Source organism: Streptomyces sp. PsTaAH-124, assembly GCF_000373685.1.
GTDB lineage: Bacteria > Actinomycetota > Actinomycetes > Streptomycetales > Streptomycetaceae > Streptomyces > Streptomyces andamanensis.
Window position 1 is genome coordinate 1 of record NZ_KB892180.1, and the last position, 230,686, is coordinate 230,686.

Below are 230,686 nucleotides of genomic sequence, written 5' to 3' on the forward strand. Positions count from 1 at the left end.
AAAGGAACCTCGTCCCGACCATGACGGCCGGAGACGGGGTATCAACATATCTGGCGTTGACTTTTGGCACGCTGTTGAGTTCTCAAGGAACGGACGCTTCCTTTGTACTCACCCTCTCGGGCTTTCCTCCGGGCGCTTCCCTTCGGTCTTGCGTTTCCGACTCTATCAGATCTTTTTCCGATCCGATTTCCTCGGTGCTTTCCAGGTTCCCGCTTCCGCGTTTCCCTTTCCGGCGGTTCCGACTCTATCAGATCTTTTCTCGACCTGACCCCCAGTCAGCGGGTTCCGTCTTCCCAGCCGTTGGGCCGTTCCGACGAGTGAGACTTTAGCGGATTCCGGGCTCCCGAGCGAATCGGGGGCCTGCGTTCTCGCGAACGCGGATTCCTCATTCCGTGAATACACATGACAATGCACGACGCCAGACAGACGTAAAACGACTGTCGCCGTGTAGTGATGAGTACGTGCGGAGTGGCTGCCCGGGGACCGACCGGAGTCGGCTCTCACGTCGGACAACTCGAAGTACCTTACGGATCCCCCAGCGGCGTGTCAACCCATGGCTGGGGCGGGCGGCGGAGGCGTACGCTGACGGGCATGACGACGCGTACGTACAACCAGCAGTGGTGGCCCGCCTGACGGCGGCCCTGCTCACGTACGCAGACAACGGCCGCCGCCTCGGCGGCCGTTCTCGTTTCCCCTCCAGGACTCCGGGGGCCGGCCCGCAGGGACGGCGGCCTCGACCGGAGAGGGAACAGAGATGACAAGGGTCTTCAGCGGGGTCAAGCCGACCGGGCATCTGACGCTCGGGAACTACCTGGGCGCCCTGCGGCAGTGGGCCGAGACCGACCAGCACCGGGCGGACTCCCTGTTCTGCGTGGTGGACCTGCACGCCCTGACCGTGGACCACGACCCCGCCCGGGTGCGCAGACTCAGCAGGCAGGCGGCGACGCTGCTGCTGGCGGCCGGACTCGATCCCGAGCGGTGCACGGTGTTCGTGCAGAGCCATGTGGACGAGCACGCCCGGCTGTCCTATCTGCTGGAATGCGTGGCCACCGACGGCGAGATGCGCCGGATGATCCAGTACAAGGAGAAGTCCGCGCGCGAGCAGGTGCGCGGCGGCAGCGTCCGGCTCTCCCTGCTGACGTATCCCGCGCTGATGGCGGCGGACATCCTCGCGTACGACACGGACGAGGTGCCGGTCGGCGACGACCAGACGCAGCACGTGGAGCTGGCCCGGGACCTGGCGGTGCGGTTCAACCACCGGTACGGGCAGACGTTCACGGTGCCGAAGGCGACGTCGCCGAAGGTGGCGGCGCGGGTGATGAACCTCCAGGACCCGGTGTCGAAGATGGGGAAGTCCGACGACACCGGACCGGGCATCGTCTATCTGCTGGACGAGCCGGAGGCCGTGCGGAAGAAGGTCATGCGCGCGGTGACCGACAGCGGTCAGGACGTCGTCCACGACCGGGCGACGCGGCCCGGCGTCACCAACCTGCTGGAGATCCTGGCCGCCTGCGCGGGCGGGGACCCGGAGGACCTGGCCGCGTCGTACTCGTCGTACGGCGCGCTGAAGAAGGACACCGCGGAGGCCGTGGTGGAGGTGCTCAGGCCGGTGCAGGAGCGGCACCGGGAGCTGTGCGCCGATCCCGGGTACCTGGAGCAGGTGCTGCGGACGGGCGCGGAGAAGGCCCGGACGATGGCGCGGCCGACGGTCGACGCGGCGTACCGGGCCATCGGGCTGCTGCCCGCCTGACAGCGGGCAGGCGGCGGGCGGCGGGTCAGCTGTTGCCGGAGGCCAGTTCGCGGCTGCGGTCGCGGGCGGCCTCCAGCGCGGCGATCAGCGCGGCCCGCACCCCGTGGTTCTCCAGCTCGCGGATGGCGTTGATCGTCGTCCCGGCCGGCGAAGTGACGTTCTCGCGGAGTTTCACGGGGTGCTCGCCGCTGTCGCGGAGCATCACGGCGGCGCCGATGGCGGACTGCACGATCAGCTCGTGCGCCTTGTCGCGGGGCAGGCCGAGCAGGATGCCCGCGTCGGTCATGGCCTCGACCAGGTAGAAGAAGTACGCCGGACCCGAACCGGAGAGCGCGGTGCAGGCGTCCTGCTGGGACTCGGGGACGCGGAGCGTCTTGCCGACGGCGCCGAAGATCTCCTCGGCGTGGCTGAGGTGCCCGGCGGTGGCGTGGGTGCCGGCGGAGATGACGGACATGGCCTCGTCCACCAGGGCCGGGGTGTTCGTCATGACGCGCACGACCGGGGTGCCCGGGGCCAGCCGCTCCTCGAAGAAGGAGGTGGGGATGCCGGCCGCGCCGCTGATGACCAGCCGGCCCGCGGGCAGGTGCGGGGCGAGTTCGTCGAGCAGGGTGCCCATGTCCTGCGGCTTGACCGTGAGGATCAGGGTGTCGGCGGTCTTCGCCGCCTCGGCGTTGGTGACCGGGGTGACGCCGTGGCGGGCACGGAGTTCCTCGGCGCGCTCGGGACGGCGGGCGGTGACCAGGAGGTCGGCGGGCGCCCAGCCGGCCCGGATCATTCCGCTGAGCAGGGCTTCGCCGATCTTGCCGGTGCCGAGGACTGCGACTTTCTGGCTCATGGGCCTCATCCTCGCACCGGCGGTCCGGGATACGGGGTGTTGTCCGGCTGGCGGGACATGTGCCCGGGGGCGGCGGTGCGGCCGGGTGCGCGGGCGGGTCAGTCGTTGGCGGCGACCAGGAGGAGGACGTCGTAGGTCTCCTCGACGACGCCGTCCGGGAAGACCTCCAGCAGATGGGCGCGCTCCCGGGCGAAGAAGTCGGCCCGGCGCTCCTCGGGGCAGACGAGGAAGAAGGAGTGGCTGCCGATGTTGGCGAGGTGGGTGTCGAGCGGGACGCGGCGGCTCCAGCGCACCGCGCGGCGGGTGAAGCGGAGGCGGCCGGTGGGGTCGGCCAGTTCGGTGCGGGCGGCGCGCTGCTTCTCGGCGGGGATGTCGACGCCGAAGAACCGGCCGGTGCGGCGGCCGGCCTCCGCTATCCAGTCGATGTCGAGGGCGTCGGTGTTCCACCACAGGACGAGGGAGCCGCCGGGGCGCAGGACGCGCAGCGCTTCGGGGACCGAGCGGGCCGGGTCGGTCCAGTGCCAGGCCTGGGCGTAGGTGATCAGGTCGGCCGAGGCGTCGGCCAGCGGCAGGGCGTTGCCGTTGCCGCGCACGATCGGGATGCCGGGGTGGCCGGCGCGGAACTGGGCGGCCATGCCGTCACCGGGTTCGACGGCCAGGACCTGGGCGCCGCGCTCGTGCAGCAGGGCCGTCGAGATGCCCGTACCGGCGCCGACGTCGGCGACGCGCGCCCCGGCGAGCGGGCGGCCGGCGAGTTCCTCGACCGTGTCGAACAGGGCCGGCGGGTAGGAGGGGCGGTTGGCCGCGTACTGGGCGGCGGCCGCGTCGAAGGAGCGGGCGCGGACGGCGTGGGCGGCGGGGTCCGGGGCGGGCGGCGGAGAGACGGTCATGGACCCATGGTCGTCCAGGCGGTCGCCGGGCGGGCGGGATTTTCCCGGTGGTTTGCGCGGGGCGCGCGCCGCGCCGGGCAGGGGCCGTACGGGTCGGGCGGGCGCCGGGGTTCGCGGGGTGGCGGCGGGCGGGTGCCGCCGGTCAGTCGCGGCGGCGCTTCTTCTTCGAGGGGTTGCCCGTGCGCCGGGTGCTGCGGCGCTCGTACTGCTCGCGGGCCTGCTCGTACTCCTTGCGGTGCAGGCCCTCGCCGGGTGCCTCGGTCAGGGAGCGGAAGAAGTACGCGAGGAGGGAGCCGACGAAGCCGATGGCGAGCAGGCCGCGCAGGGAGGACTGGCGCTCGGGGTCGGGACGGGTGCTGAAGCCGCCCCAGGTGTGGCCGAAGGCGAGCGCGCTGCACACGGCGAACATGATGACGACCAGCAGGCTGACGAAGGCGCCCGAGTCCGCGATCTGGATGCCCTCGTAGGCGAAGCGGAGCACGAAGCAGGCCGCTGCCGCCGCCAGCAGCGAACCGGCGGCGACCCCGGCGCGGCGCAGCGCGTAGCCGTTGTCGTGGTGCACCCAGGTCGTGCCGAAGAAGCGCAGGGGCTCGGGGCGCGGCCCGGCGGTGCCGGTGGCCGTGGGGCCCGCGGGGGTGTCCGGGGTGCCGTTCTCGTCGCTCACCCGACGATTATGGCGCCCCGGGGGCCGCGGGCCCCGGGCGGGCTCAGGAGCAGCGCGGGGCGATGTAGCCGTCGGCGCCGGTGTAGATGTAGGCGTCGGAGACGAACTCGCCGTTGTCGATGTTGTCCCAGATGCCCGACGTCCCGTACGGGCCCGAGACCTTGGTGCCGGGCGACTGGCAGTACACCGGGACCTTGGCGCCGACCGGCAGGGTGCGCACGACCGGGTATCCGGTGCCGGGGCCGCTGCGGACGTTCAGGGCGACGCCGGGTGCGACGGAGTAGTAGCGCAGGGCGGCGGCGTGGGCCGTGATCTGCTGCTCCTTGTCCTCGCCTGCGGCTGTGCCGGTTCCGCCGGCCGTCTCCTCGGCATGGTCGACCGTCATGAAAGGACCTCCCCCGTCGTGCCCCGCGGCATGAGCGCCGCGGAGGTGTTCGTTCCCCTGGGCCGCGCGGTGGGACAGGTGTGCGCGACTCGCACGCGAACGCTAGCAAGCCGCCTCAGTCCCGTTCGAGTCATCGACTAGGGTCGGTGCGTCGCGCGCGCGGACGAACAGCACGGGGGTGGTCCATGTCGCCACAGCGCAACATCGGAGCGGGCGCGGAAGCGGAACTTCCGGAATATGCCGGGCACTACCGGCTCGAAGCGCGTCTGGGCTCCGGTGGCATGGGGGTGGTGCACCTGGCCCGGAGCACCTCGGGGCTGCGGCTCGCGGTGAAGGTGGTGCACGCGGAGTTCGCCCGGGATCCGGAGTTCAGGGGGCGTTTCCGGCAGGAGGTGGCGGCGGCCCGCCGGGTCAGCGGTGCCTTCACCGCGTCGGTCGTGGACGCCGATCCGGAGGCCGGGCGGCCCTGGATGGCGACCTTGTTCATTCCGGGTCCCACGCTCGCCGAGGAGGTCAAGCGGAACGGACCGATGGCTCCGGCGCGGTTGCGCAGGCTGACGGCCGGGCTCGCCGAGGCGCTGCGCGACATCCACCGGGTGGGGGTCGTGCACCGCGATCTCAAGCCGAGCAACGTACTGCTCGCCGAGGACGGCCCGAAGGTCATCGACTTCGGTATCTCGCGTCCCAAGGACAGCGAACTGCGGACCGAGACCGGCAAGTTGATCGGTACGCCGCCGTTCATGGCGCCCGAGCAGTTCCGGCGCCCGCGCGAGGTGGGACCGGCCGCCGACATCTTCACGCTCGGGTCGGTGCTGGTGCACGCGGCGACGGGCCGCGGTCCCTTCGACTCCGACAGCCCGTACGTGGTGGCGTACCAGGTGGTGCACGACGAGCCGGATCTGACCGGTGTGCCGGAGGATCTGGCCCCGCTGATCCGGCGTTGCCTGGCCAAGGAACCGGAGGACCGGCCGACCCCGGACGAGCTGATGCGCGAGCTGCGGTCGGTGGCGGCCTCGTACGACACGCAGTTGTTCGTGCCGGGGCAGCGGGCGGGCGCGCAGGGTGCCGCCGGGCCGGAGCGGGAGCCGGAATCGGAGCCGGGATCGGCAATGGGTCCCGCGCCGGACTCCGTGCCGCACCCCGCACCGGCGGCGGATCAGGCCGGGGCCGGGCCCGCGGACGGCGCCGCCGGGAAGCCGGTGCGGCGCCCCGGACGGTGGCCGGGCCGGTGGATGGGCAGGCGGCTGGCGCTGGTGGCGGGGGTGTGCGTCCTGGTCGTGGGCTCCACGCTGACGGCGGTGGAGCTGCTGGGCGGCGGCAAGGAGGCCGCGCACGGGAGTGACGCGCCGCGCACCGCCTCGGCGGCGTTCGCCGGGTGGCAGGCGCGGCCGGTGGCGCAGGGCGGCGGTGTGCCGCACTGCGTGTCCGCGGCCGGGCGGGTGGTGTGCGCGGAGCCGGGGCTGGTGTTCGCGCTCGCCCCGGCGGACGGCACGGTGCTGTGGCGGCGCCCGGCCGCGGCCGCGCCGGTCACCGGCGCTCCGGTGGTGGCGGGCCGTCTGGTGGTGGCGCCGGCCGGCCGGGACGGGGTGCTGCGGGCGCTGGACCCGGCCACGGGCGAGGTGCGCTGGCAGCGGGACGCGTCGGCGTACCGGGGGATGCGGTTCGCCGGGGACACGCTGCTGCTGACCGCCGCGGACGGCACGGTGACCGGGGTGGACGCCGGTTCCGGCGCGGTCCGGTGGAGCAGGCGGGTGCCCGGCCTCGGCCTGCCGTCCTTCATCTCGTTCGCCGGGGATCCGCTGGCGTACGCGACGGGTCCGGGCGACGGCGGGAAGGGCACGCGGGTGACGGCGGTCGACCCCCGTACGGGCGCCGTGCGCTGGCAGGCTCGGCTGGCGGGGACGCTGCGGCCGTTCGGCTCCTCGGGCGGTTCCCTGTTCCTCCAGTCGGTCGACGGGGTCTACGGCGACACGCGCGCGGTGGTCCGCTACTCCCCCGGTGCGGGCGCGACGCGCGAGGTGGCGCTGTCGGTCCCGCTCCAGCAGGCGCACGCCACGGTGCGCGGGGACGTGGTCCACCTGCTGTCCGCGGGCGGTTCGCTGGTGGCCGTCGATCTGGCGGCCGGGCGGCAGCTGTGGTCCCTGGAGACATCGGTGAGCCGGGGTTCGGCGCCGGTCGCGGACGCGCGGCATGTGTACGTGCTGTCGTCGGACGGGCGGCTGCTGGCCGTGGACGCGCGCAGCGGCGCGCTGGTCGGCCAGACACCGGCGCGGCTCGGCGCGGGCGGGGACCGGGTGGCCTCCTCGGTCCCGGATCCGGTGCCGGTGGCCGGGCATGTGTGCGGGGGCGCGCCGGACGGCACGGTCTTCGCGGTGGACGCGCGGGATCCGTCCGCCTGGTGACGTCCGTACGCCCCGGGGGTCCGCCGACGGCGCGCGGCCTCCCGGCGGCATGCGCGAGGGGCCGCCCCGGACGGGACGGCCCCTCGGTGTGTTCCGCGGGTCAGCCGAGCTTCGAGACGTCCCGGACGGCGCCCTTGTCGGCGCTGGTGGCCATCGCGGCGTAGGCGCGCAGGGCGGCCGTGACCTTGCGGTCGCGGTTCTTCGGGGCGTACACCCCGCCGAGGGCCTGCTCGCGGCGGGCCAGCTCCGCGTCGTCCACCAGGAGTTCGACGGAGCGGTTCGGGATGTCGATGCGGATGCGGTCGCCGTCCTCGACCAGCGCGATGGTGCCGCCGGAGGCCGCCTCGGGGGAGGCGTGTCCGATGGACAGGCCCGAGGTGCCGCCGGAGAAGCGGCCGTCGGTGATGAGCGCGCAGACCTTGCCCAGACCGCGGCCCTTCAGGTACGAGGTCGGGTAGAGCATCTCCTGCATGCCGGGGCCGCCCTTGGGACCCTCGTAGCGGATGACGACGACGTCACCGGCCGTGATCCGCTGGGTGAGGATCTTCTCGACGGCCTCCTCCTGCGACTCGCAGACGACGGCCGGGCCCTCGAAGGTCCAGATGGACTCGTCGACGCCCGCGGTCTTGACCACGCAGCCGTCCACGGCGAGGTTGCCGCGCAGGACCGCGAGGCCGCCGTCCTTGGAGTAGGCGTGCTCGGCGGAGCGGATGCAGCCGCCCTCGGCGTCGGTGTCCAGCGCCTCCCAGCGCTCGGACTGGGAGAACGCCTCGCTGGAGCGGACGCAGCCGGGCGCCGCGTGCCACAGCTCGACGGCCTCGGGCGAGGGGGAGCCGCCGCGCACGTCCCAGGTCTTGAGCCAGTCCGCCAGGGAGGGGCTGTGCACGGCGTGCACGTCCTCGTTGAGCAGTCCGGCCCGGTGCAGCTCGCCGAGCAGGGCGGGGATGCCACCGGCGCGGTGCACGTCCTCCATGTAGTACGTGCGGTCCTTGGCGACGTTCGGGGCGACCTTGGCCAGGCAGGGGACGCGGCGGGAGACGGCGTCGATCTGCTCCAGGCCGAACTCGACGCCCGCCTCCTGTGCGGCGGCCAGCAGGTGCAGGATCGTGTTGGTGGAGCCGCCCATGGCGATGTCGAGGGCCATGGCGTTCTCGAAGGCCGCGAAGGTGGCGACGTTGCGCGGCAGGACCGTCTCGTCGTCCTGGTCGTAGTAGCGGCGGGTGATGTCCATGACCGTGCGGGCCGCGTCCTCGTACAGGGCGCGGCGGGCGGTGTGGGTGGCCAGGACCGAGCCGTTGCCCGGCAGGGAGAGGCCGATGGCCTCGGTCAGGCAGTTCATCGAGTTGGCGGTGAACATGCCGGAACAGCTGCCGCAGGTCGGACAGGCGTTCTCCTCGATACGGAGGATGTCCTCGTCGGAGATCTTGTCGTTGGCGGCGTCGGCGATGGCGTCGATCAGGTCGAGGGTGCGCACGGTGCCGTCGACCAGGGTGGCCCGCCCGGCCTCCATGGGGCCGCCGGAGACGAAGACCGTCGGGATGTTCAGCCGCAGCGCGGCCATCAGCATGCCCGGGGTGATCTTGTCGCAGTTGGAGATGCAGACCAGGGCGTCGGCGCAGTGCGCCTCGACCATGTACTCGACGCTGTCGGCGATCAGGTCGCGCGAGGGCAGCGAGTACAGCATGCCGCCGTGGCCCATGGCGATGCCGTCGTCGACGGCGATGGTGTTGAACTCGCGCGGGATGCCGCCGGCCTCGCGGACCGCCTCGCCGACGATCCGGCCGACCGGGGCCAGGTGGGTGTGGCCGGGCACGAACTCGGTGAAGCTGTTGGCGATGGCGATGATCGGCTTCCGGCCGATGTCCGCACCGGGTACACCGGAGGCGCGCATAAGGGCGCGGGCGCCCGCCATGTTGCGGCCGTGGGTGACTGTGCGGGACCTCAGCTCGGGCATCGTCGCTCGCTCCTTCAAAGGGTTCTGCCGCTGGTGGCGCCGGTGCGTCCGGATGCCTGCGGCGGACAGAGTTCTGACTCCGTCGAGCGTACGCCGGTCATCCACGGGGCGGGACGCCCTGTCCGGAATACGGGACGGCCGTCTCGGGCCGGTGCCCGGCCGGGGGTGCGGCGGGGGGGGCGTCAGCGCCCGCGCAGCCGCGCCGACGAGGCCAGGTGCAGGCGGGTGAAGGCCAGGGCCTCGGCGAGATCGGCCTCACGTTCGGCGCCGGACATCGCGCGGCGGGTGTTGACCTCGATCACCACATGGCCGTCGAAACCGGATCCGGCGAGGCGTTCCAGCAGCGCCGCGCAGGGCTGTCCGCCGCGGCCCGGCACCAGGTGCTCGTCCTTGGCCGAGCCCTTGCCGTCGGCGAGGTGGACGTGGCCGAGGCGGTCGCCCATGCGGTCCACCATGGCGAGGGCGTCGGTGCGGGCCGTCGCCGCGTGGCTGAGGTCGATCGTGAAGTGGCGGTAGTCGTCCTTGGTGACGTCCCAGTCGGGCGCGTAGGCGAGCATCTCGCGGTCGCGGTAGCGCCAGGGGTACATGTTCTCCACCGCGAAGCGCACGTCCGTCTCGTCCGCCATCCGCCAGATCCCCGAGACGAAGTCACGGGCGTACTGGCGCTGCCAGCGGAACGGCGGGTGCACGACGACGGTGCTCGCCCCGAGCCGCTCGGCCGCCGACCGGGCGCGCTGGAGCTTGACCCAGGGATCGGTGGACCACACCCGCTGGGTGATCAGCAGACAGGGGGCGTGCACGGCCAGGATCGGTATGCCGTGGTGGTCGCTGAGGCGGCGCAGCGCGTCGATGTCCTGGCTGACCGGGTCGGTCCACACCATGACCTCGACGCCGTCGTAGCCGAGGCGCGCGGCGATCTCGAAGGCCGTCGCCGTCGACTCCGGGTACACGGAGGCCGTCGACAGGGCGACCTTCGCATCCGGGATGCGCACGACGGGTTCCACCACGAGGGACAGGTTACGGGGTGGCGAGGGCGCTCCAGGGCCCGCGCCCGCCCGTCGTGGCCGGTCTCACGTCCCGCCCGCGTACGCCCCACGCCCGCGCCGCGATTGCGGCTAGGCCGTTCCCATGTGGTCCAGGCGCCGCAGGATGACTCCCTCGCGCAGGGCCCAGGGGCAGATCTCCAGCCGCTCCACGCCGAAGAGGTCCATCACGGCCTCGGCGACCAGGGCACCGGCGAGCAGCTGGCCCGCGCGGTCCTCCGAGACGCCCGGCAGCTCGGCGCGCTCACCGGCCGTCATCGCGGCCAGCCGCGGCACCCATGCCTCAAGGGACTCGCGCTTCAGCTCGCGCTGCACGTACAGGCCCTCGGCGGAACGGGCGGCCCCGGCGATCCGGGCCAGCTGCCGGAACGTCTTGGAGGTGGCGACCACGTGGTCCGGGGCGCCGAAGCGGCTGAACTCGCCGACCGTCCGCGCTATCTCCGCACGGACATGGCGGCGCAGCGCCCGGACGGCCTCCGGGTCCGGCGGGTCGCCGGGCAGCCAGCCGGCGGTGAGCCGGCCCGCGCCGAGCGGCAGCGAGACGGCGGCGTCGGGCTCCTCGTCGATGCCGAAGGCGATCTCCAGGGAGCCGCCGCCGATGTCCAGGACCAGCAGCTTGCCCGCCGACCAGCCGAACCAGCGGCGGGCGGCGAGGAAGGTGAGCCGGGCCTCCTCGGCGCCGCTGAGCACCTGGAGCCGTACGCCCGTCTCGGCCTGCACGCGCGCGAGGACGTCGTCGGCGTTGTTCGACTCGCGCACCGCCGACGTCGCGAACGGCAGCAGATCCTCCACGCCCTTGTCCTCGGCGGCCTGGAGCGCGTCCCTGACCACGGCCACCAGCCGCTCCACGCCCTCGGCCCCGATCGCGCCGCCCTCGTCGAGCAGCTGGGCCAGGCGCAGCTCCACCTTGTGCGAGTGCGCGGGCAGCGGGCGCGCGCCCGGGTGCGCGTCGACCACCAGCAGATGCACCGTGTTCGAACCCACGTCGAGGACACCGAGTCTCATGTACGGAAACGCTACTGCCATCGGGCGCGTGCTCCGGCCCTGACCCGGATTCCCGGCACCGTGCGGAGCGCGCCCGGTGGGGGCCGGAGGCGGCGGCTCCGGGCGCCCGGACGCGGCGGCCCCGGGTGCGGGGCCGGGCGACTTACCCTGGACGCGTGCCAAAGACGAAAAAGGCGAAGACCGGTGCCCCGGCGGGCCCGCAGCCGGACGAGAAGGGACTGGACTTCGCGCGCGCGTGGGTGGAGTTCCCGGACCCGGCGGACGACGAGCAGGTCTTCCGCTGCGATCTGACCTGGCTGACCTCCCGCTGGAACTGCATCTTCGGCAGCGGCTGCCAGGGCATCCAGGAGGGCCGCGCCGAGGACGGCTGCTGCACGCTGGGCGCGCACTTCTCCGACGAGGAGGACGAGCAGCGGGTCGCGGGGCACGTGGCCCGGCTCACCCCGGACATCTGGCAGAACCACGCCGAGGGCACGGAGAACGGCTGGGTGTCCGAGGACGAGGAGGGCTCCCGGCAGACCCGTCCCTTCCAGGGCTCGTGCATCTTCCAGAACCGGCGCGGATTCTCCGGCGGCATGGGCTGCTCGCTGCACATCCTGGCGCTCAGGGAGGGCCGCGAGCCGCTGGAGACCAAGCCGGACGTGTGCTGGCAGCTGCCGGTCCGGCGGACCTTCGAGTGGATCGACCGCCCGGACGACACACGCGTGCTCCAGGTGTCGATCGGCGAGTACGACCGCAGGGGCTGGGGTCCGGGCGGCCACGACCTGCACTGGTGGTGCACCTCGGCCACGTCGGCGCACGGCGCGGGCGACCCCGTCTACGTCTCCTACCGGGCCGAGCTGACCGAGCTGATGGGCAAGAAGGGCTACGACCGGCTGGTCGAGCTGTGCGAGGAGCGGCTCGCCTCGCGGCTGCCGCTGCTGGCCGCGCACCCGGCGGACCGCCGGGACTGAGCCGGGACCGAGCCGGGACGCGACCGGCAGGGGCCCCACCCCGTCCGGGGCGGGGTCTCCTCCGGAGATCCGTCGCCCTTGTGGTGCTCAGCCGCCCTTCGGGCCCGGTGTGCCGTCGTCGCCGGTGGGCGCGGGCGAGTCTCCCGGGTCGGACGGGGACGATCCGGTGGGCGGCGGGGTGGAGGGGCCCGACGAGGGCGGATCGGTCGTGGGCGGGCCCGAGGGGTCCGCGGTGCCCGTGGGATCCGGTGTGGGGCTGTGCGTGCCGTCGCCCGGTGCCGGGCCCGCGGTGCGGGTCGGCCGGGGGACGGTCGGGCTCGGGGCCCGGCCGTGGCCGGAGATGAAGACCACCGCTCCCGCCGGGGTGATCTCCACGCGCGCGCTCCAGGGCCCGGAGGGCTCGCGCAGATGGTCGACGTACACCTTGACCGTGATCGACGCGCCCGGCTCCAGCGTCCCCGAGGAGCGGCTGAAGTACAGCCAGGACGCCTGCGTGGACACGATCCAGCGGACCGGCTCCGGGCCGGAGGCGGTGAGCGTGACGAGGGTCGTGTCGGCGGTGCCCGAGGCGGCGGTCACGGTCAGCGTGCCGTTCGCGCCCTGGGCGTCGCCCGCGCCCGCGTCGCCCAGCACCTCCACCGAGACGTCGGGCCCCGCGCCGCCGGACGGGCCGCCGGGGCGCGTCCGGGCGCTGCCGGTGTTCTCGTAGCCGCCGGTGTCCTCCCCGGCCAGGGCACCGGAGTCGTGCCCCTCGCGCGCGGTGGCGGACGGGCCGCCATGGCCCTCGCCGGTCGGGGTGCCCCGGTAGGCCGCCCACAGGGCCAGCACCGGCGCGGCCACCACGGTGGCGACGACCGTCGTCGTGACCGCACGCGCGCGCAGGCGCTCCCTGCGGGCCGCGCGGTCCTTGGGGTCCATCGGGAATCCGCGCCGGTCCAGGCGCGGCGCGGCACCCCGCGCGCGCGAGTGGTGCGCCATGGCCAGGCCCAGGTCCGTACGGGGCGCGGCCAGCACGGGCAGCGCGGCCGGGGTGACGCTGGCGCCGGGCCAGCGCGCGGGGTGCGCGCGCTCGGCGGTGCGGCGGCAGCGCGGGCAGTCGTCGACGTGCCGGACGAGTTCGCGGCGCAGGGCCGTGCCGAGGACGAGCCTGCCGTCGCCGGTGAGCGCGGCGACGCCGGGACAGCCGCCGGCCTCGGCGACGGCGAGCGCCGCGCGGGTGCGCTCCACCTCGCAGGCCGCGGCGGCGAGCAGTTCGCGGGCGGCGGCGGTGCTCAGACCGAGCACGGCGGCGGTCTCGTGGCCGCTCAGGTGGTGGCGCACGGCCAGCTCCAGCGCCTCGCGCTGCTCCGGGGTGGTGCCGGCCGCCTCCGGCCAGGCCAGCAGGGCCAGTTCACGGCGCCGCCGCTCCTGGACGTCCGCCGGGACCGGCACCGCCGCGGACCACCCGGGGCGGTGCCGGGAACCGCCGGGGCGGCCCGCGGCATGGCCCGCCCGGCGTCTGAGCCGGGCCTCGGCCAGCTCCCGCAGACAGGCCCAGCGGGCCAGCGCGTACAGCCACGCCCGGTACTCGGCCGGATCCTGCGGCAGGCGCGGCGCGCGCCGCTCGGCGAAGGCCAGCGCGTCCCCCAGCGCGGCGGTCGCCGCGTCGTGGTCGCACAGCACGGACAGGCAGTAGGTGAACAGGCCGTCGAGGTGGGGGTCGTAGGCGGCGGGCGGGTGCTGCGCCAGGGTGCGCGCGGCAGCGCGGTCGCGCGCCTCGCGCGCCTCGCGGTCCGCCCGGTGCTCACCGGTCGTACGGTTCGTACGGGTCGAGGTCTCCGGACTGCTGCTCATCACCTGTGCGACCGTAGGCGGCGGAGGTTCGTCCGTTCTTCCCTGTTGCGCACTTTTAATCCGTACGGGTGAAACGATCCCTCATACGGGGACGGGCACCGGCGGCTCCTCCCTTCGGGCGCGCGTGTTCGATGCCGTTCGAGCCGGTGGCCGTGCGGGCGTCGGCGCTGTCAGTGGCTGCGGCTACGGTCTTACGCATGGCTGCCCGTACGAAGACCACCAAGGACCGTCCGTCCTACCGCTGCACCGAGTGCGGCTGGCAGACGGCGAAGTGGCTCGGCCGCTGCCCCGAGTGCCAGGCATGGGGCACGGTCGAGGAGTACGGCACGCCCGCGGTGCGGACGACCACACCGGGCCGGGTCACCACCTCCGCCCTGCCCATCGGCCAGGTCGACGGGCGGCAGGCGACGGCCCGCACCACCGGCGTGCCCGAGCTGGACCGGGTGCTGGGCGGCGGTCTGGTGCCCGGCGCCGTGGTCCTGCTCGCCGGTGAGCCCGGCGTCGGCAAGTCCACGCTGCTGCTGGACGTGGCCGCCAAGGCGGCGAGCGACGAGCACCGCACGCTGTACGTCACGGGCGAGGAGTCGGCGAGCCAGGTGCGGCTGCGCGCCGACCGCATCGGCGCCCTGGACGACCATCTCTATCTGGCCGCCGAGACCGATCTGGCCGCCGTCCTCGGGCACTTGGACGCGGTGAAGCCCTCGCTGCTGATCATGGACTCGGTGCAGACGGTGGCCTCCCCCGAGATCGACGGCGCCCCCGGCGGCATGGCGCAGGTCCGCGAGGTGGCCGGGGCGCTGATCCGCGCCTCCAAGGAGCGCGGCATGTCCACCCTGCTGGTCGGCCATGTCACCAAGGACGGCGCGATCGCCGGTCCGCGCCTGCTGGAGCACCTGGTGGACGTGGTGCTGCACTTCGAGGGCGACCGGCACGCGCGCCTGCGCCTGGTGCGCGGCGTCAAGAACCGCTACGGCGCGACCGACGAGGTCGGCTGCTTCGAGCTGCACGACGAGGGCATCACCGGCCTCGCCGACCCCAGCGGCCTGTTCCTGACCCGCCGCGCCGAACCGGTGCCCGGCACCTGTCTGACCGTCACCCTGGAGGGCCGCCGCCCGCTGGTCGCCGAGGTCCAGGCGCTCACCGTGGACTCCCAGATCCCCTCGCCGCGGCGCACCACGTCGGGCCTGGAGACCTCCCGGGTGTCGATGATGCTGGCCGTGCTGGAGCAGCGCGGGAGGATCAGCGCGCTGGGCAAGCGGGACATCTACTCGGCGACGGTCGGCGGCGTGAAGCTGTCCGAGCCCGCCGCCGACCTCGCCATCGCGCTCGCGCTGGCCTCGGCCGCGAGCGACACCCCGCTGCCGAAGAACCTGGTCGCGATCGGCGAGGTGGGCCTCGCGGGCGAGGTCAGACGGGTCACGGGCGTGCAGCGCCGGCTCTCCGAGGCGCACCGCCTGGGCTTCACGCACGCGCTCGTACCGGGCGATCCGGGCAAGGTGCCGCCCGGGATGAAGGTCCTCGAAGTGGCCGACATGGGGGACGCGCTGCGGGTCCTGCCGCGCTCGCGTCGCCGAGAGGCCCCGCGGGAGCCGGAGGACCGCCGGTAGACTTTGCGCTGGTCCCGCCCGCCCGTCCGGCACGGCGTACGCGCCGAGTGCGGCGGCGGGGGCGCCCGAAGACCTGCGACCGGAGGAGTGCAGTGGCAGCCAACGACCGGGCAGCAGCTCCCGGAAAGTCCGGTGGGAGCTCCGGCGCCGATGGCCTGATGCGCGCTTCACTGAGCGCCGTGGCACCCGGCACGGCGCTGCGGGACGGACTCGAGCGGGTCCTGCGCGGCAACACCGGCGGTCTGATCGTGCTCGGCTCCGACAAGACCGTGGAGACGATGTGCACGGGCGGTTTCGTGCTGGACGTCGAGTTCACGGCGACCCGGCTGCGGGAGCTGTGCAAGCTGGACGGCGGCATCGTGCTGTCCTCGGACCTGTCGAAGATCCTGCGGGCGGGCGTGCAGCTCGTCCCGGACCCGACGATCCCCACCGAGGAGACCGGCACCCGGCACCGCACGGCGGACCGGGTCAGCAAGCAGGTCGGCTTCCCGGTGGTCTCGGTCTCCCAGTCGATGCGCCTGATCGCGCTGTACGTCGACGGGCAGCGCCGCGTCCTGGAGGACTCGGCGGCGATCCTCTCCCGCGCCAACCAGGCCCTGGCCACGCTGGAGCGCTACAAGCTGCGCCTGGACGAGGTCGCGGGCACCCTGTCGGCGCTGGAGATCGAGGACCTGGTCACGGTCCGGGACGTCTCCGCGGTCGCGCAGCGCCTGGAGATGGTCCGCCGTATCGCCACCGAGATCGCCGAGTACGTGGTGGAGCTGGGCACCGACGGCCGGCTGCTGGCCCTCCAGCTCGACGAGCTGATCGCGGGCGTGGAGCCCGAGCGCGAGCTGGTCGTCCGGGACTATGTGCCCGAGCCCACGGCCAAGCGCTCCCGTACGGTCGAGGAGGCCCTCGCCGAGCTGGACAAGCTCTCGCACGCGGAGCTGCTGGAGATGTCCACCGTCGCCCGCGCCCTCGGCTACACCGGTTCGCCCGAGACCCTGGACTCGGCGGTCTCCCCGCGCGGCTTCCGGCTGCTGGCCAAGGTCCCCCGGCTGCCCGGCGCCATCATCGACCGCCTGGTCGAGCACTTCGGCGGCCTCCAGAAGCTGCTCGCCGCGAGCGTCGACGACCTCCAGACGGTGGACGGCGTGGGCGAGGCCCGCGCCCGCAGCGTCCGCGAGGGGCTGTCGCGGCTGGCGGAGTCGTCGATCCTTGAGCGGTACGTCTAGGAGTCCTCGACGCGGGAGCCCTGGACGCGGGAGTCCTCGCGCAGCGGCCCCCGCGCGGCCGTCCTCGCGCGGCCGGGCCGGACCGGGCCGGGCGCCCGGCTCAGTCCGCCGACAGCACGAACGACGTCTGGAGCTTGCCGTAGCCCGGCACCTTCGCCTCCACCAGATACGTCTTGCCGAGGGCGGCGGTGCCGGACGGCGGGGTGGCGCACTGCGGGGCGCTCGGCCTGCGGTCCCAGCGCACGGTCGAGGTGATGCCGCTGCCGGCCGGGACCCGGTACAGCAGGCTGCCGGCCGTCTTCGGGCAGTCGGCCGAGGACCAGTAGCCGCCGTCGCCACCGGCCTGGCCGACCGTCAGGACCGCTGTCCTCGGGCCGAGATCGACCTTGCAGTCGCTGCCGGAGGCGTTCTTCGCGATCAGTTCGAAGGCGGGCGTCTCGGTGGGCCCGTAGGAGTTGCGCACACTGCGCAGGCTCAGCCTCACCGCGGAGGCGGTGCAGTCGGGGAGCGTGCTCCCGGCGGGCAGCACCGCGCCCGTACCGCCGCCCGTGAAGCCGCCCTTGCCGTCGTCGCCCGCGCCGCCCGTGGACGCGCCCGCGCCGGAACCCCCCGAGCCCGCGCCGCCCGCGCCGCCGCTGCCGCTGCCGCTGCCGCCCGACGACGCGCCGCTCCCGCCGGAGTCACCGCCGCCGGACTCGTCGCGCCCGCCGGGGTGTTGGCTGATCGCGGGGCCGGACTGGGACGGTCCCGGCTCGATGGCCGAGGGGGTGGGGTTCTTGCCGCCTGCCGCGCCCCCGGCGTCCTTGCGGCCCCCGCCTCCGCCGCCCGAGGTGACGATCCAGATGACCAGCAGGGCCAACAGGGCGGCCAGGGACACCAGGACGACCCTCCGTCGCCAGTAGATGGAGGAGGGAAGCGGCCCGACCGGATTGCGCAGAGATCCCACGCCCCAACCCTACGAGAGATCCCGCGCTTCCCCCGACGCACCCGCCGCGCCGGACGCAACTTTTCCGGATCATCATTTCAACAACGCCCGTCCCGCAGGCCCGCCTTGCGGGTCCGGTGACCGCTCCGAGACGCACGGTGACGAAACGGTCCGCGCCGGTTCACCCGCCCGTGCGCCCCCGCGTGGCAGGATCGATGGCGACATGACTGCGCCCACACTGCCCCCACACAGCACCCCCTCCGCCCCGGCCCCCGCATCCGGGACCCCGACCGAGACCACGGCCGCCCCCACCGCCGGGACCGTCTCCGCGGCCGGCCCCGAGACCGGCCCCGAGTCCTCCGCCGCGGCCTCCTCGTCCGCCGGCGCCCCGCTCGGCGAGACCCTGCACACCCAGGTCATCACCTGGTTCGAGGGCAACGCCCGCGATCTGCCCTGGCGGCGCGCCGACGCCGGCGCCTGGGGCGTGATGGTCAGCGAGTTCATGCTCCAGCAGACCCCGGTGAGCCGGGTGCTGCCCGTCTACGAGCAGTGGCTGGAGCGCTGGCCGCGCCCCGCCGACCTCGCCAAGGAGGCGCCCGGCGAGGCGGTGCGCGCCTGGGGCCGGCTCGGCTACCCGCGCCGCGCGCTGCGCCTGCACGGCGCCGCGGTCGCCATAACGGAACGGCACGGCGGCGACGTACCCGCCGAGCACGCGCAGTTGCTGGCCCTGCCCGGCATCGGCGAGTACACGGCGGCGGCGGTCGCCTCCTTCGCGTACGGGCAGCGGCACGCCGTGCTGGACACCAACGTCCGCCGGGTGCTGGCCCGCGCCGTCACCGGGGTGCGCTACCCGCCGAACGCCACCACCGCCGCCGAACGGCGGCTGGCCCGCACCCTGCTGCCCGAGGACGAGCGCACCGCCGCCCGCTGGGCCGCCGCCTCCATGGAACTGGGCGCGCTGGTGTGCACGGCGAAGAACGAGTCGTGCCACCGCTGCCCGATCGCCGCGCACTGCGCCTGGCGGCAGGCGGGCAAGCCGGAGCACGAGGGGCCGCCGCGCCGGGGCCAGACGTACGCCGGGACGGACCGGCAGGTGCGCGGCAAGCTGCTCGCCGTGCTGCGCGAGGCCCGCACGCCGGTGCCGCAGGCGGCACTGGACCGGGTGTGGCACGAACCGGTGCAGCGGGCGCGGGCCCTGGACGGGCTCGTCGCGGACGGACTGGTCGAGCCCCTGGCGGGCGGCCTGTACCGGCTGCCGCTCACCTGACGGACCTCACCTGGCGGACCTCTCCCGACGGATCTCTCCTGACGGACCCCGCCTGACGGCCCGTCACCGCACAGCCGCGTCACAGCCTCAGGGGGCGCCGCGGGTCTCTGTGTCACAGACCCGCGCGCCGACCTGGGGGGCAAATCACCCCATATCCACGCCAACCGGCCTGGTTCTCTACCCCGTTACGTCGTCCGTTACACAACCGACGTACAGCCGCGCGCTTTCCGCAGGCTGCTTCGGACAACGCCGTGACAAGCCCTCCGTAGCTTCATCTTCGTGCCCGACAGGCACCGGGCGGCTGCCGACCACAGCCCGCCCGCATCACAGGCTCGGGGTCCGGCGGGAAACAGGCCGGGAAACGGGGAGCGGAGGCGGTTGATCATGGCGCAGGGTGAGGTGCTCGAGTTCGAGGAGTACGTGCGTACCCGGCAGGACGCGCTGCTGCGCAGCGCACGCCGGCTGGTGCCGGACCCGGTCGACGCCCAGGACCTGCTCCAGACCGCGCTGGTGCGGACGTACGGCCGCTGGGACGGCATCGCCGACAAGCGGCTCGCGGACGCCTATCTGCGCCGTGTCATGATCAACACGCGGACCGAGTGGTGGCGGGCCCGCAAGCTGGAGGAGGTCCCCACCGAGCAGCTGCCGGACGCCTCCGTCGAGGACGCCACCGAGCAGCACGCCGACCGCGCGCTGCTCATGGACATCATGAAAGTCCTCGCTCCGAAGCAGCGCAGTGTCGTCGTGCTGCGACACTGGGAGCAGATGTCCACCGAAGAGACCGCCGCGGCACTCGGCATGTCAGCGGGAACGGTCAAGAGCACGCTGCACAGGGCGCTCGCCCGGCTCCGCGAGGAGCTGGAGGCCCGCGATCTGGACGCACGCGCGCTGGAGCGTGAGGAGCGGGAGCGTTGCGCGGCCTGACCGGCAGGGCTGGTACCGGCCCTGAGCCCACCGGGGCTCCAGGGACCCTCCAGGCGGTGAGTACGGCGGTGGCCGTGGTCACCGCCCTCGGGCTTTTGGTGTCCGCCTGCGGCACCGGCGGCACCGGCGCCCGCGACGAGGGACCCGCCGACGCCCCTTCGGTGGCGGGCACCCCGGCCGCGCCCTCGCCCAGCCCGAGCGAGACCCCGCGCGCGGTGGACGCGGTCCGGCTGATCAAGGACGACCCGAAGGTCTCGCCCACCGTCAAGAACGGCCTCAAGCCGTGCGTCGCCGACGAGTACCCTGTCGACGTGTCGTACGGCAAGCTGACCGGCACCTCCGTCGAGGACATCGTCGTCAACGTGCTGACCTGCGGGGACGCGGTCGGGCTCGGTGCCTATGTGTACCGTGAGCGCAAGCCGGGCGACGGCTACGAGAACGTGTTCTCGGCCGAGGAGCCGCCGGTCTACGCCGAGATCGACCGCGGGGACCTCGTCGTGACCAAGCAGGTGTACGAGCGCGGCGACCCGGTCTCGAACCCCTCGGGCGAGGACGTCATCACCTACCGCTGGTCCGGCAGCGGGTTCACGAAGGCGTTCAGCACCCGCAACGAGTACAGCAAGACCGTCGGCGGGGGCGCGAAGGCGACGCCGCCCTCGGAGCCGGAACCGGAACCGGCCGAGCCGTAGCACCGGCGGCACCGGTCGCGACGGCCCGCCGGCGGGGTGAACCGATCGGGCCTCCCGGTCCGAACACCCCGTGAACGCGGTGCCCCGGCGGCCCCGGCCCGTCGGCGGCGCCCGGCGGACCGGACCCGCCGGGCGGACCCCATGAACGCAGCACCGACCGGGTAGGCGCCGCACGGACCCGCTCCCCGCGGGACCGGCGCGGCACCGGCGGGCACGGCACCGCTGAACGCACCACCCGTCCGGTGCGTCCACCTCCGTGGACGCGCCTGAAGCACAGAGGACTGAGAGCACCGGGATGGCAGACCAGACCCATGTCCTGTTCGTCGAGGACGACGATGTCATCCGCGAGGCCACCCAGCTCGCCCTGGAGCGGGACGGCTTCGCGGTCACGGCGATGCCCGACGGACTGTCCGGCCTGGAGGCGTTCCGGGCGCGGCGGCCCGACATCGCGCTGCTGGACGTCATGGTCCCCGGCCTCGACGGCGTCAGCCTGTGCCGCCGCATCCGCGACGAGTCCACGGTGCCGGTGATCATGCTGTCGGCGCGCGCCGACTCCATCGACGTCGTCCTCGGTCTGGAGGCGGGTGCCGACGACTATGTGACCAAGCCGTTCGACGGCGCCGTCCTGGTCGCCCGGATCCGCGCGGTGCTGCGCCGCTTCGGGCACGCCGGCGGCGACCGCGCCGAGGCGGACGCGGCCGGGGTGGACGGCGCGGTGCTGACCTTCGGCGACCTGGAGGTGGACACCGAGGGCATGGAGGTGCGCCGGGCCGGGCTGCCGGTGGGCCTCACCCCCACCGAGATGCGGCTGCTCCTGGAGTTCTCCTCCGCGCCGGGCACCGTGCTGTCGCGGGACAAGCTCCTGGAACGCGTGTGGGACTACGGCTGGGGCGGTGACACCCGGGTCGTCGACGTCCATGTGCAGCGGCTGCGCACCAAGATCGGCCAGGACCGCATCGAGACGGTCCGCGGCTTCGGCTACAAGCTGAAGGCCTGAGCGGGGCGGGCATGCGGGGGAACACGCGGCGCCGGATTCCCGGGCGCCTGGAGCACGCGAAGATCCGTACCGGTCTGCGCTGGAAGCTGAGCGCGGCCATCGCGCTGGTCGGCGCGCTGATCGCCGTCGCGCTGAGCCTGGTCGTGCACAACGCCGCGCGGGTGTCCATGCTGGACAACGCGCGCGACCTCGCCGACTCGCGGCTCGTGTACGCCCAGCCGCTCTACGAGCGCCCCGGGCACCGGCCGACCTCCACGATCATCAAGGTCGACGACCCGATGCTGCCGCCCGCGCTCCAGCAGAAGGTCCGGGAGGGCCGCCGGGCCACCTATGTCTCCGACCACCGGGGCGGGGTGCCGGACATCTGGGCGGCCATGCCGATCAAGGGCGGCCATGTGCTGTCCGTGCACACCCACTTCACCGACCGCAGCGCGAACATCCTCCGGGACCTCGACCAGGCCCTGGTCATCGGCTCCATCGCGGTCGTCCTCGGCGGCAGCGCGCTGGGCGTGCTCATCGGCGCCCAGCTCTCGCGGCGGCTGCGCAAGGCGGCCACCGCGGCGAACCAGGTGGCCAACGGCGAGCCGGACATCCGGGTGCGGGACGCCATCGGCGGTGTCGTACGGGACGAGACCGACGATCTCGCGCGTGCGGTGGACGCCATGGCGGACGCCCTCCAGCAGCGGCTGGAGGCGGAGCGGCGGGTCACCGCGGACATCGCGCACGAGCTGCGCACCCCGGTCACCGGGCTGCTGACGGCGGCCGAGCTGCTGCCGCCGGGACGCCCCACCGAGCTGGTCCTGGACCGCGCGAAGGCCATGCGCACGCTGGTCGAGGACGTCCTGGAGGTGGCCCGGCTGGACGGCGCCTCGGAGCGGGCCGAGTTGCAGGACCTCATGCTCGGCGAGTTCGTCGCCCGCCGGGTGGCGGCGAAGGACCCGGACGTCGAGGTGCGGGTGGTGCACGAGTCGATGGTCACCACCGATCCGCGGCGCCTGGAGCGGGTGCTGTTCAACCTGATCACCAACGCGTCCCGGCACGGCAGGCCGCCGATCCAGGTGACCGTCGAGGGCCGGGTCATCCGGGTCCGCGACCACGGTCCCGGCTTCCCCGAGGCGCTGCTCGCCGAGGGCCCGAGCCGGTTCCGCACCGGCAGCGCGGACCGCGCCGGGCGCGGCCACGGCCTCGGTCTGACCATCGCCGCCGGGCAGGCCCGGGTGCTGGGCGCCCGGCTCACCTTCCGCAACGTCCGGCCCGCGGGCGCCCCCGAGCACGTACCGGCCGAGGGCGCGGTCGCCGTCCTGTGGCTCCCGGAACACGCGCCGACCAGCACGGGCAGCTACCCGACGCTGCCGGAGTGACCCACCGGTCCCGACGCGGCGAAGGCCCCCCGGCGGACGGCCGGGGGGCCTTCGTACGGTACGGGCGGCGGCGCGTCCGGGCCGCCGCTGCCGCTACATCTGCGCCTCGACCGCCGTCTCGGCCGGGGCCGGTCCCGCGCCCTTGAGCGGCACCTCCTTGACGAACACCGCCGCGACCAGCGCGACGACGCCGACCACGGAGCCGAGCAGGAACGCCGAGTGCGTACCGGAGGACACCGCGTGCTGGTATGCCTCGCGGGCGGCGGCCGGGAGCTTGGCCAGGCTCGCCGCGTCGAGCTGCGCGGACTTCTCGGTCATCTTCGAGCCCGCGGCACCGGCCCGCTCCGCCATCTCGTGCTGGACCCGGTTGTTGAACAGCGCGCCCATGATCGCCACACCGAAGGACGAGCCGAGCGTACGGAAGAGGGTGGTGGACGAGGAGGCCACGCCCATGTCCTTCATCTCCACGCTGTTCTGCGCGACCAGCATGGTGATCTGCATCAGACAGCCCATGCCCGCGCCGAGGACGGCCATGAACAGGCCCGAGGTGAGCCGGGTGGTGCCGGTGTCCATCATGGACAGCAGGTAGAGACCGACGACCATGAGGACGCTGCCGACCACCGGGAAGACCTTGTACTTGCCGCTGCTGGTGGTGACCCGGCCCGCGACCATCGACACCACCAGCATGGCGCCGAGCATCGGCAGCAGCAGCAAGCCGGAGTTGGTCGCGGAGGCGCCCTGCACCGCCTGCTGGTACAGCGGCAGGAAGAGCACCGCGCCGAACATCACGAAGCCGGTGACGAAGCCGATCAGCGACATCAGGGTGAAGTTGCGGCTGCGGAAGATGTGCAGCGGCACGATCGGCTCGGCGGCCCTGGTCTGCCAGAACACGAACCCGATGAGCGCGACCACGCCGATGGCGATCAGTTCCATGATCCGCGCGGACGTCCAGGCGTACTCCGTGCCGCCCCAGGTGGTGACCAGCACGATGGAGCTGATGCCGAGGGTGAGCAGCGCCGCGCCCACGTAGTCCACGCGCGCCTGCGCGCGCTTCTTCGGCAGGTGCAGCACGGCGCTCACCGCGACCAGCGCCACCGCGCCGAGCGGCAGGTTGATGTAGAAGGCCCAGCGCCAGCCCCAGTTGTCGGTGATGGTGCCGCCGACCAGCGGGCCGCCGATCATCGCCAGCGCCATGACGCCGGCCATCATGCCCTGGTACTTGCCGCGCTCGCGGGGCGGGATCAGGTCGCCGATGATGGCCATCACGCCGACCATCAGACCGCCGGCGCCCAGGCCCTGGATGGCCCGGAAGCCGATCAGCTGGCCCATGTCCTGCGCCATGCCGCTCAGCGCGGAGCCGGCCAGGAAGATCACGATCGAGGTCATGAAGGCGCCCTTGCGCCCGTACATGTCGCCGAGCTTGCCCCACAGCGGTGTGGCCGCGGCGGTGGCGAGCGTATAGGCGGTCACCACCCAGGACAGGTGCTGGAGCCCGCCCAGCTCGCCGACTATCGTCGGCATCGCGGTGCCCACGATCATGTTGTCGAGCATCGCGAGCATCATGGCGATCATGAGCGCGAGCAGGACGACCCGCACGCTCCTCGGTTGTGGACCGGCGTCCGCGCCGGTCTTGGTGTCCGCTATCGCTGTGTCCGCCATCGTTCCCCAGCTCCCCCAGGTGCCTGCCTACTTACTTGCCGACCGGCAAGTTACTACACTCGGGAAGGTAGAGCTTAACTAGCCGGGCGTCAAGTAAGTTTCTGCTGGCCTGTCGGCAGGTAAGTTTCCCGGACAGCGCAAGGAGTACGAGGATGGGCGTCACGATGGACGGCACGAAGCAGCAGCGCCGCGGCAACACCCGCCAGCGCATCCAGGACGTGGCCCTCGAACTCTTCGCGGAGCAGGGCTACGAGAAGACGTCCCTGCGCGAGATCGCCGAGCGCCTGGACGTCACCAAAGCGGCTCTCTACTACCACTTCAGAACGAAGGAAGAGATCGTCGTCAGCCTCTTCGAGGATCTGACGCAGCCGCTCCAGGACCTGATCGTGTGGGGCCGGGAGCAGCCGCGCACACTGGAGACCAAACAGGAGATCGTCCGCCGCTACAGCGAAGCGCTCGCCGGGGCGTCGCCGCTGTTCCGCTTCATGCAGGAGAACCAGGCGACGGTACGGGAGCTGCGCATCGGCGAGAGCTTCAAGGACTGGATGCGCGCCCTGCGGGACATCATCACCGACCCGGAGGCGAGCCTGACCGACCAGGTCCGCTGCATCAGCGCGCTCTTCACGCTGCACGCCGGCATGTTCGTGATGCAGGACCTGGAGGGCGACCCGGAGGAGCGGCGCAAGGCCGTCCTGGAGGTCTCCATCGATCTGGTGACCCAGGCCCACCGGGGCGCGCACGGCGGCTGAGCGTCCCGGACGGCGGACAGCACCGTGCCGCCCCGCCGCGGAAGCGACGGGACGGCACGGTGGTGAAACGTTCAGCCGGGCAGACTCGGGGCCCGGCGGGCCGTCGGCCGGTGGCTCAGACCTTCACGCCGTGGGCGCGCAGGAAGACGACCGGGTTGACGGCGGAGCCGTAGTTCGGGGTGGTGCGGATCTCGAAGTGCAGATGCGGGCCGGTGCTGTTGCCGGTGTTGCCGGACTTGGCTATGTGCTGCCCGGTGGTGACGACCTGGCCGACCTTCACGTCGATACGGGAGAGGTGGGCGTACTGGGAGTACAGCCCGTTGGCGTGCTTGACGACGATGGCGTTGCCGTAGGCCGGACCGTCACCGCCGCCGTTGGGGCCGGCCTTGACGACCGTGCCGCCGTGCGCGGCGACGACGTTGGTGCCGATCGGCACGGCGAAGTCCTGGCCGCTGTGCTTGTGGGCCCAGTGGCTGCCGCCCTGGTTGAAGCTGGCGCTCAGGGTGTAGCTCTTGACCGGGTCGACCCAGGCCGCCGCCGACTTGGCGACGGTGGCGGTCGGGGCCGCCATCTCGGCGGCCGACGCGGCGCCCGCACCCACTGCGGCGGTCACTCCCAGGCCTGCGGCCAGGACGGCGGCACGGGTACGGAGCTTGGTCGCACGGGAAGAACGGACGGTGGCGCGCTGGAACATCGAAACCTCTGAGGGTGGGGGACATGTGGACCACCCGGGACGCAGGTGCTGCGCCGGGCGGGGCCCCACCTTGGTAACCCCGCCGGTCACCGGCCCTCAAACACCCCCACTACGACACGAACTAGTAACAGCGGGCAGTGATGCAGCTCTCTTGACACCTCGGGCATCTGGGACAAAACCGCTGTAAAACCCCCACACCCCTCCACCCTGATGGACGAAATGTCCGATTTAAGGGTGCCTGTCCCCTACTAGGCGCCTTAGTGCGGGAGAAAACGCCTGTGCCCCATGTCACCGGTGGACCCCCCTGGCGCCCCCTTTCCTGTGACCGGGCTCATGTGGTGCCCGTCTCAGCAGAGTTACCCGCAAGTAATCATTCGGTTCCCCTCCCGCCACCCGGGCGCACGAGCATGCTCCCAGCCCATCCCCAGCGCTGAGCACGCGAGAGGACCCCTCCATGACCCCAGGCACCTGGACGCGCCGCACCGGTACGACCGCCCTGGCCGCGGTCGCCGTCGCCGCACTGGCCGTCCCGGCGGGCGCCGAGGCCGCGGCCGGCGCCCCGGCGCCCGCCCCCGCGGCCACCACCACGGCCGTCACCACGGCGAACGCCACCCCGTCCGGGAAGGTCGACCACACCACCTGGCAGCGGGACTGCCAGGCCGTGATGGACCAGGCCCTGCCCTATCTGAAGCAGCGCATCGCGCACGGCACCCCCGGCGAGAAGCAGGCCGTCGTGTTCGACGTCGACAACACCACCCTGGAGACGGACTTCGGCTTCACCTGGCCCCAGCCCGCCAACAAGCCTGTGCTGGAGGTCGCCCGGTACGCCCAGGAGCACGGCGTCGCGCTGTTCTTCGTCACCGCCCGCCCCGGCATCGTCAAGGCCCCGACCCGGTACAACCTGGAGCACGACGGCTACCGCGTCGACGGCCTCGCCGTGCGCGGTCTGTTCGACCTGTTCAAGAACGTCGCCGACTACAAGACCGCCCAGCGCGCCGGCATCGAGGCCGACGGCTACACGATCATCGCGAACATCGGCAACAGCGCCACCGACCTGTCCGGCGGCCACGCCGAGAAGACGTTCAAACTCCCGGACTACGACGGCCAGTTGTCCTGATCCTCCGGCCAGGGCATAGGCTCCAGCCGTTCGCGACATCACGGGGGGTGCGGCGGATGGAGCCCATGGCACTCGGCGGCAGACTGGCGTCCAGCCTGATCGCGCCGCTGGTCAGGAAGCTGTTCGTGGCGGACGGGCCGGGCGCCGCACTGGTGGACCGGCCCGTGCGGATGAGCGACCTCGTCTCCTTCCGCGGCGAGAAGCGCTCCCTGGGCGAGAAAGAGGTGCACAGGCTTGCCGGACGGCTGGTCGGCGGCGCCGCGGACCAGCCGGGCGAGCCGCCTTTCCCGCCGGGCGAGCAGGACGCCGTCACCGACGCGCTGGCCGCGCGCCTGCTCGCCCTCGGCGACCTCGGCATGGACGACGTCCAGGCCGTACGCCTGGGCCACCGCGAACTCGCCCGGCGGCTGTCCGAGGCCGCCCCCGCCGCCCACGGGCTGTCCGCCGACGCCGCGTACTTCCTGGACAGCGCCACCGAATGGGCCTGCCTGCACATCCTGGAGTTCTTCACCCGCCGCTCCACCTTCGTCGCCCGCACCCTGGTGGAGCAGACCCGGACGCAGTCCGAGCTGATCGCCCGGATCGACGAGCTGATCGTCCGCACCCCGCGCCCCGACGCCCGCGACACCGCCTTCGAACGCCGCTACCTGCCCCACCTGGCGCAGCGGCACAACCACATCACCATCTACGGCATCGACCTGCGCGACTCCCCCGACCGCTGGCCCCTGGAAGTGGCCTATCTGAGCCTGGAGGCCACCGGCGCCCAGGAGGACGCACCGGTCCCGGCACCGGAGGAGCACGCGGTCGCCGACGCCGCCCGGCTGCCGGCCGAGGAGGCGCTGCGCACCGCCCCCCGCGTCCTGCTGCGCGGCGACGCCGGGTCCGGCAAGACCACCCTGGTGCAGTGGCTGGCCGTCACCGCGGCCCGCGACGGCGACCGCGTCCCCTTCGTGCTGCCTCTGCGCACCCTGGCCCGCACCGGCCCCCTCCCCGCCCCCGACGGCTTCCTGAAGGCGGCCGGCTGCCCGCTCGGCGAGCCGGAGGGCTGGGCCGAGCGCGTCCTCACCGCGGGCCGGGCCCTGGTCCTGGTGGACGGCCTGGACGAGATCCCCGCCGCCGACCGCCACCGCACCCGCGACTGGCTGAGCGCCCTGCTCGCCGCCTACCCCGGCAACCAGTGGCTGCTGACCTCCCGCCCCACCGCCGTACGCCCCGACTGGCTGGCCCAGGAGGGCTTCCGCGAACTCACCCTGGCCCCGATGCGCGAACCCGAGGTCGCCACCTTCGTCCACCGCTGGCACCAGGCCGCGCACGCCCCGGAGTACGCGGGCGCGCTCATCGACTCCCTGCGCACCAAACGCGATCTCGCGCGCCTGGCCACCAACCCGCTCATGTGCGGCCTGATCTGCGCCCTGCACCGCGAGCGGCGCGGCTATCTCCCCACCGGCCGCAAGGAGCTGTACGACGCCGCCCTCGCGATGCTGCTGACCCGCCGGGACCGCGAACGCGGCCTGGCCGGCACGGACGAGGTGGACCTCGGTGAGGAGGCCGCCCTCGAACTCCTCCAGCGCCTGGCCTACGCACTGGTGCTGAGCGGCCGCACCGAGATGGACACCGAGACCGCCGAGGGCATCGTGGAGCGCCGCCTGCCCTCGCTCGCCCTGCCCGCCGACCCCGCCACCGCCGCGGCCGTCCTGCGCACCCTGCTGCTGCGCAGCGGACTGCTGCGCCGCCCGGCCGAGGGCGCCGTGGACTTCGTGCACCGCACCTTCCAGGACTACCTGGGTGCCCGCCACGCCGTGGAGGAGGGCCACCTCGACCTGCTGGCCGACCGCGCCCACGAGACCCAGTGGGAGGACGTCGTCCGGATGGCGGTGGCCCACGCCCGCCCCCGCGAGCGCGCCTCGGTGCTGCGGCGGCTGCTCGGCCGGGGCACCCCGCGGCTGGCCCTGCTGGCGCTGGCCTGCCTGGAGCACACCCCGGCCCTGGAACCGGCGGTGCGCGCCGAGGTGGAGGCCCGCGCCGCCGCGCTGATCCCGCCGCGCACCCCCGAGGACGCCAAGGCGCTGGCCGAGGCGGGCCCCCTGGTGCTGGAGCTGCTGCCGGGGCCCGAGGGACTGACCGACGCCGAGGCACTGGGCGTCACGGTCACGGCGTCGGTGCTCGGCGCGGACGAGCCCGCGGGCGCCCTCGGTGTGCTGCGCCGCTTCCGCTCCCACCCGGACCTCGGCGTCCGGCGCCAGCTCGTCGGCACCTGGAGCCGCTTCGGCACCGAGGAGTACGCGGCCGCGGTCCTGGACCACCTCGACCGCGACGGCCTCCTGATCACCTGCGAGACGGACGCGCAGCGGGCGGCACTGGCCCGGATGCGGCCCTGGCAGCGGGTGACCTTCCGGGGCGCGCACCCGGCCGCGGACATGGCCGCTGCCGTCCCCGGGCGCGACGGCGTACGCCTCCTCGATCTGTGCGACAACCCGCTGATCGACGACCTGGGCGCCCTGCTGCCGTTCTCCGGGCTCGACGGCCTGTGGCTCAAGGGCTGCGGCTGGGCCCACGGCCTGGACCGGCTCGCCCCGCTGCCCCTCACCGACCTCGCCTTCGGGGAGATCGCCGATCTGTCCGGGCTCACCGCGCTGCGGCAGCTGCGGCGGCTCTCCCTGGACCAGCTCCTGCCCGACGGCGGCCTCACCGGCGTACTGCCCACGGGCGCCCCGCTGGAGCACCTGCACCTCGGCACCGTCGCCCTGATGCGCGGCCACGCCCTGCGCGGGCTGAGCGCCTGGCCCACCCTGACCTCGCTCAGCCTCGGCGACCCGCACGGGTTCACCGGGGCCGACTGGCGGGAGGTGGCCGCGCTGCCCGCGCTGACGAGCCTCGTCCTGCGCCGGCTCATGCTCGAACACGGCCTCCGGACCATGCCGGAACTGCCGGGCGTACGGGACCTCAGGCTCACCTCGCGCCACGACGCGCACCTTCTGAGCGCCCTGGCCGAGCGGCTGCCGCATGTGCGCCGTGTCGTCTTCCGGTCCCGCTGGGACTACGCCGACCCGCGCGAGCTGCACGCCCAGCTCTTCCCGGCGGCCGAGATCACCTATCTGCGCTCCTGACCGCGCCCGCACACGGAAAGGGCCGGTGCCCGAAGGCACCGGCCCTTTCCGTCACGCGTCGTCCCGCGGGATCACGCGTCCTTGCTCAGGTTCGGCCCGGCTCCGCCGGCCGCCTGCTCGATCGGCGGAGCGTCGGGCAGCGCCGACTTCTCCTCACCCCGGAAGGTGAAGGTCTTCTCGTCGCCCTCGCCCTCGGTGTCCACGACCACGATGTGACCGGGGCGCAGCTCGCCGAAGAGGATCTTCTCCGAGAGCGTGTCCTCGACCTCCCGCTGGATCGTCCGGCGCAGCGGCCGGGCGCCCAGGACCGGGTCGTAGCCCTTCTTGGACAGCAGCTCCTTGGCGGACTGGGACAGCTCGATGCCCATGTCCCGGTCCTTGAGGCGCTCGTCCACCTTGCCGATCATCAGGTCGACGATCCGCAGGATGTCGTCCTGGGTGAGCTGCGGGAAGACGACCACGTCGTCGACGCGGTTGAGGAACTCGGGCCGGAAGTGCTGCTTCAGCTCGTCCGAGACCTTGTTCTTCATGCGCTCGTAGTTGGTCTTCGTGTCACCCGTGGCCGCGAAGCCCAGGTTGAAGCCCTTGGAGATGTCCCGGGTGCCGAGGTTGGTCGTCATGATGATGACCGTGTTCTTGAAGTCCACGACCCGGCCCTGGGAGTCGGTCAGACGACCGTCCTCCAGGATCTGGAGCAGCGAGTTGAAGATGTCCGGGTGGGCCTTCTCGACCTCGTCGAAGAGGACGACCGAGAACGGCTTGCGGCGCACCTTCTCCGTCAGCTGGCCGCCCTCCTCGTAGCCCACGTAGCCGGGGGGCGAACCGAAGAGCCGCGAGACCGTGTGCTTCTCGCTGAACTCCGACATGTCGAGGGAGATCAGCGCGTCCTCGTCACCGAAGAGGAACTCGGCGAGCGCCTTGGACAGCTCGGTCTTACCGACTCCGGACGGACCGGCGAAGATGAACGAGCCACCGGGACGCTTCGGATCCTTCAGACCGGCGCGCGTACGGCGGATCGCCTTGGACAGCGCCTTGACGGCGTCGACCTGGCCGATGACCCGCTTGTGCAGCTCGTCCTCCATGCGCAGCAGACGCGAGGACTCCTCCTCGGTCAGCTTGAAGACCGGGATGCCGGTGGCCGTGGCGAGGACCTCGGCGATCAGCTCGCCGTCGACCTCGGCGACGACGTCCATGTCGCCGGCCTTCCACTCCTTCTCCCGCTTGGCCTTGGCGGCCAGGAGCTGCTTCTCCTTGTCGCGCAGGGAGGCGGCCTTCTCGAAGTCCTGCGAGTCGATCGCGGACTCCTTGTCGCGGCGCACGCCCGCGATCTTCTCGTCGAACTCGCGCAGGTCCGGCGGCGCGGTCATCCGGCGGATGCGCATCCGGGAACCGGCCTCGTCGATCAGGTCGATCGCCTTGTCCGGCAGGAAGCGGTCCGAGATGTACCGGTCGGCCAGCGTGGCGGCCTGCACCAGGGCCTCGTCGGTGATCGAGACGCGGTGGTGCGCCTCGTACCGGTCGCGCAGACCCTTGAGGATCTCGATGGTGTGCGGCAGGGACGGCTCCGCGACCTGGATGGGCTGGAAGCGGCGCTCCAGGGCCGCGTCCTTCTCCAGGTGCTTGCGGTACTCGTCCAGCGTGGTGGCGCCGATGGTCTGGAGCTCACCGCGGGCCAGCATCGGCTTCAGGATCGAGGCGGCGTCGATGGCGCCCTCGGCGGCACCCGCACCGACCAGCGTGTGCAGCTCGTCGATGAACAGGATGATGTCGCCGCGGGTGCGGATCTCCTTGAGCACCTTCTTCAGGCGCTCCTCGAAGTCACCGCGGTAGCGGGAGCCGGCGACCAGCGCGCCGAGGTCCAGGGTGTAGAGGTGCTTGTCCTTGAGGGTCTCGGGCACCTCGCCCTTGACGATGGCCTGGGCGAGGCCCTCGACGACGGCGGTCTTGCCGACGCCGGGCTCACCGATCAGCACCGGGTTGTTCTTGGTGCGGCGGGACAGCACCTGCATGACCCGCTCGATCTCCTTCTCGCGCCCGATGACCGGGTCGAGCTTGGACTCGCGGGCGGCCTGGGTGAGGTTCCGGCCGAACTGGTCGAGGACCAGGGACGTCGAGGGGGTGCCCTCGGCAGGGCCGCCGGCGGTGGCGGTCTCCTTGCCCTGGTAACCGGAGAGCAGCTGGATCACCTGCTGCCGCACCCGGTTGAGGTCGGCGCCCAGCTTGACCAGGACCTGGGCGGCGACGCCCTCGCCCTCGCGGATCAGGCCGAGCAGGATGTGCTCCGTGCCGATGTAGTTGTGCCCCAGCTGGAGGGCCTCGCGGAGCGACAGCTCCAGGACCTTCTTGGCACGGGGGGTGAAGGGGATGTGGCCCGAGGGCGCCTGCTGGCCCTGGCCGATGATCTCCTCCACCTGCTGGCGGACCGCCTCGAGCGAAATCCCGAGGCTCTCAAGGGCCTTGGCGGCGACACCCTCACCCTCGTGGATCAGGCCCAGGAGGATGTGCTCGGTGCCGATGTAGTTGTGGTTGAGCATCCGGGCTTCTTCCTGAGCCAGGACGACAACCCGCCGCGCGCGGTCGGTGAACCTCTCGAACATCGTTAATCGCTCCTCAGAGCGGTCAGGCAGTGGGGGGAACTTCCCCTCCCTGTCCTTCCGCAGCTTAGTCCCGCAAGCGGGGACCGCTCATTCCAACTGCCGACACCGTCGATGGCCTCCTGACCCCGAACGCCGACATCTGCTCCAACCCGATGGTGCGAGACGATGTTCCCGCAGGCCAGGCAGTTACCCCAGTCGCCAGTACGCCGATGGCGAACGTGAGACTCCTCTGCCCGGGGTGCGGCCTGCGTGTCGCCCCCTCCCACTAGGCATGTCTTACCCGCGGGAACGGACACTCCATGCGGGACGCCCCGGTTCCCTCCGCTATGGGCGAACACCCTTGCGCGCCGTACCGCCGCCGGGCGACCCCGCTTCGGACACGCAGGGCGCACGGAGGGCGACTCACCGTAACCTCCGGGCGGGCCCGGCGGTTGGACCGGCATGGTCGGCAGCCTCTCCGCGATCCCGGTGGTCCCGGTGATCCCAGCGATCCCCACGGCTCCCCTTCCGCTCCCGTCCCCTCGCCGGCCGCTCGGTCCCGCCGACCGGGCACGCCGCTGGTACGAGAACGAGCTGGGGTGGGCGACGGTGCCCGGAGCACCGGCACGACTTGTCGTGGGCCGCGGCTTCGACGTCCTGGACATGCCGCTGGAGGCGGGCCGTGCGACGCTGCGCCGCCTGGGGACGTGTCCGGGCGTGCCCGCGTCCCCGGTGGCCGTGCAGGGGGACCGGATGCGGCTGCTGGTGGCCGCGGGCAGCGCGGAGGAGCTGCCGGGGCTGCTGCGCTGGCTGGAGTGGGACGCGCTGGACCTGGACCTGGTGGGCCTCGGCGCGGGGGCGCTGATGGACGCGCCGCCGCCGCCCGGCGCCGGGGCGCGGACGTACCCGCAGGGGGCCGCCGAGTGGCTGCGGCCCCCCGAGTCCGGAGGCGAGGTCGAGTCCTCGCTGCCGACGATGTCGGCGCAGGGGGCCGGTGGGGGCGCCCCCGATCTCGTACGGCTGGTGCGCACCGCCGCTACGCAGTGCCACCGGGTCCGGCTGCGGCACCCGCGGGGCCGGTCACCGGTCCGGTAGGTCTCGCCGGCGGTGACTAGCCGTTGGCCTTCTCGTACGCCTCGCGGATGGTCGCGGGGACACGGCCGCGGTCGTTGACGTCGTAGCCGTTCTCCTTGGCCCACGCACGGATCTGCGCGGTGTCCTGGCTGCCGCCGGCCGCCGCCGCACGCGCCTTTCCGCGCCCGCCCGAAGCACGGCCGCCGGTACGCCGGCCGCTCTTCACGTACGGCTCGAGAAGGCCGCGGAGCTTGTCCGCATTGGCGGTGGTGAGATCGATCTCGTAGGTCTTGCCGTCCAGTGCGAACGTAACGGTCTCGTCCGCCTCGCCGCCGTCGAGGTCATCGACAAGAAGGACCTGAACCTTCTGTGCCACCGGATTTCCTTTCATCGATAACGTCAGGGCCGGGGTGGGTCGGCGTCCGCCGTTTCACCGTCCCCTGTTATATGCAGTACAGCAGTACGTCGGAAAGCAAACCGCTTTTGCGGGAAAAACACAAACCCCTGGGAGAGACCGGACCCTCATCCCCGCCCGGAAACATGCGCGTTTCGGACATAGGGAACGCGGGCATGGCCGGTCCGGCGGAATGCGGCTTCCACGGCTCGGCACCGCCGTCCTCTCCGGGCGCCGGTGTGGATCACAGATGCAGAAGCATCCGACTGTTGCCCAAGGTGTTCGGTTTCACTCGTTCGAGACCGAGGAACTCCGCGACGCCCTCGTCATAGGAACGCATCAGCTCGGCGTAGACATCCGTGTCGACGGGTGTCTCACCGATCTCCACGAAGCCGTGCTTCTCGAAGAAGTCGACTTCGAAGGTCAGGCAGAATACGCGGCGAACGCCGAGCCAGCGTGCGGTCTGGAGCAACTTCTCCAGCAGCCGGTGCCCGACACCGGCGCCCTTGAGGCCCGGCTTCACCGCGAGCGTGCGCACTTCCGCCAGGTCTTCCCACATCACGTGCAGTGCGCCGCACCCGACGACCTCGGCGTTGTCGTCCCGTTCTGCGATCCAGAACTCCTGGATGTCCTCGTAAAGCGTCACGGTCGCTTTGTCGAGGAGGATGCGTCCGCGGGCGTAGTCGTCGAGCAGTCGGCGCACCGCCGGGACATCGCTGGTCCGGGCCCGCCGGACGGTGATGGCTTTTGCGGTGACTTCGCGCTGCGCTGCGGGTCGCTTCGCCGGATGCTCTGCGGGTTGCTCTGCGGGCATGGGCGGACGCTATCGCCCGGTGCCGCCGGCTCCGGCGCCGGGGTTCCGGTCGCCGGTTTCACCGTCGGCTTCGCCATGGGTTTCACCGCCGGTTTCGCCTGCGGTTTCACCGGCGGCGGCTTCGGTGCCTTCCGTGCGCAACCCCGCCGCCGTGGCCTCCGGCGCGCCTTCGACGATCCGTACGGCGTCCCGCAGGGCCTGCCGCTGTTCCTCGCTCATCATGCCGAAGAAGGCGACGAGAGCGGCGGCGGCGTTGTCACTCTGGGACCAGGCGTCGTTCATCAGTGCGGCCGCGTAGGCGGCCCGGGTGGAGACGGCCTCATATCGATAGGCCCGGCCTTCCGCTTCCCGGCGCACCCAGCCCTTCTGATGGAGATTGTCCAAAACGGTCATCACCGTGGTGTACGCGATGGTCCGTTCCTGCTGGAGGTCTTCCAGGACTTCTCGAACGGTCACCGGGCGGTTCCACTTCCACACCCGTGTCATGACCGCGTCTTCGAGTTCTCCCAAGGGGCGAGGCACACCTCAGACCTTAGTGGGAGATGCGGCCAGAAGCGTGCCGAACATCCGATTACGCCACGAAAGCGAACAAAAAGGGCGTACGGCAGGCCGGGCCCGGGGCCGGACGCCGGGTCAGGCGTCGGGGGCGGAGGTCCCCGCGGAGGCGGCGTTCCGGCCGCCTCCCGTACGGGCCAGCGCGGCGTCGACGGCCGCGTCCTCCTTGGCCTTGGCGGCACCGCCCTGGGTCTTCACGATCACCCTGACCAGGCCGATGAAGAACGCGGCCATCACGATCGGCGGAACGAGTGCGGAGACGTAGTCCATGGATCCAGAGTAGCCAGGACCCGGGGACAAACAGGGGCGGGGTCGCCCGGACGGCTACACGGCGGCCAGACGGGCGACGAGCCGCTGGCCGGAGCCGGGGGACGGCGGCGCCGGTCTGCGGCGCGGGAAGACCTCGCCGGGCGTCGGGACGGGGCGGCGGGCGGGCTTGCCGCCCCCGGGAGCGGGCGCCGGACCGGGCCGGGCGGGCTGCGCGGGCCTGGCGGGCTGGGCCGGGCTGGGCTGCGCGGGGGCGGGCTGGGCCGGGGCGGGCCGCGCGGGGGCGGGGCGCTCGCCCGGCTTGGGCGCGGGCCGCTTGGCGGGCCCGGGACTCGCTCCGCCGTCCTGGGCCGAACGGGCGGCCGGCACACCGGGCGCGGGCGCCTGGACGGCGGTGAGCGGGCCGAAGCCCCCGCGCGGGGCGCGGGAGGCCGGGACCGCCGGGACGGCGCCGTGCCCGGCGCAGCGGCGCAGCAGGGCGGCGGCGGCCGGGGTGCCGCGCAGGGCGCGCAGGGCCGCGAGGTCGTCGGGGACGGGCCGGTATCCGGCGTCCAGGGCCTCGTCGAGGAGCGCGAAGTAGCCGGAAGCCGAGCCGGGCAGCGCGTCACGGTAGCGGGCCAGGTCGGCCACCAGGAACGCGCGCAGCCGGGCACCCTCGCGCATCGCCTCGTCGAGCGACTCGGCGAGGCGGAGGCAGTCCTGCACGTCCTCGGCGCGGGCGGGGCGGAGATGAAGGGCAACGGCGAGGGCGCGGCGGAGCACACGCAGCTCCTCCGCGCCGAACGCCATGCCGCCGCGGGTTCCATATGGCGTGGGCATGGGCCCGACGATACGCGCTAATCAGACAAATTCGACATAAGGCGCGTGCGTGGCGGGCGTGGCGTGCCGGGCGCGTGGCGCGGCCCGACAGGGCCTACGCGCGCGGGCGCGGGCGACCGCGCGTCGGGCTGGCGCGGGTGGTCGGGAACCAGTCGGGGGTTCGGCCGGGGGCAGGGGGCAGGGGCAGTCAGGGAGGGGCCCCGGGGAGGGAAGGCGCCATACGCGGGCGGCCCGACCTGACGGGGCGCACGCGCGGGCGCATCCGGTCGGCTTGGCTGCCCGGTCCCGTGGGGCGCACGACCGGCGCACCCGGCCGCGCATTCGGCCGGCGCGGGTGAGCGGGTGATCGGAGCGGCCCGGACGGGGGCGGTCCGGATGGGTGGTCCGGCCGCAAGGGGGGGAGCGGGGTCCGGCCGTAGGTCGGCGGGGTCCGGCCGGGGAAGCCGCCGCGCGCGGGCGGCGCGACGCGGCGGGGCGTGCACGCGGGCGCGGGCGGCCGTGCGCCTGTCGGCTCGGTCGGCCGGCGCATCCTGGGGAGGGCCCGGACCGCCGTACGCGCACGGTGGCACGCGTACGGCGCGGCGTCACGCGGGGGCGTGCCTCAGAGCCGGGACACGTTCCGCTCGTAGACCAGCCGCAGGCCGATCAGGGTGAGCCAGGGTTCGTGCTCGTCGATCACGGAGGACTCGCCGAGCACCATGGGTGCCAGGCCGCCGGTCGCGATCACCGTGACCTCGTCCGGGTCGTCGGCCAGTTCGCGGGCCATGCGGCCCACGACGCCGTCCACCTGCCCGGCGAACCCGTAGACGATGCCCGCCTGCATCGCCTCGACCGTGTTCTTGCCGATCACGCTGCGCGGCCGGGCCACCTCGATCTTGCGGAGCTGGGCGCCCTTGACGCCGAGGGCGTCCACGGAGATCTCGATGCCGGGGGCGATGACGCCGCCGATGTACTCCCCGCGCGCGGAGACCGCGTCGAACGTCGTCGCCGTGCCGAAGTCCACGACGATGGCCGGGCCGCCGTACAGGTCGACCGCCGCGACCGCGTTGATGATGCGGTCCGCGCCGACCTCCTTGGGGTTGTCGGTCAGGATCGGCACACCGGTCTTGACACCCGGTTCGACCAGGACGGCCGGGACGTCGCCGTAGTAACGGCGGGTCACCTCCCGCAGCTCGTGCAGCACCGAGGGGACGGTCGCGCAGATCGCGATGCCGTCGATGCCGTCGCCCAGTTCGTCGCCGAGCAGCGGGTGCATGCCCATCAGGCCCTGGAGCAGGACGGCCAGCTCGTCGGCGGTGCGGCGGGCGTCCGTGGAGATGCGCCAGTGCTCGACGATGTCCTCGCCGTCGAACAGGCCGAGGACCGTGTGCGTGTTGCCCACGTCGATGGTCAGGAGCATGCCTGCTCCGCTTCCGGCGCGCGCAGGTCCAGGCCGATGTCCAGGATCGGCGAGGAGTGGGTGAGGGCGCCGACCGCCAGGAAGTCGACGCCGGTCTCCGCGTAGGCGCGCGCGTTGTCCAGGGTGAGCCGGCCGGAGGCCTCCAGCAGCGCGCGGCCGTCGACGATGGCCACGGCCTCCTCGCACTCACCGGGCGTGAAGTTGTCCAGCAGGATCAGATCGGCGCCCGCGTCGACCACCTCGCGCAGCTGGTGCAGGGTGTCGACCTCGACCTCGACGGGCACGTCCGGGAAGGCCCCCCGTACGGCCGCGAAGGCCGCCGCGACGCCGCCGGCGGCGACCACGTGGTTGTCCTTGACCAGGGCCGCGTCCGAGAGGGACATGCGGTGGTTGACGCCGCCGCCGGCCCGGACGGCGAACTTCTCCAGGGACCTGAGGCCCGGCGTCGTCTTTCGGGTGTCGCGCACCTTGGCCCGGGTGCCGTCCAGGGCGTCCGCCCACGCGCGCGTGGCGGTCGCGATGCCGGACAGACGGCACAGCAGGTTCAGCGCGCTGCGCTCGGCGGTCAGCAGGTCGCGCGTGCGCGTGGTGACCGACAGCAGCTTCTGCCCGGCCTCGACGCGGTCGCCGTCCTCGACGTGCCGCTCGACCTCGAACTCGTCCGTGCAGACCACCGAGAGCACCGCCTCGGCGACGCGCAGGCCCGCCACCACACCGGCCTCGCGGGCGGTGAGGTCGCCGGTGGCCACGGCCTCCTCGGGGATGGTCGCGACCGTCGTCACGTCCACGCCGTGGGCCAGGTCCTCCTGGACGGCGACGTTGGCGACGTCCTCGACCTCCAGGGGGTCGAGTCCGGCACCGGCCAGCAGTTCGGCGAGCGCGGGGTCGAGCCCGCACTCGTCGTAGCCGTCGTGGTCCTCGTCGGTGTCCGCGCCGCAGGCACAGCCGTCGCCGCAGCCGCCGTTCGGGGCGAGGGGAAGGTCTTCGGTGCTCACTTGTTCACTGCTCCTGGGGACGGCGGGGCCCGGTGGCCCCGGGACGGGTCGGGGGGAAGTCTGCGGTGTCCGTGGTGTGCACGACCGGCGAACGGTCCGGGTTCAGCCGTACGACGTTGTGGCGCCGCCAGCGGGCGTCGTCGCGCTCGGCGTGGTCCTCGCGCCAGTGGCAGCCGCGGGTCTCCTCGCGGAGCCCGGCGGCGGCCACCAGGGCGCGGGCCACGCACAGGAGGTTGGTGGCCTCCCAGGTGTCGATGCCGGGCTCGGCGGTCTTGCCGTTCTCGTCGAGCGCGGAACGGGCCTCGGTGTGCAGCGCGTCCAGCCGGTCGGCGGCCGTGGCCAGGGAGGCGGCGGAGCGCAGCACACCGGCGCCCTCGGTCATGATCCGCTGGATCGCGAACCGGGTCTCGGGGGCGAGCAGCGGGTGCGCGGGCTGCCCGGGGTGCGGGACGGGCTCGGGCACGCGCGCGTGCAGAGCGCCCTCCGACCGCTCGCGGGCGATGTCGGCGGCGATCCGCTCGGCGTAGACCAGTCCCTCCAGGAGGGAGTTGGAGGCGAGCCGGTTGGCGCCGTGCACGCCGGTGCAGGCGACCTCCCCGCACGCGTACAGGCCGGGCACGGTGGTCCGGCCGCGGGAGTCGGTGCGTACGCCCCCGGAGGCGTAGTGGGCGGCCGGGGCGACGGGAATGGGTTCGGTGACCGGGTCGATGCCATGGGCCCGGCAGGCGGCCAGGATCGTGGGGAAGCGCCGCTCCCACATGGCGGCGCCGAAGTGCCGGGCGTCGAGGAACATGTGCTCGGTGCCCAGTTCCTGCATCCGGCGCGTGATGCCCTTGGCGACGATGTCCCGGGGCGCCAGCTCGGCCAGCTCGTGCTGTCCCAGCATGAAGCGCACGCCGTCGGCGTCGACCAGGTGGGCGCCCTCGCCGCGGACCGCCTCGGAGACCAGCGGCTGCTGGCCCTCGGCGTCCGCGCCGAGGAAGAGCACGGTCGGGTGGAACTGCACGAACTCCAGGTCGGAGACCTCCGCACCGGCGCGCAGGGCGAGGGCCACACCGTCACCGGTGGACACGGCCGGGTTGGTGGTCGCGGAGAACACCTGGCCCATGCCGCCGGTGGCGAGGACCACGGCGGGCGCGTGCACGGCGCCCACGCCGTCGTGCTGGCCCTCGCCCATCACGTGCAGGGTGACGCCCGCGCTACGGCCCTCGGCATCGGTGAGCAGGTCCAGGACGAGGGCGTTCTCCACAGTGCGGATCCCGCGCGCGCGGACCGCCTCGACCAGCGCCCGGGACACCTCGGCGCCGGTGGCGTCGCCGCCCGCGTGCACGATGCGGCGGCGGTGGTGGCCGCCCTCGCGGGTGAGCTGGATGCCGCCCGCGTCGTCGGTGTCGAAGCGGGCCCCGGTGGAGATGAGCCGCCGGACCGCGTCGGGGCCCTCGGTGACGAGGATCCGTACGGCCTCCTCGTCGCACAGGCCGGCCCCGGCGACCAGGGTGTCGTCCAGGTGCTGCCCGGGGGTGTCGCCCTCGCCGAGGGCCGCGGCGATGCCGCCCTGGGCCCAGCGGGTGGACCCGTCGTCCAGGCGGGCCTTGGTGACGACCACCGTGGTCAGCCCGGCGGCCTCGCAGCGCAGGGCGGCGGTGAGCCCGGCGATGCCGGAGCCGACGACCACGACGTCCGCGGCGACGGACCACCCGGGCGCGGGCGCGTGCAGGCGTATGCCGGTGCTGGTCACAAGGCGGCTCCAAGGGTTGCCGGGTCCCCGGGGGCGCCGAAGGCCAGGGGGATGTTGTCGATCAGCCGGGTCGCCCCGACCCGGGCGGCGACGGCGAGGACGGCCTCGCCGGTGAAGCCGTCGCCGATCTCGGTGAAGTCGGCCGGGTCGACCAGGGCCAGATAGTCCAGTTCGAGCGGCGGATCGAGGCGGGCGGCCTCGTCGAGGACCAGCCGGGCCGCCGCGCGGACGGCGTCGGGCGCGCCGGGTGCCGCCTTGGCGACGGCGGCGGCGTCGGCCGCGGCACGGGACTCGCCCAGCGCGCTCAGCGCGTCGGCACGCGCGCGCGTGGAGGGCACTTCGCGGGCGCGGGCGCGCAGCGCCTCCTGGGCGGCGTGCCGGTCGCGTCCGGCGAACAGGGCCTGGGAGAGCGCGAGGGCGGTGCGCCGCTCCTGCGGGGAGAGGTAGCGGTTGCGGCTGGACAGGGCCAGTCCGTCGTCCTCGCGGACGGTGGGGACGGCGGTGATCTCCACGCCGAAGTTCAGGTCGCGCACCATGCGGCGGATCAGCGCGAGCTGCTGGGCGTCCTTCTGCCCGAACAGGGCGACGTCCGGGCGGGTGAGGTGCAGCAGCTTGGCGACGACGGTGAGCATGCCGTCGAAGTGCCCGGGTCGCGAGGCGCCCTCCAGACGTCCGCCCATGGGCCCGGCGGTGACGCGCACCTGCGGCTCGCCGCCGGGGTAGACCTCGTCGGCGGAGGGCGCGAGGACGACATCGGCCCCCGCCTGCTCGGCGAGCTTGACGTCCGCCTCCAGGGTGCGCGGATAGCGGTCCAGGTCCTCGCCCGCGCCGAACTGGAGCGGGTTGACGAACACGGTGACGACGACCTCGCCGCCGTCGCCCGCACTCCGGCGCGCGGCGCGGATCAGGGCGGCGTGCCCGTCGTGCAGGGCGCCCATGGTCATCACGACGGCGCGGCGGCCGGTGCGCACGCGCGCGCGCAGCTCGTCGGCGGTGCGCAGCAGGGCTGTGGTCATCGGGCGTCTCCGTTCCCGGGCGCCGGGGTCACCGGACGGCCCTCCTCCGCGGCGGTCCGCGCCGTCCGGTTCGCCGAGTGCCCCGCGCGGGTCATCGGGCATCACCCTCGTCCTCACCGGCGTCGGTGCCGCCATGGCCCGGGGCGCCGCCGGGGCGCGCGGTCCCTTCGGCCAGGACGTCGAGCAGGTCCTCGGCCAGCTCCGGCTTGAGCAGCCCGTGGGCGAGGGCGCGGTCGGCGGTGGCGCGGGCCATCGCCAGATAGCCCGCGACGGTCTGCGGGGCGTGTCGGCGCAGCTCGTCGACGTGCGCGGCGACCGTGCCCGCGTCCCCGCGCGCGACCGGGCCGGTGAGGGCCGCGTCGCCGGAGCGCAGGGCGTTGTCCAGGGCAGCGCCGAGCAGCGGGCCGAGCATCCGGTCGGGGGCGGTCACACCGGCCGCGCGCAGCAGCTCCATGGACTGCGCGACCAGCGTCACCAGGTGGTTGGCGCCCAGGGCGAGGGCCGCGTGGTAGAGCGGGCGCATCTCCTCGGCGATCCACTCCGGTTCGCCGCCCATCTCGATGACCAGGGCCTCGGCGGCCATCCGCAGCTCCTCGGGCGCCGTGACGCCGAACGAGCACCCGGCCAGCCGCTGCACGTCCACGGGGGTGCCGGTGAAGGTCATCGCCGGGTGCAGGGCCAGCGGCAGGGCGCCCGCGCGCCGGGCGGGGTCCAGCACCCGCGTGCCGTACCGCCCCGAGGTGTGCACGAGCAGGTGGCCGGGGCGTACGGCGCCGGTCTCGGCGAGGCCCGCGACGAGGGCGGGCAGGGCGTCGTCGGGGACGGTGAGGAGCACCAGGTCGGCGCGCCGCAGGACCTCGGCGGGCGGCACCAGGGGGACGCCGGGCAGCAGGTGCCCGGCCCGCCGCCTGGAGGCGTCGGAGACGCCCGAGGCGGCCACCGGACGGTGGCCCGCGAGCTGGAGGGACGCGGCGAGCGCGGGACCCACCCGGCCGGCGCCGACGACGCCGACGGTGAGCCGCGCGGGGCGGTCCCTGGGGTCTGGCTGTTGGCTTGTACTCACGCGGCAGTGGCCTTCCCGTTCCAGTCCGCTCCGGGTACCGGACGATTTCTCGTCATGTTAACGCTATCCGTCCGGGAGGCGTCCGTTCGTCCACAGGCTGTGGGTCACACCACGGCCCGCGGCACGCCCGCGCGGCCGGCGGTGAAATCCGGGTGCCCCGTGCGAGCGGCGCGGGGGATGATCCACGGCATGGACGACACGGCGGACCAGGACCAGCACCAGGACCGGCACCACGGCCGGGCGGACGGCACGGGCCGGACAGATCATCAGGAGGACCCGGCCGAGAACCCGGCCGCGGCCGAGGAGCGGCGCACGCGGTTGCGCGAACGGCGCCTCGCCGCCTACCGGAGCGCGGAGCGCGTCCTGTCGCGCCCCGCCTATCTCGGCACGCTCCGGGAGCGGCTGGCGGACCTGGAGCAGGCACGGGACGTCCACGACCTCGACGAGACGTCGGACATGTACGGCAGCGGTGTCGTCGAGACCCTGGAGGAGCGGACGGCGGCCCTGCTCGGCAAGGAGGCCGCCGCCTTCTTCCCGACCGGCACGATGGCCCAGCAGGTCGCGCTGCGCTGCTGGGCGGCCCGCACCGGCGACCGGGCCGTGGCCCTGCACGCCCTGGCCCACCCCGAGGTGCACGAACGCCATGCGCTCAGCCAGGTCAGCGGGCTGCGCCCGGTCCGGGTGACGAGCGAGCCCCGGCAGCCGACCGCCGACGAGGTGCGCGGCCTGGACGAGTCCTTCGGGACGCTGATGCTGGAGCTGCCCCTGCGGGACGCCGGTTTCGTGCTGCCCACCTGGCAGGAGCTGACGGACGTCGTCGCCGCGGCCCGCGAGCGGGACGCCGTGGTGCACTTCGACGGCGCGCGCCTGTGGGAGGCCACCGAGCACTTCGGTCGGCCGCTGGCGGAGATCGCGGACCTGGCCGACAGCGTGTACGTGTCGCTCTACAAGTCCCTGGAGGGCCTCGGCGGCGCGGTGCTCGCCGGGCCGGCCGAGCTGGTGGCCGAGGCGAAGACCTGGCGGCACCGGTACGGCGGCACGGTCTTCCAGCAGTTCCCGACCGCGCTGTCGGCGCTGGCCGGGCTCGACCGGGAACTGCCCCGCCTGCCCTCGTACGTGCGGCACGCGCGCGTGGTGGCCGCCGCGCTGCGCGAGGGCTTCGCGGCGGCCGGGGTGCCCTGGTTCCGTGTGCACCCCGAGGTGCCGCACACCCACGAGTTCCAGGTCTGGCTGCCGTACGACGCGGAGGTGCTCGCCGAGGCGGCGGTGCTCCACGGGGAGGCGACGCGGACGCTGCTGTTCGCCCGCCCCTGGGACCGCGGCGGCCCCGGGCTCGCCTTCACCGAGGTCACCGTGCGCGCCGCGGGCCTGGAGTGGACGGCGGACGACGTGCGGTCGGCGGTCGCCGGCTTCGCCGCGTGCCTCGCTGAGGCGTGCGCCCGGACCTGACCCGGCGTACCCACGAGGTCGGGGCAGGTGGCACGGGCGGGCCCTCTCCGGCGCCGGAGACGCCTCCGGTGGCGGCGTCCCGGCGCGGTGCGGCGGCGGCCGCGGTCCGGTGCGGCTCAGCACCCCGTGGGGCGGGGCCGCCGCGCCTGCCGGTGCCGCCACCGGTCCAGGGCCAGGCGCAGCCGCCCGTGCGCCGGGCGGCCCGCGAGCACCGCGCCGAAGCGCCGCCGCTCCCGCAGTTCACGCACCACCTGCCAGTCGTTGAGGCCCGGTGCGGGGGGTTCCGGCTCGCCGTGGCGGCGGGCGCGGTGGACGTCGAGGAAGTACTGCTCGGTGAGGCTCATGGCCGTATCGCCCTCTCGGGACGGGTGGATGGAAGAGGCTCCGCGGCTGCCCCGGTGCCTCCACCCTGCGCCGCCGCCCCGCCGAAGTCCCGCCGATTGACGGCGGCCGTCAATCGGGATCCGCGTTGTCGGTGGGCGCGTGCACCATGGGGGCATGAGCGTGCGCATCGACATCACGGGGCTGCGGCCGGAGGGGATCGCCGTCGTGCCCTCTCCCCTGGCCGAGCTGGGCATGGCGCTGCACGCGCTGTCCGAGCCGGCACACCACCCGGGCCTCCAGGGCTGGGTCACGGGCGTCACCGCCCGGCTCGACCCGCATCTGGCCGACCGGATGTGCGAGGCGGACTTCCTGTGGCGTACGACGTTCTCCGACCTCTTCCTGCCCTTCGCCGGGCTGCCCGGCGCGAGCGGACTGCCGGGGCAGACACTCGCCGAGGAGCTGGACCTGCTGGACAAGCTGTCCGACGAGCAGTTCGTGGACGCGGCCCTGGAGTTCACCTGCGCCCTGCCCTACAGCGGGCCGGGCCCCGGCCCGCTGGGCGATGCGCGGCTGCGCCGCCGCGCGCTGGAGCTGGCCGCCGCGCGCGGGCCGCAGCAGGTGCTCTTCAGTGAGCGGCTGCTGGCCGACCCGCCGCACATCAGGGGCTGGCTGCGGCAGTTCCTCCAGGACTGCGACGAGGCGTTCTTCGCGGAGACCTGGGCCCGGCTGCGCCACCAGCTCGCGGCGGACGCCCGGCACAAGACGGAGCTGCTGCGCCGCCGGGGCCTGGCCGACGCGCTGACCGCGGTGTCCCCGGCGGTCGCGCTGGACGAGGCCGCGGCCCGGATCACGGTCGACAAGCTGGGCGACGGGCGGACGGCCACGGCGGGCGGCGGCCTGCTGCTCGTCCCGACGAGCCTGGGCTGGCCGCACCTGATGGTGCTGCACCGCCACGCCTGGCAGCCGGTGCTGCACTACCCGGTCGGCTCGCCCGAGCCGGCCGCGCCGCCCTCCGTGGAGCAGCTGACGCTGCGGATGTCCGCGCTGTCCCACCCGGTGCGGATGCGGCTGTGCCGCAGCCTGGCCCGCAGCGCGTTCACCACCGGTGAGCTGACCCAGGCGCACGGCATGACCGCCCCGGAGATATCCCGGCATCTGAGCGTGCTGAAGAAGGCCGGCCTGGTCACCACCCGGCGCCGCGGCCGGTACGTCTACCACCAGCTGGACGTGACGATGGTGGCCCGGCTGGGCAGCGACTTCCTGGAGGGGATCCTGCGCTGACCCGCGCGCCCGGGGACCCGGGGCACGTCCGCGGCCCCGGGCGGGGCGGTGCGGGTCTCAGCCGTGGCCGCCCGCGCGGACCAGCCCCGTCTCGTAGGCCAGGACGACCACCTGCACGCGGTCACGCAGGCCCAGCTTGGTGAGGATGCGGCCCACATGGGTCTTCACGGTCGCCTCGGACAGCACCAGCCGGGCGGCGATCTCGCCGTTGGACAGGCCCTGCGCGACCAGGATCATGACCTCGCGCTCCCGCTCGGTGAGCCGCTGGAGCTCCTTGTGCCGGGGCTCCTGGCCGCCGGAGGGCAGCATCGGCGCGAACCGGTCGAGCAGGCGCCGGGTGGTGGAGGGCGCGACGACCGCGTCACCGCTGTGCACCGCGCGGATCGCGGCGAGCAGGTCGCCGGGCGGCACATCCTTGAGCATGAACCCGGAGGCGCCCGCCTTGAGCCCGGAGAAGGCGTACTCGTCCAGGTCGAAGGTGGTCAGGATCAGCACCTTGGGCGGGTTCGGCTCCGCGCAGACGCGGCGGGTGGTCTCCACCCCGTCCAGCTTCGGCATCCGGACGTCCATCAGCACCACGTCGACCGCGGTGGCCCGCAGCACCTGGAGCGCCTCGACGCCGTCACCCGCCTCCGCGACGACCTCCATGTCCGGCTGGGCGGCCAGCACCATCCGGAATCCGGTGCGCAGCAGCACCTGGTCGTCGACGAGCATCACGCGGATCGTCATCGGGGTTCCTCTTCGTCATAGGAGCGTCGTACGGGCGGCACAGCGGCGCGAGCGGGCGGGCAGCGGGTCGCGGCCGGTCGGGCGGTGCACCGGCGCACAACGGCGTGACAGGTGTCACCGGCAGTGTGCGTCGGCTTCAGTGCGCCGGTTTGAGCGGCAGCAGCGCACTGATACGGAAGCCTCCACCGGGGCGCGGTCCCGCGTCCAGCGTGCCGCCGACCATACCGACGCGCTCGCGCATCCCGATCAGGCCGTGCCCCTGCCCGTCGGCGCCGCCCTCCTCGTACAGCTCGTGCGGGGCGCCCTTGCCGTCGTCCTCGACCAGCAGGCCGAGACCGTCGTCGAAGTACACCAGGCGCACGCTCGCGCCCGCGTTCGGTCCGCCGTGCTTGCGGGTGTTGGTGAGGGCTTCCTGCACGATCCGGTACGCGGTCAGCTCGACGCCGCTGGGCAGCGGACGCGGTGTCCCCTCGACCCGGAAGTCGACCGGCAGCCCGGAGCCCCGGCACTGCTCGACCAGGTCCTCGATCTGCTCGGCGTTGGGCTGCGGCACGTACTCGCCGCCCTCCTGGTGCTCGCCGGTGCGCAGCACGCCCAGCAGGCGGCGCATCTCGGCGAGGGCCTGGCGGCCGGTGGAGGAGATCGTCTCCAGGGCCTTCTTGGCCTGGTCGGGCGCGGCGTCCAGGACATAGGCGGCGCCGTCGGCCTGGACCACCATCACCGACACGTTGTGCGCGACCACGTCGTGCAGCTCGCGGGCGATGCGGGCGCGCTCGGCGGCGACCGCGACCTTGGCCTGCGCCTCGCGCTCCTTCTCCAGCCGGGCGGCGCGCTCCTCCAGCTGCGCGAAGTAGGCGCGGCGGGTGCGCATGGAGTCGCCGAGCACCCAGGCCAGGGCGAACGGCACGGTCGTGAAGACGGCTATCGCCACGTTCCCGGCGACGCTGGAGTTCTCCTGCGGCCAGCGGATCTGGGCGAGCGTCGCCGCGGACATCCCGCCCGCCAGAGCGAACCGGGAGGCCCAGCGGGCGCCGATCGCGGCGACCGTGTAGATGATCACCAGCATGGCGAAGTCGGCGACCGTGGTCTCGATGTCCAGCACCAGCTGGGCCGCGCCCGTCGCCGCCGCCAGCAGCACCATCTTCTCGGGCATCCGGCGGCGCAGGGCGACCACCACGCTCAGCACCACGGACACCGCGAGCGCCGCGGGGAGCGTCCCGTGGTGGCCCGGCGTCCCGTCGACACTCACCGCACCCAGGCCGGAGAACCCGAGCAGGACGAGGGCCCAGAAGCCGTCGACCCATGTCGGGTGCCTGCGGAGAAAGTCGTAGAGACGCTGCACGTAACCCAGAGTAGGGAAACGTGAGTGGTGCACGGGTCAACCGGAGGGCCGATCCGCACCCCCCGGGCGTACTCCCCAAGGTGGAGGTCGTGATCGCCTGTACGCCTACGCTGGCGAGGTGGCGGACGACACAGCGGGGGAACGCCCGCGGGAGAGCGCGCGCGAGTGGCGCGGCTGGCGCGCGGCGGCCCGGGACGCCCTGTACGGGCCGGGCGGCTTCTACCGGCGGCCCGAGGGACCGGCCGGGCACTTCCGCACGTCCGTGCACGCCTCACCGCTCTTCGCGGCCGCCGTGGCACGGCTGCTGTGCCACCTCGACGAGGCGCTGGAGCGGCCCGGGGTGCTCGGCTTCGTCGACATGGCGGCCGGTCACGGGGAGCTGGCCGCGGGGGTGCTGGCCGCGCTGCCCGCCCCGGTGGCCGCCCGCACCCGGGTGTACGCGGTCGAGGTCGCCGGCCGGCCGCCGGGACTCGATCACCGGATCGAGTGGCTGAGCGCCCCGCCCCGGCACGTCACCGGGCTGCTCCTCGCCAACGAGTGGCTGGACAACGTGCCGGTGGAGGTGGCGGAGACCGACGCGGCGGGTGTGCCCCGGCGCGTGCTCGTCCGGCGCGACGGCACGGAACGGCTCGGGGAGCCGGTGGCGGGCGCCGAGGCCGCCTGGCTGGCCCGGTGGTGGCCGCTGCCTCCCGAGGAGGGCCTGCGCGCGGAGATCGGCCTGCCCAGGGACACCGCCTGGGCCGAGGCGGTCTCCTGCCTCGACCGGGGGCTGGCGGTCGCCGTGGACTACGCGCACCGCTCGGGCGCCCGGCCGCCGTTCGGCACCCTCACCGGCTTCCGGGACGGACGGGAGACCCGGCCCGTACCGGACGGCACCTGCGATCTCACGGCGCACGTGGCCCTGGACGCCTGCGCCGCGCACCTTTCGGGCACGCGCCCCGCGCACACCCCTGACGCACTCCCCCGCGCACGCCTGCTCACCCAGCGCACCGCGCTGCACGCCCTCGGTCTCACCGGCGCACGCCCTCCGCTGGCGCTCGCCTCCACGCGCCCCGCGGAGTATGTGCGCGCCCTCGCGAGCGCCGGGGAGGCCGCGGAGCTCACCGCGTCCGGCGGACTCGGCGACTTCGGCTGGCTGCTCCAGCCGGTGGGCCTCCCCCGGGCGCGGGCCGCCCTACTTGTCGATGTCCCCGACCACGAAGAACATTGAGCCCAGGATCGCCACCATGTCGGCCACCAGCGTGCCCGGCAGCAGCTCGGCCAGCGCCTGGATGTTGTTGTACGAGGCGGAGCGCAGCTTCAGCCGGTACGGGGTCTTCTCGCCCTTGCTGACCAGGTAGTAGCCGTTGATGCCGAGCGGGTTCTCGGTCCAGGCGTAGGTGTGCCCCTCGGGCGCCTTGAGGACCTTCGGGAGCCGCTGGTTGACCGGCCCCGGCGCCAGGGCGGCCAGCCGGTCCAGACAGGCGTCGGCGAGGTCCAGGGCGTTGTGGGTCTGCTCCAGCAGGCACTCGAAGCGGGCCAGGCAGTCGCCCTCCTGCCGGGTGACCACCTTCAGGACGTCCGCCAGTTCCCCGTACGCCAGATACGGCTCGTCGCGGCGCAGATCGAGGTCGACGCCCGAGGCGCGCGCGATCGGCCCGCTCACCCCGTAGGCGTGCACGGCGCGCTGCGACAGCGTGCCCACGCCCCGGGTGCGCCCCCGGAAGATCTCGTTGCCGAGCACCAGGTCGTCGAAGACGTCCATGCGCGAGCGCACGGCGGCGACGGCGCCGCGCGCACGCGTGGGCCACCCGGCCGGGATGTCCTCCTTGAGGCCGCCGACCCGGTTGAACATGTAGTGCATCCGGCCGCCGGAGATCTCCTCCATCACGTTCTGGAGGATCTCGCGCTCCCGGAACGCGTAGAAGACCGGGGTGATGCCGCCCAGCTCCAGCGGATAGGAGCCGAGGAACATCAGATGGTTGAGCACCCGGTTCAGCTCCGCGAGCAGCGTGCGCGTCCACACCGCCCGCTCGGGCACCTCCATGCCGAGCATCCGCTCCACGGCCAGGACCACGCCCAGCTCGTTCGAGAACGCCGACAGCCAGTCGTGGCGGTTGGCCAGCATGATGATCTGCCGGTAGTCCCGCGCCTCGAACAGCTTCTCGGCGCCGCGGTGCATATAGCCGATCACCGGCTCCGCGCTCCTGATGCGCTCGCCGTCCAGCACCAGCTTCAGCCGGAGCACCCCGTGCGTGGACGGGTGCTGGGGACCGATGTTGAGCACCATGTCGGTGCTCTCCGCGGCACCGCCGATCCCGACCGTCGTCTCCGTCGTAGGAGTCATGGACCCAGTCTCCCCTACGTACGCTTGCCCCATGGAGACGGGGAGTCCGGAGAACGAACGGGCGGCCGGGGCCGAGCCGGGGTGGACGGCACTGCCGTCCGGCCTGCTGCGGATGCGCCGCCTGCTGCTCGTGGTGTGGCTGGGACCGGCGGCGGTGGCCGTGGGCTGGGTGCTCGGCGCGGTGGCGGGACCGGCCTGGGCGGCGTTCGCGCTGGTGCCGCTCGCGGCGGCGGCCTGGGGCTGGGTGCTGCTGGGGCGCAACTGGCGCTCCTGGCGCTACGCCGAGCGCGCCGACGACCTGCTGATCGTCCGGGGCGTGCTGTGGCACGAGGAGACCGTCGTGCCCTACGGCCGGATGCAGCTGGTCGAGGTCACCTCGGGCCCGGTCGAACGGCATTTCGGGCTGGCCACCGTGCAGCTGCACACGGCGGCCGCCGCCACCGACGCGACGATCCCCGGCCTGGACCCGGCCGAGGCCGAACGGCTGCGCGACCGGCTCACCGAGCTGGGCCAGGCCCGATCGGCGGGACTGTGACGGCGCCGGAGGCGGACGCCACGAAGGACGCGGGCACCGCGGGAGGGCCCGCCGCCGCGCGGCCCGTGGCCGAGCGGCGGCTGCACCCGGTGACCCCGCTGCGCCGCGCCTGGGCGCCGGTCGCCGTGCTCGCCGGCTGGGCCGTCCACGACCCCGGCCAGGCGCAGCAGCAGCTGACCCGGCTGACCACGGCCTGGCTGCTGGCCGGCCTCGCCGTGCTCCTCCCGGCGGCGGCCCTCTACGGCTTCCTGTCCTGGTGGTTCACGCACTTCGCGGTGACCGACACCGAACTGCGCATCCGCACCGGACTGCTGTTCCGCCGCACCGCGCACATCCGCCTGGAGCGCATCCAGGCCGTCGACGTCACCCGGCCCCTCCTCGGCCGCCTCGCGGGCGTCGCCAAGCTGAAGCTCGACGTCATAGGGACCGACAAGAAGGACGAACTGGCCTTCCTCGGCGAGGACGAGGCCCGCGCGCTGCGCGCCGAACTGCTCGCGCGCGCCGCCGGATTCTCCGCCGACACCGCCCAGGAGGTCGGCGAGGCACCCGCGCGGGAGCTCGTCCGCGTCCCCGCGCGCGTGATAGCCGTCTCGCTGCTGCTGATGGGCGCGACCTGGGGCTCGCTCCTCGCCGCCGTCGTCGTGCCGTCCCTGCTGTGGCTGGCCACCCACAGCCTGTGGACGGTCCTGGCCACCGCCCTGCCGCTGCTCGGCGGGGCCGTGACGAGCAGCGTGGGCCGCTTCGTCGCCGCCTACGACTGGACGCTGAGCGAGTCGCCCGACGGACTGCGCATCGACCGGGGCCTGCTGGACCGCACCCACGAGACCGTGCCGCCGGGACGCGTGCAGACCGTACGGATCGTGGAACCGCTGCTGTGGCGGCGCTGGCGGGCGCCGGGCGCGGGCGGACCCGGCACCGGGCGCGGCTGGGTCCGGGTGGAGCTGGACGTGGCCGGGTCCTCGAACTCGGTGCTGCTGCCGGTGGCCCCCCGGGAGATCGCCGAGTCAGTGATCTCCCGGGTGCTGCCGGGCGTCGCCGTGCCGGAGACCTCGTCCCTGGCCCGGCCGCCGCGCGGTGCCCGGTGGTGCGCTCCGGTGCGGTGGCGGGGCTACGGGGTCGCCGTCACCGGCACGGTGTTCGCCGCCCGGCACGGACTGCTGCGGCGGCGGCTCGCGCTGGTCCCGCACGCCAAGGTGCAGAGCGTACGGCTCACCCAGGGGCCCTGGGAGCGCCTCTGGGGCGTCGCCGACGTCCAGGTGGACACCGGCGCGAACAAGACGGTGACGGCGCGGCTGCGGGGCACCGGTGAGGCGGAGCGGCTGCTGCGGACGCAGGCCGAGCGCTCCCGTACGGGACGGCGGGACGCCCGGCCGGACCGGTGGATGGAGCGGGACGGGCAGGCGGACCCGGCCGCGGGGCCGTCGGAAGCGGCCGGAGCCGAAGGGCCGTGACGAGGCCCGGCGGCGGCAAGAGGTAGAGGTAAGGGGCACGGTCCAAAGGACCGTGCCCCTTACCGATCTGCCGATGCTCGCTCTTCGACGTGGGTCCGCCCTCAGGACGCCGCCGTGCGCAGGTCCAGGACGTCGAGCTGCTCGGTCTCGTCGTGGGCGGTGAGGTCGATGACCTGGCTCGCCGCCTCGGCCCCGGCCGCCGCGTCGGCGGGCTCGTGCCCGGCCCCGGTCCCGGTCTCGGTCCTCCCGGACTCGGAATCGGACCTCCCGGAATCGGACTCGGCCTCGGACTCGGCTTCGGACTCGGCCTTGTGCAGGGCGAGCGCCTCCGGGCCGACGACGTCCGCCAGGTCCTCGTTCTGGACGGCTTCCAGGGCGGCGGGCGGCGCGCCCTTCTTCGTACCGAAGAAGTCGAACCCGCCCGCGGTCACCTGGCGCCGTGCGGGCGCGGGCGGCACGACGGCCACCGCGGTCGGCACGGCGAAGTGTCCGGCGGGGTGCTGCGGCCTGCCGCCCGGAGCGGCCGCGTCGGCGGCACCGGCGTCGTCGGCGCCATCGGTCGGCCCAGCGGCGTCCGTGGGCTCGGCCTCGGCGGACCGGGCCGTCCCCGTCTCCCCCTCCGGCCCGTCCGCCGTCTCCCGCGCACGGGCCGTACCCGCCTCGGCGTCGGCGTCCGGGGCCGCGTCCGCGCGCCCGGCCCGCTCGCCGCGGTCAGCACCCTCACCGCGGTCGTCACCGTCGACAACATCGACAACGTCGTCATCGGCGCCATCGGCGTCATCGGCGTCATCGGGACCAGCGCTGCCATCGGCGCCAGCACCGTCACCGGCGTCGCGGTGATCCCGCGCGCCGCGCTCGCCGTCCGTGCCGAGCCGCGCCAGCGCCGCCCCGGCCCGCGCGAACAGCTCGGAACCCTCGGGGGAGAACACGGCGGGAGCCACGCCCACCCGCTGCTCCTCCGGCTCCTGCGGCGCCTGCGCCTGCGCGCGCCCATCGGCCCCAGCCCCGGACCTGGCCCCGGCCCCGGCCCCGGTCCCCTGCGCGGCGGCCGGGACGGCCTGGGCGCTCGGGCCCGCGGGCAGCGCGGGCAGGTCGGTGGCCGCCTCAAGCTCCAGCAGGCGACGGCCCTCCAGCGCGCTCGCCCGCTCCGTCTCGGCCGTGGCGTAGCGCCGCAGCAGGGCCGCGTGCTCGTTGCGCAGCCGCGCCAGCTCGGACCGCTTGGCCCGCAGCTTCTGTTCCAGACGGGAGCGCAGTCCGCGCGACTCCTCCAAGTCCGACTCGAGTTCGGCGACGCGTTCCTCGAAGCGCCACTCGTCGCTCGCACGCGCGCGCGTGAGGTCGGCCACCCGGCGGCCCGCCTGGGTGTCCCAGCGGCGCAGGACGACCGCACCGGCGACCGCCGTCACCGCGGCGGCCGCCGCGAGAGACCGCAGCACCACCGGTGCCGTGAACACCCAGGGCCCCAGGGCGCAGACGACAGAGACGCCGGCGATCGCCGTGGGGGGCAGCAGCCTGTGCAAGGGAGGGGAATGGCGGTGACGTCCACGTGGCATGGCCAGAAACTTACCGCGCGTAGGCGAATCATGGTGGGCCGCCCCGCAAAAAGGCGGCCATACCGAAATCTTCACAGCACATCAGGAGTTCGGACCGGGCGCGGGGCGAGTTCGGCCGAACTCCGGAGCAATTCCAAGATCATTCATCGGTGCCTCTCCAGGGCACCTCGCACAGCCCCGTCTCAGCGCTCCGCGAGCCGCGCGCTGACCCACTGAAGGGTCGGCGGGATCTCGCGCCGCCAGGTGTTGAAGTTGTGGCCGCCGCTGTCCAGGATGATCGACGAGACACGGGTCTTCTTCGTCGCCTTGACCGCGTCTATGAACCTGATCGTCGACCGGTAGTTGCTTTCGCCGTGCTTGCTGCTGGTGACGAGCAGCGAAGTGTCGGGAGCCGCCTGGTGCTTGATGAACCACGCCAGGTCGGCGCGATTCTTCAGCTGCTCGTTCCCCTGGAACAGATCACCGGTCGTCGGGTCGATCGGCGCCTTGTAGTAAGGCGACAGACCGGCCCCCGCGCCATACACCTCGGGGTGGTGCATGGCGAGTTTCAGCGCGCAGTATCCGCCCGTGGAATCGCCGATGATGCCCCAGCCGCCCGGCTTCTTGCCGACCCGGTAGTGCGCGGCCACCGCGTCCGGCAGATCGCGGCCGAAGAACGTCTCGGTCTGCGGGCCGCCCGGGATGTCCACGCACTCGGTGTCGCGCGGCGGCGCGACCGTCGGCCGCAGCATCACCAGGATCATCGGCTCCATCCGCCCCTGCTTGGCCAGTTGCTGCGCCGTGCGCGGGTAGTTGAGCTTGCTGACGAGCGCCTGGGCGGTGCCCGGGTAGCCGGTGAGGATCACGGACGCGGGGAACGTACGGGTGCGGTACTGCGGCTGGAAGTACTCCGGCGGCAGGTATATGAACGCGGGCGAGGCGATGTGGGACGTACGGCCCACGATGTCGACCTTCTGTATCTGCCCCGTCAGCTGCGGCCGGGATCCGCCTGCCATCTGCACCTGCTGGGTGCCGACCACACGCAGCGGCCCGGTCGCACCGCCCGCCATATGGTCGACGACCACACCCTGGTCGGTCTCCTGGCCGAACAGGTCGGCCCAGCTGGCATAGAAGCCGAAGGCCTGGTTGGCGGCGAGGCCGACGCAGGCGAAGATCGCTGCCTGGGTGGCCGCCAGGATGCCGATCCGGCCGCTGACCGCCCGCCAGTTGCGCCGCGCCAGCCGTGGCCACAGCCACACCGTGGCGACGAACAGCAGTACGGCGAACAGCACCGCCAGTACCAGCACCTTCTTGCTCGTGAGACCCATGAGCTCTTTCCTGCCTGCATTCCATGCCCGGCCCGCCGGCGCCTCGACGGCGGCAGCGGGACCCAGGCTTTCCCTGGCCTTTGACCCGGATTCCGGGTGGGGAGTGAACCTTCCTGCCCCAGACACCGTCCTAGAGGGCGCAATGTCGCCGGATGCCCGGATCGGCACCGGATTCAAGGTCTCTCGCAGAACTATGGGATGCGATGTCTGTCAGGATAGATGGGGAAAAGCCGGGCGGGGTTCCGAGCGGATCAGGCCGGGTACGGCGCATACTGCGCGGTCCACGCCCTGAGGCGGTCCCCACGCTGATCGGCCGGGCCTGCGCGGTCGTGGGCCTGCTGGACATCGCCGCGGGCGTCTTCCCACGCTTCCGGCACAGCCGGATGCACGCCTGGGCCGAGGTGCTGCCGGGCTCGTTCGGACCGTTCGCCGCGGCGCTCTCGCTCAGCGCCGGCGTACTCCTGCTGCTGCTCGCGCACGGCCTGCGCCGGCGCAAGCGCCGTGCCTGGCGCGCCGCCGTGGCACTGCTCCCGGCGGGCGCGGCGGCCGAGTTCGTCTACCGGCACTCCGTGGTCGGCGTCGTCATCGCCCTCGCGCTGCTCACCCCGCTGGTGCTCCACCGCAAGGAGTTCTCGGCGCTGCCCGACCCGCGCAGCAGGTGGCGGGCGCTGACCAACTTCGTGCTGATGAGCGCCGGTTCGCTGGCGCTGGGCATGCTCATCGTCAGCGTCCACACGGACCGCATGCTCGGCGACCCGAGCGTCGCGGACCGGCTCACCCACGTCGTCTACGGCCTCGTCGGCTTCGAGGGCCCCGTCGACTACCAGGGCAACACCTCCTGGACCGTCGCCTTCTCCCTGGGCGCCCTCGGCTGGATCACCGCGGTCACCACGATCTACCTGGCCTTCCGCCCCGAGCACCCGGCGGCCCGGCTGACCGAGGAGGACGAGGTCCAGCTGCGCGCGCTGCTGGCCAAGCACGGCCGCCGCGACTCCCTCGGCCACTTCGCGCTCCGCCGCGACAAGGCCGTCGTGTTCTCCCCCAGCGGCAAGGCCGCGGTGACCTACCGGGTGGTCTCCGGTGTGATGCTCGCCAGCGGCGACCCCATCGGTGACGTCGAGGCCTGGCCGGGCGCCATCGAGCGCTTCATGGACGAGGCCAAGGCCCACTCCTGGACGCCCGCCGTCATGGGCTGCTCCGAGACCGGCGGCGAGGTCTGGACCCGCGAGACCGGTCTGGACGCCCTGGAACTGGGCGACGAGGCGGTGGTCGACGTCGCGGATTTCTCACTCGCCGGACGCGCGATGCGCAACGTCCGCCAAATGGTCAAGCGCATCGAACGGGCCGGCTACGAAACCCGGGTACGGCGTATCCGTGACCTCGGCGACGCCGAGCTGGAGCGCATCCGGGAGGCCGCCGAGGACTGGCGCGGCACCGACACCGAGCGCGGCTTCTCCATGGCGCTCGGCCGCATCGGCGACCCCGCCGACGGCGACTGCCTCATAGCCACCGCGCACAAGCAGGACGACGAGCCGGGCGAGTTCGGCGACCTGAAGGCGATCCTGCACTTCGTGCCGTGGGGCGAGGACGGCGTCTCCCTCGACCTGATGCGGCGCGACCGCTCCGCCGACCCCGGCATGAACGAACTGCTGATCGTCGCGGCGCTCCAGGCCGCCCCCAAGTTCGACATCAGCCGGGTCTCGCTCAACTTCGCGATGTTCCGCTCCGCCCTCGCGCGCGGCGAGAAGATCGGCGCGGGCCCGGTGCTGCGCGCCTGGCGCGGACTGCTGGTGTTCCTGTCGCGGTGGTTCCAGATCGAGTCGCTGTACAAGTTCAACGCCAAGTTCCAGCCCCGCTGGGAGCCGCGGTTCGTCGTCTACCGCTCCTCCTCCGATCTGGCCCGCATCGGCTTCGCCGCCATGCAGGCCGAGGGCTTCGTCACCCTGGCCCTGCCCGTGCCGCGCTTCCTGCGCCGCCGCAAGGCAGGACAGCGCCCGTGCGCCCACGGAGTGGCCGAACGGGACGTGCGCGCGGCCTGACCCGCGCACGCCCCGCGCCCACGCGCCCCGCACCCCGCGGCCCGAGTGACCGCCCGCCTCCCGACCGGAGGCGGCGACCGCTCGGGCCGCTCCCGTACCGGCCCCCGGCCAGCCGGGCCAACGGGATCGGCCCCGGACCCGGGGCCTACGCTGAACGTATGAGCAACCAGAGCGGGCGCGGCCGAGTGGCGGGCCTACCGGCATGGGACCGCTGCGCGGTCATGGGGGTCGTCAACGTGACACCCGACTCCTTCTCCGACGGCGGCCGCTGGTTCGACACGACGACCGCCGTCAAGCACGGCCTCGACCTGGTCGCCCAAGGGGCCGACCTGGTCGACGTCGGCGGCGAGTCGACCCGCCCCGGCGCCCCCCGCGTCGACGAGGACGAGGAACTGCGGCGCGTCCTGCCGGTCGTCCGGGGCCTCGCCGCCGAGGGCGTCGTCCTCTCCGTGGACACCATGCGGGCCCGCGTCGCCGAGCAGGCGCTCGCGGCCGGCGCCGCCCTCGTCAACGACGTCAGCGGCGGCCTCGCCGACCCCGCGATGATCCCCGCGGTCGCGGACGCGGGCGCGCCCTTCGTCGTGATGCACTGGCGCGGCTTCCTCCAGGGCGGCAACGTCCGGGGCGTCTACGCCGACGTCGTCACCGAGGTCGCCGACGAACTGCACGCGCGCGTGGAGGCCGTCCTGGAGGGCGGCATCGCCCCCGACCGCGTCGTCGTCGACCCCGGCCTCGGCTTCTCCAAGGACGCCGAGCACGACCTGATGCTCCTGGCCCGTCTCGAACGGATCCTCGGTCTCGGCCACCCCGTCCTGGTCGCCGCCTCCCGCAAGCGGTTCCTCGGCCGCGTCCTGGCCGGACCGGAGGGCGCGCCGCCGCCCGCCCGGGAGCGCGACGCGGCCACGGCCGCCGTCTCCGCGCTCGCGGCGCACGCCGGAGCGTGGGCGGTCCGCGTGCACGAGGTACGCGCCACAGCGGACGCGGTACGGGTCGCACGCGCCGTGGAACAGGCGCGCGCGACCGGCGGCACCGCCCCGGCGGACGGCCCGGCCGGCTCCCCCGAAGGAGCCCGGTGAGCGCTCCCCACACGGACGTGGAACAGGTGGAAGCGGCCAACACCGCCTTCTACGAGGCACTGGAGCAGGGCGACTTCGAGGAGCTGACCTCCCTCTGGCTCACCCCGTCCGACCTGGGCGTCGACGAGGAGTACCACGACCCGGCGGACACCGGTGTGATCTCCTGCGTGCACCCCGGCTGGCCGGTGCTCACCGGCCGCGGCGAGGTCCTGCGCAGCTATGCGCTGATCATGGCCAACACCGACTACATCCAGTTCTTCCTGACCGATGTGCATGTCTCGGTCACCGGCGACACCGCCCTGGTGACCTGCACCGAGAACATCCTCAGCGGCGGTCCGGCGCCCGCCGCCGGCGACGAGCTGGGCCCGCTGGTCGGACAGCTCGTCGTCGCCACCAACGTGTTCCGGCGCACCCCGCTCGGCTGGAAGCTCTGGTCGCACCACGCCTCCCCGGTTCTGGCCGAAAACGACGGCGACGAGGAGGAGGGCCCGCCCGCGTGAACGGGTAGGCGACGGGCACCGACGCGGAAGTGGCCGGAATCACGGGTCCGGCGGCGTGGGCGGCCACCGGCCGGTGAGCAACCGGGTTCTCCAGGGGAAACACCGGGTGAAAGCTCCCGGGCCCGGCTCGCCCCGGCGCCCCCGTGTCCCGGCGGTGTCGGCGCCCGCAGGTAGATTCGTCCGAGGCCGGTGTACCGCCCGCACGCGGTACGACCCGGCCGTCACCGACGATTGCAGGAGTGATTCGCGTGGATCGTGTCGCGCTGCGCGGCCTGAAGGCCCGCGGGCACCACGGTGTGTTCCCCAAGGAGCGCGAGGACGGCCAGACCTTCCTCGTCGACATCGTCCTGGGGGTGGACACCCGGCAGGCCGCGGCCGACGACGACCTGGCGAAGACCGTGCACTACGGCATCGTGGCCGAAGAGGTCGTGGCCGTGGTGGAGGGCGAGCCGGTGAACCTCATCGAGACCCTCGCCGAGCGCATCGCCCAGACCTGCCTGAAGCACGAAGGCGTCCTGGAGGTCGAGGTCCGCGTCCACAAGCCGGACGCCCCGATCACGGTCCCCTTCGACGACGTGACCGTCACCATCACCCGGAGCCGAGTATGACCCGACCTTTCCTCCAGGGTCACAGCGACCCGACCGTCCAGCCGGTGCCCGCCTCCGTCGTCGAGCAGGTCGACGCGGCCGACACCACGCTCAGCAACCCGAAACGCGCCGTGCTCTCCCTCGGCTCCAACCTCGGCAACCGCCTGGAGACCCTCCAGGGCGCCGTCGACGCCCTGGAGGACACCCCGGGCGTGCGCATCAAGGCCGTCTCCCCGGTCTACGAGACGGAGCCGTGGGGCGTCGAGCCCGGCACCCAGCCGTCGTACTTCAACGCGGTGGTGGTCCTGAAGACGACGCTGCCGCCGTCCTCCCTGCTGGAGCGGGCGCACGCCATCGAGGAGGCCTTCCACCGGGTCCGCGACGAGCGCTGGGGCCCGCGCACCATCGACGTCGACATCGTCTCCTACGCCGACGTCGTCTCCGACGACCCGCTCCTCACCCTCCCCCACCCCCGCGCCCACGAACGCGCGTTCGTCCTCGCGCCGTGGCACGACGTGGACCCCGACGCCCAGCTCCCCGGCCGGGGCGACGTGGCGGGCCTGCTGGGCGCCGTCACCCGCACGGGTGTCGCACCGCGCGCGGACCTGGAACTTCGACTGCCCGAGTAGTCGTTAAGGTCGAGGAAGATCCCGGCGCCCTGTCCGGGGACGGCACCGCCGCTCCCCCGGCCGGCCCGGGACGAACCGCCGACGCCCGACCGCGGTCCGGGGGAGCTGAAGGGACACCGTGAAAGAGCTGCGCATCAGGGTGCTGGCGGGCGTGTTCGTCGTCGCCGGAGTGCTGTCCTGGGCAGGCGCCCGCCTGTGGAACGCGGTGGGAAGCCTGCCCAGCGTCCCCCTGGCCGCCCCCATCGTCCTCGCCCTGATCGCCGTGGTCCTGGTGTCCACGGCCCTCTCGCTGCGCGCCCGCCTCAAGGCCCAGCGCGAGCGCCGCCCCGGCGCCAAGGGCGTCGACCCGCTGATGGCCGCCCGCGCGGTCGTCTTCGGCCAGGCCAGCGCCCTGGTCGCCGCCCTCGTCGCCGGGATGTACGGCGGCGCCGGCGTCTTCCTCCTGGAACTGCTCGACATCCCCACCCGCCGCGACCAGGCCATCTACGCCGGCGCCTCCGTCCTGGCCGGCCTCGCCGTGATAGCGGCGGCCCTCTTCCTCGAACGCGTCTGCAAACTCCCCGAGGACGACGACCAGAACCCCCAGGGCGCCGAACCGGCGGCCTGAGCCACCGGAGGCTCCGTCGCGCGCCCGTCCGGGCGCGCGGGGGGGCTCGTGGGCCCTCAGCGCGCCATGATGAGGCTCATCGCCTCGTTCCGCGTCGCCGCGTCCCGCAGCTGGCCCCGGACCGCCGAGGTGATGGTCTTCGCGCCGGGCTTGCGGATGCCCCGCATCGACATGCACATGTGCTCGCACTCCACGACGACGATGACGCCCCGCGGCTCCAGTATCTCCATCAGCGAGTCGGCGATCTGGGTGGTGAGTCGTTCCTGCACCTGCGGGCGGCGGGCGTAGACGTCCACGAGACGGGCCAGCTTGGACAGACCGGTGATCTTCCCGCTGGTGGACGGGATGTACCCGACGTGCGCGACCCCCCGGAACGGCACCAGATGATGCTCACAGGTCGAGAACACCTCGATGTCCTTGACCAGCACCATCTCGTCGTGGCCCAGGTCGAACGTCGTCGTCAGGACGTCCTCGGGCTGCTGCCACAGGCCCGCGAATATCTCCTTGTACGCCCGCGCCACCCGCCCCGGGGTGTCGCGCAGGCCCTCGCGGTCCGGGTCCTCGCCGACCGCGATGAGGAGTTCGCGTACGGCGTTCTCGGCGCGCTTCTCGTCGAACTCGCCGATGGCGCCCTCGCCGTCCAGCGTCACGGGGTCGGTCATGTGAAGCCTCGTTCCTGTCTGTCTCAGCCGCGGGCATGCGAAATGCCGCGCCCCCCAGGCTAGAACCTGGGGGGCGCGGCATACATTCCGGGGCCGGTCGGTGGGCCCGGTCAGTTGTCCGGGCGGTCCTCCGGGGCCTGCTCCGTCGCCGGGGCGGGCTCCGTGGCGGTGGACTTCACGGTGCTGATCGCCGCCGTCGCGCCGTTCGCCCCGTTGGTGAGGGCCAGCTCCTTGGGAGAGAGCACCGGCGGACGGGTGGACGGGGTGCGGCGGGAGGATCCGGTCCAGGCGGGCCGCGGGGGGCGCTTGACGATGGGGGCGAAGACCTCGGCGATCTCCTCCTTGCCCAGCGTCTCCTTCTCCAGCAGGGCCAGGACCAGGTTGTCGAGGACGTCGCGGTTCTCGACCAGGATCTCCCAGGCCTCGTTGTGCGCGTTCTCGATGAGCTGCTTGACCTCCTCGTCCACCAGCGCGGCGACCTCTTCCGAGTAGTCGCGCTGGTGAGCCATCTCACGGCCGAGGAAGGGCTCGGTGTTGTCGCCACCGAACTTGATCGCGCCGAGGCGCTCGGTCATGCCGTACTGCGTGACCATCGCGCGGGCCGTGGAGGTGGCCTTCTCGATGTCGTTGGCAGCGCCGGTGGTCGGGTCGTGGAAGACCAGTTCCTCGGCCGCGCGGCCACCGAGCATGTAGGCCAGCTGGTCCAGCATCTCGTTGCGCGTGGTGGAGTACTTGTCCTCGTCCGGGAGCACCATCGTGTAACCGAGGGCCCGGCCGCGGGACAGGATCGTGATCTTGTGGACCGGGTCGGAGTTCGGCGAGGCCGCCGCGACCAGGGCGTGTCCGCCCTCGTGGTACGCGGTGATCTTCTTCTCCTTGTCCGACATGATCCGGGTCCGCTTCTGCGGGCCCGCGACCACACGGTCGATCGCCTCGTCCAGCATCTTGTTGTCGATCAGCTTCTGGTCGCTGCGGGCCGTGAGCAGCGCGGCCTCGTTCAGGACGTTGGAGAGATCGGCACCGGTGAAGCCGGGGGTGCGGCGGGCGACCGCGGCCAGGTCGACGTCCTTCGCGACCGGCTTGCCCTTCTGGTGGACCTTGAGGATCTCCAGACGGCCCTGCATGTCCGGGCGGTCGACGGCGATCTGCCGGTCGAAGCGGCCGGGGCGCAGGAGGGCCGGGTCGAGGATGTCGGGCCGGTTGGTGGCGGCGATGAGGATCACGCCGCCCTTCACGTCGAAGCCGTCCATCTCGACGAGCAGCTGGTTCAGGGTCTGCTCGCGCTCGTCGTGACCGCCGCCGAGGCCGGCGCCGCGGTGGCGGCCGACCGCGTCGATCTCGTCGACGAAGACGATCGCCGGGGCGTTCGCCTTGGCCTGCTCAAACAGGTCACGGACCCGGGAGGCACCGACACCGACGAACATCTCGACGAAGTCGGAACCGGAGATCGAGTAGAACGGCACGCCCGCCTCGCCCGCGACGGCACGCGCGAGCAGGGTCTTGCCGGTTCCGGGCGGGCCGTAGAGCAGGACGCCCTTGGGGATCTTCGCCCCGACGGCCTGGAACTTGGCCGGCTCCTGGAGGAACTCCTTGATCTCGTGGAGCTCCTCGACGGCCTCGTCGGCGCCCGCGACGTCGGAGAACGTCGTCTTCGGGGTGTCCTTGGTGATGAGCTTGGCCTTGGACTTCCCGAAGTTCATGACCCGGGAGCCGCCGCCCTGCATCTGGTTCATCAGGAACAGGAAGACGACCACGATGAGGACGAAGGGCAGCAGGGAGAGCAGGACACCGAGGAAGGGGTTCTGCTTGGACGGCGAGACCGTGTAGCCGTCCGGGATCTGCTTGTGCTGGTACTTGTCCTGCAACGTGTTGGCGAGGGCTGCGCCCTGGTCGCCGATGTAGCTCGCCTGGATCTTGGAGCTGCCGGAGACCTTCTGGCCGTCCTTGAGCTCGACCTTGATGGTCTGCTCGTCGCCGGTGGTCAGCTTGGCCTGCTGGACCCGGTTGTCATTGATCGCTGCTACGACCTGGCCTGTGTCCACCGTCTTGTAGCCGCCGGACGAGCCGACGACCTGCATCAACACGACCACGGCAAGGACGGCCAGCACGATCCACATGACCGGCCCACGGAAGTATCGCTTCACGTCCATCCATACGGAGCGATGACGCCCCGTCCCTCCTGCCATAGTGAGTTTGATAAGACAGTTCTTCTGACGGTACCCCAGCATCGTGGCGAGAAGCCGCACGGGAGAGCTGGCGTTCCCGTCTGCATGCTCCAACGGCTCCGGGGCCGCCGGGGTTCCCGATCACCGTACGGGCTGCGCCCTTATGGGTCAGCCGCCGTAGACGTGGGGGGCGAGCGTACCGACGAACGGCAGGTTGCGGTACTTCTCGGCGTAGTCGAGGCCGTAGCCGACGACGAACTCGTTGGGGATGTCGAAGCCGACCCACTCCACGTCGATGGCGACCTTCGCGGCGTCCGGCTTGCGCAGCAGCGTGCAGACCTTGAGGGAGGCCGGCTCGCGCGAGCCCAGGTTGGACAGCAGCCACGACAGGGTCAGGCCGGAGTCGATGATGTCCTCGACGATCAGGACGTGGCGGCCCTTGATGTCGGTGTCGAGGTCCTTGAGGATCCGCACCACGCCGGAGGACTGGGTGCCCGCGCCGTAGGAGGACACGGCCATCCAGTCCATGGTGAGCGGGGTGGACAGCGCCCGTGCCAGGTCGGCCATGACCATGACCGCGCCCTTGAGGACGCCGACGATCAGCAGGTCCTTGCCCGCGTACTCCGCGTCGATCTTCGCGGCCAGCTCGGTCAGCTTGGCGTCGATCTCTTCCTTGGTGATGAGCACCTGCTGGAGGTCGGCACCCATGTCTTTCGCGTCCACCCGCATCACTTTCGGTCGGTCGTCCCGCATTGACGGCTCGCGGCTGCTGTGGGCCTCCCGGCGGGGAGACCTGCCGCCGGGAGCCTCCCCGGAGGGGAGACCGGCGCCTCCCCCGGGGGGAAGGTTTCAGCCTTGCCGAATGACCAGTCTGCCACCCTGCCGCCGGGCGACGACTTTGCCCGGGAGGTTGATGGCTCCCTGGCCCCGCCAGCCGGTGATCAGCCGGTCCACTTCCTCGATGTGGCGGGCGAACAGGGATCCGGCCGGTGCCCCGGCGTCGATGGCGGCGCGCCGCAGCACCCGGCGGCGCACGGCGGGCGGCAGGTCGTGCAGCTTGGCGCATTCCAGGCAGCCCGCTTCGTCGCGGGCGACGGCCTCGGCCTGGCCGGCCCAGGCATCGAGCGCGTCGGCGTCGTCGCGGGAGAGCTGGGCGGTGCGGGCCAGGGCCTCGACGACGCCTTTGCCGAGGGCCTTCTCCAGGGCGGGCAGTCCCTCGTGGCGCAGCCGGGAGCGGGTGTAGGCGGGGTCGGTGTTGTGCGGGTCGTCCCAGACGGGCAGCGACTGGACCAGGCAGGCCTTGCGGGCGGTCTGCCGGTCGATGTGCAGGAACGGGCGCCGGTAGCGGCCGCCGGCCCCCGAGACCGCGGCCATGCCGGACAGGGAGCGGATGCCGGAGCCGCGGGCGAGGCCGAGCAGGACCGTCTCGGCCTGGTCGTCGCGGGTGTGGCCGAGCAGGACGGCGTGGGCGCCGTGGCGGTCGGCCGCGGCGTCCAGGGCGGCGTAGCGCGCGTCGCGGGCGGCGGCCTCGGGTCCGCCGTCGCGGCCGACGCTGACGGCGACGGCGTCGACCGGGTCGAGGCCGAGTTCGCGCAGCCGCTGGGCGACCTCGGCGGCGCGCAGGTCCGAGCCGGGCTGGAGGCCGTGGTCGACGGTGACGCCGCCGGCGCGGATGCCGAGCTTGGGCGCCTCGAAGGCGAGGGCGGAGGCGAGCGCCATGGAGTCGGCGCCGCCGGAGCAGGCGACCAGCACGAGCGGCGCGGGCGTACGGGCGGCGCTCGCGCCGTGCGGGGCGCGGGGCGCGCGGGGTGTCCGGCTGGGGGTGGGCACGCCGGGCGCGGGGCGCTCGGGCAGCTGCGCGGGGCGCGGGGCGGGCGCGGTGTGCTGCGGCTGTCCGCCGTACGCCGCCTGCGCCGCGTGCGCGGTCTGGAGTTCGGGGCGGGGCGGCCCGGCGGGGGGCGGGGCCGGGGACTGCTCGTCGAGGATGTCGTTCAGGACGCGGCGGACCGCCAGGCGTATCGCCGCGACCGCAGGATGGGGACCCATGTCCGGTTCCCTTCACGGAGTTTTCGGGGGGTGAGCCCGAGCAGGTCACTCAGAGTGTGACGATGGTGACAGAAACGGGCCGTTCCCCGAGCATCGCACGCCTACCCATCGCTCACGGTCCCTCGGACGGGTGATTGGAGGGGCGTTCGCCTGCCGTCGGCCGGATCCGGTTCACCCCGTCCGCGTCCGGTTCACGACTCGGCCTTGCGGTGCACCCGCGCGACCCAGTCCGCCGGTTTGGCGATCTCCGCCTTGGTGGGCAGGGTGTTGGGCGAGGTCCAGACGCGGTTGAAGCCGTCCATGCCGACCTGGTCGACGACCGCGCGGACGAACCGCTCGCCGTCCCGGTACTGGCGCAGCTTGGCGTCCAGGCCGAGCAGCTTGCGCAGCGCCGAGTCGAGCCGGGAGGCGCCCTTGGCGCGGCGCTGCTGGAACTTCTCGCGGATCTCGGCGACGCTCGGCACGACCTCGGGGCCCACCCCGTCCATCACGTAGTCGGCGTGGCCCTCCAGGAGGGACATCACGGCGGTGAGCCGGGCGAGGATCTCGCGCTGCGAGGGGGTCTGGACCAGTTCGACCAGGGAGCGCCCGCCGTCGTCCTCCTCGCCCTCGGGGCGGCCGCCGACGAGCGACTGCGCGGCGTCCCGGATCCGTTCGAGGAACGCGGTGGGGTCGACGTCCGTCTCGGACAGGAACGACTGGATTTCACCCTCCAGGTGGTCGCGCAGCCAGGGCACCGCGGTGAACTGCGTGCGGTGCGTCTCCTCGTGCAGGCAGACCCAGAGGCGGAAGTCGTGCGGTTCCACGTCGAGTTCGCGTTCGACGTGGACGATGTTCGGGGCGACCAGGAGGAGCCGGCCGCCGCCGTCGGCGCCCCCCGGCAGGTCGCGGACGGCCGGGGCGAAGGTCTCGTACTGGCCGAGCACCCGGGAGGCGAGGAACGACAGCAGCATGCCCAGTTCGACACCGGTGACCTTGCCGCCGACGGCGCCGAGGACGGCGGTGCCGGGGTTGCTGCCGCGCCGTTCCTGCATCTTGTCCAGCAGCGGCCTGAGCAGTTCGCGGAAACCGGCGACGTTGGCCCGGATCCAGCCGGGGCGGTCGACGACCAGGACCGGGGTGTCGTGGGTCTCCTCGGTGCCCAGCCGGGTGAAGGCCCGCACGTGCTCCTCGGAGACCTTGGCGTGCCGGCGCAGCTCCGCGACGATCGCGCGGGCGTCGTCGCGGCTCACCTCGGGGCCCGGCCGGACCAGCCTGGTCGCGGTCGCCACCGCGAGATTCCAGTCGACCATCCCGGGACTTGCGGCACCACCGATGCTCGTCATGTGTCAACGGTACGTGAGCGCCGCCACTCGGGGCAGGGCGGCGGACGGCACCGGGCGCCGGGGCGCGGCCCCGGGCCACCGCCTCCGGGGTCCGCCCGAGGGGCGGCCCGGGGATCGGCCCGGGGATCGGCCCGGATCCGTGCGGGCCCCGGCGGGCGTCCCGGACGGCGGGGCTCAGCCGCAGCCGCAGCGGGCCATCGGCCACCGTGTTGCCGCGGCACGGTCCAGGGCCGGCCGAGCGGGCGCTGCTCGGGAGGCAGAGCGAGGGACGCCTCCGGTGCAGGAGCGCGGCCCCGGGCGCCGCGTCCAGGGGCCGTCCGGGGGGCCGCGCGGGCCCCGGCGGGTGTCCCGGACGGCGTGCCGGGCGTACGGGGTTCAGCCGCAGCCGCAGGCCGCCAGGGTCGTCGCGACATGGTCCAGGGCCGCCTGGGCGGCCTGCGGGTCGGTGGTGCCCTCGGCGAGGAAGGCGAAGGCCAGCAGCCGGCCGTCGCGGTCGACGGCCGTGCCCGCCAGCGTGTTCACACCGGTCAGGGTGCCGGTCTTGGCCCGGACGATCCCGGCGGCGCCGTCGCCGGTGTAGCGGTCGGCGAGGGTGCCCGTGAACCCGGCGACCGGCAGCCCGGTGAGGACCGGCCGCAGCCCGGGGCGGGCCGGGTCGGCGGCGGTGCGCAGCAGGGCGGTGAGCAGGTTCGCGGTGAGCCGGTCGGCGCGGTCCAGGCCGCTGCCGTCGTGGAAGGCGGTGCCGGCCAGGGGCAGGCCGAGCGCCTTCAGCCGGGCGGCGACGGCGCGGGCGCCGCCCGCGAAGTCGGCCCGCTGGCCGGAGGCCCTGGCCGTCTGCCGGGCGAGCGCCTCGGCGATGTCGTTGTCGCTGTTGGTGAGCATGCGTTCGACCACGTCGGACAGCGGGGGCGAGGACACGGTCGCGAGGGTCTGTGCGCGGCCGGTCGCCCTGGAGGGGCCGGGGGCGGTGGTCCGGACGCCGTGTTCGCCCAGGAAGCGGCCGAAGGCGCGGGCTGCCTCGGCGGCCGGGTCGGCGACACGGTCGGCGGGGCCGCTGGCGGAGTCGTCGGTACGGCCCTCGTCGGCCATGAGCGCGCTGACCCGGGCCAGGTTCTCGTTCACGCCGATGGAGTGCAGATCGGCACCGGCGTACAGGGTGGTGTCGTACGACAGGGTGACCTGGTGCACCCCGCGTCCGGCCAGGGCTTTGGCCGTGGCGTCGGCGAGGGCGCGCAGGCTGGCGGCGCCCCTGGCGTCCTTGCGGGCGGTGAGGGTCGGGTCGCCGCCGCCGACGAGGACGAGTTCCCCGGTGTCGGGCTCCAGGGCGGCGCGGGTGGTGAGGCGGTGGTCGGGGCCGAGGGCGGACAGCGCGGCGACGGCGGTGGCGATCTTGGTGGTGGAGGCGGGGGTGAGGCCGTTCCCGGCGCCCTGCCCGTAGAGCTGCCGTCCGGTGGTGATGTCGACGACGGCGGCGGAGCGGCCGGTGCCGAGCGCCGGGTTCTCCAGGAGCGGGTCGAGGACGGGGGCGAGGGCCGGTCCCTCGGCCGCCGGCCGGACGGCGCCGCCGGTGCCGCCGAGGCCCGCCAGGACGGCGGCGGCGCTGGGCGCGGCCTGCGGGGAGTCCGCCGCCGCGCCGCCGGGCCGCACACCCCGGGACATATCGGAACCGCGGCCGTGATCTGCGCCACCCGCGCGCTCCAGGGCCGCGGCCCGATCCCGCTCGGCCGTACGCTGACCGGTGGAGTCCCAGGGACCGGCGGCAGTCACCACACCCGCGGCCAGCGCCAGCCCGGCGGTGGTCGCACCGGCGGTGTACCGCCACGTCCTGGGCCGCCCCTGCCGTGGCCCGGTGGCCTGCGCGAACCGTGCGATCCACGGCCGCGCGGTCCGCGCGGCCCCGGCCAGGACCGGCCCCGTGGACCGTGCGACCCGCGCGAGGCGCGGCCGCAGGGACCGCGTCAGGCGTGCCAGCCGCTCTTCCGCGGCCCGCCAGCCCCTCAGCTCCGGCACGACCACCAGCCCCTTTCGCGATCACACACCTGCGTGAGGGACACTTAATCACCAGAACTATGTGCTGATCATGGAGGAGCCACCGGTGGAGTTCGACGTCACGATCGAGATTCCGAAGGGTTCGCGGAACAAGTACGAGGTGGACCACGAGACCGGTCGTATCCGCCTGGACCGTCGACTCTTCACTTCGACCAGCTACCCGGCGGACTACGGCTTCGTCGAGGACACCCTCGGCGAGGACGGCGACCCGCTGGACGCGCTGGTCATCCTGGACGAGCCGACCTTCCCCGGCTGTCTGATCAAGTGCCGCGCGATCGGCATGTTCCGGATGACGGACGAGGCCGGCGGCGACGACAAGCTGCTGTGCGTGCCGGCGTCCGACCCGCGCGTGGAGCACCTGCGGGACATCCACCACGTGTCGGAGTTCGACCGCCTGGAGATCCAGCACTTCTTCGAGGTCTACAAGGACCTGGAGCCGGGCAAGTCGGTCGAGGGCGCCAACTGGGTGGGCCGCGCCGACGCCGAGGCGGAGATCGAGCGCTCCCGCAAGCGTTTCGAGGAGCACGGCGGTCACTGACCGCACCGCGCCCAGGGGCCGCGTCCACCTCGCGAGAGGTGACGCGGCCTTCGGCATACGTGCGCGGGTACCCGCGCATACTGAGGCTTACGGAAGGTGTCGTTCAGGGAGCGTTGCCCAGTGACGGACGCGGAGGACCGCAAACCGCAGTCGGACGAGGCGAGGAGTGACTTCGTGTCCTCCGCCGCGCGTCCCGCGCAGGCGTCGGTGACGCAGACGACGCAGCTGATCCCGGTGGTCCGGGCGGCCCCGGTGACCGCCGTGACACCGGTCGACAACGAGTCGTCGACGACGTCCGAGTTCGCGCTCCCGCAGGGTCTGGCCGCGCCCCGGCCCGCAGGCGAGTCCGAGACGACCTCGGAGTTCGCCCTGCCGGACGGCCTGGCGGTGCCCGAGGCACCGGCCGCCGAGCCCGAGGGCTCCGCGTTCAGCACCCCGCACACCTACACCGCGCGCGAGGCGCCGTACGCCTTCACGCCGCCCCGGGGCACCCCGGCGGTCAGTCTGACCAAGGACGCCCCCTGGCAGGACCGGATGCGCACGATGCTGCGCATGTCGGTGACCGAGCGGCCCGCGCTGGAGCAGGTGCACAAGGCGGAGGAGGGCGGCCCGGCCGTCCCGCGCGTCCTCGACCTGTCGCTGCGTATCGGCGAACTGCTGCTCGCGGGCGGTGAGGGCGCCGAGGACGTGGAGACGGCGATGTTCGCGGTCTGCCGCTCCTACGGCCTGGACCGCTGCGAGCCGAACGTCACCTTCACCCTGTTGTCCATCTCCTACCAGCCGTCCCTGGTGGACGACCCGGTGTCGGCCTCCCGCGTGGTGCGCCGCCGCGGCACGGACTACACCCGGCTCGCGGCCGTCTTCCAGCTCGTCGACGACCTCAGCGACCCCGAGACCCATGTCTCCCTGGAGGAGGCCTACCGGCGCCTCGCGGAGATCCGCCGCAACCGGCACCCCTACCCCGGCTGGGCGCTGACCGGCGCCGCCGGGCTGCTGGCGGGCGCGGCCTCCGTGCTCGTCGGCGGTGGTCCGCTGGTCTTCGTGGCGGCCGCGCTCGGCGCGATGCTCGGCGACCGGCTGGCCTGGCTGTGCGCCGGGCGCGGGCTGCCGGAGTTCTACCAGTTCACGGTCGCCGCGATGCCGCCGGCCGCGATCGGCGTCGCGCTCACGGTGGCGGACGTCGACGTGAAGGCGTCCGCGGTCATCACCGGTGGCCTGTTCGCGCTGCTGCCGGGGCGGGCGCTGGTGGCGGGCGTGCAGGACGGGCTGACCGGCTTCTACATCACCGCCTCGGCCCGGCTGCTGGAGGTCATGTACTTCTTCGTCGGCATCGTCACCGGTGTGCTGCTGGTCCTGTACTTCGGGGTGAAGCTGGGCGCCCAGCTCAACCCGGACGCGGCGCTGGTGGGCAGCCAGCGGCCGGTGCTCCAGATCGTCGCGTCGATGCTGCTGTCGCTCACCTTCGCCGTGCTGCTCCAGCAGGAACGGTCCACCGTCCTGTGGGTGACGCTCAACGGCGGGGTGGCCTGGGTGGTGTACGGCGCGATGCACAACGTGGGCGGTATCTCGCCGGTCGCCTCCACGGCGGCGGCCGCGGGCCTGGTGGGACTGTTCGGGCAGCTGCTGTCCCGCTACCGCTTCGCCTCCGCGCTGCCGTACACCACGGCCGCGATCGGGCCGCTGCTGCCCGGTTCCGCCACGTACTTCGGGCTGCTGTCGATCGCGCAGAGCCATATCGACAAGGGGCTCGTCTCCCTGGCCAAGGCGGTCTCGCTCGCCATGGCCATCGCCATCGGGGTGAACCTCGGCTCCGAGATCTCCCGGCTCTTCCTGCGGCTGCCGGGGGCGGGCAGCGCCGCGGGCCGCCGGGCGGCCAAGCGGACCAGGGGCTTCTGAGCCCGGCCGGGCCGCGCGGCGGCTCAGGGGGCGCGGTAGTACCCCTGGTCCTGGTCGTACGGATACTGCCGCTGGTCGTACTGCGGGTCGTACTGCTGCTGCTCCTGCTGGTCGCCGTAGGGCTGCGGCTGCTGCGGCTGCTGGGGGTGGCCGTAGGGCTGCTGGGGCTGCTGCTGGTTCTGGTGCTGCTGCGGGTACGCGCCGCCGGGGTGCTGCTGCCCCTGGTCGTAGCCGTACGGCTGCTGGGGCTGCTGCGGCTGGGGCTGGTGCTGCTGCGCGTGCTGCTGCTGGGGGCGCTGCTGCTCGTACGGCGGTTCGATGCGGCGGAGCTGGGTGGTCGCGTCGTCCAGGACCGGCGGCTGGAACTGCTGCCCGTACGGCTGGGGCTGCTGGGGCTGCCGCGCGTACTGCTGCTGGTGGGCGGCGACGGGCTCGGGGGCCGCGGCGGCGGGCTGCGGCTCGTTCTTCGCCTTGGCACGGGCGCGCAGGAACTCGATGGCGATCGGGACGACCGAGACGAGGACGATCAGGATGAGGATCGCCTCGATGTTCTCCTTCACGAAGTCGATCTTGCCGAGCCAGGAGCCGAGCAGGGTGACGCCCGCGCCCCACAGCACGCCGCCGATGACGTTGAAGGTGACGAACGAGCGGTACCGCATGCCGCTGACGCCCGCGATGATCGGCGTGAACGTCCGCACGATGGGCACGAAGCGGGCCAGGACCAGGGACTTCGGGCCGTACTTCTCGAAGAACTCGTGCGCCTTGACGACGTTCTCCTGTTTGAACAGGCGGGAGTCGGGGCGGTTGAACAGGGACGGGCCGACCTTCTTGCCGAACATGTAGCCCGCCTGGTCGCCGAGGACGGCCGCGAGGCAGATCAGCGCGACGGCCGCCCACAGCGGGAAGTCCAGCTGGTGCGAGGTGATCAGCAGACCGCAGGTGAACAGCAGCGAGTCACCCGGCAGGAAGAAGCCGATGAGCAGGCCCGACTCGGCGAAGACGACCAGCAGCAGCCCCCAGATGCCGTAGGTGTCCAGCAGGTAGTTCGGATCCAGCCAGCTCGGGCCGAGGGCAAGCGTCGTCACGGTTCCGGGCTCCTGAGGGGGTGAGGACGGTCGGTGGCGGGTCGGCCTCCGGGTACTGCCGCACAAAGTATCAACGGATGGTGTACGCCCCGGGTTCCGCCGGATCCCGCGCGCAGCCCCCCGGCGGAACCGGACAGCCGCCCCGGGACACGGGCGTAAGGGGCAACCGCCATGGGCGGACGCCCCTTACCGTCGTCCCTCGTCCGGCCCTTCGCCCGGCCCTCGGGCCACCGCCCTCGTGACCGTCAGCCCTCGTGACGGGCCGCGTTCGCGAGGATCGCCTCCTTGAGGTGCTCGGCGAGCCCCGGCCGCATCGCGTCGTAGTACGCCGTGAAGCGCTCGTCGGCGACGTACATCTCCGCCAGGCAGCGGTGCATCTCGTACGGGCAGGTGAAGAACCACGTGCCGATGTGCCGCCGGTGCTCCTCCGCCAGATCCATGGCCGCCGGACCGGCCGGCGGCTCCCCGGCGGCCGCCAGCGCGGTGTACCGCTCCTCCCAGGCGTCCGCCTCGGCCTTGATCCGCTTCCAGTCCTCCTTGGTGTAGCGGGCAGCGCGGCGCTGCGACTCGGCGTACGCCTCGGTGCCGCCCCAGCGCTGCTCGGTCTCCTCCGCGTACTGCTCGGGGTCCTTGTCCCCGAACACCTCGAAGCGCTCCTCGGGTGTGAGGTCGATTCCCATCCTGCGTGCCTCCATGGCCTGCTCCACGGCCGCGGCCATCCGCTGTAGCTTGTCGATCCGGGCGGTCAGCAGCTCGTACTGGCGGCGCAGGTGCGCGCGCGGGTCCGCGTCCGGGTCGTCGAGCAGTGCCGCGACCTCGTCGAGCGGGAAGCCGAGCTCCCGGTAGAACAGGATCCGCTGCAACCGGTCGAGGTCGGCGTCGTCGTAGCGCCGGTGCCCCGCGTGGCTGCGCCCGCCCGGGACGAGCAGGCCGATGTCGTCGTAGTGGTGCAGGGTGCGCACCGTCACTCCGGCGAAACCGGCGACCTGGCCCACGGTGTAGCCCACTTCCGCTCCCTTCTCGGTACGCGCTCCACGGTGCGTCCTCACGCCGCGTGAGGTGCAAGCCCGTGACGGCCGCCGGACGCTGTGCGCGCGTTCCTCCGGTTTCCTCCGGATACGCCCGCTTATCGTGTGCCCGTGGTCCAGGACACCGAGCGGCAGCCGGCCGCCGCACCGGCCGTACCGTCGGCACCGGCCCGCGCGCTGCTGCCCCTGATCCTGCCCGCCCTCGTCGCCGGGATCGGGTGCAGTCTGCTCTTCCTGCTGGTGAGCGGGGTGGCGGAGCGGTTGCAGGGCGCCCTGTGGGAGGAGCTGCCGGACGCGCTCGGCATCGGCCGGTACTCGGCGGTGTGGATGCTGGTCGTGCTCACCGCGACCGGCGTCCTGGTCGGACTGGTGGTGTGGAAGGTGCCGGGGCACGCGGGCCCCGACCCGGCCACGCTGGGCCTGTCGGCCGCCCCGGTGGCGCCGGGCGTGCTGCCGGGCCTGCTGCTGGCGACGATGCTGATGCTGGCCGGCGGGCCGAGCCTCGGCCCGGAGAACCCGATCATCGCGGCCAACGTGGCGCTGGTCTACTGGCTGGGCCGCAGGCTGCTGCCCCGGCTGCCGCGGGCGCTGTGGCCCGCGCTGGCCGAGGCGGCGACCATCGGCGCGCTGTTCGGGACCGCGGTGGCCGCCGCGCTGGTCATCTCCGAGGCCCTGGCCGGGCGCACGATGCGCGGGGCGCTGTGGGACAACCTGTTCGCGCCGCTGGCCGCGGGCGCCGCCGGTGCCATGACCACGACGCTGGTCGCCCACCCCACCTTCGACCTCGGGCTGCCGCCGCTCGGCCGCCCGCACGCGGGCCAGGTGCTCGCCGCGCTCGTGATCTCCTCGGCAGCGGCCCTGCTCGGCCTCGCGGCCGTGTACGCCTTCCCGTACGTCCACCGGGTCTTCGCCCGGCTCGGGCACCCGATGATCGCCCTGCCGGTCGGCGGGCTGGTCCTGGGGCTGCTGGGCGTGCTGGGCGGCCCTCTGACGCTGTTCAAGGGACTCTCGGAGGTCGCGGAGCTGGCCCGCGCCCCCGAGGAGTGGACGGCGGGGCAGTTCGCGACGATGGCCGTGGTGAAGCTGGCGGCGCTGCTCGTCGCCGCGTCCTGCGGCTTCCGCGGCGGCCGGATCTTCCCGTCCGTCTTCATCGGCGCCGCGCTCGGGCTCACCGCGCACGCCCTGGTGCCCTCGGTGCCACCCGCGCTCGGTGTCGCGGCGGGCGTGCTCGGCATGCTGCTGGCGGTGACCCGGCAGGGCTGGGTGAGCCTGTTCACGGCGGCCGTCCTCGTCTCCTCGCCGACCCTGCTGTCCCTGCTCTGCCTCGCCTCGCTGCCCGCCTGGCTGCTGGTGACCGGCCGCCCGCAGATGCAGCTGCGCGCGGACGGGACGGCGGCCCGCTGACCGCCGTCCCGCACCGTCCCCGCGGCCGCCCGGCGGCTCAGCGGCTCAGGCCCCGGAAGCGGCGCAGCGCCAGCGGGAGGAACACCGCGAGCAGCCCGAGCGGCCACAGGACGGCCGGGAGCACGTGCCCGGACTCGCCGCCCGGTCCGCCGACGAGGTCCCGTACCGCCGTCGCCGTGTGGGACATCGGGTTCCACCGCACGAGCGTGCCCAGCCAGCCGGGCATGGAGTCCGGGGCGGCGAACGCGTTGGACAGGAAGCCCACCGGCCACACCAGGATCTGCACCGCCTGGACCAGTTCGGGCCGCCCCGCCAGCAGCGCCAGGTGGATGCCCGCCCACAGCATGGCGAAGCGGAACAGCAGCAGGAGCCCCAGGGCGCCCAGCAGGCCGCCGGGTCCGCCGTGCGCCCGCCAGCCGAGCGCGCGCCCGACGCCCACGAGGACGGCCAGGACCAGCGCCGACTGGAGCATGTCGGCGGCCGAACGCCCCACCAGCACCGCGCCGTCGGCCATCGGCATCGCGCGGAACCGGTCGATGACCCCCTTGTTCAGGTCCTGGGTGACGGCGAGCATCGTGCCTTCCAGGCCGAAGGCCATGGTCAGGGCGAGCATGCCGGGAACCAGGTAGTCGACGTAGTCGCCGCGCACGTCCCGGCCGCCGCCGACCAGGTAGCCGAACATCAGCAGCAGCATCACGGGGAAGACCAGGGCGACGGCCACCTGGACGGGCCGCCGCGCCCAGCGGGCCAGTTCGCGCCGGGTCATCGTCCAGGAGTCGGACAGCGCGTGGGCACCCGGGCGGACGCCTGTGCTCATGCCTGTGCTCGGGACCGTGCTCACGCGGGCTCCTCCACTCGGTGGTCCCCTCCGGTGAGGTGCAGGAACACCTCGTCCAGCGTCGGGCGGCGCAGGGCCACGTCCTCCGCCTCCGCACCGGCCTCCTCAAGGGTCCGTACGACAGCGGACAGCGCGGCCATGCGGTCGGTGACCGGGGCGCTGAGCAGCCGCCGGTCGGGGTCGGCGGACACACCCGTCAGCGGCAGCAGGGCGGCGACGTCCGCCAGCCGGCCCGCGTCGCGCAGCACCACGTCGACGCGGTCGCCGCCCGCGAGCGCCTTCAGCTCGCCTGCGGTGCCGTCGGCGATCACCCGGCCCGCGTCGACGACCGAGATCCGGTCGGCGAGCTGATCGGCCTCCTCCAGGTACTGGGTGGTCAGCAGGACGGTCGTACCGCCGCCGACCAGGGAGCGGACCGCCGCCCACACCTCGGCGCGGCCCCGCGGGTCCAGGCCGGTGGTCGGCTCGTCCAGGAAGAGCACCTCGGGCTCGGTGATCAGGGAGGCCGCCAGGTCGAGGCGGCGCCGCATGCCGCCGCTGTAGGTGCTCACCGGCCTGCGTCCGATGCCGGTCAGGCCGAAGCGCTCCAGGAGTTCACCGGCACGCGCGCGTGCCCCGCGGGCGCCCAGGTGGTGCAGGCGCCCGAACAGCTCCAGGTTCTCCCGGCCGCCCAGCTCCTCGTCGAGCGCCGTGTGCTGGCCGAGCAGCCCGATGCGCAGACGTACGGCGTAGGCGTCGGCCACCACGTCGTGCCCGGCCACCGTGATCCGGCCCGCGTCGGGCCGCAGCAGCGTGGACAGGATCCGGACCAGGGTGGTCTTGCCCGCGCCGTTCGGACCGAGCACCCCGTGGACGGTGCCCCGGTCCACCCGCAGACGGAGCCCGTCCAGCGCGTACGCCCCTCCTCTGCCGCCGTATTTCTTGCGTACCCCTTCGACGGTGATCGCCGCCTCGGCCATCGGCCGCTCCCCTCGCTAGCCAAATTTGACTACTGGTACCTGCCGGAGGAAGGTAGCGCCGCCGAGGCGGTTGGTCAAACTTGATTAGTGGGTCTCTCGGTCCGGTGCACCGCCGGCCTCTCCCGGCCGTCCGGTCCCGAAGGGGTTCTCCTGGCCGTCCGCCAGGATGCCGCGGAACGGCTCGCCCTCCCCCGCGAAGGTGTACGCCCCGCCGCGCACGCGCTCGATGAGGCCGCGCGTCCACTCGGCGCCCGAGTCGGCGGAGTGCACCCAGAAGTTCATGATCTCGCCGATGTGCCCGAGCTGCCCCGGGCCTTCCTCGGGGGTGTAGTACTCGGTGACCGACCTGCGCCACTCCTCGATGCTGCGCACCCGCTTCTCCAGCAGGCCGAGGACCTCCGCGCGCCCCAGGTCGACCATGAAGCCGAGCGCGGCGGTGAGCACGTCGGGGCGCTGGTCGTAGGCGGTGAGGTATTCGCGCAGCAGCGTGAGGTACTCCTCGGTGCCCAGCTCCGTGATCTCGTACTCGACGCGCGGCGGGCCGCCCGCCGTGGACGGCGCGATCTCGTGCGCGAGCAGCAGCCCCTGCTTCGCCATCTGCTTCAGGGCGTGATAGATCGAGCCCGGCTTGGCGTTGGACCACTCATGGGCGCCCCAGTACTCCAGGTCGTTGCGCACCTGGTAGCCGTGGGCCCGCCCGTGCTGGCGGACGGCGCCCAGCACCAGGAGACGGATCGCTGACATGCGGTCCAGGTTATGGCCGCCGCCCGGCCCGCCCGCGCGAGGGCCGGGCGGACGGACGGCGGGCGGTGGGGCGAGGGCAGGACAGCGGTGGGACGGACGGCGGGCGGGAAGGACGGCGGGTGGAGCGGGCCGGTCCCGTCAGGCCGAGCAGCCGACCGGTCGGGCGTCAGGCCGGTCAGAACGGGAAGCCGCTGCGGCCGTGCTGGACCGAGATCCACTTCACCGTGGTGAAGGCGTCCACGGTCGTCTCGCCGTTGAGGCGGCCGATGCCGGAGTGCTTCTCGCCGCCGAAGGGAACCAGCGGCTCATCGTGGACGGTGCCGTCGTTCACATGGAACATGCCGGTGTCGATCCGCTTGGCGAAGGCCACCCCGCGCTCGATGTCCGCCGTGTGCACGGCGCCGCTGAGGCCGTACGGGGTGTCGTTGACGATCCGGACCGCCTCCTCCTCGCCGTCGAAGGGGATGAGGAAGGCGACCGGGCCGAAGACCTCCTGCTGGAGCAGCGCGGAGTCGGCGGGCACCCCGGTCAGCACGGACGGGGCGACCAGGTTGTCCCGGGTGGTGCCGTGCACCAGCGCCGTCGCGCCCTCGGCGATGGCCTGCTCCACGGTGCCGGACACCGCGTTCGCCTGCGCCGAGTTGATCACCGGGCCGATGACCGTCCCCGGGTCGCGCGGGTCGCCGACCTTCAGCGACTTCACCTTGGCGACGAACTTCCCGGTGAACTCCTCGGCGACCGAACGGTCCACGAGGACCCGGTTCGCCGCCATGCAGACCTGGCCCTGGTGGACGTAGCGGCTGAAGACGGCCGCGTCGACCGCGTAGTCGAGGTCGGCGTCGTCCAGGACCACGATCGCGCTGTTGCCGCCCAGTTCGAGGACGGAGCGCTTGAAGTTCGCGGCGCACACGGTGGCCACGTGCCGGCCGACCTTGTCGGAGCCGGTGAAGGAGATCACCTTCGGGACCGGGTGCTCGATGAACGCGTCACCGATCTCGGCGATGTCCGTGACGACGACGTTGAGCAGACCGCCGGGCAGACCCGCGTCCTCGAAGATCTTCGCGACCAGGGTGCCACCGGCGACGGGCGTGTTCTGGTGCGGCTTGAGCACCACGGCGTTGCCGAGCGCGAGCGCCGGGGCGACCGACTTGACCGACAGCAGGAACGGGAAGTTGAAGGGGCTGATGACGCCGACGACACCGACCGGGACGCGGTAGACGCGGTTCTCCTTGCCGTCGGACGGCGACGGCAGGATCTTCCCCTCGGGGGCCAGCGCCAGATGGACCGACTCGCGCAGGAACTCCTTGACGAGGTGCAGCTCGAAGGCGGCCTTGAGGTGCGTACCGCCCAGCTCGGCGATGATCACCTCGGTGATCTCCTGCTCGCGCTCCTCGACCAGGCGCAGCGCCTTCTCGAAGACCAGCCGGCGCGCGTAGGGGTTGGTCGCGGCCCACTGCTTCTGGGCGCGGGCCGCCGCGCGGTAGGCCGCGTCGACCTCGTCGACGGTGGCTATCGTGATCGAGGCCAGCTTCTCGTCGTCGTACGGATTGAAGTCGATGATGTCCCAGGAGCCACTGCCCTGGCGCCACTCGCCGTCGATGTACTGCCGTGCCAGGTCGGTGAAGTAGGACGACATGTGACCCCTCGTATCCCAGGCGCTCGCTGTCTGATCGAACGTCATCGTACGCGCGGGCGGGGCTAGTTGGGGACGAACCGGGACGGCTCAGGAGAGCTGGAGCAGCCCCCGCAGCACATCGCGGCTCTCGTCCGGGCCGGGGCTGTCGTGCTGGAGCTCCTTGAGCGCCCGCTCGTACTGGGCGACGTCCTCGCGCTTGTCCAGGTAGAGGGCGCTGGTGAGCTGCTCCAGATAGACGACATCCGACAGATCGGACTCGGGGAAGCTGAGGATGGTGAAGGCACCGGACTCACCGGCGTGCCCGCCGAAGCTGAACGGCATGACCTGGAGCCGTACGTTGGGCCGCTCGGAGAACTCGATCAGGTGCTGCAACTGGCCGCGCATGACCGCTCGGTCGCCGTAGGGGCGGCGCAGGGCGGCCTCGTCCAGGACGATGTGCAGCTCCGGCGCGTTCTCGGAGACGAGGTACTTCTGCCGTTCCAGGCGCAGCGCGACCCGGCGCTCCACGTCCGCCTCGCTCGCGCCCTGCATCCCGCGCCGGACCACCGCGCGGGCGTACGCCTCGGTCTGGAGCAGGCCGTGCACGAACTGCACCTCGTAGACGCGGATGAGCGACGCCGCGCCCTCCAGGCCCACATAGGTGGGGAACCAGTTGGGCAGGACGTCGGAGTAACTGTGCCACCAGCCCGCGACGTTGGCCTCTTTGGCGAGCGAGAGGAGCGAGGTGCGCTCGGCGCCGTCCGTGATGCCGTACAGCGTCAGCAGGTCTTCGACGTCACGGGTCTTGAAGCTCACCCGGCCCAGCTCCATCCGGCTGATCTTCGACTCCGAGGCGCGGATCGAGTAGCCCGCCGCCTCCCGCGTGATCCCCCGTGCCTCCCGCAGCCGCCTGAGTTGCGAGCCGAGCAGCATGCGCCGCACCACCGATCCGGGCTCTCCCGCGCTCACGTTCGCCAGCCTCCCCAACCGTCTTCAAGAGCCGCAGTCTGCCACTAAAACACTTCGAGCAGTACTCGCATGATTACGGAAACGGAAAGAGATCGCAGAAAGCGCACAGCGAGAGGCGAGAAGAAGGCAACCGCCGGTCGAGAAGATGGCGGAAAAAATGGCTAGCAAGCGGTACGGGAGGGTTCAATTCGGTCACGTGCACGTGCATCTGCCCTTGCATCTGCTGTACGCATCCGAAACCATGGTCTCGCGCCACCGCTGCATCGCAATGACCAATGCATCGCAACGATCGCGATTTCCCGGGAGTGCCTCGCATGGGGACGAATGGATCGACCATGCTCCAGCCGTTACGGCAGGGCCTTCCGCCACTGGACCCCTCCGCCGTGTGCGATGCCGCCTCCTGCGCTCTGCCCGCCCGCTTCGAAGCCGTGCGCGAGGCGCGGCGGTTCACCCGCGCCACTCTCGACGGATGGGACCTGGGCGAGCGTTTCGACGATGTCTGCCTGGTCGTCTCCGAACTGGTCACCAACGCCCTGCGGCACGCGCTGCCGGACGCGCCGGGACCGCGCGCGTGCGACCACGGCCCGTCGGTGCGGCTGCATCTGATGCACTGGACCGAACGGCTGGTGTGCGCCGTGCGCGACCCGAGCCGGGAGAGCCCGGTGGCCCGCGAGAGCGACGACTTCTCCGCCGAGTCGGGCCGGGGGCTGTTCCTCGTCGACTCCTTCAGCGACGGCTGGGGCTGGCATCCGCTGGCCGGCACGCTGGGCGGCAAGGTCGTCTGGGCGCTGTTCCGGCTGGGGCCCGTCGCACCGGTTGCACCGGTCCTGCCGATCGCGCCCGCCGCAACGGCCGCACCGGCCGTCCCCCTGATCTGAGGAACCGGCCGCGGCGTCGTGCGACGCCGCGGTTCTACGCGCGTCACGGGGTACGTTTCCCCGCGCGTCACGGGATACGTGGCGACCGGTCCGCCCTCCCGGGTCCGCGCCCCCGCGGTGCGGCGAGCCCCTGCCCTGTGCTGTGGCGATTCGTTTCGTCAGCCGACGATCAGATGGTCGAACTCGCCGTCCTTGATGCCCAGCAGCATGGCCTCTATCTCCGCGCGCGTGTAGACGAGCGCGGGACCGTCGGGGAAGCGGGAGTTCCGCACCGCCACGTCCCCGCCCGGCAGCCGCGCGAACTCCACGCACGAGCCCTGTGAGTTGCTGTGCCGGCTCTTCTGCCAGGCCACCCCTCGCAGCCGTTCGGCCGCCATGCCGTTGTACACGTCGCACTCCCCGTACACGCCCTCGACGTCGTGGTTCACAGGTCGCTCCCCGGTGGTGCACTGGCTGGTATGGCCATTGATGCATCGGTCAACTGATCCGGATCATAACCTTGTTCATGTGCAGGTGCATGAGCAGATGCACGTGCACGCGGAGTGGTGCGGCCGTTACAGCTTTGACGAGCGCTTTACCGAAGCTGATGCAGCGTTTGCCCCCGGACGGACCGGGCATGCGCGTCCCGTGCCCTGTCCGTCCGCCGGGCGCGCCCGTACTGCGCGCCCGTACTGACACGTGCACTCCAGGAAAGACGCACGGGAGGCCCGCGGTGTTCCGCCTCCGCGAGGGGGTTGCGTGAACGTGACCCGATAGCCTGCCGGTGGTGCACCGGCAGGCTGCCGGACGACCGCTGCCAGGTTGGGGGAGCTCGGTGAACAGGACGGTCAAGGCGGGCGAGGCGGTCGAGGCGGCCAGGACTGACACGGCGGCCACGGCGGCCACGGCGGCCACGGCGGCGAACAGGACGGCCGTGGTGGTGCGAACGGCCGTGGCGGTGCGGGTCGGTGCCGTCGCACTGTTGGGCGCGTTCGTGCTGGGGGCTTGCAGCAGCGGGGGCGGGGGTGAGGGTGGAGACTCGGGTGCCGGGGGTGCCAAGGCGGATGTCTCCGCTGGCGCCACGCCGTCGGCCACGGGCGGCCGGAGTACGGGCGGCGGAGGTACGGGCGGCGGGGGCGCGGGTGCCACGGACGCCGCGCTGAGCGGCAGTTGGCTCACCACCAGCGGCGGCAAGGCCGTGGTGCTCATCATCACCGGCCGTCAGGCGGCCCTGTTCTCCACCGACCGGACCACGTGCACCGGGACCGCGACCGGACAGGCGGGCGAGGACGTGATCCGCCTGGACGCGTGCAAGGCGCGGTCGGCGGGCACGGTCGAGTCCGTCAACAAGACCACGCTCCGGGTGACCTGGGAGGGTGGACTCGGCAAGGAGACCTACACACGGGCCGAGGGCGGGGCGCTACCGTCGGGGCTGCCCACGGCGAGCAGCGGTTCCTGAGCGTCCGCGAGACCCGCGGGGGCCCCGCACGGTCCGCGACGTCCGAGGCGGGTGGGGCGGGCAACCGCGCGGCCCGCTCGTACGTGATGATCGTCGAGCATCGTCACGACCCGAGGAAGCAGCACATGCGCGCCATTCCCCTCACCGTCACCGCCGTAGCCGCGGCCCTTCTCCTCACCGCCTGCGACAGCGGCGGCAGCGGCTCCGACAGCGACACGGGCAGCAAGAACACCGACAGTTCAGCCGGCTCCGCCGGTTCGGCCGGTCCCGCCGGTTCCGCCTGCCGTATCGGCCAGGTCGGGCTCCAGGTCGGCCCCGCCAACGCCGCGCCCGCCGCCGGTGACACGGGTGACGTCCCGGTCACCCTCACCAACCGGGGCGCCCAGTGCACCCTGGACGGCTTCCCCACCGTCACCCTGGCCGCCGGGAGCACCTCGGCGACCGTGAAGCCGGACGAGGCGGGCCAGCCGCAGAAGCTGACCCTCGCCAAGGGCGGCACCGCGTCCTTCACCCTGACCTATGTGCGGGGCAAGGAGGGCGACGGGAAGAGCCTCGCGGCGACCTCGCTGAAGATCGCCCTGCCCGGTGCGGCCGACGCCCTCGACTCCAAGTGGTCCTACGGCCCGGTGCAGGGCAAGAAGGACGCGAGCGAGCCGGACGCGTCGGTGACGGCCTTCCAGCAGGCGGGGGACTGACGAACCGGGCCCGACCGGCGGAGGACTGCCCGGAGGACTGCCCGGAGGACTGCGCGGGGAACAGCCGAGACCGGCCGTCCGGGACTGGTCGGGCAGCCGGGCAGCCGGGTTCAGTCCAGTCGGCGGCGGGATCTCATCTGCGCCCGGTCGGCCGCCTGCGCGCCCTCCGTCCATCCCGCCTCGTCGCTCACCCCCCGCAGCCGGGTGGTCGTCGTCTCCGGGAACAACCGGTCCAGCCGGTCGCCCACCGCGACGTCCCGGCTCGCCAGGACCGGCAGCAGGTCCTCGGTGATCTGGGTCTCGGCAACAGCGGCGAGGCGGGTGCCGATGCGATGGGCGTAGGCGGCCAGGAAGGACTGCCGGAAGGTCTTGGTCCGCTTGCGTCCGCCGGCCCGCTGCGCCGCCTCGGCCTTCGCCATGGCGGTCGTGGCCTGCACGAGGAGTGAGGTGTACAGCAGCTCCACCACCTCCAGTTCGGCCTCGAAGCCGACGACGGTCGAGAAGCCCAGGGGCTCGTTCCACACCGCGCGGCAGCGGTTCGCGGTGGCGACGGCGTCCAGCAGTACGGCCTTGGCCTGCTCGTACGGCGGTTCGACACCGATCCGGCAGGCACCGGGCGCGTCGGGCGCGGGAGCACGGGCGGCGAGCAGCGCCTCGTCGACGCTGTGCCGGGCCATCAGCTCCTGCGCCTTGGCGCTCAGCGCCTCCGCCTCCTCCGGGAACCCGGTCGCCTCGGCCTTGGCCAGCAGCGCGCGGATCCGGCCGAGCATCCGGGACTCGGCTCCCGGCGCCGCCGCCGCGGACGGTCCGGCCGCCTCGTCCAGGTGCTCCAGCGCGGGCAGCCGCAGCAGCAGGCGGTACAGCTCCAGCACGGCGGTGGCGTACGAGAAGCGGTCGGCCCGGCCCGGCGCCGTGGCGGTCAGCTCGTCGAGCTGGGCGGTCCAGCGCCGCCCGCGCGGTCCGTCGTGCCGGGCCTGGGCGCGGATCAGCGAGACGGCGAGGCGTACGTGCTCCTCGCCCAGCTCGCGCCCCACGATCCGCACCACGTCGGCGGGCTGCCAGCCCCGCTGCCAGGCGACCGCCACGAACTCCTCGCCGCGCCGGTCGAGTTCGGCGTCCGCGGCGGGGGCGGCGGCGAGCAGCGAGGCGCCCGTGTCGAGGGCGTCGTCGGAGGCGGCGTAGAGGGCGGCCCGGAGGGCGCGGTCGACGACGGCCCCGGGTTCGCCGGACGCGTCGGACGCGCCGGAGGGGCCGGAGGGGCCGGAGGGGCCGGAGGGGCCGGAGGGGCCGGGACGGCCGGAAGGGTCGGTGGAGCTGGTCGTACGGGTCACGGACCGATCGTGCCACGTCGGGCCGACCGGCCGTCCACAGCCTGTGGACAACTCTGCGGCCAGCGGGCGGTCGCCAGCGGGCGGCGGAGCCGCCGAGGCTCATGTCAACCCGAGGTTGACACCCCTCCACTGTCAACCTACGGTTGACACATGACGAACCCCAGCATCCGGTCGACGGTCCGTCTCGACGACCTCATCTCGGCCATCAAGAACGCTCACCAGGAACCCCTCGAACAGCTCCAGGACGCCGTCATCGCCGGTGAGCACCTGGGCGAGGTGGCCGACCACCTCATCGGGCACTTCGTCGACCAGGCCCGCCGCTCCGGCGCCTCCTGGACCGACATCGGCGCGAGCATGGGCGTCACCCGGCAGGCCGCGCAGAAGCGGTTCGTGCCCAAGGAGTCCGCCGATCTCGACCCCAGCCAGGGCTTCAGCCGCTACACGGCCCGCGCGCGGAAGGTCGTCATGGCCGCGCACGAGGCGGCCACGTCCGCGGGGAACACCGAGGGACTGCCCGCCCACCTGGTCCTGGGCCTGCTCAGCGAGCCGGAGGCGCTCGCCGCCAAGGCGATCCAGGAGCAGGGCGTGACCCTGGAGGCGGTCCGGCGGGCCGCGTCCGCCGCGCTGCCGCCGGCGTCCGCCGACGCACCCGACCTCGTCCCCTACGGCCCCGCCGCCAAGAAGGCCCTGGAACTCACCTTCCGCGAGGCCCTGCGCCTCGGTCACAACTACATCGGCACCGAGCACATCCTGCTCGCCCTCCTGGAGCAGGAGAACGGCGACGGCCCGCTGAGCGGCCTCGGCCTCGACAAGGCACGCGCCGAGGAGTTCGTCACCCGCCTCCTGGCGGAGTTCCTGACGGACGGCGAAGCACCGGCGGCCCCGTCCGGCGAGACACAGGACGGGCCGGCCTGAGCGAAGGGTCGGCGGGCCCGCCGGTTCTCGGGTTCTCCTGAGTTCCGTCCGTCCACAGGTCCGGCCGATTGTCACAGGTGCCTGCGAGACTCTCGGCATGACCGACCGCTGGGCTCTCGCTCCGGCCGAGGACGGTGGCGCCGACGTCGCCCCCCTCGGCCCGGACGGGCTGCCCGCGGACCCGGTGCGCCGGGAGCCGGACCTCGCCGAGTCCGTACGGAGCAGACCGCACGTCACCCGTTGGGTGTGGCGCTCCACCGCCGAGGTCTACCCACGCCTGCTCGACGCGGGCGTGCGCGTCGAGCGGTGCTACGACATCGAGGACGCCGAGACGCTGCTGCTCGGCCACGAGGGACGGCACGGCGAGCCCCGTTCGGCAGCGGCGGCCCTGGCCCGGCTGCGCGGCGGCCCCGTACCGCGCGATCCGCCGCAGCGGGCCGCCGAGCCGGGCTCGCAGTCCCCCCTCTTCGAACCGCGCGGCACCCACCTGCCCCTGTCCGATCTCCTCGCTGTCTACGCCGAGCAGCAGCAGCGGCACGGCAGGACCGCTCATCCCGACCGCATGCACCTGCTGACCACCGCCGAGTCGGCCGGGATGCTGGTGGCCGCCGAGATGAACCGCGCGGGCCTGCCGTGGGACGCGGACGTGCACCGCGGGGTCCTGCGCGAGCTGCTCGGCGAGCGGTACACGGGCGGCGGCGAGCCCCGGCGGCTGGCCGAGCTGGCGGAAGAGGTGTCCGCCGCCTTCGGCCACCGGGTGCGGCCCGACCTGCCCGCCGAGGTCGTCAGGGCCTTCGCGCGGGCCGGGGTCAGGATCAGATCGACGCGCCGCCGCGAGCTGCGCTCCGTGGACCACCCGGCCGTGGCCCCCCTGCTGGAGTACAAGAAGCTGTACCGGATCTGGGTCGCCCACGGCTGGACCTGGTTGCAGGACTGGGTGCGGGAGGGGCGGTTCCGCCCGGAGTTCCTGGCGGGCGGCACGGTCACCGGGCGCTGGGTGACCCACGGCGGGGGCGCGCTCCAGATCCCGAAGGTGATCCGGCGTGCCGTGGTCGCCGACCCGGGCTGGCGGCTGGTGGTGGCGGACGCGGCGCAGATGGAGCCGCGCGTGCTGGCGGCGATCTCCCGCGACCCGGGCCTGATGGAGGTGGCGGGCCGGGACGACGACCTCTACCAGTCGGTGTCCGACCGGGCCTTCTCCGGCGACCGCGCCCAGGCCAAGCTGGCCGTGCTAGGCGCCGTCTACGGCCAGACCTCCGGGGACGGCCTGAAGAACCTCGCCGCGCTGCGCCGCCGCTTCCCCCGCGCGGTGGCCTATGTCGACGAGGCCGCGCGCGCCGGTGAGGAGGGGCGGCTCGTACGGACCTGGCTGGGCCGCACCTGTCCGCCCGCGGCCGGGGCGACGGACGAGGCCACCCAGGAGGCCGGCCTCCCCCAGGACGATCCGGACGAGCAGGACACCGGCCGGAGCCCCGACCAGGGCTGGACCCCGGGGTACGCGTCGGGTGACGCCCGCGCCCGGGGCCGCTTCACCCGCAACTTCGTCGTCCAGGGCAGTGCGGCCGACTGGGCGCTGCTGCTGCTCGCCGCGCTGCGCCGGGCCTGCCGGGACCTGGCGGCCGAGCTGGTCTTCTTCCAGCACGACGAGGTGATCGTGCACTGCCCGGCGCACGAGGCCGACTCGGTCGCCGCGGCGATACGGGAGGCGGCGGAGCTGGCCGGGCGGCTCACCTTCGGCCCGACGCCGGTGCGGTTCCCGTTCACGATGTCGGTGGTGGAGTGCTACGCCGACGCCAAGTGACGCCGCGGGGACGGCCTTGATCAGATGATCGGAGGCCGACCCAGCCGGGTGAGCCGCCACACGGTCCGCCAGCGCATGGGCCGCCGCTCCCCCGCCGGGCGGCGCAGCCCCTCCGCGAACCCGCCGAGCCACGCCCGCAGCCCGGCGGCCGACCGGGTGCGTACGAGGGTCAGCAGCGCCCATACGCCCAGGTGGACCGGGATGAGCGCGAGGGGCAGCCGTCGGCGGGCCAGCCAGACCCGGTTGCGGGCGGTGACGCGGTAGTAGATGGCGTGCCGGGCGGGCGAGGTCTTCGGGTGCCGCAGGAGCAGTTCGGGGGCGTAGAGGATCTTCCATCCGGCGTCGGCGGCCCGCCAGGCCAGGTCGGTCTCCTCGTGCGCGAAGAAGAACTCCGCGGGCCAGTCGCCGGTCTGTGCGAGCATCGGCATGCCGAGGGCGTGCCCGCCGCCGAGGAAGCCGGTGACGTACCCGCCGCGCATCGGGTCGGCGGAGCCCACACGGGGCACGTGCCGCTGCTGGGTCTCGCCGTTCTCGTCGGCGATGCGGAAACCGACGATGCCGAGGCGGGGATCGGCGGCGTACAGATCCCGTACACGGCGCAGCACGTCCGCGTCGACGAGGAGCCCGTCGTCGTCGAGGTCGACGACCACATCGACGTCGCCGAACTCACGCAGCCGGGCGAGGGCCGCGTTGCGTCCGCCCGGACAGCCGAGGTTCTCGTCCAGCTCGACGGTGGTCACCTCGCCGGGCAGGGAGAGCCGCCGGGCGAACTCGGGCAGCCGGCAGCCGTTGCCGACGATCACGATGCGCGCGGGCGCGAGATCCTGCGCGGCGACGGACCTCAGCAGGGCGTCGACCTCGTCGGGCCGGTTGCCCATGGTCACCACGGCGACGGCGATCCGCGGCTCGCCCGTGCGCCTCGCTTCCACCTTCACCGCTTCCTTCGCCCCTGCCGCCTCTTCGCCCCTGGCCGCCCCTGCCGTCACGTTCCGCTCACCCCATCCGCACCGGCGGCGCCCGAGCCTGTGTCGCACGGCGTTCCGCTGATTCCGTTCGTTCCGCTCCCCGTTCACGAAGATGTTGCCTCAGTTCCGCCCGTGGTCCTGACACGGCGTCGCCTCGTGCCCGCGTCTCCCGCCCCACCGCGGTGCGCCCGGCCGCTGCCCGCGGTGTACCTCGCACCGGTTCCTGCGGTACTCCTGAAGATCCGCGGCCATCGAACACCCGCACACCGGACCCATCGAATCCAGGGGGAGAGCACCTTGAGCCTGCGCCTGCGCTGCGCCGTACTCGACGACTTCCAGAACGCCGCGACCACCGCGGCCGACTGGTCACCGCTGCACGACCGGGTGGAAGTCGTCGCCCATGACGAGCACTTCGCCACGGAGGACGCCCTGGCCGAGGCGCTCGCCGACGCCGACATCGTGGTGACCCTGCGCGAACGGGTCGCCTTCCCGGCCTCCGTCCTCGACCGGCTGCCCCGCCTGAAGCTGCTGATCGCCTCCGGTATGCGCAACTCGGTGATCGACCACACGGCGGCGCGGGCGAACGGCGTGACCGTGTGCGGGACCGAGAGCTCGTCGACTCCGCCGGTGGAACTGACCTGGGCCCTGCTGCTCGGCCTCGCCCGCGGGATCGTCCAGGAGAACAACTCCCTGCGGGCGGGCGGCCCCTGGCAGTCCACCGTGGGCGCCGACCTGCACGGCCGGCGCCTCGGCCTGCTGGGACTCGGCAAGATCGGCAGCCGGGTGGCGCAGGTGGGGCTGGCCTTCGGCATGGAGGTCACGGCGTGGAGCCGGAACCTCACGAAGGAACGTGCGGACGAGGTGGGCGTGGCCCTGGCGCCGAGCAAGGAGGATCTGCTCTCCACCGCGGACTTCGTCTCGGTCCACCTGGCCCTGAGCGACCGCACCCGCGGCCTCCTCGGCACCCGCGAACTGTCCCTGCTGAAGCCGACCGCCTACCTCGTCAACACCTCCCGCGCCGCCATCGTCGACCAGGACGCCCTGCTCACGGCGTTGCACGAGGGCCGGTTCGCCGGAGCGGGCGTCGACGTCTTCGACACCGAGCCCCTCCCCGCCACCCACCCGATGCGCACCGCCCCGCGCCTGCTGGCCACCCCGCACCTCGGCTACGTCTCCCGGGCGAACTACACCCGCTACTACGGCCAGGCGGTCGAGGACATCGAGGCGTACCTGGCCGGAGCCCCGATCCGCCTCCTCGGCTGACCGCACCCGGCACCACCCACCCGCTCGATAACATCAACCGACAGACACACGACCGGGCTGACGGCCCGGCGGATCGCCGTACGGACCGACGAGCGGGGGAAGGGGCCGGCGCGGACATGGGCGGGGTGGCGCGGCTGCGCGTACCGGTGGGCGAGGACGCCGAGCGGTGGATCACCCGCACCGGCTGCCGCCGCGTCCTGTTCATCGTCCACAACGTGACCTCGGCGACCCGCCTGCTGGACACCCTCCCGCTCTTCGACGGCGACCTGCGCGTCCAGCTCTTCGCCACCTGCACAGGTTCCTCCCCCTTCCTCGCCGGAGTACCCGAACTCCTCACCCGATCCGGCCTGCCCGTCCTCCCCTGGGCACAGGCGAAGGACACGGACTTCGACCTGGCGATCACGGCGAGCTATGGGGGCGAACTGGATGCGTTCCAGGGGAAATTGGTGGTTCTGTCACATGGTGTCGGATACAACAAGCGGCTCGCCGCGCCGCACGCGAAACACCGGGCTCCGGTCTTCGGCATGTCACCCGACTGGCTGCTCCAGGACGGACGCCCGCTCGCGACGGCGACGGTTCTGTCTCATCCGGAGCAGGTGGAGAGGCTGAACACGTACTGCCCCGAGGCGGCGCCCACCGCCGTCCTCGCCGGAGACCCCTGTTACGACCGCATTCTCGCCGCACTTCCCCGACGCGACAGTTTCCGCCGTGCTCTGGGCGTCGGCCCCGGGCAACGGCTGATCGTGCTCAACTCCACCTGGTCGTCCCTCTCCCTCTTCGGTGCCACCGTCGAAGACGGCGAAGCACAGACCGGAAGCACCGGCGACCTGCTTCCTTGGCTGCTGTCCCGGCTGGCCGCCGAACTGCCTGTTGACGAGTACCGAGTGACAGCCGTGCTCCACCCCAACATCTGGTACGGCCACGGCCCAGGGCAGCTCCGGGCCTGGCTGGCCCACGCCCGGCAGGCCGGCCTGGACACGATCCCCCCGCTCGACGGCTGGCGCCAGGCGCTGATCGCCGCCGACTGCGTCATCGGGGACCACGGCAGCGTGACGTACTACGCGGCGTCCATCGGTGTGCCTGTCCTCCTCGGCACCTTCCCCGAACAGGCCCTCGACCCGCTGTCCCCGGTGGCGGCCCTCGGCCGCGCGGCCCCCAGAATCGATCACCGCCCCGGGCTCTCCGGCGCCCTGCGCGACCAGATCGATCACGTGATCGACTCACACAAGCCCGACCGCTACCGGGAGCTCGCCGCACAGACGTCTTCGTCGCCCGGAGAGTCGGGCGCGCTGCTGCGCCACCTGTTCTACCGGCTCATGGACCTCCCCGAGCCGACGGACCACCCTGCGCTGCTCGCCCCACTGCCCCTGCCTCCGTACTCCCCCGCCCGGCGCACGGCCCCGATACATGTACTGACCCAGGTGCTCCACGGTGATCCACCGGAGGTCGAAGTCGTCCGCCGCAACGCCACTTCCGGTCCCGGCCTCCCGAAACCGCGCGGCGGAGCGGAGGACCACCCCCCTCAGGCCCACACCGTGGTCGACGAGGAGACCGAACACGCAGGCCGGCTGAGTGCCGCCGACATCGTCGTACAGCACGCGGCAGCGGACGACCCCCGGATCGGCCCCCCGGAGGCCTGGACGACGGAGGCACTTGCCCGCTATCCGTCGTGCGGCCTGGCCGTCTACACCTACGCACCGGACCGCTGCGTCGCCCGCACCCGGGAGGGCACGCTCGTACGACTGACCGCCGTCGCGGGGCCGGACGGCCGACCCGACCTGTGCGAACCCGCCGTCTACGCTTCCGCCCTGTACGCGTTGACGTCCGCCTCCGCGTCCTGGCTCGACACCGCGGTCGAGATCCTCGTACGAACAGGTGAAGCAGTGCACCGGGTCACCGTCGACCGTCTGCCGCACCGGCCACCGCCGTAGCAACGGTGCGGTGGGTGACTGCACACAGGGCACCCATGCACGTCACACCATCAGCCCGACGAGCCGGTCGCGTACCCGGGCCGCGGACAGATGGTCGTCCACCTCCTGGTAGTGCCGTGCCGCGGCTGCCAGGTCCGCTGCCGCCGACCGGGGCTTCGCCACCTGGCAGAAGCATCGAGCTCGCAGCTCCAAGGCCCAGGCGAGCTGCAACTCGGCTCCTTCGATGGCCAGCACGGCGGCAGCCCGGTCCAATTCGGCCAGGGCCAGATCGACCGCCCCTGTCTCCAGATGGATCTCTCCGAGGCTCAGATGCACCCTGCCCATGTGGTAGGCGTCGCCCCCCGGCAAGTCACGGAACTGCTCCAGCGCGGCGCCGAGCCGGCCGACCGCTGCCGCCGAATCACCCTGCATGCCCGTCGCATGACCCATGTGAAAGTCCAGCAACGCGCGGGCACGCGGGACATCCGACCAGCCCTGGTCACCCGGTCCGATCTTCCCCAGGATCTCGCGAGCCTGCTCATAGCAGTCCTTGGCCTCCGCCCACCGCCACAGCCTGCGGTAGAGCAGCCCCAGTGCCTCGACAGCACTCGCGTGCCCCCGGTGATGCTCGCAGGCCGACTCGACCGCCACCGCCTCATTCAGCGTCCGCTCCGCATCCGCCGCCCGCCTGCGCTGCATCAGCCCGAAGGACAGTTGCACCAGCATGCGCCCCAGAGGACGCGCGTCGCCGTGCTCGTCCCTGTACCGCCGGGCGGACTCCACACCCAACTCATGGATCTCGACCGACTGCTCGCTGAAGCCGAGCAGCAGATGCATTCCCCACATGGCTTCGCACAGCTGCCACACAAGGCTGTCGAAGCGATGGTGCGCGGCAGCATGGACGGCAGCCATGAGGTTCTCCCGCTCCCGGCGCAGTTCCGCCAACGCCCGCCGGCCGTCCTCGGGATCACGTCGTGGGGGAGGCGTCATCGAGCCGTAGGCGAGGCCCAGCCGCCACCGAAGCGGCATGACCCGCAGGTCGGCGCTCGCCGCGGACCAGAGCTGTGCGACGACCATCCGGCGAACGGCATCCGTCAAAAAGGCCTTCTCCTCCCCGGCGACCGCGACACCATAGGCGAACGCCCATGCTTCGCCGTGGAGCCGGTACCGTCCCTCTCCCGCCCCTCCCATCCTCTCCACCAGGCCCACATCGGCCAGACGTTCGAGCCGCTCGTGTGCCGTCCGCTCACTGACCCCGGCCGCACGCGCGGCGCAGAACACGGTGAATGTCGGCCATGGCCACACCGCGACGGCACGGTAGAGCGCGGCAAGCTCGTAGGACAGGTTCCGGTACGCGCTGTCGTAGGCGAGCCACGCCAGATCCCCCGAGAACCTGCCTCGTGGATCACTGCGATCGGCTCTTTCCCGGCCCTCGGTGACGACGCGGGCGGGAACTGGCCGACCATCGGCAGCGCATGCCATGTGATGCCCCATGTCCCGCCATGGCGCATGCGACGTCTCGTGCTCGCTCCCGCTCACCGAGACAATGGCCGGTGTCGGCAGCACTTGAGGACGAGCGGCTTCGTCGGCCACAGCGGACTCCAGCAGTGTGCTCACCCATACGGCCTCGTGGAGCCATTCGACCGCCTCGCGGGCCACCTCCTGTGACCCGTAAGACGCAGCAGCGATCTGCGACGCGGCCGCCGACTGCTCGGACGCCGTCATCGGCAGCACGGGCGCTCGCCCGGCTCCCCGCCTCGCGTACACCCGGTTCAAGAGCGAGAAGAGCAACTCCGACACCCGTCTGGCCGCCTCCCCACCGCCCCCGGACAACGTGGCCCCTGTGGTCTCTGCGATGCGCGACCGCATCATCGAAGCGAAGGCATCCACGACACGCTCCTCTGCCACCCCGTACGCCGGTCTCCCCGACAAGGACGGCACCGCTGGCGGGGGCGGTTTCCCCGGTACAGGAGACACCGCATGAATCAGGCCTCGTCGACGGACCGGACATCCAGCCGATGCCCGCCCGCGTGCATCACACCGTTCTCAACATCATCGACGTGGACGATGACGTCCGGAATATTCTTGAAATGCATGAGAGCTCTGACTGAAACCCTGTACCCCCGCCCCGCCCTCGCCGCCGGAAACGGCAACTGTCCTGCTCCGATGAGCCGATGATTCAGTGAGTCCCATGACGACAGCAGCCTCCTTGAGGCCGATGAACGAGGGATACAGGTCAGAGATGCAGTAGTAGAGATCCGGATCGGAAATCCAGGATCGAGAAAGCCTGGATATACTCGCCGGACTGACCGATCCCGACCGACTGCCGGAACCGAGCCGTTTTCACGACACCGGCGTCACGGATACCGGTGACATCAATGATCGAAGAAGTTCGAAACACGGAGCCTTCGATGGAATCCCCCGGAAGCAACATCTCAACGTCATCCATCGACAGCTCACAGGAAGCGAAACTCCCCATCCGGAACGCCACTCCAAATGCCGCCTTGACCATATGGTCCCTGACCTGACGTGGTGAGGCGTCCAGAGTAGTACCCTTCCGCACCTCCAAAGCGGTTGCCACCATGGCTGATCTGACCTCTTCCCGCTCAACGCGGAAATCACGCGCGATCCTCTGGTCACCGTCCAGGTCACACAATCTCCCTATGACGATGAGGGACTCCCAGATCCTGGAGCCAGGTGCCGACCGAATTCCCGCAGCAACCGTCTCGGGCACGAAACTTCGAGTACCGAGGGTGCCGCTTTATATCACACTCCTCGACATCTCCCACATGCACACAGACAGGCGCCTCACCGGAGATATCGCACACTTTCCATTCGATATGATCGAAGATATCCGACACGATTCACTCCCGAAGTCCGTCGAGTATCAGGATCGATGAATATACGGAAAGATCCGGGGACACTCTATGGAACGAATCACCCAACCGTGTGAAAAATGTTTGCGCCCAGATACCTCCGCTTCAACAGCAGGCCCGCAAAAATCACCCGCTTCACCGACATCGAAACCTCCCTGGAACTTTCACCTGCCGAAGGAATCAGACTGAATACAGTGCCTGCACCGCACTGACCAGGATCAAGGTCCGGCGCTTCCGTAGGAGACGTGATCGCCGACTAGGCGATCAGCGTACGCGGGGCGCATCTGACTGGAACCACGTGCCGGCTCCCGTCGGATCCGCTCTCCACGTGGCCTCGCCACTGCTGCGGACGTGTGCCGCCGTGGTCGAGGAGGGATGCGGCGTCCTGGCGGTCCTCGGACCACGAGTGCTGGCATGATGATGCTCATGACCACGTACCGAAAGGCCGATGCCGCGTAGACGGCCCGGCGCGCTGCGCGCTGAACAGTCTCCTCGTGCCGCGTGGACCTTGCCTCCACGCCGCGTCCATGGCATGTCTGCCCGGACCAGCATCGCGATAGATCGAGCTGAGAGATTCTCGCGCGACTACTACGTCTACCCCGGTGCCACTGACCGCGCCCTGCGCCGGTATCAAGCGTTTGTGCAGGCGCCGGGAAGGCAGCCGCTCTATCCACAGGATTCAGAGTGTTCGTGCCGAGGTTGTTCCTTCGATGACGTCCGGCACGCCCGTGACGTGCTGGACGGGGTCCTGCGGCAGTTGCCTTCCCGGCCCCGCACCGAACTGGAGGCGCGAGTCCGCGTGTTGGACGCCAGGTACCTGGTGCGCACGCTGCCGGATCCGTTCGCCGCTCATCGGCAGTGGCGTGCTGACCTCTGGTGGCGTCGACGTCTGGCCGTCGGCCGGGAACGGTGATCGCAGACAGTGGTTGCTGCGCGGTACAAGGCCGGTGATCCCACACCGTCACGAACGCCGCCGGACCGGTCTCCTGGGCTGGCAGGAGGAGCGCACACCTCCCTTCGCAAGGTCCGCGCTCGTCCGGAGCACGCCTCCGCCCCATGAAGAGCTGGAAGATTCACCGCGACTGCCCGTTGAAGGGCATGGGCGTACATCGCGCCGTGCTCGGCATTGCCCGCCTGCACAACCTCACCCCCGCTGGGTGGGCAGGGGGTTGGTACACAAGTCCGGCCCTGCCCCTGAGGCCTTCCCTCACCCCTGAAACAACAGAAAACCCCAGATCACGGGATACGTGACCTGGGGTTTCGCTGAGCCGCTTTCGGGATTCGAACCCGAGACCTACGCATTACGAGTGCGTTGCTCTGGCCATCTGAGCTAAAGCGGCGTGCTGGCCGCACCATGGTGCGATCGGCAACGTCGGCAAGTCTACACAGTTTCCGGGGGTGCTTCGCACCCGCCCCGGGGGCGGGGGCCGGGGCGGGTACGGGGTGGTCAGGAGCAGTGCTTGTCCTGGGCGGGCGGGGTGCCCCGGAGGAGGTAGGTGTCGATGGCGGCGTCGATGCAGCGGCTGCCGCGGCCATAGGCGGTGTGGCCGTCGCCGTCGAAGGTGAGGAGGCGGGCGGAGGCGAGCTGGGCGGACAGGCCCTGGGCCCAGCGGTAGGGGGTGGCCGGGTCGCGGGTGGTGCCGACCACCACGATGGGCGCCGCACCCTTGGCCTCGATGCGGTGCGGGCCTCCGGTGGGCTTCACCGGCCAGTACGCGCAGTTCAGGGAGGCCCAGGCCAGCCCCCGGCCGAAGACGGGGGACGCCTTCTCGAAGGCGGGCAGGGCCTTCTCCACCTCGGCGGGGGTGGAGTACGCCGCGGGGAGGTCGAGGCAGTTCACGGCGGCGTTGGCGTACATCAGGTTGGTGTAGCGGCCGCTGGAGTCGCGTTCGTAGTAGCTGTCGGACAGGGCCAGCAGGGGGGCGCCGTCGCTGTTCTTCATCGCCGCGTTCAGGGCGCCGCGCAGCTGCGGCCAGGCCGACTGGTCGTACATCGCGGCGATCACCCCGGTGGTGGCGAGCGCCTCACCGAGCTTGCGGCCCTTGGTGTCACCGGCGGGGATCGGGTGGGCGTCGAGCTTGCGGAAGAAGGCCGCCAGGCGGTCGCCCGCCTGCGCCGGTGTGGTGCCCCGGCCGCCGAGCGGGCAGTCGCTCTGGCGCACGCAGTCCTTCGCGAAGGACTGGAAGGCGGTCTCGAAGCCCGTCGTCTGGTCGAGGTTCATCCGGGCCGCCGGCAGGGACGGGTCCATCGCGCCGTCCAGCACCAGGCGGCCCGCACGGTCCGGGAAGAGACCGGCGTACGTCGCCCCCAGGAACGTCCCGTACGACGCCCCCACGTACGTCAGCTTCTTGTCGCCGAGCACCGCGCGCAGGACGTCCATGTCGCGGGCCGCCTCGACCGTGGAGACGTGCCGCAGCAGCCGCGGATCATGGGCGCCGCAGCCCTCGGCGAACTTGCGGTACGCGCCCACCAGCGCGTCGGTCTCCTTGCGGTCGTCGGGCGTGACGTCGGTCTGCGTGTACGTGTCCATGTCCCGGTCGCCGAGGCACTCGACGGGCTCGCTGCGGGCCACGCCGCGAGGATCCATCGCCACCATGTCGTAGCGGGCGCGGATCTCGGCGGGGTAGCCGAGGCCGGCGTACTGCTGGAGGTAGCCGATGGCCGAGCCGCCCGGTCCGCCCGGGTTCACCTGCAACGAGCCCAGCCTGCTGCCGGGGCCCGTGGCCTTCTTCCTGGCCACCGCCAGCCGCACGTCGCCCTGGGAGGGCTGCGCGTAGTCGAGCGGCGCCTTCATCGTGGCGCACTGGAAGCCGGGCGCCCCGCAGTCGCGCCAGGTCAGCTTCTGCTCGTAGTACGGCATCAGCGCGGCCGGGGTGGAACGCGGCAGCGCGGCCAGCACCGCGTCCGCCGCCGGAGCGGCCTGCTGCTGCCGCGCCTCGCCCGCGGAGCAGCCCGAGACCAGCAGAGCGGCGGCGGAGAGCCCGGAGAGGAGGACGAGGAGAGCGGGGCGGGAGCCGCCGGGGCGGGTCCGGGGTACGGGCGGAGAGCTGTTCGCGGAGGTGTCGGGAGGAGTGCTCGGACGAGGGGCGCGCCTGAAGTACATCTGGCGAGCGTAACTCTGCGCGACCGTGCGGGTGCGCTACGTGCGTGTCGTGCCCCGTACGAGTGATGCACCCCCCTGTGGGCGGTGGGACAGGTCCGTCGGGTCCGTCGGGCGGGCCGGTCAGCCGGCTCTCAGGGCCATCGTCATCGCCTCCACCGCGAGCAGCGGGGCCACATTGCGGTCGAGGGCCTCGCGGCAGGCGGCGATCGCCTCTATGCGGCGCAGCGTGGACTCCGGGGTGCTGCCCCGGGCGACCCGGTCCAGGGTGTCCTCGACGTCCGCGTTGGCGATGGCCACCCGCGAGCCGAGCTGGAGGGCGAGGACATCGCGGTAGAGGGCGGTCAGGTCGGTCAGGGCGAGGTCGAGGCTGTCGCGCTGTGTACGGGTGCGGCGACGCTTCTGCTTGTCCTCCAGGTCCTTCATCACACCCGCCGTGCCGCGCGGCAGCCGGCCGCCCTGGGCCGCGCCCAGCGCCGCCTTCAGCTCCTCGGTCTCCTTGACGTCCGTCTCCTCCGCGAGCGCCTTGGCGTCGTCCGCCGCGGCGTCGACCAGCTCCTGGGCGGCCTTGAGGCAGCCGCCGATGTCGTCGAGGCGGAGCGGCAGCCGCAGCACTGTGGCGCGGCGCTCGCGCGCGGCCGGGTCGGTGGCCAGGCGGCGGGCCCGGTCGACGTGCCCCTGGGTGGCGCGCGCGGCCGCGGCGGCGACGCCGGGTTCGACGCCGTCCCGGCGTACGAGCATGTCGGCCACGGCGTCCACCGAGGGGGTGCGCAGGTTCAGGTGGCGGCAGCGCGAGCGGATCGTGGGCAGGACGTCCTCGATGGAGGGGGCGCACAGCAGCCACACCGTACGGGGAGCCGGTTCCTCGACGGCCTTCAGGACGGCGTTGGCCGACTTCTCGTTCAGCCGCTCGGCGTCCTCGACCAGGATCACCTGCCAGCGGCCGTTGGCGGGTGAGGTGAACGACTTGCGGACGGTGTCCCGCATGTCGTCGGCGAGGATCTGGGTGCCGACCGCGGCGACCGTGGAGACGTCGGCGTGCGTACCGATCAGCGCCGTGTGGCAGCCGTCGCAGAAGCCGCAGCCGGGGGTCCCGCCGAGGGCGCGGTCCGGGCTGACGCACTGGAGCGCGGCGGCGAAGGCCCGCGCCGTCCGGACGACCCCCGCGCCGGGCGGTCCGGTGAACAGCCACGCGTGCGTCATCCTCGACGCCTCCGGCGGTGCGGCTCCGGAGGCGACCGCCGTCACCAGGGCGTCGGCGTCCTGGGCAGCGGCGCCCAGCTGTTCGCCGGCCCTCTCCTGCCCGACGAGGTCGTCCCACACGCTCATGGGTCACGCCGCCCTTCCGCCGCGGTCCGCCGCGCCCTCGTCATGGCTCGCCGCGCCTTCGTCCTGTTCGTGTTCGTCCTGTTCGTGATGGTGCGGGATCCATTGTGCGGGTGCCCACTGACAACGGGGACCGGCGAGGCCGCCGGTCCCGGTCAGCCCCGGGCGTCCGCGCCCCCGGCTGCCGTCCTCGGCCCCGGCGCCCGCGGCCCGACCGTCGTTCTCAGCCCCGGCGTCCGCGGCCCCGGCCGTCGTCGTACTCCTCCTGCCCGTCCTGGCGCGGGCCGAGCAGTTCGTCCGCCAGCGTCGGCAGGTCGTCGAGCGGTGTCTCCTCGGCCCAGTCCGGCCGTGGCCGCCGCCGCGTGCCGGTGTCTGCCTCGACCTGGGGCAGCTCGCGCGTGCGGTCGTCGGAGCCGTCGGGCCGTACGGGAGGCGTCGGCCGCTCGTCCCGGAAGAAGCCCGGCGGGACCCGGTCGGTGATGTCGCCGCCCCGGACGTCCGCCGGAGCCGCGTCCCGCACCGGCGGCAGCACCGCGGTCTCGTCGGCCGCGCCGGAAAACGCGCCGGAGCCACCGGAAGCGGCGCCCTCTCCGTCGTCGTCGGCGCGGATCTGCGGCAGCACCGCCGTCTCGTCCGCCGGGCCGGTGGGCGCCGACGGCGGGCCGGACAGTCCCGGCTGGGGCAGCTCGGCCGTGGTCTCCGCCTCGGAAACCTCCGCTTCGGCCTCCGGCTCGGCGTCCCTTCCGGCAGCGCCACGGGAAGCACCCCGTGCACCCGGTGCACCCGGTTCCTGGGCGTCGGAACCCGCGCCCGGAGCATCGCTCCGGTCCGCGCGCACCGCGCGCAGCACCGCTGTCTCGTCGTCCGCCGGGGCGGAGGAGCGGGCGTCCGACGCCTCGGAGGTGTCCGGCGCGCCGGCCGGGGACACCACCGGCGTCGGAACGGTCACCGCGTCCGACGGCGGCACGGCGGCCGCGGCGGGCGGGGCCGGGCGGCGCGGACCCGAGGCCGCCGCCGCGGCGGCCTGCTCGGCCGCCCGCCGGGCCTCCTCAGCCCGCAGCAGTGCCTCCTCGGCCTTCTTCTGCTTCTCCAGGCGCAGCGCCTCGGCCTCGGCCCGCAGCCGGGCCTCCTCCTCGGCCTGCTTGCGCAGCCGCTCCTGCTCGGCCTTGCGCCGGGCCTCGGCCTCCGCGCGCGCCTGCTCCTCGGCGAGCAGCCGGGCGCGCTCCTCCTCGGCACGGCGGCGCGCCTCCTCGGCGCGCTGCCTGGCCTCCTCCGCCTGGCGCTCGGCCTCGCGGCGCTGCGCCTCCTCCAGCTCGCGGCGCTTGCGCTCCTCCTCCTCGGCGCGCAGCCGGGCCAGCTGCTCCTGGCGCTCCCGCTCCAGGCGCTCCTCCTCGGCCTTGCGCCGAGCCTCCTCCTCTGCCTTGCGGCGCGCCTCTTCCTCGGCCTTGCGGCGTGCCTCCTCCTGGGCCTTCACCTCGGCCTCGGACAGCGGCAGCATCTGGTCGAGCCGGGCCCGGACGACGGTGGTGACCGCCTCGGGCTCCTGGCCGGCGTCCACCACCAGGTACCGGCCGGGGTCGGCGGCGGCCAGCGCCAGGAATCCGGAGCGCACGCGCGCGTGGAACTCGGCCGGCTCCGACTCCAGCCGGTCGGGCGCCTCCGTGAACCGCTCGCGGGCGGTCTCCGGGGAGACGTCCAGGAGGACGGTGAGGTGGGGCACCAGCCCGTCGGTCGCCCAGCGGGAGATACGGGCGATCTCCGTCGGGGACAGGTCGCGGCCCGCACCCTGATAGGCGACGGACGAGTCGATGTACCGGTCGCTGATCACCACGGCGCCGCGCTCCAGGGCGGGCCGTACGACGGTGTCGACATGCTCGGCGCGGTCGGCGGCGTACAGCAGCGCCTCGGCGCGGTGGGACAGGCCCTGGGAGGACACGTCCAGGAGGATCGAGCGCAGCCGCTTGCCCACGGGCGTGGCGCCCGGCTCACGGGTGAGGACGACCTCGTGGCCCTTGGCCCGGATCCAGTCGGCGAGCGCCTCGGCCTGGGTGGACTTGCCCGCGCCGTCGCCGCCTTCCAGCGCGATGAAGAAGCCGGTCGCGGCGGGCACCGTCACGGGGTCGTCGCCGCCGCGCAGGGCGTCGACGAGGTCCTTGCGCAGCGGTACGCCGGAGCGGTCGTCGACCTTGGCCAGCACCAGCGCGGCCACCGGCAGCAGCAGCGCGCCGACCAGCATCAGGGTGAAGGCGGCGCCGCCGTGCTCGAAGACGAACCGGCCGTTCTCCAGCCGGTGCGGGCCGATACCGGCGGCGACCACCGGGGCGCACAGCGCGGCGAGGGCGACCACGAGCCGCACCACCGCGTGCAGGTGCCCGGCCATGCGCGGCCTGCGCTGGTCCTCGGTCTCCAGGTCGAGGACGGTGTGCCCCGCGTTGGCGGCGGCGCCGGCGCTCACCCCGGCCAGGGCGAGCAGCAGCAGGACCGTGGTGACGTCGGGCACGAGCCCGGCGGCGAGCAGAGAGATACCGGTGAGGGCGAGGGCCAGCGCCAGCAGCCGGCGCCGCGACAGCGTGACGAGTGCCCTGGGCGCCGTACGGATGCCGACGGCGACCCCGCCGGTCAGGACGAGCACCTCCAGACCGAAGAGCACCGGGCCGCCGCCCAGGTCGCGCGCGTGCAGCGCGCAGACGGCGACGGCCGCGGCGATCGCCCCGGCGACGGCGGCGCAGGCGAGCACGAGCACCGGGACGGCGCCGGTGCGGCCCTTGTCCACGCCGGTGGCCGTCCTGGGACGGCGCAGCCCTTCGAGCGGCGACCGCGCGCGCGGGGTGCGCGTGCCGGGCAGCTCCAGGTAGGTGAGGACGGACAGGGACGCGGCGAACAGACCGGCCGCGACGTACGCGCCGAGGGCGGCCTGGTGCTGGTCGAACCAGGCGACGCCGGTGCCCAGGAGGTTGTTGAACAGGGAGGCGACGACCAGGACGACGGCCGCGAGCGGGATCGCCGCGAAGGTGGTGCGCAGCGACAGGCGGCGCAGGGCGTCCAGGTGGTCGGGCAGGGGGCGCACGGTGGCGCCCTCGGGGGGCGGGGCGGGCAGCAGCGCGGGCGCCGCGCTCTCCCGGCACACCGTCCACAGCCGCTCGGCCGCTCCGGTCACGAAGACGGTGACCAGGAGGAGCGTCGGTGCGTTCGCCGGGGTCCAGTCGATCCACAGCGGGGCGATGATCAGCAGCGCCGCGCGTACGCCGTCCGCTCCGACCATGGTCCAGCGGCGGTCGAGCGGGCCGTCCGGTGCGGTCAGGGTGGTGAGCGGGCCCAGGAGGACCGCTCCGAAGAGGACGGTCGCCACGATGCGCGCACCGAAGACGGTCGCCACTGCGAACGCCGCGCCCCGGTAGCCGCCGCCGAAGGACCCCTGGGCGACGGCCGCCTGGAGGACCAGGGCGACCAGCACCAGGAGGGCCAGGGTGTCGCCCACGCCCGCGACCAGCTGTGCGCTCCACAGCCGCTTCAGCTGGGGTCGGCGCAGCAGGGCACGCACGGCGCGCTCGCGGGAGTCCGTCACCAGTGCGTCGTCGGGGGCCGGAGTGTGGGCCGTTGGCTGCTCGGCTCGCGTCATGCGTTCAGCCTATCGGGAGGCACCGACAGGACGTGGTGACCGCCCGAACGTACGCGCGCCCCGACATTTGTGTGATGCCGGGGCGCGCGTCGCGTGAACAGATGTGAAGACGAACCGGATGAAGCCGACGAAGCCGACGAAGCAGCGGTGCCGCTCAGTCCTCGGCCGCCGCCGTGTTCGCGGCGGCCTTCTTCGCCGCCGTCTTCTTCGCGGCAGCGGTCGTCGCCTTCTTCGCCGTCGTCTTGGCAGCCGTCGCTTTGGCAGCCGTCTTCTTCGCGGCGGTCTTCTTGGCCGTGGAGGCCGTCTTCTTCGCCGCGGTCTTCTTGGCGGGGGCCTTCTTCGCGGTCTTCTTGGCCGGGCCCTTGGCCCGCTTCTCCGCGAGCAGTTCGAAGCCGCGCTCCGGCGTGATCGTCTCCACGCTGTCGCCCGACCGCAGGGTCGCGTTGGTCTCGCCGTCGGTGACGTACGGACCGAAGCGGCCGTCCTTGACCACGACCGGCTTGGCGCTGACCGGGTCCTCGCCCAGCTCCTTCAGCGGCGGCTTGGCCGCCGCCCGGCCGCGCTGCTTGGGCTGGGCGTAGATCGCCAGCGCCTCTTCCAGCGTGATCGTGAAGAGCTGGTCCTCGGTCTGCAAGGACCGCGAGTCCGTGCCCTTCTTCAGGTACGGGCCGTAGCGGCCGTTCTGCGCGGTGATCTCGACGCCCTCGGCGTCCGCGCCGACGATCCGCGGCAGCGACATCAGCTTCAGCGCGTCGTCGAGCGTCACGGTGTCCAGGGACATCGACTTGAAGAGCGAGGCGGTGCGCGGCTTGACCGCGTTCTTGCCGGTCTTCGGGGTGCCCTCGGGGAGGATCTCCGTGACGTACGGACCGTAGCGGCCGTCCTTGGCGACGATCTGGTGGCCCGTCACCGGGTCGGCGCCCAGCTCGAAGTCGCCGCTCGGCTTGGCGAGCAGTTCCTCGGCGAGTTCGACGCTCAGCTCGTCGGGGGCCAGGTCGTCCGGGATGTCGGCGCGCTGGTGGGAGTCGGTGTCCTTCTCGCCGCGCTCGATGTACGGGCCGTAGCGGCCCACGCGCAGCACGATGCCGTTGCCGACCGGGAACGACGACACCTCGCGCGCGTCGATCGCGCCCAGGTCGGTCACCAGTTCCTTGAGGCCGCCGAGGTGGTCGCCGTCGCCGTTGCCGGCGTCCGCGGCACCGCCCTCGCCCGTGCCCTCGCCGAAGTAGAACCGCTTCAGCCACGGCACGGCCCGCGCCTCGCCGCGCGCGATGCGGTCGAGGTCGTCCTCCATCCGGGCGGTGAAGTCGTAGTCGACCAGCCGGCCGAAGTGCTTCTCCAGGAGGTTCACCACGGCGAAGGACAGGAAGGACGGCACCAGCGCCGTGCCCTTCTTGAACACATAGCCGCGGTCGAGGATCGTGCCGATGATCGACGCGTACGTCGACGGGCGGCCGATCTCGCGCTCCTCCAGCTCCTTGACCAGGCTGGCCTCGGTGTAGCGGGCGGGGGGCTTGGTGGCGTGCCCGTCGACCGTGATCTCCTCGGCACCGAGCGCGTCGCCCTCGGCGACCTGCGGCAGCCGGCGCTCGCGGTCGTCCAGCTCGGCGTTCGGGTCGTCGGCGCCCTCGACGTACGCCTTCAGGAAGCCGTGGAAGGTGATCGTCTTGCCGGACGCGCTGAACTCGACGTCCCGGCCGTCGGCGGCCCGGCCGCCGATCTTCACCGTGACGGAGTTCCCGGTCGCGTCCTTCATCTGGGAGGCGACGGTCCGCTTCCAGATCAGCTCGTAGAGCTTGAACTGGTCACCGGTCAGACCGGTCTCGGCGGGCGTGCGGAAGCGGTCGCCCGAGGGGCGGATCGCCTCGTGCGCCTCCTGCGCGTTCTTGACCTTCCCGGCGTACGTACGCGGCTGCGGCGGCAGGTAGTCGGCGCCGTACAGCTGCGTGACCTGGGCGCGGGCGGCGCTGACCGCCGTGTCGCTCAGCGTCGTGGAGTCCGTACGCATGTACGTGATGTAGCCGTTCTCGTACAGCTTCTGCGCGACCTGCATGGTGGCCTTGGCGCCGAAGCCGAGCTTGCGGCTGGCCTCCTGCTGGAGTGTCGTCGTACGGAACGGGGCGTACGGCGAGCGGCGGTACGGCTTGGACTCGACGGAGCGGACGGCGAAGGCGGTGTCCGCCAGGGCGGCGGCGAGCGCACGCGCGTTCGCCTCGTCGAGGTGGAGGGTGTTCGCGCTCTTCAGCTGCCCCAGGGAGTCGAAGTCGCGGCCCTGTGCGACACGCCGGCCGTCGACCGTCTGGAGCCGTGCGACCAGGGACGACGGGTCCGAGGCGTCGCCCGCCCGCCCGGTCGAGAAGGTGCCCGTCAGGTCCCAGTACTCGGCGGAGCGGAAGGCGATGCGCTCGCGCTCCCGTTCGACCACGAGCCGGGTCGCCACCGACTGGACGCGGCCCGCCGACAGCCGCGGCATGACCTTCTTCCACAGGACCGGCGAGACCTCGTAGCCGTAGAGGCGGTCGAGGATGCGGCGGGTCTCCTGGGCGTCGACGAGCTTCTGGTTGAGCTGGCGCGGGTTGGCGACGGCGGCCCGGATCGCGTCCTTGGTGATCTCGTGGAAGACCATCCGCTTGACCGGGATCTTCGGCTTCAGCACTTCCTGGAGGTGCCAGGCGATGGCCTCGCCCTCGCGGTCCTCATCGGTGGCGAGGAAGAGCTCGTCGGAGTCCTTCAGCAGGTCCTTGAGCTTCTTGACCTGGGCCTTCTTGTCGGCGTTGACCACATAGATCGGCTGGAAGTCGTGTTCTACGTCCACACCGAGGCGGCGGACCTCACCGGTGTACTTCTCCGGGACCTCCGCGGCCCCGTTCGGAAGGTCCCGGATGTGCCCGACGCTCGCTTCGACGACGTAGCCGGGGCCGAGATAGCCCTTGATCGTCTTCGCCTTGGCAGGCGACTCGACGATGACGAGTCGGCGACCGCCCTGTGCGGTATCGCTGGTCGGGGACAACTTCGCTCTTCTCTCCGGTCGACGCTTGGTCTCGCTGTGTCTCGCTGGATCTCCCCAGGCTGCGGCTGCGTTCCCGGGGCCGGGCAGTGCTGACGCTGCGGAGTGTGACGGTACATCCCGCCCCCGTGTCAAACGGGAAAAGCCCGCAACGGCCACTCGAACGGTAACCCGACTACCGCCCTTCCTGCCGCCCGGAGTGCCCACGGACCGGTCGGGGCCGAAGCGGAAGATGATCCACCGGACACCGGGGACGCCGCGCCGCGCCGGTGTTCACAGCCGCGTCAGGCACCACGTCCCGAGCGCCAGGCACCCCAGGGCCGCGCCGGTCGCGAGGGTTGCCGCGAGGCTCTGGCGCACCCCCAGCGCCACAGGTTCGCGACGGCGCGCGCGAAGTGCCGTCCACCCCAGCAGCACCGCTCCGAACAGGGTGAACACCGCCCCTGTGAAGATCGCCGGACCGCTTTCCACGTACGTACCCCTCCGCCCCGGATGCCCCCGGTCGGGGAGGCTGGCACCTCCGGGCGACAGGCGGCCCAACCCGGGGTGAACACGGAGCGTCCGGGCAACCGCGCGGCCCCTCGGCGACCGCCCGGCGTGCCCCGGCGCACGCCGGAGCGATGACCGAAAAATGGTCGAGCGGGGCCGGAGGCGAACGGTCAGGAGGGGCGGGCGGGCCCTGCCGGGCGGACTCTGCGCGGGGCGGGTCCCTCGGGGCGCGGCGGCCGGCCCCCCGAGGGCCGGTCGGTCCCCCGAGGGCCGGTCGGTCCGCCGAGGCCGGGTCAGTCGGCCGAGGGCCGGTCGGCCGGCTCCAGGAAGCCCTGCTCCACCAGCAGACGGATCTGCGCGGGCGTGCGGTCGCGCAGGAGCACGGGGTCTTCGCCGACGAGCTGGGCGATGGCGTCCAGGATGCGTCCGGCGCTGAGCGTGCCGTCGCAGACACCGGCGAAGCCCGCGCCGACCGTGTCCACGGCGGTGGCCCGGCGCATCCCGCGGTGCTGGCGCAGCACCACGTGCTCCGGGTCCTCGGCGCCGGGCAGCCCGACCTGCTCCTGCACGACCTCCCCGACGAGCCGGAAGTGCCGGTCGAGCAGGCCCGCGTCGTCGTGGTCCCGCAGGAAGCCGACGCGGTCGAAGTGCGCGCGCACGGTGTCGCCGAGCGGCTGCTCGACGGGGTGCGGCCACTCCTCCGCGACGACCGAGGGCGCGGCGGAGTCCGTCCGGCGCAGGGTGATCCAGCCGAAGCCGACGGCCTTCACCTTGCGCGCCTCGAACTCCTCCAGCCAGGCGTCGTAGCGCGCCTGGTACTCCGCCGGGTCGGCGCGGTGGTCACCGGCGTCGCGCAGCCACAGCTCGGCGTACTGCGTGACGTCCTGCACCTCGCGCTGCACGATCCACGCGTCGCAGCCGCGCGGCACCCACGACCTGAGCCTGTCCTGCCAGTCCTCCCCCTCCACGTGCTCCCAGTTGGCGAGGAACTGCGCGAACCCGCCCTCGCTCAGCCGCTCCCCCGCCCGCTGAACGAGCGTGCGGCACAGATCGTCCCCGGCCATCCCGCCGTCGCGGTACGTCAGCCGGGCGCCCGGGGAGATCACGAAGGGCGGGTTGGACACGATCAGGTCGAACCGCTCGTCGGCGCGGACCGGCTCGAACAGGGAGCCCTTGCGCAGATCGGCGGCCGGGGCACCGGACAGCGCGAGCGTGAGGGCGGTGATGTGCAGCGCGCGCGGGTTGAGGTCGGTCGCGGTCACCCGCGTGGCGTGCCGGCTCGCGTGCAGTGCCTGGATGCCGGAGCCGGTGCCGAGGTCCAGCGCGGCGGCGACGGGCGTACGGACCGTGAGTCCCGCCAGGGTGGTGGAGGCGCCGCCGACGCCGAGGACGACGCCCTCCTCGTGGCTGCCGATGCCGCCCGCGCCGCCGACCGCGCACCCCAGGTCGGAGACGATGAACCAGTCCTCGCCGTCGAGCCCGGCGTACGGCCGTACGTCCACGGTCGCGGCCAGCTCGTCCCCGCCGACGCGCGCCAGCCAGCCGGTCTCCAGGCAGGCGTCGACGGGCAGGACGTCCGCCACGCGCGCGTGCGGCACGGGCTGCTGGAGCAGGAAGAGCCGGACGAGCAGTTCGAGCGGGGTGTCCCCGCGCGTGGCGCGGAGCGCGGGCACGGTCTCGCTGCGGGCGAGCGCCGCGTACGCGGGCGCGCCGAGCAGTTCGAGCAGCCCGTCGGCGGTGAACGACGCGCCGAGCAGGGCGTCGCGGAGCCGGGCGGCGACGTCGGGGCGGTCGGCCGCGGGCAGGGCCGCCGGGCCGACCGGGACTTCGGGGGTGCCGGGGGCGGCGGGGGCGGTCGACACGCTCGGGATGTTCGGGACGTTCGGGGCGGGCACGCTGGAGTCACTCACGCACCCATTGTGTCGGCTCCCACCGACATCGCACGCGCGCACCGCTCGCCCCGGCACGGCCCGCATCGGCACGCGCGTGTGCGCGTGCGTGCGTGCCGATGCGTTCGCCGGGGCGGCGGTGCGGTGGCGGTGCGACCGCGGCGGCTCAGCCGTTCGCGGGCGACGCGGTCGTGGAGGCGGTGGCCGAGGCGGACTTGCAGCTCGGCTGCCCGGCCATCGCCTTGCCGACGTCGCCCTCCTCCAGGTTCTTCAGCGCGTCGTTGCCCGTCCTGCTCAGCTTGTCGAGCTGGGTGGCGATGTCCTTGAGCCCGTCCGCGAACTTGGCCTGGTCCTTGGTGTCGAGCTTGTCGACCTGCTCCTTGAGGGAGGCGTAGGAGGCACCGAGGTCGTTGAGTTCCTTGACCGCGTCCTGCTGCTTCTTCTGCCCGCCCTCGACATCGGGCGCGCCGGCCTTGTTCACGGCGGCGCCGATCGCCTTGTAGGCGTCGGACATGTCCTGGAAGGCCTGTGCGTCGGTCTCCTGGACCGTCTTCGTCGGAGTGTTGTCCGAGGTCTGCTTCTGGATCGCGGCGCTGGCGGCCTGGATCTTCTTCGCCTGCGGCTGGACACCGTCGCACACCTGCTTGGCCCAGGTGTTCAGCGCGTCGTTCTTGCCGTCGTCGCTGCTGCCGGAGCATCCCGTCAGTGCCAGTGCCAGTACCGCACCGCCGGACAGTGCGGCCGCGAGCTTCTTGTTCACCGGATCGGTCCCTTCCATGGCTCTCGGCCCCGGAACATACACGGCGATCGCCGGGCCGCCGGGGCCCGGTGACCCCTTACGTGCCGTCTTGCAGCCATTTGCACCAAGCGAGAGAAGGCTCACGGCCTCCCGACACGCGCGGCGGACCAGGACCCCGGACACGCGGCTGATCAGGACCCCGGACACGCGGCGGGCGGGCGGCGCATCGAACGCGCCGCCCGCCCGCTCACGAGCCGGACCGTGCCGTACGGCCCCGTGCGCCCCCTTACGAGACCACCGCGGGGTCGGCCGGTTCGGCGGCCACCCGTTCGGCGCTGTCCTCGTCGTCGCCCACGGCGATCCCGCGCCGCTTGGAGACGTAGACCGAGCCGACGATGACGATCAGCGCGAGGATCGCGATCAGGATGCGCACGCCGACGCTCTTGTCGTCGCCGTAGGAGAACTTGATGACCGCGGGCGCGATGAGCAGCGACACGAGGTTCATCACCTTCAGCAGCGGGTTGATCGCCGGGCCCGCGGTGTCCTTGAACGGGTCGCCGACCGTGTCGCCGATCACCGTGGCGGCGTGGGCCTCGCTGCCCTTGCCGCCGTGGTGGCCGTCCTCGACCAGCTTCTTGGCGTTGTCCCAGGCACCGCCGGAGTTGGCGAGGAACACCGCCATCAGCGTGCCCGCGCCGATGGCGCCCGCGAGATAGGCGCCGAGCGCGCCGACGCCGAGCGTGAACCCGATGAAGATGGGCGCCATCACGGCCAGCAGTCCGGGCGTGGCGAGTTCGCGCAGGGCGTCCTTGGTGCAGATGTCGACGACGCGCCCGTACTCCGGCTTCTCGGTGTAGTCCATGATCCCGGGGTGCTCGCGGAACTGGCGCCGCACCTCGAAGACCACCGACCCCGCCGACCGCGACACCGCGTTGATCGCCAGCCCCGAGAAGAGGAAGACGACCGCGGCCCCGGCGATGAGCCCGACCAGGTTGTTGGGCTGGGAGATGTCCATGATCAGGGTCATCGGCGCGCCGGGCCCGGACAGCTTGGCGCCGACGTCGCTCGCACCGGTGGTGATGGCGTCGCGGTACGACCCGAAGAGCGCCGACGCCGCGAGGACGGCGGTGGCGATGGCGATGCCCTTGGTGATGGCCTTGGTGGTGTTGCCGACCGCGTCCAGGTTGGTGAGCACCTGGGCGCCCGCGCCCTCGACGTCACCGGACATCTCGGCGATGCCCTGGGCGTTGTCGGAGACCGGTCCGAAGGTGTCCATGGCGACGATCACACCGACCGTGGTGAGCAGGCCGGTGCCGGCCAGCGCCACCGCGAACAGCGCCAACATGATCGATGTGCCGCCGAGCAGGAACGCCCCGTAGACGCCGAGGCCGATCAGCAGCGCGGTGTAGACGGCCGATTCCAGTCCGATGGAGATACCGGCGAGGACGACGGTGGCCGGGCCGGTGAGCGAGGTCTTGCCGATGTCGCGGACCGGCCGCCGGGTGGTCTCGGTGAAGTACCCGGTCAGCTGCTGGATCACGGCGGCCAGCAGGATGCCGATGCCCACCGCGACCAGGGCGAGGATCCGCGGATCGCCGTCCTTCCCGCGGATCGCCGCATCGGTGACGCCGGTGAGACCGGCGTACGTGGACGGCAGATAGGTGTAGACGGCCACCGCCACCAGGGCGAGGGAGATCACCGCGGAGACGAAGAAGCCGCGGTTGATCGCGCTCATGCCGCTGCGGTCGCTGCGGCGCGGGGCCACCGCGAAGATGCCGATCATGGCGGTGACCACACCGATGGCGGGCACCAGCAGCGGGAAGGCGAGTCCGTCGTTGCCGAAGGCGGCCTTGCCGAGGATGAGCGCGGCGACCAGTGTGACCGCGTAGGACTCGAAGAGGTCGGCCGCCATGCCCGCGCAGTCGCCGACGTTGTCGCCCACGTTGTCGGCGATGGTCGCGGCATTGCGCGGATCGTCCTCCGGAATGCCCTGCTCGACCTTGCCGACCAGGTCGGCGCCGACGTCGGCGGCCTTGGTGAAGATGCCGCCGCCCACGCGCATGAACATGGCGATCAGCGCCGCGCCGAGGCCGAAGCCCTCCAGCACCTTCGGCGCGTCCGCCGCGTAGACCAGCACCACGCAGGAGGCGCCCAGCAGGCCGAGCCCCACCGTGAACATGCCGACGACGCCGCCCGTACGGAAAGCGATCTTCATGGCTTTGTGCGAGACGGTGGTGAGATCCTTTTCCGGTTCGCCCTGTGCGGGAGTCGCCTCCCGGGCGGCGGCGGCCACACGCACATTGCTGCGCACGGCGAGCCACATGCCGATATAACCGGTGGCCGCCGAGAACCCGGCACCGATCAGGAAGAACACCGACCGTCCGGCGCGCTGATTCCAGTCGTCGGCGGGCAGCAGCAGGAGCAGGAAGAACACCACGACGGCGAATACGCCGAGGGTGCGCAGCTGGCGGCCCAGATAGGCGTTCGCGCCTTCCTGGACCGCCTCCGCGATCTTCTTCATGCTGTCGGTGCCCTCGCCGGCCGCGAGCACCTGGCGCACCAGGACACCCGCGACCAAGAGCGCGGCCACCGCGACCGCGGCGATGACCGCCACGATGATCCGATTGTCATCGGTCAGTACCGCGGCTGCGAAAGTTGTCGGTTGAGCCGACTGATGAGGGGTAGAAAGCCCCGCCATTCGTCCTCCTTGACGCTTGGGCTGAGCTCAAGATGTGGACGGATTGTAGGGAGCGAAACCCGAACTAAACAGTGTGCGGTAAATGGAATCAGCCGTCACACGGCTCTCAGCAAAAGATCGCCGGCCGACAGGGGACCCGAAAGCGGTAACGCCTCAAAAGCATTGACCCTTGATCCATTATCAGGCTATCGATCGTGAATCAATTCACTAAATGATGCCGGTCCACCACGGGTTCGGCCGAATGGGCCGGTCGAAAGGCACGTTCGGATGGGCCGAACCCGTTCGAATGGGCCGGCCGGGGGCGGCGGTCTCTCTGCCCCCGGACATGCCGAAGGGCCCCGCTGCCGGGGCCCTTCGGAACAGACGGACGGAGACGGAACGGTGCGGGGCACAGAAGCGGGCAGGGACGGAGCCGGGTCGAGGACGGAGCCGGGATGCGAACCTATGAGCGATCGGCTGCGATCGGCTCAGGAGAGCACGGCGTCCGCCGACGCGGTCGGCCAGGTCATCTTGATCAGTCCGCCGTCCTCGCCCGCCGAGACCTCGACGTCGTCGACAAGGCCACTGATGACCGCGAGGCCCATCTCGTCCTCCTCGGCGTCCGCGTCGTCCACGGCGCCCGGGGCATCCCCCGTGTGGTGCGGAGCATGCCGGGCCTCGTCGCCGACCTCGATGGAGAACTGCTTCTCCTCCTCGGTCAGCACCACCGTCACCGGCGCCGCGATCCCGTTGCTCTGATGCAGCCCGACGGCACGGGAACAGGCCTCACCGACGGCGAGCCTGACCTCGTCGAGGACGGCCTCGTCGACCCCCGCCCTGCGCGCCACCGCTGCCGCCACCAGCCGGGCGGTCCTGACGTGCTCCGGCAGCGCGCTGAAGCGGAGTTCGACGGTGGCCATGCATCCCCCTAGGAGCTACGGGCGTGCGGTCGGGAGACCGGGCCGCCGAGCCCGGCTCCCCGCAGGAACGTCTTCCGCCCCGGACACCGGCCCGGGACCGGCGGTCAGTCGGTCGCCGCCACCGCTTCGTCGACCGAGGTGTGGATGGGGAACACCTTGGTCAGACCGGTGATGCGGAAGATCTTGAGAATGCGCTCCTGGTTGCAGACCAGGCGCAGCGAGCCCTCGTGGGCACGCACTCGCTTCAGACCGCCGACCAGTACGCCGAGACCGGTGGAGTCGAGGAAGTCCACGCCCTCCATGTCGACGACGAGGTGGAAATTCCCGTCGTTCACCAGCTCGACCAGCTGCTCGCGCAGCTTGGGCGCGGTATATACGTCGATTTCGCCACCGACCTCGACGACCGTACGATCGCCGACGGTACGGGTCGACAGGGACAGGTCCACGGATCCTCCAGCACCTTGCTATCGAGCGGTCGCCCATCGGGCACCTCGGCTTGAGGCCCCCGGGACGGTTCGCCAGCCGCGATGGCATTCAATCACTTACCGGCAGGCGTGCACGACGCCTTGGCTCCATTGTCCGTCACGCCGGTGACAGACTCGGTGTCAATGGCCAAGAATCACCGATCCGATCGAACCCCGACGGACACCGCAACCCGCCTGACGCCGGGCGCGGTTCTGGACCGGCTCGCCTCCGGGCCGAGCCGGGCTGCGCGCATCACTCATACGGAGCACCTGCCCCCGCGAGCGGGTCGTCATGCCGTCTGGCCCGACCGGATTCGTCCGGAGGTCCTCGCCGCGGTCCGGGCCTGCGGGATCGAGCACCCCTGGGCCCACCAGGCACAGGCGGCTGAGCACGCCCTCGACGGCGACTCCGTCGTGGTCGCCACCGGCACGGCGTCCGGCAAGTCGCTGGCGTATCTGGTCCCCGTGCTGTCGGCGCTGCTGGAGGGCTCCGAGGCGCCGAACGGCCGCGGGGCCACCGCCCTCTATCTGGCCCCCACCAAGGCTCTCGCCGCCGACCAGTGCCGCGCGGTGCGGGAACTCGCCCGGCCGCTGGGCAGCGCCGTACGGGCCGCCGTGTACGACGGCGACACACCGGTCGAGGAACGCGAGTGGATCCGCCAGTACGGCAACTACGTGCTGACCAACCCCGACATGCTGCACCGCGGGATCCTGCCGTCCCACCCGCGCTGGTCCTCCTTCCTGCGGTCCCTGAAGTACGTCGTCATCGACGAGTGCCACACCTACCGCGGTGTCTTCGGCTCCCATGTCGCCCAGGTCCTGCGCCGTCTGCGCCGGCTCTGCGCGCGTTACGGCGCCTCGCCCGTCTTCCTGCTCGCCTCGGCCACGGCGGCGGAGCCCTCGGTGGCCGCCCGCCGCCTCACCGGCCTGCCCGTGGTGGAGGTCGCCGACGACGCCTCGCCCCGCGGTGAACTGGTGTTCGCCCTCTGGGAGCCCCCGCTCACCGAACTGTCGGGCGAGAAGGGCGCCCCGGTCCGCCGCACCGCCACCGCGGAGACCGCCGATCTGCTGACCGACCTCACCCTCCAGGGGGTGCGCTCGGTCGCTTTCGTGCGCTCCCGCCGCGGCGCCGAGCTGATCTCGGTCATCGCCCAGGAACGACTGGCGGAGGTCGACCGGTCCCTGGTCCGGCGCGTCGCCGCCTACCGGGGCGGCTACCTCCCCGAGGAGCGCCGCGCCCTGGAACGCGCCCTGCACTCCGGGGAGCTGCTGGGCCTCGCCGCCACGACCGCCCTCGAACTCGGCGTGGACGTCTCCGGCCTGGACGCCGTGGTCATCGCCGGGTATCCGGGCACCCGGGCCTCCCTGTGGCAGCAGGCGGGCCGGGCGGGCCGCGCCGGGCAGGGCGCCCTCGCGGTCCTGGTAGCCCGCGACGACCCGCTGGACACCTTCCTCGTCCACCATCCGGAGGCCCTGTTCGACCAGCCGGTCGAATCCACCGTCCTCGACCCCGACAACCCCTACGTGCTCGCCCCGCACCTGTGCGCCGCCGCCGCCGAGCTGCCGCTGACCGAGGAGGACGTGGAACTGTTCGGTCCGGCGTGCCCGGAGCTGCTGCCGCAGCTGGAGGCCGCGAAACTGCTGCGCCGCAGGGCCACGGCCTGGCACTGGACGCGCCGGGAGCGGGCCGCGGACCTCACCGACATCCGCGGCCAGGGCGGACGGCCGGTGCAGGTCGTCGAGGCCGGCACCGGACGGCTGCTCGGCACGGTCGACGAGGCCGCCGCGCACACGACCGTGCACGAGGGCGCCGTCCACCTGCACCAGGGCCGTACCTATCTGGTGCGCTCGCTCGACCTGGACGACTCGGTCGCCCTGGTGGAGGAGGCGAACCCGCCGTACACGACGGTCGCCCGGGACACGACGGCGATCTCCGTCCTGGAGACCGACGTCACCGTCCCCTGGGGAGACGGCCGCCTGTGCTACGGCTCCGTCGAGGTCACCAATCAGGTGGTCTCCTTCCTGCGCCGCCGGGTCATCACCGGCGAAGTGCTCGGCGAGACGAAACTCGACCTCCCGCCGCGCACGCTGCGCACCCGCGCCGTGTGGTGGACGGTCACCGAGGACCAGCTCGACGCGGCGCGGATCAACCCGGAGATCCTCGGCGGCGCCCTGCACGCCGCCGAGCACGCGTCGATCGGCATGCTGCCGCTCTTCGCCACCTGCGACCGCTGGGACATCGGCGGGGTCTCCGTCCCGCTGCACCCCGACACGCTCCTGCCGACGGTCTTCGTCTACGACGGCCATCCGGGCGGCGCGGGCTTCGCCGAGCGTGCCTTCCACACCGCCCGGGACTGGCTCGTCGCCACCCGCGAGGCCATCGCCTCCTGCGAGTGCGACGCCGGCTGCCCGTCCTGCATCCAGTCCCCCAAGTGCGGCAACGGCAACGACCCGCTCCACAAGCGCGGCGCCGTCCGGCTGCTCACGGTGCTGCTGAAGGGGGCGCCCGTACGGCCCGGAGAGGGACCCGGAGAGGGCTCCGGAGAAGGACCGCAAGGCTTCGCGGGACGTACGGAGGAAGCCGCGGGCCGGACGGACGGCGCGGAACGTTCGGAAGGCGCGGAAGGCGGAGACGGGGCGGGGGCGGTTCTCCGGGGCTGACCCCACCGACGGATCCGCCCGGTTCTCCCGGCTCCCCCGGCTCATCCGGCCCTGCTGACCCAGCTCCCCCGGCTGATCCGGCTGATCCGGCGGACCCGCCCTGGCCCGGACCTGTGCCGCGAACGGCCCGTGCCCCGAGGCCGCCGTGACATCCGAGACGTCGCCCACGAGCGCGCACCGGACGAGGCGGGCGCCCTGCGCCCGTGCCACCCGGTCGGCGCGGGCACAGGCCGCGGCACCACCCAGCGCCCAGTGGTCGGCGGCGGCCAGCGCCGCCAGGTCAGCCGCGCCGGCCGCGCGGTGCCGGACGACCACGGCCTGGCCCAGCGCGAGGCCGGTGCCGAACACCGCGCACAGCAGGGCGATCGCCCCGACGCTCCAGACGGTGGCGGAGCCCCGGTCGCGCTCGGCGAAGCGGCGCCTCATGAACCTGCCTCCTGCCCCGCGCGCACCGCCGCGCCGCTCGGCCCGGCCGCCCCTGGCCTCTCATCCGTCACGGCCGCCTCCTCCGCCTCGGCCACGGCCTCCTCCCTCAGCCGGAAGGGCAGCAGACCCAGCCCCGGAGGCGACGCGCTGACGACCACACGGACCTGCCCTGCCCGCCGGGACACCGTGACCTTCGCGCCGCGAGGCGCCGTCCGGCGGGTCACCAGGACCACCGCGCCGTCCGGGTCCTGACGGGCGGCCGCCCGCGCACCGACCCGTGCCGCGTCCACGCACTGGATCTGCGCGAGCACGACGAGCAGCCCCCACACCAGCGTGGTCACCACCAGCACCAGCACGGGCAGGACCATGGCGGCCTCCGCCGTCACGAACCCCCGGTCGCCACCGGGCACGCCGCGCCCGTCACGCGCGCCGCCCCGGCGGTGCTCACATCCGGGCACTGAGCGCCCGCTTCACGATGTTCTGGAGCTCCGTCTTGACCTGCCCGCTGGTCACCACCTCGTACAGCAGCACCGCGAACGCCACCGCCGCGATGATGCCCATCGCGTACTCGGACGTGACCATTCCGGTGTCCCTGCGCATACGGACCGCCAGGCCACGCAGCCGTGTCCATGCCGCCTTCGTGTTCATCTCAACCCCCGTGAGGTGTCGTTCCGTTGTCATTCGCATCGCTTGTCGCGTCAGTCGTATCGGTCATGTCGGTCATATCGGTCGTGTCGTCCCGGTGTTCGCCCTCTCAGCCGCCACCGCCTCTCCACACCCCGCCCGCGACGCCGATCACCACGGGCAGCACGCCGATGGCGACGAAGGCGGGCAGGAAGCACAGCCCCACCGGTGCGGTGACCAGCACGGCCGCACGCCGGGCGCGGGCGGTGGCCGTGCGCCCGCGGTCGGCGCGCAGATCGGCGGCCAGCCGAGCCGCCGGTACGGCGGCGGGGAACCCGGACTCGCCGGCCCGTTCCAGCAGCCGTGCGAGGGCTGCGGCGCCCGGTATCGCGGCGAGTCCGCGCCAGGCGTCGTCGGCGCCGCCGAGCCGCACCTCCGCGGCTCCCCGCGCCAGGACCTCACCGACCGGGCCTCCCAGGGCCTCGCCCACCGCCTGCGCGGCGATCACCGGACCGGCGCCGGCCGCAATGCAGGCGGCCAGCAGATCGGCGGCGAGCGGAAGCTGCCGGGCGGCCTCGGCCGCGTCGACCTCGGCCTCGGGCCGTGGCCGGATACCGGATCGCTGCTGCCACCACCACAGCCCCGCTCCACAGGCCAGCCCCGTCACGGCCCCCGCCGGTCCGCCGACGAGCATCCAAGCGGCGCCCGCGACAGCCACCGCCGGAACCCTCTGCCGTACGGAGGCCGGCGACACCGGGAGACGTCCGGCGGGCTTCGCCCCTGACGAGCCGTCCGCCGCCGGCGGCGGGTGCACCGCCGAGGAGCCCGCCAGCAGCGAGGCCGTGCGCCGCCGTACCCGCCGGACGCGGCGCACCGCCAGCAGCCGCCACACCGGCAGCCCCAGGGCGGCCGCCACCGCCGCCACCGTCCCCAGCCTGTGGACGACGTCCATGACGTCCGGCACGACGTCCGGCACGCCCGAGCCGTCCGCGTTCACGCCGCCTCCGCCCGTCGCACGATCCCCAGGGCCCACCACAGCCCCACGCCTTCCAGCACGCCCCCGACAAGCAGGCAGCCCATTCCGGCGCCGGTGTGCAGCAGCACGTGCAGCGGATCGGCGCCCATGGCCGTACCGAGCAGGAGGCCGAGGGCGGGCAGTCCGGCGAGCATCACCGCCGTCGCGCGGGCGCCCGCCAACTGGGCCCGCAGGTCGGCACGCTGGTCGCGCTCCGCGCGCAGCGCCGCTTCGAGCCGGTCGAGCCCTGCCGCCAGGCCCGCCCCCTGGTCGACGGCGACCCGCCAGCACGCGGCGAGGCCCCGCAGTCCCTCGGCGCCCGGTCGCCGGGCCGCGACGGAGAGCGCGCCGGGCACGTTCCCGCCGAATCGCGCTGCCGCCAGCACGGCCGCCTGGGAGTCCCCGAAGCCGCCCGCGTCCCGGACGGCGCACAGCAGGGCCTGGCCCGGCTGCCGCCCGGCCCGTACCTCCCCGGCGAGCGCCCCGCACAGGGCGATCACCGCGTCCGCACGCCGTTCCCGGGTCCGGCGGGCGGCCTGTGCCAGCCGGACCCTGCGCAGGACGGGCAGCCCGGCCGCCCCCGCGACGACCGGCAGCACGGAGCCGCCCAGCACGGCCAGCAGCAGTCCGGCGGCCGGTGCCCACCACTCGGCCCGCAGCCGTGCGCGCAGCCCGGCCAGTCCGTCGCGCAGCCGGGCCTCCAGCGCGGGCGGCGAAGGCACCGCTCCGCCACCGGCGAGCAGCAGACGGGCCCGCCGCGCCCCAGAGTGCCATCCGCCCAGCAGCCGGACGGCGGCCAGCACGCACACCAGGGCCGCCGCGACGTACACCGACTGCGGGAGGGCCGGCGGCACCAGCAGGCCGGCGGCCGCCTCGTCCAGCAGGCGCATCACTTGCTCCAGGACGCTCACCGCTCCCGCCCCCCGCTCACCGGACCGGCCGCGTCCCTCGCGCCGCCCTCGTCCGTGAGGTCCACCGGGCGGAGCAGCGCCCGCAGCCGCTCCCAGCCCGGTTCCTCCACGAAGGCGTCCGCGCCCCAGCGCAGCGCCGGGACCGTGCGCACCAGCCCGGACGCGTCCCGCTCCAGCACCCGCACCTCGGCGATGCGCCGCCGCCCGGAGCGGTCGCGCACCAGGTGGACCACCACCGACAGCGCGGCGGCCACCTGGCTGTGCAGGGCGGCCCGGTCCAGTCCCGCGGTGGTGCCCAGGGCCTCCAGACGGGCGGGGACGTCCGCCGCCGCGTTGGCGTGCACCGTCCCGCACCCGCCTTCGTGGCCCGTGTTCAGCGCGGCCAGCAGATGCACCACCTCGGCGCCGCGCACCTCACCCACCACCAGCCGGTCCGGCCGCATGCGCAGGGCCTGGCGGACCAGGTCCTCCAGGGTGACCAGGCCCGCTCCCTCCTGGTTGGCGGGTCGTGTCTCCAGGCGGACGACGTGCGGATGGTCGGGGCGCAGCTCCGCGGAGTCCTCGGCGAGCACGATGCGCTCGCCCGGCCCGACCAGGCCCAGCAACGCGCTGAGCAGTGTGGTCTTGCCGCTGCCGGTGCCGCCGCTGACGAGGAAGGACAGCCGGGCCTCGACGAGCGCCCGCAGCACGTGGTCCCCGCCCGGCGGGACCGTGCCCGCGGCGACGAGTTCACCGAGGGTGAAAGCGCGCGGCCGGACGACGCGCAGGGACAGGCAGGTGCAGCCGACGGCGACCGGGGGCAGCACCGCGTGCAGCCGGGTGCCGTCGGGCAGGCGGGCGTCGGCCCAGGGCCGGGCGTCGTCCAGGCGCCGCCCCGCCACGGCCGCCAGCCGCTGGGCCAGACGGCGTACGGCCGCCGCGTCGGAGAAGGCGACGGCGGCCCGCTCCAGTCCGCCTCCGCGGTCCACCCAGACCTCGTCGGGCGCCGACACCAGGACGTCGGTCACCGACGGGTCGGCGAGCAGCGGCTCCAGCGGACCGCTGCCGATCAGTTCGGAGCGCAGCCGCTCGGCCGCGCCGAGCACCTCCTCGTCACCGAGCACACGGCCCTGTTCACGCAGGGCCTGGGCCACGCGCGCGGGTGTCGGTTCGGCCCCGCTCTCGGCGAGCCACTGGCGTACGCCGTCCAGGAGCCGGGCGGACGTGCCCGGCGGTTCCGCTGCCCGGGGCACGCGCGGACCACCGGCCGCCGTGTACCGCCCGACCGCGTCCCACCTGTTCCCGTCCCGACCGTCTCCGTCCCGACCGTCTCCATTCCGGCCGTCTCCATCGCGGCCGTCCCCCTGCCGTCCGGTCGCGCCGGGCCCGGACGGAAGCCGCCACTGCTCGGCCGGGGCCCTCACGCGGCGCCCGCCTCGGTCAGGGCCCGCTCCCAGAAGCCGGTGCAGAACCGGGCCAGCGGGCCGCGCGCGGTCGCGCCGGGCGGCGTCCTGCCCTCGCCGGGGCGTCGCAGCCCGGACTCGACCGGCACCTCCCCCGCCAGCGGCAGTCCGAGCAGCCGGGCCACCTCGCAGTCGTCGAGCCCGGGTGCGTACGGGCCGCGTACCGCGACGCGCAGATCGCGCAGGACCATGCCGGCCACCGAGGCGACCCGGGCGGCGGCCGCGACGGCGCGCAGCTCGGCGGGGACCACGAGCAGTCCGACGTCGATCTGGGCCAGCGCCTCGGCGGCGCCCTCGTCGACCCGGCGGGGCAGGTCGACCACGACGGCCCCGCCGCCGCGCCGCGCCGCGGCCAGCACCGCACGGACGGCCTGCGGCGGGACGGCGACGCAGTCACCGCGGTCCCAGCTGAGCACGCGCAGCGAGTGCAGCCGGGGCAGGGACTCCTCCAGGGCACCGCCGCCGACCCGCCCGCGCGAGGTCGCGAAGGCGGGCCAGCGCAGCCCCTCGGCGGCCTCCCCGCCCAGCAGCACGTCGAGCCCGCCGCCCAGCGGATCGGCGTCCACGAGCAGGGTGCGCAGGCCCTCCCGCGCGGCGGTCACGGCGAGCGCGCAGGCGAGGGTGGAGGCACCGGCGCCGCCGCGGCCGCCGATGACACCGACGGTGAGCGCGGGACGGCCGACGCCCTCGGCGACATCGGCGATCCGGTCGACCAGCCACTGCTCGCCGTCGGGCAGCACCAGCACATGGTCGGCGCCGATCTCGACGGCGCGTCGCCAGATGCCGGAGTCGTCCTGGTCTCGGCCGACCAGCACGACGCCCCGTCTGCGCGGGGTGGCGCGCACCCGCGGTGCGGCGTCGTCACCGACCAGCACCAGTGGCGCGGCCTCCCAGCCGCCCCGGTGCTCGGGCACGCCGTGGTGCACCTCGGGGGTGGCGCCGGCCGCCGCGCACAGGCGCAGCAGGTCGTCGAGGAGGTCGGCGTCCTCGGTGATGATCAGTGGGCCGCTCCGGGGCCCTCCGGTGCCGGACGGCGGATCGTGGGTGACGGTGACGGCCATGGGCCGCTCCCCCTTCGCTGCGTCGTGCGCGCGGCTCGTCGCCCCGCGTGATTCCGGACAGATGAAGAACCGGCGAGCGGTCCGCATATGAGCGGCCGCCGGAAACCGGCGTGGACGGCCGACAGAAACCGGCCAGACGCGCCCGACAAACGGAACCGGCCATGAACTCCGCCGCGAGCGGTGCGCGCAGGAATCACGGTGCAGCGATCCGGAAATTGATGTGGATCTTGGTCGAAATCTGTGGACAACTCAGTGCCTGTGAAAATGGCGGTCACCCAAACCGGTGACCCCCGCACCGACTCCCGTACGACTTCCGCAGCGCAGCCCAACAACTACGCACAGTCACGGATCATGAGGAGTATCGAGAGAGCCGCGCGAGGGCCCGCCGGGGCCACAAGGCCGCACCGGACGGGCAGGGAGTGGGAGAAAACCCCTCCGGACATGCGACGACCCCCGCCGGGGGGGAGAGCGGGGGTCGTCTCCACGGCCGACTCGGGGGGGGAGGAGTCGGACCGGGTTAGCACGGTCGCGAACGATCCGTGACTTCCATGGTGTACCCGAGAGCCCTCTCAGGCAAACCCACACGCCAAGCTTACGCCGAATGGGCTGCCCCTATGCTCGACCTTGTGGAAAACCACTCCTTGCCCCGCACAGCGGCGTTCTTTGATCTGGACAAGACGGTCATTGCGAAGTCGAGCACGCTCACCTTCAGCAAGTCGTTCTACCAAGGCGGACTGATCAACCGCAGGGCTGTGCTGCGTACCGCATACGCCCAGTTCGTCTTCCTCGCCGGAGGCGCCGACCACGACCAGATGGAGCGCATGCGCGAGTACCTGTCCGCGCTCTGCCGCGGCTGGAACGTACGACAGGTCAAGGAGATCGTCGCCGAGACGCTGCACGATCTGATCGACCCGATCATCTACGACGAGGCCGCCTCCCTCATCGAGGAGCACCACAGCGCCGGACGGGACGTCGTCATCGTCTCCACCTCGGGCGCCGAGGTGGTCGAGCCGATCGGCGAACTGCTCGGTGCCGACCGGGTGGTGGCCACCCGGATGGTGGTGGGCGACGACGGGTGCTTCACCGGCGAGGTGGAGTACTACGCGTACGGGCCGACGAAGGCGGAGGCGGTCCGCGAGCTGGCCGTGTCCGAGGGGTACGACCTCGCCCGGTGCTACGCCTACAGCGACTCGGTCACCGATGTGCCGATGCTGGAGGCGGTCGGCCATCCGCACGCCGTCAACCCCGACCGGGCCCTGCGCCGCGAGGCCGTCGCGCGCGAGTGGCCGGTCCTCGACTTCCACCGCCCGGTGCGGCTCAAGCGGCGGCTGCGCACGCTCTCCGTGCCCCCGCGCCCGGCCCTGGTCGCGATGGCGGCCGTGGGAGCGGCGGCGGCCACGGCGGGGCTCGTCTGGTACGCGAGCCGACGGCGCGCCCTGGCCTGAGCGGCTGCCGGGGCAGCGGAGCACGGCCGGACGGCGTCCCTTTGTGACCCGTTTGGGACGGAAAGTAAAGAAGTGTGGACAGGGGTTCCGCTTGTCACCCGGGTGCAGTACAAAGGACTCAACGGCCCGCGAGACCTGAGGACATCCGAAAGGATCACCTTTTCAACGCATTCGGCCCCACGGACCGAGCATGAACACCGGGCACCCACGCGACGTCGACCCGTCGATTACGGGCCAGCCGCACCAGGTGACGGGCAAAGTCCCCGGCCTGATGGGCGACATATCGAGGACGCTTGGTAACGCGGTGCTCATGCCAGCGGCGGTACGACATGTCGTACCGCCGCGACCCTTGTCCCGCCGCTGTCCGTCCCTGGCCCCACCCTTGCCGGACCGCCGTCCGGCTATGCCGCTCCACGCTGGAGCGCCTCGCACACCGCCGTGGACTCCCGCGCGCCCAGCCCGACCGCCCCGGCGCAGTGGGCGATCCAGGCCGCCATGCCCTCCGGGGTCCCCGAGACATAGCCGTCGAGGGCGGCCCGGTAGGCCGCGCGGCCCAGTTCGGCGTGGCCCACCTCGGCCGGGCAGACCGACTTCGGGTCCAGGCCGCTGCCGACCAGGACGATACGTTCAGCGGTGCGGGCGATCAGGCCGTTGTGGGAGACGAAGGGGCGCAGCGCCAGGATCTCGCCGTGCACCACGGCCGCCGTCACCAGCGCCGGTGCGGAACTGCCCGCGACGACCAGTTCGGACAGCCCCTCCAATCGGCCGGAGACCTCCGACGCGCCGGGCAGCGCCAGCTCGATCAGCGGCTCGTCGACGCCCTCGCCCTCCTGGCGCGGTCGGCCGACGGAGTCCTCCGTGCCCGCGGCGGCTACCAGGTGCAGCCGGGCCAGCACCCTGAGCGGCGACTGCCGCCAGACGGACAGCAGTTGTCCGGCCTCGGCCGTCAGCCGCAGCGCGGCCCCCAGGACGCGCGCCTCGTCGTCACCACTGAAGTCGGTGCGCCGACGCACCTCCTCCAGGGACCAGTCCGCCCCCGACAGCGCCCCGGAGCCGCGCGCGCCGCGCAGCGCCGCCTCGGAGGTGACGGCGTTGCTCCGGCGCCGCATGATCCGGTGCCCGTAGACCCGGTCCACGGCCTTGCGCACGGATTCCACGGACTCGGCCACCCCGGGCAGGGACCCCAGGGTCGCGAGCGGATCAGCGGTCGCGCCTGTCGTACTCATGCGTCCGACCCTACGCACCCGGTCCTCCCCTGCCTCGAAGGAGTGGTCTTCTTCACGCAAGCTGCCACGTACAGCTATCGCGGCACTACGCTTGGTGAACATGAAAATTGCTTTCGTCGGGAAGGGCGGCAGCGGCAAGACCACGCTGTCGTCCCTCTTCATCCGCCATCTCGCGGCGACCGGCGCGCCCGTCGTCGCGGTCGACGCCGACATCAACCAGCATCTGGGAGCGGCACTGGGCCTGGAGGAGGCCCGCGCGGCGGAACTGCCCGCGATGGGCGACCGGCTGCCGCTGATCAAGGACTATCTGCGCGGCAGCAACCCGCGCATCGCCTCCGCCGAGACGATGATCAAGACCACGCCGCCCGGCGAGGGCTCGCGGCTGCTGCGCGTCGCCGAGAACAACCCGCTCTACGACGCCTGCGCGCGGCCGGTGGAACTCGACGGCGGCGCCGTTCGCCTCATGGTCACCGGCCCCTTCACCGACGCCGACCTGGGGGTCGCCTGCTACCACTCCAAGACGGGCGCGGTGGAGCTGTATCTGAACCACCTGGTGGACGGCCGCGACGAGTACGTCGTGGTGGACATGACGGCCGGTTCGGACTCGTTCGCGTCCGGCATGTTCACCCGCTTCGACATCACGTTCCTGGTCGCCGAGCCGACCCGCAAGGGCGTCTCCGTCTACCGGCAGTACAAGGAGTACGCCCGGGACTTCGGCGTCGTCCTGAGGGTCGTCGGCAACAAGGTGCAGGGGCCGGACGACCTCGACTTCCTGCGCTCCGAGGTCGGCGACGACCTGCTCGTCACCGTCGGGCAGTCCGACTGGGTGCGCGCCATGGAGAAGGGCCGGCCGCCCCGCTTCGAGCTGGTGGAGGACGCCAACCGCCGCGCCCTGCGCACCCTCCAGGTGGCCGCCGACGCCACGTACGAGCTGCGTGACTGGGAGCGCTACACCCAGCAGATGGCGCACTTCCACCTGAAGAACGCCACCTCCTGGGGCAACGAGCGCACCGGGGCCGATCTCGCGGCCCAGATCGACCCCGGTTTCGTGCTCGGCGAGGGCGTCACCGCCTCCGCCTGACGGGCGCTACGGCTTGGGCGCCCCGGGTACTCCCTTGGGCGCCGGAGCCGGACGGGCCGACAGGAAGGACGCCCAGCCCTGCTTGGGCGCCTCGCCCACCTCCAGGCCGCGCAGCTTGGCCAGGGTCTGCGGGTCCTGCGCGTCCAGCCAGTCGGCCAGTTGGTGGAAGGAGACGCAGCGCACGTCGGGCTTGTTGCACACCTCCTTCACGACGTCCTCGACGGCGCGCATGTAGGTGCCGCCGTTCCACGACTCGAAGTGGTTGCCGATGACCAGCGGCGCCCGGTTCCCGTCGTAGGCCCGGTTGAAGCCCTGGAGCAGGCCGTCGCGCATCTGGTTGCCCCAGTAGTCGAACTTGTCGGGGTCGCCCTGGGTCTGCGTGCCCGACTGGTTGACCATGAAGTTGTAGTCCATGGTCAGTTGCTCGAAGGTGTGGCCGGGGAAGGGCACCAGCTGCATCGACAGATCCCACAGCCCGTCCTTCTTCTTGGGCCACAGCTGGTTGTTGACGCCACTGCTGTCGTAGCGGAAGCCCAGCTGGCTCGCCGCCTTCATGAAGTTCTTCTGGCCCTCCAGGCAGGGGGTGCGGGCGCCGATCAGCTCCTTGTCGTAGTCGAAGGGCAGCGCGGGCACGTTCTTCAGCCCGCTGTTGGACTTCCAGGTCTTCACGAACTGCTTGGCCTGGCCGATCTCGCTCTTCCATTCGTCGACCGACCACTGGCCGGCCCCGCCGTCGGGGCCGCAGAAGTGGCCGTTGAAGTGGGTGCCGATCTCATTGCCCTCCAGCCACGCCAGGCGTGCCTGCTCGGCCGTGTCCGCGATGCCCTGGGCGTCGTTGAAGCCGATCTCCGAACTGCCCTGCGCGTGCTGCGGCGGCCGGTACAGATCACGCTTCTCCTCCGGCAGCATGTACACACCGCTGAGGAAGAACGTCATGTTGGCGTGGTTGTCCTTGGCCACCTTGCGGAAGTGGGAGAACAGCTTCTGACTGTCCTCGCCCGCGCCGTCCCAGGAGAAGACGACGAACTGGGGAGGCTTCTCACCGGCCTTCAGCCGTTGCGGCTTGGGCAGGTGCGGCTGGGCTCCGGTGTACGAGGTCGACCCGTCGCCGATGAGACGGACGGCGCTCCCGGGCGCCTGCGCGGCCTTGGGTGCGCCGTGCGCGCCCTCGCGCCGGGGTACGTCGCTGCCACTCGCACAACCGGCGAGCGCCGAGGCACAGGCCACGGCGGCGACGACGCTCGCGGCGATCCTCTGGTTGGCGGCCATGTTCCGCCCACCTTCTTCCTTCTCTCGTCCTACGCCGAGACGGCGTGTGCTGGTGCTGTGCCGGCCGTGCCGACAGCGCCGTCAAGGTCGCACGAAGGCGAGAAGGAATTAGTACGACAAGCCGATAAAAAGCCCACTTCACCCTTCAAGGTGATTCACTGCCCCATTTGCACAGAAAAGCTGTGCTGGAACTTTACGTTGCATTACTTTTGCTTTACCAAGCGTTGCATTCGCCTTCTCCCAGAGGAGAGCCGAGCCATGCCTGCCCGCACCCCCTCGCCCACCGGCACCGCGCGCACCCGCCGCGCACACCCGCCCCACAGCCCGCCACCGCGCCGACGCCTTCCCCGCGTCGCGGGCGCCGACCTGTCGGCCGCCGTCGCGGTCTTCCTGATCGCCCTGCCGCTCTCCCTCGGCATCGCCCTCGCCACCGGCGCCCCGCTCCAGGCCGGCCTCGTGGCCGCCGCCGTGGGCGGGCTGGTCGCCGGCCGCCTCGGCGGCTCCCCCTTGCAGGTCAGCGGCCCGGCCGCCGGGCTCACCGTCGTCACCGCCGACCTGATCCACCGCTACGGATGGCGCACCACCTGCGCCATCACCGTCCTCGCCGGTCTCCTCCAGCTCGCCCTGGGCTGCCTCCGGGTGGCCCGCGCCGCGCTCGCCGTCAGCCCCGCCGTCGTGCACGGCATGCTCGCCGGCATCGGCCTCACCATCGCCGTGGCCCAACTGCACATCGTCCTCGGCGGCAGCCCGCAGAGTTCCGTGCCCGACAACCTGCGCGCGCTGCCCTCCCAACTGGCAGGCGCCGATCCCGCCGCGCTCGCCGTCGGCGCGCTCACCCTGGCCCTGCTGCTGTCCTGGCCCCGGCTCCCCGGCCGGGCGGGACGCCTGCTGCGCCCGGTGCCCGCCCCGCTGGTCGCCGTCACCGGGGCCACTGCCGTCGCCTCCCTGTGCGGACTGATACTGCCCAGGGTCGACCTGCCCTCCTGGCGCAGCCACGCCCTGGCCGGGCTGCCCGACGGGCCGGTCCTCGGCCTGGTGGCGGCCGTGCTCAGCACCACTCTGGTGTGCAGCGTGCAGTCGCTGCTCGGCGCCGTCGCCGTGGACAGACTGGCCGCCGGCCGACCGGGTCCCCCCGTCCCCGCCGCCCGCTCCGACCTCGACCGGGAGCTGCTCGGCCAGGGCGCGGCGAACGTCGTCTCGGGCGCCCTCGGCGGGCTGCCCGTCGCCGGGGTCGCCGTCCGCAGCTCGGCGAACGTACGCGCGGGCGCCGTCAGCCGGGACGCCACGATGCTGCACGGCGCACTCGTCGTGGCCGCCGCGCTGCTGCTCGTCCCGGTCCTGGAGTTCATCCCGCTGGCCGCGCTCGCCGCCCTGGTGATGGCCGTCGGCGTCCAGATGGTCTCCCTGCACCACATCCGTACGGTGACCCGCCACCGCGAAGTGCCCGTGTACGCCGTGACCGCCCTCGGGGTGGTGGCCCTCGGCGTCCTCCAGGGCGTGGCCCTCGGTGTCGCCACCGCCGTCGCCGTCGCCCTGCACCGCCTGGCCCGCACCCGCATCACGCACGACGAGAGGAAGGGCGTGCATCACGTACGCGTCCGGGGCCAGCTGACGTTCCTCGCGGTGCCGCGGCTCAGCCGGGTCCTGCACCGGGTGCCCCGGGGCGCGGTCTCCGTCGTCGAGCTGGACGGCTCCTTCATGGACCACGCGGCCTACGAGTCGCTCCAGGACTGGCAGCGCGCCCACACCGCGCAGGGCGGTTCCGTCCGGCTCACCGGACGCCGCAGAGCGGTCCGGGTCGGTGAGCCGACCGGTCCGGACGGCGCCGCGTGCCGCTGTCGGCCCTGGACGCCCTGGCGCAACCACCAGTGCCCCGCCCCCGGCATCCGCTCCGAGGTACGTCCCACGCCGGGCGCTCCATCGCGCGCGGCCGGGTCCCCCGGCCCCAGCGGTGAGCAACTGGCCCGTGGCATCGGCGTGTTCCAGCGCACCACAGCGCCGCATGTGCGCGACGAACTGGCACGGCTGGCCAGAGAAGGGCAGCAGCCGTCCCACCTCTTCCTCACCTGCGCCGACTCCCGCCTGGTCACCTCGATGATCACCGCCAGCGGCCCCGGCGACCTGTTCGTCGTGCGCAACGTGGGCAACCTCGTCCCGCTCCCCGGCCAGGAGCGCGGCGACGACTCGGTGGCCGCCGGGATCGAGTACGCGGTGGACGTGCTCGGGGTGCGCTCCCTCACGGTGTGCGGCCACTCCGGGTGCGGGGCGATGCAGGCCCTCCTCGGCTCACGGCCCGGCACCGGGGACGGCGGGACGTCCCTCGGGCGGTGGCTGCGGCACGGGGCACCGAGCCTGGAGCGGCTGCGCGCCACGGACGGCACCGTCCCGCTGCTGGCCGGCCGGATGCCCGCCGACGAGACCGAGCGGCTGAGCCTGGCCAATGTCGTCCAGCAACTGGAGCACCTGCGCGCCCACGACTCGGTGGCACGGGCGCTGCGCGCGGGCACGCTGGAGCTGCACGGGATGTACTTCCAGGTGGCCGAGGCCCAGGCGTACCTGCTCACGGACCCTGCCGGAGACAGAGACGGCGGCGCGGTCTTCGTCCCCGTGGCGGCGGAGGAGGCGGCAGAGGCGGCGGCGCAGGCAGCACCGGCGGCCGGGACGGCGGGACCGCCGGGCGCCCCGGCGGGACCGGACGCCCCGCGGCCGACGGAGTCGGTGAAAGACCTGCCCAGCGCGGTGTGATCCGGGCGCCCGGCGACACGCATGCCCCCGGGCATGGTCTCCCCGGCCCCCGGGGGCCATGCTGAAGCCGGGCGACACCCGTCACCCGCCGCAGGAGCTGTGCGAACACTCCACAACAGGTCTAAACCAATTACCGGTCGGCCCTTGTCATCCGGCCCCCGGGTCTGATGAGCTGTGGCCTGGGACACAACGGACACCCTGGGAAAGGGAGATGTCGTGAGCAACGAAAGCCTGGCCAACCTCTTGAAGGAGGAGCGACGCTTCGCGCCGCCCGCTGACCTGGCCGCGAACGCCAACGTCACGGCCGAGGCGTACGAACAGGCCAAGGCTGACAGGCTCGGCTTCTGGGCCGAGCAGGCCCGCCGGCTGACCTGGGCCAAGGAGCCGACCGAGACCCTCGACTGGTCGAACCCGCCGTTCGCCAAGTGGTTCAAGGACGGCACACTGAACGTCGCGTACAACTGCGTGGACCGGCATGTCGAGGCCGGCAACGGCGACCGGGTCGCGATCCACTTCGAGGGCGAGCCCGGCGACAGCCGCGCCATCACCTACGCCGAGCTCAAGGACGAGGTGTCCAGGGCGGCCAACGCCCTGCTGGAACTCGGCGTCCAGAAGGGCGACCGGGTCGCGATCTACATGCCGATGATCCCGGAGACGGCCGTCGCGATGCTGGCCTGCGCCCGCATCGGCGCGGCGCACTCCGTGGTCTTCGGCGGCTTCTCCTCGGACGCGCTCGCCACCCGCATCCAGGACGCCGACGCCAAGGTCGTCATCACGGCCGACGGCGGTTACCGGCGCGGCAAGCCGTCCGCGCTCAAGCCGGCCGTCGACGAGGCCGTCGGCCGCGCCACGGGCGTACGCAATGTGCTCGTGGTCCGCCGCACCGGCCAGGACGTCGCCTGGGACGACAGCCGGGACCTGTGGTGGCACGACGTGGTCGGGCGCCAGTCGGCCGAGCACACCCCGGAGGCGTTCGAGGCCGAGCACCCGCTGTTCATCCTCTACACCTCGGGCACCACCGGGAAGCCCAAGGGCATCCTGCACACCTCCGGCGGCTACCTCACGCAGGTCGCCTACACGCACTGGGCCGTCTTCGACCTGAAGCCGGAGACCGACGTGTACTGGTGCACCGCCGACGTCGGCTGGGTCACCGGCCACTCCTACATCGTGTACGGCCCGCTGGCCAACGGCGGGACGCAGGTCATGTACGAGGGCACGCCGGACACCCCGCACCAGGGCCGCTTCTGGGAGATCGTGCAGAAGTACGGGGTCACGATCCTGTACACGGCGCCGACGGCGATCCGCACGTTCATGAAGTGGGGCGACGACATCCCCGCGAAGTTCGACCTGTCCTCCCTGCGGGTGCTCGGCTCGGTCGGTGAGCCGATCAACCCGGAGGCGTGGATCTGGTACCGCAAGAACATCGGCGCGGACCGCACCCCGGTCGTCGACACCTGGTGGCAGACGGAGACCGGCGGCATCATGATCTCCCCGCTGCCGGGCGTGACCGACGCCAAGCCCGGCTCCGCCCAGCGCGCGCTGCCCGGCATCAGCGCGACCGTCGTCGACGACGAGGCGAACGAGGTGCCCGACGGCGGCGGCGGCTACCTGGTGCTCACCGAGCCGTGGCCGTCGATGCTGCGCACCATCTGGGGCGACGACCAGCGGTTCATCGACACCTACTGGTCACGCTTCGAAGGCCGCTACTTCGCCGGTGACGGTGCCAAGAAGGACGACGACGGCGACATCTGGCTGCTCGGCCGGGTCGACGACGTGATGCTGGTCTCCGGCCACAACATCTCCACCACCGAGGTGGAGTCCGCGCTGGTCTCGCACCCCTCGGTCGCCGAGGCGGCCGTGGTCGGCGCGGCGGACGAGACCACCGGGCAGGCGATCGTGGCCTTCGTGATCCTGCGCGGTTCGGCCGCCGAGAGCGACGACCTGGTCACCGAGCTGCGCAACCACGTCGGCAGCACGCTCGGGCCGATCGCCAAGCCCAAGCGGATCCTGCCGGTGGCGGAGCTGCCGAAGACCCGGTCCGGCAAGATCATGCGCCGTCTGCTGCGGGACGTGGCGGAGAACCGGCAGCTCGGAGACGTCACGACGCTGACGGACTCCACGGTCATGGACTTCATCCAGGCGAAGCTGCCGGCGGCGTCCAGCGAGGACTGACCCCGGCCCGCGAGGGCGCCGCCCGCAGGGACACCGCGTCCCCGGACCCGGGATCCCCGGACCCGCATCCGAGGTCCCCGGACCCGCGTCCGGGGCACCGCCCTCGCAGGCCACCGCATCCGGGGGCACCCGGCGCAGCTGACGCCGGGCGCCCCCGGATGCGTAGACTGGTCGGAGCTACAACGCAACAAGATCCTCAGGTGCGCCGGGAAGTCTGGTCGGCATGTGCTCAGCGCTGCCCACCGACCGGAGGTTCCCGTGGTCACCGACCGCCCCCGCACCCCTCGCGCCCCCCGCAAGACCTTCGGGCGCCTGTCCCTGCCGGAGCGGAACTTCGTCGCGGACGCGCTGCGCACCGAGACGGTCGGCGGTGTCCTGCTGCTGCTCGCCGCGATCGCCGCGCTGGTGTGGGCGAACATCCCGGCACTGCATGCGAGCTACGAGCGCGTCAGCCACCTCCACCTCGGCCCCGCCGCCCTCGGCCTCGACCTGTCCGTCGCGCACTGGGCCGCCGACGGGCTCCTCGCGGTCTTCTTCTTCGTCGCCGGCATCGAACTCAAGCGGGAACTGGTCGCCGGCGACCTGAAGGACCCCAGGGCCGCGGTGCTGCCGGTGGTCGCGGCGCTGTGCGGCATGGCGGCCCCCGCCGCCGTCTACGCCCTCACCAACCTCGCCGGTGGCGGCTCGTTCGGCGGCTGGGCGGTGCCGACCGCCACCGACATCGCCTTCGCGCTGGCCGTGCTCGCGGTCATCGGCACCTCGCTGCCCAGCGCCCTGCGCGCCTTCCTGCTCACCCTCGCGGTCGTCGACGACCTCTTCGCCATCCTGATCATCGCGGTCTTCTTCACCGACAACCTGAATTTCGCCGCCCTCGGCGGAGCCTTCGCGGGCCTGGCCGTCTTCTGGCTGCTGCTGCGCAAGGGCGTGCGTGGCTGGTACGTGTACGTACCGCTCGCCCTGGTCATCTGGGCGCTGATGTACAACAGCGGCGTGCACGCCACCATCGCGGGCGTCGCGATGGGCCTGATGCTGCGCTGCTCGACCCGGGAGGGCGAGAAGCACTCGCCGGGCGAGCACATCGAGCATCTCGTCCGGCCGCTGTCGGCGGGCCTGGCCGTGCCGCTGTTCGCGCTGTTCAGCGCGGGTGTGTCCGTCTCCGGCGGGGCCCTGGCCGATGTGTTCACCCGGCCCGAGACGCTCGGTGTCGTGCTCGGTCTGGTCGTCGGCAAGACCGTCGGCATCTTCGGCGGCACCTGGCTCACCACCCGGTTCACCCGGGCCTCGCTCAGCGACGACCTGGCCTGGGCCGATGTCTTCGCGCTCGCCACCCTGGCCGGGATCGGCTTCACCGTCTCCCTGCTCATCGGCGAGCTGGCCTTCGACGGCGACGCCACGCTGACCGACGAGGTCAAGGCCGCGGTCCTCACCGGCTCGGTGATCGCCGCGCTGATCGCGACGGTGCTGCTCAAGATCCGTAACGCCAAGTACCGCCGGATGTGCGCGGACGAGGAGCGCGACGACGACCTCGACGGTATCCCCGACGTGTACGAGGAGGGCGACCCCGCGTACCACCTCCGGATGGCGGCCATCCTCGAACGCAAGGCCGCCGAACACCGCGCCGTCGCCGCCCGCCAGGAGGCCGAACGGGCAGCACGGAGTGCGGAAGTGCAGGGCGGGGCAGGCGAGCAGAACGACAGTCCGGCATGATCTGACGGGACGGTACAAAAACCCGGCCGTTCCCGGAACGCAGGGTCAGGCAGAAGAGGGAGACCGCGATGAGCGCACCCGACGGCAGCCCGGTCGGCGCCGAACGCAGCATCGGCCAGCTGGTCGCCGCGGCGACGGCGGAGATGTCCGCGCTGGTGCACGACGAGATCGCGTTGGCGAAGGCGCAGCTGAAGAAGGACGTCACCCGCGGCGGGATCGCCGGCGCGCTGACCACGGCAGCCGGGGCCATGCTGCTGTTCTCGCTGCCGATGCTCAACTTCGCGCTCGCGTACGGCATCCGCACCTGGAGCGGCGGCTGGAACCTCGGCTGGTGCTTCCTGCTCTCCTTCGCGGCCAACGTCCTGATCGCGCTTCTCCTGCTGCTGGTCGGCCTCGTCTTCTTCAAGAAGGCCAAGAAGGGCAAGGGCCCCCAGAAGGTCGCCGCCTCCATGAAGCAGACCGCCGGAGTGCTCCAGAACGCCAAGCCGCACCCGCGTCCGCAGCTCCCCGCGCTGGAGGACCGGGCACCGCAGGCCATCGAGGCTGTGGCACGCTCGTCCTCATGACGGACCCCGCCACTCCTTCGGCGCAACCGACCTCGGTCGTACGGACCGACGTGCCCGGCGCCCGGAAGGTGACGCACCGGGACGTCGCCGCCAACGGCGCGCGTTTCCACATCGCCGAGACGGGCGACGGACCGCTGGTGCTGCTGCTGCACGGGTTTCCGCAGTTCTGGTGGACCTGGCGGCACCAGCTCACCGCGCTCGCCGACGCGGGTTTCAGGGCCGTGGCGATGGACCTGCGCGGCGTCGGCGGCAGCGACCGCACCCCGCGCGGCTACGACCCCGCCAACCTCGCCCTCGACGTCACCGGCGTGATCCGCTCCCTGGGCGAGCCGGACGCGGCCCTGGTCGGCCACGACCTGGGCGGCTATCTGGCGTGGACGGCGGCGGCGATGCGCCCCAAGCTGGTCCGGCGGCTCGCGGTCTCCTCGATGCCGCACCCCCGCCGCTGGCGCTCGTCGATGCTCTCCGACGCCCGGCAGACCGCGGCGAGTTCCTACATCTGGGGCTTCCAGCGCCCGTGGGTCCCCGAGCGGCAGCTCACCGCCGACGACGGTGCGCTGGTGGCGCGGCTGATCCGGGACTGGTCGGGCCCGCGGCTGCCGGACGACGAGGCGCTGGAGACGTACCGCAGGGCGATGTGCATCCCCTCCACGGCGCACTGCTCCGTGGAGCCGTACCGCTGGCTGGTGCGCTCCCTGGCCCGGCCGGACGGCATCCAGTTCTACCGCCGGATGAAGCGCCCGGTGCTCGTGCCGACCCTGCATCTGCACGGTTCCCTCGACCCGGTGCAGCGCACCCGCAGCGCGGCCGGTTCCGGGGAATACGTCGAGGCGCCCTACCGCTGGCGCCTGTTCGACGGTCTCGGGCACTTCCCGCACGAGGAGGACCCGGTGGCCTTCTCGACCGAACTGGTCAACTGGCTGAAGGATCCCGAACCGGACCGGTGAGGTCCTCGGGGACCGGACCGGCGGCACCCCCGCGAGGGCGGTCCGTGACGGCGCCGTCGCGCCCGGTATCCGGACGTGGACGCCTGTCCGTCGAACGGCCAATTGCCCCGCGCATAGGCCAAATCGAGGGCGCCCGGGAGGTTATCGACCTTCGGACGGGGGCAGACGTCGGGGTATGGGCTGGACGCACGACTACAGTGACGTAGCACGCACCCGCCGTTCGGCGAGCGGTCCGGGCTCCCTTCACCGGGAAGCCCCGCAACTGACGGGCACGGACCCCCGGGTCGGCATTCCGCGCATCCTGCGCCGCCGGGCCCGCTGGGTCTCGGTACGCCTGCGGCATCCCCGCGGCTGATCCCGCACCGGCCGGACCGCCTCCCCTTCGGGGCGTGGTCCGGCCGTCCTCACCTCACATCGCGCAGCGGTCGGTGTCCACCTGCTGCACGGCAGTGCGCCCCTTGACGATGTCCTGCTCGATCTCACCGGCCGTGAGCGCGTAGCCGGTCTCGGCGTCGTCGAGGGACTTCGCGAACACCACGCCGTAGACCTCGCCGTCCGTGGTGAGCAGCGGGCCGCCGGAGTTGCCCTGGCGGACCGTCGCGTACAGCGAGTAGACGTCGCGGCGGACGGTGCCGCGGTGGTAGATGTCCGGGCCGTTGGCCGTGATGCGCCCGCGCACGCGCGCGGAGCGCACGTCGTACGCGCCGTTCTCCGGGAAGCCGGCGACGATCGCGCTGTCCTTGCTGTGCGCGACCGAGTCGGAGAAGCGCAGCACGGGCGCCTTCAGGTCCGGCACGTCGAGCACGGCGATGTCGCGGTGCCAGTCGTAGAGCACGACCTTGGCGTCGTACTTCCGGCCCTCGCCGCCTATCTGGACGGTGGGTTCGTCGACGCCGCCGACGACATGGGCGTTGGTCATGACGCGGCGGGGGCCGAAGACGAACCCGCTGCCCTCCAGCACCTTGCCGCAACTGCTCGCGGTGCCGACGACCTTGACCACCGACCGCTTGGCGCTGCGGGCGACCGCGCTGTCGCGCAGCGCCGGGTCCGGAGGCTGTACGTCGGTGATGGGCTCGTCGGTGAACGGGCTGAAGACCTGCGGGAAGCCGTTCTGCGCGAGGACCGAGGTGAAGTCCGCGAACCAGGTGTCCGCCTGCTGGGGCATCACCCGGGAGACGCCGAGCAGCACCTGCGAGGTGCGGACCTCCTTGCCGAGCGTCGGTATCGTCGTGCCGCCCAGGGCCGAGCCGATCAGCCAGGCGACCAGCAACATCGCGAGGACGTTGACCATGGCGCCGCCGGTCGCGTCCAGCGCGCGGGCCGGGGACCAGGTGATGTGCACGCGCAGCTTGTTGCCGAGGTGGGTGGTGAGGGCCTGGCCGACCGAGGCGCAGATGATCACGACGATCACCGCGACCACGGCCGCGGTCGTACTGACCGGTGTGTGGTCGGTCAGGGCGTCCCAGATCACCGGGAGCGCGTACACGGCGACCAGTCCGCCGCCCAGGAAGCCGATCACCGACAGGATGCCGACGACGAATCCCTGGCGGTATCCGACGACCGCGAACCACACGGCGGCGACCAGCAGCAGGATGTCCAGCACGTTCACCGCGTCGAGCCTCGCCTCATCGTCTTCCGGTCACCACAGGTCGGCCGGGGCCCGGCCCGCCGCCGCGCGGCGAGGGAACACATCGTTCCGGAAGGCTCCGGCCCGAACGGCACGGGGCCCACCCTGTCATGACCGCCAGTCGAGCGGGACCTGCTTCTCGCGGTCCCAGGGCGTCTCCCAGCCCGCGTAGTGCAGCAGCCGGTCGATGATTCCGGCCGTGAAGCCCCACACGAGGGCCGATTCGACCAGGAATGCCGGGCCTCGGTGACCGCTGGGGTGCACGGCCGTGGCGCGGTTGCCGGGGTTGGTGAGATCCGCCACGGGGACCGTGAAGACCCGGGCGGTCTCCGCCGGATCGACGACGGCCACCGGGCTGGGCGCGCGCCACCAGCCGAGCACGGGCGTCACGACGAACCCGCTGACCGGGATGTAGAGCCGGGGCAGCACACCGAACAACTGGACGCCGTCCGGGTCGAGTCCGGTCTCCTCCTCGGCCTCGCGCAGCGCGGCCCGCAGCGGGCCGTCGCCCTGCGGGTCGCCGTCCTCGGGATCGAGCGCCCCGCCCGGGAAGGACGGCTGCCCGGCGTGCGAACGCAGCGAACTCGCCCGCTCCATGAGCAGCAGTTCGGGCCCGCGGGCGCCCTCGCCGAACAGGACGAGGACGGCGGACTGGCGTCCCGCGCCGTCCTCCGGCGGCAGGAAGCGGCTCAGCTGGACGGGCTGGACCGTCCCGACGACCCGCACGACGGGGTCCAGCCACTCGGGCAGCCCGTCCGTGCTCAGCGCCACCGGGCCGCCCGGCACCCGGCCGGCCGGGTCCTCCTCGCCGGTCCGGTCCGTCCGGATCCCGTGCGCCGTCTCGCCCGCCCGCGTCATCGCCACCCCCGTCCCCGGTCCGTCCGGGTCCTTGCGTCCGTGCCTGAGCCTGTACGTGTACTTGTACGTGTCCGTGCGCCCGTGCCCGCGCGGTCCGCACCCGCGCGGTCCGCGCCCGAGGGGTCCGTACCCGAGCCGCCGGTCCGGCCGGTCCTCTTTCCCGTCCTCGTCCCGGTGGCCGTCGCCGTCGTCCTGCCCGGTCCAACGCGCGGGGGCCCCGAGATCGTTCCGCGCCGGGCGCGGCGGCCTGTGCGGCCGGGCCGGTCGGCTGCCGTCATCCGGCCGCCAGTGGCGGTGCCGGTTTGCCGCCCGCGTCCAGGTAGGACTGCGGCGGCTTGAGGCGCTGGCCGGGAAAGCCGCCCTTCTCGTACTTCAGCAGCTTCTTCGCCTTCTCCGGGTCGGTCTCGCCCTCCCCGTACGCCGGACAGAGCGGAGCGATCGGGCAGGCCCCGCAGGCGGGCTTGCGGGCGTGGCAGATACGGCGGCCGTGGAAGATCACATGATGCGAGAGCATCGTCCACTCGCTCTTGGGGAAGAGCGCGCCGACGGCCGCCTCGATCTTGTCCGGCTCGGTCTCCTCGGTCCACTGCCAGCGCCGCACCAGCCGCTGGAAGTGGGTGTCCACGGTGATGCCCGGCCGCCCGAAGGCGTTGCCGAGGACGACGAAGGCGGTCTTGCGGCCGACACCGGGCAGCTTCACCAGGTCCTCGAGACGGCCCGGTACCTCGCCGCCGAACTCCTCCGCCAGGGCCTTGGAAAGACCCATGACCGACCTGGTCTTCGCACGGAAGAAGCCGGTGGGCCTGAGGATGCCCTCGACCTCCTCCGGATCGGCGGCGGCCAGGTCCTCGGGGGTCGGGTACTTCGCGAACAGCGCCGGTGTCGTCTGATTGACCCGCAGGTCGGTGGTCTGCGCCGACAGGACGGTGGCGACCAGGAGCTGGAAGGGGTTCTCGAAGTCCAGCTCGGGGTGGGCGTACGGATACACCTCGGCCAGCTCGCGGTCGATGCGGCGGGCCCGGCGGACCAGAGCGGTGCGCGACTCGTTCTTCCGCGGCTTCGCGGCGACCGTCTGCACGGACGACGCCTTCCGCACGGCGGCGGTGGCCTTCTCCGGGGCGACCGCCACCTTCTTCGGGGGCACGGCCTTCTTCACGGTGGCCGCCTTCTTCGCGGGCTTCTCCGGCTTCCCGGGCTTCCCGGGCTTCTCGGAGGTCTTCTTGGCCGCTCTTGTCACAGGGGTCCTCTTTGCCGGTTTCATCGCTTTGCTGCCGCCGTCGGGCGCCTGTTCGCCCACAGCGGAATCCTGTCGTGCAGCCACCCGCCCAGCCCCCTCGGCCTGTGCTCTCACCGGCGATTCGGACACCCGGCCAGCCTAAGGCCCGGCACCGACATCCGCCCCGGACCCCGAAGACCGGCGCCCGATTGGACCCCTGCCGCGTACCCCGGGACACCTGTACGGCATCCTTGTGACAGATCACACTGTTTGGACCGTCCGGCAAAATGGGGAACACGGTCCCCTGGCGACGGGGGAGCAAGATCCCCTGAGCAGGTCGACAAGGAGAGAACTCGTGGACGACGTTCTGCGGCGCAATCCGCTCTTCGCGGCGCTCGACGACGAGCAGGCCGCGGAGCTTCGCGCCTCCATGACGGAGGTGACGCTCGCACGTGGCGACTCGCTGTTCCATGAGGGCGACCCGGGCGACCGCCTCTATGTGGTCACCGAGGGCAAGGTCAAGCTGCACCGCACGTCCCCGGACGGCCGCGAGAACATGCTGGCCGTCGTGGGCCCCGGTGAGCTGATCGGCGAGCTGTCGCTCTTCGACCCGGGCCCGCGCACCGCGACGGCGACCGCGCTGACCGAGGTCAAGCTGCTCGCCCTGGGCCACGGCGACCTCCAGCCCTGGCTGAACGTACGGCCGGAGGTGGCCGGCGCCCTGCTGCGCGCCGTCGCCCGCCGACTGCGCAAGACCAACGACCAGATGTCCGACCTGGTCTTCTCCGATGTGCCGGGCCGGGTCGCCCGCGCCCTGCTGGACCTCTCCCGCCGCTTCGGCGTGCAGTCCGAGGAGGGCATCCACGTCGTGCACGACCTGACGCAGGAGGAGCTGGCCCAGCTGGTCGGCGCGTCCCGCGAGACGGTCAACAAGGCTCTGGCCGACTTCGCCCAGCGCGGCTGGCTCCGCCTGGAGGCGCGCGCGGTGATCCTGCTCGACGTGGAACGGCTGGCCAAGAGGTCCCGCTGACCCCGCGCGGCACCGACGCCCTCCCGGGCGGCCGACCGGGTCTCACCGCCGACGGGCACATCGCGCGCGAGGGGTCCCTCGCGCGCGTGCAGGACGCCTTCCGGCCCGTCGTCGCGGCGGTCCGCGACCGGCTGCCGTACATCTACGCAGAGCGGCTGCACAGCGCCTGTCTCTACGGTTCCGTGCCCCGGGGCACCGCACGCGTCGGCCGCAGCGACCTGGACCTGCTGGTCGCCCTGCGGGACGAGCCGACGGACGCCGACCGCCGGGCGGCCCGGGTGTTCGGCACCGCCCTCGATCAGGAGTTCGCCCAGATCGACGGGGCCGGTCTCCTGCTGTACGGCCGGGACCGGCTGCTGAGCGAGGCCGAACGGTACGACATGGGCTGGTTCACGGCCTGTCTGTGCACCCCGCTGCTCGGCGAGGACCTCGCCGCCCGGCTGCCCCGCTACCGCCCCGGCGACCCGCTGCTCGCCCGGGAGACCAACGGCGACCTGGCGCGGCTCCTCCCCCGGTGGCGCGAGCGCATCGCCGAGGCCGAGGCCGCCGACGGCGCGGAGGAGGCCCTCAGGCCCCTGGTGCGCTTCATGTCCCGCCACCTCGTCCGGACGGGGTTCACCCTGGTCATGGGCCGCTGGCAGGGCTGGACCAGCGACCTCCACGAGATGGCCGCCGCCTTCGGCGCGTACTACCCGGAGCGGGCCGCTCAGCTCGCCACCGCGGCCGTGCACGGGTACGACCCGGTCGGCGACCGCGCCCTGCTGCGCTCCTACGCCGACGATCTGGGCCCCTGGCTGGCCGCGGAGTACGCGCGCGTGCACGGCGTCAAGGCGCCCCGGCCGTGACCGGCGGCGGCGAGCGGCGGCAGTTTCGAACGGCGCGACGGCGGCCCTAGATGAGCCCGTGCTCGCGCAGGTACTCCAGCTGGGCCCGTACCGACAGCTCGGCGGCCGGCCACAGGGAGCGGTCCACGTCGGCGTACACCTGGGCGACGACCTCGGCGGGCCCGCGGTGGCCGTCCTCGACGGCCGTCTCGACCTGGGCCAGCCGGTGCGCGCGGTGGGCCAGGTAGAACTCGACGGCGCCCTGGGCGTTCTCCAGGACCGGCCCGTGGCCCGGCAGCACCGTGTGCACGCCGTCGTCGACGGTCAGGGACCTGAGCCGCCGCAGCGAGTCCAGATAGTCGCCGAGCCGTCCGTCCGGATGGGCGACGACGGTCGTACCGCGCCCGAGGATCGTGTCGCCGGTGAGCACCGCCCGGTCGGCCGGGAGATGGAAGCAGAGCGAGTCGGCGGTGTGGCCGGGTGTCGGGACGACCCGCAGTTCCAGGCCGCCCACCGAGATCACGTCACCGGCCGCCAGTCCCTCGTCGCCCAGGCGCAGGGCCGGATCGAGGGCACGCACGCGCGTGCGGGTCAGTTCGGCGAAGCGGGCCGCGCCCTCGGCGTGGTCGGGGTGGCCGTGGGTCAGCAGGGTCAGGGCTATGCGCCTGCCCGCCTGCTCGGCGGTGGCGACGACCCGGCGCAGGTGGCCCTCGTCCAGCGGTCCCGGATCGATCACCACCGCCCGGTCCGAGCCGGGCTCGGAGAGGATCCAGGTGTTGGTGCCGTCCAGGGTCATGGCGGAGGCGTTGGGCGCGAGGACGTTGACCGCCCGCGCGGTGGCGGGCCCGGAGAGCGCACCACCGCGGGGCTGCCCGGGGAGCGCTGCTGCGTCCGTCATACGAGGGCGCCTTCCTGGACACCGGCCGCAGGGAGCCGGAGCGAATGCGGGCGGGCCGTCATGCGCGGGCCTCCTGACCGGGCGGGGTGCCCTCGGCCGGAACGTGCCGGGTGAACTCGTCGTGGCCCGGCCAGGACAGCTCGACCTCGCCGTCCACCAGGCGGGCGCGGGCGAGCACAGGGGTCAGGTCCTGCGCCCCGGCCGCCTCCAGCGCCCGCGCGGCGCTGGCGCAGGGCAGCAGCCGGCGCAGGGTGGCGACGGTCGGCGGCATCATCAGCAGCTCGCCCCTGTCGTACCCGGCCGCCGCGTCCTGGGGCCGGATCCACACCGTGCGGTCGGCCTCCGTGGAGGCGTTGCGGGTGCGCTGGCCCTCGGGCAGGGCGGCCACGAAGAACCAGGTGTCGTAGCGGCGGGGTTCGAACTCGGGCGTGATCCAGCGCGCCCAGGCGCCCAGCAGGTCCGAGCGCAGCGTCAGGCCGCGGCGGTCGAGGAACTCCGCGAAGGACAGCTCCCGCGCGACCAGGGCGGCGCGGTCGGCCTCCCAGCCGGGGCCCGTGGTGTCGCCGACGACGGAGCCGGGGCCGGGCCCGGCGAGCAGCACACCCGACTCCTCGTACGTCTCCCGGACGGCCGCGCAGACGATCGCCTGGGCCGCCGCCGCGTCGTCCACGCCGAGCCGGTCGGCCCACCACGCGCGCGGGGGACCCGCCCAGCGCACCTGCTGGTCGTCGTCGCGCGGATCGACGCCGCCGCCCGGGTACGCGTACGCGCCCCCGGCGAAGGCCATGGAGGCGCGTCGGCGCAGCATGTGCACGGCGGGACCGGTGTCGGTGTCCCGCAGGAGCATGACGGTGGCCGCCCGTCTGGGCACGACCGGGGTGAGGGTGCCGTCCGCGAGCGCGCGGATGCGGTCCGGCCAGTCCGGAGGGAACCACTGCCCGTTCGCCTGCCCATTCGCCATGGCCGGAGGCTATCCCGTGGCGCGCGAATGTTCGAGAGGCGTCGGGGCCGGGGGCCGCTCAGGGAGCCAGCTCGACCTGGATCTCCACCTCCACGGGCGCGTCCAGCGGCAGCACCGCCACGCCGACCGCGCTGCGCGCGTGCACGCCCTTGTCGCCCAGGACCTCGCCCAGCAGCTCGCTGGCGCCGTTGACGACACCGGGCTGCCCGGTGAAGTCGGCGGCCGAGGCGACGAAGCCCACGACCTTCACCACGCGCGCGATGCGGTCCAGGTCGCCCGCGACGGACTTGACGGCCGCGAGCGCGTTCAGCGCGCAGACGCGGGCCAGGTCCTTGGCCTCCTCGGCGGTGACCTCCAGGCCGACCTTGCCGGTGACCGGCAGTTTGCCGTCCACCATCGGCAGCTGACCGGCGGTGTAGACGTACGGACCGGACTGCACGGCCGGCTGGTAGGCGGCCAGCGGCGGCACGACCTCCGGCAGCGTCAGACCCAGCTCGGCCAGCCTGGCCTCGACCGCGCTCATGCCTGCTTCTCCCGCTTCAGGTAGGCCACCAGCTGCTCCGGGTTCGGGCCGGGCACGACCTGGACGAGCTCCCAGCCGTCCTCGCCCCAGTTGTCCAGGATCTGCTTCGTGGCGTGGACGAGCAGCGGCACGGTTGCGTATTCCCACTTGGTCATGGGCCGACTGTAGCCGCTGCGGCCGGCCCTGCCGTGCGCCGGACGTGCGCCCGGCCGCCGCCCGCTCGCGCGCCGGGCCGTACGCCTGCCGCGCGCCCGGTCCGCGGCCGGTGAGGACGCCATCGCGGCGGCGGTTGTCCACAGCCTCGCGCGTGCCCGGAGCGCGGACTGGTTAGGCTCGAAGACGTGAGCAGGCTCCAGGTCGTCAGCGGCAAGGGCGGGACCGGCAAGACCACGGTCGCCGCGGCCCTCGCGCTGGCCCTGGCCACGAAGGGGAAGCGGACGCTCCTCATCGAGGTCGAGGGCCGCCAGGGCATCGCACAGCTCTTCGAAACGGAGGCGCTGCCCTATGAGGAACGCAAGATCGCGGTCGCACCGGGCGGCGGGGAGGTGTACGCGCTCGCCATAGACGCGGAACTGGCCCTGCTGGACTACCTCCAGATGTTCTACAAGCTGGGCAGCGCCGGCCGCGCCCTGAAGAAGCTCGGCGCCGTCGACTTCGCCACCACCGTCGCACCGGGCGTCCGGGACGTCCTGCTGACCGGCAAGGCGTGCGAGGCGGTGCGGCGCAAGGACCGGGCCGGACGGTTCGTCTACGACTACGTGGTCATGGACGCGCCACCGACCGGCCGCATCACCCGCTTCCTCAACGTCAACGACGAGGTGGCCGGGCTCGCCAGGATCGGCCCGATACACAATCAGGCACAGGCCGTGATGCGGGTGCTGAAGTCCGCCGAGACGGCCGTGCACCTGGTGACGCTGCTGGAGGAGATGCCCGTCCAGGAGACCGCGGACGGCATCGCCGAACTGCGCGCCGCCCGGCTGCCGGTGGGCCGCGTCGTCGTGAACATGGTGCGCCCCCAGGTGCTGGACGCCGCCGGACTGGAACTCGTGCGAAGCGTGCCGCGCACCGCGCTCGCCCGCTCGCTGTCCTCCGCCGGGCTCGGCGGCGCACGGCGCGGCGGGAACGCCGAGCGGCTGGTGGACCCGCTGCTCGCGCAGGCGCACGAGTACGCCGAGCGGTACGCGCTGGAGCAGGAGCAGCGCTCGGTCCTCGGCGAGCTGGACCTGCCGCTGCACGAACTGCCCCTGCTCGCCGAGGGCATGGACCTGGCGGGCCTGTACGAACTGGCGAGAGAGCTGCGGAAGCAGGGGATGTCATGAGCCCGGACCCGGCCCCCGCGCGGGGACCCGAAGTGCCCTCAGGACCGTCGCAGGAAGGCGCCCGCCGCCTCGCGCACACGCGCGTGCTGGACGTCGACCCGTTGATCGACGACCCGGGGACGCGGATCGTGGTGTGCTGCGGCGCGGGCGGGGTCGGCAAGACGACGACGGCGGCGGCCCTCGGGCTGCGGGCGGCCGAGCGGGGCCGCAAGGTGGTCGTCCTGACGATCGACCCGGCCCGCCGGCTCGCCCAGTCGATGGGCATCGACTCCCTCGACAACGTCCCGCGCCGGGTCAAGGGCACCGACGGCGACGGCGAACTGCACGCCATGATGCTCGACATGAAGCGCACCTTCGACGAGGTCGTCGAGGCGCACGCGGATCCCGAGCGGGCGGCGGCGATCCTGGCCAACCCCTTCTACCAGTCGCTCTCGGCGGGCTTCGCGGGCACGCAGGAGTACATGGCGATGGAGAAGCTGGGGCAGTTGCGGGCGCGCGACGAGTGGGACCTCATCGTCGTCGACACCCCGCCCTCGCGCTCCGCGCTGGACTTCCTGGACGCGCCCAAGCGGCTCGGCTCGTTCCTGGACGGGCGGCTGATCCGGCTCCTGACGGCCCCGGCCAAGCTGGGCGGGCGTGCGGGGATGAAGTTCCTGAACGTCGGCATGTCGATGATGACCGGCACGCTGGGCAAGCTGCTGGGCGGCCAGCTCCTCAAGGACGTCCAGACCTTCGTGGCCGCGATGGACACCACCTTCGGCGGCTTCCGTACGCGCGCCGACGCCACGTACAAGCTGCTCCAGGCACCGGGGACGGCGTTCCTGGTGGTCGCGGCCCCGGAGCGGGACGCCCTGCGGGAGGCCGCGTACTTCGTGGAGCGGCTGGCCGCCGAAAGGATGCCGCTGGCCGGTCTGGTCCTCAACCGGGTGCACGGCAGCGGGGCCGGGAAGCTGTCGGCCGAGCGGGCGCTCGCCGCGGCGGAAAATCTTGAGGAGCCCCGCATTGTGGATCAGGGGGACGGGAAAGCTGGTCTTCGTAACTCTCCCGACACGTACGGAAGTTCAGACTCCCCCAGCTCTGACCTCCCGGACTCCGGCGCCCCGGGCTCCGGTTCTCCCGACCCCGAGACCGAGCACACGGGTTCCACCGATTCCGCCGATTCCACCGATCTCGCCGACCCCGACGACACGGCCGGCCCGGCGGACGGCCTCGTGGATCCCTCGGACCCCACGGATCCCGCGGCCCTCGTGGATCCCCCGGACCCCGTGGACCAGGTCGCCGCGGGCCTGCTGCGGCTGCACGCCGAGCGTATGCAGGTGCTCGCGCGCGAGCAGCGTACGCGCGACCGCTTCGCCGCCCGGCATCCCGAGGTGGCGGTGGCGGAGGTGGCCGCGCTCCCCGGCGATGTGCACGACCTCGCGGGGCTGCGGGACATCGGGGACCGGCTCGCGGACAACCGCCGCGAACTGCCCGAGCCGGGCGCCTGAGAGGACGGCGGCGGCACCCGGGCGCGAGAGCGCTCTCAGCCCACCGCCGCGAAGGCCTCGTACACCTCGTCGTCGTCGAGGGAGACCAGGCCCGCCCCGCGCTCGTACTCCAGGCGCGCGGTCTCCAGCAGCCTGCGCCATGAGGTGACGGTCGGCCGTCTGCGCAGCAACGCGCGGCGCTCACGCTCCGTCATGCCCCCCCAGACGCCGAACTCGACGCGGTTGTCGAGTGCGTCGGCGAGGCATTCGGTGCGTACCGGGCACCCCGTGCACACCGCTTTGGCCCTGTTCTGCGCTGCTCCCTGAACGAACAGTTCATCCGGATCGGTAGTGCGGCAGGCCGCCTGCGCACTCCAGTCGGTTACCCAGCCCATACCGGCGCCGTCCTCTCCCGAATCGAGGCTCCCCCACGGCGACGGCGGCATATTCACCGCCGCCAGTTGAGGACGTTACGGAAGGTGGACACAGCGCAACACCCCCAGCGGGCCCAATCTTGAATGGTCCGAACGGACTATGGGTTAGCGGCAGATCACCCGGGGGAGTGAGGTGGCGACATGCGCGACATTCCCGGCACAACAGGAGGTTCCTCTTGCGCCACAACGGACGTCACGCATCACACAAGGCGATTCCGGGCACGTGTCGCCGGGCCCGGAGACCGGCCGGGAGGGACATCGCGCGCGTCCGGAACGATTCGGGTTCGCCGGACGTAGAAGACGAGGGAGACGAGGGAAGGGACAGCGGTACTGCTGTGACAGCCGAGAGCAGCTTAGGCCAAGGCATATACGCGTGTCCGGCGAATGAGAACGTAGGCTGCCCCCATGCCAAAGAAGCGCTCGGGCGGTGGTCAGTCGCCAACGCAACAGGCCGCCAAGTTCCTCGGTGTCAGTGTGCTCGCCGGAGCGGTCCTCGCCGGAATCGCGTTGCCCGCGGCCGGCGCGCTGGGCCTGGCGGCGAAGGGGTCGGTCCAGGGGTTCGACGACATCCCGGCCAACCTCAAGCGCCCCCCGCTCAGCCAGCGCACCACGATCCTGGACAGCCAGGGCAGCCAGCTCGCCCAGGTCTACTCCCGCGACCGCACGGTGGTGGAGCTGAAGGACATCTCCCCGTATCTCCAGAAGGCGATCGTCGCGATCGAGGACGCCCGCTTCTACCAGCACGGGGCGATCGACCTGAAGGGCGTCCTGCGCGCGCTCAACAAGAACGCGACCAGCGGCGGCGTGGCCCAGGGCGCCTCCACCCTCACCCAGCAGTACGTGAAGAACGTCTTCGTGGAGGAGGCCGGCGACGACCCGACGAAGGTCGCGCAGGCCACGCAGCAGACCCTCGGCCGCAAGATCAAGGAGCTGAAGTACGCGATCCAGGTCGAGCAGGACCTCGGCAAGAAGCGGATCCTCGAGAACTACCTGAACATCACCTTCTTCGGTGAGCAGGCCTACGGCGTCGAGGCCGCCTCCCAGCGCTACTTCTCCAAGCACGCCAAGGACCTCACCCTCCCCGAGGCGGCGCTGCTGGCCGGCATCGTCCAGTCGCCGAGCCGCTACGACCCGGTCAACGACGAGGCCGAGGCCACCAAGCGGCGCAACACCGTGCTCCAGCGGATGGCCGAGGTCGGGGACATCTCCCGGGCGGAGGCGGACGCGGCCAAGAAGGTCCCGCTGAAGCTGAAGGTCACCCGGCCGCGCAACGGCTGCATCACCGCGGTCAAGGACTCGGCCTTCTTCTGCAAGTACGTCGAGAAGGCGTTCCTGAACAGCCCGGTCTACGGCAAGACCCGCGCCGACCGGGCCAAGATCTGGAACCAGGGCGGTCTGACCATCCGCACCACCCTGGACCCGCAGGCCCAGGCGTCGGTGCAGTCCTCCCTGAAGGACCACATCTACCAGTCGGACTCCGTCGCCTCGGCGGCCGTGCTGGTCGAGCCGGGCACCGGCCGGATCGTCGCGATGGGCCAGTCCAAGCCGTACGGCTACGGGAAGAACGAGACCGAGATCAACTACTCGGTCGGCAACGACGCGGGCGGCTCGAACTTCGGCTTCCCGACCGGTTCGACGTTCAAGCCCTTCGTGGCGGCGGCGGCCATCGAGGGCGGCAAGGCGCCCACGCAGGAGTACTCCTCGCCGTACAAGATGCCGTACCCGAGCCCGGTCCAGGCGTGCGACGGCAAGCGGTGGCTGAACTCGTACCACGAGGACGTGGAGAACGAGAACACCTCCGAGCACGGCCCGTACGCCATGAAGGAGGCCATGGCGAAGTCGATCAACACCTACTTCGTGCAGATGATCTCCGAGATCGGCCTCTGCCCGGTGACGACCATGACCGACAAGCTGCACGTGGTGCAGGGTGACAACAAGAAGCTGCCGCAGGCGCCCTCCATCGCGCTCGGCGCGGTCGGCATCTCCCCGCTGACGATGGCGAGCGCCTACGCCACCTTCGCCTCGCGCGGCACGTACTGCACCCCGGTGGCCATCGAGTCGATCAGCCAGCGCAGCGGCGGTCAGACGAAGGCGCTGCCGGTGCCGAAGACCACCTGCACGCGAGCCATGTCCGAGAAGACCGCGGACACCGTCAACACACTGCTCCAGGGCGTGATCGACTCCGGTACCGGTCAGCAGGCCGGTCTCTCCGACCGCGACAACGCGGGCAAGACGGGTACGACCGACGAGCGCAAGAACGCCTGGTTCGTGGGCTACACGCCGAACATGGCGGGCGCGGTGTGGGTGGGCAGCGCCAGCCAGAAGGTCAAGATGACCGGCATCCGCATCGGCGGCATCATGCACGACCTCGTCTTCGGCGCCGATGTGCCCGGCCCGATCTGGCGGGACGCCATGACCGGCGCCCTCCAGGGCAAGCCCGCTCCGTCCTTCAACATCATCGACATCCCGGACCCGAGCAAGGACAAGAACAAGGGTCCCGACAAGGACAAGAACAAGGACAAGAACAAGGGCGGCGACAAGGGAAAAGGCCGCGGACACGGGGGTAACGGCGGCGATGACGGCGGCGGCCTCCCCGGTGGCCCGGCCGGCGGCGGCACCGGGTTCCCCGGCTTCCCCGGTGGCTTCATCCAGGGGAACGGCAACGGCGGGCAGCACGGCTGACCCGGTCCGGCGCGCGTAACGCGTAACGAGAGGAGGGCCCCGGCTTCCCGCCGGGGCCCTCCTCTTGTCCTCTGGTCCGGCGGCCGGATCAGCCGGCCAGCAGCCTCTTGACCACCGCGGCGACCCGCCCGCCCTCGGCCTGCCCCGCGACCTTCGGGTTCACGATCTTCATGACGGCGCCCATGGCCCGCGGCCCCTCGGCGCCGCCCGCCCTGGCCTCCGCGACGGCCTGGCCGACGATCGCCTCCAGCTCCTCGTCGGACAGCTGCTTGGGCAGATACGCGGCGAGCACCTCGCCCTCCGCCTTCTCCCGCTCGGCCGACTCCGCACGACCGCCCTGCGCGAAGGCATCGGCCGCCTCGCGGCGCTTCTTGGCCTCCTTGGTGATCACCTTGAGGACCTCGTCGTCGGACAGCTCGCGCTTCACCTTGCCCGCGACCTCCTCCTTGGTGATCGCGGCGAGCGTCAGCCGGAGCGTCGCGGAACGCAGCTCGTCACGCTCCTTGATCGCGGCGTTGAGGTCATCGTGCAGCTTCGACTTGAGGGTGGTCATGGGGTCGATTGTCGCAGGTACGACGTGCTCGCCGCGCGCCGATTTACCGGCCCGTCGCAGGCGGGCGACCGAGCTCCCGGCACCCGGCACCGGGTCCCCGCCGCGCGGGCGATTTCCCTGGCAGGGCGCGACTTTGAGACGATGGACACATGCGCGCGCGATACGGAGTACCCCTCGGCATCACGGCGGTCGCGACCGCCGGTCTCATCTACGCGGCGGGTTTCGAGGTCCGCTCCTTCCGCCTGCGACGGGTGACCGTCCCGGTCCTGCCCCCCGGTATGCACCCCCTCCGCGTCCTCCAGGTATCCGACATCCACATGGTCGGCGACCAGCGCAAGAAGCAGCGCTGGCTGCGCTCGCTCGCCGGGCTGCGCCCCGACTTCGTGCTCAACACCGGCGACAACCTCTCCGACCCCGAGGGCGTGCCGGAGGTCCTGGACTCGCTCGGCCCGCTCATGGAGTTCCCGGGCGCCTATGTCTTCGGCTCCAACGACTACTACGGCCCCCGGCCGCGCAACCCCGCCCGCTATCTGCTGGAGAAGACGAGCGGCCGGCACGGCCTGAACGGCAACGCCCCCGCGGTCGGCGTGATCCACAACCCGTGGGAGGACCTGCGCGACGGCTTCGACGAGGCGGGCTGGCTCAACCTCACCAACACCCGCGGCACCCTGAAGATCGAGGGCGTCTCGGTGGAGCTGACGGGCCTGGACGACCCGCACATCAAGCGGGACCGCTACGCCCGGGTGGCCGGCGGCCCCTCCGCCGGAGCCGACTTCTCGATGGGCGTCGTCCACGCCCCCTACCTGCGCGCCCTGGACGCCTTCACGGCCGACGGCTACCCCCTGATCCTGGCCGGCCACACCCACGGCGGGCAGCTCTGCATCCCCTTCTACGGCGCCCTGGTCACCAACTGCGACCTGGACACCGACCGGGTCAAGGGCCTGTCCACCCACACCGCCGAGGGCCACACCTCCTACCTCCACGTCTCGGCGGGCTGCGGCACCAACCGCTACACCCCGGTCCGCTTCGCCTGCCCGCCGGAGGCGACATTGCTGACGCTGGTGGCGAGGGACTGACCCGGCGGACGGGACTGACCCGGACCGACGGGACGGGGCGGGACGCCGGCAAGGCATCGGTCGCCGTGTGAGCACCGGTCACCGTGCGAGCACCAGTCGCCGTACCAGCACCGATCGCCGTATCAGCACCGGTCACCGACACTCCGCCCGTAACCCACACAGCCCACCCGAATCGCCCGGAAAGCCCTCACTTCCTACCGTGAGGGCATGACCGCCCCGATACCACCGGTCCCCGGAGCGTCCGCCTCCCCGACGCCTCCGATCCCCCGGGACATACCGGACCTCCCCGCGATCCCGGGCATCACCGCGCTGATGCCGTCCGCCGTCCCCGCGACCGCGGTGGTGACCCCCGTCCGCCGCCCCTGGACGGCGGCGTACCGCCTCCTGGTCGCCGCGACGGCCGCGGCGGCGGTGACGGCCGAGACGATCATCGGCCCGCCGTTGCATGTCCTGAGCCACTTCGCGATCCAGAGCACGATCCTGGTGATCCTGGCACTCGTCGTCTCGGCCCGCAGGGCGTGGACCGCCCGCCGCCCCGCCCCCGCGGCCCTGACCGGGGCGGCCGTGCTCTACGTCACGCTCTCCGCGCTGGTCTACCACCTGCTGCTGACCGAGGCGTCCCCGCCGTTCTCGATCACGGACGCTCCCGGCACCCACCCCCTGTGGCAGTCGGTCGCCGCACGCCTCCTGCACACGGTGATCCCGATCGCCGCCCTGCTGGACTGGCTCCTGCTGACCGCCCCGAACCGCCTCCACCTGCGCCAGGCCGCCCCCTGGCTGCTCTACCCACTGGGCTACCTGGCCTTCTCCCTCACCCGGGGCGCACTGCTCCCGCCCGATGCGGCACACCGCTACCTTTACGCCTTCCTGGACGTCGACCAGCACGGATACCGCCACGTCCTGGCCAACGCCCTCCTCCTGGGCCTCGCCTGCTACGCCCTCGCCCTCCTCCTCGTGGCCCTCGACCACGCCCGCCCCAACCCGGTCCCCCGCCGCACCAGAACCGGATTTCGCCTCAGGCCCCCGGTGGGCTAAAGTAAACGTCGTCGCCGCGACAAGCAGCGACATCGGGGTGTGGCGCAGCTTGGCAGCGCGCTTCGTTCGGGACGAAGAGGTCGTGGGTTCAAATCCCGCCACCCCGACAGAGAAACACCAGGTCAGGGGCCCGATCCGCTAAGCGGATCGGGCCCCTGAGTGGTTTCTGAGGCTGCACGAGAGGATCCAAGGGGAGTTCCTGATCCCCGGCAAGGCCCTCACTGCCCGCGTCACGATCGACCTTGACCCCGCCGCTCTGCACGTCCGTCGCGTCGAGCAGTCGCGCCAACGGCTCAGCGGGGACCGCCTGCAAGCGCTCAGCCCTTCGGTCGTCTGGACAGCTGATCGCAAGGGCCTGGCCGCTCACCCCGCCGTGACGCAACCCCGCGGCACTTGCCGGCACAGCGATGAACTTGTGGACACTTGTTGATTCTGCGACTGGGGAGACCGCCCCACTGTTGGAGCTACGCGCGGAGCTCATCACCTTAAGGGGTGAATCTAATTCACTCGAGTGAGCTAAAAAATACAGACAAACCAGAACAAAAGATATTCCTCCAAGAGGTCTGTATGGTGCACTCCTGCACATGACTGACATTGACGCGCCAGGGGATGGCTACGCGTTCTGCGTTCCGACCCTGAGCCAGTACGGAATCCCGGTGCGCTCGGGGGACTACTGGGTTGGGGCAGACCTGGCCACGAAGTGGTTGGAAAAAAACCTGGAGGGAAACAGAAAAACCTCTGCAGTACGCGTCAGGCGTTACGCAAAGGCAATGGCAGAAGGCCGATGGAAGTTGACACATCAGTCAATCGCATTCGACGAAAAGGGAAGGTTGATTGATGGACAGCATCGCTTGCTGGCCGTGATTCATTCCAAGACTGTAGTCCCCATGAGAGTTCACGTCGGCGCCGACCCATCCACATTCTCCGTAATCGATACCGGATACGGTCGAGCTGCCTCACAATTCATGCGCGTGGCCAACGCGAACATCGTCAAGGGTGCGGCCAGGATCATCTTGTTCGCCGAGCAGTGCAAAGTGAATGGCGGGGAGGTGGCGCACATGCATCGCGGCACCTTCGACAACGACGTGATCTTCGAAACTGTCGACCAGTGGCCAGAGCTGCAAGAATATTCCGCCAACGCTTCGCGCATCTATCGGGCATGCGGATCGTCTTCGACAAATATGCTGGCCGTTCTGGCGCAAGCATCTCGCGGGAGCAACCCGAAGGCCATCGAGTCATTTTCCGAGAAGATGATTCTCGGCGAGGACATGTCTAAGGGGGATCCCGTCCTCCTGCTACGAAACCGGGCAATCGCCCGAATGGACCGCTCCTTGTCTTACAGGGATAAGACCGTACTTTACGGTACTACAGTGAAGGCGTGGAATGCTCACGCCAGGGGAGAAAAACTGAAGTTCCTCCGCTTTATTTACGATGAAAAGTCGGAGGAAGGAATGCTTCCAGTAAGCGCCGGAAAAGGGTCGACAGGAATGCGCGAAAAGATTCCCGAGGTGTACTAAAATCCGCCGGTTGTGCACCCGCTCCGAAGGGGAGCGGAGCGGGTGCACACCCTGCTCGGGCTACTGCAACAGCGCCGGACGTGGACCGGGCCCGAGCTCGCCGAACGGCTCGGAGCCACGCATCGTGCTGAACAGCACGATGCCAAGCGCCAGCACATGTTCGACTATCCACTCCACACCAACAAGGGCACCGGCGGCGGCTTCCAGCTCAGCCCGGACTTTCCGCCTCGACCGGATGACCGAGGTACCCCATAGACCTGGCGCCTCCGCCCTGGTACGGCGTCTGACACGGCGGCGTACGGGCAGATCCGTGAACCGCGACACCGCTACTTCGTAGAGTCCGCCGTTCGGGCGCCCCTGCTCTTGAGAGCCAGCCCGGAGACGGCCCGCTCCCCCGGCTCGCGCCCACAGCCGTCGAACCCGACCAACGCCATGTCTCCGACCTGAGCAAACGTCACTTGTGCAGGCGAGATCACCTAGGAACATTCCTAGGTGCCTCATCTGCTTCTGCTTGCGTGTCCATCTGGGTGACTATCGCTTTCCGCATGCCTACGGCCGGCGTTGTTGCGTACCGAAGATGCCGTACATGACCACGGCGCGGTCTGGCTCACGGTCCGGATCTGCTTTGGTGGGCATCCTGGGCGGCGGCCGTCACGAAGCGTCCGGCCAAGTCGGCAGGTCCCTTCACGCGGCACGTCCCTGGTCAAACCTCAGGGAGAGACATCACGCGCTCTGGACCGGCTCGTAGGCTCCTGGGCTCCTCCGGTCCTCGATGTCCGCAACATGGGTCAACAGAAAGCGGGGCCCGTCCGCAGCATCCGCGACAACGGAGTTACGCATGGATACCAAGACGTATGAACCGTCACGGCGTCCAAGGCGCAACTCGGCGCGGCCCCCCGCTGCCGAGGTACGTAGCAGGATCCCGACGTCCTCAGGGTGTACGAGGTCGGCGAACGAGTATCGGCGCATCGCGGACGCGGGTCGGCCGAGCAGCCGACAGAGCGCGTCATTGGCCCGCAGGATCCGGCCGTGCTGGTCGCCACCCATCTCAGCGATGACCATGCCGCTGGGCGCGTACTCGAACGCCTGCCGGAACGACTCCTCACTCGCCCGCAGCGCCTGCTGCTCCCGGTCCAGGCGCACCAGTGCGCGCTGCATGTTGGCGCGTAGCCGGGCGTTGCTGATGGCGACGGCAGCGTGTGCCGCATAGACCTGAAGCGCCTCCCGGCCCCACGCCCCGGGGCGCCGCCTGGGGCGCGGCCGATCGACCGATATGACGCCGAGGAGTTCGTCCACGCCATCTCTTGCCTGATACATCGGTGCGAACAGTCGGTCTGCGGGGTGCCATTCCTCGTCGAACCGAGGAGCAGGTCCATCGCTGAACCACTGCGGTACGTCGTCGTTGTCGAGAACCCAGCCCTCGGTGTGCGGGATGAAGCGGAGGGCGCCCCATGCCTCACCCATGGTGAGGCGTCGGTCCCATGAGGCCCGCGAGCCCACTCTGCCGGTGATAAGGGCCTCGGCTTCAGGGCTGCCGGAGAAGGCCGCGACAACGAGGTCCCCGTCCGGGCGCACCAGATTGATGGCGGCAAGTTCGTACCCGAGTCCGGCGACGACCCCGTCTGCAACGGTCTGAAGAGTGTCAGCAAGGCTCTGTGCCGGCGACACCTGGATGATGAGCTGGTCGAGCAGGCTTCGAAGGGTCGCGAGCCGGACATACGGCTCCGTCTCGCTGACAGTCGGATCGGTGTAGTACCCGGCGGATGCCTGCGCCGCGGTCCAGCTGTGCCAGCCTCTTCGCGGAGCCGCGTGCACGGGCCGGAACGCCGTGTTACGAAGGAAGGGCGCCTTGCCCAGACCGTCACGGCAGAGCCGGTGCGGCTCGGGGAGGGCCTTCAGACCGAGTTCCACCCGTAACCGCTGGTAGATCGTGTCGAGATCGAGGAATTCGTCGCCCTCCAGGACACCGTCCCTGATCAGTCTGATCAGTTCGCCTGTGAAGGCGGTGAACGGCTCCCCGGGCGGAGACAAAGCGACCGCGTTCTCGGCGGCCGCGGCGAGCAGAAAGGTGCCCTCGACCTCCAGTTCGGCCCCAGCGGACTGGGTACCGAAGGTGCGCGCGCTGTAGCAGCAATCGGCGATAAGGATCCGTCGGGCGGCGGGGCTGCGCTCGATCGACCAGCGGATCCATTCATACGGGACGGCCGTGTCATGTACAGACGTCCGGTCGCTGTCCCCGACGGCCAGGTGCAGTTGTCCCGTCCTCGATTCGATCAGTCCGTGCCCCGCGTAGTACACCAGCAGCGTGTCCTTGGCGGCCTCCGCCGCCTCCGCCACGGACTTGGAAAGCTGCCGCGGTGTCTGTGGATCGAGCAACACGTGGCAGTTCTCCGGGGGAAGTCCCCAGGTGTTCTTTTGCGCGAAGAGCTCCCCGAGGGCCTTCACCCCGTTCTCGACGGCAGGCAGATCGGGCAACGCATCGAAGACGCCTGCTCCTATGAGCACCGCATGCGAAGTCAGGGGGTCAGGTGGGTTCGCCACGGCCGTCCCTCTACCGGTCGGTCCGGTCGTCCCGACTGCCAGTTCGGTCGTCTCGGCCATCGGTCCCGACGCCAGTCAAAGACTCCAACAGGCGTCGCGTCTCCTCGGGCGAGGAGTCGGAGATAGTGATCTTGACGCCGTCGGAGCGTTCCACCGTGACGACCGGCCGGCCTTGCCGTGTCGCGCGCCAGGCGGCCAGGGACAGGGCGAGCGAGGCAGCGCTGAAGCCGCTGCTGACCACCAGTGAGATCACGTCGATCGCATCGCCCTGTGCCCCCGGTCGAGACGGCCGCGCCGTGTCAAGGACGGGACGAGCGTGGCGACGTGCTGCGGGCTCCGCGAGAAGCCAGGCGTGCAGTGACCGTAGCTCAGCCTCCGTAGTACCGCCGTCCCTCAAACCGATGCCCAGCCTCACCCAAAGCCCTTTCGTTTCTGCGCCGTCCAGGACAGCGGGTGGAACAGTTTAGGGTCCCTGGCGCGGAGCATGACATTCCGGCGATCAAGGAACGGGGGCGCACGAGAACCGTCTCATCCACTTGCCCGGCACCAGCACCTCGTACAGCGGGCGACCTCGATCACCAGTACCGACGCCTCGCTAAGCCACGCGGCCCACACGGCAGGTTCAGGCTTTGTCGGTGAGTTGCGCAATCTTTAAACTGTGGGGCATGGAGACAGCCGATGTGACGGTGCGGGAGGACGCGGTGCTCGTGGGTGGGCCTGCGGACGGGGTGCGGGTGGTGGTCGCGGGGCGGCCTCGGGTGGTGCAGGTGACGTATCCGTGCGGGGTCGAGGGCGGGCCGGACGGGGTGCGGGTGGAGGGGGTTTATGTGTATCGGCGGGTTCTCGGGGAGGAAGGCGAGGAGGGGGGTGCGGGGCGGGGCGTGCAGTACGGGTTCGACGTTGCCAGTCCCTGAGCCGTTCCCGTTGTCGAGACCCGCCAGGCCTTGCCGCGCCGCTTCCGTCCTGAGCTCCGTCGGTCGTTGAGCCGCCTGGGCCTCGCGCCCAGCCAGTCCTTTTTCTGGATCTTGGTTCAGACGATTGCGTAAGTGGGCAACCATTCGGTGGGCTCGTTCGTCTTCTCGGTATGAGTCGTACGTATGAACGCACGCGGAGGGCCCCTTCCAGCCCCCGCAGGCACGGTCGGGCGGGGCGGCGGCGGGGGCCCGTGCGGGTGGTGCTGATGGTCGCGCTGATGGTGGCGGTGCTCGGTACGGCCGGGGCGGGGTGGATCTACCTCAAGCTCAACGGCGACATCAAGACCTTCGACGGCAGCGGGCTGGCCACGGACCGGCCCGGCGCGGGCTCCTCCGAGGGGGAGAACGTGCTGGTGATCGGGTCGGACGCGCGCACGGACGGGAACGACGCGCTGGGCGGTGGCAGCAAGGACGACATCGGGCGGTCCGACACCGCGTTCCTGCTGCACGTCTACGCCGACCACCGGCACGCGATCGCCGTCTCGATCCCCCGGGACACCCTGGTCACCATCCCGCCGTGCCGGCTGCCCGACGGCGCCTGGACCAAGGCCCGGCCGCAGACCATGTTCAACGAGGCCTTCTCGGTCGGGCAGACGGAGAAGGGGAATCCGGCCTGCACCCAGAACACCGTGGAGTCGCTGACCGGGCTGCGGGTCGACCACACCGTCGTCGTCGACTTCAAGGGGTTCGCGGCGCTGACGGACGTGGTCGGCGGCGTGCCGGTGTGTCTGCCGCAGGACATCTACCAGGGCGACCTCAATCCCCACCGCACCACCAAGGGGTCCCTGCTCTTCAGTAAGGGGCAGCAGACCGTCTCGGGGCGCAAGGCCCTCGACTACGTGCGCATACGCCACGGCATCGGGGACGGGTCCGACATCGGGCGCATCAAGCGCCAGCAGGCCTTCGTCTCCAGCCTGTTGAAGAAGATCAAGAGTGACGGGCTCACCCCGACCAAGCTGCTGCCGCTCGCCAGTGCCGCCACCGGTTCCATGACCGTCGATCCGGGGCTGGGCTCGGCCGCCAAGCTCGTCTCCTTCGCCATGTCGCTGAAGGACATCGACCTGCACAACACCAAGTTCGTGACGATTCCCTGGCGTTACCAGGGTGAGCGTGTCGCCGTCGTGGAGCCGGACGCCTCCGATCTGTGGGCCGCGCTGAAGGCCGACCGCACCGTCGACGGCAAGGACGCCGGAGGGAACGACAAGAAGCGGGCTCCTTCCGGGACCGCCTCCGCGAGCGTGTCCGGGGCCGGGATCGACGTCGCCGTACTCAACGGCACCACCGCCCACGGCCTCGCCGCCAAGGCCGCCGCCACGCTCACCGGGCACGGGTTCACGGTCACCGCGGTCGGCAACGCCGACAGCCGGCAGTACACCACCACCGTCGTCGAGTACGGCAGCGGTCTGCGCGGCCGGGCCGAGACGGTCGCGCGGCTCTTCCCGGGGGCCGAGCTGCGCGCCGTCGCGGGGGCCGGCGCCGGTGTCGACGTCGTCGTGGGGACGGCCTACGCGGCCGCCTCGGCCACCGGCGACGGCGGCGCCCCCGCCTCCCCCACGCCGTCCGTCGACCCGTCCGCCGCCGTCCCCGACTCGGTGGCCCACGACGCCCGGTCCGCCGACGACGACCTGTGCTCCGACCTGTCGTACGGGAGCGGTGGCTGACGGGCGCCGGGGGCCGGCCGGGTCCGCCCGCGCCCCGGCGGGTCAGCGGTTCACAGGGCTTCCGCGATGCGGTCGACCTGGTCGGGGTCGAGGCCGTAGCAGTAGAACATGACCTCGTCGGCGCCCAGGTCGGCGTAGGCGGTGACGGTGTCGCGGACGGCCTGCGGGGTGGTGAGCATGCCGGAGACCATGCGGTCGGGCATGCCGGTGAAGGCGTAGTACGCGTGCATGGCGGCCCGCGCGTCGTCGACGACCGCCTGCGGGCCCAGCGCGACGTTCGCCTGGGCGACCAGGCGCGGGGCGCCCTCGCGGCCGTGCGCGCGCCACTGTTCGCGGACGGTGTCGAACAGGCCGCCCGCCCAGGACGGCGGCGCGGCGGCCAGGAAGCCGTCGCCCCAGCGGGCCACCCGCTCCAGGGCCATGGGCTTGAAGCCGCCGAAGAGGATCTCGGGGCCGCCGGGGCGGGCGGGAGCCGGACCGATGGGGCCCGCGTCCGCGCCGTACGGTTCGCCGGACCACAGGCGGCGCAGCAGTGGCAGTTGCCCGTTCAGGCGGCGGCCGCGGGTGTGCAGGTCGACGCCCGCGGCCTCGTGGTCGTCCGCCCGGCCGCCGACGCCGAGGCCGAGGACCAGCCGGCCGCCGGACATCCGGTCCAGGGTGGCCGTCTGCTTGGCGAGCAGGGCGGTGTCGCGCAGCGGGGCGAGCAGCACCTCGGTCTGGACGCGCACGCGCGAGGTGGCTCCGGCCAGGACGGCGAGCGCGATCAGCGGTTCGGGGTTGTCGTAGACCAGCCGGTCGAGCAGGCCGAGCGTGGTGAACGGGCCGTCCTCGGCGCGCCGGGCCCAGGTGAGCAGGGTGGCGGGGTCGCTGATGGGCAGGCCGATACCGACGTTCATGAAAGATCCTCCGTGAGGGCAGGGCAGGGCGGATGAGGCCGGTCGCCTGTCGCGTCCGGCCGGGTCGCTGCCGCCCTCTCCTGCGCCTCGGTGAGGCGGGACGCTCCCACGCTGCGGCGTACTTCCGGGGAGGTCTCTTCGAAGTGCGTCCAGGGTAGGCGCCCGGGGCGCGGGCGGCCACCGGTTTTTCCGCCCGCGGCGACGGGCCGCGGGTGGGGCTGGAACCGCGCGGGCCCGTGCGGCAGTCTTTCCGCTCGTGGGGAGCGTTCCGTATCAAGGTGGTGCGTCGGGCGGCACGGGGGCGCACATGGTGGTGTGCGGTGACGACGGGCTCGCGCACCGTCTGGCCGCGGAGTTGCGCGGGGTGTACGGCGAGCAGGTCACGCTGGTCGTGCCGCCCTCCGAGCGGGCGGTACGGCCCCCGGTGGTCGGCCGGGCGCGGGCGGCTTCCGCGCTCCTGGACCGGATGGTCAGCGCTGCCGTGGGCCGGGCCGGCGGGAACGGCGGCGCCGGCGCGCACGGCGGCGGCAACGGGAGTGGCGGAGGCGGCGGGGCGGGTGCCGCGGCTTCGGGCGCGGCGGACCGGGTGGTGGAGGCCGCCGAGCTGACCGAGGCGGTCCTCGTGGACGCCGGGGTGGAGCGGGCGAGCGCGCTGGCCCTGGTGTACGACGACGACGAGACCAACATCCGGGCCGCGCTCACCGTCCGGCGGTTCAATCCGCGGCTGCGGCTCGTGCTGCGGCTGTACAACCGGCGGCTCGGCCAGCACATCGAGGAACTCCTCGACCAGGCAGCCGCGTTGGCGATCGGCGACGGCTCCACCCCGCCCGGGTCCGCCCCGTCCGGCGGTGGTGAGCTCGGCGGCGGCGCGCTCGGCGGCGGCGCGCTCGGCGGCGGTGACGCGTCCACGACCGTGCTGTCCGACGCCGACACGGCCGCGCCCGCGCTGGCCGCCGGGGCCGTCGTCGGCACCAGCAAGGTCGTGCAGACCGAGGGCCTGCTGCTGCACGCGGTCGAACGCCCGCCGCCCGCGCCGGGCCAGGTCGCCGACCCCGGGCTGTGCACGCTGGCCCTGCTGTCCGCGACGAGCAGCGACCCGGCCGGGGCCGACGGGTCCGAGGTCAGCGGCGAGCAGCGGCCCCGGCTGCTGCCGGACGCGGCGGCGGTACGCGAGGCCACCGGGCGCGGGACCGTGGTCCTCGAACAGGTGTCGTACGCCGCCGGGCCGCCGCTGCCGGCCGGGCGCGGGGTCGGCGTCGTACCGCCGCTCACGTCGCTGTTCTCACGGCGGCTGCGCTGGTCGGTGGCCGGGCTCGTGGCGTGTGTGTTCGCCCTCGCGGTGGCGTTGTGGCTGGTGACGGGGGTGCGTCCGCTGGGGGCGCTCTATCTGACGCTGCTCGACCTGTTCGCCATCGACGATCCGGCGATCGGTGAGTCGGTCGGCCGGCAACTGCTCCAACTGCTCTCCGGGCTCGTCGGGTTGCTGCTGCTGCCGGTGCTGCTGGCGGCGGTCCTGGAGGCGCTGGGCACCTTCCGGACGGCGTCCACGCTGCGCAAACCGCCGCGCGGACTCGGCGGACACGTGGTGCTGCTGGGGCTGGGGAAGATCGGCACCCGGGTGCTGACCCGGCTGCGCGAACTCCAGGTCCCGGTGGTGTGCGTGGAGTCGGACCCGGACGCGCGGGGGCTGGCGACGGCCCGGCGGCTGCGGGTGCCGGTGGTGCTCGGGGACGTCACGCAGGAGGGCGTACTGGAGTCGGCGAAGATCCATCGCGCGCACGCGCTGCTCGCGGTGACCAGCGCGGACACCACGAACCTGGAGGCGGTGCTCTACGCCCGCTCGGTGCGGCCCGATCTGCGGGTGGTGCTGCGGCTGTACGACGACGACTTCGCGACCGCCGTGTACCGGACGCTGCGGGCCGCGCATCCGCGGGCGCTGACCCGGAGCAGGAGCGTGACGCATCTGGCGGCGCCCGCGTTCGCCGGGGCGATGTTCGGGCGGCAGATCCTGGGGGCGATCCCGGTGGAGCGGCGGGTGCTGCTGTTCGCGTCCGTGGACGTGGGCGGGCATCCGCAGTTGGAGGGCCGGACGGTCGCCGAGGCGTTCCGGCCGGGGTACTGGCGGGTGCTGGCTCTGGAGGCGGGGTCGCGGGGCGCCGCCGCGGGCGGCGGGAGCGGGAGCGGGGAGCGGCGGGAGCCCGCCGCGCAGGCGGCGGCCGAGGACCCGGAACCGGGGACCGCGCCCCCGGCCGGACGCACCGGCCGCAACGGACCGTCCGGGCGCACCGCCGGGCACCCGTCCGCGCGGACGGGCGGGCATACGCCTGGACCGGCGGCCGGGACGGCGGCGGGCGGGCCCCGGTGGAACCTGCCCGATTCCTATGTCCTGCGGACCGAGGACCGGGTCGTCCTGGCCGCGACCCGCCGGGGGCTCGCCGAACTGCTGGGGCGGCGGGGGCGGGACGGCCGGGACGGTCCGGAGGGATCCGGGGCGGCGGGGGCGGGTGCCGGGGCGGTGTAGGGGCGTCCCCGGCCGGGACGCGGGTCCCGGTCCCGCGCCTCGCACCCACGCCGTCGGCGCCCCGCACCCGCGCGCTTCCGGTGTGCCGGACTCCCCCGCCGTGGGCGCTACTTCGGCAGATGACGCTCGGCGAAGTCCAGTTCGAGCCGGACCTGCTTGATGCGCTCGTCGACCACCAGGGAGCCGTGGCCCGCGTCGTAGCGGTAGACCTCGTGGACGGCGCCCCGCGACTCCAGGCGCTTGACGTAGTTGTCGATCTGGCGGATGGGGCAGCGCGGGTCGTTGACCCCGGCGGAGATGTAGACCGGGGCCTTGACCTGGTCCACATAGGTGAGCGGGGAGGACGCCTCGAAGCGCTCGGGGACCTCCTCCGGAGTGCCGCCCAGCAGGGTGCGGTCCATCGCCTTGAGGGCTTCCATCTCGTCGTGGTACGCCGTGACGTAGTCGGCGACCGGGACCGCCGCGATGCCCAGGGTCCACGCGTCCGGCTGGGTGCCGACGCCCAGCAGGGTGAGGTAACCGCCCCAGGAGCCGCCGGTGAGGATCAGCCGCTCCGGGTCGGCGAGGCCCGAGCCGATCGCCCACTCGCGGACCGCCGCGATGTCCTCCAGCTCGATCAGCCCGACCCGGTGCTTGAGGGCGTCGGTCCAGGCGCGGCCGTAGCCCGTGGAGCCGCGGTAGTTGACCCGGACCACCGCGTAGCCGTGGTCGACCCAGGCGGCGGGGCCCGCGGCGAAGGAGTCGCTGTCGTGCCAGGTGGGGCCGCCGTGGATGTCGAAGACGGTGGGCAGCGGGCCGGTGGTGCCCGCCGGCTTCTGCACCAGGGCGTGGATGCGCCCGCCGGGTCCCTCCACCCAGACGTCCTCCACCGGGACCGAGCCGGGGGACTTCATGCCCGGAGGGTCCAGGACCACGCCGCCGGCCGTCGAGCGGACCGCCGACGGCTCGGCCGCCGACGACCACAGGTACTCCACCGCGCCGTCCGGGCGGGCGCTCGCGCCCGAGACCGTGCCGGGCGCGGTGGCGATCCTGGTCAGCTCGCGGCTCACCGGGTCGTAGCGGAACAGCTCGCTGCGGGCCTCGAAGCTGTGCGCGACGAGCAGGCCGCTGCCGTCCGGGTACCACTCCGCGCTCACGTCGCCCGGCAGGTCGAGGGCGAGGTCCGTCTCCTCGCCGGTGGCCACGTCCCAGACCAGCGGCTCCCAGCGGCCCCGGCGCTGGTGCCCGATGAGCAGCCGGGTGTCGCCGTCGACCGGGGCGAAGCCCAGCACCTCCAGGCCCAGCTCGACGGTGCCGCCCTTGGTGTCGTCCAGCTCGGCGACCGCCGTGCCGTCCGGGCGCAGCACGCGCAGCGCCGAGTGCATCGCGTCGCCGTGCTCGGTGTGCTCGACGGCGATCAGGGTGCCGTCGTGGGAGAGGTCGCCGACGCCCGCCGACTCGCGGTGGCGATAGATCTCCGCCGCGGCCTCGCCGGAGCCCACGCGCGCGAGATGGATGGTGGTGCCGTCCTCGTCGGTGGAGCGGCCCACGACCGCCGTACGCCCGTCGCGGCCGAGCGCGAGGCCGGCCGGGTAGGACGGTTCGAGGTCCGGCACCGCCGCCTCGTCGGGGCCGCCGGTGAACGGCTGGCGGCGCCAGACGCCGAACTCGTCGCCGTCCTTGTCGTCGAACCACCAGATCCACGCGCCGTCCGGGGAGAGCACGCCGTCCGTCGTGCCGTTCGGCCGGTGGGTGGCCTGGCGCTGGGCGCCGCTCGCGCGGTCCCAGGCGTACAGCTCGTACGTCCCCGTCGCGTTCGACACGAACAGGGAGCGGTCCGGTGCGTCCTCCGCCCAGTCGGGCAGGGACACCCGGGGCGCGCGGAAGCGCTTCTCCCAGTCCGGCACGGCCGGCCTGCCCTGCGCCCCCGCCGTCCTTCCCGCCTCCGGCGTCCCCTGCGCCGCGGACCCGTCCTGTCCGGCCGGGCCCCGCCCGCTCCGCTCGCTCCGCCGGTCCTGCGCGCCGTTCCCGTTGCTCTCAGTCATGGCCCCATACTGCCTGGCCGGGCCGACAACGCGCCGCCCCGTTCCCCAGCCTGTGGAAAACCGCCCGTACGGAACCCGTCCGCGTCCCCGTGCCTGTGGAAAACTCCGACCCCGCGGCCTGCCGCGACCGGCGGGGGCCGTACCGTTGGGGCCGTGTACCGGTTTCTTCTGACGCCCCGCTGGTGGGGCATCAACGTCTTCGTGCTGCTCGCCATCCCGTTCTGCGTCTTCATGGGATCGTGGCAGCTGAGCCGGTTCGACGCGCGCGTGGACGATCACCGCAACCTGTCCGAGCAGACCGCCTCCGCCCGTACGGAGCCGCCGCGTCCGCTGGCCGCGCTGCTCCCCGTCGACAAGCGGACCTCGGGCATGCCCGCCACCGCGACCGGCCGCTACGGCAAGCAGTTGCTGGTCCCGGACCGCGAGCTGGACGGCAAGCAGGGGTACTACGTGCTGACGCTGCTGCGCACCGGCTCCGGCAAGGCGCTGCCCGTCGTGCGCGGCTGGCTGCCGGGCACCGCGGACGCGGCGAAGGCCCCCGCGCCGCCCTCCGGCGAGGTCACCGTGACCGGGGCGCTCCAGGCCTCCGAGTCGCCCGGCGGCAACGGGGTCGGCACCCGGGGCGGGCTGCCGTCCGGGCAGACCGGGGCGATCAGCGCGGCGTCGCTGGTGAACCTGGTGCCGTACGACGTCTACGACGCCTGGGTCACGCTCGACAAGGCCGACGCCGGGATGAAGGCGGTGCCCGCGAAGGCGCCCGAGGGCAGCGGGCTCGACCTCAAGGCGTTCCAGAACCTCGGGTACACCGGTGAGTGGTTCGTGTTCGCCGGGTTCGTGGTCTTCATGTGGTTCCGGCTGGTGCGGCGCGAGCTGGAGGCGGCGCGGGACGCCGAGCTCGGGCTGGTGCCCGACGACGCGGAGGGCTCGGGCGAGCCCCTGGAGGGGCGTACCGCCGGGGTCTGACCCGCGGTACGCCCGGGTCTGACCCCGGCGCCGTCCCCCTTCTCCTCCGCCCCGGGGCCCGCCCCCTCCGTTTCCGTTCCGCCGTTTCCGTTCCGCTCCACGCGCCTCCATGCCGCGACCACGGCTCTTCCTGCCGCCGCGGATGTCCGGCTACGGCGTGGGCGCCGCCAGGACCCCCGTGTGGTACACCGTCCCCGCGCAGGCGTCCGGCACCGTCGCCGAGACCGTCGGCGTGCCGGGCTCCGGGGTGTGCGAGACCACGACGCTGCCGTCGGCCTTGGCGCCGTCCTCCCTGACCAGCTGGGGCGAGGCCGCCGAACCGGTGTCGGTGCCCGAGGCGCTGTTCGTGGCCGGGCCGCCGGCCGCGCCCTGGTCCTTGCTCGGGGACGGGCCGGGCGAGGGCTGTCCGGTCTCCGTACCGCCGCTGCCGCCGCCCCCGGTGCCGCCCGTGCCGCCGCTGCCACCGCTGCCACCGCTGCCGCCCGTGGTCGGGCAGGCGTCGGAGGGCACCCAGGCGAACTTCACCTCGTAGCCCGATCCCGGCGTCAGCACCAGCGCGGGGGACTCGGTGGACGGGTCGGGCAGCCCCGGCGCCGCGTCCCCCGGGGTGTGCTGCACCACGCTGACCCTGGCCGTCTCGGCCGCGCCCTGCGGGAACGAGGTGACGGTGCCGGGCCCGCCGACGGTGCAGCTCCCGGACGAGGTGTTGGTGACGCGCAGGACGCCGTAGACGGCGCCCGAGGAGTCGGGGGTGCCGATCCGCGCGCCGCCGGAGCCCAGTTGCGCCGCCGTGCACACGGGTGCTCCGGCGCGGGCGGAGGCGGAGGGGTGGTCCGAGGCGCCGCCGGGCGCCGCGCCGGTGGCGGTGGCCCCGCCGTCCGCGGTGCCGTCCTTCTCCCCGCCCTGCTCCCGGCCCGTGGCCCGGTCGGAGGGGCTGCCCTCGGCGTCCGGACCGGCGGCCGTGTCCTCGGACCGCCCGGCGCCGCCCTGCGCCTGGGACGCCTGGCCCGCGATGGCCGGGTTGGCGTCGGGACCGGCGGAGCGGGAGACATGGACGAGGGCCGGGACGGCGGTGCCGAGGAACAGGGCGGCGGCCGCCATGCCGACCGTGGCCTGCCGCTTGCGGGCCCGCCGCGCCGGGATCGCGCGCCGCAGGTGCTCCAGGGTGCCGTCGCTCGGTCCGACGTCCTGGACCGCCCGGTGCAGCAGCCGGCGCAGGGCCAGTTCGTCCGGGGCGAGCCCGCCGGGGGCCTCGTCCGCCGGGGCCGTGCGCGCGGGGTCCGGGCCCTCGGCGTCAGGGCTGTCGTTCACGGTGGTGTTCCCAGAATGCGATGACGTGTGGGGGTGCTGTTCGCGGGACGCCCGGTCGGCACGGGGCTCGTCGGGCGGGCCCGGTACCGGGGACCGGTCCTCCTGCGGCCCACGGACCTCGCCCGGCCCACGCACCTCGCCCGACGGCCCGCCGCCGGACTCGTGGCGTTCGCGCGCGTCCCGGTCGCCCGCGCCCGCGCCCGCGTCCTTGTGGCGTTCGTGCGCGTCGCGCCCTTCGGCGTTTCCCTTCGTGCCCGTCATACCCGCGCCTCCCTGACGGTCATGCCCGCGCCTCCATGGCGATCCGGAGCGCGGCGATGCCGCGCGAGCCGTACGCCTTCACCGAGCCGAGGGATATCCCGAGGGTCTCGGCGACCTGCGCCTCGGTCATGTCAGCGAAGTAGCGCAGCACCAGCACCTCGCGCTGCCTGCGCTGGAGGCCCTTCATCGCCGTGATCAGCGAGTCGCGCTCCAGCTGGTCGTAGGCGCCCTCCTCCGCGCTGGCCATGTCCGGCATCGGCTTGGACAGGAGCTTCAGGCCGAGGATGCGGCGGCGCAGCGCGGAGCGGGAGAGGTTGACGACCGTCTGGCGCAGATAGGCGAGCGTCTTCTCCGGCTCGCGGACGCGCTTGCGGGCGGAGTGGACGCGGATGAACGCCTCCTGGACGACGTCCTCGCAGGAGGCGGTGTCGTCGAGGAGGAGCGCGGCCAGGCCCAGCAGCGAGCGGTAGTGCGTGCGGTACGTCTCGGTGAGGTGGTCGACGGTGGTACCGGCCGCCGCGGTCTCCTCGGCGGCCGGGCGCTGGTTCGGTATGCGGGCGGGCCGCGCGGCGGGCATGGGGGCGATCACCGGCATGCCGCCGGACGGGCCGGCCGCGCCGGGCAGCAAGCTGACGCCGGGGCTCCCGGACCGGCCGGGGGACGCCGGCCGCCCGGGGAGGGCGGGCATCCGCGGCCGGAGGGCCGCGCGGGGCGGCCGCAGAGCGGCGCCGCGGGCCGCCGCGCTGAAGTCGAGTACGTCTGCCACGCCAGTTGGACGCACCGCCCCCCGCCGGGGTTGTACGGGCCGTCCGTCACATCCGCGCCCGGCGGGCCGAGCGGCGCGTGCGGCCGTGTTCCCGGGTCAGGCGGCACCGCGGCCGGTGCCTCACATGCCCTCATGCGTCCCGCTCTTCCCTCTGTCGCGGCGTGCCGCGAAGCGACCGGGGCATCCCCACGCCCCTCAGCGTCCCCACGCCCCCGCAGGGCGACCGCGAAGACGCCTCCCGCCCACCGCGCGGTTGCGGAGGGCGGGAAGGAAAATCGCCGGGCGCCGGGGCGGCACGGTTCACGCGGCGCGGACCGTAGTCAGCCGGTCCACACCTTGTACACAGATCCTACAAAGGGACCGATCAATGGCCAGGGGTTATCCCTCCGTGAAAGAGGGCGGGGAGGGCAGAGAGGGCGCGGAGAACGGGAGGAGCACGAGGAGCACACCGGCCCGCGGGGTCCCCTCCGGCCGCACCGGCCCGCTCACTCCGGTCCGGCCGCCACCAGCTCGGCGATCTGCGCCAGGTTGAGCGCGGCGCCCTTGCGCAGGTTGTCGCCGCAGACGAAGAGTTCGAGCGCGGTCGGGTCGTCCAGCGCCCGCCGCACCCGGCCGACCCAGGCCGGGTCCGTGCCCACCGCGTCGGCCGGGGTGGGGAACTCGCCGGAGGCCGGGTCGTCGCACAGCACCACCCCGGGCGCCGTGGCCAGGATCTCGCGCGCCCGGTCGACGGTGACCTCGTCCTCGAAGCGGGCGTGCACGGTCAGCGAATGCGTGGTGACGACCGGGACGCGGACACAGGTGACGGCCACCGGCAGCCGGGGCAGTCCGAGGATCCGGCGGGTCTCCTCGCGCAGCGCCATCTCCTCCGAGGACCAGCCCTCGTCGCACAGCGCACCGGCCCAGGGCACCACGTTCAGCGCGACCGGCTCCGCGAACGGGCCGGTGTCGTCGCCCACCGCCCGCCGTACGTCGCCGGGGCCGGTCCCCAGTTCCGTACCGGCGACCAGGGACAGCTGGCGGCGCAGCGCGCGGACGCCCTCCTGGCCGGCGTCGCTCACCGCCTGGTACGAGGAGACCACCAGCTCGCGCAGCCCGAACTCGGCGTGCAGCGCGCCCAGCGCCACGATCATGGTCAGGGTGGTGCAGTGCGGGCTGGCGACCACGGAGCGCGGGCGGCGGCGCACCGCGTGCGCGTTGACCTCGGGCACCACCAGCGGCACATCGGGGTCGGCGCGGAAGGCCCCGGAGTTGTCCACCACGACGGCGCCCGCCGCGGCGGCCACCGGCACCCAGCGGGCGGCCACCTCGTCGGGCACGTCGAACAGGGCGATGTCCACGCCGTCGAACACACCCGCCGCGCGGGCGTCCTCGGTGAGCGCGACGACCTCGGTCTCCTCGCCGCGCACGGTCAGCTTGCGGCCGGCCGAGCGCGGCGAGGCGAACAGGCGGATCTCGCCCCAGACGTCCGCGCGCTGGGACAGGATGCCGAGCAGGACCGTGCCGACGGCGCCGGTCGCGCCGACGACCGCGAGCGTCGGCCGTCCGGTCACCGGCGTACGCCCGGACACCCGGCGCCCCGGCGGGGGGCGGTCATCGCCCGGTGCCGCCGTAGACGACGGCCTCGTCGCTGTCGGAGTCGAGCCCGAAGGCGGTGTGCACGGCGCGGACGGCCTCCGGCACGTCGTCCTTGCGGGTGACCACCGAGATACGGATCTCGGAGGTCGAGATCAGCTCGATGTTCACGCCCGCGTCGGAGAGCGCGGTGAAGAAGTCGGCCGTGACGCCCGGGTTGGTCTTCATGCCCGCGCCGACCAGGGAGATCTTGCCGATCTGGTCGTCGTAGCGCAGCGAGTCGAACCCGATGCCCAGGCGGTTCTTCTCCAGCGCGTCGATGGCCTTGCGGCCCTCGGCCTTGGGCAGCGTGAAGGAGATGTCCGTCAGACCGGTGGAGGCCGCGGAGACGTTCTGCACGACCATGTCGATGTTGATCTCGGCATCGGCGATCGTCCGGAAGATGGAGGCGGCCTCACCGGGCTTGTCCGGGACGCCGACGACCGTGATCTTGGCCTCGGAGGTGTCGTGCGCGACACCCGAGATGATGGCCTGCTCCACCTGCTGTTCCCCTTGCTCACTCGGCTGCCGAATCGGCTCGCTGCTGACCCACGTGCCCTGGAGCCCGCTGAAGGAGGAACGTACGTGGATCGGGATGTTGTACCGGCGCGCGTACTCCACACACCGGTGGAGCAGCACCTTCGACCCGGAAGCGGCCAGTTCGAGCATGTCCTCGAACGAGATCCAGTCGATCTTCCGGGCCTTCTTCACCACCCGCGGGTCGGCGGTGAACACGCCGTCCACGTCGGTGTAGATCTCGCAGACCTCGGCGTCCAGGGCGGCGGCCAGCGCCACGGCCGTGGTGTCGGACCCGCCGCGCCCCAGCGTGGTGATGTCCTTCTTGTCCTGGCTGACGCCCTGGAAACCGGCGACGATGGCGATGTTGCCCTCGTCCAGCGCGGTGCGGATACGGCCCGGCGTGACGTCGATGATCCGGGCTTTGTTGTGGACAGAGTCGGTGATGACACCTGCCTGGCTGCCGGTGAAGGACTGGGCCTCGTGGCCCAGGTTCTTGATCGCCATGGCCAGCAGGGCCATGGCGATCCGCTCACCGGCGGTCAGCAGCATGTCGAACTCCCGCCCGGCAGGCATCGGGGATACCTGCTCGGCGAGATCGATCAGCTCGTCCGTCGTGTCGCCCATCGCGGAGACCACGACAACCACCTGGTTGCCGTTCTTCTTGGCTTCCACGATCCGCTTGGCGACGCGCTTGATGCCCTCGGCATCGGCTACGGAGGAGCCTCCGTACTTCTGCACGACAAGGCCCACGTGCGCTCCTCGCTCAGTCCGTGTCTGTCGCACTCGCGCATATGCAGTGCGATCGACTCAGTCTATCGAGCGCCCGGATTTCCCCTTCGCGATATCGCATCGTGAGATGTCCGGCGCCCGCTTGTCAGGGCGGCTCATGCCCAGCGAGCGGGGCGGCACGCGAAACGTGGGCGGCGTCACACACCGGCCGGGCGGCGATCCGGCCACCTCCTCACCGGGGCCGGAATGCTGCGGTCCGATCCGCTCCCCGCGCCGCCCGCCGCCCTGATCCGGGGCCCGGTGAAGGCAATCCGTTCCGTTCGCGTGCCCGGTTTTCGACTCGATCCGAACCCGTCGCGGACCGGGGGAGGCAATGCATACCGGTCCGATTGTCCATTCCCCGTCTCTTCATGTGGACAAGCTGTCGTGAACGGCCGTCAGGGTGTGTCACTGTGAGCCCGGTTCGGGCGGGAAGAAGTACCTGGTGGAAGGAGTTCTGATGGCGTCGTCACGTGCCGGAAAGCTGCTATTCCGGGTGCTGGGACCACTGGAAATATGGGCGGGCGGTAAACGCCTCCAGCTCACCGCCCCGCGGCTTCAGATCACTCTCGGAACGCTGCTTTTGAAGCCCGACAGGACCGTGTCCGTGGAGGAGCTGGCACAGAGCCTCTGGGAGGCCCGGATGCCGGCCGATCCGGCGAACCAGATCGCCGTCTGCGTCTCGAAGATACGCGGCCGGTTCCAGCGGACGGGGACCGTGGGCGACCTGATCCTGACCCAGCCGCCCGGCTACCTCCTGAGCACGGACGAGGCCGAGCTGGACACCCAGCGGGTGCAGGCGCTCAAGGCGGAGGCCGACGCGTACGCGAACGCCGGGGAGAGCGCCGAGGCGGTCTCCTGCCTGGAGCGGGCACTCGCCCAGTGGCGCGGCCCGCTGCTGGCGGGCATCACCCGGCAGGCGTGGCGCGCCGAGGCCCGCGTATGGGAGGAGACGCAGGTCGCGCTCCAGGTCAAGAAGGCCGAACTCCAGCTCGCGCTCGGGCAGTACGAGCCGGTGATCGCCGAGCTGTCGGCCTTCCTGCCGGAGCATCCGTTCTTCGAGCGGCCGCGGGCCCAGCTCATGACCGCCCTGTACCGCTCGGGCCGCCAGGCGGACGCGCTGCGCCTGTACCGCGACACCTGCCGCCTGCTGGACGAGGCGCTCGCCATCGCGCCCGGCGCCGAACTCCAGCGCCTGCACCAGGAGATCCTGAAGGGCGCCCTGCCGCCCGGCCCCGAGGCCGTCCGCACCGAGTTATCCGCCGCGCCGCCGCCGTCCCCGCAGCCCGCGCCGGAGTCCGCCGCGCCGCCGCCCGCCGCGCCCGCCGGGCCCTGCCTGCTGCCCAGCGACATCGGGGAATTCGTGGGCCGCGAGCGGGAGATGTCCGACCTGGTCGAATTCCTGCGGCCCGCGGGCAGAAACGTGCCCCTGGTCGAGCTGGTGGGCGCGGGAGGAACGGGCAAGACGACCCTCGCCATTCATGTCGGACATCAGCAGCGCGTCAAGTTTCCCGACGGCCAGCTCTATATCGATCTGCGCGGACTCGACCGGAATCCGGTCCGGCCGGAGGAGGCCCTCGCCCGGTTTCTGCGGGAGATGGGAGTGCCGGCGTCCGACATCCCGGACGGACTCGACCAGCGCGCCGAGAAATTCCGCGCGCTGCTGACCGACAAACGCGTGCTCATCATTCTGGACAACGCCTCCGAAACCACCGGCATACGCCCTCTGCTGCCGGGAACGGACACCTGCGCCGTCATCGTCACCAGTCGCTCCCGGGTCGCCTCGGCGTTCTCGACGCGGGTCGTGGAGCTGGGCGGCCTCTCCACGGAGCAGGCCCTGGAGCTGCTCCACCGCGGCGCCGGGCGCGAGCGGTCGGCGGCGGAGCAGGATGCCGCGCGGCGGCTGGTCGCGTACTGCGGCAACCTGCCGCTGGCGGTCGGCATCCTCGGCGCCCGGCTCGCGGCCAAGCCGCACTGGACGATGGCCCGGGTCGCGGCCCGGCTCGCCGACGAACGGCGCAGGCTCGACGAGCTGGAGCACGACAACCTGGCCGTCCGCACCACCCTGGAGCTGTCCTACGACGGCATCAGCCCCGGCGCCCAGCTGCTGCTGCGCCGCCTGTCCGTGCTCGCCGTGCCGGACTTCGCGGACTGGCTCGCCCGGCATCTGGTGGACCTCGGCGGACCGGCGGCGGAGAACGCCGAGAACCTGGTGGAGGAACTGGTGGACGCCCGGCTCGTCGAGGTGCGCGGACGGGACGTGGCCGGGCAGCTCCGCTACCGCCTGCACGACCTGGTCCGGCTGTTCGGCCTCGAACGCGCGGACGGCGCCGAGTCGCCGTCCCAGCGCCGCACCGCGGTCCGCCGCACCGCCCTCGCCGCGCTCACCGGCGCCGACGCGGCCCACCGCGCCGTCTGCGGCGGCGACTACACCGCCGTCCGCAGCGGCGCGGCGAGCCGCGCCCGTGCCGGCCACTCCCCTCCGCACGAGGACGCCGACCCGCTGCACTGGTACGAGGCCGAACGCACCACGCTGACCACCCTGGTACGGCAGGCCGCCGGCTACGGGCTCGACGACATCGCGTGGGACCTCGCGGCCGTGTGCCGCTGCCTGTTCAGCACGCGCGGGCACCACGACGAGTGGCTGGCGACCCACCAGGACGCGCTGGCCGCCGTCCGGGCGGTCGGCAGCCGCAAGGGCGAGGCCGCGCTGCTCCTGGGCCTCGGCGACCTGTACATCGACAAGCGCGAGTACACCCGGGCGGCCGGTCTGCTGGAGCGGGCGTGCGCCACGTTCACCGCGGCCGGGGAGGACTACGGCGCGGTGCTCGCGCTGCGCCGGGCGGCCTGTGTGGACCGGATCCAGGGCCGCTACGAACGGGCGCTGGAACGCTGGCGGGACTGCCTGCCCGTGCTCGCCGCGCACGGGGACCTCCAGGCCCGGGTCCAGGTGCTGCGCTGGCTCGGGCTGACCCTGCTCGAACTGCGCGACCTGGAGGGCGCCGAGTCGTATCTGCGGCAGGCCGAGGAGGCCGCCCGGGGCCTCCTCGGCCGGGCGGCCGGACAGGTGCGGCTGGCCCTGGCCGACCTGCTGCGGGCGCGGCACCGCCCGGCGGAGGCGGAGGCGGAGTACATCGCGGGGCGGGAGCGGGCGCAGGCCCTCGGCGATGTCTCGGGCATCGGCTACGCCCACTTCGGCCTGGGCGTCATCGCGCTGGAGAGCGGGCGGCACGCCGAGGGCCGCCGGCTCCTCGGCGTCTGCCGGGAGTCGGCGCGCTCGGTCGGCGACCCGCTGCTGGAGGCGCTCGGCATGGTCGGGCTGTCCGCGGCGCTCGGGCACGACGGCCGGACGCAGGAGGCGGAGCGGCTGCTGACCGGGGCCGCCGCGATCTACCACGGCCTCGGCACACCGGTCCGCTACGCCCGCTGCCTGTACGCGCACGCGGAACTGCTCGACCGGCGCGGCGACGCGGGCGCGGAGGCGGCGGCTCTGCGGGCCCGCGCGGCGGCGGCGCTGGCCGGTACGGGCTCGGCGCTGGCGTCGGACGTGCTCGGCCCGGCGTCGGGCCCGTACGGTCCGCCGGTGCTGTGACGGGCCGGGGCGCGCGCCCCGGAAGCCGTGATCGCCGTGCCGGGTGTTTCCCTTCGGTGTCCGTTCGGTGTCCGAGGAAACCCGCAGGTCAGAAGCGATTCTGATGGTGTGGGACACCGTTGGGGAACGTCCTTGCCTCTCGCGGCGGGAATCGTCAAGGATTGCGAACAACGGCGTTTCACCGACGCAACGTCGTCTCGATGGCAGCGAAAACCAGTGATGCAGCGAACCTGCCTTTGGCGGGCGCCACTCCCCCGATGAGGTTGATGTGGAGCAGCACGACAACGCCGCATGTGTGACAGCATTTCCCATCGACGAGGCTCGCGAGGCGATCGATACCCTGGATCTGCAGATCATCGAAATCTTGCAGAATCGCCGCGACCTGTCCCGCCGCATCCAGCGGCAGCGCATGAGCGAGGGCGGGACACGGACGGTACTCGCTCGCGAGAAGCTTATTCTCGACCGTTACGCGACCGGGCTCGGCACCGAGGGAACCGCCCTCGCCCTGAATATCCTGAGCCTGTGCCGGGGCGGTTCCGGCGGCATCTCGAAGGCCGCCTCCGCCGCGGACGGCGAGCCGCAGGGCACTTCGTGAAGGCGTGCGCGGATCCGCGGGCACGCCTGGGTGACATCTCCTTCCTCAATTGCGCACCGATCCGCTGGGGCCTGGCCGACAGCGGAGCCGTGCACGACGTCGACATGGTCTCCGCACCACCGGAACAGCTTTCCGCACTCCTTCTTTCGGGTGATCTGGACATCAGCCCGATCAGTGTCGTCAGATATCTGCGGCACGCGGAGGAGCTGTGTCTGCTGCCCGGCATCGCGATCGGCAGCGACGGCCCGGTGGGCTCCTGCCACATCGTCTCGCGCGATCCGCTCGAAGCGCTGGACGGCCGGGTGGTCGCGCTCTCCGCGGCCAGCCGCAGCACCACCCTGCTGGCCAGGATGCTGCTGGAGGACGCCGTCGGGGTGCGGCCCGAGTACCGCACGCTGCGCCAGGACGTGGACACGATGCTGCGCACGGCGCGGGCCGCCGTGGTCATCGGCGACGACGCGCTGCGGGTGCGGGCGGCCGCGCCGGCCGGGCTGACCGTGCACGACACGGGCGCGATGTGGCGGAGCTGGACGGGACTGCCCATGGTGTTCGCCGTCTGGGCCGTGCGCCGCGACTTCGCGCGGGAGCGGCCCGAGACGGTGCGCGAGGTCGGGGCCGCGCTCGTGGACGCGGTCGCACGGGCCCGCGCGCACCCCGCGCGGGTGGCCGCGGCGGCGGCCCGCGGCGGCCGGGCCCGCGCGCTCGGGGAGCCCGTGCTCCTCGACTACTTCCGAACGCTCGACTACTCGCTCGGAGAGCGCCAGCTGGCCGCGGTCCAGGAGTTCTCCGCACGGGCCGCGGCCCGCGGCGAAACGGTCGGCCCGCTGCCCGCACGCATTCCCGTCCACGGCGGATGAACGTCCACGGAGGATGACCATGATTCGTCACATCGTACTTTTCAAGTTCAAGCCCGGTATCTCGTGGGACGATCCCCGGGCGCAGGCAGCGGAAGGGATCGCCGCGAAGGTGGGCGGCGAAGTACCGGACCTCCAGGAATGGAGCACCGGCCGCAACATATCCACCCGGCCCATCGCCTACGACTTCGCGGTGATCGGTCTGCTGGAGGACGAGGCGGCGCTCGACCGCTATCTGGTGCACCCGTTCCACCAGGAGGCGATCCGCCAGTGGCGGGAGATCAGTGAATGGGTCATCGCCGACCTCGAAGAATGACGCGAAGAACGAGAAGAAGAACAGCACAGTGAACGAAAGGCAAGGACCAGCGGTGAGTGCCAAGTACGAGAAGTGCGCCTTTGTCGTCGAACAGGACCTCGCCGCGGGGCTCGCGATGAACACCGTGGCGGCTCTCTCGATGTCCGTCGGGCGGTTCGTGGACGGAATCATCGGCGATGCCGTCAAGGACGGCGACGGCGAGGCGCACACCGGTATCACGGCCATTCCGCTGCCCATTCTGAAGGGCGCGGCGGCGGATCTGCGGGACATCGTGCTGAAGGCGGCCGGCCTGCCCGACGTCTTCGTGGCCGACTTCACCGCGGTCGCCCAGTCGTCACGGAGCTACGACGAGTACATCCGCCGGACCGCCGACCTGGGCACCGCCGAGCTGCCCTACATCGGCGTGGCCGTCTGCGGCAGCAGAAGCGCGGTGAACAAGCTCACCGGAAGCCTGCCGCTGTACCGCTGACGCAACCGACACGAGGGAAGCATGTTCACCGTCTTCAACGAAGAACTCGACCGGCTCGCCCGTGAGATACGCGACCGGCACCAGGCGTTCGCCGCGGGCCGCTGGAGCGACGCCGACCTGGCCGACCACCAACTGACGGAATTCCGCAGCACCCTGGCGTACGTCAAGGACAAGTCCCCCTTCTACGCCGGGCGGCTGGCGTCGGTGGACCCGGAGTCCATCCGCTCCCTGGCCCCCGAGCACCTGGCCGACGTGCCGTTCACCACCAAGGACGACCTGCGCAACGAGTTCGACAAGGTGCTCTCGCTCCCGCTGTCCAAGGCATGGATCTTCTACGAGACCACCGGCACCACCGGCCGCAGCACACCGTGCCCGCGGGACAACACCGACTCGCTGCACAACAACACGGCGCTGACCGTGTACTACGACACCGTCTTCCGGCAGTTCGGCGACGAGCAGGTGATCGGCGTCTCCGGGCCGACCGAACTGCACGCCTTCGGCGACACCTTCGGCGACGTCTGCCGCAACCTGGGCCACGCGGTCGCCAAGATGTGGCCGCACTCCCCGATGGTCGGCTACGACCGCGCCCTGGAGACCCTGCGCGTCCTGCCCGCCACCGGCCTGTTCAGCACGCCCGGCATGGCCCTGTCCCTGGCGAAGAAGGCGTACGCGGCCGGACTGCACCCGCGCCGGGACTTCCGCCTCGACGTCCTGATGTGCACCGGCGAACTCGCCTCCCCGAGCCTCCTGGAGAACATCGGCGCGGTGTGGGGCGCCAAGGTCTACAACGCCCTGTACGCCTCGCAGGAGGCCTCGGTGATGGGCGCGTCCGGCGCCGACGGGGCGCTGTACACGGCCCCGCTGCTCAACTACTACGAGGTGATCGACCCGGACACCGCCCGCGCGGTCGAGCCGGGCCCCGACGGCGTGCGCACCGGCGAACTCGTCGTCACCGCGCTCTACCGGGGCAGCAAGCCCCTGGTCCGCTACCGCACCGGCGACCTGGTCCGGCTCGCCCCCGCCGCCGCCGGGCGCACCCTGCCCGCGCCCGTCCTGGAGGTGCTCGGCCGCACCCGCGACACCCTGTCGATCGGCGGCCACCGGATCAGCGGCTACGACCTGGAGGAACTGCTGCTGTCGCTGCCCCGCGGCTACCTCGACTACCAGGTCGTCATCGACGCGGTGGACGGGCAGGACGAGCTGACCCTGCACCTGGAGACACCGCCCGACGGCGAGGGCGTACGCGTCGACGAGGCGGCCGTCGCCGACCTGGTGCGCGAACGGCTCGACGTCCCGCTCCGGTTCGCCTACGGCCCGCTCGGCTCGGTCACCACGACCGGCGCCATGGTGAGCTGGAAGGCGGCCCGGGTGGAGGACCGGCGCACCGCGGCACCGGACGAGGAGCGCGCCGCCGCCCTCGGCGTGGCCGGCGGGAGGGCCCAGTGACCAGTGCCGTGGCAGCGGACAGCGGCAAGGCGACGCCCGCCCTGGCGGCCCTCGCCTACCACGACGGGGAGTTCGTCCCCCTGGAGCGGGCCCAGGTGCCCGTCACCACGCAGGCCCTCCAGTACGGCACCGGTGTCTTCGAGGGCATCCGCGCCTACGCGCAGGCGGACGGCGGCCTGGCCGTCTTCCGCGGCCACGACCACTACCAGCGCTTCCTGCGCAGCGCGCGGACCCTGCGCATCCGGCTGGAGCCGGACGCGCGGGAGCTGTGCGCGCTGACGGCGGAACTGCTGCGCCGGATCGGCGCGGACACCGACATGTACATCCGTCCGCTGGCCTACAAGCGCGCCCTGCTGCCCGGGACACCGCCCGGTGTCCAGCTCACGGGCGTCTCGGACGCGCTGTCGGTCAACGCCTTCCGGATGGGGTCCTACACCGACCGCGGCGGCATCCGGGTCGCGATCAGCTCGTGGCGCAGACCGGAGTCGGCCGTGCTCCCGGTCCGCGCGAAGGTCACCGGCGGCTACGTCAACAACGCGCTCGCCGTGGACGAGGCCCGCGCCGCCGGGTACGACGACGCGATCCTGCTCAACAGCCGCGGCCAGGTGGCGGAGGCCAGCACGTCCAACGTGTTCGCCGTCGTCCGCGGCCGGCTGGTCACCCCGCCCGTCACGGCCGATCTCCTGGAGGGCATCACCCGGGACACCGCCGTCACCCTGGCGGCCGACCTGCTGGACGTACCGACCGACTTCCACGACCTGGGCCGCGAGGACCTGTGTCTGGCCGACGAGGTGTTCCTCACCGGCACGGGCGCGGAGATCGTCCCCGTGACCGAGATCGCCGGCCGTCCCGTCGGGGACGGCGTCCCCGGACCGCTCACCACCGCCCTGACGACCGCCTACCACGAGGTCGTCCGCGGCAAGGACCAGCGCTACCGCCATTGGCTCCAGAGCGTCGGCCCCGGCACGGGCTGACCGCCGACCGCAGGGGGAGAACATGATTCAGACAGCGGGTTGGATAGACACCGCCCTGTCCTCGGGGCCCGAGATCGAGACCATCGGGACCCTGGGGCCCGCCGGCACCAGCAGCGAGCAGGCGGCCCTGTACCTCTGGGCGGACCGCGGCCTGGGCGGACCGCCCGGAATCCGGCTCTACGGCACCTACGAGGAGGCCGGCACGGCGCTGCGCGAGGGCGCCGTCAGCCATGTCGTCATCGCCAACGCGTACGCGTCGGTGCACAGCTTCTACATGGACCCGTCGCTGCGGTTCGCGGGGGCGTTCCTCTTCGACACCCCGGACTACGGCATCGCCGTCTCCCCGGGGCACCGCATCCCCGACGCCGCCCGGATCGCCACCCACCCGGCGCCGGTCGCCCTCGTCCAAGAACTCCTCCCGGACGCCTACTCGGTGGCGGAGATCCGCTACGCCACCTCCACCAGCGCGGCGGCCGGCCAGGCCCGCCGCAGGGAGACCGACCTGGCGCTCACCACGCGCCCGGCGGCCAAGGCCCACGCCCTGGAGTTCATCTCCCGCACCCGGCCGATCCGCATGCTCTGGTCGGTCTTCACCCTCGCCGACCCGGACTCCTGACGGGCCGCCACAGGAACGCGGCCCACCGCAGCCGTCCGGACCGCTCAAGAAAACAGGTATTTCCATGCTCCTGATCGACCGTGCCACCGTGCGCGAGCTGTACCCGGTCGAGCGCGCCCTGCCGGTGATGGCGGAGGCCATGCGCCGCTACAGCGGCGGCCTGGCGGACCTGCCGCTGCGGACCATCCTGAGGCCCGAGAAGGACAGCGGTCTGCTGGGCACCATGCCGGGCTTCGTCGCCGGGGACGACCTGGCGGGCTACGGGCTGAAGGCGATGATGCTCAAGCCCGAGAACCCGGCCCGCGGCCTGGACCTGCACGTCGGGGTCGTCATGGTCTTCGACCCGGCGACCGGTGCTCCGCTGGCCCTGATGGACGCCGGCGCGGTGACCGCCGTACGGACGGCGGCCGTCTCCGCCGTCGCCACCGAGGCGCTGGCGCGGCCGGACGCCGGGGACCTCGCGGTGCTCGGCTCCGGGGTGCAGGCGCGCAGCCACCTGGAGGCCATGCGCCTGGTCAGGACGCTGCGCCGGGTCCGGGTGTGGAGCCGCAGCGCCGAGCACGCCGAGGACTACCGGGCGTGGGCGGCGAAGGAGCTGGGCATCGAGGTGGAGACCGCCGGCACCCCGGCGCTGGCCCTGGCCGGGGCCGACCTCGTCTGCACCACGACGGCGGCCAGGGAGCCCGTCGTCGAGGCCGCCGACCTCGCGCCCGGCGTCCATGTCAACGCCGTCGGGGCCTCGTTCGCCGACCACCGGGAGCTGTCCTCCCGGGCCGTGGCGGACGCCTCCTTCTTCGTCGACAGCCGGGAGTCGGCGCTCGCCGAGTCCGGGGACCTGCGCGGGCCGCTCGCCGAGGGCCTGGTGGGACCGGACCACATCCGGGCCGAGCTGGGCGAGGTGCTGCTCGGCACCCGGCCAGGACGCGCCGAACCCACCGAGATCACCGTCTTCAAATCGCTCGGCCTCGGCGTGCAGGACATCATGTCCGGCTTCGCCGTCGCCCGGGAGGCCGCGGCCCGCGGACTGGGCCGGACCGTCACGCTCGACTGACCCGCCGGCCCGGCCGGGACCCGCGTCCGCGGAGCGGCCCGGCACAGGCACCGGCGAAGCGCCCCAGCAGTGGGACCCAGCTAAGGAGAACGACAGGAGTGAGTGCTCACCCGCCCGTGCCGCGTGCCGTGCTCGACGGCATACCGGCCTATGTGCCCAAGCCGCCGCAGCCGCCCGCCACCGGCACCTCGTACCGGCTGTTCCTCAACGAGAACCCCTGTCCGCCGCTGCCCTCGGCCCTCGCCGCCGTCTCCCGGGCCGCTCAGCGGACCAACCTCTACCCGGGCATCTTCCCGGAAGAGCTGACGGACGCCCTCGCCCGCAGGCTGGACGTCCCGCTGTCGCACGTGGTCACCGGCCCCGGATCGGTCGGCATCTACCAGCAGATCGGCCAGGCCATGCTGTCGCCGGGCGACGAAGTGGTCTACGCCTGGCCCTCGTTCGAGGCGTACCCGATCGTCGTGCGGATGGCCGGGGCCGTCCCGGTCGAGGTGCCGCTCAGCGACGCGACGCACGACCTGGAGGCCATGGCCGCCGCCATCACCCCGCGCACCGCCATGGTGCTGCTGTGCGAGCCCAACAACCCCACCGGCACCGCGGTCGGCGCCGCCGAGCTGAAGCGGTTCCTGGACCGGGTGCCCGAGCACGTCACGGTGGTACTGGACGAGGCGTACTTCGAGTTCCACCGGGGCCCGGACGCGCCGGACGGGGTGGAACTCCACCGCGACCGGCCCAACCTGGTGGTGCTGCGCACCTTCTCCAAGGCGTACGGGCTGGCCGGGCTGCGGGTCGGCTACGGCGTCGCGCACCCGCGGATCGCCGAGGCACTGCGCAAGTGCGCCGTGCCGTGCGGGGTGAGCCGGATCGCGGAGCAGGCGGCGCTGGCCGCGCTGGACGCCGAGGACGAGCTGCTGCGGCAGGTGGCCGGGATCACCGCCGAGCGGGAGCGGCTGCGCGCGGCCCTCGGCGCGCGGGGCTGGACCCTGCCGCCGAGCGGGACCAACTTCCTCTGGCTGCCGCTCGGCGAGGACGCCGCCCCGGTCGCCGCCGCCCTGGAGCGCACCGGGCTGCTGGTGCGCGCCTTCCCCGGGACCGGGCTGCGGATCACGGTCGGCGCCCCGGAGGCGAACGACCTGCTGATCACGGCCCTGGAGGGGATCAGATCGGATCGATGACCGTCTTGCGCAGATGCCCGTAGACCATCGAGGTGCGCACGTCGGCCAGTTCGGGGCGCTCGGTCAGCTTGTCCAGCACGACCGAGTGCAGATGGTCGGCGTCCCGCACCGCCACGTGGAGGAGGAAGTCATCGGTACCCGTCAGCACGAAGACCGAGATGACCTCGGGCATCCGCGCCACGAAGGTCTGGAACTGCTCGATGATCGCGCGGGTCGGCGGCCGCACCCGGACGGCGATCATCGCCTGGAGCCCCCGGCCCAGTGCGGTGAGATCCACCTCGGCGTGGAAGCCGAGCAGCACTCCGCGCTCACGCAGCGCGCGCACCCGCTCCAGGCAGGTCGAGGGTGCGATGCCCAGTTCCTCGGCGAGTTCGCGGTTGGTGCGCCGACCGTCTTGCTGGAGAAGGCGCAGCAACGCCGAATTAAGTTCGTCCATGTTCTGCCGCATTCTCGGGAGGCCGAATTATATTCGGCGAGTATGCCCTGTTCTCCGTTGAATTGCTAGCATGACTGCATCCATTCCGTCCATGATTCGCCTCTCTGCGGCGCGAGCCGGGCGGACCCTGTGCGTGCGGACGACGGAGAAGGAGACCTGCGGTGGACGAGAGGAAAGGACGGATCCTGGCGCTCGGCGCCGTGGTGGCGGCGGCCCTCTTCTGGAGCAGTTCCTACGCGGTGACCAAGCAGGTGCTGTCGGACGTCGGACCGCTGAGCATCGGCGCCATCCGCTTCACGCTCGCCGCCGGGCTGCTCGCGGTGATGATGCGGCTGCGCCGCCGCCCGGGGACCCGGCCCGACGCCCGCCAGCGGCGCCTGATCTACCTCAGCGGACTGCTCGGCATCACGGCCTACTTCGTCCTGGAGAACATCGGCGTCGAACTGTCGACGGCCTCCGACGCCTCCCTGATCGTGGCCACCTACCCGCTGATGACCATGCTGCTGGAACTGGTGCTGTTCAGGGCGAGGATGCCGCTGCTGCGGGTCGGCGGCGTCCTGCTCGCCACCGCGGGGGCGTTCCTGGTCGTGCGCAACGGCGCACAGGTCGGGGGCAGTTCGCGCTGGCTCGGCGATGTCCTGCTGCTGCTGGGCGGCCTGGTCTGGGGGGGCTACAACGTGCTGGTCAAGTCCATGGGCCGCGGCCACGACGCCCTGGACCTCACCTACTACCAGACCGTGGCCGGCGCCGCCGGCTTCCTGCTCGCCTCCTGTCTGGAGGCCGGGGACTGGCACGTACCGGACGGATCGGCCTCGCTGCTGCTCGTCTATCTGGCCGTGGCGTGCTCCGTCGGCGGCTTCCTCCTCTACAACTACGGGCTGCGCCGCATGACCTCCAGCGTCGCGGTCAACATCCTCAACCTGGTACCGGTGTTCGGTGTGCTCGGTGCCGTGGTCATCAACGGGGAGACGGTCCGGCTCGGGCAGGTGCTCGGCGGGGCGATCATCGTCGCGGGGGTGGCGCTCGGGGTCGTCGAACGGCGGACGTCCGTGGCCGAAGCCGCGGCACCCGAACCCGCCTCGGTGGGCGAGCGCGCCTAGGTACCGGTTACCGGCCACGGGATGATCGGGAACGCCGGCGCCGTCATGCGCCGGTGTGGCGGCCGGCCCCGCCCCGCCGACCACCCGTCATCCGACGAGAATGGACTGGACGCCCATGCCCAAGCCCGCCGCCCGGCCCGAGGACGGTTCGCTGAGCGATCTGTTCGCGCAGCACGTCGTACGCCGGCCCGAGGCACCCGCCCTCACCTATGGTTCCGTCACGCTGACGTACCGGCAGCTCGACCGGGTCACCAACTCCCTGGCGATCCGGCTGCGCGACCGGGGCGTACGGCCCGGCCGGCTGGTGGCGATCCTCGCCGACCGCGGCATCGGTGTGGTCCTGGGCATGCTCGCCACCGTCAAGGCCGGCGGCGCCTATCTCGCGCTGGACCCGGCGCAGCCGGCCGCCCGGCTGCGCATGATCCTCCAGGAGTCCGAGCCGGTGGCCCTGCTCACCGAGGCCGGCACGGACGACCCAAGCGGCCTCGGCATCCCGGTGCTCACGGCCGCCGGAGACCTGGGGCGGGGCATACGGGACGACGCCGCCCTGGACGCCCGCACGGACGGCGGCGCGGGACCCGAGGACCTGGCCTTCGTGATGTACACCTCGGGTTCGACCGGCACGCCCAAGGGGATCTGCACGACGCACCGCAACGTCGTCCGCCGCACCCGGGACGCCGACTACCTCACGTTCGACGCGGGCGACCGGGTCGCGCAGATCTCCAACGCGGCCTTCGACGCCGCCACCGTCGAGGTGTGGGGCGCGCTGCTCAACGGCGGCGAGCTCATCGGGTTCGACCGCGACACCGTCCTCTCGCCGGGCCGCCTGGCGACCGCGCTGCGCGAACGCCGCATCGACACCGTGGTGATGGCGACACCCCTGTTCAACCAGCTCGCGGGGGACGACCCGGCGACGTTCGCCACCGTCTCCCAGATCCTGGTCGGCGGCGACGCCCTGGCGGTCGACCAGGCCAACGCCGTGGCCGCGGTTCCGGGCTGCCACCTGGTCAACGGGTACGGGCCCGCCGAGTGCACGACGATCGCCACCGCGCACCGGGTCGGGCCGATGCCCGCCGACCAGGTGCGGGTGCCGATCGGCGTGCCCGTCTCGCACACCACGTGCTACGTGCTCGACGACGAACTGCGCCCGGTGCCCGCCGGGGAGACCGGCCAGCTCCACGTCGGCGGTGACGGCGTGGCGCGCGGCTATCTCGGCCGCCCGGACCTGACCAAGGAGCGGTTCCTGCCGGACCCCTTCGCCGCTGGACCCGGGGCCCGCATGTACGCCACGGGCGATCTGGTGCGCGAACTGCCGGACGGCTCGCTGGACTTCCTCGGCCGGGCCGACTTCCAGGTCAAGATCCGGGGCTTCATGGTCGAGACGAACGAGGTCGACGCGGCGCTGCTGCGCCACCCCGGGATCAGGGAGGCGGTGACGGTCGCCGGCACCGACGCCCGCTCGGGGGACCGGACGCTCCTCAGCTACTACGTGGGGGCGGGCGAGAAGGCCCCGGACACGGCCGCCCTGAGGGCGTTCCTGCGCGACCGGCTCCCCGACTACATGCTCCCGTCCCGGCTGACCCGGCTGCCCGAGCTGCCGAAGAACGCCAACATGAAGATCGACCGGGAGCGGCTGCCCGCCCCCGAGGCCCCGGCCGCCCCGGCGGACGGCGCGGCGGGCCCGGCGGGCGCGGACACGATGGACGACGAGATCGCCGCGCTCATGAGCGGTCTGCTGGACGTGCCGGGCGTCGGCCACGAGGAGGACTTCTTCGAGGCCGGCGGGCAGTCGATGCTCGCGATCCGGCTGCTGACCCAGGTGAGCAGGCGGTTCGGCGCGGACATGACGCTGGCGGAGTTCTTCGAGGACCCGACGGTGCGGGGCATCGCCGCCCATGTGCGGGACGCGGCGGCCTCGGCCCCCGTCCCGGCCGTCTCCGTCCCGGCCGCCGGTTGCGGGGACGTACGCACCTGACCGGGACGGCCGACGCCCTGCGCTGCCGTGCTTCGCGGCGGGCCGCCTCGCCGCCGCGCCGCGAAGGACGCGAAGGAGCGGGCCGGACTCAGAGCGGGCGGGCCGGGCTCACTTGGCCCGGGGCAGCCCGAGCGGACCGCCGATCTCCTCCGCCATGACCCGGCCCGCCTCGAACTCCAGCGTCTCGTCGCCCATGCCCTGGTCGGTGTCGAGGCCGTCCAGCTCCTCCAGGGGCTGGTTGAGGCGCACATGGGCGACCAGGGACTGGAGGGCGCGCAGGGCCGCCGAGGCGGTGCCGCCCCAGTTGGAGAAGTAGGAGAACTGCCACCACCACAGCGCCTCGGTGGTGCGGCCCGCGCGGTAGTGGACCATGCCGTGGCGCAGATCGGCGACGACGTCGGCGAGGTCGTCGGAGATCCGCGCGGGCACCGGGGCGCGGCGCGGCTCGTAGGGGTCGAAGACCTCGGAGTAGACGTCGATGGGCTCCAGCAGGCGGCCCAGGTTCTCGCGGAGGACGTCCGCGTCCTGCTCCGGGCCCGGGTCGGGCTCGTAGCGCTCGTCGGGGACGATGTCCTCGTGCGCGCCGAGCCGGCCGCCGGCCAGCAGCAGCTGGGAGACCTCCAGCAGGAGGAAGGGCACCGCGGAGTCCGGCTCGTCGCCCTTGGCGACCTCGGTGACGGCGACCAGGAAGCTCTCGATCTGGTCGGCGATCTGGACCGCGAAGTCGTCGGGGTTCTGGCTGGTCGCGTGCAGCGTGGCGTCAGACATCTAGGAGTCGTCTCCCCTCGAAGGCGCGGCCGAGGGTCACCTCGTCCGCGTACTCCAGGTCGCCGCCCACCGGGAGGCCGCTGGCCAGGCGGGTGACCTTGAGGCCCATGGGCTTGATCATGCGGGCGAGGTACGTCGCCGTCGCCTCGCCCTCCAGGTTCGGGTCCGTGGCCAGGATGAGCTCCGTGACCGTGCCGTCGGCGAGGCGGGCCAGCAGCTCCCGGATGCGCAGATCGTCGGGGCCGACGCCCTCGATCGGGCTGATCGCCCCGCCGAGGACGTGGTACCGGCCGCGGAACTCGCGGGTCCGCTCGATCGCGACGACGTCCTTGGGCTCCTCGACCACGCAGATGACGCTCTGGTCGCGGCGGCTGTCACGGCAGATGCCGCACAGCTCCTCCTGCGCCACGTTGCCGCAGACGGCGCAGAAGCGGACCTTCGCCTTCACCTCCAGCAGGGCGTGGGCGAGCCGGCGCACGTCCGTCGGCTCCGCCTGGAGGATGTGGAAGGCGATCCGCTGCGCGCTCTTGGGACCGACGCCGGGCAGCCGCCCCAGTTCGTCGATGAGGTCCTGGACCACGCCTTCGTACACCGGACGCCCGTCCTTCCTGCTCTGCGTGTGCCGCTGTTTCGGTGTGTGCTGCTTCGGTACGTACCGTAGTTGCCCGGGGGCCGCCTAGAAAGGCAGCCCGGGGATGCCGCTGCCGCCGCCGAGGCCCTGGGCCAGCGGGCCGAGCTTCTGCTGCTGGAGCGCCTGGGCGTTCTCGTTGGCCGCCTGGACGGCCGCCACGACCAGGTCCGCGAGGGTCTCGGTGTCCTCGGGGTCCACGGCCTTCGGGTCGATCTTCAGGGCGCGCAGCTCGCCGGCGCCGGTGACGGTGGCCTTCACCAGGCCGCCGCCCGCCTGCCCGTCGACCTCGGTGCGCGCCAGCTCCTCCTGGGCCTGTGCCAGGTCCTGCTGCATCTTCTGGGCCTGCTGGAGCAGCTGCTGCATGTTGGGCTGGCCACCACCGGGAATCACGATCAGCTCCTGCTTTCCTCCGTGCGTCCGGATGATCCGGACGGCCCGGTCTCCGGGCGGGGCCCGTCCGCCGGCGCACCGGCGATTCCCCGCTGGCACGAGCCTACGTGGTCCCGGCGGGCGGCGCCCCGCCACTCTTTCGAGTGAGTTACGGGTGCGTCCTATACCTGATCAAGGCCCTCTTCCGGGCGGAAAAGCACCGCATTCCCCCGCTTCGCCACCCGTTGGGGGGTAGGAAGGGGTCCGGCGGTCAGCCAGCGTCACAGAACGTGATCAGTAGGTGATCAGTAGGGAGTGCCGGGTGGGTCAGCCGGAGATGCAGCCCGAGCGTCACCCTCGGGACGGGTGGGAGGGCGGGGCGGCGGCGGCCGGGCCGCTGCCCGGGGACCTGACCGGGCGGGTGTTCCCGCCCGGCGACTGGGGCGACCCGGCCCGGCGGCTGGACGAGCTGTACCGGTGGGTGGAGCGCGGCGCGCTCCAGACCGCCGCCTGGTACCTCGCGGAGCGGGTGTGGAAGCGGCGCGGCGCGCGGGCGCTGCGGTGCGGGGCGGCGGCGGGGGCGCTGGCCGGGGCGGCGCTGCCGCTGCTGGACCTGACCGGGCCGGCCCGCGGGGCGGCGCCCTGGGGGTATCTGGCGCTGCTGCTGTCGGTGGCGTGCGTCGCGACCGACCGGTACTTCGGCGTGACCTCGGGCTGGATGCGGGACGTGGCGACCGCGCAGGCCGTGCAGCGGCGGCTGCACCTGCTCCAGTTCGACTGGGCCACCGAGAGCGTGCGGGAGGTGCTCGGCCCGGCCGAGGGCACGGCGGGCGAGGCCGCCGAGCGGTGCCTGGCGGTGCTGCGGCGCTTCACGGAGGACGTGACCGAGCTGGTGCGGGCCGAGACGGCCGGCTGGATGGTGGAGTTCCGCGTCGGGGCGGCGCCGGCGGGGCTCCACTCAGCGGTGCAGGGCGGCGCGCGCCCGGAGCCCGGCGGCACCGGTCCGGGCCGCTTCCCGCTGCCGCCGGGCGGCACCCGGCCGAACATGCCGCGCCAGCGGCCCCCCGAGCCCCGGTAGAGCCTCCGGCCGGGACACCGGTCACCGGCGCGGGGCCCGGGTGCCGCCCTCACGCGCAGAGCCGCAGGCCCTCCGGGGTCCAGCACGGGACGTGCCCGTGGGTGCGGATGACGTTCTGGCCGTTCCCCCGTGTGAGGTAGGTGAGGAAACTGGACGCCAGGGAGTCGGCGGGCGGCCTGCCGTAGGTGTAGGCGTACTCGATCTCCCGGTACGGGTAGGCGCTCGTGCCGCGCTCCAGCGCGTCCACCGACGCCGCCTCGCCGTCCAGGCCGAGCCGGTGCACGCCCTTCGCACCGGCCGCCGCGTTCAGCTCGCTGTAGCCGATCGCCCCGCGCACCTTCGCCACCTGGGCCAGCACCTGCTCGGTGGTGTCCAGCTCGCAGCGCACGACGGGCGCGGTGGCGTCGTCCTTGTGGACGCAGTCCGCCGAGGAGTCGCTGATCTCCGCCCGGTTGCCCAGCACCCGCCGCTGGAGCACCTGCCGGGTGCCCGAGCCGGAGTCCCGGCTGACCAGGACGACCGGGAGGTCGGGGCCGTCCAGCTCCCGCCAGTTGGCGATCTGCCCGCGGTACAGCCGCCGTACGTCCCGCGTGGACAGGTCGCGCAGCGGCACGGCGTCGTTGACCACCAGCGCGAACGCCGACACCGCCACCCGGTTCTCGCGCAGCTGCGGCAGCCCGTCCGGCTTGGGCCCGTCGGAGAGGGTGACGACCGCCGGGGCGCCCCCGGCGGCCTTGGCACCCGCCGCCGCGAGCTCCCGTACGCCCGCTGCCGAGCCGTGCGGATCCACGGTGATGTGCGCGCCCGCGCAGTCCCGCTGGTACTTCTGCGCCACCTCGCGCAGGACGGGCGCGAAGGCCGTCGAACCGGTGAGGGTGAGCGTGCCCCGCGCGCAGCCGATCGGCGGCGGGTCGTCGTCGCGGACCACGACGAGCGCCGCCAGCGCCACCACGCACGCGGTGAGCAGGATCGTGATCGTGCGGGCGGCCCGGCTGAACAGGGGCGGCTTGTCGTCGGGGGTGGCGCTGCGGTTGGGGTGCACCTCGCCCTCGCGGATGCCGCCGGTCAGCCGGATCCCGCCGCCCACGTCGCCGCCGGAGAGCAGGACGAGCAGCTTGAAGTGGTCGCCGCGGTTGAGCGGGACGCGCGGGATGCGCAGCCGGTTGCCCTCGTAGCCGAAGCCCCGCTCGGCCGTGAAGTGGTCCCTCAGATGGTCGGCGTCGCTGGGCTGGGTGACCGAGACGCCCCGGACCGTGCGGTCGGTGAACACCGCGGTCAGCCCGTGGCGTTCGGGCCCGGTGTAGTCGTCGCGGTCGATGCCCTGCGAGCCGTCGTTCTCGACGCGCAGCAGGACGAGCGTCGCGTCCGCCATGCCCGGTGTCTCGTCGAACAGGCCCAGGCGCCGGTTGGCGCGGCCCGAACGGACGTCGTCCCCTATGGGGTTGTCCATCTGCACGCGGTAGCCGACCCGTTTACGGCGCGGTACCCGGCGCTCGTACCAGAGCATCACCCCCGACGCGGCGATGCCGAGCACCGCCGTCCCCACCGCCACGACGTTCTCTGCGCTCAGCCACTGCACTGTGGTGCCCCCGCCACTCTCCTGAGCCGGATCGTGGGGTCACCGTACGGGCGGGGCGGGACGGCGTCGGGGACACGGCGGTGAAGAACGGAGGAAGTTCGGCGTACGGGCGCGCAACACACCGTGTTCCGCGCCCTGTTGGGTCACGCCCGGCGGCTTCTCCCGTTCCGCGCTCACTCCTTGGTGTAGGTCAGCCGCTCGCCGCCGTCCTTGCTGACGCGCTGGAGGCCGCCCTGCGGGAGCAGCAGCACCTGGGTGGCCGCGCCCGGATTGCAGGCGCCGCCCGTGCCGTCCCTGACCGTCGAGGGCCCGAGCTCCAGCGGTCCGCCGGCGTCCGGCCGCCGGACCAGCCGGGCCTCGAACACGCAGTGATAGGTGCCGCCGGTCGCGGTGGGGCCGTCCGCGACCAGGGTGAGCACCCGGTCCCCGACACCGCCCTGGGCGATGGTGAGCCGCCGGGGGTTCGAGCCCAGCTCGCTGTCGATCGCCGACCGCCAGGTGCCGAGGTAGCCGGTGGGGACCACACCGTCCGAGGGGCCGGGCGGTGCGCCCGTGCCGGTGGGGGACGGGTCCGGCCCGCCCGTGCCGGACGCGGTGGCGGTCGGCGAGGGACCGGGGCCGCCGCGGTTGTCCTCGTGCCCGCCGCCCTGCATCAGGGCGTAGACCGAACCGCCCGCGCCGAGCGCGACGACCAGCGCCACCGCGAGGAGCGCCACCGTGGAGGGACCACCGCGCCGCGGCCCGTCCGGCGCCGGGTCCGGGGCCGGGGCGAAGTACGGGGGGTCGGCGGATCGGTACGGGTGAGGCTGCGGGTGCTGGTGGGGGTGGGGGTGCTGGGGGTGGCCGTACGCCTGCTGTGTGGGCACGGACGCGGGTGCGGGCGCCGGGCGGTCGGCCTGGGTGGGCGGGTGGTCCGGCGGTGCGTGGCCCTGTCCGGCGGGGGCGCCGGGGGCCGGGGGCCGGACGGCGGTGGCGTGCTCCGGGGAGGGCCATGGCGTGGTTTCCGGGGCGGGGCCGGGGGTGTGCGCGGGGGTGTGGCCGGACGGTTGCTCCCGGTGGGGGCGGGAGAAGGAGGAGGCGGAGTCGTGCTGCGGAAGCCCCTCGGGAGCGGCGGGACCGGCGGGGCCGGTGAGCGGGGCGGGCGCCGTGAGCAGGGCGGGGGCGGTGGGGCCGGTGGCTCCGGGCGGAGTGGCGGGCGGTGGCGGCGCCTCGGGATTCTCCGCGTCCAGCAGCCGTACCGCGTGCCGTCCGAGCTGGGCCACCAGGGCGCCCGGCAGCCACGGATCGCGGAGCCGGCCGTCGCACACCGTGTCCTCGGCGCCGGTGCGCTCCAGGATCTCCTCCAGCGCGGGCCGCGCCGCCGGGTCCTTGCGCAGACAGGCGCGGACCAGGTCGGCGATGCCCTCGGGCAGCGCGTCCAGGTCCGGTTCCTCCTGGGCGATCCGGTACATCAGCGCGTGCACGCCGCTGTCGGCGGTGCCGAAGGGGAGGGTGCCGGTCGCGGCGTAGGCGAGCACGGACCCCAGGCAGAAGATGTCGCAGGCGGGGGTGATCCGGTCGCCGCGCACCTGCTCGGGGGCCATGAAACCGGGCGAGCCGAGCAGCGCCCCGGTCCGGGTGAGGCCGCCGTCCGCGACGGTCTCCAGCGCGCGGGCGATGCCGAAGTCGATGACCCGGGGGCCGTCGATGGTGACGAGCACGTTCGACGGTTTGAGGTCGCGGTGGACGAGCCCGGCCGCGTGGATGTCCCGCAGCGCCTCGGCGAGACCGGCGGCGAGGACGCGCACCGACCGCTCGGGCAGCGGCCCGTGGTCATGACCGACGACCCGCTGGAGGCTGGGCCCGGCGACATAGCCGGTGGCGACCCACGGCACGGCGGCCTCGGTGTCCGCGTCCAGCACGGGCGCGGTCCAGTTCCCGCCGACCCGGCGCGCGGCCCGCACCTCCTGGCGGAACCGGGCCCGGAACTCCTCCTGCTGCGCCAGTTCCTGCCGCACCACCTTCACGGCGGCCGTACGGCCCCGGCCGGAGCGGGCCAGGTACACCTGCCCCATGCCGCCCGCGCCGAGCCGCGCCAGCAGCCGGTACGCCCCGATCTCCCGCGGATCGCCGGGCGCCAGCTTCTCCATGGCAGAACCGCCTCCCCCGATGTGCCCGGTACGCCCCTGCGCGTCAGCCCGAGGATAGTGCGGGGACCACGGGCGGACAGCGGCCCGCCGTCGACGGTTCCGTAACAGCGGGCCGCCCGGCCGTACGCGCTCTCCCGCGCCCCCGTGCTCCCCGTCGCGCCCTTGTGCTCCCCGCGATTCCCGTGCTTCCCGCGACAAGGTGTCGTCAAATCGCCGTCACCGCAGACAGGGCGCCGATACCGGCTCCGCCGGGGCGGCCTCTACGCTCGCGGTATGACCCCTCAGCCCTCTTCCGCCCACCGGGCCCCGCAGCCGGACCCCGAGGCCGGCGCGGCCGTGAAGGCCGCCGACCGCGCGCACGTCTTCCACTCCTGGTCCGCGCAGGACCTGATCGACCCGCCGGCGGTGGCCGGTGCCGAAGGGTCGTACTTCTGGGACTACGACGGCAGGCGCTACCTGGACTTCTCCAGCGGCCTCGTCTTCACCAACATCGGCTACCAGCACCCCAAGGTCGTCGCCGCGATCCAGGAGCAGGCCGCGACGCTGGCCACCTTCGCTCCCGCGTTCGCCGTCGAGGCCCGCTCGGAGGCGGCCCGGCTGATCGCCGAGCGGACCCCCGGCGACCTGGACAAGATCTTCTTCACCAACGGCGGCGCCGACGCGGTCGAGCACGCGATCCGCATGGCCCGGCTGCACACCGGGCGGCCGAAGGTGCTGTCGGCGTACCGGTCGTACCACGGCGGCACCCAGCAGGCCGTGAACATCACCGGCGACCCGCGCCGCTGGGCCTCCGACGACGGCGCGGCGGGTGTCGTGCACTTCTGGGCGCCCTACCTCTACCGCTCCCGCTTCTACGCGCAGACCGAGGAGGAGGAGTGCGCGCGGGCGCTGGAGCACCTGGAGACGACGATCGCCTTCGAGGGGCCCGCGACGATCGCGGCGCTCATCCTGGAGACGGTCCCGGGCACGGCGGGCATCATGGTGCCGCCGCCGGGCTATCTCGCCGGGGTGCGCGAGCTGTGCGACAAGTACGGGATCGTGTTCGTGCTGGACGAGGTCATGGCCGGGTTCGGGCGGACCGGTGAGTGGTTCGCCGCGGACCTGTCCGGGGTCGTCCCCGACCTGATGACCTTCGCCAAGGGCGTGAACTCGGGGTATGTGCCGCTGGGCGGTGTGGCCATCTCCGGGGAGATCGCCGAGACGTTCGGCAAGCGGCCCTACCCGGGCGGTCTGACGTACTCGGGGCACCCGCTGGCCTGCGCCGCGGCCGTCGCGACGATCAACGTGATGGCCGAGGAGGGGGTCGTCGAGAACGCGCGGCGGCTGGGTGCCGAGGTGGTCGGCCCCGGGCTGCGCGAGCTGGCCGAGCGGCACCCGAGCGTCGGCGAGGTGCGCGGCACCGGCATGTTCTGGGCGCTGGAACTGGTGAAGAACCGCGAGACCCGCGAGCCGCTGGTGCCCTACAACGCGGCCGGTGCGGCGAACGGCCCGATGGCGGCCTTCGGCGCCGCCGCCAAGGCGCACGGCCTGTGGCCCTTCATCAACATGAACCGCACGCACGTCGTCCCGCCGTGCACGGTGACCGAGGCCGAGCTGAAGGAGGGGTTCGCGGCGCTGGACGCGGCCCTGTCCGTGGCCGACGAGCACACGGAGTAGGCCGGAAAGCACCGGTGAGCACCGGGGAGTCCCTCGAAACGCCCCGGAGTGCGTAAGGTGGCGTGCTCGTACACATACACCCGTACGAGTACATGATCAGACAGACGTACGAGCAGATGTACGCGTACGCCACCGCACGCGTGAGGGAGACGCCCCGACCATGCCCGGCTTCAGCGGAACCGGTGCCGTGACGCGCAGCACCCTGCGCCAGCAGATCGCGGACGCGCTGCGGGACGAGGTGCTGTCCGGGCGGCTCCAGCCGGGGCGCGAGTTCACGGTGAAGGAGATAGCCGAGCAGTACGGGGTGTCCGCGACCCCGGTGCGCGAGGCGCTGGTGGACCTGTCCGCGCAGGGGCTGCTGGACGCCGACCAGCACCGCGGCTTCCGGGTGCGCGTGTACTCGGCGGCCGCCTTCCGCGAGATGATCGAGGCCCGCGCCCTGGTCACCGAGGGCATGTTCCGCGTCCTGGCCGCCGCGGGCGAGGCACCGGGCGGCGCCGCGGAGACCGGGGGCGCCCGGGGGAGATCCCGGACGCGGGCGATGCTGCGCGAGCCCCTGGATCCGCGCACGGCCGCCGTGCTCGCCGGGGTGCGCCGGCGCGGCGAGGAGGCCCAGCGGGCGGCGAGCGCCGGCGACCTGACCGTGCTGATCGGCTACGACCTGCGGTTCTGGCGCGAGCTGAGCGCCCTGTACGGCAACGCGCACCTCGCCGACTTCCTGCACCGGCTGCGCGTGCAGTCCTGGGTGTGCGCGGTGCAGCAGCTCCGCAGGCTCGGTGATCTGCGGGGTGTCCTGTGGTGCGGCCACACCGAACTCGTGGACGCCCTGGCGTCCCGCGATATCACCACCGCGCAGACCCTCGTCTCCGCCTACAACGCGCACTCCCTGGCCCTCGTCGAGCGGCTCTGCGCCGCATGAGCGGGGCGGGCGGGGGAACTGCACGGGTGGGGCCGGTCCGCTCCGCACCGACTACCCTTCGTTGACCACTGTGCTTCGCGCGTGCCGAACGCTGAGTGAGGAGCCCTCCTTTGGCCTGTGACCTGTGGCTGGTACCGCTCGTCGACGTGTTGTGCCACACCCCCGACAACCCGTTCGCCGAGGAACTCGCGCAGTACAACAAGGCGCTCGCGGAGAACGGACTGCCGCCGGTGCCGGTGTACCAGTACATGCCGGGCCTGTCCGGTGACGTCGCGCCGGTGGCCGGCTTCGACTACGACGCCCTGCACTTCCTGCGCCGCGCCCATCTGCTCCAGCTCTGCGGCCTCCCGCTCACCCCGGTCGACGAACTGGGCGGCGACTACGAGCAGTTGCTGGAGATGTTCGAGACGACGGCACAGCAGTCCCACCTGGTCTGGCACTACGACCACGCGGGCGCCTACGTCCCCGTGGACTTCCCGCACCCGCTGTCCAACGACGAACTCCTCGCCGGCGGCGGCCCGCTCGGCTCCTCCCAGGCCCTGCTGCGCGAACTCCAGCACGTCGCCCCGGCCCTGGGCATCGACCCGGCCGCCCCTCCGGCTCCCCCGGCCCCGCCGCCGGGCCCCACCGAACTCGAACAGCCTGCCGCGCCCGCCCCCTACGACCCCAGCCCCTTCGCCCGCGAACGCCACGTCTGGCTCGGCCTGCACGCGGCGGCCACCCGCAGCCTGGCCCAGGGCTCGATGATCGTCTTCAGCTGACCGGGCACCGGCCCGCCCGGTGCGCGGTGAACGCCGCACCGGGAACCCGCCGGACCGGTGTGCGGCGGGCGGGAACGCCGACGGCGGCCGACGCGCTGGGCGACGGCCGCCGTTCGGGGGCGGGGGCGGGGGCGGGGGTGTGGGTCAGATGAACGAGTTGATCTCGATCGTCTCGTCCCGGCCGGGGCCGACGCCGATCGCGGAGATCGGGGCGCCGGACATCTCCTCCAGGGCCTTGACGTAGTCCTGGGCGTTCTTGGGCAGGTCGGCGAAGGTCTTGGCCTTCGTGATGTCCTCCTGCCAGCCCGGGAGGTACTCGTAGACCGGCTTGGCGTGGTGGAAGTCGGTCTGCGAGTAGGGCAGCTCCTCGACGCGGCGCCCGTCGATCTCGTAGGCGACGCAGACCGGGATCCGCTCCCAGCCCGTGAGGACGTCGAGCTTGGTGAGGAAGAAGTCGGTGAGGCCGTTGACGCGGGTGGCGTAGCGGGCGATCACCGCGTCGAACCAGCCGCAGCGGCGGTCGCGGCCGGTGGTCACACCGCGCTCGCCGCCGATGCGGCGCAGCGCCTCGCCGTCCTCGTCGAGCAGCTCGGTCGGGAACGGCCCCGAGCCCACGCGGGTGGTGTACGCCTTGAGGATGCCGATGACCCGGCTGATCTTCGTCGGGCCGACACCGGCGCCGGTGCAGGCACCGCCCGCGGTCGGGTTGGACGAGGTCACGAAGGGGTACGTGCCGTGGTCGATGTCGAGGAGGGTGCCCTGACCGCCCTCGAACAGCACGACCTTGTCCTCCTCCAGGGCCTGGTTGAGCACCAGGACCGTGTCGGCGACGTACGGCGCGAGCTGCTCCGCGTAGCCCAGCAGCTCCTCGACCACCTGGTCCACGGCGATGGCGCGCCGGTTGTAGAGCTTGGTGAGGATCTGGTTCTTGGCGTCGAGGGCCGCTTCGACCTTCTGGGTGAGGATCGACTCGTCGTACAGGTCCTGGACCCGGATGCCGACGCGGTTGATCTTGTCCGCGTAGGTCGGGCCGATGCCGCGGCCGGTGGTGCCGATCTTGCGCTTGCCGAGGAAGCGTTCCGTCACCTTGTCGACGGTCACGTTGTACGGCGTGATGATGTGCGCGTTTCCGCTGATCAGGAGCTTCGACGTGTCGACGCCGCGCTCGTTCAGACCGCTCAGCTCGGAGAGCAGGACCGACGGGTCGACGACGACGCCGTTTCCGATGACGGGCGTACAGCCGGGCGAGAGGATGCCGGAGGGGAGCAGGTGCAGTGCGTACTTCTGGTCGCCCACGACGACCGTGTGGCCAGCATTGTTGCCGCCCTGGTAACGCACCACATAGTCCACGGAGCCACCGAGCAGGTCGGTGGCCTTCCCCTTGCCCTCGTCACCCCACTGAGCACCGAGCAGCACAAGTGCGGGCACGCGCGTACACCCCTTCCGGGCGGGGCATGTCCAAGGTCAGGGGCGTACGCGGGTTCACCGCCGCGTGCACCGCGCGACCCTCGTCGGTCGCGCAACCGTCGGACCGGATGCCCCGGAATAGACGAAGCCCCTGGCGCAATAGCGCAAGGGGCTCTTGCACAAAGATGCTACCCGAGGAAGCGAGGCAGGACCGAGGTGGCGACCTATCCGACGTCCGATCCGCTGCTCGTGATCATCGATCCGGCCGCCCGGCGGACCGACGGGGAGTCCGTACGGATCGCAAAAGACGTGCTCAGCGCGGGTGCCGCCACGAAGGTGTGCCTGCCGGAGGGGCCGGAAGAGTTCGCCCGCGCACTGGCGCGGCGCGGCTCTCGGCGGCCGGTGGTGGTCGGGGACGACCGGGCCCTGCTGCGGGCGGTGACCCTGCTGCACCGGCGGCGGGAACTGGCCGGATGCGTGCTGTCGGTCGTCCCGGTCGGCGGCGCCCTGGCCCTGGCCCGCTCGCTGGGCGTGCCGACCGGCCCGGTCGCCTCCGCGCGGGCGGTGCTCGACGGCTCCGTGCGCCGGCTCGACCTGCTCGTCGACGACAGCGACGGGGTGGTGCTGGGCGCGCTGCGGATCCCGCCGCTGGTCCCGCCCCCGGCGGATCCGGCGGTGCTCGGCGCGGGAGCGCACCGGGACTGGCTGCGGACCTGCCAGTCGCTCGTACGGACCCTGGTGGCCCGCCCGCCCCGCACGGCGGCCGAGGCCCAGGCGGGAACCGGGCCCGCGCGGCTGCGGGTGGAGGTCGACGGGGTGACGCTGGTGGACCTGGACGAGCCGGTGGAGGCGGTGTCCGTGGTGCCCGGTGTCCGGGGCGTGGCCGAGGTGGAGGTGCGGCCGCTGTCGGGGCCGGGCGCGGAGCTCTCCCCCCTGCTCGCCGAGGGGCGCGCGGTGACCGTCTCCGGCGCGCACTACCGCTACCGCGCGGACGCGGTGGTCTCGGGCCCGGTCCGCACCCGCACCTGGACGGTGCGCGAGGGGGCGTGGGGGCTGGTGGTGCCTGCCGAGGGCTGACGCTCCCGGGCCATGGCAGCCCCCTGCCCGGTTGCCCCCTGCGCGGCTGCCCCTGCCCGGCCGTCCGGCCGCCCCGTCATCCTTCCGCTTCCGTCCGCACCTCCAGCGCCTCCAGGCCGCGGATCACGAAGTTCGGCTTCTGCCGGGGCCGCGTCACGGGGGCGAGGGCCGGGGCCCGGGTGAGGAGGGAGGCCATGGAGGCGGCCAGCTCGATACGGGCGAGGGGGGCGCCGATGCAGTAGTGGATACCGGCGCTGAAGGAGATGTGGGGGTTGTCGCGGCGCGCCAGGTCCAGACGCCCGGGGGCGGTGAAGACGGCCGGGTCGTGGTTGGCCGAGCCGAAGAGCAAGGCGACCTCGGCGCCGCGCGGGATCGTGGTGCCGTCGATCTCGATCTCGTCCAGCACCCAGCGCTCGAAGAGCTGCAACGGGGTGTCGTAGCGCATCAGCTCCTCGACGGCGGACGGGATCAGCGAGTGGTCCGCGCGTAGCGCCGCGAGCTGGTCCGGGTTGCGGAACAGGGCCCACCAGCCGTTGACCGTCGCGTTCACCGTGGCCTCGTGACCGGCGTTCAGGAGCAGCACGGCCGTGGAGATCATCTCCTGCTCGGTCAGCCGGTCTCCCTCGTCGTGCGCGGCGATCAGCCCGGAGATCAGGTCGTCCCCCGGCTCCGCGCGGCGGGCCGCGATCAGCTCCCGCAGATACGCCGAGAACTCCTCCGAGGCGCGCACCGCGCTCGCCGCCGTCTCCTCGGACGGGTTCAGCTCGTACATCCCGCAGATTGCCGCCGACCAGGGGCGCAGCAGGGCCCGGTGCTGCTCCGGGATGCCCAGCATCTCGGCGATCACCGCCACCGGCAGCGGCTCGGCGACGTCCGCGAGCAGATCGCCGCCGCCGGCCTCCACGAGTGCGGCGACCAGGTCGTCCGCCAGCGCGTGGACGTACGGCTTCAGCCGCTCCACGGTGCGCGGGGTGAACGCCTTCGACACCAGCCGCCGGATCCGGGTGTGGTCCGGCGGTTCCAGGTCGAGCATCCCGTGGTCGTTGAGGACGTGGAACGGCTCGTGCTCCGCCGGGGGCGGGGTGCGGCCGAAGTCCTCGTGCGTGAACCGGTGCCGGTAGGTCCGGCCGAGTCTCCGGTCCCGCAGCAGCGCCGACACGTCCGCGTGGTGCGGGACCAGCCACTGGTCGGTGCGCTCGTAGTGGAGCACGCGGCCCCGGGCCCGCAGTTCGGCGTAGACGGGGTACGGATCGGCGACGAACGCCGGGTCCCAGGGATCGAACCCGAGGTCGGACGGTACGTGAGGAACGGCCATGCACGGACGCTAGCCCCGCCTTCCCGGTCTGAACAGGGCCTGCACCGGGTCCCGGCAGGAGCCGGATCCACGCGGTGGCGATCGTCTACGCACCCGGTCCGGTGACACCGGGAGTCACCGGCCGGCGCCGCCTGCCCCGTCCTGCCCGTCGCGCTTCACCTCTTCGATGAAGGCGAGGAAGGAGGCGGCGGGGACGGAAAGCGTTGCCCGGGCGGGGGCCTTGGAGTCGCGGATGGCTATGTGACTGGGGAGGACAGCTATCTCGACGCAGGTGTCGCCGTCGCCACCGCCCGAATAAGTGGACTTACGCCAGCACAGGGCCTCGGTCATGGCTCGGCTCACAGCTCCTTCGTCAAGCGGTGGATGAAGTCCCTCGACGCGACAGGGTCCAGCGAGGCGTCCTGGATTCTACGGAAGAGTGTCCGAAGCTGCTTCAGTTGTGCGTCCGCATCGATGAACGCGACACCCGTGGGAGCATCCCGGAGACCGGTGTCCAGCCTGGACAGAGGGCCACCCGCGTACATCATCGAGATCCCCGCGCCGCCGAAGCCGTCCCGATCGAACGGGATGACCTGGACCTTGGCGTGACCCTCTTCGATCTGGCCGAGGATCTCAAGGAGTTGAGCACGCGAGGTATCACGGTCAGCCACACGGACGCGGAGAGAACACTCGTGGATCAGCGTCTCGTACGGGGTCGGAGCATCGCCCTCAATCACAACACGCCGCTTCATTCGGTGTTCCACCCGAGGTTCCAGCTCGCTCTCCGGCATGCCGGGGTGAACGTAGGTGTAGATCGCGCGAGCGTAGTCAGCGGTTTGCAACAGTCCCGGGACGTGTGTGATCACGACCTCGCGCAAGAAGGCCGCGTGATACTCGGCTTCAGCGGTGTCCTGGAACACCGGCGGCAGTACGCCGCGGTACTCCTCCCACCAGCCACGCGTGCGATCGGTCGCCATCGCCACGAGCGCGTCGATCAACGCGTCGTCCGTACACGCGTAGTGGGCCGCGAGCCTCCGCACTCGCTCTTTGCTGACGCCAGCGAATCCCAGCTCCATCTGACTGATCTGGGCAGATGTCGAGTTCAGCAACTGCGCTGCCTCGCGTGCCTTCAGCCCAGCCGCCTCCCGCAGGCGCCGCAGCTCGGTGCCCAGACGCACTTGCCGTGCGCTGGCGTGACTCCTCAGCGGCACCTGCCCTCCTCAAGTAGGCATGCCTCGTTCGAGCGTCAGAATACGACACACGCTTGCGTGGGCAATATTTATTGCCCTACCGTCAGTGACGCGAAGCACACCCAGTGAAGCCCCAGGGCCGCCGGAAGCGCACCGCTCCGCCCTGCCAGGACGGGTGCGGCAATGCCACCGCCCCGAAGGCCGTCCCCCCTCTCTCCTTCCTCATCGAACGGAGTCGACGCATGTCCGCGAACGAACCCTGGGCATACTCCCTCCACATCCCCAACGACCCCCGCGCCGTCACCATCAGCCGCCGGACTCTCCGCCTGATCCTCACCATGCACGGGCTGATCCGTCTCGTCGACGTCGCCGAACTGCTCGCGGCCGAGCTGATCACCAACGCCGTGCTGCACACCAAGGGCCCTGCCGCGCTGCGGGTGCGCTGGTCGGGCACCGTGTTGCGGATCGGGGCGTGGGACGCCGACCCCGAACCACCGGGCGTGCCCGAGAGGTTGGCGGACCTCACCGACGAGGAGACCGGCCGGGGGCTCGGACTGGTCCTGGCCTGCGCGGACGTGTGGGGGTGGCATCCCCTCTCCAGGTTCGGCGACCGCGGCAAGTACGTATGGTGCGAACTCGCCGCTCAGCCCGGTGTGACCAGCCGGGCCTCGTAGGCGAACACCGCCGCCTGGGTGCGGTCTCTGAGGCCCAGCTTCACCAGGACCCGGCTCACATGGGTCTTGATCGTGGACTCGGCGACCACCAGCCGCTCGGCCATCTCCGCGTTCGACAGGCCCTGCGCGATCAGCACCAGCACCTCCGTCTCCCGCTCGGTCAGGTCCCCGTAGGCCGCCTGCACGCCGCCCGCCGGGCGCGGCGGTGGCCCTGACATCCGGGAGAACTCCGTGATCAGCCGCCGGGTGACCGAGGGCGCGAGCAGCGCCTCGCCGGCCGCCACCACCCGCACCCCGTCGGCGAGCTGCCGCGCCGAGGCGTCCTTGAGCAGGAAGCCGGAGGCCCCGGCCCGGAGCGCCTGGTACACGTACTCGTCGAGGTCGAAGGTGGTGAGCACCAGCACCTTCGCGGTGCCGTCGGCGGCGACTATCTCCCGGGTCGCCTCGATGCCGTTCAGCTCCGGCATGCGGATGTCCATGAGCACCACGTCCGGCGCCAGCTCGCGCACCCGCCGCACCGCCTCGCGTCCGTTGACGGCCTCGCCGACGACCTCGATGTCCGCCATGGCGTTGAGCAGGACCGAGAAACCCTCCCGCACCATCATCTGGTCGTCCGCGATCAGCACCCGGATCGGGGCCGCCGGTGCCGCCCCGCCCGGCGCGCTCCCCGTGCCCGCCGTCATGCCGCGGCCCCGCCGCCGGTCCCGTCACCGGACGCGTGGTCGGAGTCCCGGGGCACCGGCAGGAACACCGCCACCTCGTACCCTCCGTCGTCCGCAGGGCCCACCGTCATCTCGCCGTTCAGCATGGAGACGCGCTCGCGCATACCGGTGATGCCGTGTCCGCTGCCGGGCGAGGGCTTGACCAGCGACCCGCCGGGCGCGGGACCGTTGACGATCCGCAGGCCGAGGCCGCCGAGGACATAGCCGACCTCGACCCGGGCGCTCGCGCCCGGCGCGTGCCGCAGGGTGTTGCTCAGGGCCTCCTGCACGATCCGGTACGCCGACAGCTCGACGCCCGGCGGGAGTTCGCGCACCGCGCCGGTCAGGGCCTTCTCCACGCTCAGACCGGCCTCCCGCACGTTCTCCAGGAGGAGGTCCAGGTCGGCGAGGGTGGGCTGCGGGGCCTCCGGGGCCTCGTAGTCCTCGGCGCGGACGACGCCGAGGACCCGGCGCAGCTCGGTGAGGGCCGCCACCGCGTTCTCCCGGATGGTGGCGAACGCCTTCTCCAGCTCCGGCGGCGGGTCCTGGACCCGGTAGGGGGCGGCCTCGGCCTGGATGGCGACCACGGACATGTGGTGTGCCACGACGTCGTGCAGCTCGCGGGCGATGGTGGTGCGCTCCTCCAGGAGGGTGCGGCGCGAGCGCTCGTGCGCGGTCACCGTCTGCTGGGCGCTCACCGTCTGCTCGGCGTCCCTGCGTATGTGCCAGACGGTGACGGCCAGCAGCAGGAGGGCGGACACCAGCAGCATGGGCGCCGAGTTGTTGCTGAAGTGATAACCGAGCACGGACTCGGCGGCGACCGTGTAGAACACGGTGATCAGCCACATCCAGGCCGCCGTACGTGGCCGGGTGCGCAGGGCCACGACCGTGAGCACCGTCAGGTAGGAGATGAAGTTGGGCGGCTGCCAGGGCCACAGGCCGTAACCGCCGGAGAGCACCGACGAGAACGCGGTCACGGCCAGCGCCAGCCAGAAGGCCAGGGCCGGACGGACCAGGGTCACCAGCGGCGGGACCAGCACCGCCAGCGCGTAGAACGGAGCCCCCACACCGCCCTCGGCACCGAGCCAGGCGGCGATCATGGTCAGCACGGCGATGCCCGCCACCACGATGTGCGGTGTGTGCGCCGCGTACTCCCGCAGGCGGCCCGGCAGTCGGCCGGTCAGCGGGCCGTCGACCCTCATGCGGGGCAGCGGCCGGTACACGGAGGCGTCGTGGAACAGGTCCTGGCGCAGCCCCCGCAGCGCGTTGGCCGCGAGGCGGTACTCCGGGCTGCGGGGTTTGTACGGGCTGAACGCGCCGTCCGGCGCCGTCTGCGTCTGAGTCGTCTCGGTCACGATGAAAACGGTAGGCGGCGGCGAGGGCCGCGGTCGTCCCCTTGGAGAGGGGTCCTGCCGGGTCCCTCTCAGGTACTACGGGTACGGTCCGCGGCCGCGCGCACGGTCCGCGGCGGCGGGTTCCCCCGGCCGGTGGCCGCCGCCGCCCGCGCTCAGTACCCCGAGGGACGGACCAGCCCCGACTCGTACGCGAACACGGCCGCCTGCGTGCGGTCCCGCAGGCCCAGCTTCACCAGGATGCGGCCGACGTGCGTCTTCACCGTCTGCTCGGCGACGACGAGGTGCTCGGCGATCTCCGCGTTGGACAGGCCCTGGGCGATCAGGCTGAGCACCTCCGTCTCCCGCTCGGTGAGGTCGCCGACACGGGCCTTCAGGGGGGCGCGGGGCTTGCCGTTCATCCGGGAGAACTCGGCGATCAGCTTGCGCGTGATGCCCGGTGCCAGCAGCGCGTCACCGGCCGCGACCACGCGGACCGCCTCGGCCAGCTGGTCGGCGGAGGCGTCCTTGAGGAGGAACCCGGACGCGCCCGCGCACAGCGCCTCGTACACGTACTCGTCGAGGTCGAAGGTGGTGAGCACCAGGACCTTCGTGCCGGGGGTGGCCGCGGTGACGCGGCGGGTGGCCTCGATGCCGTTCAGCTCGGGCATGCGGATGTCCATGAGGACGACGTCCGGGGCGGACTCGGCGACCTTGGCGACGGCGTCCAGCCCGTCCACGGCCTGGCCGACCACCTCGATGTCCGGCTGGGTGTCGAGCAGCACGGTGAAGCCCTGCCGGACCATCTGCTGGTCGTCGGCGATGAGGACGCGGATGGTGCCGCTGCTCATGGGTTCTCTTCTCCTGTCCGGGGCGGTGGGCCGGGATCGGGCGCGGCCTCTGGGGCGGCGGGCCCGGCCGGCAGTTCGAGGTACATGACGGGAACGCTGTCCGGGTCCGGGTGGACCACGGAGAGGACGTTGCCCGGGAGCGGGGTCGGCTCGGTGTCCGGGACCGTGCCGTCACGGGGCAGGAAGGCGGTGACCGCGAACCCTCCGTGCAGGGTTCTGGTCGCGGTGACGTGCCCGCCCAGCATGCCCGCCCGCTCGCGCATGCCGAGCAGGCCGTGCCCGGCGCCCGGGGACGGCGCGACGGGATGCCGCGGACGCGAGTTGATCACGCTCAGGTGCAGACCGGCGCGGTCGTGGGCGACCTCGACGCGGACCGTCGACCCCGGCGCGTGCCGCAGCGCGTTGCTCAGCGCCTCCTGGACGATCCGGTACGCCGAAAGCTCCACGCCCGGCGGATAGGGCTCCGCGGCGTCCCGGGCGTCCGTGACCTCCATGGAGACGGTCAGACCCGCGGTGCGGGTGTTCTCCACGAGCGCGCCGAGACGGTCGAGGGTGGGCTGCGGGGCCCGGGGAGCGGCGCTCGTCCCGGACTCGCCCAGGCCGTAGGGGTCGTCCGGGTCGGCCGAACGCAGCACACCGAGGACCCGGCGCAGCTCGGCGAGCGCCTCCAGGGCGTTCTGCCGGATGCCGGCCAGGTTCTCCTTCAGCTCGTCCGAGGGGTGCGGGGTGAGATGGGGGGCGACCTGCGCCTGGATGGAGATGACCGACATGTGATGGGCGACCACGTCGTGCAGTTCCCGGGCGATGCGGCTGCGCTCCTCCAGGAGGGTGCGCCGGGACCGCTCCTCGGCGGTGATCGTGGTCTGCTCGACGAGCTGGGAGCGGGCCTCACGCAGACCGCGCAGAGCGCTGCCGACCAGGACGGCCACGGCGAACACGGCGAACGCCGCGATCCCCGTACCGGTGACCCCCCGGGCGCCGACGACGCCCTCGAGGCCCCAGGTCGCCAGCCCGGTGACCAGCAGCGCGGCGACCGCGTGCCGGGCCGGCAGCCGCAGCGCGAACAGGATCAGCACGGCGGTGTGCGCCGCCATCTCCGGCACCGTCCACGGCCAGCTCGGACCGCCGCCCGGTGACAGACCGGTCGGAGCGGGGGCCGGCATCTCCAGGTGGAGGGCGAGCAGCAGGGACTCGCGCCCCCAGGCGGCGGTGGCCAGCGCCGCGCCCAGGGACAGCGCCCACGCGGAGGCCGGCCGCCACAGGGCCAGGACGACGGCGGCGGCCTGGGCCGCTCCCGCGGCGAACCCGATCTGCCCGGTGAGCCGGTAGCCGTGGGCGATGTCCTGGCCGCCCGCCAGCGGCAGGAACAGCGCGAGCCAGAGGACCACCAGATAGACCAGCCCCCGCAGCCAGCGGTACCGGGACAGGGGCGGGGCCAGCGGTGACGGGCGGTCGCCCAGCGTCGTACGGAGGCGTCGCAGCACGCCGCCCAGCCTAGGGTCTTCCGTTCGGGCCGGAGCGGCTGAGGGAGCGGTGCCAGGGTCCGCGAGCCCGGCATGATCCGACCGAGAGGACCTAGGCACGGCGCGGCCCCCGCTGGGACGCCGGAGGTCTGCCGCGGTGCACGCGGATCACCCGGGACGGCCGGTTCCGGGGGCGGCGCGGGCCCTGCTCGCAGCCGCGGAAGGCGGTCCGGCAGACGCCGAGCGCCAGGGCGAAGACCGGGAGCCAGACCAGCCGGGACGCGATCCAGCCCGGACCGTCGGGGACGGTGTGCAGACCGGGGAGGCGGCCCGCGAACAGGCCCGTGGCCGTGACCGCCATCAGGGCCGTCTGGTGCCACAGGAAGATCGTCATGGCGGACAGGTTGACCGCGGCCACGGCCGTCCAGGCCAGCGGGCGGCGCATCGCCCGGCCGAGCCGCTCGCGCAGCAGCAGGGCCAGGCCGCACTGGGCCAGGCCGAAGGTGACGGCGGCCAGGGTCGGCGGGTCGAGGTTGGAGACCGCCGCGCCCGGGACGCCGACCATCGACGCCGGGTATCCGGCACCCGCGACGAGGAGCGCGGTCGCCGCCGCGCCGCCGGTCAGCAGCAGCCAGGCCGCACGGCGGCCGCGCAGCTCGCCGCGGGTCCACGCCGCGCCCAGGGTGTACGGGACCAGCCAGCCGGCGGGCAGGTTCAGCCAGCCGAGCCAGCCGGGCGCGCCGAGTCCGAGACGCAGGAGGTCCACATGGAGGACGACGGCCAGCGGCCACAGCGGGTTGAGCCGGACCAGCAGCGGGGTCGCGGCCGTCAGCGCGGCGAAGACCAGGAGGAACCACATGGGGGACAGCGCCAGCTTGACGAGGGTGCGGACCGTGCCCGGGTCCGCACCGGTCAGCAGCAGGGCGCCCGCGACGAGCGCCCACACCGTCAGGACCGCGGCGGCCGGCCGGAACAGCCGGGACAGCCGCTGGCTCAGCCACCGCGGGTAGGTGACCCCCCGGGCCCGCGCCGAGACATACCCTCGGGTCGCCACATGGCCGCCGACCAGGAAGAACACGGCGAGGGTCTGGAAGACCCAGGAGACGGGCGCCAGCCAGGGCATGTGCTGGAGGGGGCTCGCGGTGTGCAGCGCCGGGTGCGATCCGGTGCCGCCGCCCGCGACCAGGGCCGTGACCAGCCAGTGGCCGAGGACCACACCGAGGATCGCGAACGCGCGCAGCGCGTCCACCGCCCGGTCCCGCCGGGGCGGGGTGGCCTCGTCGGTCCGCCGGGCCGCGGCCCGTATCCGGTCGGGCAGGGTGATGCGGGCGCGCACGGCGGGCGCGGGCCCGGACGCACGGGTCGTGTCGGTCACCGCTCCTCCTCGGGGGTGCCCCGGTCGACGGGGGTGCCCAGCACGATCCGGGCCAGGTTGGTCAGCGACGGGGAGCCGGGTGTGAAGTAGGCGCTGTGGCCTCCCGCCCCGGCCGGGAAGACCCGGGCGCCGAAGGCCGGGTCCATGGGGTCGGCGCCCAGGCCGACGGTCGTACCGAACAGGTCGGCCCGCACATGGGGCACATGCGCCACCCAGTCGTCGGCGCCGCGGGCCGCCCACACCCGGGCCGGGGTGTGCAGCGCGGCCACGGAGGCGGCTCCCGTGCCGGGGCTGCCGACGAGGGCGATGTCGGAGACGTCGAGGCCGGTGGCGGCCGCGCCGCAGACCACCGAACCGTAGGAGTGGCACACCAGGGTGAGGCGGGCCGGGCGGCCCGGCGCGTCCGTGACCGTCCGCAGGTCCCGCACCAGCCGCCTCAGGTGCGGGGCCGCCTGCTCGGCGCGGCCGGGGGTGAGGACGGTGGTGCTGACGGTGGCGGGGGTGCGGTAGCCGAGCCAGGCGACAACCGCCGGGTGCGTCCCGGCCGGGGCCCGGCGGGTCAGCTCGCGGTACAGGGACAGCGCACCGGACCGGAATCTGCCCCAGGTGTCGAGCGAGGTGTCGGAGCCGGGGACGAGGACGGCCACCCGGTCGGCGTGCGCCAGGTCGCCCAGTACCTCGGTGGCCAGGCCCGGTCCGCGTCCGTCGAAGGCCAGCAGCCGACGGGCGGGCGAGGCCAGCTCCCGGTCCACGGCGGCGCGGTGCGTGTCGCCGTGGGCGGCGGCCATGCGGGACGCCTGCGCGGCGTTGGCGCGGTTGGCCGCGTAGTCCGCCTCCAGCGTGGCCCGGGTCGGGGCGGCGAGGGCCGCGGGGGCCGGGGCGGGGATCTCCGGACGGGCCGCCCCCGACAGGGGCACGACCACCGCCGCGATGACGAGAACGGCGAGCAGGGCGCGCCGCCATCCCCGTGCACGATGCCTCCGGCGGACCGGGGCCCCCGGCTCCGGCCCCGCCCCCGGCTCCGGCCCCGGCTCCGGCGTCGGAGCCACACAAGTGCCGCCCGCCGTACGGGACGTGTCATCCGCACGAGGCCCGGCTGTCTCCGTCCCGGCCGTCTCCGTCCACGGCGCAGCCCGTGACCTCTCCCGCTCCGCCCCCGGCCTCAGGACCGGCCCTCGTCCCCGTCCCCGCCCCGGCTCAAGCCCCATGGCCCGTCTCCCCCTCCGCCCGGCCCGCTCACCGGGCTCGCCTGGAAGGGAAATTACGGATCCGGGGACGTCGCTCGCGTCCCGCCACGGAGCTGTCCTCCGCCGTAGCTCTCAGGTACTAGGGGTATGACCGGGGCCGGCCCCGAGCCCAGCACCAGCAGGACCAGGACCAGGACCAGGACCGCAACGTGCCAGGCCCCGCACCCGACCGCCTCACCAGGCCAGTTGGGCGATCTCCTCCGCCACCACCGCGCAGGCGTCCGCCGCCGGGTCGATCAGCGGGAAGTGGCCGACCTCCCCCAGCAGGGTCAGGCCCACCACCTCGCCCGCCTTGGCCGCCGCCTCCGTGTACGACTCCGCGACCGCCTGCGGCACCTCCACGTCGGACCGTCCCTGCACCACCGTCGTCGCGATGCCGGTCGGCAGCAGCAGGGCCGGATCGGCGTACGCCCTGCGGGCGGCGAACCCGTCGGCACCGCCGAGGAGTTGGAGCGCCGCCCCGCCGCACACCCCGAGTGTCCCGGCGACCTCGAAGTCGGCTATCGGTGCGAGGGCGACCACGCCGCGCAGCGGGACGGGGCGGTCCGTGCGCCAGGGCGCGTCGGCGGGCAGGACGTGCCGGGCCGCCGCCCACAGGGCGAGCTGGCCGCCCGCCGAGTGCCCGGTCAGCACCGTGCGCCGCGGGTCCGCCCGGGGCAGGGCCTCGCGCACCAGGGCGGGCAGCGCGTCGAGCGCCGCGGCCACGTCGTCGAAGGTGTCCGGCCAGCGGCCCGCCACCGGGCCCGCGTCCGCCCCGCCCGCGGTCCGCGCGGCGGACGTGCCGCCGCGCCGGTACTCGACGTTGGCCACGGCGAAGCCCCGGCGCGCGAGGAAGTCCGCGAACGGGGTGATGTGGCGGCGGTCGTACGGCGCCCGCCAGGCGCCGCCGTGCAGCACCACCACCAGCGGAGCCGACCCGGGCGCCTCCCCGGGCACCGCACCGGTCCCCGTGCGCGGGGCGTAGAAGTCGATCACCTGGTCCGGGTGATCGCCGTACGCGGCGGTGGCGTCCGGGTCCACGGCCGGGAGGGACAGGAGGGCCGCCTCCTCCGCCGCGGCACGCGCCTGCGCCGTACGAGCGGCGTCGGCACGGTCCGCGGCGGCACCGCCCGCGGTGTTCTGCGACTGCGCGGCATCGCGGGGTGCGGCGGCGTCCGGCATGCTCCAACCTCTCAGCGGCATAACGTACTTGGGACGAACCTTGGGACGAACAAGGAATGGTGTTCGGCCGTTGGCCGGGACGGTATCAGGCCGGTGACGTGGGCCTACACGCGGATGTCACGCTCGGTGAGGTGCGCGCGGAGGGCAGCAGCGGGGCCGCAAGCGGCTCCCCACGCGCACCGGCCCGAAGACCGCCGGGGAACCGCCCCACCGCCCGCACCTCACCTCACCAGGCGTCGGCGCCCGCGCCTACTCCTCGCCGGGTACCTCCGCCAGCACCTCCGCCAGCACCCGTGCCGCGCGCTCCGCGTCGCCGAACCCGACGTAGAGCGGCGTGAAGCCGAAGCGGAGGACGTCCGGACGGCGGAAGTCGCCGACCACGCCCCGTTCGATCAGCCGCTTCATCACGGGCCCGGCATCGGGGCAGCGCAGGGCGATCTGGCTGCCGCGCAGGTCGTGCTCCGCCGGGGTCACGCACTCCACACGCCCGGCGGGCACGTACGCCGCGACGCACTCCAGGAAGAAGTCCGTGAGCGCGAGGGACTTGGCCCGTACCGCCTCGATCGGCACCCCGTCCCAGACCTCCAGCGAGGCTTCGAGGGCGAGCAGGGAGAGGATGTCGGGCGTGCCGACCCGGCCGCGCAGCGCGCCGTGCGCCGGTTCGTACTCCGGGCGCATACCGAAGGGCTCGGCGTGCGAGTTCCAGCCGGGCAGCGGCGAGTCGAACCGCTCCTGGAGGTCCTGGCGGACGTACAGGAAGGCCGGTGACCCCGGGCCGCCGTTCAGGTACTTGTAGGTGCAGCCCACCGCCAGGGCGACACCGTGCTCGTCCAGGCCGATGGGCAGGGCGCCCGCGCTGTGGCACAGGTCCCAGACGGCGTACGCGCCCGCCGCGTGCACGGCGGCCGTGAGCGACGGCAGGTCGTGCAGGCGGCCGGTGCGGTAGTCGACGTGGTTGAGCAGGACCGCCGCGGTCCGCCCGGACAGGGCGCCCGGCACCTCGGCGGGCGCCACGGGACGCACCTCGCAGCCGGTCATCCGGGCCGCGGAGCGCGCGATGTACCCGTCCGTGGGGAAGGTGGTCGCGTCGACCAGGATCTCGTCCCGCCCGGCCCCCTCCCCGCCCTGGCCGCGCTCGCCCGTCTCGCGGGCCATCCGCACGGCCGCGACCAGCGCCTTGAAGACGTTGACGCTCGTCGAGTCGCCCACCACGATCCGGCCCGGCGCCGCCCCGACCAGCGGGGCGATGCGGTCGCCGATCCGTTCGGGCGCGGTCCACCAGCCGCTCTCGTCCCAGGAGCGGATGCGCAGCTCGCCCCACTGGCGGCGGACGACGTCGGCGACCCGGTCCGGTACGTGCGCCGGGAGCGCGCCCAGCGAGTTCCCGTCGAGGTAGACGACATCGTCCAGGACGAACCGCTCGCGCACGGCGGCCAGCGCGTCGGCCGCGTCGAGCTTCTCCGCCCTGCCCGCGAGGGCGTCGCCCGGCACCGGGTTCTCGGACGCCTCGGACACCGGATTCTCGGATGTCTCGGACACCGGATTCTCGGATGTCTCGGACACCTGGATCTCAGACATGGGACCTCGCCGTCCACAGCTCGGGAAAGACGTTCTTCTGCGCGCGCTTCTCCAGCCAGGCCACCCCGGCGGAGCCGCCCGTGCCGGACTTGGCGCCCATCGCGCGCCGGGTGGCGACCAGGTGGTCGTTGCGCCAGCGCCACACCAACTCGGCCACGTCCGTCAGCGCCTCGCCGAGACGGGCGAGCTGATCGGCCTCGTCACCGGCGTAGAGCGCCGTCCAGACGGCCTCCACCTCGGGCGAGGACTCGTAGCGCAGGGTGAGGTCGCGGTGCAGGACGGCGTCCGGGACCGGATGCCCGCGCCGCGCGAGCAGCCGCAGGACCTCGTCGTACAGGCTCGGCTCGTGCAGCGCCTTCTCCAGCTCGGCGTGGACGCGGGGGGCGCCGCGGTGCGGGACGAGCATCGACGCGGACTTCTCGCCGAGCAGGAACTCCATGCGCCGGTACATCGCCGACTGGAACCCGGAGCCCTCCCCGAGAGCGCTCCGGTAGCTGTTGAACTGGGTGGGGGTGAGCTGGCCGAGCGGCTTCCAGGAGGCGTTCAGCGCCTCCAGCTCGCGTACGGACCGCTTCAGCGCGGCGATCGCCGTGGGGACGTCGTCGGCGCGCAGCGCGCGGGCCGCGGTCTCCCACTCGTGGACGATGACGGTGAACCACAGCTCCATGACCTGGGAGGTGACCAGGAAGACCATCTCGCCGGGGTCGTCGGAGAGGGTGTGCTGGAGGTGGGTGAGGACGTCCGCCCTGACGTAGTCCTCGTAGGGCGTGGTGCCTTCGAAGTCGAGATGCGGGGTCTCGGGCTCAGCTGCCTCGGCGGGCCGGGGGGTCGGTCGAGCCTGGTGGGACATCGCTGTCTCCTGCATGTACTCCGGGTAGCGGTCCGCCCCTGCCGATGCCGGCACGGGGGCCCCGGTCCCCACCCGCATCCTGCGCAGCCTCGGCACAGATCGCAAGGCCGGGCCGGTGCCCCGCACCCCCGTCCGGCACCCGGCCCGCCCCACCCTTCCGGCACCGGCGCAGTCCCACCCGCACGCGCGCGTGCACGCGCACGCCGAGACGCTGCCGGACGGGACGGTGGTCGCCCCACCCGCACGCGCGCGTGCACGCGTGCGCGCATCCGGACCGACCGGCCCGCAGCATCCCGTCACCGACCGGCCCGCGGCGCCTCGTCACCGACCGGGCAACGGCGTCCCGGCTGCCGGGCGCCGGGTGGCAGACTGCTTTCATGACCACGCACAAGAACCTGCTGGGCGGCCCGGAGCCGACCTACCTCCCGGAGAACGAGGACGCCTACCGCCTGCTGGGCGAGGAGTCCCGCTCGCCGGCCGAGGTCGCGGCGAAGCATCCGACGTTCTCGCTGGCCTGGGCGATGCTCGCCGACGACGCGTTCGAGGAGGGGCGGGTCGTCGCGTCGTACGCGTACGCGCGCACCGGATACCACCGCGGTCTCGACCAGCTGCGCCGGGCCGGATGGAAGGGGCACGGCCCCATCCCCTGGGACCACCGCGCCAACCGCGGATTCCTGCGCTGCCTGGCCGCCCTCGCGCGTGCCGCCGGGGAGATCGAGGAGACCGACGAGGCGGAGCGGTGCCGGCAGTTCCTCCAGGACAGCAGCGCGGAGGCGTACGCCGAACTGAAGCGCTGACACCGTCCCGGGGCACCCCGCCCCCCCGGACACCCCCGGACACACAGCGAGCCCGCGCCGGACGGCGCGGGCTCGCTGGTGCGTCGGGGGCGGGCGCGCGGAACGAACCGCCCCGGTCGGCTACTTGATCCGGGTGCCGGTCGAGCGCAGGTTGCCGCAGGCCTCCACCACGCGCGCGGCCATGCCGGCCTCGGCCAGCTTGCCCCAGGTGCGCGGGTCGTAGGTCTTCTTGGAGCCGACCTCGCCGTCGACCTTGAGGACGCCGTCGTAGTTCTTGAACATGTGGTCGACGACCGGACGGGTGAAGGCGTACTGGGTGTCCGTGTCGATGTTCATCTTGACCACGCCGTTCTCCAGCGCGGTGCGGATCTCCTCCTCCGTGGAGCCGGAGCCGCCGTGGAAGACGAAGTCGAACGGCTTGCTGCCCGCGGGGCGGCCGTACTTGGCGGCGATGCCCTCGTTCAGCTCCTTGAGGAGGTCGGGGCGCAGGACGACGTTGCCCGGCTTGTACACACCGTGCACGTTGCCGAAGGAGGCGGCCAGCAGGTAGCGGCCCTTGTCGCCCAGGCCCAGCGCCTCGGCGGTGCGGACCGCGTCGTCGACCGTGGTGTACAGCGAGTCGTTGATCTCGTGGGAGACGCCGTCCTCCTCACCGCCGGTCGGGGTGATCTCCACCTCCAGGATGATCTTGGCGGCGCGGGCCTGCTCCAGCAGCTCCTGCGCGATCCGGAGGTTGTCGGCGAGGGTCTCCGCGGAGCCGTCCCACATGTGGGACTGGAACAGCGGGTCGAGACCGGCCTCGACGCGCTTCTTGGAGAGCGCGAGCAGCGGACGCACGTACCCGTCGAGCTTGTCCTTCGGACAGTGGTCGGTGTGCAGCGCGATGTTGACCGGGTACTTCTCGGCGATGATGTGCGCGTACTCGGCCAGGGCCACGGCACCGGTGACCATGTCCTTGCTGTACTGGCCGCCCAGGAACTCGGCACCACCCGTGGAGATCTGGACGATGCCGTCGCTCTCCGCCTCGGCGAAACCGCGCAGGGCCGCGTTCAGGGTCTGCGAGGACGTCACGTTGATGGCCGGGTAGGCGAACTTGCCTGCCTTCGCCCGGTCGAGCATCTCGTTGTAGACGTCGGGGGTTGCGATGGGCATCTGTCCGCTCCTTGTATGTGCGGGGTGCGTTCTGCGTACTTACGGCCCTGACCTAGGGAGTGACGTCATCGTCGGCCCCATCTTCGCAGACGGAGCCGGATGGTTCGGACACCCTGTCCAGCCTGTGGATGACCGGGTCGCCCCGCCTGTGGACAACCGTCTCGCGGGGCCGCGGCGGGCGCCCCGGCCCCCGTCAGTCCAGGCCCAGGTCGTCCTTGGAGTACGCGAACACGTACGGCACGCCCGCCTGCTCGGCGACCGCCTCGGCGGCGCCGGTGGCCCGGTCCACGATCGTGGCGACGGCGACGACCTCGGCGCCCGCCTCGCGCAGCGCCTCCACAGCGGTCAGCACCGAACCGCCGGTGGTGGAGGTGTCCTCCACGGCGAGCACCCGGCGGCCCGCCACCTCGGTGCCCTCGATCCGGCGCTGGAGGCCGTGCGCCTTGCCCGCCTTGCGCACGACGAACGCGTCGAGCGTCCTGCCGCGCGCGGCGGCGGCGTGCAGCATCGCCGTGGCCACCGGGTCGGCGCCCAGGGTCAGGCCGCCGACCGCCTCGAAGTCCAGATCGGCGGTCAGGTCGAGCATGACCTGACCGACCAGCGGGGCCGCCACGCCGTCCAGGGTGATGCGGCGGAGGTCGACGTAGTAGTCGGCCTCCTTCCCCGACGACAGGGTCACCTTGCCGTGCACCACGGCCTTGTCCTTGATCTGTTGCAGCAGCTCGCCGCGAACGTCGCTCATGGCAGTCAGCTTAAAGGCGGCACCAGGACCAGGTCGTCGTCGCCTCCAGCGGCTCCAGGGGCGTGACCAGGCGCGGACAGGTGTTGAGCCCGTCCGGCGGCCCGGTCTGCGGCTCCACGCACACCGCGGCCTCCTGCTCGTCGTAGACCACGACCCACTCCTCGGGGCTGGTCACCTCCAGCTCCAGCCGCTCGGGCCAGGTGAGGGTGACGCCGACACCGCCGGGCATGCCGAAGCAGTCGTCCCAGGGGCCGGGCAGCGGGTCGATGCGGCGGCCGGTGGGCAGATGGTCGCCGCCGCGCTCCTCCTGCCAGGCGGGCGTGAAGTCGAGGCGCACGTCCTGCCCGTCCAGGGTGCGGTTGAACCACGGGTGCCAGCCGATCTGCGCCGGGAACGACGAGTCGTACGTCTCCACGGCCATCGACAGCGTCAGCGCGTCCTCGGACAGCGCGACCACCTGGGTGATCCGGCCGGGGTAGGGCCACGGCTCGCCGAGGTCGTACGTCAGCACCGCCTCGTTCTCCGACACGCGGGCCATCTTCCAGACGCCGTCGCGCGCCGTGCCGTGGATGGCGTGCGGCGGGGAGTTGAGCGGCATCTGGTGGACGGTGGCACCGTCCCGGAACCTGCCCTCCCGGATCCGGCCGCACCAGGGGACCATCGGGAAACAGCCGAACCGGTCGCCCTGGCGGAGCAGTTCGAGGCCGCCCACCCGGAGTCCGCCGATGCGGGCGCCGTGCCCCGGCCGTACGGTCGCTTCCGCGTCGCCCGCGGTCAGCGTGATGTCGTCGTCGCTCACGCGACGAGGCTACTGGGCCGGTCGGGAGAGCACGGGCGGTACCGGCCGCCGCTCCGACGCGCGCCGGGGCCCGCACCGGACCCGCGCCTGGGGCGCGCCGGGGACGCAGCGGCATCCGTACGGCGGCCCCGTCCCGTCTCTCGCCGGGTCAGCGGCGCCGCCTGAGTGCCCGGCCCACGACGATCGCGCCGGCCACCATCAGGGCGGCGGCGGGGGCGGCCCAGCGCAGGGTGGAGTGGGCGGAGACGGTGAGGGGGGCGGGCACGGGGGCGTAGCGACCGCGCGGCGGGGCGTGGTCCACCTCCTCCGCGCTGCGTCCGATCATCGTGCGCCGGGCGTGCGCCGCCTCGGCGGGCGGGGTGCCAGCCGAGGTGAAGTCGTCGTCGGCGGGCGGACCGCCGCCACCGGCGGGAAGGCCCTGGTCGGTCCCGCCGCCCGCCACCGCGCCCCCGCTCGCCTCCAGACCCTCGCCGGGATCCTGGCCCAGGTCCTCGGCCTCGGCCTCGGCCTCGGCCTCGGCCTCGTCGATGCCGTCGTCGGCGACGTCGGCATCCTCCTCGTCCTCGTCGTCGGCCAGCGGGTCCAGGGACGACGGCGGGACCTCGGTGTCGAAGACGGAGCGGTGCCCGGACGGTCCGGCGGGTTCCGTACGGTCGGCGGCGGTCGCGCCCGGGTCCTGCCCGGCGTCCGTGTCCTTCCCGGCATCCGCGCCGGGCGGCGGCACCGGGGCGTCGTCCGCGTCCGGACCGGCCTCGAAGTCGCCGGTCGCCGCCGGGGCGAAGTCCTCCGTGGCCGACGACCGGACGGACTCGGCGGCGCCCGCCGCCAGGTTGTGCGCGAAGCGGTGCAGCAGCCGGGTCGCGGCGGACCGTACGGCGTCCGGGGCCAGCCCGGCGGCCCGGCCCCCGGCGGAGGCGGTGCCGCCGAAGACGAGGGCGGTGCCCTCGTCGGTGTCGCGGAGGCCGAGGGTGAGCCCGATCTTCACCGCACCGCTGCCGCGCGACTCGGTCGCCTCGCCCTCGACGGCGTACCCGCCGTCGTCGCGGGGGCGGACCCGCAGCGTGCCCCGGTAGGTGATGGAGTGGCCGCCGATACGCACCTTCAGCCGGCCGGCGACGGGCTCGGCCCCCGCCTCCTGCTGAAGCCCGGGTACCGCGCGGGCCACCCGCGCGGGATCGGCGAGCACCGCCCGCAGCCGCCGGGCCGGAACCGGAACGAACACCTCGTGCTCCATGTCAGCCGAGGTTACCCAGTGGCGCGCCGGATTACCCTCCGACGGTCAGGTCTCGCTCCCCGGGCGCACCAGGCCCGTCTCGTAGGCGAGCACCACCGCCTGGGCGCGGCTGGCGAGGCCGAGCTTGGTCATGGTGCGGTTGAGGTGCGTCTTGACCGTGGCCTCGCTGATGAAGAGGCGGTCGGCGGCCTCGGCGTTGGTCAGGCCGCGGGCGACCAGGCGCAGCACCTCGACCTCCCGGGAGGTCAGCGCGCCCAGCCGGGACAGCGGGCCCGCGGGCTCGGCCAGGGTGTCCGGGCGCTGGGTGAACGCCTCCACCAGGCGCCGGGTGACGCCGGGCGCGAAGAGCGAGTCGCCGCCGTGCACGGCGGTCACCGCGGCCAGCAGCCGTTCGGGCCCTGCGTCCTTCAGCAGGAAGCCCGACGCACCGGCCCGCAGGGCGTCGTACACGTACTCGTCGAGGTCGAAGGTGGTGAGGATCAGGATGCGCGGTGCCGGGCCCTGCGCCTCGGCGAGGATCCGGCGGGTCGCCTCGATGCCCGTCGTCCCGGGCATCCGGATGTCCATGAGGATCACGTCCGGGCGGATCCGCGCGGCCAGCGCCACGGCCTCGGCGCCGTCCGCCGCCTCCCCGGCGACCTCCATCCCAGGGGCGGCGCGCAGCAGCGCGGCCAGTCCGCTGCGGACGAGGAACTGGTCGTCCACCACCAGCACTTGGATCATTCCGTGTCGGCGCCTCCCCGGCGTGCGGCCTGTTCCGGCGGTGGTGTCGGAAGGGTCAGGCGCACGCCGAATCCCCCCTCGCGCCGCGGTCCGACGGCGATCGTCCCGTCGTAGAGCTTGGCGCGCTCGCGCATACCGATCAAGCCATGGCCGCCGGTCCCGGCCGTTCTGGCTCGATTCCCTCCGTCATCGGTCACCGAAACCGTCACCTCGTGCGGCAGATAGACGAGTTCTACGTCCGCGCGGGCGCCCGGGGCATGCTTCAGCACGTTCGTCAGGGCCTCCTGGATCACCCGGTAGACGCACAGCTGCACTCCCGGGGGCAGCGGCCGGGGGGTGCCGCGGATCCGTACGCCGACGCGGACGCCCCCGGCCCGGACCCGTTCCACCAGCTCCTCCAGCCGGTCGAGGCCGGGGGCCGGCTCGGTGGCGGCGCCGCCCTCCCGGAGGCCGTAGGTCTCGCCGGTCCCGGGGGTCCCGCCGGTCCCGGCGGCGCCTTCGGCTCCTTCGGCGCGCAGCAGCCCCAGCATCCGCCGCAGCTCGGCCAGGGCCTCGCCGCCCGCCGCGCCGATGGTGGTGAGTGCCTGGCGGGCGGTGCGGGTGTCGGTGTCGAGGACGAACCGGGCGAGGCCCGCCTGAATGGTGATCACGGCCATGTGGTGGGCGATCACGTCGTGCAGTTCGCGCGCGATCCGCACCCGCTCCCCGGCGACCTCGCGCCGGGCCCGCTCGGCCTGTTCGGCTCGCAGCCGCACCGTCAGCTCGGCGGACCGGCGGGCGACCTGGCCGAACCGCCACAGGACGAGCGGGTAGCCGACGGCCTGGCCGACGACGGACGCCATGGTGTCGGAGTGGCTGACCACTCCGGCGTAGACCCAGGTCCCGCCCAGCAGCCCGGCGCAGGCGGCGGCGGTCCGGGCGGAGCGGGCGGCGGCCACCGTGTAGAGGGCGACCATGGCGGCGGGCGTGTCCACCACCGGCCAGTGGCCGAGCGCCACATACGCGATCCAGCACAGATGAACGAAGAGGAAGACGCCGAGCGGGACCCGGCCGCGCAGGGCGAGCGACAGATTGGCCAGGGCGACGAGGGCCCAGGCGGCGGGGTCGAACGGCGGCCACCCCTGGGCGGCGGCCTCGGCACCGAGCAGGCCCGCCACGGCCGTCGCCACCAGGGCCGTCAGGCCGTCGACCGCGCGGGGGTGGATCCGCATCGCCGGAGCGTAGACCCCGTGCACGGGCCGCCGCGTCACCCCTGCGCCGTACCGCGGAAGGTGGAGGCGGACGGCGGAAGTACCGCACAGGTTGACGGCGCCTCCACCCCTGGCGGGATGCGCGGTTCCCCGGCGGCCCGTAGGTTCGTGCGGCGACGGCGTCACGCGGGACGTACGGGGGACGTACGGGAGATACCGGGGATACCAGCGACGTACGCGGAACCGCGGGGTGCCGTCCGACGGGGGAGGCGCTTGGGGGTACAGCGGCCCGTCCCGCTCCCGGGGGGAGAGGGGGACGGCCCGCCACGCCCCCGGCCCACTCCCCTCTCACTCCCTCCGGGTCTCTCCCCGGGCCCCACGGCTTCCGCGTCCCGCGGCCCCCGGGCCCCACCGCCTCCACAGCCCCCGCGCGCCCCCGCCCGTTCCGCAGGAACGTTGCCTCAACCGGCGTACCGCGGGTGGACGAGTGTCGAGGGAGGCAGGTCCGGGACCCGGGCACGGGCCGCGGCGCGGGCGTCGGCGGCCAGAGCGCCGGGGGTGAGGGTGCTCGGGCGCGGCGCCCCGGGGTCCAGGGTGAGGACGGGTGCGGTGCGCGAGGCCAGCAGGAAGCCCCAGTCGCGGGGCGCGCGGGCCGCGCCGGTGGTCCGGTCGGGACCCGCGGCGAAGCCGGAGTCGCGGCCGGTCACCCGGTAGGGCGCGGTCCGCAGCCCGGCGGCGCGCACCGTGGCGTCCACCGTCCAGAAGACGTGCGGACGGGAGGAGAAGGGCCCGGCGTGCACCGCGAGCCGCCCGCCGGGCGCCAGGGTGCGCCGCGCCAGACCGTAGAACTCCTGTGCGTACAGCTTGGTGCTCGCCGTGATGCCCGGATCGGGCAGATCCTCGATCACGACGTCGTACGCCGCCGCCGGTGCCCCGCGCAGCCAGCCGAAGGCGTCGGCCGTGGTCACATGGAGGCGCCGGTCGCGGTAGACATGGCCGTTCAGCCGGGCCAGCGCCGGGTCGGTGCGGGCGAGGCGGACGACGGCCGGGTCCAGTTCCACGAGGTCCACCCGCTCGACGCCCCGGTGGCGCAGCACCTCGCGGGCGGCGAGGCCGTCGCCGCCGCCGAGGATCAGCACGCGCGCGTGCGGACCGCTCATCGCGGGGCGGACCAGCGCCTCGTGGTAGCGGCGCTGGTCCTGGCCGCCGACCCGCAGCCGCCCGTCGAGGAACAGATCGAGCGGGCGGCCCCGGGTGCCGCCGGTGAGGACGATCTCCTGGACGCCGCTCTGTGCCGCCACGCGCACGTCGTCGCCGTACACCGCGTGCCGCGCCGCCTGTTCGAAGTCGTCGACCAGGACGGCGGCCGAGGCCAGCAGGCCGAGCACGGTGAGGTTGACGGCGAGCAGCAGCCAGCGGGCGCGGCGGCTCAGGTCGCGCCGGAACAGGCCGAGCACGAGGGCGCCCCCGGCCACGATGTTGACCGCGCCGGTGAGCAGCGCGCCGGTCAACTGGCCCAGCAGCGGCAGCAGCAGGAAGGGGAAGGCGAGGCCGCCGACGAGGGCGCCCACGTAGTCGGCGGCGAACAGGTCGGCGACCGCGCCGCCCGCGTCCTGGCGACGGATCCGCTGGATCAGCTCCATCAGCAGCGGCACCTCGGCGCCGATCAGCAGCCCGATCGCCAGCGAGAAGGCGACCAGCAGACAGCGCGGGCCGTCCGTCCACAGGCCGCCCCAGGCGCCGGTCCAGGCGAACACGGCGTAGAGCGCCATGGCGCTCAGGCCGCCGACGAGGGCGAGCGTCGCCTCGATCGCGCCGAAGGCGACGGCGGCGTGCCGGCGCAGCCGCTTGGCGGCGAGCGAGCCGATCCCCATGGCGAACACCATGAGGGACAGCACGACGGACGCCTGGGTGACCGAGTCGCCGATCAAGTACGAGGCGAGGGCGACCAGTTCGAGTTCGTACACCAGGCCGCAGGCGGCGCAGACGAAGACGCCCGCGAGGACGAGGAACCGCCCGGTGCCCGGCCGCACGGGCAGCCACACGGGATCGGCGCAGCTCCGGGACGCCTTCGGGCCGGACGCCGTGGCGCCTGGCGGGTTCGGGCGGGGCGGGCCGGAGCGGGACGGGTCAGGACGGCGGCCCGGAGCGGCACGGGTCGGAGCCGAGGAGGCCGAGGAGGGCAGAGCCGAAGCGGGCAGGGCCGAGGGGGGCGGGGCCGAGGGGGGCGGGGCCGGACCGGGCGGTGCCGGGGCATGCGGTTCGATCACAGCTGTGACGTTACGTCACAGATCTATCACGTATCGTCACCCACACGTGTGGAAACCGGAGTTGTGGCTGCCCCCCGCGTTTGACGAACCCCCTCACCTGACCGGAACCGGTGCCCGGCGGCGGGCGCCGACCCGGGTGCGGGTCGCCACCAACTGGCCGTCCTGCGGATAGGCGTGCCAGGTGCGCCAGTGGACCTGGCCGCCCTGCCGCTGCGCCAGCATCGCGGTGAACGCGTGCGGGCTGCCCGGGAAGACGCCGGCCAGTCCGTGCGGGTGGTCGGAGACGAGGGCCAGCAACTCCTGGGCGCGGCCCGCGAACGAGCCGGGCGTGAGTTCCTCGACGCGCGCCGCGAACTCGTACTCCCAGTCGCCCACGCGCTTGGCCACGCCGAGCGGAAGGGGCGTGCTGGAGCCCGCGATGCACGCGACCGTCTCCGAACACGCGCCCCGCTCCTCCTCCAGGAGGACCTGGTGGGAGGCGCCGAGAAGTCTCAACTGGAGTTTTGCCTCGGCCATTTCGAGGTCGAGCACGGCCAGGGCGGGCAGTGGTTCGCGCCCCAGGGCCCAGGCGAGGTCGGCGGCGCTCGTGTCGGTGTAGGAGGTGTTCAGGGTCGTGAGCATGGATCGGCTCCGCTAGCACGCAGAAGAAAGAAGACTTGGGGCCCGGCGCACCCCGGTCGACACGAGGAGGACGGCCCGGCCACCCCGGTTCGGAACCAGTTCGGAACCCGGTCCAGAAACCAGTTCGGAAGAGGTGTGAGCAGGATGTCCTGGGGGCTGCGTCGGCGAGTAGAGCGAACCATGAACGGCGGTGCCGCCACAGCCTTTTTACCCAACTTCGGAGGGTTTCCATCCCTCAGAGGGCCTACCTGCTCAACTGTTCAACCACGGCGTACGCCTCGGCGCGCACGGGGCGCGCGCCGAGGCGCGGTCCTTCTCCCGTTCCGGCGCCGCGCGTCAGCCGCCCCCGCACCCGCCCCCGCAGGACGAACCCCCGCCGCACGAGGAGTGGCCCCCGCAGGAGGAGTGGCCCCCGCAGGAGTGGTGGCCGCCCGAGTGACCGCCCGAGTGATGGCCGCCGGAGTGGTGCCCGGAGGACGAGTCCCCGCCGGAGCCGCCGTCCGAGGACGCCCACCACCCCGCTCCCCCGGCGCCGCCCCCGCTCACCCCGCGCCGCACGCGCCGCCCCTTGGACAGCGCGACCTTCCGCCCGCGCCCGCGGCCCCGGCGCACGGCCCCGACCAGGACCGCGCCGAACACCGCCGCGACCAGTACCAGAACCACCGCACCCCCCATGGGCTCCACGCTCCCTTCCGATCCCGCGGACAGCGCCCGCGGGTCCCCCGAAACGGCCCCCCGTGGGCGTTCCGCTCCCTGCGTGCCCGGGAGATGCCCGGCCACCGCCCGGCCCAAAGCACACTTGAGGAAGTCCAGAGCTTGGGCGCAGGATGACCGGCATGACCTCCAGCGCACGCCCCCTGCTCAACCGCCGGCTCGCCGAGTTCGGGACGACCGTCTTCGCCGAGATGTCCGCCCTGGCCGCCGCGACCGGCTCCATCAACCTGGGGCAGGGGTTCCCCGACACCGACGGCCCCGAGGAGATCCGCGAGGCCGCCGTGCGGGCGCTGCGCGACGGCCGCGGCAACCAGTACCCGCCCGGCCCCGGCGTCCCGGAACTGCGCACCGCCGTCGCCGCCCACCAGCAGCGCCGCTACGGCCTCTCCTACGACCCGGACACCGAGGTGCTGGTCACGGCGGGCGCCACCGAGGCCATCGCGGCGGCGCTGCTGGGGCTGCTGGAGCCCGGCGACGAGGTGGTCGCCCTGGAGCCGTACTACGACTCCTACGCGGCCTGCATCGCCATGGCGGGCGGCCGCCGGGTGCCGGTGACGCTGCGCCCGCACGACGGCGCGTTCCGGCTGGACCTCGACGAACTGCGCGCCGCGGTCACCGACCGCACCCGGCTGCTGCTGATCAACACCCCGCACAACCCCACCGGCACGGTCCTCACCCGCGAGGAGCTGACGGCCGTCGCCGAGCTCGCCGTGGAACGCGATCTGCTCGTGATCACCGACGAGGTGTACGAACACCTGGTCTACGACGACGCCGTGCACATCCCCCTCGCCACCCTCCCCGGCATGCGCGAGCGCACGGTCACGATCGGCTCCGCCGGCAAGACGTTCTCCTTCACCGGCTGGAAGGTCGGCTGGATCACCGCGGCGCCCGGCCTGGTCACGGCGGTGCGCTCGGCCAAACAGTTCCTGACGTACGTGGCCTCGGGCCCCTTCCAGTACGCGGTCGCCGAGGCGCTGGCCCTGCCCGAGTCGTTCTTCACCGGCTTCCGCGCCGAGATGCTGGCCCGCCGGGACGTCCTGACGGCCGGGCTCGCGAAGGCGGGCTTCACGGTGTTCCGGCCCGCGGGCACCTACTTCGTCACCACCGACATCCGTCCGCTCGGCGAGAGCGACGGCTTCGCCTTCTGCCGCGCGCTGCCGGAGCGGGCCGGTGTGGTCGCCATCCCGAACGCGGTCTTCTACGACCACCGCGACGAGGGCGCGCCCTTCGTCCGCTTCGCCTTCTGCAAGCAGAAGGCGGTGATAGAAGAGGCAATCGAAAGGCTGTCTAGGCTGCGGAAATGAGTCTCATCCTGGCCAGGAACCCGGAACGGCAGACGGGGCCAGGGGGTTACGGGCGCGCGTCCAGCTCTCCAAGGATCGGGCCAGGAGATCTCCGCCACGTGAGCAGGAGGGGCGTACAAGGTTGCTCCCGGGCTGCTCGTGCTTGGGATGTCCCGGAGGGGCACGAGGAGCCTTCGTAACCCCGTGGCACACGACTCACAAGGCGACGCGTCCGGAGCTGGACCGGAGAGCGGTCCGACACTCGCCCCAGCTGGTCAGCGCTGTGTATGTGGTTGGGATGCGGCAGAGACCTCACTTAAGGCACGCAAAAGCTAACTCCCGTGGTTCCGCTGCATGGAAATCGAACAATTACGTAACACTACAGGGCAATAATGGCATATGCCCCCAATCTATACTATAAGATCATGAAGATTCACTAAACTGGGTTAATCAGGGCACAGGAAGAGTTCTGCCGAGGCGGGCCTCTCAGCTATGCCTACAGACATGCGCAGGCATGGCGCCTTGCCGGTCAGGTCATGCTCAACATGAGCGAACGACGTCGATTGAAGGTCCAGTTCGGGTTACCGTCCGGCGCTCGGCGTGGCATCATTCCTGGCATGGCAGTGCAGGATGATTCCCGTGAACAGCAGATGCGCGACCGCTTCAATCTGAGGGTCACCGAAGACCGAAAGAGAGACGGCATCGACGCCTTTCTCCGGATAGAGGATCAGATTGTGAACTTCGAGCTGAAGTCTACGACCAGTGGATCGGTTTCCACGGTACGTGACTTCGGACCGAAGCACATCGAGAAATGGGAAGATCTGCACTGGATCATTGCCGTCTACGAAAAGACCGGGAAGGAGATCCTCAAATGCCATTACGCCTCCCCGATCGACATGGCCCCTTGGATTGACGGCAAGCGCCACTATGTCATGCCGGATGTTGTGCTTGGCCAAGACATTGCCTCAAAGTTGACTTCAGATACAGCAATCAAGATTTTTGGCGGACGCACAGCGCCTTACACAAAAGAAGACGCCAAGTGGATCATGAAGAACCAGTGGAGTGCCGCCCAATACAAAGAGGCGATGGACGAGACAGATGGATATTCACTGGATCGCATGACGGAAATGCTCCAGCTTCGCTGCTCCTACCTTATGGCGCGTGGGTCCACGCTAAACAACCCACATATTGAGCGCACTTTTGTTGACCAGCTCCCCCTTCTCGACGAGGAGGAGCCAGCTATCAGCCTCAGGCAATACGTAAGAAACTACCTCTTGAGTGCGTCCGCCACGGAGGACGCCACAGCGTAGGCAAGTGGCGGTGGTACGGCGTTGCCGATCTGCCCCAGAGTCATGTACGTGGCACCAACAAAAGGCCAGTCCTCGGGGAATCCCTGAATTAGAGCGACATCAGGGACTGAAAGGCGGAAGTGCCCGTTCTTTGCGACGAAGGCCCTTGCCGACTCTCGGGACGCTGCAACCCCGTTCGGCCAAATCTTCAGCGAGTCAAACTTCCTTTGGGCGGCAACACTGTTCAAGATTGAAGTAGTGTGTCGGGGGCCTGTAAGACTGCTTCGAATTGTCGGCGAGAGATCGTCGGTTCCGATATCGGGAAGCCCCAGAGCTTCCCGAAGCCCCATGCATCGGTCGCCCCCGGCATCGATGGTCGCGTCACTCCAGTAGTGCGTGGGTTGTGGCGCTTTCCATCGGTTTGCAACTCGCTTGTTACGAAAACCGACAAAGAAAATACGGCGACGGACCTGTGGGACTCCAAAGTCGCACGCCTGCAGGGTTACAGGTGTTACATGATAATGCTCGGAGAGAGGGCCCGAAATATTCTCGACAACATAGTTGGAGAATTTGGCGCTGCCCAGAGCCGGGACATTCTCTCCGATGAACGCCATAGGCTTGATTTCGTTCACGGCTCGAACGAATTCTGGCCACATGTCACGCTCATCGAGATGACCCCTTTGCCGCCCTGCGTTTGAGAACGGCTGGCAGGGTGGACCGCCGTGAACGACATCGACGAGTCCACGCCATTTCTTGAAATCTACACCGCGAACGTCACCTGACTCGCCGCCGTAAACATCCCAGCCGGGGCGCGCCTTCTTAAGGGTCTGACCGGCCTCTTCCATGATTTCGAACGAGGCAACGTGCAAGAATCCCGCCCGTTCAAATCCGAGGTCCAATCCACCACCACCGCTGAACAAGGACAGCGAACGCAAGCCTCCCGTGTCGCGGACCGGCATTAGGTCGAGTGGGTTAAGTTTCGGACTATTGATATCGTGGACTGGCTCCGGACCCTCTCCAGCCAAGGCGGACTGCCGTGCCCTTCGGGACTCTTGCGCGATGCGCCTGTATCGCTCACGTTCCCCTGCAGTCAGCAAGCGAGGCTGATGGAAAGGTGACGTCGACGGGATACGACTGGGGATCAGGACGTCATCTCCATCGGCCACCGAATTCGAGGAGTGGTCGAAGAGGTTCTCTTGGCGGGCAGCATGACCAGACATGCAGGGAAGCTTACGAGATACCCCTACCGCTTGTCAGCTGGGTTGTGGATAAGTCCTTCCGGCGACTGGCTCTACCAGGCATCTGTCACGCATACGTACGAACCTGTCACAGCTAGCGCCGGCTCTGGTCAGCCTTGAGGGTCAAGGTTCATGAGTCGATGCTGCATGGTGCGTGTCACCACACGGTCCGCCCCGTCACCGGTCAGGTGCGCGGTCACGGCGGCAGTCGGCGCGAGGGCCTGTTCGGAGGTCTGGGCAGTGGCGTTGATCCAGGGCTTCCCTATAGGGCGTGTCTGACAAAGGATCTTGGGCGGGTTCTCTGAGCCAGAGGATGAGTGAGGCGAGGTGGACTCCGGCCTTGTAGCGGTCGGCGAGTATGTCGAAGCGGGTAGCGATCGCGCGGAACTGCTTGAGCCGGCCGAAGCAGCGTTCGACGACGTTGCGGGCTTTGTAGAGCTTGCGGTCGAAGGCCGGCGGTCTGCCGCCGGCCCGGCCGCGTCGCAGACGGTTTGCCTTCTGGTCGGCCCGCTCTGGAATCACGGCTTGGATACCTCGCCCGCGCAAAGCCTGGCGGATTGCCCGTGAGGAGTACGCCTTGTCCGCGAGGACCGCGTCAGGTCTGCGGCGGGGCCGTCCGGCACCGGTCCGGGGCACTCGCAGCTCGCCCATGACGGTGTCGAAGACGATGGAGTCGTTGACATTGCCCGGCGTGACGACGACGGCCAGGGGCAGGCCCCGGCCGTCGCAGGCAAGATGAACCTTGGTGGTCAGCCCGCCGCGGGACCGGCCCAGCGCTTGGCGAACCGCCGAGCGTGCCGGATCCTCCAGTTCGTCCCCCGCCTGTGCCCCCTTTTTCGGGCACCGGCGGCGTGCTGGTGAGCCCGGCTGACCGTGGAGCCGACCGAAACGGTCCACTCCACGGCCCCGACGGAGTCGTCGCGGACCTGGACCTGCTCCAGCAGCCGGGCCCAGGTGCCGTCCGTCTCCCAGCGGGCGAACCGCTCATAAACCGTCTGCCACGGCCCGTAGCGCTCCGGCAGATCACGCCACGGTGCACCTGTTCGCAACCGCCACAACACCCCGTTGATCACCTGCCGATGATCCCGCCACGGCCGTCCACGGCCATCAACGCCAGGCAGCAACGGCGCAATCCGCTGCCACGCCGCATCCGTCAGCTCACCACGACCCACCACAAGATCAATTATCAGACAGGACCTGGGCGCGTCTACCTTGAACCTCTGCAAGCAGATCCCGGTCCTCCAGGAGGCGGCGGAGCGGCTCGGGAAGCTCGCGGGCTGAAGTCCCTCCCCGGCCCGCGCGGGCCGGGGTTCTCCACAGCCTGTGGACGGGCGGTGCATGAAGAGGGGCCCGGCCCCCGCCGCGCACGGCGAGAGCCCGGCCCCGGCGCGCCCGTCGATGACGGTGCGCGCCCCGGCCGGGCTCTCGTTCGCCGAGGGAGAGGCGGCGCTTACGCCTCTGTGTCGCCCTCCTCGGGCTGGGCGGCCTCGCCGGACTCGCCCTCCAGGCCGAGCTGCTCGATGAGCCAGCGGTCGAACTCCAGGGCGGCCCGCACCCAGCTGACCGTCGAGGAGACGAAGTGCTCGATGCTGACGCCCATGCCGATCAGCATCTGCGCCTCGCCGATGAGGCGGACGGTGCCGTCGTCGTGGGTGTGGGTGTAGACCTTGGGCCACAGGGTGCGCCGGTTCCAGTCGTCGATGGACTCCAGGAGCTGCGGCTTCTCGTCGATCTTGTGCGGCCGGTCGTAGAACGTCCGCACCGAGAAGACCTGCTGGTCGTCCTCGCCGCGGAACATGAAGTACGTGCGGAACTGCTCCCACGGCGCGACGAGGTCACCCTCTTCGTCGACGAGGTGCTTCAGTTCCATCTGGTCCAGGAGCTGCTTCACGAGGTCCTGATCCGGGACGACGGGGCCCGCCGGTCCTTGGGGCTGCGGCTCGGGCTGGCCCCCGAAGTTCGGAATCGAGGACGGGTCGATGCTCACCGTGTTTTTCCCTTCGTACGGATCCTGTCATCCTCCCCCATGCGGGGAGGGGGGTGGCAAGCCCCGGCGGGGCCTGTCAGCCGTGGGCTGACATGATCCGGCCCACGAGGTGACACCGTACGGGGAACGGGGGGACGACATGGTGTGCGGACCCGGCGCGGCGGCGGGCCGGGGCGGAGCGCGCGGGCGCCTGTGGTGGCCGCTCGCGGCGGTCCTCGGGGCGCCGTTGGCTGCCGCACTGGCCGCCCTGGGCGTGCTCGCCGCGGCAGCGGCGGGCGAGGCGCGGGACGAGCCCGGCGGGCCGCGGCAGGCGGACTGCGCCGAGGCGCTCGCCTTCGGCGGCGCGAGGCTCCCGGCGGGCGCCCACGACGCCCGGTGCACCGTACGGACCTGGCTGGACACCGAGTACGAGGCCGTCTTCCGGATGCCGCGCCGGGACGTGCGGGGCCGGCTGCGCGCCACCTACCCGGACGCGCCGGAGTCCGGGACGGCGTCCTGCGTCCCGGACTCTGCGGGTCCTCCGGGCTCCGCGGACCCCGCCGGCCTCTGCCTCGACCTGGGCCTCACCGAGGGCGACGGGAACCGCGCCGGGCGGGTCCCCGGCAGCGCCGACCCCGGTTTCGGCGCCGCCGCCGTCCAGGTGGCGGTGGTGTACGAGGGCCCGGACCAGGCCCTCGTCACCTTCACCGCGTTCACCGTCTGAGCGGGACCGGGGATCCGCGCGCCGGTGCCTACAGCGTCTTGCCCGTCGCCGGTCCCACCAGCAGCCCCTCGCCGAACCGGTCCACCCGGACCGTGTCGCCGTCCTTGATCTCGCCGGACAGGATCTCCCGGGCCAGCCGGTCGCCGATGGCGGTCTGCACCAGGCGGCGCAGCGGCCGGGCGCCGTAGGCCGGGTCCATGCCCTCGTCGGCGAGCCAGGTCAGCGCCTCGGGCGTGACGTCCAGCGTCAGGCGCCGCTCGGCCAGCCGCTTGGCCAGCCGGTCGATGGCCAGCTTCGCGATCCGGCTCAGCTCCTCCTTGGTCAGCGCGGAGAAGACCACGAGGTCGTCCAGGCGGTTGAGGAACTCCGGCTTGAAGGAGGCCCGGACCACCTCAAGGACCTGTTCCTTCTTCTCCGCCTCGCTGGTGACCGGGTCGACCAGGAACTGGCTGCCCAGGTTGGAGGTCAGCACCAGGATGACGTTGCGGAAGTCGACCGTGCGGCCCTGGCCGTCGGTGAGCCGCCCGTCGTCGAGCACCTGGAGCAGGATGTCGAAGACCTCCGGGTGCGCCTTCTCCACCTCGTCCAGCAGGACCACGCTGTACGGGCGGCGCCGGACCGCCTCGGTGAGCTGGCCGCCCTCCTCGTACCCCACGTAGCCGGGCGGGGCGCCGACCAGCCGGGCCACGCTGTGCTTCTCGCTGTACTCCGACATGTCGATGCGGACCATGGCCCGCTCGTCGTCGAAGAGGAAGTCCGCCAGCGCCTTGGCCAGCTCGGTCTTGCCGACACCGGTGGGGCCGAGGAAGAGGAACGAGCCGGTGGGCCGGTCCGGGTCCGCGATGCCCGCGCGGCTGCGCCGCACCGCGTCGGAGACGGCGCGCACGGCCTCGCCCTGCCCGATCAGCCGCCTGCCGATCTCGTCCTCCATGCGCAGCAGCTTCTGCGTCTCGCCCTCCAGCAGCCGGCCGGCCGGGATCCCGGTCCAGGAGGCGACCACGTCGGCGATGTCGTCGGGGCCGACCTCCTCCTTGACCATGGTGTCCTTGGCGGCCTCCTCCTCGGCGCGCGAGGCGGCCTCCAGTTCCTTCTCCAGCTCCGGGATCTCGGCGTACAGCAGCTTGGAGGCGGTGTCGAAGTCGCCGTCGCGCTGGGCGCGCTCGGCCTGCCCGCGCAGGTCGTCCAGCTTCTCCTTCAGCTCGCCGACCCGGTTGAGGGACTGCTTCTCCTTCTCCCAGCGGGCGGTCAGGCCGCGCAGCTCCTCCTCCTTGTCGGCGAGGTCGCGGCGCAGCTTCTCCAGCCGCTCGCGGGAGGCCGCGTCGGTCTCCTTGTCGAGCGCCAGCTCCTCCATGCGCAGCCGGTCGACGGCGCGCTGGAGCTCGTCGATCTCGACCGGCGAGGAGTCGATCTCCATACGGAGCCGGGAGGCGGCCTCGTCGACCAGGTCGATGGCCTTGTCGGGCAGGAAGCGGGAGGTGATGTACCGGTCGGACAGGGTCGCGGCGGCCACCAGCGCGGAGTCGTTGATCTGCACCTTGTGGTGGGCCTCGTAGCGGCCCTTGAGCCCGCGCAGGATGGCGATGGAGTCCTCGACGCTGGGCTCGGCGACCAGCACCTGCTGGAAGCGGCGCTCCAGGGCCGGGTCCTTCTCGATCCGCTCGCGGTACTCGTCGAGCGTGGTCGCGCCGACCATGCGCAGCTCGCCGCGGGCCAGCATCGGCTTGAGCATGTTGCCCGCGTCCATCGCGGAGTCGCCGCCGGCGCCCGCGCCGACGACGGTGTGCAGCTCGTCGATGAAGGTGATGATCTGGCCGTCGGAGTCCTTGATCTCCGCCAGGACCGTCTTCAGCCGCTCCTCGAACTCGCCGCGGTACTTCGCGCCCGCGACCATCGCCCCGAGGTCCAGGGAGACCAGCCGCTTGTCCTTCAGGGACTCGGGCACGTCACCCTTGACGATCCGCTGGGCGAGCCCCTCCACGACGGCGGTCTTGCCGACGCCGGGCTCACCGATGAGGACCGGGTTGTTCTTCGTACGCCGTGACAGCACCTGGACGACCCGGCGGATCTCCTGGTCCCGGCCGATGACCGGGTCCAGCTTGCCCTCGCGGGCCGCCGCCGTGAAGTCGGTGCCGAACTTCTCCAGGGCCTTGTACTGGCCCTCGGGGTCGGGTGTGGTCACCCGGCGCCCTCCCCTCGCCTTCTGGAACGCCTCTTGCAGTTTCTTCGCACTCGCACCCTGCCCGGTGAGCACCTCGCCGGCCGCGCCGCCCTTCGCGGCGATGCCGAGCAGCAGATGCTCGGTGGACAGGTAGTCGTCGCCCAGGTCCCGCGCCCGGTTCTGCGCGTCCGCGATCACGGCCAGCAGCTCGCGGTTCGGCTGCGGCGGCGCGACGGTGGACCCGGTCACACTGGGCAGCGACGCGAGCACCCGCTCGGCGCCCGCGCGGACCGACGCCTGGTCGGCGTCGACGGCCGACAACAGGTCGATGATGTTCTCGTTCTCCTGGCCCTCCAGCAGCGCGAGCAGCAGGTGGGCAGGGGTCAGATCCGGGTTTCCCCCGGTCACGGCCCGGTTTCCGGCCGCCTGAATGGCGTCCCGGCTCCTGTTGGTCAGCTCGGCGTCCACGGTCGCTTCTCTCCTCCTCGGCGTCAGCGGTCTGCCACGTCTCCCAGTACTGACTCAATCAACGTGCACAAAGTTGAGTCTATTCCACTCAAGGATGAACGGCGCCTACATTCTTGCCATGGCCACCACGACGTACACCCTCGACCCGGGGGTTCCCGACGCGCCGTACCTCAGCTTCTGGCGCGAGCGGCATGTGTGCACCCTGACCACCCTGCGCCCGGACGGGACCCCGCACGTCGTGCCGGTGGGCGTGACGTACGACCCGGAGGCGCGGCTGGCGCGCGTGATCACCAGCAGCACCAGCACCAAGGCGCGCAATGTGCTGGCGGCCGGCGAGGAGGGGGCGGTGGCGGCGGTGTGCCAGGTGGACGGCAGGCGATGGGCCACGCTGGAGGGGCGGGCCCGCGTCCGGACGGAGCCGGAGCGGGTCGCGGAGGCGGAGCGCCGCTACACGGAGCGCTACCTGCGGGCGCCGCGGCCGAACCCGCAGCGCGTGGTGATCGAGATCGAACTGACCCGGGCGCTGGGCCGCGGCTGAGCCCGCAGACCCGGAGCGGCTGTTTCCGGCCAGAGCATCAAGGCGGCGGTATCCGGAGGAATCGTCCTGAAACTGCAGCGGCGTCACCGTGTTCAGGTCACGGTGACGCCGCTGCGGGGGGAAGCGCCTGAGCGATCTGTTACGACGGGGGAATCGCGTCAGGCACTGCGGGGGGTGGCTGAGATGGTCCTGATGTCGGCGGGCTCCGGCGCCACCTGCCGGTGATCCCGCTGGTCCAGGTTCACGAAGATCATTCCGTAGCGGATGGCACACCGTACGGGCTGCGGCGCCCCCCGAGGACGCCGCAGGCACCGGTAGGCCCGTACGTCCCCGTCCTCGTCCCGCGTGACGACGACCGGCTCTCCGAAGACGGTCACCATCAGCGAGTCACCGCTGTGGGGGATGGCGGTGACCAGGTCGATGAAGTGCCAGCCGGAGCGGTAGGCGGTGGCCATTTCACGGCGGAAGGAACGGTCGTCGGGTGGTGTGGTCACATCAACTCCCGGCTCCATCTGCAGCAGCGGCGCGCTCACCGGTGGTGGCGGAGTTCACCGCCACCGACGGCCAGGTGCTGTTCGCCTGAACATCACTCTTCGCACTGTGGATGCCACTCAGCGCGCCGAGGGCCACAACGGCGGAGAAGGCGGCGACAAGCACCGAGCGAAGCAGTCTGTTACCCATAATCGGCTTCGTCCTCACTTGAAGGTCCCCTTTTCCCCCGTCACGTACGACGATGGCTCATTCGGGCACGTCATGGCCACACAATCGGTGCATCATGTTCCTGCATGTTCAGGACCCTGGGGGGTGGAGATTTGACAACGAATCACATAAATCCGACACATCCCCATGCGATGAACGAGCTGTGCGGGGACGGCAGCCGCCTCTACGCGGCCGCTCTGCGCGCGGGACGTATCACCCGAACGGACGCGGAACCGGCTCCCTGTCTGATGGAGTTCGCCCTGCTCCATCCCGATCCGGACGACCCCGACTGGCTGCGTCCGGTACCCCCGGCGCTCGCCCTCGCCCAGCGGCTCAACCCCATCGAACGCGAGATCACCGAACGCCGCCGCGCGGCGAGCGACCTCGCAGACGCCTTTGAGCCGTTCATGGCGCTGAGCGCGCAGACCACCTCCGGCGGTGACTCGATCACGGTGCTGGAGGGCGGCGAGCGGATCAACACGGCGCTCAACCTGGCCACCGCCCAGTGCCGCACCGAGATGCTCACCGTCCAGCCCAGCGACCGCGTCTCGGAGCGCAGCGTGCTGCGCGGTCTGGAACGCGACCGCCCGCTGATCGAGCGCGGCGTCCGCATCCGCACCCTGTACCAGCACACCGCACGTTACAGCCAGGAGAAGCTGGCCTACGCCGCCCAGCTCGCCGACGGCAAGGTCGAGTACCGCTCGATCGACGAACTGGTGGAGCGGCTGATCGTCTGCGACGAGTCGGTCGCGTTCATCCCCACCCGCGACGACCAGCAGGTCGCCCTGGAACTGCGCCACCCCGGCCTGGTCCGCTACCTGATCAAGGTCTTCGAGTTCATGTGGAGCCGCGCCGTCCCGCTCAGCGCCGGCACCCCCTACGAGACCGCCCCCGACGGCATCACCGAGATCCAGCACTCCATCGCCAAGCTCCTCGTCGAGGGCCATGTCGACGAGGCCATCGCCCGCAGGCTCGGCATGAACGTGCGCACCTGCCGGGCCCACATCGCCAAACTGGCCACCGCCCTGGGCAGCGGCAGCCGGGCCCAGCTCGGCTATCTGATCGCGCAGTCCGGGATCCTGGAGCAGGGACACTGAAACCGACGGGAGGAAACCCAGTGAGCCCGGCACCGCACCCGGAGCACGGCGCCGCCGAGCTGT

Annotated in this window: 192 protein-coding genes, 2 tRNA genes and 5 pseudogenes (1 of these 199 cut by a window edge); 83 read left to right on the forward strand and 116 right to left on the reverse strand. The window is 72.6% G+C overall.

Going from position 1 to position 230,686, the window contains the following annotated elements:
- The first annotated feature begins 754 nt into the window (after positions 1–754).
- Positions 755–1,750, forward strand: coding sequence for a tryptophan--tRNA ligase (gene trpS / locus B086_RS0123235; protein WP_018568831.1), 996 nt, complete (start codon positions 755–757; stop codon positions 1,748–1,750).
- A 25-nt stretch (positions 1,751–1,775) separates the two neighbouring features.
- Here the strand turns inward: trpS and proC are convergent, their stop codons facing one another.
- The 4 genes from proC to B086_RS0123255 form a co-directional block, all read right to left on the reverse strand.
- Complete coding sequence (gene proC, locus B086_RS0123240) at positions 1,776–2,585, reverse strand: pyrroline-5-carboxylate reductase (protein WP_018568832.1); 810 nt, start codon at positions 2,583–2,585, stop codon at positions 1,776–1,778.
- 98 nt (positions 2,586–2,683) lie between these two features.
- Positions 2,684–3,475, reverse strand: coding sequence for a class I SAM-dependent methyltransferase (locus B086_RS0123245; protein WP_018568833.1), 792 nt, complete (start codon positions 3,473–3,475; stop codon positions 2,684–2,686).
- Between the two features lie 142 nt (positions 3,476–3,617).
- Complete coding sequence (locus tag B086_RS0123250) at positions 3,618–4,139, reverse strand: hypothetical protein (RefSeq protein ID WP_018568834.1); 522 nt, start codon at positions 4,137–4,139, stop codon at positions 3,618–3,620.
- 43 nt (positions 4,140–4,182) lie between these two features.
- Positions 4,183–4,524: an SH3 domain-containing protein gene (locus tag B086_RS0123255; protein ID WP_018568835.1), complete on the reverse strand. Its 342-nt coding sequence runs from the start codon at positions 4,522–4,524 to the stop codon at positions 4,183–4,185.
- A gap of 185 nt (positions 4,525–4,709) precedes the next feature.
- Here B086_RS0123255 and B086_RS0123260 point away from each other — a divergent pair, with 185 nt between their 5' ends.
- On the forward strand, positions 4,710–6,926 hold the full coding sequence (locus tag B086_RS0123260) for a serine/threonine-protein kinase (RefSeq protein WP_026252688.1): 2,217 nt from the start codon (positions 4,710–4,712) through the stop codon (positions 6,924–6,926).
- Positions 6,927–7,026: 100 nt separating this feature from the next.
- Here B086_RS0123260 and ilvD read toward each other — a convergent pair whose 3' ends face one another.
- From ilvD to B086_RS0123275, 3 genes are all read right to left on the reverse strand, one after another.
- Positions 7,027–8,880, reverse strand: a complete 1,854-nt coding sequence (gene ilvD / locus B086_RS0123265) for a dihydroxy-acid dehydratase (RefSeq protein WP_018568837.1) — start codon at positions 8,878–8,880, stop codon at positions 7,027–7,029.
- A 182-nt stretch (positions 8,881–9,062) separates the two neighbouring features.
- Complete coding sequence (locus B086_RS0123270) at positions 9,063–9,887, reverse strand: sugar phosphate isomerase/epimerase family protein (RefSeq protein ID WP_018568838.1); 825 nt, start codon at positions 9,885–9,887, stop codon at positions 9,063–9,065.
- A gap of 108 nt (positions 9,888–9,995) precedes the next feature.
- Positions 9,996–10,928 (reverse strand): Ppx/GppA phosphatase family protein, encoded by a 933-nt coding sequence (locus tag B086_RS0123275; RefSeq protein WP_018568839.1) that lies wholly within the window; start codon positions 10,926–10,928, stop codon positions 9,996–9,998.
- A gap of 155 nt (positions 10,929–11,083) precedes the next feature.
- On the opposite strand from B086_RS0123275, the gene B086_RS0123280 reads away from it, so the two are divergent.
- Positions 11,084–11,881, forward strand: coding sequence for a hypothetical protein (locus B086_RS0123280; RefSeq protein ID WP_018568840.1), 798 nt, complete (start codon positions 11,084–11,086; stop codon positions 11,879–11,881).
- Positions 11,882–11,968: 87 nt separating this feature from the next.
- Here B086_RS0123280 and B086_RS0123285 read toward each other — a convergent pair whose 3' ends face one another.
- Positions 11,969–13,714: a BACON domain-containing protein gene (locus tag B086_RS0123285; RefSeq protein WP_018568841.1), complete on the reverse strand. Its 1,746-nt coding sequence runs from the start codon at positions 13,712–13,714 to the stop codon at positions 11,969–11,971.
- Positions 13,715–13,911: 197 nt separating this feature from the next.
- Here B086_RS0123285 and radA point away from each other — a divergent pair, with 197 nt between their 5' ends.
- Both radA and disA read left to right on the forward strand, forming a co-directional pair.
- On the forward strand, positions 13,912–15,321 hold the full coding sequence (radA, locus tag B086_RS0123290) for a DNA repair protein RadA (protein WP_018568842.1): 1,410 nt from the start codon (positions 13,912–13,914) through the stop codon (positions 15,319–15,321).
- Between the two features lie 92 nt (positions 15,322–15,413).
- The gene (disA, locus tag B086_RS0123295; protein ID WP_026252689.1) at positions 15,414–16,538 is read left to right on the forward strand and encodes a DNA integrity scanning diadenylate cyclase DisA; all 1,125 of its coding nucleotides are present in this window, start codon (positions 15,414–15,416) and stop codon (positions 16,536–16,538) included.
- Between the two features lie 100 nt (positions 16,539–16,638).
- Here disA and B086_RS0123300 read toward each other — a convergent pair whose 3' ends face one another.
- On the reverse strand, positions 16,639–17,484 hold the full coding sequence (locus tag B086_RS0123300) for a hypothetical protein (protein ID WP_078531167.1): 846 nt from the start codon (positions 17,482–17,484) through the stop codon (positions 16,639–16,641).
- A 202-nt stretch (positions 17,485–17,686) separates the two neighbouring features.
- Between B086_RS0123300 and B086_RS0123305 the strand changes: the two genes are divergently transcribed.
- From B086_RS0123305 to cseC, 5 genes are all read left to right on the forward strand, one after another.
- Positions 17,687–18,730 carry an A/G-specific adenine glycosylase gene (locus B086_RS0123305; protein ID WP_018568845.1) on the forward strand — a complete coding sequence of 348 codons (1,044 nt, stop codon included), beginning with the start codon at positions 17,687–17,689 and terminating at the stop codon, positions 18,728–18,730.
- Between the two features lie 384 nt (positions 18,731–19,114).
- Positions 19,115–19,654: a SigE family RNA polymerase sigma factor gene (locus B086_RS0123310; protein ID WP_018568846.1), complete on the forward strand. Its 540-nt coding sequence runs from the start codon at positions 19,115–19,117 to the stop codon at positions 19,652–19,654.
- Positions 19,642–20,343, forward strand: a complete 702-nt coding sequence (locus B086_RS40575) for a hypothetical protein (RefSeq protein WP_051576425.1) — start codon at positions 19,642–19,644, stop codon at positions 20,341–20,343. Before B086_RS0123310 ends, B086_RS40575 begins: the two co-directional genes overlap by 13 nt.
- Positions 20,344–20,638: 295 nt before the next feature.
- On the forward strand, positions 20,639–21,340 hold the full coding sequence (cseB, locus tag B086_RS0123320) for a two-component system response regulator CseB (RefSeq protein ID WP_018568848.1): 702 nt from the start codon (positions 20,639–20,641) through the stop codon (positions 21,338–21,340).
- Between the two features lie 11 nt (positions 21,341–21,351).
- Positions 21,352–22,701, forward strand: coding sequence for a two-component system sensor histidine kinase CseC (gene cseC / locus B086_RS0123325; RefSeq protein WP_018568849.1), 1,350 nt, complete (start codon positions 21,352–21,354; stop codon positions 22,699–22,701).
- Positions 22,702–22,794: 93 nt separating this feature from the next.
- Here cseC and B086_RS0123330 read toward each other — a convergent pair whose 3' ends face one another.
- Entirely contained in the window at positions 22,795–24,360 is a 1,566-nt protein-coding gene (locus tag B086_RS0123330; RefSeq protein ID WP_026252691.1) for an MDR family MFS transporter, read from the reverse strand.
- 152 nt (positions 24,361–24,512) lie between these two features.
- Here B086_RS0123330 and B086_RS0123335 point away from each other — a divergent pair, with 152 nt between their 5' ends.
- Positions 24,513–25,109: a TetR/AcrR family transcriptional regulator gene (locus tag B086_RS0123335; protein ID WP_018568851.1), complete on the forward strand. Its 597-nt coding sequence runs from the start codon at positions 24,513–24,515 to the stop codon at positions 25,107–25,109.
- A gap of 115 nt (positions 25,110–25,224) precedes the next feature.
- Here B086_RS0123335 and B086_RS0123340 read toward each other — a convergent pair whose 3' ends face one another.
- Positions 25,225–25,803 carry a M23 family metallopeptidase gene (locus B086_RS0123340; RefSeq protein WP_018568852.1) on the reverse strand — a complete coding sequence of 193 codons (579 nt, stop codon included), beginning with the start codon at positions 25,801–25,803 and terminating at the stop codon, positions 25,225–25,227.
- A 454-nt stretch (positions 25,804–26,257) separates the two neighbouring features.
- Here B086_RS0123340 and B086_RS0123345 point away from each other — a divergent pair, with 454 nt between their 5' ends.
- Both B086_RS0123345 and B086_RS0123350 read left to right on the forward strand, forming a co-directional pair.
- Positions 26,258–26,920, forward strand: coding sequence for an HAD family acid phosphatase (locus B086_RS0123345; RefSeq protein WP_018568853.1), 663 nt, complete (start codon positions 26,258–26,260; stop codon positions 26,918–26,920).
- A gap of 56 nt (positions 26,921–26,976) precedes the next feature.
- On the forward strand, positions 26,977–30,027 hold the full coding sequence (locus B086_RS0123350; protein WP_026252692.1) for an NACHT domain-containing protein: 3,051 nt from the start codon (positions 26,977–26,979) through the stop codon (positions 30,025–30,027).
- Between the two features lie 71 nt (positions 30,028–30,098).
- Here B086_RS0123350 and B086_RS0123355 read toward each other — a convergent pair whose 3' ends face one another.
- Positions 30,099–32,624 (reverse strand): ATP-dependent Clp protease ATP-binding subunit, encoded by a 2,526-nt coding sequence (locus tag B086_RS0123355; RefSeq protein WP_018568855.1) that lies wholly within the window; start codon positions 32,622–32,624, stop codon positions 30,099–30,101.
- Between the two features lie 441 nt (positions 32,625–33,065).
- Here B086_RS0123355 and B086_RS40580 point away from each other — a divergent pair, with 441 nt between their 5' ends.
- Positions 33,066–33,698, forward strand: a complete 633-nt coding sequence (locus tag B086_RS40580; RefSeq protein ID WP_026252693.1) for an SCO3374 family protein — start codon at positions 33,066–33,068, stop codon at positions 33,696–33,698.
- A 16-nt stretch (positions 33,699–33,714) separates the two neighbouring features.
- Here B086_RS40580 and B086_RS0123365 read toward each other — a convergent pair whose 3' ends face one another.
- The 10 genes from B086_RS0123365 to B086_RS0123410 form a co-directional block, all read right to left on the reverse strand.
- The gene (locus tag B086_RS0123365; protein ID WP_018568857.1) at positions 33,715–34,053 is read right to left on the reverse strand and encodes a histone-like nucleoid-structuring protein Lsr2; all 339 of its coding nucleotides are present in this window, start codon (positions 34,051–34,053) and stop codon (positions 33,715–33,717) included.
- Positions 34,054–34,315: 262 nt separating this feature from the next.
- A complete protein-coding gene (locus B086_RS0123370; RefSeq protein ID WP_078509999.1) occupies positions 34,316–34,885 on the reverse strand; it encodes an amino-acid N-acetyltransferase in 570 nt (189 codons plus the stop codon).
- A 9-nt stretch (positions 34,886–34,894) separates the two neighbouring features.
- A complete protein-coding gene (locus B086_RS0123375) occupies positions 34,895–35,407 on the reverse strand; it encodes a BlaI/MecI/CopY family transcriptional regulator (RefSeq protein WP_078531168.1) in 513 nt (170 codons plus the stop codon).
- Between the two features lie 111 nt (positions 35,408–35,518).
- Complete coding sequence (locus tag B086_RS0123380; RefSeq protein WP_018568860.1) at positions 35,519–35,710, reverse strand: hypothetical protein; 192 nt, start codon at positions 35,708–35,710, stop codon at positions 35,519–35,521.
- Positions 35,711–35,764: 54 nt separating this feature from the next.
- On the reverse strand, positions 35,765–36,526 hold the full coding sequence (locus B086_RS0123385) for a hypothetical protein (protein ID WP_106436145.1): 762 nt from the start codon (positions 36,524–36,526) through the stop codon (positions 35,765–35,767).
- A 601-nt stretch (positions 36,527–37,127) separates the two neighbouring features.
- A complete protein-coding gene (locus B086_RS0123390; RefSeq protein ID WP_018568862.1) occupies positions 37,128–37,925 on the reverse strand; it encodes a type III pantothenate kinase in 798 nt (265 codons plus the stop codon).
- Positions 37,916–38,920, reverse strand: a complete 1,005-nt coding sequence (gene nadC, locus B086_RS0123395) for a carboxylating nicotinate-nucleotide diphosphorylase (protein WP_018568863.1) — start codon at positions 38,918–38,920, stop codon at positions 37,916–37,918. The genes B086_RS0123390 and nadC overlap by 10 nt, the downstream gene beginning before the upstream one ends.
- Before the next feature lie 4 nt (positions 38,921–38,924).
- Positions 38,925–40,658, reverse strand: a complete 1,734-nt coding sequence (locus tag B086_RS0123400; RefSeq protein ID WP_018568864.1) for an L-aspartate oxidase — start codon at positions 40,656–40,658, stop codon at positions 38,925–38,927.
- Positions 40,655–41,674: a pantoate--beta-alanine ligase gene (gene panC / locus B086_RS0123405; protein WP_018568865.1), complete on the reverse strand. Its 1,020-nt coding sequence runs from the start codon at positions 41,672–41,674 to the stop codon at positions 40,655–40,657. The genes B086_RS0123400 and panC overlap by 4 nt, the downstream gene beginning before the upstream one ends.
- 91 nt (positions 41,675–41,765) lie before the next feature.
- On the reverse strand, positions 41,766–42,737 hold the full coding sequence (locus B086_RS0123410; RefSeq protein WP_018568866.1) for a Rossmann-like and DUF2520 domain-containing protein: 972 nt from the start codon (positions 42,735–42,737) through the stop codon (positions 41,766–41,768).
- Positions 42,738–42,914: 177 nt separating this feature from the next.
- Between B086_RS0123410 and B086_RS0123415 the strand changes: the two genes are divergently transcribed.
- The gene (locus tag B086_RS0123415; protein ID WP_018568867.1) at positions 42,915–44,186 is read left to right on the forward strand and encodes a threonine aldolase family protein; all 1,272 of its coding nucleotides are present in this window, start codon (positions 42,915–42,917) and stop codon (positions 44,184–44,186) included.
- A 116-nt stretch (positions 44,187–44,302) separates the two neighbouring features.
- Here B086_RS0123415 and B086_RS0123420 read toward each other — a convergent pair whose 3' ends face one another.
- Positions 44,303–44,530 carry a hypothetical protein gene (locus tag B086_RS0123420; RefSeq protein WP_018568868.1) on the reverse strand — a complete coding sequence of 76 codons (228 nt, stop codon included), beginning with the start codon at positions 44,528–44,530 and terminating at the stop codon, positions 44,303–44,305.
- 154 nt (positions 44,531–44,684) lie between these two features.
- Here B086_RS0123420 and B086_RS0123425 point away from each other — a divergent pair, with 154 nt between their 5' ends.
- The gene (locus tag B086_RS0123425) at positions 44,685–45,791 is read left to right on the forward strand and encodes a DUF5937 family protein (RefSeq protein ID WP_018568869.1); all 1,107 of its coding nucleotides are present in this window, start codon (positions 44,685–44,687) and stop codon (positions 45,789–45,791) included.
- Between the two features lie 57 nt (positions 45,792–45,848).
- Here the strand turns inward: B086_RS0123425 and B086_RS0123430 are convergent, their stop codons facing one another.
- Entirely contained in the window at positions 45,849–46,520 is a 672-nt protein-coding gene (locus tag B086_RS0123430) for a response regulator (protein WP_018568870.1), read from the reverse strand.
- Positions 46,521–46,656: 136 nt separating this feature from the next.
- Positions 46,657–47,862, reverse strand: a complete 1,206-nt coding sequence (locus B086_RS0123435) for a sensor histidine kinase (RefSeq protein ID WP_018568871.1) — start codon at positions 47,860–47,862, stop codon at positions 46,657–46,659.
- A 118-nt stretch (positions 47,863–47,980) separates the two neighbouring features.
- On the opposite strand from B086_RS0123435, the gene B086_RS0123440 reads away from it, so the two are divergent.
- A complete protein-coding gene (locus B086_RS0123440; RefSeq protein WP_018568872.1) occupies positions 47,981–49,072 on the forward strand; it encodes an SAM-dependent methyltransferase in 1,092 nt (363 codons plus the stop codon).
- Here B086_RS0123440 and B086_RS0123445 read toward each other — a convergent pair.
- On the reverse strand, positions 49,037–50,188 hold the full coding sequence (locus B086_RS0123445; protein ID WP_018568873.1) for an NADH-quinone oxidoreductase subunit D: 1,152 nt from the start codon (positions 50,186–50,188) through the stop codon (positions 49,037–49,039). The two genes, B086_RS0123440 and B086_RS0123445, sit on opposite strands and share 36 nt — an antisense overlap.
- A gap of 31 nt (positions 50,189–50,219) precedes the next feature.
- Between B086_RS0123445 and B086_RS0123450 the strand changes: the two genes are divergently transcribed.
- Positions 50,220–50,723 carry a PH domain-containing protein gene (locus tag B086_RS0123450; protein ID WP_018568874.1) on the forward strand — a complete coding sequence of 168 codons (504 nt, stop codon included), beginning with the start codon at positions 50,220–50,222 and terminating at the stop codon, positions 50,721–50,723.
- Positions 50,720–52,174: a PH domain-containing protein gene (locus B086_RS0123455; protein WP_018568875.1), complete on the forward strand. Its 1,455-nt coding sequence runs from the start codon at positions 50,720–50,722 to the stop codon at positions 52,172–52,174. The genes B086_RS0123450 and B086_RS0123455 overlap by 4 nt, the downstream gene beginning before the upstream one ends.
- Positions 52,175–52,275: 101 nt before the next feature.
- Here B086_RS0123455 and B086_RS0123460 read toward each other — a convergent pair whose 3' ends face one another.
- Entirely contained in the window at positions 52,276–53,694 is a 1,419-nt protein-coding gene (locus tag B086_RS0123460) for a hypothetical protein (RefSeq protein ID WP_018568876.1), read from the reverse strand.
- 215 nt (positions 53,695–53,909) lie between these two features.
- Positions 53,910–55,034, reverse strand: coding sequence for an alpha/beta hydrolase (locus tag B086_RS0123465; RefSeq protein WP_018568877.1), 1,125 nt, complete (start codon positions 55,032–55,034; stop codon positions 53,910–53,912).
- A gap of 203 nt (positions 55,035–55,237) precedes the next feature.
- On the opposite strand from B086_RS0123465, the gene B086_RS0123470 reads away from it, so the two are divergent.
- From B086_RS0123470 to B086_RS0123495, 6 genes are all read left to right on the forward strand, one after another.
- Complete coding sequence (locus tag B086_RS0123470; RefSeq protein ID WP_026252695.1) at positions 55,238–57,073, forward strand: phosphatidylglycerol lysyltransferase domain-containing protein; 1,836 nt, start codon at positions 55,238–55,240, stop codon at positions 57,071–57,073.
- 158 nt (positions 57,074–57,231) lie between these two features.
- A complete protein-coding gene (gene folP / locus B086_RS0123475) occupies positions 57,232–58,149 on the forward strand; it encodes a dihydropteroate synthase (protein ID WP_063746816.1) in 918 nt (305 codons plus the stop codon).
- Entirely contained in the window at positions 58,146–58,649 is a 504-nt protein-coding gene (locus B086_RS0123480) for a nuclear transport factor 2 family protein (protein WP_018568880.1), read from the forward strand. The genes folP and B086_RS0123480 overlap by 4 nt, the downstream gene beginning before the upstream one ends.
- 248 nt (positions 58,650–58,897) lie before the next feature.
- A complete protein-coding gene (folB, locus tag B086_RS0123485) occupies positions 58,898–59,257 on the forward strand; it encodes a dihydroneopterin aldolase (protein WP_018568881.1) in 360 nt (119 codons plus the stop codon).
- Positions 59,254–59,865 (forward strand): 2-amino-4-hydroxy-6-hydroxymethyldihydropteridine diphosphokinase, encoded by a 612-nt coding sequence (gene folK / locus B086_RS0123490; protein ID WP_018568882.1) that lies wholly within the window; start codon positions 59,254–59,256, stop codon positions 59,863–59,865. The genes folB and folK overlap by 4 nt, the downstream gene beginning before the upstream one ends.
- Before the next feature lie 118 nt (positions 59,866–59,983).
- The gene (locus B086_RS0123495) at positions 59,984–60,472 is read left to right on the forward strand and encodes a DUF3180 domain-containing protein (protein WP_018568883.1); all 489 of its coding nucleotides are present in this window, start codon (positions 59,984–59,986) and stop codon (positions 60,470–60,472) included.
- 56 nt (positions 60,473–60,528) lie between these two features.
- Here B086_RS0123495 and folE read toward each other — a convergent pair whose 3' ends face one another.
- The 6 genes from folE to dacB form a co-directional block, all read right to left on the reverse strand.
- Positions 60,529–61,134 carry a GTP cyclohydrolase I FolE gene (gene folE / locus B086_RS0123500; protein ID WP_018568884.1) on the reverse strand — a complete coding sequence of 202 codons (606 nt, stop codon included), beginning with the start codon at positions 61,132–61,134 and terminating at the stop codon, positions 60,529–60,531.
- A gap of 110 nt (positions 61,135–61,244) precedes the next feature.
- Positions 61,245–63,284: an ATP-dependent zinc metalloprotease FtsH gene (gene ftsH / locus B086_RS0123505; RefSeq protein WP_018568885.1), complete on the reverse strand. Its 2,040-nt coding sequence runs from the start codon at positions 63,282–63,284 to the stop codon at positions 61,245–61,247.
- 183 nt (positions 63,285–63,467) lie between these two features.
- Entirely contained in the window at positions 63,468–64,028 is a 561-nt protein-coding gene (gene hpt, locus B086_RS0123510) for a hypoxanthine phosphoribosyltransferase (protein WP_037873829.1), read from the reverse strand.
- A 120-nt stretch (positions 64,029–64,148) separates the two neighbouring features.
- A complete protein-coding gene (gene tilS / locus B086_RS0123515; RefSeq protein ID WP_018568887.1) occupies positions 64,149–65,345 on the reverse strand; it encodes a tRNA lysidine(34) synthetase TilS in 1,197 nt (398 codons plus the stop codon).
- 191 nt (positions 65,346–65,536) lie between these two features.
- Positions 65,537–66,637, reverse strand: a complete 1,101-nt coding sequence (locus B086_RS0123520; RefSeq protein ID WP_018568888.1) for a zinc-dependent metalloprotease — start codon at positions 66,635–66,637, stop codon at positions 65,537–65,539.
- A gap of 408 nt (positions 66,638–67,045) precedes the next feature.
- Entirely contained in the window at positions 67,046–68,686 is a 1,641-nt protein-coding gene (dacB, locus tag B086_RS0123525; protein WP_018568889.1) for a D-alanyl-D-alanine carboxypeptidase/D-alanyl-D-alanine-endopeptidase, read from the reverse strand.
- A gap of 79 nt (positions 68,687–68,765) precedes the next feature.
- On the opposite strand from dacB, the gene B086_RS0123530 reads away from it, so the two are divergent.
- Together B086_RS0123530 and B086_RS0123535 are read left to right on the forward strand one after the other, a co-directional pair.
- Positions 68,766–69,257, forward strand: a complete 492-nt coding sequence (locus B086_RS0123530; RefSeq protein ID WP_018568890.1) for an inorganic diphosphatase — start codon at positions 68,766–68,768, stop codon at positions 69,255–69,257.
- Positions 69,258–69,377: 120 nt separating this feature from the next.
- Entirely contained in the window at positions 69,378–71,153 is a 1,776-nt protein-coding gene (locus B086_RS0123535) for a threonine/serine ThrE exporter family protein (protein ID WP_018568891.1), read from the forward strand.
- 23 nt (positions 71,154–71,176) lie between these two features.
- Here B086_RS0123535 and B086_RS0123540 read toward each other — a convergent pair whose 3' ends face one another.
- Positions 71,177–72,238: a DedA family protein gene (locus B086_RS0123540; protein ID WP_018568892.1), complete on the reverse strand. Its 1,062-nt coding sequence runs from the start codon at positions 72,236–72,238 to the stop codon at positions 71,177–71,179.
- 245 nt (positions 72,239–72,483) lie between these two features.
- Entirely contained in the window at positions 72,484–73,245 is a 762-nt protein-coding gene (locus B086_RS0123545; protein WP_018568893.1) for a MerR family transcriptional regulator, read from the reverse strand.
- A 132-nt stretch (positions 73,246–73,377) separates the two neighbouring features.
- Here B086_RS0123545 and B086_RS0123550 point away from each other — a divergent pair, with 132 nt between their 5' ends.
- Complete coding sequence (locus B086_RS0123550) at positions 73,378–74,670, forward strand: ion channel protein (protein ID WP_026252697.1); 1,293 nt, start codon at positions 73,378–73,380, stop codon at positions 74,668–74,670.
- Positions 74,671–74,707: 37 nt separating this feature from the next.
- Here the strand turns inward: B086_RS0123550 and B086_RS0123555 are convergent, their stop codons facing one another.
- The 5 genes from B086_RS0123555 to B086_RS0123575 all read right to left on the reverse strand — a co-directional run bounded on the left by B086_RS0123555 (position 74,708) and on the right by B086_RS0123575 (position 79,759).
- The gene (locus B086_RS0123555) at positions 74,708–75,487 is read right to left on the reverse strand and encodes an ABC transporter permease (protein ID WP_018568895.1); all 780 of its coding nucleotides are present in this window, start codon (positions 75,485–75,487) and stop codon (positions 74,708–74,710) included.
- Between the two features lie 20 nt (positions 75,488–75,507).
- On the reverse strand, positions 75,508–76,467 hold the full coding sequence (locus tag B086_RS0123560; RefSeq protein ID WP_018568896.1) for a daunorubicin resistance protein DrrA family ABC transporter ATP-binding protein: 960 nt from the start codon (positions 76,465–76,467) through the stop codon (positions 75,508–75,510).
- Between the two features lie 84 nt (positions 76,468–76,551).
- Positions 76,552–77,211, reverse strand: coding sequence for a PadR family transcriptional regulator (locus B086_RS0123565; RefSeq protein WP_018568897.1), 660 nt, complete (start codon positions 77,209–77,211; stop codon positions 76,552–76,554).
- Positions 77,212–77,386: 175 nt separating this feature from the next.
- Positions 77,387–78,847 carry an aldehyde dehydrogenase family protein gene (locus tag B086_RS0123570; RefSeq protein ID WP_018568898.1) on the reverse strand — a complete coding sequence of 487 codons (1,461 nt, stop codon included), beginning with the start codon at positions 78,845–78,847 and terminating at the stop codon, positions 77,387–77,389.
- A gap of 87 nt (positions 78,848–78,934) precedes the next feature.
- Complete coding sequence (locus B086_RS0123575; protein WP_051115905.1) at positions 78,935–79,759, reverse strand: helix-turn-helix domain-containing protein; 825 nt, start codon at positions 79,757–79,759, stop codon at positions 78,935–78,937.
- A 371-nt stretch (positions 79,760–80,130) separates the two neighbouring features.
- On the opposite strand from B086_RS0123575, the gene B086_RS40585 reads away from it, so the two are divergent.
- Positions 80,131–80,673, forward strand: a complete 543-nt coding sequence (locus B086_RS40585) for an ATP-binding protein (protein ID WP_078510003.1) — start codon at positions 80,131–80,133, stop codon at positions 80,671–80,673.
- Positions 80,674–80,831: 158 nt separating this feature from the next.
- Here the strand turns inward: B086_RS40585 and B086_RS0123585 are convergent, their stop codons facing one another.
- Complete coding sequence (locus B086_RS0123585) at positions 80,832–81,101, reverse strand: DUF397 domain-containing protein (protein WP_018568901.1); 270 nt, start codon at positions 81,099–81,101, stop codon at positions 80,832–80,834.
- Positions 81,102–81,487: 386 nt separating this feature from the next.
- Between B086_RS0123585 and B086_RS0123590 the strand changes: the two genes are divergently transcribed.
- Together B086_RS0123590 and B086_RS0123595 are read left to right on the forward strand one after the other, a co-directional pair.
- On the forward strand, positions 81,488–82,111 hold the full coding sequence (locus B086_RS0123590; protein ID WP_018568902.1) for a hypothetical protein: 624 nt from the start codon (positions 81,488–81,490) through the stop codon (positions 82,109–82,111).
- A 125-nt stretch (positions 82,112–82,236) separates the two neighbouring features.
- The gene (locus B086_RS0123595) at positions 82,237–82,806 is read left to right on the forward strand and encodes a DUF4232 domain-containing protein (protein WP_018568903.1); all 570 of its coding nucleotides are present in this window, start codon (positions 82,237–82,239) and stop codon (positions 82,804–82,806) included.
- Between the two features lie 110 nt (positions 82,807–82,916).
- Here the strand turns inward: B086_RS0123595 and B086_RS0123600 are convergent, their stop codons facing one another.
- The gene (locus B086_RS0123600) at positions 82,917–84,137 is read right to left on the reverse strand and encodes a DUF2786 domain-containing protein (RefSeq protein WP_018568904.1); all 1,221 of its coding nucleotides are present in this window, start codon (positions 84,135–84,137) and stop codon (positions 82,917–82,919) included.
- A gap of 150 nt (positions 84,138–84,287) precedes the next feature.
- Between B086_RS0123600 and B086_RS0123605 the strand changes: the two genes are divergently transcribed.
- Positions 84,288–85,052 (forward strand): Clp protease N-terminal domain-containing protein, encoded by a 765-nt coding sequence (locus B086_RS0123605; protein ID WP_018568905.1) that lies wholly within the window; start codon positions 84,288–84,290, stop codon positions 85,050–85,052.
- Between the two features lie 97 nt (positions 85,053–85,149).
- A complete protein-coding gene (locus B086_RS0123610) occupies positions 85,150–86,853 on the forward strand; it encodes a bifunctional 3'-5' exonuclease/DNA polymerase (RefSeq protein ID WP_018568906.1) in 1,704 nt (567 codons plus the stop codon).
- 20 nt (positions 86,854–86,873) lie between these two features.
- Here the strand turns inward: B086_RS0123610 and B086_RS0123615 are convergent, their stop codons facing one another.
- The gene (locus B086_RS0123615) at positions 86,874–87,731 is read right to left on the reverse strand and encodes a glycosyltransferase family 2 protein (protein WP_051115906.1); all 858 of its coding nucleotides are present in this window, start codon (positions 87,729–87,731) and stop codon (positions 86,874–86,876) included.
- A gap of 390 nt (positions 87,732–88,121) precedes the next feature.
- Between B086_RS0123615 and B086_RS0123620 the strand changes: the two genes are divergently transcribed.
- Positions 88,122–89,081: a D-2-hydroxyacid dehydrogenase family protein gene (locus tag B086_RS0123620; RefSeq protein WP_026252699.1), complete on the forward strand. Its 960-nt coding sequence runs from the start codon at positions 88,122–88,124 to the stop codon at positions 89,079–89,081.
- 116 nt (positions 89,082–89,197) lie between these two features.
- Positions 89,198–91,012 (forward strand): hypothetical protein, encoded by a 1,815-nt coding sequence (locus B086_RS40590; RefSeq protein WP_018568909.1) that lies wholly within the window; start codon positions 89,198–89,200, stop codon positions 91,010–91,012.
- A gap of 42 nt (positions 91,013–91,054) precedes the next feature.
- Here B086_RS40590 and B086_RS40595 read toward each other — a convergent pair whose 3' ends face one another.
- Together B086_RS40595 and B086_RS0123640 are read right to left on the reverse strand one after the other, a co-directional pair.
- Entirely contained in the window at positions 91,055–92,881 is a 1,827-nt protein-coding gene (locus B086_RS40595; RefSeq protein WP_018568910.1) for a tetratricopeptide repeat protein, read from the reverse strand.
- A 346-nt stretch (positions 92,882–93,227) separates the two neighbouring features.
- Entirely contained in the window at positions 93,228–93,725 is a 498-nt protein-coding gene (locus tag B086_RS0123640; protein WP_158690410.1) for a hypothetical protein, read from the reverse strand.
- Positions 93,726–94,779: 1,054 nt separating this feature from the next.
- Between B086_RS0123640 and B086_RS45590 the strand changes: the two are divergent.
- Positions 94,780–95,025 (forward strand): annotated as a pseudogene (locus B086_RS45590) (IS5/IS1182 family transposase); the annotation flags it as partial.
- A gap of 108 nt (positions 95,026–95,133) precedes the next feature.
- On the opposite strand, the gene B086_RS0123645 reads toward B086_RS45590, so the two are convergent.
- The 11 genes from B086_RS0123645 to bldG all read right to left on the reverse strand — a co-directional run bounded on the left by B086_RS0123645 (position 95,134) and on the right by bldG (position 112,079).
- Positions 95,134–95,207 (reverse strand) — tRNA-Thr (locus tag B086_RS0123645).
- Positions 95,208–95,314: 107 nt separating this feature from the next.
- Positions 95,315–96,970, reverse strand: coding sequence for an alpha/beta hydrolase (locus B086_RS0123650; RefSeq protein WP_018568913.1), 1,656 nt, complete (start codon positions 96,968–96,970; stop codon positions 95,315–95,317).
- Between the two features lie 120 nt (positions 96,971–97,090).
- Positions 97,091–98,296 (reverse strand): DNA polymerase III subunit delta', encoded by a 1,206-nt coding sequence (locus B086_RS0123655; protein ID WP_018568914.1) that lies wholly within the window; start codon positions 98,294–98,296, stop codon positions 97,091–97,093.
- Between the two features lie 220 nt (positions 98,297–98,516).
- Positions 98,517–101,912 (reverse strand): dTMP kinase, encoded by a 3,396-nt coding sequence (gene tmk / locus B086_RS0123660; RefSeq protein WP_026252700.1) that lies wholly within the window; start codon positions 101,910–101,912, stop codon positions 98,517–98,519.
- 154 nt (positions 101,913–102,066) lie between these two features.
- Positions 102,067–104,922, reverse strand: a complete 2,856-nt coding sequence (topA, locus tag B086_RS0123665; RefSeq protein ID WP_018568916.1) for a type I DNA topoisomerase — start codon at positions 104,920–104,922, stop codon at positions 102,067–102,069.
- A 270-nt stretch (positions 104,923–105,192) separates the two neighbouring features.
- Positions 105,193–105,390 (reverse strand): hypothetical protein, encoded by a 198-nt coding sequence (locus B086_RS0123670; protein WP_018568917.1) that lies wholly within the window; start codon positions 105,388–105,390, stop codon positions 105,193–105,195.
- 311 nt (positions 105,391–105,701) lie between these two features.
- Positions 105,702–107,270 carry a N5-glutamine methyltransferase family protein gene (locus tag B086_RS0123675; RefSeq protein WP_051115907.1) on the reverse strand — a complete coding sequence of 523 codons (1,569 nt, stop codon included), beginning with the start codon at positions 107,268–107,270 and terminating at the stop codon, positions 105,702–105,704.
- A gap of 193 nt (positions 107,271–107,463) precedes the next feature.
- Positions 107,464–108,075 carry a hypothetical protein gene (locus tag B086_RS0123680; RefSeq protein WP_026252702.1) on the reverse strand — a complete coding sequence of 204 codons (612 nt, stop codon included), beginning with the start codon at positions 108,073–108,075 and terminating at the stop codon, positions 107,464–107,466.
- Positions 108,076–108,322: 247 nt separating this feature from the next.
- On the reverse strand, positions 108,323–110,734 hold the full coding sequence (locus B086_RS0123685) for a sodium-translocating pyrophosphatase (protein WP_026252703.1): 2,412 nt from the start codon (positions 110,732–110,734) through the stop codon (positions 108,323–108,325).
- Between the two features lie 467 nt (positions 110,735–111,201).
- On the reverse strand, positions 111,202–111,633 hold the full coding sequence (locus B086_RS0123690) for an ATP-binding protein (protein ID WP_018568921.1): 432 nt from the start codon (positions 111,631–111,633) through the stop codon (positions 111,202–111,204).
- A gap of 104 nt (positions 111,634–111,737) precedes the next feature.
- Positions 111,738–112,079 carry an anti-sigma factor antagonist BldG gene (gene bldG / locus B086_RS0123695; RefSeq protein ID WP_009189842.1) on the reverse strand — a complete coding sequence of 114 codons (342 nt, stop codon included), beginning with the start codon at positions 112,077–112,079 and terminating at the stop codon, positions 111,738–111,740.
- Positions 112,080–112,160: 81 nt separating this feature from the next.
- On the opposite strand from bldG, the gene B086_RS40600 reads away from it, so the two are divergent.
- Positions 112,161–114,758, forward strand: a complete 2,598-nt coding sequence (locus B086_RS40600) for a DEAD/DEAH box helicase (protein ID WP_234029350.1) — start codon at positions 112,161–112,163, stop codon at positions 114,756–114,758.
- A gap of 84 nt (positions 114,759–114,842) precedes the next feature.
- Here B086_RS40600 and B086_RS43065 read toward each other — a convergent pair.
- The 7 genes and pseudogenes from B086_RS43065 to ssd form a co-directional block, all read right to left on the reverse strand.
- A pseudogene (locus B086_RS43065) lies at positions 114,843–115,184 on the reverse strand (Rv3654c family TadE-like protein); the annotation flags it as partial.
- Entirely contained in the window at positions 115,181–115,642 is a 462-nt protein-coding gene (locus B086_RS0123705) for a TadE family type IV pilus minor pilin (protein ID WP_018568923.1), read from the reverse strand. The gene B086_RS0123705 and the pseudogene B086_RS43065, both read right to left, overlap by 4 nt.
- A complete protein-coding gene (locus tag B086_RS43070) occupies positions 115,629–115,832 on the reverse strand; it encodes a DUF4244 domain-containing protein (protein WP_078510009.1) in 204 nt (67 codons plus the stop codon). The genes B086_RS0123705 and B086_RS43070 overlap by 14 nt, the downstream gene beginning before the upstream one ends.
- 106 nt (positions 115,833–115,938) lie before the next feature.
- A complete protein-coding gene (locus B086_RS0123715; RefSeq protein WP_037873841.1) occupies positions 115,939–116,760 on the reverse strand; it encodes a type II secretion system F family protein in 822 nt (273 codons plus the stop codon).
- Between the two features lie 41 nt (positions 116,761–116,801).
- Positions 116,802–117,713, reverse strand: a complete 912-nt coding sequence (locus B086_RS0123720) for a type II secretion system F family protein (protein ID WP_018568926.1) — start codon at positions 117,711–117,713, stop codon at positions 116,802–116,804.
- Positions 117,714–117,730: 17 nt separating this feature from the next.
- Positions 117,731–118,966, reverse strand: a complete 1,236-nt coding sequence (locus tag B086_RS0123725; RefSeq protein ID WP_018568927.1) for a TadA family conjugal transfer-associated ATPase — start codon at positions 118,964–118,966, stop codon at positions 117,731–117,733.
- A 167-nt stretch (positions 118,967–119,133) separates the two neighbouring features.
- Entirely contained in the window at positions 119,134–120,237 is a 1,104-nt protein-coding gene (gene ssd, locus B086_RS0123730; protein ID WP_018568928.1) for a septum site-determining protein Ssd, read from the reverse strand.
- Positions 120,238–120,851: 614 nt separating this feature from the next.
- Here ssd and B086_RS0123735 point away from each other — a divergent pair.
- Positions 120,852–121,682: an HAD family hydrolase gene (locus tag B086_RS0123735; protein WP_078531172.1), complete on the forward strand. Its 831-nt coding sequence runs from the start codon at positions 120,852–120,854 to the stop codon at positions 121,680–121,682.
- Positions 121,683–122,083: 401 nt separating this feature from the next.
- On the opposite strand, the gene B086_RS0123740 is transcribed toward B086_RS0123735, so the two are convergent.
- On the reverse strand, positions 122,084–122,908 hold the full coding sequence (locus B086_RS0123740) for a Fic family protein (protein WP_026252706.1): 825 nt from the start codon (positions 122,906–122,908) through the stop codon (positions 122,084–122,086).
- A 100-nt stretch (positions 122,909–123,008) separates the two neighbouring features.
- On the opposite strand from B086_RS0123740, the gene B086_RS0123745 reads away from it, so the two are divergent.
- Positions 123,009–123,989 carry an ATP-binding protein gene (locus tag B086_RS0123745; RefSeq protein WP_018568931.1) on the forward strand — a complete coding sequence of 327 codons (981 nt, stop codon included), beginning with the start codon at positions 123,009–123,011 and terminating at the stop codon, positions 123,987–123,989.
- 6 nt (positions 123,990–123,995) lie between these two features.
- Here the strand turns inward: B086_RS0123745 and B086_RS0123750 are convergent, their stop codons facing one another.
- Positions 123,996–125,258 (reverse strand): hypothetical protein, encoded by a 1,263-nt coding sequence (locus tag B086_RS0123750; RefSeq protein WP_018568932.1) that lies wholly within the window; start codon positions 125,256–125,258, stop codon positions 123,996–123,998.
- A gap of 258 nt (positions 125,259–125,516) precedes the next feature.
- Between B086_RS0123750 and B086_RS40605 the strand changes: the two genes are divergently transcribed.
- From B086_RS40605 to B086_RS45595, 6 genes are all read left to right on the forward strand, one after another.
- On the forward strand, positions 125,517–128,003 hold the full coding sequence (locus B086_RS40605) for a bifunctional SulP family inorganic anion transporter/carbonic anhydrase (RefSeq protein WP_018568933.1): 2,487 nt from the start codon (positions 125,517–125,519) through the stop codon (positions 128,001–128,003).
- 216 nt (positions 128,004–128,219) lie between these two features.
- The gene (acs, locus tag B086_RS0123760; RefSeq protein WP_018568934.1) at positions 128,220–130,175 is read left to right on the forward strand and encodes an acetate--CoA ligase; all 1,956 of its coding nucleotides are present in this window, start codon (positions 128,220–128,222) and stop codon (positions 130,173–130,175) included.
- A 258-nt stretch (positions 130,176–130,433) separates the two neighbouring features.
- Entirely contained in the window at positions 130,434–131,882 is a 1,449-nt protein-coding gene (gene nhaA, locus B086_RS0123765) for a Na+/H+ antiporter NhaA (protein ID WP_018568935.1), read from the forward strand.
- 68 nt (positions 131,883–131,950) lie between these two features.
- Positions 131,951–132,448 carry a phage holin family protein gene (locus B086_RS0123770; protein WP_018568936.1) on the forward strand — a complete coding sequence of 166 codons (498 nt, stop codon included), beginning with the start codon at positions 131,951–131,953 and terminating at the stop codon, positions 132,446–132,448.
- Positions 132,445–133,395 carry an alpha/beta fold hydrolase gene (locus B086_RS0123775; RefSeq protein ID WP_026252708.1) on the forward strand — a complete coding sequence of 317 codons (951 nt, stop codon included), beginning with the start codon at positions 132,445–132,447 and terminating at the stop codon, positions 133,393–133,395. The genes B086_RS0123770 and B086_RS0123775 overlap by 4 nt, the downstream gene beginning before the upstream one ends.
- Positions 133,396–133,570: 175 nt before the next feature.
- On the forward strand, positions 133,571–133,750 hold the full coding sequence (locus B086_RS45595; protein WP_078510012.1) for a hypothetical protein: 180 nt from the start codon (positions 133,571–133,573) through the stop codon (positions 133,748–133,750).
- Positions 133,751–133,804: 54 nt separating this feature from the next.
- On the opposite strand, the gene B086_RS0123780 is transcribed toward B086_RS45595, so the two are convergent.
- From B086_RS0123780 to nth, 3 genes are all read right to left on the reverse strand, one after another.
- Positions 133,805–135,004 carry a MarP family serine protease gene (locus B086_RS0123780; protein WP_018568938.1) on the reverse strand — a complete coding sequence of 400 codons (1,200 nt, stop codon included), beginning with the start codon at positions 135,002–135,004 and terminating at the stop codon, positions 133,805–133,807.
- A 126-nt stretch (positions 135,005–135,130) separates the two neighbouring features.
- Positions 135,131–135,880: an NUDIX hydrolase gene (locus B086_RS0123785; RefSeq protein WP_018568939.1), complete on the reverse strand. Its 750-nt coding sequence runs from the start codon at positions 135,878–135,880 to the stop codon at positions 135,131–135,133.
- Between the two features lie 274 nt (positions 135,881–136,154).
- Positions 136,155–137,117, reverse strand: a complete 963-nt coding sequence (gene nth / locus B086_RS0123790) for an endonuclease III (RefSeq protein ID WP_018568940.1) — start codon at positions 137,115–137,117, stop codon at positions 136,155–136,157.
- 334 nt (positions 137,118–137,451) lie between these two features.
- On the opposite strand from nth, the gene B086_RS0123795 reads away from it, so the two are divergent.
- The gene (locus B086_RS0123795; RefSeq protein ID WP_009189818.1) at positions 137,452–138,126 is read left to right on the forward strand and encodes a Crp/Fnr family transcriptional regulator; all 675 of its coding nucleotides are present in this window, start codon (positions 137,452–137,454) and stop codon (positions 138,124–138,126) included.
- Positions 138,127–138,212: 86 nt separating this feature from the next.
- Positions 138,213–138,971: a nucleotidyltransferase domain-containing protein gene (locus tag B086_RS0123800; protein ID WP_018568941.1), complete on the forward strand. Its 759-nt coding sequence runs from the start codon at positions 138,213–138,215 to the stop codon at positions 138,969–138,971.
- Between the two features lie 46 nt (positions 138,972–139,017).
- Here B086_RS0123800 and B086_RS0123805 read toward each other — a convergent pair whose 3' ends face one another.
- The 4 genes from B086_RS0123805 to B086_RS43720 are packed head-to-tail and all read right to left on the reverse strand — an operon-like array spanning position 139,018 to position 141,487.
- Positions 139,018–139,848, reverse strand: coding sequence for an MBL fold metallo-hydrolase (locus tag B086_RS0123805; protein WP_018568942.1), 831 nt, complete (start codon positions 139,846–139,848; stop codon positions 139,018–139,020).
- A 58-nt stretch (positions 139,849–139,906) separates the two neighbouring features.
- Positions 139,907–140,809 (reverse strand): NUDIX hydrolase, encoded by a 903-nt coding sequence (locus B086_RS0123810; protein ID WP_018568943.1) that lies wholly within the window; start codon positions 140,807–140,809, stop codon positions 139,907–139,909.
- Between the two features lie 58 nt (positions 140,810–140,867).
- A complete protein-coding gene (locus B086_RS0123815) occupies positions 140,868–141,332 on the reverse strand; it encodes a RidA family protein (protein ID WP_018568944.1) in 465 nt (154 codons plus the stop codon).
- Entirely contained in the window at positions 141,329–141,487 is a 159-nt protein-coding gene (locus tag B086_RS43720; protein WP_086024262.1) for a DUF4177 domain-containing protein, read from the reverse strand. Before B086_RS43720 ends, B086_RS0123815 begins: the two co-directional genes overlap by 4 nt.
- 186 nt (positions 141,488–141,673) lie before the next feature.
- Here B086_RS43720 and B086_RS0123825 point away from each other — a divergent pair, with 186 nt between their 5' ends.
- Both B086_RS0123825 and B086_RS0123830 read left to right on the forward strand, forming a co-directional pair.
- Positions 141,674–142,651 carry an ArsA family ATPase gene (locus B086_RS0123825; protein WP_018568946.1) on the forward strand — a complete coding sequence of 326 codons (978 nt, stop codon included), beginning with the start codon at positions 141,674–141,676 and terminating at the stop codon, positions 142,649–142,651.
- Entirely contained in the window at positions 142,648–144,138 is a 1,491-nt protein-coding gene (locus tag B086_RS0123830) for an ArsA family ATPase (protein WP_026252710.1), read from the forward strand. The genes B086_RS0123825 and B086_RS0123830 overlap by 4 nt, the downstream gene beginning before the upstream one ends.
- A 35-nt stretch (positions 144,139–144,173) precedes the next feature.
- Here B086_RS0123830 and wblA read toward each other — a convergent pair whose 3' ends face one another.
- A complete protein-coding gene (wblA, locus tag B086_RS0123835; RefSeq protein WP_018568948.1) occupies positions 144,174–144,512 on the reverse strand; it encodes a transcriptional regulator WblA in 339 nt (112 codons plus the stop codon).
- 444 nt (positions 144,513–144,956) lie between these two features.
- Between wblA and B086_RS0123840 the strand changes: the two genes are divergently transcribed.
- Positions 144,957–147,233 (forward strand): transglycosylase domain-containing protein, encoded by a 2,277-nt coding sequence (locus tag B086_RS0123840; protein WP_026252711.1) that lies wholly within the window; start codon positions 144,957–144,959, stop codon positions 147,231–147,233.
- 88 nt (positions 147,234–147,321) lie between these two features.
- Here B086_RS0123840 and B086_RS0123845 read toward each other — a convergent pair whose 3' ends face one another.
- Positions 147,322–147,786 (reverse strand): GatB/YqeY domain-containing protein, encoded by a 465-nt coding sequence (locus B086_RS0123845; protein WP_018568950.1) that lies wholly within the window; start codon positions 147,784–147,786, stop codon positions 147,322–147,324.
- Positions 147,787–147,935: 149 nt separating this feature from the next.
- Here B086_RS0123845 and B086_RS0123850 point away from each other — a divergent pair, with 149 nt between their 5' ends.
- From B086_RS0123850 to B086_RS44665, 4 genes are all read left to right on the forward strand, one after another.
- On the forward strand, positions 147,936–148,862 hold the full coding sequence (locus tag B086_RS0123850; protein ID WP_018568951.1) for a metallophosphoesterase: 927 nt from the start codon (positions 147,936–147,938) through the stop codon (positions 148,860–148,862).
- A gap of 207 nt (positions 148,863–149,069) precedes the next feature.
- Entirely contained in the window at positions 149,070–149,897 is an 828-nt protein-coding gene (locus B086_RS0123855) for a Pr6Pr family membrane protein (protein WP_018568952.1), read from the forward strand.
- A gap of 33 nt (positions 149,898–149,930) precedes the next feature.
- Positions 149,931–150,004: transfer RNA gene (locus B086_RS0123860), tRNA-Pro, on the forward strand.
- A 477-nt stretch (positions 150,005–150,481) separates the two neighbouring features.
- Positions 150,482–151,414, forward strand: a complete 933-nt coding sequence (locus B086_RS44665) for a hypothetical protein (protein WP_158690411.1) — start codon at positions 150,482–150,484, stop codon at positions 151,412–151,414.
- Between the two features lie 759 nt (positions 151,415–152,173).
- On the opposite strand, the pseudogene cdgB reads toward B086_RS44665, so the two are convergent.
- From cdgB to B086_RS45610, 3 genes and pseudogenes are all read right to left on the reverse strand, one after another.
- A pseudogene (cdgB, locus tag B086_RS45600) lies at positions 152,174–153,106 on the reverse strand (diguanylate cyclase CdgB); the annotation flags it as partial.
- A gap of 222 nt (positions 153,107–153,328) precedes the next feature.
- Positions 153,329–154,015 (reverse strand): annotated as a pseudogene (locus tag B086_RS45605) (caspase, EACC1-associated type); the annotation flags it as partial.
- Positions 153,966–154,370 (reverse strand): effector-associated constant component EACC1, encoded by a 405-nt coding sequence (locus tag B086_RS45610; protein WP_018568957.1) that lies wholly within the window; start codon positions 154,368–154,370, stop codon positions 153,966–153,968. The pseudogene B086_RS45605 and the gene B086_RS45610, both read right to left, overlap by 50 nt.
- Before the next feature lie 250 nt (positions 154,371–154,620).
- On the opposite strand from B086_RS45610, the gene B086_RS0123890 reads away from it, so the two are divergent.
- Both B086_RS0123890 and B086_RS0123895 read left to right on the forward strand, forming a co-directional pair.
- On the forward strand, positions 154,621–154,869 hold the full coding sequence (locus B086_RS0123890) for a hypothetical protein (RefSeq protein ID WP_026252713.1): 249 nt from the start codon (positions 154,621–154,623) through the stop codon (positions 154,867–154,869).
- 170 nt (positions 154,870–155,039) lie between these two features.
- A complete protein-coding gene (locus B086_RS0123895; RefSeq protein WP_026252714.1) occupies positions 155,040–156,590 on the forward strand; it encodes an LCP family protein in 1,551 nt (516 codons plus the stop codon).
- A 50-nt stretch (positions 156,591–156,640) separates the two neighbouring features.
- Here B086_RS0123895 and B086_RS0123900 read toward each other — a convergent pair whose 3' ends face one another.
- Positions 156,641–157,486, reverse strand: a complete 846-nt coding sequence (locus tag B086_RS0123900; RefSeq protein WP_018568960.1) for an LLM class flavin-dependent oxidoreductase — start codon at positions 157,484–157,486, stop codon at positions 156,641–156,643.
- A gap of 307 nt (positions 157,487–157,793) precedes the next feature.
- Between B086_RS0123900 and B086_RS40620 the strand changes: the two genes are divergently transcribed.
- Positions 157,794–160,007: an NAD-binding protein gene (locus B086_RS40620; protein ID WP_018568961.1), complete on the forward strand. Its 2,214-nt coding sequence runs from the start codon at positions 157,794–157,796 to the stop codon at positions 160,005–160,007.
- Positions 160,008–160,114: 107 nt separating this feature from the next.
- Here the strand turns inward: B086_RS40620 and B086_RS0123910 are convergent, their stop codons facing one another.
- The gene (locus B086_RS0123910; protein ID WP_234029352.1) at positions 160,115–162,031 is read right to left on the reverse strand and encodes a prolyl oligopeptidase family serine peptidase; all 1,917 of its coding nucleotides are present in this window, start codon (positions 162,029–162,031) and stop codon (positions 160,115–160,117) included.
- A 153-nt stretch (positions 162,032–162,184) separates the two neighbouring features.
- Between B086_RS0123910 and B086_RS40625 the strand changes: the two genes are divergently transcribed.
- Positions 162,185–162,994: an SURF1 family protein gene (locus B086_RS40625; protein WP_018568963.1), complete on the forward strand. Its 810-nt coding sequence runs from the start codon at positions 162,185–162,187 to the stop codon at positions 162,992–162,994.
- Between the two features lie 150 nt (positions 162,995–163,144).
- Here B086_RS40625 and B086_RS0123920 read toward each other — a convergent pair whose 3' ends face one another.
- The 4 genes from B086_RS0123920 to B086_RS0123935 all read right to left on the reverse strand — a co-directional run bounded on the left by B086_RS0123920 (position 163,145) and on the right by B086_RS0123935 (position 168,215).
- Positions 163,145–164,566, reverse strand: coding sequence for a hypothetical protein (locus B086_RS0123920; RefSeq protein ID WP_018568964.1), 1,422 nt, complete (start codon positions 164,564–164,566; stop codon positions 163,145–163,147).
- A 19-nt stretch (positions 164,567–164,585) separates the two neighbouring features.
- Entirely contained in the window at positions 164,586–165,332 is a 747-nt protein-coding gene (locus tag B086_RS0123925; RefSeq protein ID WP_018568965.1) for a SigE family RNA polymerase sigma factor, read from the reverse strand.
- 485 nt (positions 165,333–165,817) lie between these two features.
- Positions 165,818–166,885, reverse strand: coding sequence for an aspartate-semialdehyde dehydrogenase (locus B086_RS0123930; protein ID WP_018568966.1), 1,068 nt, complete (start codon positions 166,883–166,885; stop codon positions 165,818–165,820).
- A gap of 40 nt (positions 166,886–166,925) precedes the next feature.
- Positions 166,926–168,215 (reverse strand): aspartate kinase, encoded by a 1,290-nt coding sequence (locus B086_RS0123935; RefSeq protein ID WP_018568967.1) that lies wholly within the window; start codon positions 168,213–168,215, stop codon positions 166,926–166,928.
- A gap of 625 nt (positions 168,216–168,840) precedes the next feature.
- Here B086_RS0123935 and B086_RS0123940 point away from each other — a divergent pair.
- The 10 genes from B086_RS0123940 to B086_RS0123985 all read left to right on the forward strand — a co-directional run bounded on the left by B086_RS0123940 (position 168,841) and on the right by B086_RS0123985 (position 179,321).
- Positions 168,841–171,825 carry an AfsR/SARP family transcriptional regulator gene (locus B086_RS0123940; RefSeq protein WP_018568968.1) on the forward strand — a complete coding sequence of 995 codons (2,985 nt, stop codon included), beginning with the start codon at positions 168,841–168,843 and terminating at the stop codon, positions 171,823–171,825.
- 268 nt (positions 171,826–172,093) lie between these two features.
- Entirely contained in the window at positions 172,094–172,420 is a 327-nt protein-coding gene (locus tag B086_RS40630) for a chorismate mutase (protein WP_018568969.1), read from the forward strand.
- Positions 172,417–173,277 (forward strand): menaquinone biosynthesis protein, encoded by an 861-nt coding sequence (locus B086_RS0123950; protein ID WP_018568970.1) that lies wholly within the window; start codon positions 172,417–172,419, stop codon positions 173,275–173,277. The genes B086_RS40630 and B086_RS0123950 overlap by 4 nt, the downstream gene beginning before the upstream one ends.
- Positions 173,278–173,296: 19 nt before the next feature.
- Positions 173,297–173,590: a Dabb family protein gene (locus B086_RS0123955; protein WP_026252716.1), complete on the forward strand. Its 294-nt coding sequence runs from the start codon at positions 173,297–173,299 to the stop codon at positions 173,588–173,590.
- Between the two features lie 52 nt (positions 173,591–173,642).
- Complete coding sequence (locus B086_RS0123960) at positions 173,643–174,059, forward strand: DUF2000 domain-containing protein (protein WP_018568972.1); 417 nt, start codon at positions 173,643–173,645, stop codon at positions 174,057–174,059.
- A gap of 21 nt (positions 174,060–174,080) precedes the next feature.
- Positions 174,081–175,505 (forward strand): phenylacetate--CoA ligase family protein, encoded by a 1,425-nt coding sequence (locus B086_RS0123965; RefSeq protein ID WP_018568973.1) that lies wholly within the window; start codon positions 174,081–174,083, stop codon positions 175,503–175,505.
- Positions 175,502–176,479 (forward strand): branched-chain amino acid transaminase, encoded by a 978-nt coding sequence (locus tag B086_RS0123970; RefSeq protein WP_018568974.1) that lies wholly within the window; start codon positions 175,502–175,504, stop codon positions 176,477–176,479. The genes B086_RS0123965 and B086_RS0123970 overlap by 4 nt, the downstream gene beginning before the upstream one ends.
- A 22-nt stretch (positions 176,480–176,501) precedes the next feature.
- Positions 176,502–177,095 carry a prephenate dehydratase domain-containing protein gene (locus B086_RS0123975; RefSeq protein WP_018568975.1) on the forward strand — a complete coding sequence of 198 codons (594 nt, stop codon included), beginning with the start codon at positions 176,502–176,504 and terminating at the stop codon, positions 177,093–177,095.
- A 64-nt stretch (positions 177,096–177,159) separates the two neighbouring features.
- Positions 177,160–178,146: an ornithine cyclodeaminase family protein gene (locus B086_RS0123980; protein WP_018568976.1), complete on the forward strand. Its 987-nt coding sequence runs from the start codon at positions 177,160–177,162 to the stop codon at positions 178,144–178,146.
- Between the two features lie 98 nt (positions 178,147–178,244).
- Complete coding sequence (locus B086_RS0123985) at positions 178,245–179,321, forward strand: histidinol-phosphate transaminase (RefSeq protein WP_037873830.1); 1,077 nt, start codon at positions 178,245–178,247, stop codon at positions 179,319–179,321.
- On the opposite strand, the gene B086_RS0123990 is transcribed toward B086_RS0123985, so the two are convergent.
- A complete protein-coding gene (locus B086_RS0123990; RefSeq protein ID WP_026252717.1) occupies positions 179,305–179,757 on the reverse strand; it encodes an Lrp/AsnC family transcriptional regulator in 453 nt (150 codons plus the stop codon). The genes B086_RS0123985 and B086_RS0123990 overlap by 17 nt on opposite strands.
- Before the next feature lie 161 nt (positions 179,758–179,918).
- Here B086_RS0123990 and B086_RS0123995 point away from each other — a divergent pair, with 161 nt between their 5' ends.
- Positions 179,919–180,857, forward strand: a complete 939-nt coding sequence (locus B086_RS0123995; RefSeq protein ID WP_018568979.1) for a DMT family transporter — start codon at positions 179,919–179,921, stop codon at positions 180,855–180,857.
- A 115-nt stretch (positions 180,858–180,972) separates the two neighbouring features.
- Positions 180,973–182,832, forward strand: coding sequence for a non-ribosomal peptide synthetase (locus tag B086_RS0124000; protein WP_018568980.1), 1,860 nt, complete (start codon positions 180,973–180,975; stop codon positions 182,830–182,832).
- 108 nt (positions 182,833–182,940) lie between these two features.
- Here B086_RS0124000 and B086_RS0124005 read toward each other — a convergent pair whose 3' ends face one another.
- From B086_RS0124005 to B086_RS0124015, 3 genes are all read right to left on the reverse strand, one after another.
- Complete coding sequence (locus tag B086_RS0124005; protein WP_018568981.1) at positions 182,941–183,600, reverse strand: DUF5063 domain-containing protein; 660 nt, start codon at positions 183,598–183,600, stop codon at positions 182,941–182,943.
- The gene (recR, locus tag B086_RS0124010) at positions 183,593–184,192 is read right to left on the reverse strand and encodes a recombination mediator RecR (protein WP_018568982.1); all 600 of its coding nucleotides are present in this window, start codon (positions 184,190–184,192) and stop codon (positions 183,593–183,595) included. The genes B086_RS0124005 and recR overlap by 8 nt, the downstream gene beginning before the upstream one ends.
- 84 nt (positions 184,193–184,276) lie before the next feature.
- On the reverse strand, positions 184,277–184,621 hold the full coding sequence (locus tag B086_RS0124015) for a YbaB/EbfC family nucleoid-associated protein (RefSeq protein WP_026252718.1): 345 nt from the start codon (positions 184,619–184,621) through the stop codon (positions 184,277–184,279).
- 301 nt (positions 184,622–184,922) lie between these two features.
- Here B086_RS0124015 and B086_RS0124020 point away from each other — a divergent pair, with 301 nt between their 5' ends.
- Positions 184,923–185,678: an SLATT domain-containing protein gene (locus B086_RS0124020; RefSeq protein WP_018568984.1), complete on the forward strand. Its 756-nt coding sequence runs from the start codon at positions 184,923–184,925 to the stop codon at positions 185,676–185,678.
- 49 nt (positions 185,679–185,727) lie between these two features.
- Here B086_RS0124020 and B086_RS0124025 read toward each other — a convergent pair whose 3' ends face one another.
- Positions 185,728–187,257 (reverse strand): substrate-binding domain-containing protein, encoded by a 1,530-nt coding sequence (locus B086_RS0124025; RefSeq protein ID WP_018568985.1) that lies wholly within the window; start codon positions 187,255–187,257, stop codon positions 185,728–185,730.
- A gap of 173 nt (positions 187,258–187,430) precedes the next feature.
- A complete protein-coding gene (locus tag B086_RS0124030; RefSeq protein WP_018568986.1) occupies positions 187,431–189,386 on the reverse strand; it encodes a serine/threonine-protein kinase in 1,956 nt (651 codons plus the stop codon).
- A 273-nt stretch (positions 189,387–189,659) separates the two neighbouring features.
- On the opposite strand from B086_RS0124030, the gene B086_RS0124035 reads away from it, so the two are divergent.
- The 3 genes from B086_RS0124035 to B086_RS0124045 all read left to right on the forward strand — a co-directional run bounded on the left by B086_RS0124035 (position 189,660) and on the right by B086_RS0124045 (position 192,722).
- On the forward strand, positions 189,660–191,042 hold the full coding sequence (locus B086_RS0124035) for an aspartate aminotransferase family protein (protein ID WP_078531176.1): 1,383 nt from the start codon (positions 189,660–189,662) through the stop codon (positions 191,040–191,042).
- Between the two features lie 160 nt (positions 191,043–191,202).
- Positions 191,203–191,961, forward strand: a complete 759-nt coding sequence (locus B086_RS0124040) for a GntR family transcriptional regulator (protein ID WP_018568988.1) — start codon at positions 191,203–191,205, stop codon at positions 191,959–191,961.
- A gap of 110 nt (positions 191,962–192,071) precedes the next feature.
- Positions 192,072–192,722 carry a hypothetical protein gene (locus tag B086_RS0124045; protein ID WP_018568989.1) on the forward strand — a complete coding sequence of 217 codons (651 nt, stop codon included), beginning with the start codon at positions 192,072–192,074 and terminating at the stop codon, positions 192,720–192,722.
- A 144-nt stretch (positions 192,723–192,866) separates the two neighbouring features.
- Here B086_RS0124045 and B086_RS0124050 read toward each other — a convergent pair whose 3' ends face one another.
- Positions 192,867–194,150 (reverse strand): adenylosuccinate synthase, encoded by a 1,284-nt coding sequence (locus B086_RS0124050; protein ID WP_026252719.1) that lies wholly within the window; start codon positions 194,148–194,150, stop codon positions 192,867–192,869.
- A gap of 195 nt (positions 194,151–194,345) precedes the next feature.
- Between B086_RS0124050 and B086_RS0124055 the strand changes: the two genes are divergently transcribed.
- On the forward strand, positions 194,346–195,206 hold the full coding sequence (locus tag B086_RS0124055) for a diacylglycerol kinase family protein (protein ID WP_018568991.1): 861 nt from the start codon (positions 194,346–194,348) through the stop codon (positions 195,204–195,206).
- 76 nt (positions 195,207–195,282) lie between these two features.
- On the opposite strand, the gene B086_RS0124060 is transcribed toward B086_RS0124055, so the two are convergent.
- From B086_RS0124060 to B086_RS0124070, 3 genes are all read right to left on the reverse strand, one after another.
- Positions 195,283–196,521: a cytochrome P450 gene (locus B086_RS0124060; RefSeq protein ID WP_018568992.1), complete on the reverse strand. Its 1,239-nt coding sequence runs from the start codon at positions 196,519–196,521 to the stop codon at positions 195,283–195,285.
- Positions 196,522–196,635: 114 nt separating this feature from the next.
- Positions 196,636–196,851 carry a DUF397 domain-containing protein gene (locus B086_RS0124065; protein ID WP_018568993.1) on the reverse strand — a complete coding sequence of 72 codons (216 nt, stop codon included), beginning with the start codon at positions 196,849–196,851 and terminating at the stop codon, positions 196,636–196,638.
- Positions 196,852–196,859: 8 nt separating this feature from the next.
- Positions 196,860–197,711, reverse strand: coding sequence for a helix-turn-helix domain-containing protein (locus tag B086_RS0124070; protein ID WP_037873831.1), 852 nt, complete (start codon positions 197,709–197,711; stop codon positions 196,860–196,862).
- A 221-nt stretch (positions 197,712–197,932) separates the two neighbouring features.
- On the opposite strand from B086_RS0124070, the gene B086_RS0124075 reads away from it, so the two are divergent.
- Positions 197,933–198,364: an ATP-binding protein gene (locus B086_RS0124075; protein ID WP_018568995.1), complete on the forward strand. Its 432-nt coding sequence runs from the start codon at positions 197,933–197,935 to the stop codon at positions 198,362–198,364.
- Here the strand turns inward: B086_RS0124075 and B086_RS0124080 are convergent.
- From B086_RS0124080 to B086_RS0124120, 9 genes are all read right to left on the reverse strand, one after another.
- Positions 198,334–199,047: a response regulator gene (locus B086_RS0124080; protein WP_018568996.1), complete on the reverse strand. Its 714-nt coding sequence runs from the start codon at positions 199,045–199,047 to the stop codon at positions 198,334–198,336. The two genes, B086_RS0124075 and B086_RS0124080, sit on opposite strands and share 31 nt — an antisense overlap.
- Positions 199,044–200,420 (reverse strand): sensor histidine kinase, encoded by a 1,377-nt coding sequence (locus tag B086_RS0124085; protein ID WP_018568997.1) that lies wholly within the window; start codon positions 200,418–200,420, stop codon positions 199,044–199,046. The genes B086_RS0124080 and B086_RS0124085 overlap by 4 nt, the downstream gene beginning before the upstream one ends.
- Positions 200,421–200,572: 152 nt before the next feature.
- Positions 200,573–201,247 (reverse strand): response regulator, encoded by a 675-nt coding sequence (locus B086_RS0124090; protein WP_018568998.1) that lies wholly within the window; start codon positions 201,245–201,247, stop codon positions 200,573–200,575.
- Positions 201,244–202,731 carry a sensor histidine kinase gene (locus tag B086_RS0124095; RefSeq protein ID WP_018568999.1) on the reverse strand — a complete coding sequence of 496 codons (1,488 nt, stop codon included), beginning with the start codon at positions 202,729–202,731 and terminating at the stop codon, positions 201,244–201,246. Before B086_RS0124095 ends, B086_RS0124090 begins: the two co-directional genes overlap by 4 nt.
- A 91-nt stretch (positions 202,732–202,822) precedes the next feature.
- A complete protein-coding gene (locus tag B086_RS0124100) occupies positions 202,823–204,085 on the reverse strand; it encodes an acyltransferase family protein (protein WP_018569000.1) in 1,263 nt (420 codons plus the stop codon).
- Entirely contained in the window at positions 204,082–205,002 is a 921-nt protein-coding gene (locus tag B086_RS0124105) for an alpha/beta hydrolase (protein ID WP_018569001.1), read from the reverse strand. The genes B086_RS0124100 and B086_RS0124105 overlap by 4 nt, the downstream gene beginning before the upstream one ends.
- A gap of 504 nt (positions 205,003–205,506) precedes the next feature.
- Entirely contained in the window at positions 205,507–206,493 is a 987-nt protein-coding gene (locus B086_RS0124110; protein WP_018569002.1) for an alpha/beta hydrolase, read from the reverse strand.
- Between the two features lie 249 nt (positions 206,494–206,742).
- Positions 206,743–208,032 carry a kynureninase gene (gene kynU / locus B086_RS0124115; RefSeq protein WP_420712564.1) on the reverse strand — a complete coding sequence of 430 codons (1,290 nt, stop codon included), beginning with the start codon at positions 208,030–208,032 and terminating at the stop codon, positions 206,743–206,745.
- 31 nt (positions 208,033–208,063) lie between these two features.
- The gene (locus tag B086_RS0124120; RefSeq protein ID WP_018569004.1) at positions 208,064–208,921 is read right to left on the reverse strand and encodes a tryptophan 2,3-dioxygenase family protein; all 858 of its coding nucleotides are present in this window, start codon (positions 208,919–208,921) and stop codon (positions 208,064–208,066) included.
- 377 nt (positions 208,922–209,298) lie between these two features.
- Here B086_RS0124120 and B086_RS0124125 point away from each other — a divergent pair, with 377 nt between their 5' ends.
- Positions 209,299–209,718 carry a DUF3151 domain-containing protein gene (locus tag B086_RS0124125; protein WP_018569005.1) on the forward strand — a complete coding sequence of 140 codons (420 nt, stop codon included), beginning with the start codon at positions 209,299–209,301 and terminating at the stop codon, positions 209,716–209,718.
- A gap of 120 nt (positions 209,719–209,838) precedes the next feature.
- On the opposite strand, the gene fbaA is transcribed toward B086_RS0124125, so the two are convergent.
- From fbaA to B086_RS0124165, 8 genes are all read right to left on the reverse strand, one after another.
- Entirely contained in the window at positions 209,839–210,870 is a 1,032-nt protein-coding gene (gene fbaA, locus B086_RS0124130) for a class II fructose-bisphosphate aldolase (protein WP_018569006.1), read from the reverse strand.
- A 193-nt stretch (positions 210,871–211,063) separates the two neighbouring features.
- Positions 211,064–211,612, reverse strand: coding sequence for an orotate phosphoribosyltransferase (gene pyrE / locus B086_RS0124135; protein ID WP_018569007.1), 549 nt, complete (start codon positions 211,610–211,612; stop codon positions 211,064–211,066).
- A gap of 10 nt (positions 211,613–211,622) precedes the next feature.
- Entirely contained in the window at positions 211,623–212,411 is a 789-nt protein-coding gene (locus tag B086_RS0124140) for an aldose 1-epimerase (protein ID WP_018569008.1), read from the reverse strand.
- A gap of 148 nt (positions 212,412–212,559) precedes the next feature.
- Positions 212,560–213,645 carry an SRPBCC domain-containing protein gene (locus tag B086_RS0124145; protein WP_018569009.1) on the reverse strand — a complete coding sequence of 362 codons (1,086 nt, stop codon included), beginning with the start codon at positions 213,643–213,645 and terminating at the stop codon, positions 212,560–212,562.
- Positions 213,646–213,690: 45 nt separating this feature from the next.
- A complete protein-coding gene (locus tag B086_RS0124150; protein WP_026252722.1) occupies positions 213,691–214,368 on the reverse strand; it encodes a response regulator in 678 nt (225 codons plus the stop codon).
- A complete protein-coding gene (locus B086_RS0124155; RefSeq protein ID WP_026252723.1) occupies positions 214,365–215,579 on the reverse strand; it encodes a sensor histidine kinase in 1,215 nt (404 codons plus the stop codon). The genes B086_RS0124150 and B086_RS0124155 overlap by 4 nt, the downstream gene beginning before the upstream one ends.
- A 440-nt stretch (positions 215,580–216,019) precedes the next feature.
- Positions 216,020–217,603 carry a polyamine aminopropyltransferase gene (locus B086_RS0124160; protein ID WP_018569012.1) on the reverse strand — a complete coding sequence of 528 codons (1,584 nt, stop codon included), beginning with the start codon at positions 217,601–217,603 and terminating at the stop codon, positions 216,020–216,022.
- Between the two features lie 318 nt (positions 217,604–217,921).
- Complete coding sequence (locus B086_RS0124165; RefSeq protein ID WP_018569013.1) at positions 217,922–218,449, reverse strand: DUF2617 family protein; 528 nt, start codon at positions 218,447–218,449, stop codon at positions 217,922–217,924.
- 827 nt (positions 218,450–219,276) lie between these two features.
- Here B086_RS0124165 and B086_RS0124180 point away from each other — a divergent pair.
- Positions 219,277–220,467 (forward strand): pyridoxal phosphate-dependent aminotransferase, encoded by a 1,191-nt coding sequence (locus B086_RS0124180; RefSeq protein ID WP_018569014.1) that lies wholly within the window; start codon positions 219,277–219,279, stop codon positions 220,465–220,467.
- A 596-nt stretch (positions 220,468–221,063) separates the two neighbouring features.
- Positions 221,064–221,756 (forward strand): hypothetical protein, encoded by a 693-nt coding sequence (locus B086_RS0124185; RefSeq protein ID WP_026252726.1) that lies wholly within the window; start codon positions 221,064–221,066, stop codon positions 221,754–221,756.
- Here the strand turns inward: B086_RS0124185 and B086_RS43090 are convergent.
- From B086_RS43090 to B086_RS0124200, 3 genes and pseudogenes are all read right to left on the reverse strand, one after another.
- Positions 221,714–222,670, reverse strand: a complete 957-nt coding sequence (locus tag B086_RS43090) for a DNA cytosine methyltransferase (RefSeq protein WP_199790779.1) — start codon at positions 222,668–222,670, stop codon at positions 221,714–221,716. The genes B086_RS0124185 and B086_RS43090 overlap by 43 nt on opposite strands.
- A gap of 576 nt (positions 222,671–223,246) precedes the next feature.
- Positions 223,247–224,148, reverse strand: a pseudogene (locus B086_RS43095) (IS5 family transposase); the annotation flags it as partial.
- Positions 224,149–224,423: 275 nt separating this feature from the next.
- The gene (locus tag B086_RS0124200; RefSeq protein ID WP_018569019.1) at positions 224,424–224,960 is read right to left on the reverse strand and encodes a YbjN domain-containing protein; all 537 of its coding nucleotides are present in this window, start codon (positions 224,958–224,960) and stop codon (positions 224,424–224,426) included.
- A gap of 139 nt (positions 224,961–225,099) precedes the next feature.
- On the opposite strand from B086_RS0124200, the gene B086_RS0124205 reads away from it, so the two are divergent.
- Positions 225,100–225,663, forward strand: coding sequence for a hypothetical protein (locus tag B086_RS0124205; protein ID WP_018569020.1), 564 nt, complete (start codon positions 225,100–225,102; stop codon positions 225,661–225,663).
- Positions 225,664–225,691: 28 nt separating this feature from the next.
- On the opposite strand, the gene clpB is transcribed toward B086_RS0124205, so the two are convergent.
- The gene (gene clpB, locus B086_RS0124210; protein ID WP_018569021.1) at positions 225,692–228,289 is read right to left on the reverse strand and encodes an ATP-dependent chaperone ClpB; all 2,598 of its coding nucleotides are present in this window, start codon (positions 228,287–228,289) and stop codon (positions 225,692–225,694) included.
- A 118-nt stretch (positions 228,290–228,407) separates the two neighbouring features.
- Between clpB and B086_RS0124215 the strand changes: the two genes are divergently transcribed.
- The gene (locus tag B086_RS0124215; RefSeq protein ID WP_018569022.1) at positions 228,408–228,827 is read left to right on the forward strand and encodes a pyridoxamine 5'-phosphate oxidase family protein; all 420 of its coding nucleotides are present in this window, start codon (positions 228,408–228,410) and stop codon (positions 228,825–228,827) included.
- Between the two features lie 158 nt (positions 228,828–228,985).
- Here the strand turns inward: B086_RS0124215 and B086_RS0124220 are convergent, their stop codons facing one another.
- Positions 228,986–229,321, reverse strand: a complete 336-nt coding sequence (locus B086_RS0124220) for a hypothetical protein (RefSeq protein ID WP_026252727.1) — start codon at positions 229,319–229,321, stop codon at positions 228,986–228,988.
- A 357-nt stretch (positions 229,322–229,678) separates the two neighbouring features.
- On the opposite strand from B086_RS0124220, the gene B086_RS0124225 reads away from it, so the two are divergent.
- Positions 229,679–230,623: a hypothetical protein gene (locus B086_RS0124225; protein WP_018569024.1), complete on the forward strand. Its 945-nt coding sequence runs from the start codon at positions 229,679–229,681 to the stop codon at positions 230,621–230,623.
- 20 nt (positions 230,624–230,643) lie between these two features.
- On the forward strand, positions 230,644–230,686 hold the 5' end (the start) of the coding sequence (locus B086_RS0124230) for a helix-turn-helix domain-containing protein (protein WP_018569025.1). Its footprint extends 959 nt past the window's final position; only the first 43 of its 1,002 coding nucleotides appear in the window; the start codon lies at positions 230,644–230,646; the stop codon falls past the right edge of the window.

Bases quoted from the DNA above. Each gene is read 5' to 3' on its own strand.
- trpS (WP_018568831.1), top strand. From the start codon at position 755: ATGACAAGGGTCTTCAGCGGGGTCAAGCCGACCGGGCATCTGACGCTC.
- proC (WP_018568832.1), bottom strand. From the start codon at position 2,585: ATGAGCCAGAAAGTCGCAGTCCTCGGCACCGGCAAGATCGGCGAAGCC.
- B086_RS0123245 (WP_018568833.1), bottom strand. From the start codon at position 3,475: ATGACCGTCTCTCCGCCGCCCGCCCCGGACCCCGCCGCCCACGCCGTC.
- B086_RS0123255 (WP_018568835.1), bottom strand. From the start codon at position 4,524: ATGACGGTCGACCATGCCGAGGAGACGGCCGGCGGAACCGGCACAGCC.
- B086_RS0123260 (WP_026252688.1), top strand. From the start codon at position 4,710: ATGTCGCCACAGCGCAACATCGGAGCGGGCGCGGAAGCGGAACTTCCG.
- ilvD (WP_018568837.1), bottom strand. From the start codon at position 8,880: ATGCCCGAGCTGAGGTCCCGCACAGTCACCCACGGCCGCAACATGGCG.
- B086_RS0123275 (WP_018568839.1), bottom strand. From the start codon at position 10,928: ATGAGACTCGGTGTCCTCGACGTGGGTTCGAACACGGTGCATCTGCTG.
- B086_RS0123285 (WP_018568841.1), bottom strand. From the start codon at position 13,714: ATGAGCAGCAGTCCGGAGACCTCGACCCGTACGAACCGTACGACCGGT.
- radA (WP_018568842.1), top strand. From the start codon at position 13,912: ATGGCTGCCCGTACGAAGACCACCAAGGACCGTCCGTCCTACCGCTGC.
- B086_RS0123305 (WP_018568845.1), top strand. From the start codon at position 17,687: ATGACTGCGCCCACACTGCCCCCACACAGCACCCCCTCCGCCCCGGCC.
- B086_RS0123310 (WP_018568846.1), top strand. From the start codon at position 19,115: ATGGCGCAGGGTGAGGTGCTCGAGTTCGAGGAGTACGTGCGTACCCGG.
- cseB (WP_018568848.1), top strand. From the start codon at position 20,639: ATGGCAGACCAGACCCATGTCCTGTTCGTCGAGGACGACGATGTCATC.
- cseC (WP_018568849.1), top strand. From the start codon at position 21,352: ATGCGGGGGAACACGCGGCGCCGGATTCCCGGGCGCCTGGAGCACGCG.
- B086_RS0123330 (WP_026252691.1), bottom strand. From the start codon at position 24,360: ATGGCGGACACAGCGATAGCGGACACCAAGACCGGCGCGGACGCCGGT.
- B086_RS0123335 (WP_018568851.1), top strand. From the start codon at position 24,513: ATGGGCGTCACGATGGACGGCACGAAGCAGCAGCGCCGCGGCAACACC.
- B086_RS0123340 (WP_018568852.1), bottom strand. From the start codon at position 25,803: ATGTTCCAGCGCGCCACCGTCCGTTCTTCCCGTGCGACCAAGCTCCGT.
- B086_RS0123345 (WP_018568853.1), top strand. From the start codon at position 26,258: ATGACCCCAGGCACCTGGACGCGCCGCACCGGTACGACCGCCCTGGCC.
- B086_RS0123350 (WP_026252692.1), top strand. From the start codon at position 26,977: ATGGAGCCCATGGCACTCGGCGGCAGACTGGCGTCCAGCCTGATCGCG.
- B086_RS0123355 (WP_018568855.1), bottom strand. From the start codon at position 32,624: ATGTTCGAGAGGTTCACCGACCGCGCGCGGCGGGTTGTCGTCCTGGCT.
- B086_RS40580 (WP_026252693.1), top strand. From the start codon at position 33,066: ATGGTCGGCAGCCTCTCCGCGATCCCGGTGGTCCCGGTGATCCCAGCG.
- B086_RS0123370 (WP_078509999.1), bottom strand. From the start codon at position 34,885: ATGCCCGCAGAGCAACCCGCAGAGCATCCGGCGAAGCGACCCGCAGCG.
- B086_RS0123380 (WP_018568860.1), bottom strand. From the start codon at position 35,710: ATGGACTACGTCTCCGCACTCGTTCCGCCGATCGTGATGGCCGCGTTC.
- B086_RS0123385 (WP_106436145.1), bottom strand. From the start codon at position 36,526: ATGCCCACGCCATATGGAACCCGCGGCGGCATGGCGTTCGGCGCGGAG.
- B086_RS0123390 (WP_018568862.1), bottom strand. From the start codon at position 37,925: ATGCTCCTGACCATCGACGTGGGCAACACGCACACGGTCCTCGGCCTG.
- panC (WP_018568865.1), bottom strand. From the start codon at position 41,674: ATGACCACAGCCCTGCTGCGCACCGCCGACGAGCTGCGCGCGCGCGTG.
- B086_RS0123415 (WP_018568867.1), top strand. From the start codon at position 42,915: ATGATCCACGGCATGGACGACACGGCGGACCAGGACCAGCACCAGGAC.
- B086_RS0123420 (WP_018568868.1), bottom strand. From the start codon at position 44,530: ATGAGCCTCACCGAGCAGTACTTCCTCGACGTCCACCGCGCCCGCCGC.
- B086_RS0123425 (WP_018568869.1), top strand. From the start codon at position 44,685: ATGAGCGTGCGCATCGACATCACGGGGCTGCGGCCGGAGGGGATCGCC.
- B086_RS0123430 (WP_018568870.1), bottom strand. From the start codon at position 46,520: ATGACGATCCGCGTGATGCTCGTCGACGACCAGGTGCTGCTGCGCACC.
- B086_RS0123445 (WP_018568873.1), bottom strand. From the start codon at position 50,188: ATGACTCCTACGACGGAGACGACGGTCGGGATCGGCGGTGCCGCGGAG.
- B086_RS0123450 (WP_018568874.1), top strand. From the start codon at position 50,220: ATGGAGACGGGGAGTCCGGAGAACGAACGGGCGGCCGGGGCCGAGCCG.
- B086_RS0123465 (WP_018568877.1), bottom strand. From the start codon at position 55,034: ATGGGTCTCACGAGCAAGAAGGTGCTGGTACTGGCGGTGCTGTTCGCC.
- B086_RS0123470 (WP_026252695.1), top strand. From the start codon at position 55,238: ATGTCTGTCAGGATAGATGGGGAAAAGCCGGGCGGGGTTCCGAGCGGA.
- folP (WP_063746816.1), top strand. From the start codon at position 57,232: ATGAGCAACCAGAGCGGGCGCGGCCGAGTGGCGGGCCTACCGGCATGG.
- folK (WP_018568882.1), top strand. From the start codon at position 59,254: ATGACCCGACCTTTCCTCCAGGGTCACAGCGACCCGACCGTCCAGCCG.
- folE (WP_018568884.1), bottom strand. From the start codon at position 61,134: ATGACCGACCCCGTGACGCTGGACGGCGAGGGCGCCATCGGCGAGTTC.
- ftsH (WP_018568885.1), bottom strand. From the start codon at position 63,284: ATGGACGTGAAGCGATACTTCCGTGGGCCGGTCATGTGGATCGTGCTG.
- hpt (WP_037873829.1), bottom strand. From the start codon at position 64,028: ATGCGGGTGGACGCGAAAGACATGGGTGCCGACCTCCAGCAGGTGCTC.
- tilS (WP_018568887.1), bottom strand. From the start codon at position 65,345: ATGGGTCCCCATCCTGCGGTCGCGGCGATACGCCTGGCGGTCCGCCGC.
- B086_RS0123520 (WP_018568888.1), bottom strand. From the start codon at position 66,637: ATGGTCGACTGGAATCTCGCGGTGGCGACCGCGACCAGGCTGGTCCGG.
- B086_RS0123555 (WP_018568895.1), bottom strand. From the start codon at position 75,487: ATGAGCACAGGCGTCCGCCCGGGTGCCCACGCGCTGTCCGACTCCTGG.
- B086_RS0123560 (WP_018568896.1), bottom strand. From the start codon at position 76,467: ATGGCCGAGGCGGCGATCACCGTCGAAGGGGTACGCAAGAAATACGGC.
- B086_RS0123565 (WP_018568897.1), bottom strand. From the start codon at position 77,211: ATGTCAGCGATCCGTCTCCTGGTGCTGGGCGCCGTCCGCCAGCACGGG.
- B086_RS0123570 (WP_018568898.1), bottom strand. From the start codon at position 78,847: ATGTCGTCCTACTTCACCGACCTGGCACGGCAGTACATCGACGGCGAG.
- B086_RS0123575 (WP_051115905.1), bottom strand. From the start codon at position 79,759: ATGCTGCTCGGCTCGCAACTCAGGCGGCTGCGGGAGGCACGGGGGATC.
- B086_RS40585 (WP_078510003.1), top strand. From the start codon at position 80,131: ATGCTCCAGCCGTTACGGCAGGGCCTTCCGCCACTGGACCCCTCCGCC.
- B086_RS0123595 (WP_018568903.1), top strand. From the start codon at position 82,237: ATGCGCGCCATTCCCCTCACCGTCACCGCCGTAGCCGCGGCCCTTCTC.
- B086_RS0123605 (WP_018568905.1), top strand. From the start codon at position 84,288: ATGACGAACCCCAGCATCCGGTCGACGGTCCGTCTCGACGACCTCATC.
- B086_RS0123610 (WP_018568906.1), top strand. From the start codon at position 85,150: ATGACCGACCGCTGGGCTCTCGCTCCGGCCGAGGACGGTGGCGCCGAC.
- B086_RS0123615 (WP_051115906.1), bottom strand. From the start codon at position 87,731: ATGGGCAACCGGCCCGACGAGGTCGACGCCCTGCTGAGGTCCGTCGCC.
- B086_RS40590 (WP_018568909.1), top strand. From the start codon at position 89,198: ATGGGCGGGGTGGCGCGGCTGCGCGTACCGGTGGGCGAGGACGCCGAG.
- B086_RS0123650 (WP_018568913.1), bottom strand. From the start codon at position 96,970: ATGTACTTCAGGCGCGCCCCTCGTCCGAGCACTCCTCCCGACACCTCC.
- B086_RS0123655 (WP_018568914.1), bottom strand. From the start codon at position 98,296: ATGAGCGTGTGGGACGACCTCGTCGGGCAGGAGAGGGCCGGCGAACAG.
- tmk (WP_026252700.1), bottom strand. From the start codon at position 101,912: ATGACGCGAGCCGAGCAGCCAACGGCCCACACTCCGGCCCCCGACGAC.
- B086_RS0123680 (WP_026252702.1), bottom strand. From the start codon at position 108,075: ATGGAAGGGACCGATCCGGTGAACAAGAAGCTCGCGGCCGCACTGTCC.
- B086_RS0123685 (WP_026252703.1), bottom strand. From the start codon at position 110,734: ATGGCGGGGCTTTCTACCCCTCATCAGTCGGCTCAACCGACAACTTTC.
- B086_RS0123690 (WP_018568921.1), bottom strand. From the start codon at position 111,633: ATGGCCACCGTCGAACTCCGCTTCAGCGCGCTGCCGGAGCACGTCAGG.
- B086_RS40600 (WP_234029350.1), top strand. From the start codon at position 112,161: ATGGCATTCAATCACTTACCGGCAGGCGTGCACGACGCCTTGGCTCCA.
- B086_RS43070 (WP_078510009.1), bottom strand. From the start codon at position 115,832: ATGAACACGAAGGCGGCATGGACACGGCTGCGTGGCCTGGCGGTCCGT.
- B086_RS0123715 (WP_037873841.1), bottom strand. From the start codon at position 116,760: ATGGACGTCGTCCACAGGCTGGGGACGGTGGCGGCGGTGGCGGCCGCC.
- B086_RS0123720 (WP_018568926.1), bottom strand. From the start codon at position 117,713: ATGCGCCTGCTGGACGAGGCGGCCGCCGGCCTGCTGGTGCCGCCGGCC.
- ssd (WP_018568928.1), bottom strand. From the start codon at position 120,237: ATGGCCGTCACCGTCACCCACGATCCGCCGTCCGGCACCGGAGGGCCC.
- B086_RS0123735 (WP_078531172.1), top strand. From the start codon at position 120,852: ATGCTCGACCTTGTGGAAAACCACTCCTTGCCCCGCACAGCGGCGTTC.
- B086_RS0123740 (WP_026252706.1), bottom strand. From the start codon at position 122,908: ATGAGTACGACAGGCGCGACCGCTGATCCGCTCGCGACCCTGGGGTCC.
- B086_RS0123745 (WP_018568931.1), top strand. From the start codon at position 123,009: ATGAAAATTGCTTTCGTCGGGAAGGGCGGCAGCGGCAAGACCACGCTG.
- B086_RS0123750 (WP_018568932.1), bottom strand. From the start codon at position 125,258: ATGGCCGCCAACCAGAGGATCGCCGCGAGCGTCGTCGCCGCCGTGGCC.
- B086_RS40605 (WP_018568933.1), top strand. From the start codon at position 125,517: ATGCCTGCCCGCACCCCCTCGCCCACCGGCACCGCGCGCACCCGCCGC.
- B086_RS0123770 (WP_018568936.1), top strand. From the start codon at position 131,951: ATGAGCGCACCCGACGGCAGCCCGGTCGGCGCCGAACGCAGCATCGGC.
- B086_RS0123775 (WP_026252708.1), top strand. From the start codon at position 132,445: ATGACGGACCCCGCCACTCCTTCGGCGCAACCGACCTCGGTCGTACGG.
- B086_RS45595 (WP_078510012.1), top strand. From the start codon at position 133,571: ATGGGCTGGACGCACGACTACAGTGACGTAGCACGCACCCGCCGTTCG.
- B086_RS0123785 (WP_018568939.1), bottom strand. From the start codon at position 135,880: ATGACGCGGGCGGGCGAGACGGCGCACGGGATCCGGACGGACCGGACC.
- B086_RS0123805 (WP_018568942.1), bottom strand. From the start codon at position 139,848: ATGACGGACGCAGCAGCGCTCCCCGGGCAGCCCCGCGGTGGTGCGCTC.
- B086_RS0123810 (WP_018568943.1), bottom strand. From the start codon at position 140,809: ATGGCGAATGGGCAGGCGAACGGGCAGTGGTTCCCTCCGGACTGGCCG.
- B086_RS0123815 (WP_018568944.1), bottom strand. From the start codon at position 141,332: ATGAGCGCGGTCGAGGCCAGGCTGGCCGAGCTGGGTCTGACGCTGCCG.
- B086_RS43720 (WP_086024262.1), bottom strand. From the start codon at position 141,487: ATGACCAAGTGGGAATACGCAACCGTGCCGCTGCTCGTCCACGCCACG.
- B086_RS0123830 (WP_026252710.1), top strand. From the start codon at position 142,648: ATGAGCCCGGACCCGGCCCCCGCGCGGGGACCCGAAGTGCCCTCAGGA.
- wblA (WP_018568948.1), bottom strand. From the start codon at position 144,512: ATGGGCTGGGTAACCGACTGGAGTGCGCAGGCGGCCTGCCGCACTACC.
- B086_RS0123840 (WP_026252711.1), top strand. From the start codon at position 144,957: ATGCCAAAGAAGCGCTCGGGCGGTGGTCAGTCGCCAACGCAACAGGCC.
- B086_RS0123845 (WP_018568950.1), bottom strand. From the start codon at position 147,786: ATGACCACCCTCAAGTCGAAGCTGCACGATGACCTCAACGCCGCGATC.
- B086_RS0123850 (WP_018568951.1), top strand. From the start codon at position 147,936: ATGCGCGCGCGATACGGAGTACCCCTCGGCATCACGGCGGTCGCGACC.
- B086_RS0123855 (WP_018568952.1), top strand. From the start codon at position 149,070: ATGACCGCCCCGATACCACCGGTCCCCGGAGCGTCCGCCTCCCCGACG.
- B086_RS44665 (WP_158690411.1), top strand. From the start codon at position 150,482: ATGACTGACATTGACGCGCCAGGGGATGGCTACGCGTTCTGCGTTCCG.
- B086_RS0123890 (WP_026252713.1), top strand. From the start codon at position 154,621: ATGGAGACAGCCGATGTGACGGTGCGGGAGGACGCGGTGCTCGTGGGT.
- B086_RS0123895 (WP_026252714.1), top strand. From the start codon at position 155,040: ATGAGTCGTACGTATGAACGCACGCGGAGGGCCCCTTCCAGCCCCCGC.
- B086_RS0123900 (WP_018568960.1), bottom strand. From the start codon at position 157,486: ATGAACGTCGGTATCGGCCTGCCCATCAGCGACCCCGCCACCCTGCTC.
- B086_RS40620 (WP_018568961.1), top strand. From the start codon at position 157,794: ATGGTGGTGTGCGGTGACGACGGGCTCGCGCACCGTCTGGCCGCGGAG.
- B086_RS0123910 (WP_234029352.1), bottom strand. From the start codon at position 162,031: ATGACTGAGAGCAACGGGAACGGCGCGCAGGACCGGCGGAGCGAGCGG.
- B086_RS0123920 (WP_018568964.1), bottom strand. From the start codon at position 164,566: ATGACGGGCACGAAGGGAAACGCCGAAGGGCGCGACGCGCACGAACGC.
- B086_RS0123955 (WP_026252716.1), top strand. From the start codon at position 173,297: ATGATTCGTCACATCGTACTTTTCAAGTTCAAGCCCGGTATCTCGTGG.
- B086_RS0123965 (WP_018568973.1), top strand. From the start codon at position 174,081: ATGTTCACCGTCTTCAACGAAGAACTCGACCGGCTCGCCCGTGAGATA.
- B086_RS0123975 (WP_018568975.1), top strand. From the start codon at position 176,502: ATGATTCAGACAGCGGGTTGGATAGACACCGCCCTGTCCTCGGGGCCC.
- B086_RS0123980 (WP_018568976.1), top strand. From the start codon at position 177,160: ATGCTCCTGATCGACCGTGCCACCGTGCGCGAGCTGTACCCGGTCGAG.
- B086_RS0123990 (WP_026252717.1), bottom strand. From the start codon at position 179,757: ATGGACGAACTTAATTCGGCGTTGCTGCGCCTTCTCCAGCAAGACGGT.
- B086_RS0124000 (WP_018568980.1), top strand. From the start codon at position 180,973: ATGCCCAAGCCCGCCGCCCGGCCCGAGGACGGTTCGCTGAGCGATCTG.
- B086_RS0124005 (WP_018568981.1), bottom strand. From the start codon at position 183,600: ATGTCTGACGCCACGCTGCACGCGACCAGCCAGAACCCCGACGACTTC.
- B086_RS0124030 (WP_018568986.1), bottom strand. From the start codon at position 189,386: ATGGAGAAGCTGGCGCCCGGCGATCCGCGGGAGATCGGGGCGTACCGG.
- B086_RS0124035 (WP_078531176.1), top strand. From the start codon at position 189,660: ATGACCCCTCAGCCCTCTTCCGCCCACCGGGCCCCGCAGCCGGACCCC.
- B086_RS0124040 (WP_018568988.1), top strand. From the start codon at position 191,203: ATGCCCGGCTTCAGCGGAACCGGTGCCGTGACGCGCAGCACCCTGCGC.
- B086_RS0124060 (WP_018568992.1), bottom strand. From the start codon at position 196,521: ATGGCCGTTCCTCACGTACCGTCCGACCTCGGGTTCGATCCCTGGGAC.
- B086_RS0124065 (WP_018568993.1), bottom strand. From the start codon at position 196,851: ATGACCGAGGCCCTGTGCTGGCGTAAGTCCACTTATTCGGGCGGTGGC.
- B086_RS0124075 (WP_018568995.1), top strand. From the start codon at position 197,933: ATGTCCGCGAACGAACCCTGGGCATACTCCCTCCACATCCCCAACGAC.
- B086_RS0124080 (WP_018568996.1), bottom strand. From the start codon at position 199,047: ATGACGGCGGGCACGGGGAGCGCGCCGGGCGGGGCGGCACCGGCGGCC.
- B086_RS0124090 (WP_018568998.1), bottom strand. From the start codon at position 201,247: ATGAGCAGCGGCACCATCCGCGTCCTCATCGCCGACGACCAGCAGATG.
- B086_RS0124110 (WP_018569002.1), bottom strand. From the start codon at position 206,493: ATGCCGGACGCCGCCGCACCCCGCGATGCCGCGCAGTCGCAGAACACC.
- B086_RS0124120 (WP_018569004.1), bottom strand. From the start codon at position 208,921: ATGTCCCACCAGGCTCGACCGACCCCCCGGCCCGCCGAGGCAGCTGAG.
- B086_RS0124125 (WP_018569005.1), top strand. From the start codon at position 209,299: ATGACCACGCACAAGAACCTGCTGGGCGGCCCGGAGCCGACCTACCTC.
- fbaA (WP_018569006.1), bottom strand. From the start codon at position 210,870: ATGCCCATCGCAACCCCCGACGTCTACAACGAGATGCTCGACCGGGCG.
- pyrE (WP_018569007.1), bottom strand. From the start codon at position 211,612: ATGAGCGACGTTCGCGGCGAGCTGCTGCAACAGATCAAGGACAAGGCC.
- B086_RS0124145 (WP_018569009.1), bottom strand. From the start codon at position 213,645: ATGGAGCACGAGGTGTTCGTTCCGGTTCCGGCCCGGCGGCTGCGGGCG.
- B086_RS0124150 (WP_026252722.1), bottom strand. From the start codon at position 214,368: ATGATCCAAGTGCTGGTGGTGGACGACCAGTTCCTCGTCCGCAGCGGA.
- B086_RS0124155 (WP_026252723.1), bottom strand. From the start codon at position 215,579: ATGCGGATCCACCCCCGCGCGGTCGACGGCCTGACGGCCCTGGTGGCG.
- B086_RS0124165 (WP_018569013.1), bottom strand. From the start codon at position 218,449: ATGCTCACGACCCTGAACACCTCCTACACCGACACGAGCGCCGCCGAC.
- B086_RS0124180 (WP_018569014.1), top strand. From the start codon at position 219,277: ATGACCGGCATGACCTCCAGCGCACGCCCCCTGCTCAACCGCCGGCTC.
- B086_RS0124185 (WP_026252726.1), top strand. From the start codon at position 221,064: ATGGCAGTGCAGGATGATTCCCGTGAACAGCAGATGCGCGACCGCTTC.
- B086_RS0124205 (WP_018569020.1), top strand. From the start codon at position 225,100: ATGGTGTGCGGACCCGGCGCGGCGGCGGGCCGGGGCGGAGCGCGCGGG.
- B086_RS0124215 (WP_018569022.1), top strand. From the start codon at position 228,408: ATGGCCACCACGACGTACACCCTCGACCCGGGGGTTCCCGACGCGCCG.
- B086_RS0124225 (WP_018569024.1), top strand. From the start codon at position 229,679: ATGAACGAGCTGTGCGGGGACGGCAGCCGCCTCTACGCGGCCGCTCTG.